General features: G+C 43.6%; 168 protein-coding genes (2 of these 168 only partly in view). 49 read left to right on the plus strand and 119 right to left on the minus strand.

The genetic code is table 11. The features are described from left to right. The 13 genes in view from AC59JO_RS23025 to AC59JO_RS23085 are tightly spaced (at most 39 nt apart) and all read right to left on the minus strand, a layout consistent with a single transcriptional unit that may run on beyond the window. Positions 1–2,313: the 5' portion of a baseplate wedge protein gene (locus AC59JO_RS23025; RefSeq protein ID WP_497308277.1), read on the minus strand. 399 nt of this gene lie to the left of the window's left edge; 2,313 of the gene's 2,712 nt are visible here — the first part of the coding sequence; it begins with the start codon at positions 2,311–2,313; the stop codon falls past the left edge of the window. After that, positions 2,310–5,600: a baseplate J/gp47 family protein gene (locus AC59JO_RS23030; protein ID WP_497308279.1), complete on the minus strand. Its 3,291-nt coding sequence runs from the start codon at positions 5,598–5,600 to the stop codon at positions 2,310–2,312. The genes AC59JO_RS23025 and AC59JO_RS23030 overlap by 4 nt, the downstream gene beginning before the upstream one ends. A gap of 7 nt (positions 5,601–5,607) precedes the next feature. After that, positions 5,608–6,030: a GPW/gp25 family protein gene (locus tag AC59JO_RS23035; protein WP_413667092.1), complete on the minus strand. Its 423-nt coding sequence runs from the start codon at positions 6,028–6,030 to the stop codon at positions 5,608–5,610. A gap of 3 nt (positions 6,031–6,033) precedes the next feature. Next, positions 6,034–6,324 carry a PAAR domain-containing protein gene (locus tag AC59JO_RS23040; protein WP_121227820.1) on the minus strand — a complete coding sequence of 97 codons (291 nt, stop codon included), beginning with the start codon at positions 6,322–6,324 and terminating at the stop codon, positions 6,034–6,036. Between the two features lie 9 nt (positions 6,325–6,333). Continuing rightward, positions 6,334–8,085: a type VI secretion system tip protein VgrG gene (vgrG, locus tag AC59JO_RS23045; RefSeq protein WP_497308281.1), complete on the minus strand. Its 1,752-nt coding sequence runs from the start codon at positions 8,083–8,085 to the stop codon at positions 6,334–6,336. Between the two features lie 6 nt (positions 8,086–8,091). After that, the gene (locus tag AC59JO_RS23050; protein WP_497308283.1) at positions 8,092–8,763 is read right to left on the minus strand and encodes a CIS tube protein; all 672 of its coding nucleotides are present in this window, start codon (positions 8,761–8,763) and stop codon (positions 8,092–8,094) included. Continuing rightward, positions 8,763–8,945 carry a DUF5908 family protein gene (locus AC59JO_RS23055; RefSeq protein ID WP_121227826.1) on the minus strand — a complete coding sequence of 61 codons (183 nt, stop codon included), beginning with the start codon at positions 8,943–8,945 and terminating at the stop codon, positions 8,763–8,765. The genes AC59JO_RS23050 and AC59JO_RS23055 overlap by 1 nt, the downstream gene beginning before the upstream one ends. Before the next feature lie 4 nt (positions 8,946–8,949). Continuing rightward, entirely contained in the window at positions 8,950–9,408 is a 459-nt protein-coding gene (locus AC59JO_RS23060; RefSeq protein WP_090524166.1) for a phage tail protein, read from the minus strand. A 2-nt stretch (positions 9,409–9,410) separates the two neighbouring features. Then, positions 9,411–9,842, minus strand: a complete 432-nt coding sequence (locus AC59JO_RS23065; protein WP_091211201.1) for a phage tail protein — start codon at positions 9,840–9,842, stop codon at positions 9,411–9,413. Positions 9,843–9,881: 39 nt separating this feature from the next. After that, positions 9,882–11,873: a phage tail sheath family protein gene (locus AC59JO_RS23070; protein ID WP_497308286.1), complete on the minus strand. Its 1,992-nt coding sequence runs from the start codon at positions 11,871–11,873 to the stop codon at positions 9,882–9,884. 11 nt (positions 11,874–11,884) lie between these two features. Further along, positions 11,885–13,339, minus strand: a complete 1,455-nt coding sequence (locus AC59JO_RS23075; RefSeq protein ID WP_413667088.1) for a phage tail sheath family protein — start codon at positions 13,337–13,339, stop codon at positions 11,885–11,887. An 18-nt stretch (positions 13,340–13,357) separates the two neighbouring features. After that, on the minus strand, positions 13,358–14,542 hold the full coding sequence (locus AC59JO_RS23080) for a hypothetical protein (RefSeq protein WP_413667087.1): 1,185 nt from the start codon (positions 14,540–14,542) through the stop codon (positions 13,358–13,360). A 38-nt stretch (positions 14,543–14,580) separates the two neighbouring features. Further along, a complete protein-coding gene (locus AC59JO_RS23085; RefSeq protein WP_413667086.1) occupies positions 14,581–15,165 on the minus strand; it encodes a Pvc16 family protein in 585 nt (194 codons plus the stop codon). 419 nt (positions 15,166–15,584) lie between these two features. On the opposite strand from AC59JO_RS23085, the gene AC59JO_RS23090 reads away from it, so the two are divergent. Further along, on the plus strand, positions 15,585–16,181 hold the full coding sequence (locus AC59JO_RS23090; protein ID WP_413667085.1) for an FMN-dependent NADH-azoreductase: 597 nt from the start codon (positions 15,585–15,587) through the stop codon (positions 16,179–16,181). 57 nt (positions 16,182–16,238) lie between these two features. On the opposite strand, the gene AC59JO_RS23095 is transcribed toward AC59JO_RS23090, so the two are convergent. Further along, positions 16,239–17,351 carry a metallophosphoesterase family protein gene (locus AC59JO_RS23095; protein ID WP_497308289.1) on the minus strand — a complete coding sequence of 371 codons (1,113 nt, stop codon included), beginning with the start codon at positions 17,349–17,351 and terminating at the stop codon, positions 16,239–16,241. 390 nt (positions 17,352–17,741) lie between these two features. Here AC59JO_RS23095 and AC59JO_RS23100 point away from each other — a divergent pair, with 390 nt between their 5' ends. Next, positions 17,742–18,263, plus strand: a complete 522-nt coding sequence (locus tag AC59JO_RS23100) for a protease (protein WP_413667083.1) — start codon at positions 17,742–17,744, stop codon at positions 18,261–18,263. A gap of 45 nt (positions 18,264–18,308) precedes the next feature. On the opposite strand, the gene AC59JO_RS23105 is transcribed toward AC59JO_RS23100, so the two are convergent. The 7 genes from AC59JO_RS23105 to AC59JO_RS23135 form a co-directional block, all read right to left on the minus strand. Continuing rightward, positions 18,309–19,244, minus strand: coding sequence for a sugar phosphate isomerase/epimerase family protein (locus AC59JO_RS23105; RefSeq protein ID WP_497308291.1), 936 nt, complete (start codon positions 19,242–19,244; stop codon positions 18,309–18,311). 3 nt (positions 19,245–19,247) lie between these two features. After that, positions 19,248–20,105 carry a sugar phosphate isomerase/epimerase family protein gene (locus tag AC59JO_RS23110; protein ID WP_413667081.1) on the minus strand — a complete coding sequence of 286 codons (858 nt, stop codon included), beginning with the start codon at positions 20,103–20,105 and terminating at the stop codon, positions 19,248–19,250. Positions 20,106–20,446: 341 nt separating this feature from the next. Continuing rightward, positions 20,447–23,887 (minus strand): ThuA domain-containing protein, encoded by a 3,441-nt coding sequence (locus AC59JO_RS23115; protein WP_497308293.1) that lies wholly within the window; start codon positions 23,885–23,887, stop codon positions 20,447–20,449. Between the two features lie 441 nt (positions 23,888–24,328). Continuing rightward, positions 24,329–24,673 (minus strand): hypothetical protein, encoded by a 345-nt coding sequence (locus tag AC59JO_RS23120; protein ID WP_091211191.1) that lies wholly within the window; start codon positions 24,671–24,673, stop codon positions 24,329–24,331. Positions 24,674–24,703: 30 nt separating this feature from the next. Further along, positions 24,704–26,665, minus strand: coding sequence for an OmpA family protein (locus AC59JO_RS23125; protein ID WP_497308295.1), 1,962 nt, complete (start codon positions 26,663–26,665; stop codon positions 24,704–24,706). Positions 26,666–26,675: 10 nt separating this feature from the next. After that, a complete protein-coding gene (locus AC59JO_RS23130; RefSeq protein WP_413667078.1) occupies positions 26,676–27,671 on the minus strand; it encodes a PorP/SprF family type IX secretion system membrane protein in 996 nt (331 codons plus the stop codon). Continuing rightward, entirely contained in the window at positions 27,668–40,594 is a 12,927-nt protein-coding gene (locus AC59JO_RS23135) for an Ig-like domain-containing protein (RefSeq protein ID WP_497308297.1), read from the minus strand. The genes AC59JO_RS23130 and AC59JO_RS23135 overlap by 4 nt, the downstream gene beginning before the upstream one ends. Before the next feature lie 431 nt (positions 40,595–41,025). On the opposite strand from AC59JO_RS23135, the gene AC59JO_RS23140 reads away from it, so the two are divergent. Then, positions 41,026–43,617: an NACHT domain-containing protein gene (locus AC59JO_RS23140; RefSeq protein ID WP_497308299.1), complete on the plus strand. Its 2,592-nt coding sequence runs from the start codon at positions 41,026–41,028 to the stop codon at positions 43,615–43,617. On the opposite strand, the gene AC59JO_RS23145 is transcribed toward AC59JO_RS23140, so the two are convergent. Next, positions 43,614–44,489, minus strand: coding sequence for an AraC family transcriptional regulator (locus tag AC59JO_RS23145; RefSeq protein ID WP_497308301.1), 876 nt, complete (start codon positions 44,487–44,489; stop codon positions 43,614–43,616). The two genes, AC59JO_RS23140 and AC59JO_RS23145, sit on opposite strands and share 4 nt — an antisense overlap. A gap of 220 nt (positions 44,490–44,709) precedes the next feature. On the opposite strand from AC59JO_RS23145, the gene AC59JO_RS23150 reads away from it, so the two are divergent. The 12 genes from AC59JO_RS23150 to AC59JO_RS23205 all read left to right on the plus strand — a co-directional run bounded on the left by AC59JO_RS23150 (position 44,710) and on the right by AC59JO_RS23205 (position 67,082). Then, positions 44,710–45,939 carry an enolase C-terminal domain-like protein gene (locus tag AC59JO_RS23150; protein ID WP_497308303.1) on the plus strand — a complete coding sequence of 410 codons (1,230 nt, stop codon included), beginning with the start codon at positions 44,710–44,712 and terminating at the stop codon, positions 45,937–45,939. Between the two features lie 8 nt (positions 45,940–45,947). Continuing rightward, positions 45,948–46,712, plus strand: coding sequence for an SDR family NAD(P)-dependent oxidoreductase (locus AC59JO_RS23155; protein WP_413667073.1), 765 nt, complete (start codon positions 45,948–45,950; stop codon positions 46,710–46,712). A gap of 15 nt (positions 46,713–46,727) precedes the next feature. After that, positions 46,728–48,026: an L-fucose:H+ symporter permease gene (gene fucP / locus AC59JO_RS23160; protein ID WP_497308305.1), complete on the plus strand. Its 1,299-nt coding sequence runs from the start codon at positions 46,728–46,730 to the stop codon at positions 48,024–48,026. 399 nt (positions 48,027–48,425) lie between these two features. Beyond that, complete coding sequence (locus tag AC59JO_RS23165) at positions 48,426–50,414, plus strand: SGNH/GDSL hydrolase family protein (RefSeq protein ID WP_497308307.1); 1,989 nt, start codon at positions 48,426–48,428, stop codon at positions 50,412–50,414. Between the two features lie 193 nt (positions 50,415–50,607). Further along, the gene (locus AC59JO_RS23170; protein ID WP_497308309.1) at positions 50,608–53,925 is read left to right on the plus strand and encodes a SusC/RagA family TonB-linked outer membrane protein; all 3,318 of its coding nucleotides are present in this window, start codon (positions 50,608–50,610) and stop codon (positions 53,923–53,925) included. A 26-nt stretch (positions 53,926–53,951) separates the two neighbouring features. Next, positions 53,952–55,862 (plus strand): RagB/SusD family nutrient uptake outer membrane protein, encoded by a 1,911-nt coding sequence (locus AC59JO_RS23175; RefSeq protein ID WP_497308311.1) that lies wholly within the window; start codon positions 53,952–53,954, stop codon positions 55,860–55,862. A 46-nt stretch (positions 55,863–55,908) separates the two neighbouring features. Then, positions 55,909–57,147: a DUF5000 domain-containing lipoprotein gene (locus AC59JO_RS23180; protein ID WP_497308313.1), complete on the plus strand. Its 1,239-nt coding sequence runs from the start codon at positions 55,909–55,911 to the stop codon at positions 57,145–57,147. A gap of 27 nt (positions 57,148–57,174) precedes the next feature. Further along, the gene (locus AC59JO_RS23185; RefSeq protein WP_497308315.1) at positions 57,175–58,404 is read left to right on the plus strand and encodes a DUF4998 domain-containing protein; all 1,230 of its coding nucleotides are present in this window, start codon (positions 57,175–57,177) and stop codon (positions 58,402–58,404) included. Positions 58,405–58,504: 100 nt separating this feature from the next. After that, positions 58,505–59,812: an alpha-L-fucosidase gene (locus AC59JO_RS23190; protein WP_497308317.1), complete on the plus strand. Its 1,308-nt coding sequence runs from the start codon at positions 58,505–58,507 to the stop codon at positions 59,810–59,812. Positions 59,813–59,843: 31 nt separating this feature from the next. Beyond that, a complete protein-coding gene (locus AC59JO_RS23195) occupies positions 59,844–62,183 on the plus strand; it encodes a glycoside hydrolase family 95 protein (RefSeq protein ID WP_497308319.1) in 2,340 nt (779 codons plus the stop codon). 179 nt (positions 62,184–62,362) lie between these two features. Further along, positions 62,363–64,732: a glycoside hydrolase family 95 protein gene (locus AC59JO_RS23200; RefSeq protein WP_497308321.1), complete on the plus strand. Its 2,370-nt coding sequence runs from the start codon at positions 62,363–62,365 to the stop codon at positions 64,730–64,732. Between the two features lie 274 nt (positions 64,733–65,006). Beyond that, positions 65,007–67,082 carry an alpha-amylase family protein gene (locus AC59JO_RS23205; protein ID WP_497308323.1) on the plus strand — a complete coding sequence of 692 codons (2,076 nt, stop codon included), beginning with the start codon at positions 65,007–65,009 and terminating at the stop codon, positions 67,080–67,082. A gap of 1,069 nt (positions 67,083–68,151) precedes the next feature. Here AC59JO_RS23205 and AC59JO_RS23210 read toward each other — a convergent pair. The 5 genes from AC59JO_RS23210 to AC59JO_RS23230 all read right to left on the minus strand — a co-directional run bounded on the left by AC59JO_RS23210 (position 68,152) and on the right by AC59JO_RS23230 (position 74,120). Next, complete coding sequence (locus AC59JO_RS23210; protein ID WP_413667063.1) at positions 68,152–69,018, minus strand: helix-turn-helix transcriptional regulator; 867 nt, start codon at positions 69,016–69,018, stop codon at positions 68,152–68,154. 12 nt (positions 69,019–69,030) lie between these two features. After that, a complete protein-coding gene (locus AC59JO_RS23215) occupies positions 69,031–69,396 on the minus strand; it encodes a VOC family protein (protein ID WP_413667062.1) in 366 nt (121 codons plus the stop codon). Positions 69,397–69,937: 541 nt separating this feature from the next. Next, entirely contained in the window at positions 69,938–70,564 is a 627-nt protein-coding gene (locus tag AC59JO_RS23220; protein WP_413667061.1) for a response regulator transcription factor, read from the minus strand. A gap of 2 nt (positions 70,565–70,566) precedes the next feature. Continuing rightward, positions 70,567–73,530, minus strand: a complete 2,964-nt coding sequence (locus AC59JO_RS23225; RefSeq protein ID WP_497308326.1) for a ligand-binding sensor domain-containing protein — start codon at positions 73,528–73,530, stop codon at positions 70,567–70,569. Between the two features lie 122 nt (positions 73,531–73,652). Continuing rightward, on the minus strand, positions 73,653–74,120 hold the full coding sequence (locus AC59JO_RS23230) for a nuclear transport factor 2 family protein (protein WP_497308328.1): 468 nt from the start codon (positions 74,118–74,120) through the stop codon (positions 73,653–73,655). Between the two features lie 293 nt (positions 74,121–74,413). On the opposite strand from AC59JO_RS23230, the gene AC59JO_RS23235 reads away from it, so the two are divergent. Next, positions 74,414–76,237, plus strand: coding sequence for a PAS domain-containing sensor histidine kinase (locus AC59JO_RS23235; RefSeq protein ID WP_497308330.1), 1,824 nt, complete (start codon positions 74,414–74,416; stop codon positions 76,235–76,237). Here the strand turns inward: AC59JO_RS23235 and AC59JO_RS23240 are convergent. Beyond that, positions 76,212–76,643, minus strand: a complete 432-nt coding sequence (locus AC59JO_RS23240) for a VOC family protein (protein ID WP_497308332.1) — start codon at positions 76,641–76,643, stop codon at positions 76,212–76,214. The two genes, AC59JO_RS23235 and AC59JO_RS23240, sit on opposite strands and share 26 nt — an antisense overlap. Positions 76,644–76,767: 124 nt before the next feature. Here AC59JO_RS23240 and AC59JO_RS23245 point away from each other — a divergent pair, with 124 nt between their 5' ends. Further along, complete coding sequence (locus AC59JO_RS23245; RefSeq protein WP_497308334.1) at positions 76,768–76,941, plus strand: hypothetical protein; 174 nt, start codon at positions 76,768–76,770, stop codon at positions 76,939–76,941. Between the two features lie 93 nt (positions 76,942–77,034). Continuing rightward, positions 77,035–78,708, plus strand: a complete 1,674-nt coding sequence (locus AC59JO_RS23250; RefSeq protein WP_413667055.1) for a patatin-like phospholipase family protein — start codon at positions 77,035–77,037, stop codon at positions 78,706–78,708. Positions 78,709–78,762: 54 nt separating this feature from the next. Here AC59JO_RS23250 and fabF read toward each other — a convergent pair whose 3' ends face one another. Both fabF and AC59JO_RS23260 read right to left on the minus strand, forming a co-directional pair. Next, the gene (gene fabF, locus AC59JO_RS23255) at positions 78,763–80,007 is read right to left on the minus strand and encodes a beta-ketoacyl-ACP synthase II (RefSeq protein ID WP_497308336.1); all 1,245 of its coding nucleotides are present in this window, start codon (positions 80,005–80,007) and stop codon (positions 78,763–78,765) included. Between the two features lie 165 nt (positions 80,008–80,172). Beyond that, positions 80,173–81,015 (minus strand): isocitrate lyase/PEP mutase family protein, encoded by an 843-nt coding sequence (locus tag AC59JO_RS23260; RefSeq protein ID WP_497308338.1) that lies wholly within the window; start codon positions 81,013–81,015, stop codon positions 80,173–80,175. Positions 81,016–81,158: 143 nt separating this feature from the next. Here AC59JO_RS23260 and AC59JO_RS23265 point away from each other — a divergent pair, with 143 nt between their 5' ends. Then, positions 81,159–81,785, plus strand: coding sequence for a CatA-like O-acetyltransferase (locus tag AC59JO_RS23265; protein ID WP_497308340.1), 627 nt, complete (start codon positions 81,159–81,161; stop codon positions 81,783–81,785). Here AC59JO_RS23265 and AC59JO_RS23270 read toward each other — a convergent pair. Further along, the gene (locus AC59JO_RS23270; protein WP_413667051.1) at positions 81,782–83,077 is read right to left on the minus strand and encodes a DUF885 domain-containing protein; all 1,296 of its coding nucleotides are present in this window, start codon (positions 83,075–83,077) and stop codon (positions 81,782–81,784) included. The two genes, AC59JO_RS23265 and AC59JO_RS23270, sit on opposite strands and share 4 nt — an antisense overlap. A 116-nt stretch (positions 83,078–83,193) precedes the next feature. Between AC59JO_RS23270 and AC59JO_RS23275 the strand changes: the two genes are divergently transcribed. Continuing rightward, on the plus strand, positions 83,194–84,159 hold the full coding sequence (locus tag AC59JO_RS23275) for a TolB family protein (RefSeq protein ID WP_497308342.1): 966 nt from the start codon (positions 83,194–83,196) through the stop codon (positions 84,157–84,159). Positions 84,160–84,167: 8 nt separating this feature from the next. On the opposite strand, the gene AC59JO_RS23280 is transcribed toward AC59JO_RS23275, so the two are convergent. From AC59JO_RS23280 to mgrA, 7 genes are all read right to left on the minus strand, one after another. Continuing rightward, on the minus strand, positions 84,168–84,602 hold the full coding sequence (locus tag AC59JO_RS23280; RefSeq protein ID WP_497308344.1) for a CBS domain-containing protein: 435 nt from the start codon (positions 84,600–84,602) through the stop codon (positions 84,168–84,170). Between the two features lie 195 nt (positions 84,603–84,797). Then, a complete protein-coding gene (locus AC59JO_RS23285; RefSeq protein WP_497308346.1) occupies positions 84,798–86,309 on the minus strand; it encodes an arabinan endo-1,5-alpha-L-arabinosidase in 1,512 nt (503 codons plus the stop codon). Between the two features lie 204 nt (positions 86,310–86,513). Beyond that, on the minus strand, positions 86,514–88,070 hold the full coding sequence (locus AC59JO_RS23290) for a RagB/SusD family nutrient uptake outer membrane protein (RefSeq protein ID WP_497308348.1): 1,557 nt from the start codon (positions 88,068–88,070) through the stop codon (positions 86,514–86,516). A 30-nt stretch (positions 88,071–88,100) separates the two neighbouring features. Next, positions 88,101–91,445, minus strand: a complete 3,345-nt coding sequence (locus tag AC59JO_RS23295) for a SusC/RagA family TonB-linked outer membrane protein (RefSeq protein ID WP_497308350.1) — start codon at positions 91,443–91,445, stop codon at positions 88,101–88,103. A 160-nt stretch (positions 91,446–91,605) separates the two neighbouring features. Then, a complete protein-coding gene (locus AC59JO_RS23300; RefSeq protein ID WP_413667045.1) occupies positions 91,606–92,688 on the minus strand; it encodes a FecR family protein in 1,083 nt (360 codons plus the stop codon). A gap of 56 nt (positions 92,689–92,744) precedes the next feature. Then, entirely contained in the window at positions 92,745–93,338 is a 594-nt protein-coding gene (locus tag AC59JO_RS23305; RefSeq protein WP_413667044.1) for an RNA polymerase sigma-70 factor, read from the minus strand. A gap of 492 nt (positions 93,339–93,830) precedes the next feature. Further along, a complete protein-coding gene (mgrA, locus tag AC59JO_RS23310) occupies positions 93,831–94,826 on the minus strand; it encodes an L-glyceraldehyde 3-phosphate reductase (RefSeq protein ID WP_413667043.1) in 996 nt (331 codons plus the stop codon). A gap of 131 nt (positions 94,827–94,957) precedes the next feature. On the opposite strand from mgrA, the gene AC59JO_RS23315 reads away from it, so the two are divergent. Then, complete coding sequence (locus AC59JO_RS23315; protein WP_413667042.1) at positions 94,958–95,536, plus strand: Crp/Fnr family transcriptional regulator; 579 nt, start codon at positions 94,958–94,960, stop codon at positions 95,534–95,536. Positions 95,537–95,708: 172 nt separating this feature from the next. Here the strand turns inward: AC59JO_RS23315 and AC59JO_RS23320 are convergent, their stop codons facing one another. The 4 genes from AC59JO_RS23320 to AC59JO_RS23335 all read right to left on the minus strand — a co-directional run bounded on the left by AC59JO_RS23320 (position 95,709) and on the right by AC59JO_RS23335 (position 99,684). After that, the gene (locus tag AC59JO_RS23320) at positions 95,709–96,557 is read right to left on the minus strand and encodes a hypothetical protein (RefSeq protein WP_413667041.1); all 849 of its coding nucleotides are present in this window, start codon (positions 96,555–96,557) and stop codon (positions 95,709–95,711) included. Positions 96,558–96,714: 157 nt separating this feature from the next. Then, a complete protein-coding gene (locus AC59JO_RS23325) occupies positions 96,715–98,328 on the minus strand; it encodes a M56 family metallopeptidase (protein ID WP_497308353.1) in 1,614 nt (537 codons plus the stop codon). A 16-nt stretch (positions 98,329–98,344) separates the two neighbouring features. Beyond that, a complete protein-coding gene (locus AC59JO_RS23330; RefSeq protein ID WP_413667039.1) occupies positions 98,345–98,746 on the minus strand; it encodes a BlaI/MecI/CopY family transcriptional regulator in 402 nt (133 codons plus the stop codon). Positions 98,747–98,877: 131 nt separating this feature from the next. Continuing rightward, complete coding sequence (locus AC59JO_RS23335) at positions 98,878–99,684, minus strand: phosphatase PAP2 family protein (RefSeq protein ID WP_413667038.1); 807 nt, start codon at positions 99,682–99,684, stop codon at positions 98,878–98,880. A gap of 262 nt (positions 99,685–99,946) precedes the next feature. Between AC59JO_RS23335 and AC59JO_RS23340 the strand changes: the two genes are divergently transcribed. Then, positions 99,947–101,626 carry a GH39 family glycosyl hydrolase gene (locus AC59JO_RS23340; protein WP_413667037.1) on the plus strand — a complete coding sequence of 560 codons (1,680 nt, stop codon included), beginning with the start codon at positions 99,947–99,949 and terminating at the stop codon, positions 101,624–101,626. Here AC59JO_RS23340 and AC59JO_RS23345 read toward each other — a convergent pair. The 4 genes from AC59JO_RS23345 to AC59JO_RS23360 form a co-directional block, all read right to left on the minus strand. Then, positions 101,616–101,852, minus strand: coding sequence for a hypothetical protein (locus AC59JO_RS23345; RefSeq protein ID WP_497308356.1), 237 nt, complete (start codon positions 101,850–101,852; stop codon positions 101,616–101,618). The two genes, AC59JO_RS23340 and AC59JO_RS23345, sit on opposite strands and share 11 nt — an antisense overlap. 325 nt (positions 101,853–102,177) lie before the next feature. Further along, positions 102,178–102,714, minus strand: coding sequence for a hypothetical protein (locus AC59JO_RS23350; protein WP_497308358.1), 537 nt, complete (start codon positions 102,712–102,714; stop codon positions 102,178–102,180). Positions 102,715–102,815: 101 nt separating this feature from the next. Next, positions 102,816–103,376 (minus strand): dihydrofolate reductase family protein, encoded by a 561-nt coding sequence (locus AC59JO_RS23355; RefSeq protein WP_413667034.1) that lies wholly within the window; start codon positions 103,374–103,376, stop codon positions 102,816–102,818. Between the two features lie 148 nt (positions 103,377–103,524). Next, positions 103,525–104,568 carry an NAD(P)-dependent alcohol dehydrogenase gene (locus AC59JO_RS23360; RefSeq protein ID WP_497308360.1) on the minus strand — a complete coding sequence of 348 codons (1,044 nt, stop codon included), beginning with the start codon at positions 104,566–104,568 and terminating at the stop codon, positions 103,525–103,527. A gap of 188 nt (positions 104,569–104,756) precedes the next feature. On the opposite strand from AC59JO_RS23360, the gene AC59JO_RS23365 reads away from it, so the two are divergent. Together AC59JO_RS23365 and AC59JO_RS23370 are read left to right on the plus strand one after the other, a co-directional pair. After that, on the plus strand, positions 104,757–105,548 hold the full coding sequence (locus tag AC59JO_RS23365) for a carbon-nitrogen hydrolase family protein (protein ID WP_413667032.1): 792 nt from the start codon (positions 104,757–104,759) through the stop codon (positions 105,546–105,548). Positions 105,549–105,656: 108 nt separating this feature from the next. Continuing rightward, entirely contained in the window at positions 105,657–106,421 is a 765-nt protein-coding gene (locus AC59JO_RS23370) for an SDR family NAD(P)-dependent oxidoreductase (protein WP_497308362.1), read from the plus strand. A 64-nt stretch (positions 106,422–106,485) separates the two neighbouring features. Here the strand turns inward: AC59JO_RS23370 and AC59JO_RS23375 are convergent, their stop codons facing one another. The 4 genes from AC59JO_RS23375 to AC59JO_RS23390 form a co-directional block, all read right to left on the minus strand. Further along, complete coding sequence (locus tag AC59JO_RS23375; protein ID WP_497308364.1) at positions 106,486–108,222, minus strand: FKBP-type peptidyl-prolyl cis-trans isomerase N-terminal domain-containing protein; 1,737 nt, start codon at positions 108,220–108,222, stop codon at positions 106,486–106,488. A 239-nt stretch (positions 108,223–108,461) separates the two neighbouring features. Further along, positions 108,462–109,163 carry a pirin family protein gene (locus AC59JO_RS23380; protein ID WP_497308366.1) on the minus strand — a complete coding sequence of 234 codons (702 nt, stop codon included), beginning with the start codon at positions 109,161–109,163 and terminating at the stop codon, positions 108,462–108,464. Continuing rightward, positions 109,164–109,685 carry a hypothetical protein gene (locus AC59JO_RS23385; protein WP_497308368.1) on the minus strand — a complete coding sequence of 174 codons (522 nt, stop codon included), beginning with the start codon at positions 109,683–109,685 and terminating at the stop codon, positions 109,164–109,166. 66 nt (positions 109,686–109,751) lie between these two features. Next, positions 109,752–110,492 carry a dioxygenase family protein gene (locus AC59JO_RS23390; RefSeq protein ID WP_497308370.1) on the minus strand — a complete coding sequence of 247 codons (741 nt, stop codon included), beginning with the start codon at positions 110,490–110,492 and terminating at the stop codon, positions 109,752–109,754. A 219-nt stretch (positions 110,493–110,711) separates the two neighbouring features. Here AC59JO_RS23390 and AC59JO_RS23395 point away from each other — a divergent pair, with 219 nt between their 5' ends. Continuing rightward, positions 110,712–111,710 carry a beta-ketoacyl-ACP synthase III gene (locus AC59JO_RS23395; protein WP_497308372.1) on the plus strand — a complete coding sequence of 333 codons (999 nt, stop codon included), beginning with the start codon at positions 110,712–110,714 and terminating at the stop codon, positions 111,708–111,710. Positions 111,711–111,762: 52 nt separating this feature from the next. Next, positions 111,763–112,146, plus strand: coding sequence for an acyl-CoA thioesterase (locus tag AC59JO_RS23400; RefSeq protein ID WP_497308374.1), 384 nt, complete (start codon positions 111,763–111,765; stop codon positions 112,144–112,146). Positions 112,147–112,223: 77 nt separating this feature from the next. On the opposite strand, the gene AC59JO_RS23405 is transcribed toward AC59JO_RS23400, so the two are convergent. The 5 genes from AC59JO_RS23405 to AC59JO_RS23425 form a co-directional block, all read right to left on the minus strand. Beyond that, positions 112,224–113,084, minus strand: coding sequence for a YitT family protein (locus AC59JO_RS23405; RefSeq protein WP_413667025.1), 861 nt, complete (start codon positions 113,082–113,084; stop codon positions 112,224–112,226). 77 nt (positions 113,085–113,161) lie between these two features. Then, complete coding sequence (locus AC59JO_RS23410) at positions 113,162–114,418, minus strand: aspartate kinase (protein WP_413667024.1); 1,257 nt, start codon at positions 114,416–114,418, stop codon at positions 113,162–113,164. Further along, positions 114,419–115,216: a DUF3298 and DUF4163 domain-containing protein gene (locus AC59JO_RS23415; protein WP_413667023.1), complete on the minus strand. Its 798-nt coding sequence runs from the start codon at positions 115,214–115,216 to the stop codon at positions 114,419–114,421. 11 nt (positions 115,217–115,227) lie between these two features. Beyond that, a complete protein-coding gene (locus AC59JO_RS23420) occupies positions 115,228–115,746 on the minus strand; it encodes a GNAT family N-acetyltransferase (RefSeq protein WP_497308377.1) in 519 nt (172 codons plus the stop codon). A gap of 403 nt (positions 115,747–116,149) precedes the next feature. Next, positions 116,150–116,839 (minus strand): YggS family pyridoxal phosphate-dependent enzyme, encoded by a 690-nt coding sequence (locus AC59JO_RS23425; protein ID WP_413667021.1) that lies wholly within the window; start codon positions 116,837–116,839, stop codon positions 116,150–116,152. Between the two features lie 43 nt (positions 116,840–116,882). On the opposite strand from AC59JO_RS23425, the gene AC59JO_RS23430 reads away from it, so the two are divergent. The 4 genes from AC59JO_RS23430 to AC59JO_RS23445 all read left to right on the plus strand — a co-directional run bounded on the left by AC59JO_RS23430 (position 116,883) and on the right by AC59JO_RS23445 (position 121,799). Then, positions 116,883–117,458 (plus strand): DUF4296 domain-containing protein, encoded by a 576-nt coding sequence (locus tag AC59JO_RS23430; protein ID WP_497308379.1) that lies wholly within the window; start codon positions 116,883–116,885, stop codon positions 117,456–117,458. A gap of 4 nt (positions 117,459–117,462) precedes the next feature. Then, on the plus strand, positions 117,463–119,826 hold the full coding sequence (locus tag AC59JO_RS23435) for an endonuclease MutS2 (protein ID WP_413667019.1): 2,364 nt from the start codon (positions 117,463–117,465) through the stop codon (positions 119,824–119,826). Positions 119,827–119,989: 163 nt separating this feature from the next. Then, positions 119,990–120,352, plus strand: coding sequence for a VOC family protein (locus AC59JO_RS23440; RefSeq protein WP_413667018.1), 363 nt, complete (start codon positions 119,990–119,992; stop codon positions 120,350–120,352). Positions 120,353–120,713: 361 nt separating this feature from the next. Further along, complete coding sequence (locus AC59JO_RS23445; RefSeq protein WP_497308382.1) at positions 120,714–121,799, plus strand: SGNH/GDSL hydrolase family protein; 1,086 nt, start codon at positions 120,714–120,716, stop codon at positions 121,797–121,799. Between the two features lie 159 nt (positions 121,800–121,958). On the opposite strand, the gene AC59JO_RS23450 is transcribed toward AC59JO_RS23445, so the two are convergent. Continuing rightward, complete coding sequence (locus AC59JO_RS23450; protein ID WP_413667016.1) at positions 121,959–122,516, minus strand: hypothetical protein; 558 nt, start codon at positions 122,514–122,516, stop codon at positions 121,959–121,961. A gap of 168 nt (positions 122,517–122,684) precedes the next feature. Here AC59JO_RS23450 and AC59JO_RS23455 point away from each other — a divergent pair, with 168 nt between their 5' ends. Genes AC59JO_RS23455 through AC59JO_RS23465 form a run of 3 tightly spaced genes read left to right on the plus strand, consistent with a single transcriptional unit; the run spans position 122,685 to position 124,484 of the window. After that, positions 122,685–123,374, plus strand: a complete 690-nt coding sequence (locus AC59JO_RS23455) for a CoA transferase subunit A (RefSeq protein ID WP_497308384.1) — start codon at positions 122,685–122,687, stop codon at positions 123,372–123,374. 44 nt (positions 123,375–123,418) lie between these two features. Further along, positions 123,419–123,766 (plus strand): four helix bundle protein, encoded by a 348-nt coding sequence (locus AC59JO_RS23460; protein ID WP_413667014.1) that lies wholly within the window; start codon positions 123,419–123,421, stop codon positions 123,764–123,766. Between the two features lie 58 nt (positions 123,767–123,824). Next, entirely contained in the window at positions 123,825–124,484 is a 660-nt protein-coding gene (locus AC59JO_RS23465) for a 3-oxoacid CoA-transferase subunit B (RefSeq protein ID WP_413667013.1), read from the plus strand. A 121-nt stretch (positions 124,485–124,605) separates the two neighbouring features. On the opposite strand, the gene AC59JO_RS23470 is transcribed toward AC59JO_RS23465, so the two are convergent. The 3 genes from AC59JO_RS23470 to AC59JO_RS23480 are packed head-to-tail and all read right to left on the minus strand — an operon-like array spanning position 124,606 to position 127,033. After that, positions 124,606–125,238 (minus strand): uridine kinase family protein, encoded by a 633-nt coding sequence (locus AC59JO_RS23470; protein ID WP_497308387.1) that lies wholly within the window; start codon positions 125,236–125,238, stop codon positions 124,606–124,608. After that, entirely contained in the window at positions 125,231–126,247 is a 1,017-nt protein-coding gene (locus AC59JO_RS23475; protein WP_497308389.1) for a DPBB and LysM peptidoglycan-binding domain-containing protein, read from the minus strand. Before AC59JO_RS23475 ends, AC59JO_RS23470 begins: the two co-directional genes overlap by 8 nt. Before the next feature lie 21 nt (positions 126,248–126,268). Beyond that, complete coding sequence (locus AC59JO_RS23480; protein WP_497308391.1) at positions 126,269–127,033, minus strand: DUF4905 domain-containing protein; 765 nt, start codon at positions 127,031–127,033, stop codon at positions 126,269–126,271. 95 nt (positions 127,034–127,128) lie between these two features. On the opposite strand from AC59JO_RS23480, the gene AC59JO_RS23485 reads away from it, so the two are divergent. Further along, complete coding sequence (locus tag AC59JO_RS23485) at positions 127,129–127,608, plus strand: Dps family protein (RefSeq protein ID WP_243481165.1); 480 nt, start codon at positions 127,129–127,131, stop codon at positions 127,606–127,608. A 515-nt stretch (positions 127,609–128,123) separates the two neighbouring features. Here AC59JO_RS23485 and AC59JO_RS23490 read toward each other — a convergent pair. From AC59JO_RS23490 to AC59JO_RS23545, 12 genes are all read right to left on the minus strand, one after another. Continuing rightward, positions 128,124–129,035, minus strand: coding sequence for an SDR family oxidoreductase (locus AC59JO_RS23490; protein WP_497308393.1), 912 nt, complete (start codon positions 129,033–129,035; stop codon positions 128,124–128,126). Positions 129,036–129,041: 6 nt separating this feature from the next. After that, on the minus strand, positions 129,042–129,818 hold the full coding sequence (locus AC59JO_RS23495; protein WP_497308395.1) for an enoyl-CoA hydratase/isomerase family protein: 777 nt from the start codon (positions 129,816–129,818) through the stop codon (positions 129,042–129,044). An 8-nt stretch (positions 129,819–129,826) separates the two neighbouring features. Further along, on the minus strand, positions 129,827–131,641 hold the full coding sequence (locus tag AC59JO_RS23500; protein ID WP_497308397.1) for an AMP-dependent synthetase/ligase: 1,815 nt from the start codon (positions 131,639–131,641) through the stop codon (positions 129,827–129,829). A 33-nt stretch (positions 131,642–131,674) separates the two neighbouring features. After that, the gene (locus tag AC59JO_RS23505) at positions 131,675–132,850 is read right to left on the minus strand and encodes an acetyl-CoA C-acyltransferase (protein ID WP_497308399.1); all 1,176 of its coding nucleotides are present in this window, start codon (positions 132,848–132,850) and stop codon (positions 131,675–131,677) included. A gap of 28 nt (positions 132,851–132,878) precedes the next feature. Beyond that, positions 132,879–135,272: a 3-hydroxyacyl-CoA dehydrogenase/enoyl-CoA hydratase family protein gene (locus AC59JO_RS23510; RefSeq protein ID WP_497308401.1), complete on the minus strand. Its 2,394-nt coding sequence runs from the start codon at positions 135,270–135,272 to the stop codon at positions 132,879–132,881. Between the two features lie 19 nt (positions 135,273–135,291). Continuing rightward, on the minus strand, positions 135,292–135,744 hold the full coding sequence (locus AC59JO_RS23515) for a DUF2147 domain-containing protein (RefSeq protein ID WP_413667004.1): 453 nt from the start codon (positions 135,742–135,744) through the stop codon (positions 135,292–135,294). 251 nt (positions 135,745–135,995) lie between these two features. After that, positions 135,996–136,265: an acyl-CoA-binding protein gene (locus AC59JO_RS23520; RefSeq protein ID WP_497308403.1), complete on the minus strand. Its 270-nt coding sequence runs from the start codon at positions 136,263–136,265 to the stop codon at positions 135,996–135,998. An 81-nt stretch (positions 136,266–136,346) separates the two neighbouring features. Further along, positions 136,347–136,790: an acyl-CoA thioesterase gene (locus AC59JO_RS23525; RefSeq protein WP_413667002.1), complete on the minus strand. Its 444-nt coding sequence runs from the start codon at positions 136,788–136,790 to the stop codon at positions 136,347–136,349. A gap of 13 nt (positions 136,791–136,803) precedes the next feature. Next, positions 136,804–137,781: an electron transfer flavoprotein subunit alpha/FixB family protein gene (locus AC59JO_RS23530; RefSeq protein ID WP_497308405.1), complete on the minus strand. Its 978-nt coding sequence runs from the start codon at positions 137,779–137,781 to the stop codon at positions 136,804–136,806. Between the two features lie 321 nt (positions 137,782–138,102). Further along, positions 138,103–138,846 carry an electron transfer flavoprotein subunit beta/FixA family protein gene (locus tag AC59JO_RS23535; protein ID WP_497308407.1) on the minus strand — a complete coding sequence of 248 codons (744 nt, stop codon included), beginning with the start codon at positions 138,844–138,846 and terminating at the stop codon, positions 138,103–138,105. Positions 138,847–139,181: 335 nt separating this feature from the next. Continuing rightward, positions 139,182–140,978 (minus strand): acyl-CoA dehydrogenase FadE, encoded by a 1,797-nt coding sequence (locus tag AC59JO_RS23540; RefSeq protein ID WP_497308409.1) that lies wholly within the window; start codon positions 140,976–140,978, stop codon positions 139,182–139,184. 478 nt (positions 140,979–141,456) lie between these two features. Continuing rightward, positions 141,457–142,344, minus strand: a complete 888-nt coding sequence (locus AC59JO_RS23545; RefSeq protein ID WP_413666998.1) for a helix-turn-helix domain-containing protein — start codon at positions 142,342–142,344, stop codon at positions 141,457–141,459. Between the two features lie 228 nt (positions 142,345–142,572). Between AC59JO_RS23545 and AC59JO_RS23550 the strand changes: the two genes are divergently transcribed. After that, the gene (locus tag AC59JO_RS23550) at positions 142,573–143,796 is read left to right on the plus strand and encodes an OmpP1/FadL family transporter (RefSeq protein WP_497308412.1); all 1,224 of its coding nucleotides are present in this window, start codon (positions 142,573–142,575) and stop codon (positions 143,794–143,796) included. Between the two features lie 20 nt (positions 143,797–143,816). Further along, the gene (locus tag AC59JO_RS23555) at positions 143,817–145,136 is read left to right on the plus strand and encodes an SGNH/GDSL hydrolase family protein (RefSeq protein ID WP_497308414.1); all 1,320 of its coding nucleotides are present in this window, start codon (positions 143,817–143,819) and stop codon (positions 145,134–145,136) included. Positions 145,137–145,231: 95 nt separating this feature from the next. Here AC59JO_RS23555 and AC59JO_RS23560 read toward each other — a convergent pair whose 3' ends face one another. Together AC59JO_RS23560 and AC59JO_RS23565 are read right to left on the minus strand one after the other, a co-directional pair. Beyond that, positions 145,232–145,636, minus strand: a complete 405-nt coding sequence (locus AC59JO_RS23560; protein WP_497308416.1) for a VOC family protein — start codon at positions 145,634–145,636, stop codon at positions 145,232–145,234. A 214-nt stretch (positions 145,637–145,850) separates the two neighbouring features. Further along, entirely contained in the window at positions 145,851–146,660 is an 810-nt protein-coding gene (locus AC59JO_RS23565; RefSeq protein ID WP_413666994.1) for a patatin-like phospholipase family protein, read from the minus strand. A 228-nt stretch (positions 146,661–146,888) separates the two neighbouring features. Here AC59JO_RS23565 and AC59JO_RS23570 point away from each other — a divergent pair, with 228 nt between their 5' ends. Beyond that, positions 146,889–147,629: a DUF6896 domain-containing protein gene (locus tag AC59JO_RS23570; protein ID WP_497308418.1), complete on the plus strand. Its 741-nt coding sequence runs from the start codon at positions 146,889–146,891 to the stop codon at positions 147,627–147,629. Positions 147,630–147,861: 232 nt separating this feature from the next. Here AC59JO_RS23570 and AC59JO_RS23575 read toward each other — a convergent pair whose 3' ends face one another. The 4 genes from AC59JO_RS23575 to AC59JO_RS23590 form a co-directional block, all read right to left on the minus strand. Beyond that, positions 147,862–148,518, minus strand: coding sequence for a phosphatase PAP2 family protein (locus AC59JO_RS23575; RefSeq protein ID WP_413666993.1), 657 nt, complete (start codon positions 148,516–148,518; stop codon positions 147,862–147,864). Positions 148,519–148,728: 210 nt separating this feature from the next. Then, positions 148,729–149,289, minus strand: coding sequence for an isochorismatase family protein (locus tag AC59JO_RS23580; RefSeq protein ID WP_497308420.1), 561 nt, complete (start codon positions 149,287–149,289; stop codon positions 148,729–148,731). 21 nt (positions 149,290–149,310) lie between these two features. After that, positions 149,311–150,573, minus strand: coding sequence for an MFS transporter (locus AC59JO_RS23585; RefSeq protein WP_497308422.1), 1,263 nt, complete (start codon positions 150,571–150,573; stop codon positions 149,311–149,313). 23 nt (positions 150,574–150,596) lie between these two features. Then, complete coding sequence (locus AC59JO_RS23590) at positions 150,597–151,034, minus strand: MarR family winged helix-turn-helix transcriptional regulator (protein ID WP_497308424.1); 438 nt, start codon at positions 151,032–151,034, stop codon at positions 150,597–150,599. Positions 151,035–151,290: 256 nt separating this feature from the next. Between AC59JO_RS23590 and AC59JO_RS23595 the strand changes: the two genes are divergently transcribed. Further along, positions 151,291–152,166, plus strand: coding sequence for a glycoside hydrolase family 25 protein (locus AC59JO_RS23595; RefSeq protein ID WP_497308426.1), 876 nt, complete (start codon positions 151,291–151,293; stop codon positions 152,164–152,166). Positions 152,167–152,611: 445 nt separating this feature from the next. Here AC59JO_RS23595 and AC59JO_RS23600 read toward each other — a convergent pair whose 3' ends face one another. Beyond that, positions 152,612–152,971, minus strand: coding sequence for a DoxX family protein (locus tag AC59JO_RS23600; protein ID WP_497308428.1), 360 nt, complete (start codon positions 152,969–152,971; stop codon positions 152,612–152,614). 94 nt (positions 152,972–153,065) lie between these two features. On the opposite strand from AC59JO_RS23600, the gene AC59JO_RS23605 reads away from it, so the two are divergent. Then, positions 153,066–153,461 carry a winged helix-turn-helix transcriptional regulator gene (locus tag AC59JO_RS23605; RefSeq protein WP_413666987.1) on the plus strand — a complete coding sequence of 132 codons (396 nt, stop codon included), beginning with the start codon at positions 153,066–153,068 and terminating at the stop codon, positions 153,459–153,461. Between the two features lie 76 nt (positions 153,462–153,537). On the opposite strand, the gene AC59JO_RS23610 is transcribed toward AC59JO_RS23605, so the two are convergent. The 3 genes from AC59JO_RS23610 to AC59JO_RS23620 form a co-directional block, all read right to left on the minus strand. Beyond that, entirely contained in the window at positions 153,538–153,720 is a 183-nt protein-coding gene (locus tag AC59JO_RS23610; RefSeq protein ID WP_413666986.1) for a hypothetical protein, read from the minus strand. A gap of 81 nt (positions 153,721–153,801) precedes the next feature. Next, entirely contained in the window at positions 153,802–154,305 is a 504-nt protein-coding gene (locus AC59JO_RS23615; RefSeq protein WP_413666985.1) for an inorganic diphosphatase, read from the minus strand. A gap of 13 nt (positions 154,306–154,318) precedes the next feature. Then, positions 154,319–155,104 carry a mechanosensitive ion channel family protein gene (locus AC59JO_RS23620; RefSeq protein ID WP_413666984.1) on the minus strand — a complete coding sequence of 262 codons (786 nt, stop codon included), beginning with the start codon at positions 155,102–155,104 and terminating at the stop codon, positions 154,319–154,321. A gap of 371 nt (positions 155,105–155,475) precedes the next feature. Between AC59JO_RS23620 and AC59JO_RS23625 the strand changes: the two genes are divergently transcribed. Further along, complete coding sequence (locus tag AC59JO_RS23625) at positions 155,476–155,751, plus strand: hypothetical protein (RefSeq protein ID WP_497308431.1); 276 nt, start codon at positions 155,476–155,478, stop codon at positions 155,749–155,751. A 162-nt stretch (positions 155,752–155,913) separates the two neighbouring features. Here the strand turns inward: AC59JO_RS23625 and AC59JO_RS23630 are convergent, their stop codons facing one another. Then, positions 155,914–157,077: a hypothetical protein gene (locus AC59JO_RS23630; RefSeq protein ID WP_497308433.1), complete on the minus strand. Its 1,164-nt coding sequence runs from the start codon at positions 157,075–157,077 to the stop codon at positions 155,914–155,916. A 5-nt stretch (positions 157,078–157,082) separates the two neighbouring features. Next, positions 157,083–157,421: a hypothetical protein gene (locus AC59JO_RS23635; RefSeq protein ID WP_497308435.1), complete on the minus strand. Its 339-nt coding sequence runs from the start codon at positions 157,419–157,421 to the stop codon at positions 157,083–157,085. 289 nt (positions 157,422–157,710) lie between these two features. Between AC59JO_RS23635 and AC59JO_RS23640 the strand changes: the two genes are divergently transcribed. After that, the gene (locus tag AC59JO_RS23640) at positions 157,711–158,769 is read left to right on the plus strand and encodes a LacI family DNA-binding transcriptional regulator (RefSeq protein ID WP_497308437.1); all 1,059 of its coding nucleotides are present in this window, start codon (positions 157,711–157,713) and stop codon (positions 158,767–158,769) included. Between the two features lie 255 nt (positions 158,770–159,024). Next, the gene (locus AC59JO_RS23645; protein WP_497308439.1) at positions 159,025–162,084 is read left to right on the plus strand and encodes a glycosyltransferase family 117 protein; all 3,060 of its coding nucleotides are present in this window, start codon (positions 159,025–159,027) and stop codon (positions 162,082–162,084) included. 62 nt (positions 162,085–162,146) lie between these two features. Here the strand turns inward: AC59JO_RS23645 and AC59JO_RS23650 are convergent, their stop codons facing one another. The 3 genes from AC59JO_RS23650 to AC59JO_RS23660 all read right to left on the minus strand — a co-directional run bounded on the left by AC59JO_RS23650 (position 162,147) and on the right by AC59JO_RS23660 (position 166,610). Next, positions 162,147–163,049 carry a metallophosphoesterase family protein gene (locus tag AC59JO_RS23650; protein ID WP_413666978.1) on the minus strand — a complete coding sequence of 301 codons (903 nt, stop codon included), beginning with the start codon at positions 163,047–163,049 and terminating at the stop codon, positions 162,147–162,149. A gap of 213 nt (positions 163,050–163,262) precedes the next feature. Next, on the minus strand, positions 163,263–166,376 hold the full coding sequence (locus AC59JO_RS23655) for a lantibiotic dehydratase (RefSeq protein ID WP_497308441.1): 3,114 nt from the start codon (positions 166,374–166,376) through the stop codon (positions 163,263–163,265). Between the two features lie 66 nt (positions 166,377–166,442). Next, entirely contained in the window at positions 166,443–166,610 is a 168-nt protein-coding gene (locus AC59JO_RS23660) for a hypothetical protein (protein WP_497308443.1), read from the minus strand. A gap of 152 nt (positions 166,611–166,762) precedes the next feature. Between AC59JO_RS23660 and AC59JO_RS23665 the strand changes: the two genes are divergently transcribed. Beyond that, positions 166,763–167,839, plus strand: coding sequence for a sensor histidine kinase (locus tag AC59JO_RS23665; protein WP_497308445.1), 1,077 nt, complete (start codon positions 166,763–166,765; stop codon positions 167,837–167,839). Then, positions 167,826–168,563 carry a LytR/AlgR family response regulator transcription factor gene (locus tag AC59JO_RS23670; RefSeq protein ID WP_413666974.1) on the plus strand — a complete coding sequence of 246 codons (738 nt, stop codon included), beginning with the start codon at positions 167,826–167,828 and terminating at the stop codon, positions 168,561–168,563. Before AC59JO_RS23665 ends, AC59JO_RS23670 begins: the two co-directional genes overlap by 14 nt. A gap of 1 nt (position 168,564) precedes the next feature. Here the strand turns inward: AC59JO_RS23670 and AC59JO_RS23675 are convergent, their stop codons facing one another. The 3 genes from AC59JO_RS23675 to AC59JO_RS23685 all read right to left on the minus strand — a co-directional run bounded on the left by AC59JO_RS23675 (position 168,565) and on the right by AC59JO_RS23685 (position 174,600). After that, positions 168,565–171,549 carry a lantibiotic dehydratase gene (locus AC59JO_RS23675; RefSeq protein WP_497308448.1) on the minus strand — a complete coding sequence of 995 codons (2,985 nt, stop codon included), beginning with the start codon at positions 171,547–171,549 and terminating at the stop codon, positions 168,565–168,567. Positions 171,550–171,760: 211 nt separating this feature from the next. Then, on the minus strand, positions 171,761–173,053 hold the full coding sequence (locus AC59JO_RS23680) for an NAD(P)/FAD-dependent oxidoreductase (protein ID WP_497308450.1): 1,293 nt from the start codon (positions 173,051–173,053) through the stop codon (positions 171,761–171,763). Positions 173,054–173,460: 407 nt separating this feature from the next. Then, positions 173,461–174,600 carry an XdhC family protein gene (locus AC59JO_RS23685; RefSeq protein ID WP_497308452.1) on the minus strand — a complete coding sequence of 380 codons (1,140 nt, stop codon included), beginning with the start codon at positions 174,598–174,600 and terminating at the stop codon, positions 173,461–173,463. Positions 174,601–174,870: 270 nt separating this feature from the next. Between AC59JO_RS23685 and AC59JO_RS23690 the strand changes: the two genes are divergently transcribed. Further along, positions 174,871–175,242, plus strand: a complete 372-nt coding sequence (locus tag AC59JO_RS23690; RefSeq protein ID WP_497308454.1) for a VOC family protein — start codon at positions 174,871–174,873, stop codon at positions 175,240–175,242. 3 nt (positions 175,243–175,245) lie between these two features. On the opposite strand, the gene AC59JO_RS23695 is transcribed toward AC59JO_RS23690, so the two are convergent. Both AC59JO_RS23695 and AC59JO_RS23700 read right to left on the minus strand, forming a co-directional pair. Continuing rightward, a complete protein-coding gene (locus AC59JO_RS23695) occupies positions 175,246–177,006 on the minus strand; it encodes an alpha-L-rhamnosidase-related protein (protein WP_497308456.1) in 1,761 nt (586 codons plus the stop codon). Positions 177,007–177,420: 414 nt separating this feature from the next. Beyond that, complete coding sequence (locus tag AC59JO_RS23700) at positions 177,421–180,783, minus strand: glycosyl hydrolase (protein ID WP_497308458.1); 3,363 nt, start codon at positions 180,781–180,783, stop codon at positions 177,421–177,423. Between the two features lie 139 nt (positions 180,784–180,922). Between AC59JO_RS23700 and AC59JO_RS23705 the strand changes: the two genes are divergently transcribed. After that, complete coding sequence (locus AC59JO_RS23705; RefSeq protein WP_497308460.1) at positions 180,923–182,191, plus strand: Na+/H+ antiporter; 1,269 nt, start codon at positions 180,923–180,925, stop codon at positions 182,189–182,191. Here AC59JO_RS23705 and AC59JO_RS23710 read toward each other — a convergent pair. The 9 genes from AC59JO_RS23710 to AC59JO_RS23750 form a co-directional block, all read right to left on the minus strand. Further along, positions 182,181–182,534, minus strand: coding sequence for a SnoaL-like domain-containing protein (locus AC59JO_RS23710; RefSeq protein ID WP_413666966.1), 354 nt, complete (start codon positions 182,532–182,534; stop codon positions 182,181–182,183). The genes AC59JO_RS23705 and AC59JO_RS23710 overlap by 11 nt on opposite strands. Before the next feature lie 168 nt (positions 182,535–182,702). Next, a complete protein-coding gene (locus tag AC59JO_RS23715) occupies positions 182,703–183,896 on the minus strand; it encodes a sensor histidine kinase (protein ID WP_497308462.1) in 1,194 nt (397 codons plus the stop codon). Positions 183,897–184,229: 333 nt separating this feature from the next. Then, positions 184,230–186,437: an ATP-binding protein gene (locus tag AC59JO_RS23720; RefSeq protein WP_497308464.1), complete on the minus strand. Its 2,208-nt coding sequence runs from the start codon at positions 186,435–186,437 to the stop codon at positions 184,230–184,232. 97 nt (positions 186,438–186,534) lie between these two features. Next, positions 186,535–187,230 (minus strand): LytR/AlgR family response regulator transcription factor, encoded by a 696-nt coding sequence (locus AC59JO_RS23725; protein ID WP_413666963.1) that lies wholly within the window; start codon positions 187,228–187,230, stop codon positions 186,535–186,537. Positions 187,231–187,342: 112 nt separating this feature from the next. Beyond that, on the minus strand, positions 187,343–187,816 hold the full coding sequence (locus AC59JO_RS23730; RefSeq protein WP_091214541.1) for a Dps family protein: 474 nt from the start codon (positions 187,814–187,816) through the stop codon (positions 187,343–187,345). Between the two features lie 43 nt (positions 187,817–187,859). Further along, positions 187,860–188,228: a hypothetical protein gene (locus AC59JO_RS23735; protein ID WP_413666962.1), complete on the minus strand. Its 369-nt coding sequence runs from the start codon at positions 188,226–188,228 to the stop codon at positions 187,860–187,862. Between the two features lie 126 nt (positions 188,229–188,354). Then, on the minus strand, positions 188,355–188,804 hold the full coding sequence (locus AC59JO_RS23740) for a GNAT family N-acetyltransferase (RefSeq protein WP_497308467.1): 450 nt from the start codon (positions 188,802–188,804) through the stop codon (positions 188,355–188,357). A gap of 262 nt (positions 188,805–189,066) precedes the next feature. Next, entirely contained in the window at positions 189,067–190,323 is a 1,257-nt protein-coding gene (locus AC59JO_RS23745) for a PQQ-dependent sugar dehydrogenase (protein ID WP_497308469.1), read from the minus strand. An 82-nt stretch (positions 190,324–190,405) separates the two neighbouring features. Further along, the gene (locus tag AC59JO_RS23750; protein ID WP_413666959.1) at positions 190,406–190,807 is read right to left on the minus strand and encodes a hypothetical protein; all 402 of its coding nucleotides are present in this window, start codon (positions 190,805–190,807) and stop codon (positions 190,406–190,408) included. A 163-nt stretch (positions 190,808–190,970) separates the two neighbouring features. Between AC59JO_RS23750 and AC59JO_RS23755 the strand changes: the two genes are divergently transcribed. Continuing rightward, on the plus strand, positions 190,971–191,237 hold the full coding sequence (locus tag AC59JO_RS23755; protein ID WP_146750446.1) for a CHC2 zinc finger domain-containing protein: 267 nt from the start codon (positions 190,971–190,973) through the stop codon (positions 191,235–191,237). A 400-nt stretch (positions 191,238–191,637) separates the two neighbouring features. Here AC59JO_RS23755 and AC59JO_RS23760 read toward each other — a convergent pair whose 3' ends face one another. The 19 genes from AC59JO_RS23760 to AC59JO_RS23850 all read right to left on the minus strand — a co-directional run bounded on the left by AC59JO_RS23760 (position 191,638) and on the right by AC59JO_RS23850 (position 225,730). Further along, entirely contained in the window at positions 191,638–192,393 is a 756-nt protein-coding gene (locus AC59JO_RS23760) for a GDSL-type esterase/lipase family protein (protein ID WP_413666958.1), read from the minus strand. Next, complete coding sequence (locus AC59JO_RS23765; protein ID WP_413666957.1) at positions 192,390–194,864, minus strand: glycosyl hydrolase family 95 catalytic domain-containing protein; 2,475 nt, start codon at positions 194,862–194,864, stop codon at positions 192,390–192,392. Before AC59JO_RS23765 ends, AC59JO_RS23760 begins: the two co-directional genes overlap by 4 nt. Before the next feature lie 158 nt (positions 194,865–195,022). Next, on the minus strand, positions 195,023–196,423 hold the full coding sequence (locus AC59JO_RS23770) for an alpha-L-fucosidase (RefSeq protein ID WP_413666956.1): 1,401 nt from the start codon (positions 196,421–196,423) through the stop codon (positions 195,023–195,025). A gap of 389 nt (positions 196,424–196,812) precedes the next feature. Then, positions 196,813–197,646, minus strand: a complete 834-nt coding sequence (locus AC59JO_RS23775) for a glycerophosphodiester phosphodiesterase (RefSeq protein ID WP_413666955.1) — start codon at positions 197,644–197,646, stop codon at positions 196,813–196,815. A gap of 61 nt (positions 197,647–197,707) precedes the next feature. Beyond that, a complete protein-coding gene (locus AC59JO_RS23780; protein WP_497308473.1) occupies positions 197,708–199,123 on the minus strand; it encodes a calcineurin-like phosphoesterase C-terminal domain-containing protein in 1,416 nt (471 codons plus the stop codon). A gap of 113 nt (positions 199,124–199,236) precedes the next feature. Then, complete coding sequence (locus AC59JO_RS23785) at positions 199,237–200,736, minus strand: DUF5689 domain-containing protein (RefSeq protein WP_497308475.1); 1,500 nt, start codon at positions 200,734–200,736, stop codon at positions 199,237–199,239. Between the two features lie 31 nt (positions 200,737–200,767). Continuing rightward, positions 200,768–202,258, minus strand: a complete 1,491-nt coding sequence (locus AC59JO_RS23790) for a SusD/RagB family nutrient-binding outer membrane lipoprotein (protein WP_497308477.1) — start codon at positions 202,256–202,258, stop codon at positions 200,768–200,770. Between the two features lie 11 nt (positions 202,259–202,269). Then, on the minus strand, positions 202,270–205,722 hold the full coding sequence (locus AC59JO_RS23795) for a SusC/RagA family TonB-linked outer membrane protein (protein ID WP_497308479.1): 3,453 nt from the start codon (positions 205,720–205,722) through the stop codon (positions 202,270–202,272). 110 nt (positions 205,723–205,832) lie between these two features. After that, positions 205,833–206,849, minus strand: a complete 1,017-nt coding sequence (locus AC59JO_RS23800; protein ID WP_497308481.1) for a FecR family protein — start codon at positions 206,847–206,849, stop codon at positions 205,833–205,835. Positions 206,850–206,929: 80 nt separating this feature from the next. Continuing rightward, entirely contained in the window at positions 206,930–207,496 is a 567-nt protein-coding gene (locus AC59JO_RS23805; RefSeq protein ID WP_413666949.1) for an RNA polymerase sigma factor, read from the minus strand. 1,021 nt (positions 207,497–208,517) lie between these two features. Continuing rightward, positions 208,518–208,832, minus strand: a complete 315-nt coding sequence (gene rhaM, locus AC59JO_RS23810) for an L-rhamnose mutarotase (protein WP_497308483.1) — start codon at positions 208,830–208,832, stop codon at positions 208,518–208,520. Between the two features lie 130 nt (positions 208,833–208,962). Continuing rightward, positions 208,963–210,792 carry a glycoside hydrolase family 35 protein gene (locus AC59JO_RS23815; RefSeq protein WP_497308485.1) on the minus strand — a complete coding sequence of 610 codons (1,830 nt, stop codon included), beginning with the start codon at positions 210,790–210,792 and terminating at the stop codon, positions 208,963–208,965. A gap of 9 nt (positions 210,793–210,801) precedes the next feature. Next, entirely contained in the window at positions 210,802–212,655 is a 1,854-nt protein-coding gene (locus tag AC59JO_RS23820; RefSeq protein ID WP_497308487.1) for a glycoside hydrolase family 2 protein, read from the minus strand. 1 nt (position 212,656) lies between these two features. Continuing rightward, on the minus strand, positions 212,657–213,763 hold the full coding sequence (locus tag AC59JO_RS23825; protein WP_497308489.1) for a glycoside hydrolase family 43 protein: 1,107 nt from the start codon (positions 213,761–213,763) through the stop codon (positions 212,657–212,659). A 15-nt stretch (positions 213,764–213,778) separates the two neighbouring features. Further along, complete coding sequence (locus tag AC59JO_RS23830; RefSeq protein ID WP_413666943.1) at positions 213,779–215,014, minus strand: DUF2264 domain-containing protein; 1,236 nt, start codon at positions 215,012–215,014, stop codon at positions 213,779–213,781. A 268-nt stretch (positions 215,015–215,282) separates the two neighbouring features. Further along, positions 215,283–216,602 carry a BNR repeat-containing protein gene (locus AC59JO_RS23835; RefSeq protein ID WP_497308491.1) on the minus strand — a complete coding sequence of 440 codons (1,320 nt, stop codon included), beginning with the start codon at positions 216,600–216,602 and terminating at the stop codon, positions 215,283–215,285. Positions 216,603–216,657: 55 nt separating this feature from the next. Next, positions 216,658–218,280: a RagB/SusD family nutrient uptake outer membrane protein gene (locus AC59JO_RS23840; protein WP_497308493.1), complete on the minus strand. Its 1,623-nt coding sequence runs from the start codon at positions 218,278–218,280 to the stop codon at positions 216,658–216,660. Between the two features lie 19 nt (positions 218,281–218,299). Beyond that, a complete protein-coding gene (locus AC59JO_RS23845; protein WP_497308495.1) occupies positions 218,300–221,284 on the minus strand; it encodes a SusC/RagA family TonB-linked outer membrane protein in 2,985 nt (994 codons plus the stop codon). Between the two features lie 375 nt (positions 221,285–221,659). Continuing rightward, a complete protein-coding gene (locus AC59JO_RS23850) occupies positions 221,660–225,730 on the minus strand; it encodes a hybrid sensor histidine kinase/response regulator transcription factor (RefSeq protein WP_497308497.1) in 4,071 nt (1,356 codons plus the stop codon). Positions 225,731–226,059: 329 nt separating this feature from the next. Between AC59JO_RS23850 and AC59JO_RS23855 the strand changes: the two genes are divergently transcribed. Together AC59JO_RS23855 and AC59JO_RS23860 are read left to right on the plus strand one after the other, a co-directional pair. Next, positions 226,060–227,952 carry a 7TM diverse intracellular signaling domain-containing protein gene (locus tag AC59JO_RS23855; protein WP_497308499.1) on the plus strand — a complete coding sequence of 631 codons (1,893 nt, stop codon included), beginning with the start codon at positions 226,060–226,062 and terminating at the stop codon, positions 227,950–227,952. Between the two features lie 819 nt (positions 227,953–228,771). Further along, positions 228,772–230,686: the 5' portion of a SusC/RagA family TonB-linked outer membrane protein gene (locus tag AC59JO_RS23860; RefSeq protein ID WP_413666937.1), read on the plus strand. It continues 1,253 nt past the right edge of the window; only the first 1,915 of its 3,168 coding nucleotides appear in the window; it begins with the start codon at positions 228,772–228,774; its stop codon lies beyond the right edge, outside the window.

Here is a 230,686-nt window from a genome sequence, read left to right on the forward strand (position 1 = left end):
CTCGCAATACACGCCGTTAGGATCAAGGCAAACCGGCATAAACTGGTGATGGGTACTGTCATCGCCGGTATAATCAAATGGAGGCCGCAGCAGGATATTTTCTATCACGTACATACCCTCCATCTTAAAATCGTTTTGCATAAACTTGATGATAAATGCAATTTCGGTTTCGATGGCAGCGGCGCTGAACTCCATATCATTAAGGGTAAGCAGCGTACCGGCCGAGTTGGCTATGTTATACACATATTTGCCGGCAGTAGGTCCAGGGCTTAAGCGGTAGTTTTCCCTGTCGCAGGCCAGCACAGATACCAGGCCGAGATCTTCATAGGCGTCAATTTCCTTTAGATAATTGGCATTGCCTTTAAATTTCACTACACCAAGCTGCGATATTGTCCAGTTGTAATGCAGGGCATCGGCCTTGAACAAAAGGTAATCCTCCACGCTTAGCTGCTGCATTTTATAGTTGGAGAAACCCAGCAGCATCGAGATGCGTTTTTCCATGCCCGATACATTCACCAATTGCTGATCGGGCGTTTTAGCGTTATACAAGTCCATCCCGCTGCCACGGCAAATACTCATCTGATCATAATCCTTTAAAAAATTAACCTTATGCCTGATGATATTGCGCTGGTAATCTTCGCCGTAAATGCGGTACATTAAAAACACGTATTCGTTAAATTGCTCTGCAAAGCGGGCCAGCAAATGATCAAGGAATTTATTTTTCCGCTCGGGATAGTTATCCTGCCCAATTTCTTTAATTACATCATCAACTGTTTGCTCCCATTGGGCATAGCCATCCACAAGTTTTTCTACATCCCTGATACCGTTTACCGTATTGCTGAAATAGGTTTTGCGGATACTATCATCGGCAGTGAGCAAAATCCGGGCGTTTGAAAGCTGGGCGAAGTAATTGGCCAGCACCTGATCATAAAACAACAAATATCCTTTAAGCTGTAAAGCCAGCGAACGTTGTTCGGTTGTTGCGGTATCGGGCAAACCCAGCGGCGAAATGCCATAGTTTTCAGGAAACTGGTTTTGCAGGGTTTCATAGTGGCCGATGTCGCGGTAGTCACCTTCGGGTACGGGGAGGTCGACTATCTTCTTGGCCTCAACGCTGTCTTGCCAGTCTTTACGTAACTGGTTAAGATCGGTTTGGGCTTCTGACTGTTTCAGTTCGATAGGCACCACGTCTTTATAAAAGGTGAATGACGAATTGGTTTCGCACAAAACAGGCTTATGACCATCCTGGATACAAAGCAACCATTGGTTCGATTTATAGATCTTATCGGCAACCTCGCTCTGAGGTGCGGTACAGCCGCAAAAACCAAAGGAAATGCGTTTCACCAGCCGCACACCGTCAATTTCCATAATGATGCGGTACAGATCAGACAGGCGCACTTCGGTACGCAATTGTGAGGCCGCAAGCTCAGCGGGGATAATAAACCCCTGTTTGGCAAACTTGGCATCAATACCCTGCAGGTTTTCAAAATCAAGCACGGGGCCTTCAAATATCTCGTCGGGCTGCATGCCTTTGTCAAGCAGCTCCTGCAACAGGTAAAATTGAATATCGGGTGTAAGGTATTGCTCAATATTGAACATGATCTGTGCCCAGATCATTTCAGGATCGGCCTGGGGTTGCAATTCAATTTCGGCACAGATAACTATTTCCTGGTTTTCAACCGCCTTTACCTGGTCAAGGTCCTCACACAACTCACGGAAGTAATGGTATACCGATTTTATTTGTTTGATGATATCGTCCTGTTTGGCTTTGATCTTGGCGGCATCGCCGCCCAGTTCAGGAAAGTCCTCAAAATCAATCAGGATATCGTTTATGCCCTTTAAATCGAATTTAACCTCTTTGCCTGTCAGGGCATTTTCGCCGGGTTTTGCATAGCGCAAAAGCGGTTTACCATCCGGTTGTTTATAGTTGGCAATAATACTGTGGGGCGATTTCTTGATCCAGGCATTCCGCACACCATCTATCCGTACAAACAGTTGGCGGTAATCATCGGGGGTAACAGGGTAACCGGGCAGTATTTTTATGGCAGACAAAAACTGCTCATGCATACTGGTGGTATTATCGTGGTCAACAGCCAGGATATTTTCCACCGGCAGGGTAATGCGATAGTTAAGATCGGTTAGTGCATAACAAAGCATCTCAAGCGTGGTAATCCCCGGATCATGCACATTATAGTCCGACCAGATGGCGCTCGCCAGATCGCGGATATGCTGCATGCCTTCGGTGCGCAGGGTATTGTACTCGGGCCCAAGGCTGGTATCAATTTGTTTCGGTATGGTTAACTGATCAATCATGGGCATGTAGGTATGGTTTGGATATCAATTAAATGCTGCTTTGCCGATACAAGAATGGCCTTTGAATTGCCTGCCTCCAAAACATCGGGATTTGCGGGCCCCGATGCAGTGAAGTACATCTTAAAATCGGTTATATAATCAACATAAGGTAGCTCTTCAATAAAGCGGATCACCACGCTTTTATACAATGTTCCGCCGAAATCAATATCCGCATTGCGGTTATAAGCCCAGGGCGACAGGTAATTGATCAAATCTGTATTCAGCTTAATGGCGTACAGGTTTTCATCCAGCCCGAAGTAAAACTTCACCTTAAAATCAAGGATCACTTCCTCATAATCAGGGTTAATAGCCAGCAGATCAACGTGCATGGAGTTTAAACCCGACAGGTATTTAGTGATCTCACTCAGGGTATTTTTGCTTACCCGGGGTTTAAATGGGTCAAAACTGATCTGGTTACGGATATCGGGGATAGCCACAACCCTTACACTACCCGGCGCCACCTCTATGTCATCGTTAGTATGGTTAAGGCACTTAACCCTAAACACCTGCGGAAACTGCGCCATTACCAGGTGTTCATAATCCCAAATGGTAATTGCCCGGTGTTTATGCCTTAAGCGTTCGCTTACCCGTAAACGGAAGGCACCATCATCCTCGGGCAACAAACCGCCGAACGAGGCATAAGGCTGCGTAACCGATTTAATCTGCGGCAGCCTGTCAATTAGCTTACTTATTGTACCCGCGGGCAGGCCTGCGTCCAGATGTGAAAGTTCGTTGTCATTATCGGCAAATTCAGCCTCGGCTGCCTGGATATGTACATTAATGAACTTACAAACCGAATCGATAGTAACTGAAGTTGGTAGCTCAACCCCAAGCCAGGTTAGGCTTTGGTTAAGAAATGTATTATTGGTTGTAGCGCCTTCGGGAATTAAGAATTTGATAATCCCCGAGCGTAAAAAATCGTTGGTATCATCACTGATGATATTGCTTTTATCCAGTGCAATCCATTCATTGCCGGATAAGTAAAACCATTTAGGTTGGATGGTATCAGAGAACGATGGCGCAAGCGCATCCTCGCTCCCCTCGGCCACCTGGAAAAGAATACTGGCTACCGATCCTGTCTGAATACCCGAGATGCCTATATAAAACGCGGCAAGATCGGGTGCCTGTGGTATGGCTGTAATGTTGCCATCAATTAAACCGTGAAATTGTTTTTTGAGGAAAGCATGCTGCTCGGCCTGGCCAAATGGTGTTTCATGAAAAAACTGAACGTTGTGGTTCACATAGTCGGCCAGCAGACCGGCATTATTATTACTGCTTGTAAGCTTATCAATATCGTTTGAAGCCGTTGCTTTGTAGTCGATGGTAAGCGAAGCTATTTCAGGCGTATAAGGCACCGACGGTATAATTGCGTCCCCTTCTTTTTTAATCATGGCTGCCGCAAATAATTTGGGGTACTCGGTATGCAAAAAGTCGCGGTCTAAATTGATGCGGATATAGTTATCCTTAACCCCGGCCGAAAAATTTTCGGTTTGTGTTTGCACCGGTGTGGCAGTTTGCTGGAAGCCTATAAATCCCAGTGTAGGAAAAAAGAACTGCATGGGCTGTACATATTGCTGTACAAGTGCTTTTTCGGCCTGTGCCCCCCAGCCGTAATTAAATGCCCCGGATACGTTAAAGTAAAGATATTGGTTAATAAAACTGGGGGCCTGATTTACCGGCTGGGGCACACCATCCGGTGTTAAGGTAAATGAGTCATCGAGCACGCTGATCGAGCTTCCTCCATCAGGGAACCATTTTCCATCTTTGATAAACGATACCTTTGCAGTAAAGCTATCTTTATCGGCAATAACCCGCCCGCCGAAATCACTAAGCCCTGAACTGGAAGTAATTTTATAAGCACTCGGTGTAAACGAAGGACTTACAAAATCGGCGCGGTAAGCATTATAATAATCTTCTATCGGGCTCGGTACTCCTTTCCAGTTAATTTGAGGTTTGATCTCCGTCCACTGTTTTTGAAAGATCTCAGCATTACCAATATAAAGGTTTGAATGTATTTTGGGTACTGCCCCAAAAGCAAGGAATGGTTTTGAGGGGTCAACCTTACCGTTATCATTTTCAACCGCCAGGTTTTTCATGCCGGTTACGGCTACGTCAATCTGCACACTATCAAGCCGGGCCTTACTTAATGCCTGGTAAACAGGGTAAGCGTTGTCCTGTACGGTCATCAGCAGGCGAATAACCGGAAAATCGGTTTTGTAATTCTCTTTGTGGATAGCCTGATCATAGGGTACTACCGCTTTAGCTTTAGGTGGTACATTTACAGTTATAATCAGTTTTTGCTGGCTCAGCGTAGCGGGCGCGGTTGAAGGAAAATCGGCCTGGAGCCAATCTTTTTCAGATGTCAGAAATACTTTAAACAACTGCGCTATTAATGCAGGATCAAAGGCATCGAGCCCGGTAAAATTAAGTGTAAGGGTTATAGTACGGTCGCCCTCACCCAGAAGTAGAACGCTTGAAGCAAAAGCAAAACCCATTGATGCCGTTGGCCAGCTTTTGCTGCCAAAGGGGTTCCATTTGGGTACATCATCCTTAAAAGGTGTACCCAAACCATCGGCAGAGAAGGTAACATCGGCATAAGCAACTTTATTATCTGCAGGCGATTGATACCAGCTTTTCATAGCAGCTATGGTGGCGCTGTTTACTGCCAGCTCGGCATTTGTTTTAAAAACAACGGGCTTAGGTTTAGGGCTTTTATCTTTACCTGCATCAAGTGCTGTATCCTGCGGCAATAAAAAACCGGTGAGGTTACGGGCCAGTTCAAATATGATGTGCACTTTATCCGGTACCTCCGGCCTGTTGCGCAACTGCAATACCCGTTTAAAATAAAAATCAAGATGACGGCCGGTAAACTGGTTCAGCGCATCTTCTGAGTGCTGCAGCAGCATAATAAAGCACATGAACAAGGCAAGGTGTGGTTCAACATCACTTTTAATGCTTGAGTCGGGAAATCCCAAACCTGCATTTTGCATTTTTACCTCAACCTGCTTCAGAAAATCCTGCAGCGCTTTTTTATCCTGGATAAAAAACGGTTTCCAGTCGCCTTGCGGGTAGTTGCTGTCTTTCGGGGTATAGTAATTTATTTTATCGGCATAAGCAGCCGCAAACGTTAGCCAGTCTTCCATGCCCAATTCCTCAATTGGGGCGTAGGCTGGGTCAAGCGCTTTCAGAAAGCGCTGTGACTGGCTTGAGCCATCACGTTGAAGCGGATTTTTATCGTTACAGGCCATGGTTTGGTTATTGGTTGGTAGTTATGCTGGTAATGTCATTTTTATAATAAGGGAACACATAGTTATACCGTGAATTGGTGGTACGTACCGTGTAATTAAGCTTAATAAGCAAAACCCCTTCGCTATCCATACTGCTGTCAACCTCGGTGCTGTTGAGCGTTATTCTTGGTTCAAAGTACAGCACAGCTGTTTCAATCAAATCTTTGATATAGGTTTTGAGGGTGAGGTTCACAGCCTCAAAAACTATATTTTGCAAATCGCACCCGAAGGTTGGCTGCATAATACGTTCGCCCAGCCGGGTGGTAAACAGTATGCCAAGGCTGCTTTCAATATCGGCCTCGTCGGTAAGCATCTCAACTTTGCCGGCAGCCTTGTCAAAACTTGGCGGGAAACTCCATCCCCGGCCTATAAAAGGTATTTTTGGTTCCATTGATCAACCTCCGATTATTACTGTTGGGCAGCCTAACACTATCGATCCGCCATGGGCTGTGCTATCGCCCATGCGGGCGGCGGGTTTCCCCCCTATCAGCACCGTTGCCGAACCCATGATGATTGAATCGGGCGGACCAACACAGGTACACATATCGCCTACGCATACCGCAGGCATGCCGCCAATAAGCACCGTTGGTACCCCCGGCCCTATTACCGGCCCGCCTACATGAGGCACTACGCCTGTAACCATAGGGCATACGTGCATATCGCCTATCCGTGCTGCTGCTGCCATTTTTTGTTATTAATTTATTTGTACAATTGAGCCTTTAAGCGCCGCTGTTCCGCTTGATTTTACTTCCACACTGGCCGATCCCTCGGCCGAAAGCGCGGTATTGGCTTTCAGGCTTAAATTCATGCCCTCGGCATTAAAATCCTGCTGGGCTTTAAGCACCAGTTTGCCCTGGGTTTCGATGGTTATACCATCACTGTTCATTTTTATCGAGTTATTGTTCTCGTCTTTTAGTTCTATCGCCCCGGCATCTTCATCCATGGTTATCTTTTTTCCGGCAGGCGTTTCAATGGTTACCGATTTTTTATCGTCATCAAAAACAAGTTTCATTTTACTGCGGGTTACAAAGCCCTTTTGGTTATTGGCATCGGCGGCCGTTAACGGAGCGTTTTTACTGCTGCTGTTAAGCATGCCCAGTACTACCGGCTTGCGCGGATCGCTGTTTAAAAAGCCTACTACTACTTCGTCGCCAACTTCGGGCAAAAAGAAACTTCCACGATCTTTACCGGCATCTAAGGTGGCCACGCGTGCCCAGATCCCCTGATCATCGGGACTGATCACCGGCATGCGCACCAGGATCCGGCATTCGCCATCAGGGTCGCTTTCCAGTTGGGTTACCACACCTATCTGCAAACCGGGCACCGCCTGGATCAAAGCTGAAGCCGGCTTTATACTGGTATCAAACTTTTCGGTAAACCATTGCGGGTCTAAGCCAAATTGCACCTCAAGCTGCCAGTCGCCGGCAGATACATGATGCTGAATATGACTAACAAAGGCATTGCCGTTAAACCTGTCGCTCAGGTTGCTGAGTTTGATAATCATGCCCGGCTTTACCGTGTGAATACCTTTAAACTTTACCCTGCCCCGTACCTTTGAAAGTACCTGCTTTTGCTTGAGCGCTGTTGCCCAGGCCTGCAGTTCGGGCTGCGAAAGCTTGCCGCCATGATTGAGCTGATATTTATTTTCATTGAATACGCCTGCCAGATCATCAGAACTAAGATTCCCATTCAACTCGCCGGATGGCGGGTTGGCATCAACCTTTTCAATTTCCTGCGATGCAGGGTTCCAGGTGCGGCCGGTTATGGAGGGGAACTGAATGCGTGAATCAATCTCGGCATCCAACTCCAGCATGGTAGCACCAAATGATAATTCCACAACCGCTGTACCGCTTATTTCGGGTTTTTTAATGGATAAGGTATTATCATCGGTATAAACCAGCATCCCGTTTAGTTCTGCGCGACCGGTTATGAAATCCCAATCGGTAGCTTCATATTGTACCAGGTCGCTGGTGGTGATGTTCATATCTGCAACATCGGCTGTTAAACCGCTATAAGTACCTGTTAGGGTGGTTATAGCATCACTGTCTTTCACATTTTCGCCAAAGTATTTGCTGTGGCGGGCAAGGGTCATGGCAATGGCCTTATCGCGGCATTCAATAACCAGTTGTGATCCGCTATTGCGTAACTTGATGCTGTGTTTAATAACCACACCCTTAAACAGCGTATAATTATCCGACTCATAACCGCACAGTATCTCGATGTTTTTTCCTGGTATAAATAAGTCGCCGTTGCTGGCATCAAACTTTTGGGCCGAGGTATCACCATCAATAATCACCAGTTTGGCGGCGGCAATACGGTTTACACCTTTATCAATCACTATAGCTTCCACCCGTAAGGTGCGCGGTATCTCGGTACCCTCAATTTTTACAATGGGGGTAACAACGGTACTTGGCCGGGTGGTTTCTATGGTGCGGCTATCTGCCATGATTGGTTATTGGTTTAATGGTGGAAACTTGATTTTTGTACCTGTTGCGAGATACCTGAAATCGTTGAGGTTGTTTGCCTGGGCTACTTCGATGTAATACTTTGAATCGCCATAGATCTGGTAGCAGAGTAACGGCAAGGTATCACCTTCATTAATCACCCTAACTTTGGTTAAATCGGGCGACTGGGCATTTTCTTTAGCCACACGCTTTTTGTCCTCAACAGAGCCAATAAATGTAGCTTTTACGATGGCCCTCAACGGGCGACCCTGGCTATCAAAGAGTTTGTAGTTAATGTCCATTGTTTCCAATGCACCATCAAACTGAAGGGTACCCCAATAAATGCTCACAAATCTTGGCCGGTGCTTATCGCCCTGGTATTCGATGATGAGCTTTTGCAGGTTGTCGATATCTTCATCAACCCCTAAATCACCGGCTGTAGCACCATTGATAACCCCGGTACGGTCAAACATCAGTTCGAAATCCATCTTCTGCGGTTCGATTTTGGAAAACTTGGGCAGCTTGCCCGATGTTCCCTGCGCCTGCTTGTCAGAATATTTGATCTCAATCTTCTGGCTGTAGCCTTCGGGGTTCACCTGTACCGTCATGGAGCCTTCTTCCTTTTTGCTCTGCGGATCGGACCAGGCTACGATCTTCATTTTGGTTACATTATCGGCCATCAGCGTTCGTTTTTATTTTTCAAAATCTCCAATATCTGCTCCACGCATTCGGCAATGATCTCATCTTTATCACCGCCTCCGCCGCCCTGTCCGCCCCCCCCTCCTGAGGGCTTTGAATCCTGCTCGGCCGGGCTTTGGTTTACGCTCACGCGGATGTTCAATTCTCTGATCTCGATTGGCATAACATCAGGTTTGAAGTGTGTAATACTGGTATTGCAGCTCAAAACTTTCAATTGCGATGCTGTTTTGCTCGGCATTCAGATCACTCAGGCTCCATTTTTTGGGCCAGGCCTGTACTACATTCCAGGTCAAAAGCGGGTCATGTTCTTCGTTAAGCAGGCTTACGGTAAGGTCTTTAGGTTCAATAATAAAATTATTGAACACGTTATTGCACCAATCCATCAGCAGTTTTGATTCGGTAATGAGCCCCCGTTTCAGCACCAGTGCCGGAAACTTGGCCCTCACCGGCAGCGCATGTTCAAAACGATTTTCGCCACCCTCCTTTTTGGATTCTGTTTCCATCTCCATGGATAGGCCTGATACATTCTGAAACCTGCTGTCGATATTTTCATCGCCGATGCCCGTAAACACCACCTTAAAGTGAAAGCCTAAAGGCGGATAACCTGATTTAGCGTCGAAGGCCATGATTAGCCGTTTTTGATAGTTAAACCTTCGTGAGCAACCTCAAGCGTTTCAATTGCTGCCTCGTTGGCATCTGCCTTCAAATCGGCCGACTGGATCTTAACCGGGAAAGCATTTTTAACCGACCATGTAACAACCGGCTGATGCTCTTCATTAAGCAGGTTAATGGTAAGGTCACGACGGTCTATCTGGTTTAGTTTCACAGTGTTCATCCAGTCATAAAACTCGTTATCATTAGCAAATGTGCCGCGTTTTAGGGTGATGTTACCATATTTGCGCATACCAGGCATCTTTACCTTATTGTATTCCTTGCTGCTGCCTTCGCGGTATTCAATCACTTCGGTTTCTATCTGTAAGCCGGTTACTTCTGTAAAACCGATACGTGTGCCACCCCAGTCAACCTGGAAATGGAATTTGGGTAGAGGATAATTTGCCATTTTATTTGTTTTAAATGAAATTCAACAGATTTGATTTAATTAACTCTCCTGCATTTTGTGTGAAAAACGGAGGATGATGAACTCGGCAGGCCTTACTGCAGCCATACCTATTTCAACTATCATGCGGCCTTCTAAAATATCAAGCGCAGTCATGGTTTCGTTAAGGCCAACGTGTACAAAAAACGCATCTTCGGGTTTAGCGCCTTGTAATGCACCGGCACGCCATTGCAGGGTTAAAAAGTTCTGGATCATCACCCTTACTTTTGTCCAGGTGTTGGCATCGTTATTTTCAAAAACGAAAGGATAGGTAGCTTTTTTAACCGACTCTTCAACCATGATGAAGAACCGCCTTACCGGGATGTAGCGCCATTCGTTATCATTACCGGTTAAAGTACGCGCCCCCCAAACCAAAGTGCCGCGGCCGGCGAAGGCCCTGATGGCATTAATTGATTTACCGGTTGCGGTAACATTCATATCGTCCTGATCGCTGTTGTCAATTTTTACAGCGGGGCCAATTACATTATTAAGACTTACATTGGCAGGCGCTTTCCAAACGCCGCGGGAGCCATCAACATTGGCATAAACCCCGGCAATTGCCCCCGAAGGAGGGATGGTACTCATTTTAAGCGTTACTGCCGAGTTTGCCGCACCGAAAAATACGTTACCCGAAAACAGTGCCTGCTCAGCCAGGTTTTCATAAAACAATGCACCATTTATTAATGCACCCAGGCCTGTTAAAATAGTGGCAACAGTATCCTGCAATGCCTGAACAATTGAAAGCGCTCCTGCTGTATCCTTAGTAAAAGGATCACCATTGGCTATTATTGCCGCGTAGGTTGAATTGGCTACCCAGGGCGTATTATCCAATACCGAATAAACAGTTGCCGGATTACGACCGGCAGTTGTATTAGCAGCAACCTTGTTGTTTTTTTCGTAGGCAATCAGGTTGGTGATGGCGGCTTCAAGCTTGGCATCTTTGCTTAACGCGTCAATATCTTTGCCGTAAAGCGCGCCAACAGCCGGTGCATCCTTTGCCTTTTTACCGGCGGTGACAATTGCGGCTAATAAATCCAGATAAGCAGTTAACTGCACATCGGGAGTTACGTTTTGGGCAATGTTATTTGCCAGTGCGGTTAATTTAGCTTTCACGGCATCAACACCGCTTACCCTTAGGGCGGTTGCATCCGCCGCTGCGCTAAATACAGAACCTATTACCTTGTCGGTATCTTTTATAGCATTTTGCAGATTGGTCACAAGCGTTTTTTCGGCAGGGCTTTTTGAAAAGCTATCGTAGTTGGTGATCTTAACCGGTGTGGCGGCATTGTTCCAAAACTCCAGCTGCCTGAAATCAACATTAACATCATAGCTTGTAATTATCCAGGGATAATAAGCCGCACCATAATTTAGATTATTGATCCCTATTGAGCTTCGGAAATTATCTATCGGCTTATTGGTTGTATCCTGCCGTTTATCGCCCTGTAAAAGGTCAAGTATCGAAAACCTGTCCTGCATGGTAGCGCACAAGGCTAATGCCTGGGTTTGCAAACCGCTAAAGCCAACAAGATCGGGATTACCACCAGCTAACAATTGAACCGCATCGGGGAAAAGGATCAGCGTAGGCTCATCTTCGGCCGAAAGCGTATCAATACCTCCTGATATAGGAGCTGCTGTTACCGCTGCTGAGAAATCTCCAACAGAAACGATATAACATGGCCCGCCGCCATTATCAAAGTATTGCCTGAGTGATACATACAACTGAAAGCGTTTATCAGGCACTACGTTCAGGATCTGGTTTGTAGCCGGGTTAACGGTAACCTTAACGGTTGTTGGTACATAATCGCCCCCAAATAAGCTTTCAAACTCCAATAGCGATTTTATACGGGTTGGAACGTTCACCAGCGATTTACCCTCGGGGGTAAGGGCAAAGGCGGTAAAGCCAATAAAAGCAGGTATAGCGGTTTCAACCTGGGCAACTGATGGCGGAAACAGTGCAATCTCCTGCACGTAAACTCCGGGTGTTTTATAAGCCATGACTATTTGATTTAAGATTGAACCATTTTATGACTGAAACGCAGAATAATAAACTCGGCCGGACGAACCACTGCCATGCCTACCTCAACAATGAGCCTGCCTTCAAGAATATCTAAAGAGGTCATGGTTTCGCCAAGGCCAACGTGCACAAAGAAGGCATCTTCGGGCTTAGCTCCCTGTAGGGCACCGGCACGCCATTGCAGTATTAAAAAGTTGGCTATCATGCCGCGCACCTTTGCCCAGGTATTGCCATCATTTGGCTCAAATACAAAGGGCTGGGTTGAGTTTTTAACCGATTCTTCAACCATGTTAAAGAAACGCCTTACCGATATGTAACGCCATTCGTTATCATTACCGGCCAGTGTACGCGCGCCCCAAACCAATACACCTTTGCCTGAAAATGCCCTGATAGCATTTACCGATTTACCGGTGCTGGTTACGTTCATATCTTCCTGGTCGCTGTCGTCAATTTTAACCATTGGGGCCGATACCAGGTTTAGGCTCACATTTGCCGGCGCTTTCCAAACACCGCGCGTGTTATCAACAGACGCATACACGCCTGCTATTGCCGCTGCCGGAGGTAAAATAACCGAGAACAGGTTGGTTTGCTGAGTGATATAGTTATACAGATCGCTGTTGATGTGATAGATAGAATTGGCGGTATTGGTATCATCCCGCAGCACCGCAGTAGCCGGAAAATCAGTTGCAGTAACGCCTGTTCCGGAAACAATCAGCTGTTTGCTTTCATTGCTGAAATAATTGATGCTGGTTTGCAGCCACGGATAATATGCGGCACCATAGCTCAGGTTATTAACCCCGATAGCAGTACGGAAGGCTGTAGCTATATCGCCGAATGCTTTTTTGCCTTTATCGGCAACGGCCACATATGGGTCAATAAGCACCACCCTATCCTGTAAAAATGCGGCCTGGGCCAATGCCGCGGTATATAAACCGTAGTAATCTGCGGCAACAGTAAGGGTTACCGCATCTGTAAACAGCAGGATGGTAGGCTCATCTTCTTTTTGCACTGCAGCAAGCGCATTGGTAAGCAGCGTTTTATCTACATTAACAGCCGCACCGGTTTGGCCGGCCGACACGATATAACACGGCCCGCCACCATTCGCAAAATAAAGCTGCAGGCAATAATACATCCTGAATTTCAGGGCTGGATAAGGATCATCTACCGCGGCATCAAACGAAAATACGCCGGCTGTCTTTTTGATCTTGATACCGGTTGTAGTTCCGGCAGTGGTGAACAAAGTATTTTCGGCAAAACCAAAGATCTGCTCATACTCTTTAAGCGATTTGATCCTGACAGGGTTGTACTGCAATGACGCCCCGTTGTAGCTAATATTTTGTGTGTAGCCTATAAAGGCCGGGATAGCCGTTTCAACCTCGGCTACCGATGGAGGTAGGAGCGGAATTTCTTCCACGTAAACACCCGGAGTTTTGTATGTTGTTGCCATATTACTGTTTTTTACTTGCTAAAAAAATATGTCTGAAAAAATCTGGTTGGTTTCTGGTTTTATGAGCGATGCCGTTGCGTTAGGCAGATCGACAGTTGTCAGATTATTATTTTTATCCTTCACTTTCACGGTTATAAAACCCTGCCTTGTAAGCGGCAGCGCATTATCACTTACCGATGCGGCCCCGAAAGCTGTACCTATATACCGCCAGTAAGTAGCCCTGTTTTTGAACCGTAAGCTAAACACCGGCGATTTCAGGGTAGTATCAGCCTGCATCAGATTATAAGCAACGCCGCTGGTTTTAACGCAGATATCTATAAAAGCCCATGCCGATGCATCTGTACTATAATAAAAAGGAAAATCATCAGTATAACCGGTATCAGCCAGGTGGGCAGTATACAAGCCCTCGGGCAAACTGCTTATGTCGGCTTTTATAATATTCAGAGGACCGGTCTCTACACTGGTAACTACATTCACCACGTTACCGGCCCTGTCTTTTATCGTTAATGCCGGGGTTTTATTTGCTACTGTTACCTGGTAGCTAAATACCCGCCCAAACTGGCGGATCAGATCGCTGTTACCGGCATAAGCCAAAGGTTTTCCACCAACCAGCGGGTCGGTGATCCAGTTACCTGCAGGCGTGGCCCCTGCAGTTGGGTCGAGGCTATTTTTTTGCTGCGCGATGAACAATTTGGTTGGCGTAGCCTGGTTATCAACCAGCATATCACCCGGATAATAATCGGTAGCCGCCTTATATACACCTGGTGTGGCAGTTATAAACGGAGACACACGCGGCGATAATGAAGGATCGTTGGTAAAAAAATACACCATTCCGTCGGGCGCTTTTAAAGGCAATGAACTATAGTTGGCAAAAAGGCCATCGTTAATGGCTAAACTAAAGCTGAATACTTCGTCATCTGCCGGAACTATCTGTGGTTGCTCCTTAGTACCGTTCAAAGTATACGGAATACCGGTAATAACACCGGTTTCGGTTTGTTTATAAACTATATGCAAACCTGCAAACTTTGCCCTTGTAGCTTTGGTAGGTGTTACGCTCATGAAACTGCCTATGTCATACCGCTCCAGCATAGCCAGGCGCGCATCGGCGCTCAGCGTATCAAAAAGCGTGACGCCGTCATCAAGGTGATAATGATGACGGATGTCAATCTCAAAAAGCGTTTCGTAATTCAGGTCAAGTACCATCGGGTTATAATTTATAGGTTTACTGCCCGCACTAATCGTTAACTCAGTTTATCGCTCAGTTCTATCTTTTTAATGATGCCGCGTGTTTCGGTTACATTGTCGCGTAATATTTCAACAAGGCGAACGCGGTATAGTACATATGGAAATTGTTTGCCGCCCAGCGTGCTCCACAGGTAATTGGCCTGCTCAAATGTGGGCGAGTAGATATCAAGTATAAGGCGGAAGTCGCCGAGGCCAACTTTTGTAGTGGGACTGTTTTGTTTGGTAAACGTGTTTTTGCCCTGAAAAAACTCAACTATATGTGAAAGAAAGATCAGTGACTTTTCGTAGGAGCTAAAGAGGCATGACGAAAACAGCACATACAGGTTAAGGTACATTGGTGCATTTCGGTAGTTGATATCGTCGCCATTACGCACATAGTTGGGGATGTTTTTCATGGTAAATTCTTCGGAGATATTTACCAGCGTAACCAGGATATTTTCCAAACCTTTGATCTCATCTTCGCTCAAATGGGCTACGTTTTTAAGCTGGGTAAAGGTTGAACTAAGCCCGCTGTTCCCATCTGTTGTTTTGAGATAGTTATTTAACTGTTCAGCTAAAAAGCTTAAGGTTTGGTAAATCATGATAATTAGATGTTTATAGGTGGTTGCAGTTTGGCTGCTGATGTTATACCAAAGTTGGGCATCCGGCTTTAGTAACCTGCAAGTGTATGCACGCTAATTACCACGTATTTATACGCAATTAAAGCACGTATAAATACGTGGTAATGAACGGGTTAAAACAACAAAAAACCTGCAAATTCCAGCAAAAACGAACTTTTTAAAAAGGCTAATCGGTTGTCAGAACGCGCTCTTCTTCAAACTCCATAATTTAAGCGCCGCGTAACAACGGCAAAATCCGCACAACCCACATCTATTTGATGTTCAAACAGATATTAAAAGACCGAGATACTACTATCCTAAAGGATACCGGTATCCTTTAGGATAGTAGTATCTTTTTGATAGTTAAGCAAGGTAATTTTGCTGCTACAAAATAAACAACAATGAAAATATTACATCTCATCAGCAGCCCACAGGGCGAAGCATCATTCAGCGTAAAATTAGGCAACGCTATTGTTAGCGAGTTGCAATCTGCCCACCCGGATAATACATTAACCACTCATGATTTAACTGCCACACCGTTCCCGCATCTGGAAGAGGCACACATAACATCTTTTTACACTCCCGAAGAAAAAAGGACGCCAGAGCTTATTGAAGCCGTTAAACATTCGGACGAAGCTATTGCCGAGTTATTGAATGCTGATGCCGTAGTTATTGATACTCCAATGTACAACTTCGGTATTCCATCAACCTTAAAAACGTGGATAGACCATATTGCCCGTGCCGGCAAAACTTTCAGCTATGGCGAAAAAGGACCTGAAGGCCTGGTTAAAAACAAAAAAGTGTACCTGGCTATCTCATCGGGCGGTGTTTACTCTGAGGGGTTTATGAAAGCTTATGATTTTACCGAGCCTTATTTAAGAGCGGCCTTAGGCTTTTTGGGTATGACAGATATCAAAGCTTTCAGAGTTGAAGGTATAAAAGTGCCGGGGTTACAGGAAACAGCTTTAGATAAAGCGATACAGGGTATTGAGCTTTAATATTAAAACACGAAAGGGAAGCAATTACTTCCCTTTCGTGTTTTATGTTTTTGAGTTTTAAATTTTAACAACAAAGCTATCTGTTAATTCAGAGATATGTTCATCTTCATCTGCTACGGTATAATACTCTCCGGTTAGCGTAAGCCCCCTGTCATCGCGTTCGATGCTTATTTTTAAGAAGCCATGCCTGGTATCACAACTATATCCAAGGCTTACACCGTCAAATCGCGAATCTCCGGCAGTAAAACCTTCGTTATCAGTCAAAGCAATTGGATGCAACTCGTCAAAGCCCCCGGTACCGGCAACAATATAAGGCATCACTGTTAAGTCATCATATTGCTTGCTGAAACGCTGGTAGTTATGCACGTGCCCGCTAAAAACGATATCGGGCCGGATGCCGGTTTCCGCAAAAACTCCTTCTAAAAAATCAATCATCGGCAAACTGGCCCCATGATTAATATCGGCTGAATAGGGAGCATGATGCATACAAAGGATAACAGCTTTTTCGGGACGTTGCATATCTGCCGATCTTAGCTCTTCCATAAACCAATCGCGTTGCTCGCGGGTAACAACGCCATACTTAGGCACATTGGTATGCAAACCGATGATAGTTGCCAGCGGTGTTTCCATTGTCCAGTAAATATTGGGCTGCGGCATGCTTTTGCGGTTGATCTTCCGGCTCAGCATTACCGGGCGCGAAACAGTATCGCAAAATACTGTTGTAAACGCGTCAAGGCTTTGATAGGGCATTTCAGCAGCCGGATTTACGTCGCTATCATGGTTGCCGGCTATCGCGAAAATTGGGCCCGGGTAGAGGCTATATGGTTCAAAAAACTGGTCGTGATAGTTGTGGGCCTCTCCGTAATTGTAAACAACGTCGCCCAAATGGTATAAAAACTTTGGTTTATCAGCGCCGGAGAACATTTTATATTGTTCGGCCATCAAACCGGCTATTTGCCGCTGCGATCCGGGGTTGCGGATACTGCCGGTATCCCCTACCATATGAAAAACCATTTTATGATCAGCTACACCCGATAACACATCATGTACAGATAAATGATAAGGATAGTTACCAGTGGGCTCTGGCAGGGGCTGAAATTTATAGCTGTCGTCCGGCTGATCTTTCTTGACAACCGGGCTGGTATGTTTTAATGCCGAAACTAAAGCCATTTGCTCCATAATACCCACAAAATTACGCAACCTAATATTAAGGCAGGATTAAATTGAGGTTTCATGCTTACAGCAATTTACAACATTGTTTATTTAAGCCTGTTTATGACAGGAAAATCGCTTTTAAAATCAATAGTAAACACTTGGCACCTAACGGAGCCTTAAAGTTTCAGTTTGTTTCCTATAAACACGATATTCCTACGGAGTTTAAAGCAAAATTAGTTAGACACTCCGTAGGAATATCGTGTTTATAGACATTTTGGCCCCAAGATATTGGCTCCGTTAGGTGCCACGTGTTTTAAAAGCGATTTCTCTTCAGCTTATGGTTGTCAAAAGAACTCATAAGATAATTCATCAGTCTGATGACTATTGAAGTACTTACATTTGCGTATGAAAAACTACAAAATAATCTTATCTGCAACGCTGCTTACCTTATCGGCATGTGGTGTTAACAAAGTAAAAAACACATCTGCCGGTTCTGATTCTGCTAAAAATCAAAACGTTGCCCCTGCTGCAAGTGCAAGCTTGTTTGCCAAAATGCAAATAAAGCAAGCCATCAAAATTGGACATCCGGTTGAACTAAAATTTACCGTTTATAACGATGCCGACACCGCCCGTCAATTTTGTAAATGGCATACCCCATTTGAGCCGCTTATGAGCAAATACCTCGACGTAAAAGATGCAAACGGCCAAGAAATGCTATACAAAGGAGCTATGGCCAAAAGAATGATGCCGCCGCCCGCCAGCAGCTATATTAAAGTAAATCCGAAGGACAGCCTATCAGCAACTGTTGACCTGTTGAAGGCCTATGAGATCACCAAGCCATCAAAATACACTGTAATTTACGTAGGGCAAAATATGAGCGGTCTTACGGTAAAAGACAGTGTTGAGTTTGTTTATGAAGGGGAATAAACACCCAATACATAAACAATTGCAAGTAATTCCCCCTTTAGGGGGTTAGGGGGTCACCGCCTTCATCTTCGCCAATGCAGTTTTAGCTACCGTTAGGGCATCCTGTGCATAATAACTTTTATTAAAAACCTCGAACGAGATCACCAGCGGCCGTTCGGGGTTTTTAACTATTTGCAGGATCTGTTTAAGCGGAGCAATACCATCGCCGCAATAAACCCTGTCCGGTTCAGAAATTTGTTCTGGGCTAATACCTCCGGGATAGTCGTTTACATGCAAAATATCCAGTGCATGATGGCCAACATAATTCAGGGCCTCAACCGCCGACCGACCTTTAAAAATGTGGTATACATCAAGCAAAATGCGGGCATTAGGATTACCACATTGCGTAGCCACATAAAGTACCTGACTTATATGTTTGAGATTTTGTGAGCCTCCCCACATCTCTAACTGAGGCATAACGCCGGTTTGCTCGCCCATTTTCAGGATGGTAAGATATCGTTCAGTAACCACATCCAGATCGATTACGGGGCCTTGGGTCATACCTGCAGGTGGCGCCGCTATGCGGTGGCAACCTAGTTTTGCCAGCATTTCCATTTCCTGCTGTAATTGTTCTAAACCCTTTTTTCGGGTTGGCTCATCATCAACCAGCCAGGGGGCAAAGCCTATTGCATCTTCAATTTTAAGTCCAAGCCCATCTATTATCTTTTTGGCTTCGGTTAATGAGCCGCCACCCTGCAGGTAGGTTTGCAGCGTATCTATCCAGATCTCAACAGAAGTAAAGCCCGCTTTGGCAGCTACTTCAAGCTCCTTAACAAAACCAAGGTTATGCCCGCGGATAGTACTTATGTTTAACGAGTAAACAAAGCCATTACCTGCTTTTGGGGCAATTGGTGTAGCCGTTGCACCCGCTTCGCTCAACACAGCGGCACCTGCCGTTAAACCTATTGCTTTTAACACTTGCCTGCGGTTTAAATTGCTCATATATTAATCTTTTAAACCTTTCAGATAAGCAATGGTAACCGGTAACTGTTCGCTGTACGACGGACTTTCATCCTCAATAAAATAATGTTTGATCCCGGCCTTTTTCGCGGCCTTCAACACTCCGGGAATATCAATTTGGCCGGTACCCAAGGCCACATCGTTTTTGGTATCGGTACCACCTGTTAAGTCATTAGCAACACCCTTACGAATGTCTTTCAGGTGCATAAGTTTCATACGCGAAGGATATTTATTAATAAGGGCTGCCGGATCCTGCCCGCCATGGAACGACCATAAGATATCAATCTCAAATGAAACATATTTGGGATTAGTATTTTGGGCGATATAATCGAACAGCGTGCCATCGTTATAAGGACCAAACTCATAACCGTGGTTATGGTAGCAGAAAGTTAAACCTGCTTCACTCAGGATCTTGCCAACGCGGTTAAAGTCAGCTGCTGCTTTTTTGGCGTCATCTAAAGTAAACTCTTTACCATGCGGAATCCAGGCAACCATTACGTATTTAGCGCCTAATATTTTGGCCAGCTTGATCACACTGCCCGGATCATTCACAATGGCATCGTATCCTGCTCCTGTTGATGGGATACTTATGCCTCTATCATCACACATTTTCCTGAACTCCTCAGGCGGCATTCCTTTGGGGCCCTCACCTTCAATTTCGGTAATACCTAATGATTTGATTGTATCCAGTACTGCAGCTGTTGCTTTGGGCATACTGCTGCGAAAGGTGTAGGCCTGTACACCTATGGCGTTAGTAAATAGTGGTTCATTTTGTGCCGATGCTTCGTTTTGCCCCAAGGTCACGGCGACTAAAAGGGCTATAAATAAGATTGATTTTTTCATGATTTAATCAGGATTTAAAAAAGGCGTTATTGCGAGGTACGAAGCAATCGCGAACTATGCAGGGCGGATCTGCTTATTGGGGATTGCTTCGTACCTTATAATGACGTGATTGTATGTTATTGATTATTAGGTATGTTTTTTTATCAGTTTTGTGAATATGGGCGTTGCCTGCGGCCCGTGCTATCCGCTCATACTGCACAGGCATTAGCCACATGGCCGGTATCCGCTACTATCACTAACGCGGCCCCCGCACAGTATCGCTGGAATATATATTTTACGTCATTACGATTTTTTTCAGGTTTTCCCTGATGGTTACTCGCAATGACGTTATGTAAATAGAATTACTCAACAAACTGAATATTCTTCAGATTTAAAATACCGTCACTTGGCTTAGCATGTTTTATAGCAAAGAAATATACATCATGTTTTCCGTTCACGGGCTTATTTAAAGTCCCGGTTACTTCACCCATTTTGTCCCAGGCACCTGTTGTTTGATAGGCTACGGAGCTAATCACCGGTCCGGCCTGCGAGTCGATCCTTACTTCAATCTCGCCGTCATAATCCTTTGAGGCATATTTATATGCAAACTTGCTGATATTGGTAAGGTCAATATTTCTGAACAGCACATATGATTTATGGTTACCTGCCGACAGATCGTCTTTAAACCTGTTGAAACCTTTCAATTCATCGGCATAAACGGCCTTAATTGCCGAATTACGCAAAACCACCATATCAGTAGCCTTCAACGGGCCAACAACCTTACCGCCTTTATCGGTATAAGAGGCCAGCAGTGTGTACTCTCCGCGCGGTTCGGCATCGTTAAATTTCAAGTTGAGCGTACCAGTTAAAGGCAGCGGCAATACAGGGCTCTTTTTATCTGTTAGTGAAAAAATGTATTTCACAATTTCCCTTGTATCGGCATTTGATAGTTGAGGATGCGCACTCATCACATGCTCTGTTCCCCAGCTCCCTGCACCACCCGCAATTATTTTTTTAGACAGCTGATCAAGAGCCCCCTTTTGGGTTTTATAACGATTGGCAATAGCCAAAAAGCTTGGCCCTACAGCAGTTTTATTAATAGTATGGCACGATTTACAATCGCTGTTAGCTATCAAACCTTTGCCGGGATAACTAACTTCGGTAGTTGACAAAGCAGTTAGGTTTTGGGTAGTGCTGTTGGCCGATGGCTGGGGATTATAGATGTAAAACAGTTTCACTTTTTTAGGATCTATCTTACCATCCTCCTTATCACTAACTACCACATGATAGCGGAACGGTTTGCCTTTCCAGATGAATGATTTATTATCGGCACTCGCTATGGTCACTTCAGGTTTGGTATTGCCCACCCTTACAGTTACTGTATCCCTGCTGGATAAGCCACCTTTATCAGTAACTTTTAAAATGGTTTTATAAACGCCCGGCTTAGTAAATGTATAACTGGCTGATGATGTGGTGGCGCCAACTGTTTTGCCGTCAAACAACCATTGATAAGTGATCTTGTCGTCATCGTCAAGGTCTTTACTGTTTTGGCTGCTGAAGCTTACTTTAAGTGGAGCTTGGCCTGCTATTTCCTTTTTTGCAGGGAACTCTTTTAATTCCACCGTTAAAAATTTGGTTTTGGCAAACTTGTTAAACACGGCCGTATCCGTAATGCTGGCTTTAGCAATCGGCGCACGGTTACCTGTATTATACTCGATCTTGACCAAACGGGCATCTTCATTCTGCGCACCGTAAACCGAACCGTATTCCAGCATATACAAAGCACCATCGGGGCCGAACTGCATATCAATTGGCCGCCTGAAATCTCCGTTGGCAGGCATAAAGGCCTCGTTACGCAGGTAGTTTTCGTTCTGGTCAAAACGGAGGTTGATCACCCAGTTACGCATCCAATCTGCAACAAATAAACTACCATCATAATACTCGGGAAACTTATTGGGATTTTTTACATTTTTATCAAACTCGTAAAAGTCTCCACCAATGGCACAGCGGCCTCCCATACCCAATTCAGGAAACTCATCCGAAGCAGCATAAGGGTACCAGATCATGGCAGGCATAGCCGGAGGCAGCACATTTAAACCGGTATTATTAGGCGAATTATTTACCGGCGCTTTAGGATCAAAGTTTGGCCCCGGCTTGGCGTTCACAAAATCCCAATGCGAGTAGGCAAAATTATTGCCCACAAAATATGGCCAGCCAAAGTTCCCGGCTTTCCTTGCCTGGTTAAACTCATCATATCCGCGCGGACCACGAGGTGAATCATTACCTGCATCCGGCCCTATCTCTCCCCAATATAAAACCGAAGTTTTAGGGTTTACAGCGATACGGTACGGATTACGGCAACCCATTACATAAATTTCTGGTTTAGTTTTAGCTGTGCCCTTCGGAAAAAGATTTCCTTCGGGGATAGTGTATGTACCGTCAGCTTCCGGATGAATGCGCAGAATCTTGCCTTTAAAATCATTGGTATTGCCTGCGCTGCGTTGCGCATCGAGACTATAATGTTCTGTACCGGGGCGTTCATCCAACGGCGCATAACCATCAGAGGGAAACGGGCTTGAACTATCGCCCGTAGACAGATACAGGTTTTTATTTTTATCCCAGGCTAATGAACCGCCGTGGTGCGCACCGCTCACCTTTTGAACAGGCACTTTCAATAAGATCTTTTCTGATTTTAGGTCGAGTACATCCGCCGGGCTTAATTTAAACCTTGAAAGCTGAAAGTTAAGCGGTTCAATGGTTTGCCCGGCGGGCATATAATAAATGTAAACAAACTGGTTTCTTTCAAAATCAGGATCAAGCGTCAAACCAATTACGCCTGTACCTCCCTCATAAGTAATTGGAAACTTATGGATCACCTTAAACTTGTTGGTTTTGGTATTGTAAACCGAAAAATTGCCCATCAGCTGGGTAAAAAACACGCGGCCATCTTTGGCAGCAGCCAGTTCCATTGGCGAGGCAATATTGCTCACCAGCACCGTTTTGATAAACCGGGTTTGATCCGGAGCTACTTTGGAGTATGATTTGTTATAATCAAGCGGTTTGCCACTGCCCATAGCATACTTAATGCCGCCCAGCAGCTGTCCCAAAAACAAGGGATCGCTGTAGCTTTCATCGGTATGGCCGCAACCGGTATAAAATGCCCGGCCGCCATCAAACTCATGATACCAGGTTATAGGGTGATTAGCACCGTTGGTACCGCCGTCATAAGTATTTTCATCAAGGCTTGCCAGCACATGAATGCCGCTATAAATAGATTTGTAATTGTACCATTCATCAGTACGCTCCCATCTTGTGGGCAAATTGGCTGTAGCCGGCTGGCTTTTATCGGTTACATCAATTGTTGCCTTACGGATATTGGAATTATTGGGGTGGCTTGAAAAATAAGCGCCAACCAGTTTGCCGTACCATGGCCAGTCATACTCGGTATCGGCAGCAGAGTGTACGCCCATGAAGCCGCCCCCTGCCTGGATGTAGCGTTCAAAAGCCGCCTGTTCAACGGCATTAAGCACATTGCCAGTAGTGCAGTTAAATATTACCGCCTGGTATTTTTTAAGGTTATCATCATTAAAATTAGCCGAACTGGTGGTTGTATCTACATCGAATCCATTCTCATCACCCAATTTTTGAATGGCCGCTATCCCGAAGGGGATGCACGAATGGTGCCAGCCTAAAGTTTTGGAAAATACAAGCACGCGCGGCTTGTCAAACGGTTTTTTAAAGGAATAAAGCAGGAAAGTTAATCCTGTCAAAAAAACGTAGGTGAGTTTTGTTTTTAATGACATGTTTGAGATTATTATTGATTTACATTTAATGAACAGCCATAAAAGCAGCATTATCCCACGCCTTGCTAAAAGGATTTATGTACAAGGCAAAAAAATATAAAATGCAGTGTTGCTAAAAGGGCTGTTCAAACAATTGGCTTACACAATAATAACTATTTAAAACATTCAGAGTGTATTAAATACACTTTATTTTAGGTGGAGATGGCTTTGTAATTGAATTGTTACGGCTATTAAATTCAATGTAGAGACGCATCACATGCGTCTCCCCCATGCAAATTATTGGATTTGCCAAATTGGGAAAGTGCCTTATCCTACGTCAGACGCATGTGATACGTCTCTACGGAAATAATAAAAACAACGAACCCCACAGACACTTATCCGCGGGGCTCGTACTAACCATTACAACCCAGGGCACGTCACCTAACAGCATGCCCTTTATCTTTAAATTCCGGGTGCTACATCTTCGTAGTACTCCGGTATTATGGCTTTTTGGATCAGGGTATTCTTATGTTTTTCAAGCAGCTTTTTCCACCAGAACTGGTATTTGCGGGGGTATACTACCCTATCCTTATAATCACGTTTACACAAGCCCTCGTACGAGAGCAGTTTATTCATAACCTGGCGCGAATGGTCAACTACCATGTGCGATTTGGGTGTATATCCCATAAGTCTGTTGATCTCGCGATTGGCTTTACCAAGCAGTATCAGCTCAAAAATGTGAATGTGAAAGGTTGAAAATCCTTTTGTTCTTAAAAACGGGCGGTGAAATGTTGCTGACTCTTTCATAAAAAATAGCTTAGGTTAATAGATCCATGATTATTCTGTTTTTACTACTGTAAATTCTGTGCGTCGGTTAAGTTGTCGTCCAGCTGGATTATCCTTGCCGTTAGGCAGCGAGTTTGGTGCAACAGGCATACTTTTTCCGTATCCTTTAGCGTAGATGCGCTCACTGGTTATTCCCTGGCTTATAATATAGTCCACACATGATTGCGCCCTGGCCTGCGACAGTTTGATGTTGTATTTTACGCTACCTATCGAGTCGGTGTGCGCGCCAAGCCTCACAATGATCTTAGGATTATCTTTCATAATGGTAACCAGGCTATTGAGCACCGTTTTAGATTCGGGCCTTAAGGTTGCCTTGTTGAAATCATATAGGATGTTATTGATCACTATAGGCTTATCTTTTTCAAAAGCCTGCAGGCAGATCTCTGCGTTGTAAAGTGTATCGTTGCTCATTTGGCCACTCGCAGGGATAGGCAATACCTTGGTGAAATAGCCTGTTTTTTCGAGCTTTAAATTGTATGGCCGTTTTGAGGTTACTTTGAAAGCATATTTGGCATCGGCCCCGGTAGTTAGCTCCTTAAGGGTTTGCTTTGCCAGCGAGTCGATAAAACTAACCTTTACACCTGCTAATGGCTTATGGGTTTCGCAATCGGTAACTATACCGGACAGAATAAAGCTCTTGTTACGTACCTCAAACAGGTTCAAACAGCAATCTGATTCCCTGTCCGAGCTTATATACCATTTGTTGGCATCCTTGCTATCAGGCATAAAATACAGGTCGTCCTTAGCTGAGTTCATGGGATAACCCATGTTTACCGGTGCGCTCCAGTTGCCTATGTCACCTTTACTTTCAAAAAAATCAAATCCACCTAAACCAATAAAACCTTTCGAACTGTAGATCAGCTTTTTTTCATCAGCATTATAATAAGGTGACTGTTCGTCACGATCAGTATTAATGGTACTACCCAGGTTCACAGCGTTCGTGGCGTCACCGTCATCCCCCAAATCGCTCACCCAGATATCATCACCGCCAAAGCCACCAGGCTTGTTTGATACGAAGAACAGCTTCTTCCCATCAGCAGTGATAAACGGCTGTATTGCGTTATAGCCATCGGCATTAACATTATTACCGAGCCTATGTAACGGCTGCCAGGTGCTGTCCTGCTTTTGGGTAAAATAAATGCTATGATAAACCTTGCTGCCTTCTTTATACCAGCGGGTAAGGTACATCCGTTTACCATCCGGCGTTAACGAAGGCGTGCCATATTCTGTTTCCTTTTTGGCATCGTTATCTTTTAAGGTGATCACCTGCGGTTTTAAACCGTTGGCAGCTTTGGCAGTATAAATGCGGTTGATATGTTTTTTATCATCTTTTGCAAAACGCGATGAGGTAAACATAAAGTTATCGCCTGTTTGAAGCAGGGCGTAATCAGATCCGTCCGAGTTCCAATCGCCTTTTAACTTTACAACTTCAAGCAGTTGCGGATATTTGTATTGCTCTTTGGCGAACGTGCAATTAGCTATTTCCTTGTTAGCGATAGCCTTGTATTCGTCGGTTTTATTGTAGCCGGCGTTAAACTGCTGCAATTCTGTAATAGCATCATCAAAGCGCTGTATCGCGCGAAGGCATACGCCATGCCAAAGCCGGGCTAAAGGATAAGTAGCCGCGTCCGGCGCATCGATGGTCTTTTTATACCAGCCTTCGGCTTCAATGTAATTTTCATATAAACGATACGATTCTGCCAATCGGTAGCTCACATAAGTAGCATCCGACGGTTTATCCTTTTTAGGTGCCTTATTCATGGTTTGAAACGGCACCTCTTTGTTTTGCAGCAAGTGCATACCTTCGGCAACCTTACGGTAGTAAAAGGCGGCTTCGTAATAATCCTTATCTGCAAATGCCCTATCGCCCAGGTTACGAAAATCCTTACCGTACTGGCCAAAACATGTCAGGGTGATGGCCGATAAGAAAATAGATATAATTATAGCTCTCATAGTTAAGCGATTAAAGCCTTGGGCAAACAGGTTCAGGTTCCTGTATACGTTTGCGGAAAATATAGCTCAGCGATAGTTCAAAACCACCATTACCACCTGTGGCACGGTTTAAGGATGAAGTGTTTACATCGTAACTGGCGCCTATGATCAGGCTTTTTACGTGGTAACCAACATCGGCAACGGCGGCATCTTTAAAGCGGTACAGGAAACCCAGGATGAGGCCATTATCGTTCTGAAATTTAAATTCAGAGTAAGCGCCCAAACCTTTTATATCTGCGCCTTGCTGTTTGATATAAACCGCGTTTGGTGTCAGGTCGAAGAAATCAGAAGCTTTGATCTTTAAACCGCCATGAACGGTATAGCGTAGAGGAATCTTCCCACCGGATGTTGCGGAAAAAGCATCTTTAGGTCTTGATAAGTGCCCTACACTTACACCGCCAAAGGCATTAACATCCTTAAAAGGATCACCGTCGTAATAAAAGATCCCGGCGTTGGCGTCAAATACGGTGCTGTTGGTGGTATTGAAGTTTTCAAAGCTTGGCATGTTGGGGTCAAAGCCGCCTATTGGGGTGTACTGGCTGCCAAACTGCAGCTTGTTCATATCAAAACTGCGGTTGATGATACCCGCCTGTACGCCGAAGCTCAATCGCTGATTTCCATCGGCAGAAATAGAGATTGCATAGCCCAAAGCACCATAAGCACTCAGGTAATTGAAACTATGCCCACCCGACGACTGATCAAGGATATTTACACCAAGGCTTAGTTTATCGGTTGTACGCATATCGGCAGAAATAGCCGCCGTTTGATAGGCGTTATTGATGGTTGCCCATTGGCTTTTAAAGTTTGCGTTCACACGCGAATCGCCGTTAATAACTCCGGTCAAAGCAGGGTTGAGCCATAACGGGTAAGCGTAGTACTGTGAAAAATGCGGATCAACCTGAGCTGATAACCGCCCTGCTACTACAATGAGGAGCAGCAGGGTAACAATTGTGATTTTATTTCTCATCGTAGTAGATTGATAGTTCCTTTTCTTTTGATCACTTGTCCGTCGTTAAGTGTGGCCTCAACGTAGTACACGTATACGCCCACCGGCTGCGCCTTGCCCTTATAAGTTCCATCCCATCCGGCCGATTGATTGGTAGATTTGAAGAGCAATCCACCCCACTGATCATATATCGACATATTCATGCCTTTGATCACGGTACCAAATACCAGGAACGTATCGTTATTGCCGTCGCCATTAGGACTGAAGGCGTTAGGGATAAATATGCTGTTGCCAAGCGGATTGGTTGTTGTACCCGTTACTGCTGCCGAGTTATCGCTCAATTCGCAACCTGAAGTGCCCAGCGCCCTCACCACAATGGTGGCGCTTTGCAGCGGCTGCAGGTTATCAACCTTAAAGGTTAGCGCTGTACCAACACTGCTGAAGGTTGAGCCATTGTTCAGGCTGATCTCGTATCCGGTTGCCCCGGTTACTGCTGCCCAGCCAAAGGTTATACTTGTTGCTGTGGTTTCTGTAACATTAACTGCCGGCGTTGCAAGCTTTTGCAATACCTGTACAGTTACAGAAGTACGTGTGCCTGAATTACAACCACCGCTGTTTGAAGCCTCAGCATAGTAGGTAGTAGTTTGGTTTAGCGCCGGTGTAGTGAAGCTATTGCCTGTAGCCAATGCTGTTCCGCCTGTTGCATCAGCATACCACTTGATGGTAACATTAGCAGTAGCGCTAACAGTAAGTGTAGCTGTGCTGCCCGGACAAATACCTGCATTTGGCCCATTCACTGCAGGTGCAGTTGGAGCGCCAAGTATAGTTATTGCGGCAGATGCTCTTGCTGGTGAACTACATCCTGCAGCATTCACAGCTTCTGCATAATAAGTTGTGCTGGCTGTTAACGAAGGCGTAGTAAAGTTTGTACCTGTATAAACCGGTGTACCTCCTGTAGCTGCTGTATACCAGTTATAACTAAAGCCTTGCTGTGGGTTTGAGATACTTAACAATACCTGCGAACCTCCACAAGCCGTTGGGCTGCTGTTAACCAGCAACGGTGTTGATGGCGGTGCCGAAATAGTCACCTGAACAGTTGCTGCCGATGAGCTGGCACATGATCCGTTGCTGGCGTCAACGTAGAAGGTAGTATTTGCCTGGATAGGATCAGTGGTATAGGTTGAACCGGTAAACAACAGGTTGGTGCGGGCTGCATTGCTATACCATTTGTAGATGATATTTGCCTGCGGCGATTGTACCGATAAAGTCGCTGTATTTCCGCTGCACACAGGCACGTTAGCCAATGTTGGCACCGGCGCATTTGGCTGCGGAACAATAACCACATTTACGGCCAGCCTCGCCGAAGCATTACAGCTCTGGCTATTTGAAGCCTGCACGTAATAAGTTGTATTTGCAGATAATACAGGCGTTGTAAATGCTGTACCTGTATATAGCGAGCTACCTCCGGTTGCTACGTTATACCAGTTGTAGGTAGTACCGGCATCCGGATTACTGATGTGAATTATAGCTGCGCTGTTTTGACATACAGACAGATCGGCCGCTACTACCTGTGGTGTTGGCGTTGTAGTATTGCCGATGGTTACCTGAACAGCCGTGCGCGTAGTTGAAGCACAACTTCCATTGCTTACGGCTTCAACATAATAAGTTGTAGCTGCTGTAAGCGGAGGCGTAGTGTAGGTTGCACCGGTAAATATTGGCGCACCTCCGGTTGCAGCTGTATACCAGTTAAAGCTTACATTAGGTGTAGTACTGGTAGCTGTAAGCGCTATAGTACCGCCCGAACATACGGTGGTATTTCCACCGCCTTGTGCTGTTACCGTAGGCGCGGTTGGTATTTGATTTACATTAATGCTTACGGAAGTGCGACCGGTTGATGTACAACCGGTACTGTTCGCTGCCTCGGCATAGTAAGTTACGTTACCTGCAAGCGCCGGTGTATTAAAGCCTGTACCGGTAAACAATGGTGTACCTCCGGTAGCTGCACTGTACCAGTTATAGGTAAAGCCTGCCTGCGGGTTGGAGATATTAAGCGTTACAATGCTATTGATACAGGTTTGTACCGCGCTGCCATTGGCAATTACAGGCGCTGATGGCGCTGCCTGGATGCTCACCTGTGCTATGGTAAGGTTAGCGCTTTGACAACCCGAAGCATTTACCGCAGCCACGTAATAAGTTGCGTTAGCAGTAAGCGGTCCTGTTATATAGGTTGTACCTTCAAACAGTTTGGTAGTTTGTGATGCTGTGCTGAACCACTGGTAAGTGATACCCGCAACTGGCGACTGGATCTTCAATGTAGCCGGAGCCCCCAAGCAAACCTGTACGTTGTTGCTGGCCAATATTGGATCGGCAGGCAATGGATTAACCGTTACTTTAACCTGCGTACGCGCAGATGCATTACAGTTACCGGCCTGTGCGGCCTCTACATAATAAGTGGCATCTGCAGTTAATACCGGTGTATTGAACTGTGTACCGGTGTACAACAAGGTTCCTCCGGTTGCAGCGGTATACCAGCGGTAAACAACACCTGTTACAGGGTTGGCGATGCTCAGGCTTGTTGATTCACCTTCGCACACATTAAGGCCGCCTGCACTGGCTTGTATAACCGGAGCAGTTGGTATGGGCTGCACGGTAATATCGGCACGGGCGCGGGTTGGGCTTGTACATCCTGAACTGTTTGATGATTCAACAAAGTATGATGCATCAGCAGTCAAGTTATTTATAGTAAATATCGGCCCGGTAAATACGGGAGCACCGCCTGTGGCAGCTGTGTACCATTTATAGGTTAAGCCGTTAACCGGGTTATTAACACTCAGTGTAGCACTACCGCCGCTGCATACATTAGTGGTAGCCGCACTCAATACCGGTGCTGTAAGCGAATTGGTTACCGTTACATCAACGGCTGTACGTGCACCGTTATTTGAACAGCTTGTAGTAGCACTGGTTGCCTGCACATAATAGGTTGCATCTTGTGTAAGAGCCGCCGTAGTGTAAGTGTTGCCAGTCTGCAACACAGTGCCGCCGGTTGCAGTCGCAAACCATTGATAGTTAACACCCGCAACCGGGTTAAGTACAGCTAAAGTAGCGGTGCTGCCCGGACAAACTTGCACATTGGCTGATTGCACGCCCGGTGCCGCCGGACGGGGATTTACCGTAATTGTAGCTTTTGTACGCGATGGGCTTACGCAGCTGCCATTGGTGATCTCGGCATAATAGCTAACTGTTGCAATTGGTGTTGCCTGGTAGTTAGCACCGGTGAATACTAAGGTACCGCCGGTTGGCGCGTCGTACCAGTTCACGGTTGCACCTGCGGCATTGGTTACCGACAAGGTAACTGCATCGCCCGAGCAAACAGATACCGCGTTTTGTGCAAGTATTGGATTTACCGGAGCAGGGGTAACATTTGCAGTTGCCGCTACCCTGTTAGGGTTAGGACAGCTGTTTGATGTACGGCTGCTTTCTACGTAGAAATTAGTGGTAGCATTTAATGCCGCAGTGGTGTAATTATTACCGGTATGGAGCAATGTACCGCCAACTGCTGCGGAGTACCATTTATAAGTTACTCCGGCAACAGGATTAGCTACTGTAAATGTAGCCGTTCCGCCGGCGCATATATTATCTGTTTTAGCTGTAAGCTGAGGTATTGGTACCTGCTTGGTTGCGTAGTAAATATTTAGCGAGTTAAACAGCGATACTGTTGTGGTTAACCTCACCTCAATGGCGTTATAAACAGCTTTAGGCACAAATTTTACCAAAGCAGTTTGACCGCCCGCAAGTATGGTTACCTTGATCAATGTGCTGCTTAGCGCAATCCTATCGTTATTATCAGTATTGCCATTGAATGAACCTATCTGCAGCTGACCTAATACACCTACCGATGCCAGGTTAACCGGTACTTTTATTTTCACCGTTACAGTATCACCGGCAAGGCCAGCATCGCCAAAAATCAGTTTCTGGCCTACGTAACCTACAGCTCCAACACCAAGGTTAAGTTGACTAAAGTTAACTGTATCAATATCTACAGCATTATCAGGATTTGTTACACCGCACAGCAAGCAGGCAACACCGCTGGTACTGTTGGTTTGGGTCGATGCAAAATCGCACGAAGTAGAGAATACCGGGTTAACGATTACTGTAACTGGCGTACGGGTTGTGCTGATACAGCCTGTAGTATTTGATACAGCCTCAACGTAGTAGGTTGTATTGGTAGTTAAAGCTGGAGTAGTAAAGGTAGCACCTGTGTGAACCGGTGTACCACCTGTTGCAGTACTATACCAGTTGAAGGTAACATTAGCAGTTGTTGAACTGGCTGAAAGTTGAGCTGTTTGCCCGGATGTGATCTGTCCGCCAACCGGAACCACCGTAATAGTAGGTGCAACCGGGGTTGGGTTTACGATGACATCGGCTTTGGCGCGGCTGGCACTTGTACAGGTGCCGGTAGCAGCTTCAACATAATATGATGTGTTGGCAGTTAAAGCAGGGGTAACGTATTGTGCACCTGTATGTACGGGGGTACCGCCTGTTGCAGTAGTATACCAGTTAAAAGTAACACCAGGCTGAGTTGATGAAGCCGTTAAGGTAACCGTTGAACCAGAGCAGGTTTGTGTACTGGCCTGTGAAACTGTAGGAGTAACAGGAGTAGCGGTTACATTTGCAGTTACTTTGGTACGGCTACTGCTGCTGCACTGACCTGCGTTTGATGCCTCAACGTAATATGAAGTAGTAGCAGTTAAAGCCGGAGTAGTGAAGCTGTTACCTGTAGTTATAGGTGTACCGCCTGTTGCAGTAGCATACCAGGTGTAGGTAACACCATTAACCGGTGTTACAGCAAAGGCAGCAGGCTGACCGGCACAAACGGTTGTATTAGGTACCGCCACAACCGGAGCTGCCGGTGGAGTAGTAACATTTACTTGTACAGGCGTACGAACAGCCTGCGAACAGCCATCGGCAGTGCGGCTGGCTTCGGCGTAATAAGTTGTTGATGCGGTTAAAGCCGGGGTAGTAAAGGTTGCACCGGTAAATACTGGTGAACCACCGGTAGCCGAAGTATACCACCTTACAGTTACGTTTGCCGGAGCAGTAGCTGTTAATGTAGCCTGTGTGCCGGAGCAGGCAGTAACTGGTGAAGCCGCTATAACAGGGGCTGGAACCGATTGTGAGGCATCATAAATATTCAGGCTGCTGAATACACCCGCAAGGGCGGCGTTCAACCTTACTTCTACCCTGTCAAATGTATGGGTGGCTTTAAAGGCTACCCTGAAACGGCTTGTACCACTCAATAACTGGATATTGATCAGTGAGCCATTTACGCTGAAATAATCGTTATTAAAGGTTGCACCATTGTAAGTACCAATCTGAATTTGAGATAGTACGCTCACGCTGGCCAGCGTTCCGGGAACACCTAATTCAACTATTATGCTGTCGCCTGCTATACCTGTATTGGCAAAGCGCAGGGTTTGGCTGGCGTATGAATTAACCAATCCCACAGGAACCAATAATTGAGAGAACGTGTTGCGATCTGCATCAACAGATCCGGTAGCGTTCAGCACACCGCAGCCTACGCATAGTAAGCCGCTGGTGGAATTGGTTTGATCGATAGCGGCGTCGCAAGGTACAGGATTTGAACCCTGCTGATTTACAGTTACTATACCGGTTGCCCTTGTGGCCGATTTTACGCCGGTTGCGGGGATTGATGACTCAGCATAGTAAATGGTATTAGCAAATTCAGGTGGAGTTGTGTAAGTAGCTCCTGTAAAGATACTTGTACCACCTGTTGGTGTAGTAAACCAGTTAAATACAGCGCCAGGCGTAGTTGATGACGCGGTGAATGCAGTAGTCTGTCCCGGACTAACCGTAGTGGTTGGCGGGGTCACATTTACATCAGGGATTATAACAGGCTGTACGCTAATGATTACAGGTGTACGTGTGGCCGACACACAATTGCCCAGCGCAGTACCTGCGTAATAGGTTTTGGTAGCTGTTAAAACCGGGGTGACATAAGGGTTACCGGTAAATACCAGGTTACCTCCTGTTGGCGCGTCAAACCATTGTATAGTAGCACCATTGCTGGCGGTTGCATTTAAAGTAGCTGTTTGCCCGGCAGTGATGGTTACATTTTGAGCGGTAACTGTTGGTGCCGGCGGAGCATCATCAACAATAACATTTACCGGGAACCTTACTGTTGAAGCGCATGAACCACGGCTATATTCTACATAATAAGTGGTGTTGGCATTTAAGGCCGGAGTTGTATACGATGAGCCGGTATGTACAACAGTACCACCAATCGGTGCATTGTACCAGGTAAATGTTCCGTTGGCAGGCGATGTAATATTGATCACTGCGCTGCTGCCTTTACAAATTTCAGGAGCAGTTGGGTTAAATACCGGTTGCGGGAATTGCTGTGCCGCGTAGTAAATATTCAAAGGCGTAAGCAAGCTTGCAACTCCAGAGTTTATTTTTATGGTGATACGATCATATGCTCCCGTTGCCGGAATTAAAACTACATATTTATTTGAGCCACCGCCAAGCAGGGATACTTTTATCAAAGCACTGTTAAGTGCAAGCGTAGAAGTTGGAATAGTACCGTTAGCTAATGTCACCTGGATATTACCCAGAACGGCGGCACTTAATAATCCATTAGGATTTTGCAGTACCAGTTTAATAGTATCGCCTGCAAAACCCGGCTGTTGGAACCGTAGCTCCTGCTGAGCATATCCACCCAATAAACCAGCCAGCACATTTATGGTTGATGCAGTGGTAGTATCTGCATCAGTAGCGAGTAGTTCATTAGTTACACCGCAACCAATACATAGGCCGTTTATCGTAACAGTTTCCTGATTAGCAAAGGTACATGGGGCATTAGTGTTGATAGTTACATTGATGGTTATAGCGGTGCGGTTTGCCGATGTACAACCGGTGCTGTTAACCGCACTTACATAGTAAGTAGTATTGTTGTATAATGCCGGGGTTTGGAATGTAGTACCGGTAAATACTGGCGAAGCAGCATTTGCCGATGTATACCAGTTATAAGTAACACCGGTTTGTGTATTAGTAACGCCGATAGTAGTTTGCTGACCGGCAGCTATCGAGCTATTATTTGCTGATAAAGTTGGATTAGCCGGAAGTGGAACAACGGTAACATCAGCCTGGGTTCGTTGGGCACTTGTACAGCCGCCAGCGTTTACTGCTTCTACATAATAGCTTGTATTATTGTGCAGGGCAGCTGTTGTATAAGTTGGGCCGGTAAATACAGGTGTACCACCGGTTGCTGTGGTGTACCAGTTATAGGTGGTCCCGGCGGCAGGAGTTGTTACCGCAAGGGTTGCAACGCTGCCGTCGCAAATGCTTACACTGGTAGCGTTAAGTGCGGGAAATGTTGGCGGCGGAGCCAGGGTGGCTGTTACCTGTGTACGGGTTGTACTTACACAGCTTGTGCCCGCTACGGCTTCAACAAAATAATTGGTGGTTGCATTGATAGCAGCGGTTGTAAAGCTGTTACCTGTATGAACCAGTGTACCGCCTGTCGCTGCCGAATACCAGTTATAGGTTACCCCGCTAACCGGGGTTACATTAAATGTTGCTGTTTGGCCTGCACACACACTTACATTTGCTGCCGCAACAACCGGTGCCGCAGGTATAGTTACTACATTGATAGTGACCGGTGTACGTACAGCCTGTGTACAACCGTCAGCGGTACGGCTTGCTTCGGCGTAATAAGTTGTTGATGCACTAAGGGCCGGTGTAGTGAAATTAGCACCTGTGCCAACAGCGGTACCACCGGTAGCTGAGGTATACCATTTTACAGTAACATTAGCCGGAACTGTCGCTGAAAGTGTTACCGGAGCGCCTGAGCAAGTTGTAACAGGAGTTAACGCGATAACCGGAGCCGCTACAGATTGTGAAGCGTCATATACGTTAAGAGCACTGAATACTCCTGCCAGAGCAGCGTTCAGTCTTACTTCTACCCTATCGAAGTTATGAGTTGCTTTAAAGGCTACCCTGAAACGGCTTGTGCCACTTAATAATTGGATATTGATCAATGATCCGTTTACATTGAAATAATCATTATTGAATGTCGCACCGTTATAAGTGCCAATCTGAATCTGTGAAAGTACGCTTACACTGGCCAGTGTTCCCGGAACACCTAATTCTACAATAACACTATCACCTGCAAGACCTGTATTGGTAAACCTTAATGTTTGGCTGGCATACGCATTCAGTAATCCAACCGGTACTGCTAACTGTGAGAAAGTATTCCTGTCCGCATCAACCGAACCTGTTGCGTTGAGTACCCCACAACCCACACAAAGTAAACCACTTGTGGTATTGGTTTGGTCGATAGCAGCATCGCAAGGAACAGGACTTGACGCCTGTTGATTGATAGTTACTGCGCCAGGCGCTCTTGTAGCTGATTTTACACCTGTGGCAGTCACCATAGCTTCGGCGTAAAAAGTAGTATTGGCAAACTGAGGGGGGGTAGTATAAGTAGCACCGGTAAAAATGCTTGTACCGCCGGTTGGCGTAGTAAACCAGTTAAAGGTTACCCCCGGTGTAGTTGACGAAGCAGTAAACGAAGTTGTTTGACCTGCATTAAGCGCTACTGTTGGTGGTGTTACCGATACGGTAGGGATAACTATAGGCTGAACGGTAATATTAACCGGTGTACGGGTAGCCGATACGCAACTGCCTAAAGCAGTACCAGCATAGTAAATTTTATTAGTAGTTAAAACTGGTGTAACGAATGGATTTCCTGTATGTACCAGGTTACCGCCGGTTGCTGCATCATACCATTGTATGGTAGCACCATTGCTGGCAGTGGCATTTAAAGTAGCTGGTTGTCCGCTGGTAATGGTTACGTTTTGAGCAGTAACAGTTGGCGCTGCCGGAACATCATCAACCAAAATAGTAACAGGGAACCTTACAGTACCGGTACAGGTACCACGGGTGTATTCTATGTAATAAGTTGTATTGGCATTTAAAGCCGGAGTTGTAAACGAGGTACCTGTATGTACAACGGTTCCGCCGGTTGGCGCGTTGTACCAGGTGAATGTACCGTTAGCTGGTGAAGTAATATTTATAACTGCGCTACTGCCTTTACAAATTTCAGGAGCGGTTGGGTTAAATACTGGCTTAGGGAATTGTTGCGAAGCGTAATAAATGTTAAGCGGTGTTAAAACACTTGCAAGGCCCGAGTTAATGCTTATCGTAATTCGATCATAAGCACCTGTTGCCGGGATATAAACCGCATATTTATTTGAACTACCTGCAAGCAGGAACACTTTTATCAGCGCATTGTTAAGCTGATAGCTTGCAGTTGTGGTGGTTCCATTAGCCAGTGTCACACCGATATTACCCAAAACAGCGGCGCCTAATAAACCATTAGGATTTTGCAGTACCAGCTTGATAGTGTCGCCTGCAAAACCCGGCTGTTGAAAGCGCAATTCCTGCTGAACGTTACCGCCGATTAACCCGGCCAATACGTTAATAGTTGATGCGGTAGTTGTATCCGCATCAGTAGCCAGGGCAGCATTAGTAACTGTACAACCTAAACAAAGCCCGTTTACAGTTGATGTTTGCTGATTGGCAAAAGTACAAGGTGCATTAGTATTGATGGTTACGGTAATGGTAACTGCAGTGCGATTGGCTGATGCACAACCTGTAGCGTTTACAGCGCTTACATAGTAAGTTGTATTATTATATAATAAAGGCGTTTGGAAAGTAGTGCCGGTAAATACCGGAGCACCGGCATTTGCAGATGTATACCAGTTGTAAGTAATACCTGCCTGCGGACTGGTTACGCTGATACTTGTTTTCTGTCCCGCCGCTATTGAGCTGTTTGCCGCAGATACCGCCGGATCAGCCGGTAGCGGCGTAACGGTAACAGTCGCCTGGGTACGCGCGGCGCTGCTGCATCCGCCGGCATTTACAGCTTCAACATAGTAAGTTGCATTAGCGGTTAAAGCCGCGGTAGTGTAAGTAGCTCCGGTAAATACCGGGGTGCCTCCGGTTGCGGCAGCGTACCAGTTATAAGTAGTACCTGCAACCGCTCCGCTTACCGATAAAGTAGCAACGCCACCGCTGCAAATGGTTACGTTGGCAGCAGTAAGTGTTGGCGCAACTGGTGGCGCTGTAATATTAGCAGTTACTTTGGTACGGGCTGCGCTTGCACAGCTTCCGCCTGCAACTACTGCTTCGGCGTAATAGCTTGTGGCGGCAGTTAAGGCCGGTGTAGTAAAGCTATCGCCGGTGTGTAATAATGTACCGCCGGTAGCGGCGCTATACCAGTTTATGGTAACGCCGGCTACGCTGGTGGCGGTAAACGTAGCGGTTTGCCCTGAACAAACGCTAACAGTATTGTTGGCTATAACCGGTGATGCCGGTACAGCATTTACAGTAACAGTTACTTTAGTTCGGTCCGACTCGTCGGTGCATCCACTCCGCATGGCGGCAACGTAATAGGTTGCCGAAGCTGTTAAAACAGGTGTTGTAAAGGCAGCCCCGGTAAATACTGGTGATCCGCCTGTTGCTTGTGTATACCAGTGAAATATGGTATTTGGTACCGCAGTGGCTGTGAATGTAGCTGTGGTACCTGTACAGATCTGGGCATCATTTGATGCTACGTTATTTATTTTAATTACCGGTTTGGCAATTAATCGTTGTATCTCATATAAATCGAGGGTTGACAATACGTTGGCAACGCCCCCCAGCCTTAGCTGCACCCTGTCGAAAACTTTACCCGGCACAAAAGTAATTACCACCTTGCGCCTGTTATTGGTAAGATCAAGCAAACGAACTTGTAATAATGACGAACTTAAATAGGTAAGATCATTATTATCCGTATTGCCATAATATGTGTTTACTGATGAACCTGCCAGCAAACCAACCTGCAGCAAGGCCTCAGGCACTGAAAGGGTTAACCTCACGGAGTCACCAATTACCGATGGATTTGAAAATATTACTGTTTGTTGCGCGTATGCTCCCAGTAAGCCTACACCGGCATTTAGGGTAGATGCTGTGTTCAGGTTTCCGTCGATAGCATTCTGCGGATTTACTACCCCTCCTACATTAAGACCTAAATTCAGCAACGCTGAAGATATACCATGAAGCTCGTCGATAGCGGTGTTACACACAGCCGGGCCAGCAGTAGTCACAAATCCTTCATATAGATACAAACTGCTTAACGCCCCTACCAAGCCCCCGTTAAGCGTTACCCTGATACCATCATAAGCTTGTGTTGGTGCAAAACTCAGTTCAACCTGGTTATTATTGCTCAATGCCGATACCAGTGTTGCCGCCGAAACTGGTGAGCCTACAGGCGTGTTACCATTATAAGCCTGTAGCGTTACACCGCCAAGCGCTGTCAAACTAAGTAAATTATCCCCCGTACCTAATTTAACCGTAACGGGAGTTCCGGCTGGTTTGGTTCCGCCAGGGAATGTAAGGGTTTGATAAGTTTGTGCAGCAACCCCCACGGTTACGTTTAAGGTAGAATATGTTTGAAGATTGCCGTCAGCAGCATTACCCGGATTGGTTACTGTACAGCCAAGACACAATAAACCGCCTGCGCCCGGTTGCTGGGCATTGGCATAAGTGCGCACTCCCGACGGATTTACCGGTGGCGTAGTTGAGGTACTACCTACAGTTAGCGAAATCTTTGTCCGTTCTGATTCATCGGTACAACCAGTACGCGAAGCAGATACATAATAATCAGTAGATGCTGTAAGTGCAGGTGTGGTATAGCTTGGCCCCGTAGCCACCGGCGATCCGCCAGTTGCCTGTGTGTACCAGTTAAATGTAGTATTGGCGACAGCATTAGCAGTAAGCGTTGCTGTTGAGCCCGAATTGATCTGCGCGGTAACGCCCAATACATTATTGATTTTTGTAACAGGCCTTGGTATCAACCTAACAGCCTCATAAAGGTCAAGGGTCGATAATACATTGGCAACACCACCAAGGGTGAGTTGCACCCGGTCAAAAACTTGAGCAGGCGCAAAGGTTATGGTAACCTTTCGCCTGTTGTTAGTCAGGTCAAGCAGCCGCAGATTTAAAAGCGACGCGTTTATTGCACTTTGATCATTATTATAAGTATTGCCAAGGTACGTTGCTACCGATATATTTGACAGTAGCCCCACATCTATTAATGACTGCGGTATCGATAAGGTCATCCTCACAGAATCGCCTATTACAGAAGGGCTGCCATATATAATAGTTTGCTGCGCATATGCGCCAAGCAAACCCACACCTGCATTTAAGGTGGATGCTGTATTAAGATTCCCGTCAATGGCATTCTGAGGATTTGCTACCCCTCCTACATCAACACCCAAACCCAATAAGCCTGATGAGATGCCATGTAATTCATCTACGGCCAAACCGCAAACACCGGCACCTGTACCGGTTGTAAAAGCATCATATAAATAAGTATTTGCCAAAACGCCGGCTAAGCCTCCGTTAACGGTTACCCTGATGCGGTCATAAGCCTGCGCAGGAGTAATGCTAACCTCAACCTGGTTGTTATTGCTCACGGCGGTAAGCAATGTAGCAACGGCTACCGGGGTACCGATAGCAGTGCTTCCGTTATATGCCTGTAAAAAAACGCCTCCAAGCGCAGTTAAACTCAGTAACTTATCACCCGACCCCAATTTAACAGTGACCGGGGTGCCTGACGGCCTTGAGCTTTGAAATATTAATTCCTGGTAGGTTTGTGCTGCAACACCAACTGTTACATTTAAAGAGGAGAATGTTTGTACATTACCATCTGCTGCATTTGCTGCATTTAACACTGTGCAGTTTACACAGGCAACTCCGGTTACCCCATGTTGCTCGGTATTGGCATATGTTCGCTGCGCCTGCGCATATTTAATATTAAACAATGCCAATAAAATAAATAACACTGAAAAAGCGTTTCTGTTAAAGGCGGGGTTTCTCATAAGGCATAGATATTTGAAATAGACTCCGTAAAGCTAAATCAAGCCTCTGCAATACGAAAAGGGCTTTTCATTCATTAAAAACCATTCCAGCCATATTGTTCAGTATTTATCCATCTCCGTTCATTCTGTTTTCTATATTCATTTTCTGTTCATTTTATTCATTCGTCAAATACAACCCAAAGGAATATCATTTTCCCAAAAACATAAATCTATTTCCAATTAACATACGTATTATTGACTAAACAAAATATGTGAAAATATTTGTTTCGCCATGTATTAACAATATCCCGTTACCCCAGGGAGTTACTTGAGCCTTTTATAACATTTTACTTTAAGAGTCTTCGCTAATTGTGTTAGTGCTATTTTGTTTTAACTGACTTATGTTTTGACTGACTTAGTGGTTAATAATATTCACTTTTAAACCTTTACCAATGCATCTATTTTCGACTTATCATTTTGATCTGTTAAAAAAAGAACTGACCGAAAAAGCCGGCATGGCTTATATTACCCCTGCCGACTGCCGGGCCTTGTCATTAATGTTATTTAATAAAACTCAAAAAAGCATTAGTGAAACCACGTTGAAACGGATCTTTGGATTTGCGTACAGCAAGTTTACCCCATCATTATTCACGATGAATGCACTTGCCGAGTTTTGCGGTTACACCGGATGGGATGCATTTTGCCAAAGCACACAAAAAACGATTGTCAAAAAAGAGGATCATGCCCATAAACCCGGCAAGGTAACAGCCAAAGCCGAGCGCATTACCAATTTCACTTTACAAACCCAGGTTAATCACTCTGGCATACCATTTCAATACACCACGCCGCGAAAGTTTATCGACGACCAATTGTCCATATTTATGCAGCAACCTTATACGGCTACCGTTTTTACAGCGCCAGCTGGTTATGGCAAAACAATCGGGTTATGCCATTGGGTTAAAGATTTGATAAAATCCAATATGCAAAAGGATGAAAAGGACCTGATATTGTTTTTTAACGGGAACACACTCAATTCATCTCTTCAAAATATTCACCTTAATCACTGGTTGATGGGCCTTATCGGACTGTCGCCCGATGATGACCTGGAAGATCTGGCCGAAATAGCTGAAGATTTTAACGGACGGTTTATATTGATTATTGACGGTTTCGACGAATTTCATTTCAGAAATAATACTTTCGAAACTGTATTTAATCAATTGGCCGATATTATAGCTATGTATCACAAATATGCATGGTTTAAGGTTATACTAACCATGCGTTCATCTACCTGGAGCAATTTCAGGGAAGATATTATAGCAAAACCCGACATATGGTTTACTGGTTTTATGATGGATACTAATCAAAAACTTAATGTGCCGCTGTTCACTTCTGAAGAAATCAAAAAACTTTGTGATAATATAAACCCCAATATTACCCATGATATAACTTTACCTATTATTGATAAACTAAGCCATCCATTATACTTTCAATACTATTACCAACGCTACACTGATAACTTTAGTTTAACTCATTTTAATGACCTTACCTATTATGATCTTGTAGGTGCAAACTATTATCATAATGTTTATAAAGGACATTATGCTATTGAAAAAGTACTACTGATTACAGGCATCATCAATCAAATGGATACCGACAACAGGGTGTATGAAGTTAGCAAGATCAGGGTATACGAGCTCATCAAAAAATACGGATCTGCCTACCAGGAAATGCTTAGCGCAGGCATTATTGAGGAGTTAAACCTGTCGCGCGAAAACAAGCTGAACTTCATTGTTAAAATGATTGATGAAGCTACCCTTGAGTACGCCCTAGCTATGATCCTCATGTACAATAATAACTATGTATTTGACGATAATCTCGTAAACTTAACCGATCTGGTATTTACCCGCGATAAAAAGCTCCCTATCATAAAATGGTTTATTTATAACGCTGTGCATAAGGATTATAAATTTGACCTCAAAGCCTTGCTTAACGTACAACTGCTTCCAAACGAAAAATCTGAGATCATAAGCTTCATTGGCGAATTGCTTAAAATTCAGCATGTAAATACACACATGACCGAACGGATGAAAGATTTGTTTAAACAGGTATGCAGCGAGGATTTCTTTAACTATTTTATCAGTCTTGAGTTTATTGATGTAGCTTATGAAGAAGTGCTCGAAACGTTTTTGAATTTCCGGCTGTCAACCCAACAACAAATATTGATAAAAACCTGCCTTTCTGCTATTGCCGTAATGCAGCTTGATTTAATAAAGATCGAAAAGCACCTTACCGATTTAAAGCAGTATAACTTAACAGCTTTACAGAATTTGCCTGTAAACCCGGTAAACTGTATCGAAACCATTCTGTTTTATCTGAAATATGGTATTATCAAAAAAGAGGCTTTAACCGAGATAACCAAATTTTACTTCAACCCGGTTCAAAGTACAGGGGTATCAAGGGGTTTTACCGAAGTGGTTTACCTGCTGGCCTTATACACCTCAACAATTTGTCAAAAGCACAACAAAGCGGCCAAGTTCATTAATGGATTAAATAAAGTGCACAAGGGTTCTATGGGATATTCATTTATCTTAAAAACAATTATGGCCGAGTCGTATCTGGCATCGGGCTATGAACATAAGGCAAGGGATATTTTTAATGAGATAAGTCATACATACAGCGAGCAGGATGGCGGCTTTACAACATTTATGAAAGTACTTTATGAGGGGTTAAAAATAAAACTGGCACTGCCGGTAAGCAATCATCTTGCTGTTGTTAACAATATTAAAAACCTTATTAAATTATGCGACGATTCAAAACAGATCATAGTGAAGGTTAATACGCTTGGTTTTATACTTAGTAATTATGCTATTTTAAAAGAAAACGTATATGTATTTAATGACCTGTACTTTGATTTTATAAAAAGCATCCGGAATAATGGCTGTCGTACAGAGCATTTTATGAACGATGAAATTAAATGGGCCGAGACTGTACCGGTAAATAATTCATCGAACAGGTTAAAAAGTTTTACTGTAAACCAGAATTAAGATAAGATCTGGCTCCGGTACTGACGCGGGCTTACTTTTTTGATCACTTTAAAAAAGCGGTTAAAGTTTGATACATTATTAAAACCGCATTCATAGGCTATATCTGTAATGCTGGCTTCTTTATTGCCCAGCAGCTTACAGGCATAGCCTATTCTTGTTTCATTTACAAACTGGGTAAATGATTTTTGGGTTCGGGCCTTAAAAAACCTGCAAAATGCAAAAGTGTTCATATTAGCTACATCAGCAATTGTATTGAGCGAGATATCCTCTCTGAAATTATCAAAGATATATTTAAACACCTGGTCCATACGCTTGCTGTCATGATATTGATAATAGTTGATATAATTAATACTGGCAAGCAGGCTATACTCGGTATCCGAACTCATAATATTGAGAATCTCGAGCAGGGTGATGATCTTTTGCAATCCATCCAGTTGCAGTATCCGGTACATTAGCTTTACCACCTGTTCGCGGCTTTTGCCGTTCAGCTCCACCCCTCTTTGGGCCTTAGTTAAAAAGGATTCGACTTTACGGATATTACCAAATGCAGAGAGGTGCATAAGCAATTTTGCCGGATTGAAATGAATGGATAGCGAGTGCGCATAGGGTTCAGGAGCATCTTCATTTGTTTGCTCCTGTGTATTGTGCCAAACATGCGGAATATTTGACCCAAGAAAGATAAGCTCCCCGCTTTCAAAATAATCAACCAGGTCGCCGATGATGCGTTTACCCGAACCTTTTACGATGTGCACTAACTGGCATTCTTCATGAAAATGAAACTCACTTGAAAAAAAAGGAAGCTTTACTTCGCGGGCAACAAACAGGTCATCTGACTGTACACCATCAGACAGAACAGCTAAAATTGGTTTCATTTTAACAGGATCTCATAAAAAAAACTAAACATAAGCAAAAATACTATTGAAAGTTGCCAATTAAAGTGAAAGTAAAAAATCAAACCGAGCTAATTTTACAGCATTATACCTTACCCCAAAAGATATAATAAACCGATTTATAAACACAGGAAACAAGATTTTCATCAAGGCTTTGCTATTGAGAACAGCCTGAAATTATTTGCAAAATATATTTACTTACATGTACATTAATAAAATTGAAGTTACCGACAAGCGTTTTAATTTAGGCAATGGCGCCGGCTCCGATGCCGTAAACGATTCAACGCAATACGCCTATGCCATTTGCGAACTGCATACTGATAGCGGCGTAAAAGGAATTGGTTTAGCCTTTACCCTCGGTGCCGGTAACGACCTGGTATGCAAAGCCATACAATACCTTTCTGAAACATTAAAAGGACGCGAAATTGAGGAACTCATGGCCGATTTCGGTTCGGTTTACCGGTCAATACTTGATTCGCCCACTTACCGCTGGCTGGGGCCGCACAAAGGCGTCATGCAGCTGGCACTGGCAGCTATAGTAAACGCATGCTTCGATCTTTGGGCCAAAAGCCGCCAGGTACCGCTTTGGAAGCTTCTGCTCGATTTGAGCCCGAAAGAATTAATAGCTACACTTGATCTCAATTACCTTGAAGATGTGTTAACCGCTGAAGAAGCCGAAAACATTTTAAGCGGGAATTTTTCGGGCCGCTTACTACGCAATGGCGTTTTGCAAACAGGCTATAAAGCATACGATACATCAGTAGGCTGGTTTAACTACTCCGATGAGAAGATCAAAGAGAACGTGGCACGTGCCATTGACCGCGGTTTTACAGCCATGAAGTTAAAAGTAGGCTCCAATGATCCGCAGCGCGATATCCGCAGGGCAAAGCTGGTTAGGGCCGAAGCAGGGGATAAAACAACCATTATGCTGGATGCTAACCAAAAATGGAACCTGCCGCAGGCGATCTCCATTTGTAAAGAACTGAGTAGCATAAACCCTTACTGGATAGAGGAACCCACCCACCCCGATGATGTGTTGGCCCATCAAACGCTGGCCAGGGAAATTGCTCCGCTTAAAATTGCAGCGGGTGAGCATATCCCCAATAAGATCATCTTTAAAAACTTTTTGCAGGCCAGGGCCATGGATTTTTGCCAGGTTGATTGCGTGCGTGTTGGTGGCGTATCCGAATTTTTGACGATAAGCCTGCTGGCAAAAAAATTCAATATCCCGGTGGTGCCGCATGTAGGTGATATGGGGCAGATCCATCAGCATTTGGTATTATTTAACCATGTGGCTATTGGGCACGAAAACTTATTTTTGGAACATATACCGCATTTGGCCAAATATTTTAAAAATCCGGCCAATATTAGCGGGGGCTATTATGCCGTACCTGCCGAAGCAGGCAACAGCAGCGACCTTGTAACCAGCTAAAACCCAAAATGGACCAATTATTAAACAAAGTAATATTTATTACCGGAGGTGCATCGGGCATTGGCCTGGCCTGCGCTGAGGCTTACATCCGTGAGGGGGCAACTGTTTTTATAATGGATGTAAATGAACGGGCCCTTTACAAAACACTTGACCGTTTTGGTGGCAGCCATGAAGGTATTCCCGGCGATGTATCAAAGGCAGCCGATGTAAAAGCAGCCTTTGACGCGATACGGAAACATTATGGCAAACTTGATGCTATTCATAACAATGCAGCTATTGCGCATCCCTCAAAACCTGTTGACGAAACCGAAGAGGATGAATGGGATGCTCTGATGAATGTTAATCTCAAAAGCCTGTTTTGGACAACCAAATACGGTATTGATTTACTTAAAGCATCAAAAGGCTGCATTTTAAATACCAGCAGTATGGCCGGCGATATCGGTCAAAGCCTGCATGCTGCCTATACCGCAACAAAGGGCGGCATCAATGCGCTTACCAAATCAATGGCACTTGATTATGCGCAATATGGCATCAGGGTAAATGCCGTTTCGCCTGCCGGTGTATGGACACCCTTACTTAAACAATGGGCGGCCGAACAGCCTGATCCCGGATCGATAGAGAAATACCTGAATGATATCCATGCCTTAGGTTACTGCCCCGAGGGTGATGTAGTGGCCGATGCCGCAGTTTTCCTGCTTTCGGACGCGGCCCGGTTTGTAACCGGCTGCATTATGCCCGTAAGCGGTGGCGCCGAACTGGGATACAGACGATAAAACAAGATATTAACCATGAACAAAACCAACGGTAATGCATCAAAGTATCTGGCGCCTCTGCTGATAGTAATGAGCCTGATGTTTTTCTGGAATTTGAGCCGCAACATCAATGACGTACTTATCCCACATCTTAAACGGGCCTGCCAGCTAACCGATCTGCAATCGTCACTGATCCAGTCGGCATTTTTTGGGGCTTATTTTTTGATGGCCTTACCTGCGGGGCGTTTCATTGAAAAAATGGGATACAGGGCTGGAATGCTCACGGGCCTTATCCTGGCAGCTATAGGGGCAGCCATATTTTATCCGGCTGCCACAACCAGGTTTTATCCGGTATTCCTGCTGGCATTGTTTACCATGGCATCGGGCTTTGCTATACTGGAGGTTACCGCTACCCCCTATATTTCAAAACTTGGCGATCCGGATCATGCTTCAAGCCGGTTAAGCCTGGCGGCAGCCGTTGGTTCCATGGGGGCTACCATAGGGCCATTCATCGGCTCCAAATTTTTGCTGCATGAAAAAGATATCCCGGAAAACCTCATCCAATCTTTTAATCCAGAGCAACTTAAGTCGTTTTTAAGCAGCGAAGCGCATCTGGTGATTCCTCCTTACCTAACGCTGGCGGGATTGTTTATAGCCTTATGTTTAGTACTTTACTTTTTAAAATTGCCGGTTATACACGAGGGTAATAATCGCCAAAAACTATCGGGAGTATTTAAATTCAGGCATACTATGCTTGGCGTATTAGCGGTTTTTGCCTATTTAGGTGCCGAAGTTGGCGTGGTAAGTTTCATTATCCGGTATACAAAATCATTAAATATTGCCGGCATTACCGAGCAAAAAGCGGCCTTATTTATCACGCTTTATATGGCACTGGTTTTAGCCGGGCGCCTGCTGGGAGCATTTTTGCTTAAGCAGGTAAAACCCAATAAAGTGCTTACCTTATGCAGTATAGGTGCGTTTACGCTGATATTAGTATCGGTACTTACGGGTGGCTATGTATCCATAATTTCACTGTCGATAGTGGGGCTGTTTACTTCAGTGATGTACCCCATTATTTTTACGCTCAGCATCAAAAACACAGGTGACTACACCAAAGTAGCCTCGTCATTACTCATTATGGGTGTTGTAGGCGGAGCTATTATCCCACCAATAATGGGCTTGATATCAGACCATTCAGGTATCAAAATAGCATTCATTGCGCCGCTCGCTTGCTATGTATACGTACTATTTTACGGGGTTAAAGGCTATGTGGTAAAAAACAAAACTTATTCGGACGGGCCCGAAGAACCACTGTTGACAGCAATAGGACATTAAACCCACCTGTTAAACTTACGAAGTTTTAAAAACTTCGTAAGTTTCTGAACCTTCACTCCACTGGATGCTGCCATGAACCATCAGCAGTGGAACTAACAAAACAACCAATACCATATTGCGCAACTTTTTGTCCTTTTCAATATTATTTTGTTGTGAAAACTACACTTAATACAACTAAATTGTTTCAGCAATGCGTTTTTTACTCAAAACCCAAAAACCAATGTCAAAATAGTATCGAAACAAATCAATTTAAGTGCAATTTATTGCCAATGCCCTCCATATTTTTATCTTAATTATAAACGCCAGCAATTAAGGTTTACATAATATTTTTTTAATCAGAAACCGCAATCCAAAAAAAGGACGAAGTTTTTGAAGTGGGATTGTTATAACCAATACTGAATGATTAAAACTTTACTTATTACGCTATTATTTGGGTTCACGGCCGGTATTGCCTCTGCACAAAATCATGAAAATGACGGTGCGGGCAATGCCCCAGCCGTATATACTGTTCAACATACAGCTAACGATAGCTGGAAAGGATTTGAACGGATCAATATCACCATAGGCCCTCACAAAGCTTATTATGTAAATCCTAAAAAGGCGCTTGAAGGTAATCCATGGGTGTGGCGGGCCTCCTTTCCTGATTGGCATACTGACATTGATAGTATCCTGCTAACCAAAGGCTTTCATGTAGCTTTCATAAATGTTGACGATCAATACGGCAGTCCCTATGCTTTGCAGGTTTGGGATTTTTTTTATCAATATTTAACCGGCAAGCAAGCTTTTGCAACTAAAGTTGCCCTTGAAGGCGTTAGTCGTGGCGGTTTATATGTATATGGTTGGGCCAAACGCAACCCTGATAAAATTAGCTGCATTTATAATGAAGCCCCCGTTTGCAATATTCAAAGCTGGCCAGGTGGCAAGTTAGGTGCTCCGGGCGATTCCAGCTTATGGAAACAGCTGCAACAGGCGTATCACATTACCGAACAACAAGCGCTTGATTATAAAGACAACCCTGTTGATAACCTTGATGGCCTTGCTGCTTTTAAGGTACCGGTTATCCATATCATAGGTATCAATGATAAAGTAGTGCCCAATGCCGAAAACACCAACATTCTTGCTCAACGCTATACCGCTTTAGGCGGGCCGATGATGATATACCCGGTAACTGCCGGTCCGCAGGAGTTGGACGGACACCACTTCCCTATTGAACATCCCGAACATTGGGCCAATATGATCATGGGCTACAGCTATCCTGTAAAAAAGACATTGCCGTATGCCGATTATTTTATTTCCCGTAAAGGCCTTACTAACAGCCTCAATATATTCAATGCGGGCAAAAAAGCTACTATAGCTTTTTTAGGCGGATCAATTACATATAACCCCGGCTGGCGCGAAAAGATAAGCCGCTACCTTACCGAACACTTTCCTTCAACCAGTTTTCACTTTATACAGGCCGGGATCCCCTCGTTAGGTAGTGTGCCGCATGCATTCCGTTTACAGCGGGACGTACTTGATTCGGGCAAAGTTGACTTGATGTTTGTTGAAGCCGCGGTAAACGATAACGTGAACGGGCTGGACAGCCTTACCGAAGTACGGGCCCTGGAAGGAATTGTAAGGCATGCAAAAAAAGCCAATCCTCAAATGGACATTGTCATGATGTCATTTGTTGATCCTGATAAAATCAGGGATTATAACAATGGTAAAACCCCGCTGCAAATCAAAAATCACGAATTGATCGCAGAGCATTACGGCTTACCATCCATCAACCTGGCTAAAGAAGTTACTGATAAGCTTAATAACCATGAGTTTTCATGGGAATATGATTTTAAAAACCTTCACCCGGCTATTTATGGGCAGGAACTTTACTTTGCCACAATAAAAAGCCTGCTTAATTCATGCTTTGACCAACAGCAGGCAACCGTGTCTAAAGCCAATCCATTGCCCAAACCGGTCAACGCGTTTAATCTGAACAATGGCCATTATTACAACATTCAAAATGCAAAAAATTTGAACGGCTGGGTCATTAACCCCGATTGGGCACCAAACAATAACCTGAGCACCCGCCAGGGTTTTGTACACAAACCGATGCTTATTGGCACAAAACCGGGCTCATCGTTAACGCTGCCATTTACCGGCACCGCTATTGGAATGGCCATTGTATCAGGCCCGGATGCGGGTATTATCAGCTACAGCATTGACGGCGGTGCTGAGAAAAAAATGGACCTGTACACAGAGTTCAGCTCATGGATCTACCTGCCCTGGTATGTAACCTTTAGTACCGACCTAAAAAAAGGCCCGCACACGCTGAGCCTGAAAATTGACACCGATAAGAATAAAAACAGCAAGGGGAACACGTGCCAGCTAATCTATTTTTTAACCAATTGATTTTTTTAAAGAACAGCGATATGCTGTAAACGCAGCTCAAAACTTTTAATTGTCAACTTAACATATTTAAAAAATGATGAAACCTTTTACTACTGGAAAAACCTTTTACCATTTGCGCATTTAAATGGCACCCAAACCAATAAACCCATCAACCAAATCTCAAAAATAAAGAACCATTATCAAACCAATTTTTATGAAAGAATTTTACCAACGGATCAAAACCCGGCGGGAGCTTAGACAGTCTCACAAGCCTGCACCGGGTTTTTATTGCTTTGTATTATTACTGCTGTGCTTTATTTGCCCGGCACAATTTACTCACGCACAAAGTAAGGTAACTATTACCGGCCTCGTGACCGACACACTGGGCGGTAAAATTGCAGGTGCCAACATTGTGGCTATCAACCGCAAAAACCTGGGCACTACTACCGATGTTAACGGCAAATTTGTGATCGATGCCGAGCCCGGTACTATCCTTAAAGTATCGTACGTAACTTTTATCGATCAAACCTTTACCGTTTCGGCAGGTAAACTGGTTGTAAACATCGTACTTAAAGAATCAAAACGCGGCCTTGATGAGGTTGTGGTATTAGCCTATGGCAAAAAAGAACGCAAGGAAGCTGTAGTAGGCTCGGTAACAACCGTTAAACCCGCCGACCTGAAAATACCCGCCAGTAACTTAACCAATGCGCTTGCCGGCCAGGTGGCAGGTATCATCGCCTTTCAACCAAGCGGCCAGCCGGGGCAGGATAATTCCAGCTTCTTTATTCGTGGTGTAACTACTTTCGGCTATAAAAAGGATCCGCTTATCCTGATCGATAACGTTGAGCTTTCCACATCCGATCTTGCCCGTTTGCAGGTTGATGACATCGCCAGCTTTTCGATACTGAAAGATGCGAGCGCTACTGCGCTTTACGGTGCGCGTGGTGCCAACGGCGTAATTTTGGTAAGCACAAAAGAAGGTAAAGTTGGCAAGGCTAAGATCAATGTGCGGGTGGAAAATTCCATTTCGCAATCGGCCAAAACACTGCAGCTTGCCGACCCGATCACTTACATGAAGCTGTTTAATGAAGCCACCATCACCCGCGACCCGTTAAGCCCGCTCCCCTTCTCTCAAAATAAAATATTAAATACCGAAGCAACACTTAGCAATGCGCCCGGCAGCAATAAATACGTTTACCCCGCTGTCGACTGGCTGGATATGCTTTTCAAAAAACGTACCGCTACCCAGCGCGCCGATATGAGCGTAAGCGGCGGCGGCGATGTAGCCCGCTATTATGTATCAGGCTCATACAATGTTGACCACGGGATCCTGCGCCAGGACATCGCCAACAATAACAACAACAACGTAAAGTTTGAAAATTACCAACTGCGTTCAAACGTTAATATCAACTTAAGTAAAAGCACCGAACTTATTGTAAGGCTTGCTGGTTCATTCAATGAGTATAACGGCCCTCTTACTGCTGATGCTTCCTTCTCTACCGATTTGTATAACGTTGCCGTGCATACCAGCCCGGTATTGTTCCCTGCATATTTCCCTGCCGACTCGGCTAACCGCGATGTTAAGCATATCTTGTTTGGTAACGCCGCACCTGCCAACGCAGGCTCTGCATCAAATGCCATCGCATACAATAACCCATATGCAGCCTTGTTGCGCGGCCATAAAAACTATTCAGAATCAAGGCTATCGGCCCAGTTGGAGTTAAACCAAAAACTGAATTTCATAACCGACGGGCTTAACTTTCATGGTTTATTCCATACCAACAGGTATTCCTACTTCCAGTCACAAATGGGGTATTCTCCATTTTATTATAATGTGAATACCTACGATAAGGCCACTAACCAGTACACGTTAACCTGGCTTAACCCGCAGCCAACCGGCAACAACGTAGCCACTGAGTACCTGAGCTATTACCGCGACCCGAGCACTGATAACCTGAATACGTATATCTATTTTCAGGGTGTATTGGATTACAATCACGCCTTTGGCGATCATAACCTGAGTGCATCGTTGATCGGTACACGCCAGCAAACAGTTTATTCTGCAGCGAAAGATCCGGTACTTGATCGGCCAACCCTTCAATACTCGCTGCCTTACCGTAACCTAACCCTCGCAGGCCGTGCCACATATTCATTTAAAAGCCGTTACTTCCTGGAATTTAACTTCGGCTACAACGGAACCGAGCGTTTTTCGGCCAATCACAGGTTTGGCTTCTTCCCTACTATCGGTGGTTCATGGATCGTATCTGACGAGAAATTCTGGGGATCGGGACTTTATGATGTTATCTCCCGCATGAAAGTAAGGGCCAGCTATGGTTTGGTAGGTAATGACGCCATTGGCTCACAACGTTTCTTCTTCCTGTCGGATGTTAACCTTAACGGCGGCAACCCTGCCACATTTGGTACTTATAATGGCTATACCCGCAACGGTGTTTACATCAACAACTATGAAAATCCTAACGTAACCTGGGAAACATCGCGCCAGCTAAACCTTGGTCTTGAGTTTACTATGTTTAAAAACCTGAATGTAGTAGCCGAGGTTTATAAATACCACCGTTACAACATTCTTCAAACACGTACTTCGCTGCCTACAACACTTGGTCTTGAGGCACTTGATCAATACGGCAATCCCAATGTTACAGCCAACATAGGTACTGCTGATACCAAAGGTATCGACCTTCAAATGGATTATAAGGCGACTATAAACAAAGATGTTTGGCTGCAGGGCCGTGGTAACTTCACCCTTGCCAGCAGTAAATATGGAAACTACGAAGAGCCGCAGTACAAGGAAGCCTACCGCTACCATAAAGGCCAGGAAATAAATCGTCAGTACGGATACATTGCTGAACGCTTATTTGTTGACGATAACGAAGCAAAGAACTCTCCTTCACAGATCTTTTCAACCAACGGCATTCCTCCGGGTGGCGGCGATATCAAATACCGCGACTTAAACGGCGACGGTAAAATCGATGGCGCAGATCAAACCTTTATCGGCTATCCAACGGTACCCGAAATTGTATACGGTTACGGTTTATCGGCAGGTATTAAAAATTTTGATATCTCCTGCTTTTTCCAGGGCCAGGCACGTGTGTCGTTCTTTATCGACCCTAACCGTACCAGTCCGTTCATTCAAAGTCCCGACCCATATATATACGGTAATACTCAGTTGATCAAGGCGTTTGCCGACAGTCATTGGAGCGAGGAAAACCAGGACCTTTATGCTACCTATCCAAGATTAGGTGTAACCGGTAACCAGATCGAAAACAACCGCCAAAACAGCACCTGGTGGATGCGCGACGGCAGTTTCCTGAGGCTTAAATCGATAGAGATTGGTTACTCATTGCCGCCATCTATTTTAAAGCGCTTAAACGTAAGCAAATGCCGCATTTACTTTAACGGCTTAAACCTGTATACCTGGAGCGCCTTTAAACTTTGGGACCCTGAGCTTGGCGGTAACGGCTTTGCCTACCCTATACAAAAGGTATTCAACTTAGGCATAAACGTTAACCTATAATTTTTTACAGATCAATACTTAGTATTATGAAACAATATTATAAACTTTTATTACTGGTTGGGTTCCTGGTTTCGGGCGCGTCATGTAAAAAATATCTTGATGTAACGCCTGATAACACCGGTACCCTTGAGTACGCGTTCAGGAACCGTAACGAGGCCGAAAACTACCTGTTTACCTGCTATGCAACCTTACAGCAATTTTATGACCCTACTTCAAACATAGGCTTTACAACATCATCAGAGATCATTTATCCAAACAACCTCACCAATCACCCACTTAATGAAAATGGGTTTAACCTGATCCGCGGCACGCAAAACAGCAGCAGCCCTGGTGTAAACTGGTGGGATGGTGAAAATGGCGGGCAGGCACTATTCCGTTCTATCCGCAGATGTAACATCATGCTCGAAAACATTGACAAGCCTGTTGATCTTTCGCCATCTGAAAAAGCAAGATGGATTGCCGAGGTAAAATTCCTTAAAGCATATTATCATTACTACCTGTGCCGTTTATATGGCCCTGTACCATTGGTAAAGACCAATATCGACATTACGGCCAGCACCGAAGAGGTAAGGGTAAAACGCTCGCCGGTTGATTCGGTATTTAACTATTGCGTACAGTTACTGGATGAGGCTATTCCAGACCTGCCGCCGGTTATCACCAACCAGGCAAAAGAGCTTGGCCGTATTACCCAGTTAACGGCGCTATCAATTAAAGCCGAAATGTTAGCCACCCAGGCCAGCCCCTTATTTAACGGCAACCCCGATTATGCCAGCATGAAAAACAAAGATGGCCAGGCGCTGTTTTCAAGCACTGTCGATCCGCAGAAATGGAAACGAGCGGCTGATGCCTGTAAGGCAGCCATTGATGCCTGCGAAGCCAACGGGCTTAAGCTTTATACCTTTGTTGCGCCGCCTACGGTTGGATCTCTTTCAGCTCAGTTACGTAACGAGCTAACTATTCAAAACGCGGTTACCGAAAAATGGGATGTAAACCCCGAGCTGATCTGGGCATTAAACCCAACTTTTCCATGCCAGGGTTACGCAACGCCAAGATTAACGCCAAAATCGGCAGTTAATATCTTCTCAAATCCATCAACGTTTGCCGTTCCAATTTCAACGCAGGAGCTTTTTTATACAGCCAACGGGGTACCGTTAACCGAGGATAAAAACTATGATTATACTAACCGTTTCGCACTTAAAACAGCGGGGGATGCCGATAAATATTATATAGCCCAGGGCTATACCACTGTTAATGAGCACTACGGCCGCGAAACCCGCTTTTACGCCAACATTGCATTCGATGGCAGTATCTGGTATGGTAACGGCATTTACAACCAGGACCAGGCCTATCATGTTGAGGCTCGAGGTTCAGGTTCACTGGCAGGTCCAAAAGACTTGAACACGCTTAACATCACTGGTTACTGGCCTAAAAAATTAGCTAACTATCTTTCCGTTTATGACGATGGTTTTCAGTCTATTGAATATCACCTACCGTTAATGCGACTGGCCGGTTTATACCTTTTATATGCCGAAACCCTGAACGAGGTAAACGGCCCAACCGCCGATGTATACAATTACATTGACAAAGTAAGGGCAAGGGCAGGTTTAAAAGGCGTATTGGAGTCATGGTCAACCTATTCAAAAACCCCTGGCAAGCCAACAACTAAAGAAGGTTTACGCGATATCATACACCGCGAGCGCCGCATTGAGCTTTGTTTTGAGGCGCAAAGCGGATGGGACCTTCGCCGCTGGAAAGAGATACAAAGTGTATTGAGCGTACCGCTGCAGGGCTGGAATATATACGAATCTGAAGCCGGTAACTATTACAGGCCACATACCGTGTTAACACCTGTTTTCGGGTTAAAAAACTATTTCTGGCCAATAAAGGACAACGACCTGATCGTTAACAACAATTTGGTGCAAACTACTTACTGGTAGGCGTCCCTTCAACTCAAAATGAATTAATTCAATATAAATAGGAATTATGAAACGCATTAAAAATTATTCGGTAACGGCACTGGCGCTTGCGGCGGTACTGTTTATGGCGTGCTTAAATTCATGCAAAAAGAACGACGGGTACGTTAAGGAGGTTTCGACCGATTTGAGCAAGCCCGCCTCGGTTACCAACGTAAAGGTTAAAAACTTTAACGGCGGTGCTTATATCACTTATGATTTGCCCAACTCAGATAACCTGCTATATGTGCAGGCCGAATACCGCATCAACGATAAAACCACCCGTCAAACCAAATCGAGCTATTACTCAGACACGGTTACGGTTGACGGTTTTGCCAAAAGCCAGGAGTACGAGGTGACACTTTATTCGGTAAGCCGGGCTAACGTAAAATCTGATCCGCTGATTGTTAAGGTACATCCTGATACTCCTTTTTATAAGCTGATAAAGCCGACATTAACCATCACATCTGATTTTGGCGGTGTAAATATCAAAGCCATGAACCCTGATCAAAAAGATATAGGCGTAATTTTACTGGCCTTCGATAAATCAACCCAGGCATTGGAGGTTGTGGATCAGCATTATACCAAAGTTGATACCATTAACTACTCCATAAGGGGCTATCCGGCGGTGCCACAAAAATTTGGTGTATATGTAACCGATAAGTTTGGCAATATCTCAGATACTACTATCGTTAATCTCACCCCGATATTTGAGACACTACTGGATAAGAGCAAGTTTTCAGTATACAAAACCCCTACCGACAGCCCTACCGCCTACGGCTGGGAAGTGCCATATCTTTGGGATAATAAAACCGATGGCTACTCAAACGGCTGGCACACTGCTCCGGGAGCGCCTGCGCCAATACAGGTTACCTTCAGCCTTGGCGTATCGGCACAATTAAGCCGCTTTGTTTTATGGGAAAGGCCGGATCAGTATGCTTATGCGCACGGTAATCCCAAAGATTTCAGCATCTGGGGATCGAACATTAATGCACCGCAGGATGTAAGACTGCCGGACTATGCTCCTGTAGGAACCATTGTTGGTGATTGGGTTAATATCGGCAATTATCATTATCCAAACCCGCCATCGGGCCTTACACCGGGCTTCACTAATGCGGCCGATGCTGCCTTTGTTGCGGCAGGGGTTAATTTTAATATCTCTCCGGGTTCAACACCGATTAAATATTTCCGCTTCATGGTGCATGACACCTGGTCGAACGGTGACTTTGCCCACATGATGGAGCTTTCAATTTATGGTAACCCACAATAGGTATTAACTCATTTAGATTAAACGAACATGAAAAATATTGTCAGAATAGCTGCTTTCTGTTTGCTTGGATACCTGTTGTATGGTTGCAGCAAGCAAGACACACAGTTTGAATCGTACTTAAACGGGCATGAAGTTAAATATCCGGGTACGGTGGCCAATGCACACTCGCGCCCCGGAAACTTACGTGCCGCCATCACCTGGAACCCCAGTACCGATCCCAGCATAACGCGCTACGTAATATACTGGAACAATAAGGCCGATTCGATAATTTTTAATTCTACCAACCACAATCCGTCAGATAGCCTAACAGTTGTCGTACCAAACTTAAACGAGTATATTTATTCGTTCACTGTTTTCTCGTACGATGCCAAGGGTAACCGTTCCATCCCGCTCGATATCAATAATGTCAGGGTTTACGGACCTATCTATCAATCGGGCTTGTCAAACAGAGGCTATAACGTTAGCAATCCATATGGTATCAGTGCCGATGGCAAGCTTACGCTTAATTTCCTCAAAGTTGATACCAGTACCCATAATGTGTTCACAAACATAAAATACACCAATAAAGCTGGTAAAGAAAGTTTTGGAAAACTTAGCGCCGATAGCATGTCGGTTACCCTGGCAGATTATAAGGCAGATACAAAGATCCAGTTTTTATCGGCCTTCAAGCCTGCTGTGAATGCTCTTGATACATTTTATGTAGCTAATTACGAGGATTTCCCCACCATTAATTCTGTTGCTGTTTGCGATAAAAAGCTTTTCAAAAAAGTGTATTTAACTAATGACGCCAAACCTTATGAAGGAGATACAGATATTGACAGACTTTGGGATGGCAGTGTTGGCCCGCAGGGTTTCCCTAACATTTTCCACAGTGATGGTAACGGCCCGCTGCCGGTAGTTATCACTTTTGATATGGGTGCTCTTTACAAAGGCTTGGTAGCCATTGAAGAAACAGGCCGTAACTGCTGCCACAACCCCGATGACTTTGAAGTATGGGGCATAGCTGATCTGACTAATGCAACCACCAACTTAAAAGCCAATGATGCCGGCTGGACTGCGGAAGCAATTTCCAAAGGCTGGAAACTGCTTAAAGAGATCAAAAGGACTGATGATGGCAGCGCCCCATTAAAGGTAAACTTTGATCCTAATCCGCCGCCGGTACGCTACATCCGTATCAGGATCAAACACAATTCAAACAACGAGGGTAACTACACCAATATGAGCGAGCTTACCTTCTGGAACAACGCATTGCTATAACAATACTCCTATGACCGGGCCACCTTGCGGCCTGGTCATAGCTTATAAAATTATAAAGACGAAGACCTCTATTAATAATATCCACATCAAAAATACCTTAATGAAAAAACCGGCAATTATTTTCCTTTACCTGTTTTCTATAATCAAAATCGGCTTTGCCCAACAGGCTATTCCCGTAAAAACCCCAAAAGCAGTTTTGGATGATTTCATGACCAAACGTTTCGGCATGTTTATCCACTTTGGGCCGGTGACCTTACGCGGCACCGAAATAGGCTGGAGCCGCAACAAAGAAGTAGCGCAGGATGACTATGATAACCTGTATAAGGAATTTAACCCGGTTTTATTTAATGCCGATGCCATTGTAAAAGCAGCCAAAGATGCCGGCATGAAATACCTGGTGATCACCGCCAAACATCACGATGGCTTTGCTTTATGGCCATCCGCATATACCGACTATAGCATCAGCAAAACACCCTATAAACGCGATATGGTGGTTGAACTTGCTGCAGCCTGCAAAAAGCAGGGTATACTGTTTTGTATCTATCATACCGTGCTCGACTGGCACGATCCCAATTACCCTATTCACAACCCTTACGACAGCACCAAAAACGTAAAGGGCAATATGGTAGCCTTTAAAACGCAAATGAAGGATGAGTTAAAAGAGCTCATCACCAAATACCACCCCTACCTGCTTTGGTTTGACGGTTACTGGGAAAAACCATGGACCAACGCCGATGGGCAGGAGATTTATAAATTTATCAAAAGCATTGATCGCAACGTTATCGTAAACAACCGTTTGGGTAAAGAGAGCGAAAAGCTGAATGACCAATCGGTAGGAGATTACCTTACCCCAGAGCAGCGCATTGGTCAGCTTAATATGAACGAGCCATGGGAAAGCTGCATCACCATTTGCCAGCAATGGGCCTGGAAACCTAACGACAAAATGAAAACCGCGCAGGAATGTATCCAAACATTGGTTAAAACCGCTGCCGGCAATGGCAACCTGCTATTTAATGTTGGCCCAATGCCCGACGGTCGCATCGAAGCACGCCAGGTTGAAACCCTGCAGCAAATGGGGGCCTGGTTAAAAAAATATGGCGAAAGTATCTATGGTACCAAAGGCGGTCCCTATCCTCCGAATGATAACTATGCTGTTACACGTAAGGGAAACAAGATCTATTTGCACGTATTTCAGAAAAAAGGTGATAAAATTGCATTGCCTAATATGCCGGGTGTTAACATAACCAACGCCTATGTGCTCGGCGGGACCAAAGTAAATTATAAACAGGATACAACAGGTTATAGCATTGATTTACCGCAAACTTTACCCGATGCAAACAGCAATGTGATTGTATTGGAACTGAACAAAAACGCCGAGGAGATACCTGTAATTGCAGCGGGTAAATAAAATAAAAACAGAAAACCTAATTAACATAAACATGCTAAAAAGAACGCCCCTGCTAATAACCGTAATAATAACAGGTATTACAACGTTTACTCACGCACAAACAAAACAATTAAAACTTTGGTACAAGCAACCTGCCCAACGCTGGGAAGAAACTGTTGCTCTCGGTAACGGCCGTTTAGGAATGATGCCCGATGGTGGTGTTACTGCCGAAAAAGTGGTATTGAATGATATAACGATGTGGTCGGGATCATCGCAGGATGCCAATAACTACGAGGCTTATAAAAAACTGCCCGAAATAAGAAGCTTGCTTGCAGCCGGCAGGAACGTAGAAGCACAGGCCATTATCGATAAATCGTTTGTATGCACGGGCAAAGGATCTGGCGGCGTACCTTTCGGCTGCTTCCAGATGCTGGGAGACCTGAATCTTAAGTATCAGTATAAAGGGATTGAAGATAAAGATGTAAAATATGAAAATTACGAACGCGAGCTTTCATTAAACAATGCCCTTGCCAAAACTACTTACCAAGTAAATGGCGTTACCTACAAGCGCGAATACTTTACCAGTTTTGATAATGATGTAGATATAATAAAACTAAGCGCTGATAAACCGGGAATGCTTAACCTGAGCATCAATATCAGTCGGCCGGAGCGTGGTGTTACCAGTACTGAGGGTAACGAACTTGATCTTACCGGCCAGCTGGACAATGGTACCGATGGAAAAGGTGTAGCTTACAAAGCGAGAGTAAAGGCAAAACTAACCGGCGGCTCATTAAGCACTACCCCAACCTCGCTGGTTATTAAAGATGCGACCGAGGTGATCATTTATGTATCGGCAGGTACAGATTTTAAGAATCCGCAGTATCTCACCAAAATGGACGGCGCACTGAAAGCTGCCATGAAAAAGCCTTATACATCAGAAAAACAGCAGCATATAGCCAACTTTCAAAAGTTATTTAACAGGGTGAACATTGACCTTGGTACCTCAGAAGCAGAAAAATTAACGACAGATCAAAGGCTTATCGCTTTCCGCAATAATCCTGACGCGGATAAAAGCCTGCCGGTTTTATTCTACCAATTTGGCCGCTACCTGAGCATCTGCAGCACGCGTGTAGGTTTGCTGCCGCCGAACCTGCAGGGTTTATGGGCTAACGAAGTGCATACTCCATGGAACGGCGATTACCACCTGGATATCAACATTGAAATGAACCAATGGCCGGTTGAGGTTTCCAACCTGTCGGAATTAAACCTGCCCCTTGCCGACCTGGTTAAAGGTATGGTGCCCCATGGTGAAAAAACAGCAAAAGCCTATTACAATGCTGATGGCTGGGTAGCCCACGTAATTACCAACCCATGGGGTTTCACCGAGCCGGGCGAAAGCGCTTCCTGGGGTATTTGTAAAGTTGGCTCTGGCTGGCTTTGCGACAACCTGTGGCAGCATTATGATTTTACAGGAGATAGAAACTACCTGAAACAAATTTATCCGATATTGAAAGGCGCTGCGCAGTTTTATAACAGTATGCTAATCAGTGATGCTAAAACAAGCTGGCTGGTTACCTCCCCTTCGTCATCGCCCGAAAACAGTTTTTATCTGCCCGATGGCACACACGCCAGTATCTGCGTAGGCCCAACTATTGATAACCAGATCATCCGCCAGTTGTTTAACAACGTGATAACCGCAAGCAAAGTGCTGGGTACAGATGCAGCGTTTAGCAAAACGCTGGCTGCCAAAGTAAAAAAGCTCCCCCCTCCGGGTGTTATAGCTAAGGATGGTCGCATCCAGGAATGGATGGAAGACTACAAAGAGACGGAGCCGCAACACCGCCATGTATCGCACTTGTACGGTTTATTCCCGGCATCTGAGATTACCCCAGAAGCTACTCCTGCACTTGCCGAAGCCGCTAAGAAAACGTTGGAAGTGCGTGGCGACGACGGGCCAAGCTGGTCTATCGCTTACAAAATACTATGGTGGGCGCGGCTGCATGATGGCAATCGTACCTACAAACTGTTTAAAGAGCTGATGAAGCCAACCATCAAAACAGACATTAATTATGGCGCTGGCGGCGGCGTATACCCTAACCTGTTATCAGCAGGCCCGCCGTTTCAGATTGACGGCAACTTTGGCGCAACAGCCGGCATCGCTGAAATGCTGATCCAGAGCCATGCAGGGTTTATCGACCTGATACCATCTATCCCCGATGCCTGGAAAGCACAGGGCGAAGTAAAAGGACTCAAAGCCCGCGGCAATTTTACCGTTGACATGAAATGGAAAGATGGTAAAGTAACCGCTTACAAAGTAACCTCACCTAACCCGCGTATGGTTAAAGTGAAAGTTAACGGCGAGGTTAAAAACATTATGGCCGCTAAAAGCTAAATCCTCTTAAAGAAGCGGGATCGTGCGATTCCCCTCTTGAGAGGGGTGCAGGGGTGTGTTTAACTAAGCGACAATAAAATATCGATGAAACACACCCCTACAGCCGCACATTCCACCACGCCCCCTCTCAAGAGGGGATTTTTTGAAGTTATAATAAAACATTATAAACAGGAGATCCCATGTTTAAAAAGTACCTGCTCCAACTAAACATTATAGCGGCCTGCTGGCCCGGCCTGTGTCTTGCACAATCACAACCATTAAAGATCTGGTTTAACCGGCCGGCCAATCAATGGGAAGAAACACTGCCGCTTGGTAATGGCAGATTGGGTATGATGCCGGATGGTGGTGTTAAAAAAGAAACTATCACGCTAAATGATATCACGCTATGGTCGGGTGCGCCGCAGGATGCCAACAATTACGAGGCTTATAAAAAGCTTCCGCAAATCCGGGCACTATTGCTGGCGGGCAAAAATGCTGATGCACAGGAGATCATTGATAAAGATTTTATTTGCAAAGGCCCAGGATCAGCAGGGGTTAATTATGGCTGTTATCAAACCATGGGCAACCTGAACATAGCATTTAATTATGCCGGAACTGATCCAAAAGATGTTAAATACACCAACTATCATCGTGAGCTATCGGTAAACACGGCCGTAGCTAAATGCAGCTATACGGTGAACGGCGTTACCTACAAGCGTGAATACTTCACCAGTTTTGGTGATGATATCAGCATCATTAAACTCACCGCAGATAAGCCCGGCATGCTAAACCTTAGCCTTACTATGGACAGGCCGGAGCATTTTGCCGTCACTGCCCAAAACAATCAGCTTGAAATGTACGGACAGTTGGATAACGGTATTAATGGCAAAGGAATGCGTTACCTGGCCAAAGTAAAAGCCAGTTTAAAAGGAGGCAGCCAAAGCATTACAGAAAATTCGCTGATAATTAAAAATGCCACCGAGGCCATCATTTATGTATCGGCAGGCACCGACTACAAACAGCCTAACTATACTCAAAAAGCAGCTAACATACTGGCTGCCGCCATGAAAAAGCCATATGACCAGGAAAAGCAGCAGCATATCGTTAATTATCAAAAACTGTTTAACCGGGTTACGGTAAATTTAGGTGGTAGCTACCAGGATACCATTCCTACCGATCTTCGGTTAGCCAACTTTCATAACAATCCTAAAGTCGATAATGCCTTGCCGGTTTTGTACTACCAGTTTGGCCGCTACCTGAGCATTTGCAGCACCCGGATTGGCCTGTTACCACCTAACTTGCAGGGCCTTTGGGCTAACCAGATAGTCACTCCGTGGACTGGTGATTACCATCTTGACATTAACGTACAAATGAACCATTGGCCGGTTGAAGTATCCAACCTGTCTGAATTAAACCTGCCCCTTGCCGAGCTTGTAAAAGGGATGGTAAAAAACGGCGAAAAAACAGCCAAAGCCTATTACAATGCCGATGGCTGGGTGGCTCACGTAATAACCAATATCTGGGGCTGGACAGAACCCGGCGAAGCCGCCTCATGGGGAATTTGCAAGGTCGGCTCAGGCTGGCTTTGTGATAATCTTTGGCAGCATTATGATTTTACCAACGATAAAAAATACCTGGCAGATATTTACCCGGTACTGAAAGGTTCGGCCCTGTTTTACAGCAGTATGCTCATTAATGATCCTAAAACGGGCTGGCTGGTAACCTCGCCATCCTCATCGCCCGAAAACGGCTTTTTAATGCCAGATGGCAGCGGCCGCCACACCAGTATTTGTATGGGACCAACCATCGATAATCAGATCATCCGTGAGTTGTTCAACAACGTGATCACTGCGGGCAAGGTGCTGGGCAGGGATCAGGCATTCTGTAAAACATTGCAGGAAAAGCTCAAAAAACTACCGCCTGCGGGTATCATAGCCAAAGATGGCCGCATCCAGGAATGGCTGGAAGATTATACCGAAATTGAACCGCACCACCGTTGTATCTCGCACCTTTACGGCTTGTACCCGGCATCGCTCATTACGCCCGAAGCTACCCCCGCTCTTGCCGAGGCCAGCAAAAAAACGCTGGAAGCCCGTGGTGATGACGGTCCGAGTTTTGCCATAGCCTACAAAATTGCCTGGTGGGCAAGACTGCATGACGGCGAACGGGCATACAAGCTATTTACCGACCTCATTCACCCTACCCTCGCCACCAATATGAATTATGGAGATGGCGGCGGTATTTACCCCAACATGCTTTCGGCCGGACCACCGTTCCAGATTGACGGTAATTTTGGAGCTACAGCCGCCTTGGCCGAAATGCTGATCCAAAGTCATGCAGGTTTTATTGAACTGCTGCCATCCGTACCCGCCAACTGGAAACAAACCGGCGAGGTTAAAGGCTTAAGGGCAAGAGGCAATTTTACTGTCGATTTTAAATGGAACGATGGTAAAATAACCAGTTACCGCATCACTTCGGCTCAGCCACGGAAGGTTAAAGTGAAGATAAACGGCGTGATAAAAGATGTGATGGCGCAAAAAGTGTATACAAAATACGCACGAGGGGAGTAGCTTTTAAACAGGAGGCACCTACGGAGCCAAAAACGTTCACTTAAATTTCTATAAACATGGTACTCCTCCGGAGTTCAACAAAAATTATGACCATAACTCCGTAGGAGTATCATGTTTGTAGCTTAAACAAATAAAGATTTGGCTCCATAGGTGCCTCCTATCAACTCTTTATTAAAACAAATTCTGGTCTGTGTAACGAAAACGTTATGATTAAAAAAAGCTGTTGTGCACAATAAATAAAATGTAACTTAGACATTTAATAAACCTTAAATTCATGCAAAAATTTCTTAATCGTTTTATAATTGCTGTGCAGTTGTCCGGCTTGCTTTGCGTTTGGCGGCCGGCAATTGTTTCAGCATCAACCCCCAATATTAACAATCAACCAACCCAGCAAGGCGATGTATCGTTTTCATATGGCCCTGCCGGTACTATCCGTTACGATCAAAAAGGCGGCACCTTCTCTATTATCGAAAACGGCAAAATTATACTCAGCAATTGTTTTAGTAAAGCCGGCATCAACGGAAAACTTATTACTTCAAAGGAGTACAAAAACATTTCTTACAATAAAACATTGGTAACCGATGGCTTTGGGAAAGGTGTAAAACATAGCTTTACTCTAACCGGTAATAATTTACCTAACATGGTACAAGTGTTTTATACCTATCCATCGCATAAAGGTTACTTTTTAGTAGAGGTTTATGTTGAGGGTAAAAACCTGAAAACAAATTACATGGAGCCGATAGCCGGAAATATGGCTGCAATCCCCGGCGATACCCGTTCCCTCTTTGTACCTTTTGATAACGATACATTCATCAGCTATAACTCAAAAACCTTCAAAGCACCGCTAACCAATACCAGTGCCGAGGTAGGGACAGTTTTTGATAACAAAAGCCGCAAAGGCTTAGTGTTTGGATCTGTGGAACACGAGATCTGGAAAACCGGCGTGCGCACCGTTGCAAAAAAAGACAGCGCCAATACGTTTGAAGTATGGGGTGGTTATACCGAAGAAGCCGTAAACCGTGATAAAATTGCTCATGGTTTTATCAGCGGCAATACAGTTAAATCGCCTAAGGTATTTGTTGGCTGCTTTGCCGACTGGCGCAACGGTATGGAGGAGTTTGGGAAAGCCAACCGAATTGCCGAGCCTCCTTACATCTTTAACTGGACAAAACCTACCCCTGTTGGCTGGAACAGCTGGGGTGTTATGCAGGAAAAACTGAATTACGACAAAGCCATTAAAGTAACCGACTTTTTTGCCGATAGCATTCCGGCCTTCCGCAATGGCAATACTGCATTTATTGATCTGGATTCGTTTTGGGATAATATGATCAGCGGTGGCTGGGAAGGAGATTTTAGCAAGCTGAAATCATTTGCCGATTACTGCAAATCAAAAGGCTTACAACCCGGCGTGTACTGGGCTCCATTTACCGATTGGGGATGGCAGGGCGGCCCCGATCGCAAAGTTTTAGGAAGCAACTACACCTATGGTGAAACGTGGACAAAGGTTGGCGACAGCTATCATGACATTGACGGTGCCCGCGCAACCGATCCAACCCATCCGGGTACCTTGCAACATATCGACTATGTGATTGGCAAACTAAAAGCCTGCGGCTTTAAAATGATCAAGATAGACTTTTTAGGCCATGCGGCAGCCGAATCAAGTCATTTTTATGACCCGAAGATCACCACGGGTATGCAGGCCTGTAAAAAAGGAATGGAACACCTGATTGATCAGTTGGGTGATCAGATGCTGGTTTATGCGGCCATCTCCCCCAGCCTGGCAACCGGCCGTTACGCCCACATGCGGCGCATTGCATGCGATGCCTTTAAAACCATAAAGGATACCCGTTATACATTAAACAGCGTAAACTATGGCTGGTGGCAAACTTATCTATACAATTATATTGATGCCGACCATGTTGTACTTTCAACCGAAAGCGAAGGCGCAAACAGGGCAAGGATGCTCTCGGCAATTGTTACAGGAACGTTCATAACAGGCGATGATTTCTCTACGCATGGTCAATGGAGCGATCGGGCAAAAGCTATGTATCAAAACCCCGAAGTTTTAAAGATTGTACAAAACGGAAAAGCTTTCAGACCGGTTGAGGGGAATACTGAAACAGGAACAACGGAGCAGTTTTCAATCAATATTGGCAATAGCTTTTACCTGGCGCTGTTCAATTACGGTGATACCGATAAAGCTTATACTATCGACCCGAAAAGGATTGGTCTTGATCCAGGGAAAACAGCAAATGCGAAGTCGTTACTGAAAGGTACTAACGTAAATACAAAAGTCGTTTTAGTAAAAGCAGGAGATGCTGAATTATTAAAATTTGATCTGAACAAATAAACACGGCAAAGGCGCCGGCAACAGATTCCCCTTTAATCGCCGGACGCCTTTTGAGGGGATGAACCCTGTATCGTTTTAACTGTTTAGCTTAACTGATTTTGCCCGTTTGCATGCAAGCGGGCATTTTGATTTTTTGGCGTTTATACAGCATTTGTTTTTATTGTGTTTCATGCTTGCCACATTGCTTTTTTCTATTTGGAGCGAAGAAAAAAACAATCCCCCGGTGACGGCCAATATGGTAAAAAATTTCATAGCAGTAGGTTTTAACTTAAGAGACGATATTTTTTGGAGAATGTTACAGTAAAGAAGCCAAATGTTGATTTTCGCATATTTTCGGACAAAACCATAATTCAATGTCATTGCGAGAAGGAACGACGAAGCAATCGCACGGAAGCATAGCCGCCCTGTATAACACGCGATTGCCGTGCGACGCCTATAATGACGTGATTGTAAGTTATTGATTATTAGCTATGTTTTTGTTAACGGTTTTATGAATATGGGCGTTGCCTGCGGCCCGTGCTATCCGCTCATACTGCACGGGCATTAGCCACAAGGCCGGTATCCCAATGTCATTAAGTTAAGGGATTGACAGGTTGCACCAGAGGTGCAAAAGGTTTGTAGAAATAAGAGATTTGTGTGTCTTAGTGTGCCGGAGGTACACAACTCCGGTGTTCCGTACCTCTGGCACGGTTATTTTCGGTAAATGATATTGCTACAAACCTGTTCCCCCTCTGGGGGATTTTTCTTAACTTAATGACATTGGCCGGTATCCGCTACTATCACTAACGCGGCCCTCGCACACCATCGCTGAAATATATTTTATACGTCATTACGTTTTTTTTCAAGGTTTTCCCCTGATGGTTCCTCGCAATGACATAGTTTTTATGTTCTATTCATCCATCTGCCCCTAAAAGCAAAAAGTCAGTGACCTCGCGTTACTGACTTTTTCATTAACTATTAACTGACCAAATATCCTTAACAAAAAACTATCTGGTACTACAAACATAGGGTGTTAAAGGCGTGCTACATGTGTGAAAAGCACCATCCTAACACAAAAAGAAAACTCTTATTATGCTGATTGCCTGTACTTTAACGGCGTTATCTTATAATGCGTGCGAAATAACCTGATGAACGAACTCGGGCACTCAAAACCCACCATGCCAACTACCTCATTTACAGGGTAGCGGGTATCTTTAAGCAACATCAACGAGCGTTTTAAACGCAGCTGTATCAAAAACTGGTGCGGTGTTAAACCAAAAGCCTGCTTAAAAGTGCGCAGCAAATGGTTAACCGAAAGACAGGCATGCTCGGCGAGATCTTCAAGGCTAATATTCTGATTATAATTACTGTACAGGTACTCCTTAGCCAGATTGAGACGGCGCAGGATCTCAACCCTGGTGCCCTGGTTTAAAAAGTCGAGTTTTTCGGCTTTTCTGCAGATCTCGTCATTATAAATATGAAAATAATTGATGAGCGTGTGGTGCAGGTATTCGTTAATCAGCATTTCGTCCTGCATTCCATTGTCCAGATGTTGTTTCAGGTGAAATACATTGTATTTTATATCACCCGCAAAAGGATATATGGTTTCATTAAATTCGGGCTGTGCCTTGCTGTTGCCATAGCCTTTATTTAACAGGTTATCATCACCAAATGTCCAGCAATCTTTAAAATCCTGCAAAAACTGCTGATCAAAATTAATGGCAAACGACTGTACCTGCTGATCAAGGTCAGTATCGGTTGAATATTGAGTGCCCCTGTTCAGGATTAAAAATGAATCGGGGTAAATAGATAAATGCCTGCGGCCAATATCATAACGTTCATTACCGCTTAAAACAAAGCGAAGGCTTAAATCTGAAGTATACTGCGGCCCTTGTCTCTGGCCGCCGGTGCGGCTTACAATCTTATTGTTGTTGCGTAATACTTTTGAATAGTCCATTGTGATATGATTTTATTGTTCGTTATAATTTCTTTCTTCCAGTAACATAAATTTGTTGCCCGCCGGGTCTAAAAATTCGGCTGCCAATCCTGCCGGTAAATAGGCCGGCGATTTGCAAAAGAACACTCCTGCCGTCCGGAGCACATGATAATCGTTCAAACAGTCGGTTGTGTTAATGATAATATTACTCTTATCACTGTTGCTGTCATTATTAGTTACAAGCAAAGCCACATTTAATTTATCCGACCGTATCACCGTACTTTCCCTACCCTCGTAAAATGTCATTGTACCTGTTATTCTGAAACCTAACTTTTGAGTATAGAAGTCTAATTGTCCCTCAAAATCGGCAGTGTGCACAGGTATATATTTCAATTTCATGTTACAGTAGTTATTAACGGAAACCAGATTTAATAATGGAAATCAACCTGTTGGCCAGGGGCAGCGTACAGGATAATTTTTTGAAGCGGGTTTACAGTAGCCGGTCAGTTAAAACTACTTAACATATCAAAGGTACTTTACCGGCGGGGGGATAGTATCCCCCTATTTGGGGGATTTGTGAATTAATGAAAATAAGCGTTTGGATTGATCATCAGAATTGTTGGTAACAACAAGTGTTCGGAAGATTAAAAAAGCAGGGATTGTGCAATTCCCTCTCTTGGGAGGGTGTAGGGAGGGGTTTCGACGGCAGACTTATCTGCTTAACGACGCATAAACCCCTCCCTCCCACTACACAACGCTGCCGCACCCCTCCCCAAGGAGGGAATTGAAAAATCTTCCGAACCCCATGGTGACAATACCCAAAAGGGCAGAATTGCTATAAAATCATGCCATTGCGAGGCACGAAGCAATCGCACGGAAGCCTGGCCGCTCTGTATAGCATGCGGTTGCCACGCTACGCTCGCAATGACATGGTTTTTCCTTATATCAATTTATTCTGCCTTGCCAGTTTAATAGCATCGGCGCGGGAGTTTACGTCAAGCTTAAGGTAGATATTTTTGATATGGCTGCGAACAGTTTCAAGATCAATAAACAATTCATTAGCAATCTGGCCGCGGCTTTTGCCCTCACCTATCAGTTCAAGAATCTGAGTTTCACGCTTGGATAAAGGCGATTCCTGGTTTTTTTGAAACGAGCGGATTACCAGGCGCGCAATATTAATGCTCATCGGGCCTCCACCTTCCCGCACCTCTTTTATGGATTCGATGATTTTGGTTGAAGGGGTATTTTTAGTAAGGTATCCCGAAGCACCGTTTGCCAATGCGTTAAAGATTTGCTTTTCCGATTCATAAACGGTCAGGATCAGGATATAGCAATTGGGCAGTAACTTTTTTAATTTAGGAATAGCATCAATGCCATTAACACCGGGCAGTTCTATATCCAGCAGTATTACATCTGGTTTATCTGTAGCTATTTTCTTTGAAGCCTCATCATATGAACAGTAAGTGCTGATCACATCATAACCCTCTGTAGCGCCAATTAAAAAGGCATAGCCATCGCGCAGGGTTTCATCATCCTCAATAATACTTACTTTAATGGTACGCCCCATATTTAATTACTTAGTTGATTTTTACTAAACTTTAACGTCACTGACGTGCCTTTACCAGCTTGTGAGTTAATAAGCAATGACGCATTGATACGTTTAGCGCGGGCGTTAATATTATTGATGCCCCGCCCGCGATGGGCTGCGTTGCTGTCAAACCCTTTACCATCATCTGTTACCTTCATTGCAATCGCGTTTTTATCACTTTGGTCAAGTTCAAAAATCACCAGCCCTGCATCGGCATGTTTAAGGATGTTATTTAACAGTTCCTTAAATATCATGGTGATATTACGACTATACTCCATAGGTAACTTTACCAGCTGAATGTCCTCATCAAGGGTGGCAAACTCAAAATCAACAGGCACATCATGAAAAACCTCTATCCCAATCTCGCGGATATGGTTGAGGGTTTCATACAGGTTATCGCTTTTAGGGTCAAGTGCCCACAGGATATCCTTTGTGCCGTTGTATAATGATGCCGCGTTTTGTTTGATCTGATCAACAATTCCACGCTGATCCGCCTGCTCCTTGTCTATTTTAGCATTCAGTATCTCTGATAAGACGGTGATCCGGGTTAATTTGTTACCCAGATCATCATGAAAATCTTCGGCTGTTTGCTGGCGAATCTTTAGCTTCTCTTCACGCTTCATGGCTTCAATGGCCTTTTCACGTTTTATTTTACGCTGATGTACCAAATTCTGCACTCCAAAACCAAGAAACACCAACAATACGATAGCTAATAGCCTGAACGTAAATGTTTGATAAAAAGGCGGAATTATAACAAAACTAAAACTGGCCATTTGCGGAGACACCTGCCCATCCGGGCTTATTGCCTTTACCTTAAATGTATATGTACCCGGCGGCAGCGAAGGGTAATTAACCACATTATTACGCATAGGCGAACTGAAGGCGCTATCAAGCCCAACCAGTTTATATTGGTAAGATACGGCATCCGGGTTTTTGAGATAAACTCCTAAGAAAGATATTGATAAATGATTTTGGTTATGCTTTAACTCGGCCCAGTCATTCAGATCAATTGAAGAACGTTTTTCTCCGTCCTCTTTCATGAGCTGTACCGATTTAATGAACACATGCGGCGGTGGCGACGCAACCATTTTTGTCATAGTATTATACACCATAACGGCTTTGGTTGTGCTGATCCAAACCTGGCGGCCGCGGTGCATAATGGCATTTTGATTGGCTTCAACCACAGGTTCTTTTGAGCCTATATTGTCAATTACCCAAAAAGTTTTCTTTGCCGGATTATACTGCATCCGGTTGATCCCGCGGCCTGTACCCATCCAAAGCCTACCGCGTTCATCGGCAACAAGGCTGTAAATACTGTTGGCCTTGAGGCCGTCATCTATATTATAAATATGAACCGCCCCGGTTGTCATATCCCAGGTATATAAGCCGCTGTCGTCGGTACCAACCAGCAGCAGGTCGCGGTACCGGATCATGCTGTAAACCGCAGTAGCCGGAAATGATTTAAGTTTGAACGAAGGAACTATTTTTTTATTTACGGCAAGCATGACCCCACCTTGTGTTCCTATCAAAACCGAATCACGCCCCATACCAAGCATTGAAGCCGAATACGAAGGAATGCCCTCCAGCTGTTTCAATTCGCCATTTTGATAATAAAAACAGCCCATGGAAGTAGCCAGCCAGATAGTGCCGTCATCAGTGGCAGTAATAAAGTTGTAAGCAAAGCCCGAACTGTTTTTTATCTGCCTGAAACCGCTTTTATCATACTGCCATAACCCGGTTTGACCGGTACCTATCCAAACAGTACCATTTTTATCGGTATATAAACTTTGTACCCCCTTTAAATATGGCGAACCTGTTGGTACCGGTACTTCACTGGTCTTTTTTCCGTCATACCGCAAAAGACCAGCCCCATCAATCCCCATTAAAACATTGTGGTTCCAATCCTCAGTAACCGACATTACAATTTTTGAATCCGGGATTCCCTGTGTACGATCAAATACGGTATATCTGTCGCCTTCACAGCGGTAAAGGCCATTACCAAGGCTGCCCAACCATAAGTTTTTATCGGCATCAAAATAAATATCGGGGATAGAGTTATCGGTAAGCCCGTTTGATGAGTTGTAGTGGATCACCTCATCATCGTCCATAATACAATAGGCACCATTGTCGGTACCCAACCAGATATTGGCATCGGCATCCTGTTCAATACATAAAAGCTGCCCTTTTATTTTTTCGGTGATGTTTTTTTGATCCAGTGGCTTAGCAACCCCATCTTTTGCACACAATAAACTTGAGCGGGTTAAAAGGTAAGTTTTGTTTTTATCAAAACGATCGAAAAAAATGCGCTTAATAATCTGTTCTTCATACTGCGGGCCTACGTCTATTGCGTGCTCCCATTTTTGCCCTTTAAGGCGATATATTCCCTTTTTGTAAACAGCTGCGTAAAGTGTGCCTGTGCTGTTAACGGCCAAACTGGTAATAAAAATATCAGGATCATCGCCGATGGGCACGTGCTGCATCTTATTATTTTTAATCCTGAACAGTGCGCCGGCAGATGTTACCCAGATAGTTCCATCCCCGTCCTGGGTTATATTACCTACAAAATAGCGCTTCAGGGGGGTATCGGGCTTATACTTTATAATGCGCCCATGGTAAAGCCTTGCAAGCCCATTCATTGTACCAAACCAGGTACAGCCACCTTTATCCGAAAAAATGGTTGCAACGTAGTTATCAGGTAAACCGGTTAAACGGGTATAAGCCGTAAAATCCTTTCCATCAAAACGACAGGCGCCGCCAAACGTACCTATCCATAACCGATGATCGGTATCCATCGATAGCTTATTGATTTGCGACTGGATGAGCCCATCCTCAATATCATAGTGCGCAAAAATGTATTTCTGTGCGTAGGTCCGGCCTGTAAACAACACCATACAAACCAGCAAACACAAAAACAGAAAAACGGGGAAACGGGATAGCTTATTCAATTAAAAACGTAATTTAAATTACCTGTATGGGGGTACAATTAAAAAGTTAAATTAAAGCTAATTAAAATAAAAAAAATCACCCCAATAGGGTGATTAATTATTATGAGTTAAGGAAGTAAAATTTAGTTTTTAGCTACAACAGAATTATCGTTGGTTAAAGGCGTTTTTATATCCTCAAACATTTTACAAACCTGGGTAATTTTCCAGTCCTGTTTATCATTTTTTTCGATGATCAGGTAATCATGCTGCGAACAGTTTTCATAATTAAAATCAACCCGGGCAATCACCATAGCATCGCTTTTGGCTAATACCTCATAGCTTGACGCACAGTTTTGTTGTGTGCCAGCGTCCTTTTTCATCATGCTTACCAGGTCGTCTTTTTCCTGTACAAGTACCTTTTCACCGCGGGGGATCTTCAATACAGAATTTTCGCTCATTATTGATTTTAATTTCTTGAAGTTAGAGGTCATATGGCTGTCAATGAAATCGCGGATCACACTGGTATACTCAGTTTCGGCTGTTGGCCGGCCATAAATGGTGCTGGCAGATAATAACCCTACTATACATGCCAATAAAAATTTATTTTTCATCTGTGATATTTTTTGATCAAATGTGGGCAGGGTTTCATCAAAAAAATATGCACATCACACCTAAGCAACCCGGTTGCAGGGGCTCATAGCTACCTAAACAGCAAGCAGGTGTTTTTCGCCTATCAAGTTCATTTTTCGCACATTTTTAGCAGTGAATATCTAATCGCAAGCCTTTTTCAGATAATTCTTTAATTATCGATAAACAATACCAGAACCTGCATGGATATTTAAATCTATACGAAAATATTTTTATTTTTGAGAGCGTCGTTCACCTATAAAACCCCCACTGCAACTTGGAACCTACCGAAAACTTTTTCCGAAGTATTGTTGAGGCATCACCCTTTCCAGTATACATGTGTATGGGTAAGGATAAGCTTATAGCCATAGCCAACGAAGCTGCCCTAAAAGCATGGGGGAAGGACAAAACAGTAATTGGAAAACCGTTTGATGAAGCACTGCCCGACCTCGATGGCCAGCCATTCAGCAGCCAGATAAGCGAGGTGTACCATACCGGCGAAACCTACTACGGTAACAATGAGCCGGCTGAATTTATAATTAACGGAAAGCGGCAAATCAGTTATTACAAGTTTACCTTTCAGGCTGTGCGTAACACACAGGGAAAAATTGTGGGTGTTATTTGTTTCTCGACCGATGTTACCGAAATAGAGCATGCACGGCAGGCTATGGAAGAGAGCCGGCATACTTTGTATAACATGGTGAAACAGGCGCCGATAGGCATCTGCATTGTTAACAGTGATAACCTGGTAATTGAAGTAGTTAACGATTCATACCTTGAGCTTGTTGGCCGAAAACGTGCAGAAATGGAAAACCGGGGCATTTGGGACGCCATACCGGAGGCTGCAGATCTATACGGCCCCGTAATGGACAATGTTATTGAAACAGGCCGGCCAATTACTGCCAAAGAACATAAATTATTACTGGTACGCAATGGGATACCAGAAATGGTGTTTGTTGATTTTGTATACGAGCCCATCAGAGGTTTTGACGGCGAAATCAGCGCTATTATGGTCATCGCTATTGACGTAACTGAAAAGTTTTTTGCCCGGCGTAAAATTGAAGAAGCCGAAGAAAGGGCAAGGCTTGCAGTTGAAGCCGCCGAAATTGGCACCTTTGACCTCGATTTGGTTACTGATGAGATCCTTACATCTGAAAGGTTTAACATTATTTTTGGTGTTGGTCCTGATGCACCGCGCAATTTATTTTTAAAAGCGCTGCATCCCGATGATGTTGAATTGCGCAATAACGCACATAAAACGGCTCTCACCACCGGAAAGTTGTTTTATGAGGCAAGGATTATCTGGCCTAATGGCTCTACACGCTGGATAAGGGCGCAGGGCAAGGTTTATTACGGTTCAGTAAACAAGCCATTACGTATCTTGGGCACTTTGCTGGATATTACCGATTTTAAACATTTGCAACAGCAAAAAGACGATTTTATCAGCGTAGCCAGCCATGAGCTAAAAACGCCAATGACATCGATCAAAGCATCGATGCAATTGCTGGACAGGCTGATCAAGGTTGATCCTTCATCTGATAAGATCCCCCAGTTTATTAACCGCGGCAACAGCAGCTTAAATAAGATGCAGCAATTGGTTGATAGTTTGCTCAATGTATCAAAAATAACGGCCGGACAGCTATCGTTACATAAAACACATTTTCCCGCTGCGCAAATGATCAATGAATGTTGTGATCATATCAGGCTTGCAGGTACGCATGAATTAGAGCTCACCGGAGATACCGAACTTCTGCTATTTGCCGATAGGCAACGAATTGACCAGGTTGTTGTTAATTTCGTGAACAACGCAGTTAAATACGCACCCGAAAGCAATCATATCATCATCAACATTACCAAACAGGATGGCGAAGCCAAAATATCTATTCAGGATTTCGGCAAAGGTATTCCGGCCGATAAAATCCCGCATTTATTTGAGCGGTACTATAGGGTTGACACCTCAGGAATTCAGTACTCAGGCCTCGGACTTGGTTTATACATCAGTGCCGAGATCATTGACCGCCATGGTGGCCAAATGGGTGTTGAAAGCGAAGTTGGTAAAGGCAGCACTTTTTGGTTTACATTACCTCTAAATGGAATCTAACAAAACCCGATTGGCTAAACCTGCGTATAGGGATTATAACAGATCTCCCAGCAATTACCTTCCGGATCGGCAATAAAACCGGCATAGCCTCCCCAAATGTTTCGGCAGGCTGCTTTTGTATTTGCACGCCCGCTTGATCTAATTGGGCTATTGTTCTATCAACATCGGTCTTTGAGGCAAGATTTATGGTAAGATAAAAACGTTTACTCCCATCATTATTGCTTATATTTGTATACTCTGCAAAAAATAGCTCACTACATAGTGTGAGTACCAAATTATCAAGCTTTAACATTACCAGCCTTTCGTTTTCAGCAAGAATTTGCCACCCAATTTTCTGGATATAAAATGCTTTGATAGCGTCGAGATCTTTAACAGCAATAGTAACAGCCGCTACCTGAGTTTGCATAGTGTAATTGGTTTAATTGCCATTATTTCTCTTAAAACTCAGGATCAACAGGTTTCATTACACACTCAAATTTAATCGCCAGTTAATACAGCCCGGTTAAATTTAGTTAACCAAACATATAAACATGCAAGTCAATTATTTTACAGTAGGCATTGTAATAGCCCTGTTAATAACATTAATAGTATGGATAGTTAAAACCGACCGCAAAGACGAAAAAAACTTTGAACAACAACTTATTGATCAGGAACTTAAACCCAGGGAACAACCTAAACCGCAAAAGGCCGATAAAGCTATGTAATTGGGTAAAACCCGCTATCAACTAACGTATTTTTACGTACCGCTTTACAGCATCCTTTTTATAAATTTCACAACCCAACCTAACATCTATCTCATGGCAGCAGATAAAACTTCAGATCAGCAAGTATTTTATGTAGGACTTTGTATGGCCGGCGCCGTATCTGCCGGAGCTTATACAGCAGGTGTTATCGATTATCTTCTACAGGCATTGACCGAATGGGACAAGCGTCGCGGCCAGCCCGGCGTTCCATCTCATAGGGTGCAGATTCCGGTAATGGGCGGCGCATCGGCAGGTGGTATGACCAGTATCATGGCAGCTTCATCGCTCAATAACCCTATAACCCATATCGACAAACCATCGGGCGATATTTTAGCCGAACACCCTGAAAATAAACTTTACCACTCCTGGGTCGATCTTGTTCAGGCTGATATGTTCTCGAAAATGCTTGATACATCCGACATCAAAAACTCTGGCGTAATATCGGCCCTCAACTCCGATTTTATCAATGATGTTGCTAAGCGCGTTGTTTCTGCCGATCCGAAACAATGGCAGCCTACACCGGCCTATATCAAACCTGGTTTAAAGATCTTTACTACGCTTACCAATCTTCAAGGCTACGCCTACAACGTTCCGTTTAACACCTCATCGCTGCAGCGTACCAAATATAATATGCGCATCCATAATGATTACGCATGTTTTCAGCTAACCGAAAATGCTATTGCCGGGCATAACGACGGTTGGATGCCGCTGGATCTGAAAAATAAAGTCAACACTGATATAGCTGCCGACGCCGCCATGGCTACCGGTGCTTTTCCTGTTGGCCTGCAATCGCGCATAGTTAAACGTGATGCCCAATATGTAAACAATAACCCATGGTTAAGCAATTACCTTACTAATAGCCCTATTGATGCCGGCGCATATCAAACGCTGAATGTTGACGGCGGTATGATCAATAACGAACCTTTTGATAAAGTCAGAAGCGTTTTGGACGACCTTACCGGCCAGCCCGATACAGATTACAATAACTTTAACAAGTTTATTTCAACGGTGCTGATGATTGAGCCATTCCCTACCCAGGCACCAACCCCAATCTCGCAATCAAGGGCTATATCAAATGTAGTGGGCTTAACCCTGTCGTCCATGCTGTCGCAAATGCGCTCAAAGGCTGTTAACATTAAAGATGCTATGGACGAAGATTGCGCAGGTCAGTACCTGATCACACCATCGCGAAGGGTAGATACGCCGGATGGTAAATCAACCGACCTAACCGGCGAACAAGCCATAGCATGCGGTGCGCTAAGCGGGTTTAGCGGATTTTTAAATAAAGAGTTCAGGGTACATGATTTCTTTTTAGGGCGGCACAACTGCAAAATCTTTTTACGCGATTACTTTACCATACCGGCTAAGGCGCTTACAACTAATCCGATATTTGTTGATGGTTATGCCAATGCTGATAAAGCTAAGTATAAATCAACCCAAAGTGATAGCTACCAGATCATCCCTGTATTTGAGAATGACATTAAATTCCCCGATATCAAGTTCAGTTCGGGGAACAACTGGCCCACTATTAAAGAACAGGATATTGACAGGTTTAGCGGTGGCTTAAAAGATAGAATCCAGACCATTATGCTCAATGTAGCAGACCTTGGCTGGCTTACCAAAAGCCTGTTGTGGATAGGCGCCAAGGTGATCCTGAACCGGATGGTAACCAACAAAATTATGGTAGTGATAAAAGGCGAACTTAAAACCTGGAAACTGCTGCCGTAACAGTATAAACAAGACTTACGAAGTTTTAAAAACTTCGTAAGTCTTTAACGGTTTTTAAACCGCCTTAAATACTACTATTCCGTTATGCCCGCCAAAGCCAAAAGTATTGCTCATGGCTACTTTTACTTTATGGTCGATGGCATCTTTCAATACAAACTTCAATGTGTCCGGAATCGCAGGATCCAAAGTTGTGGTATTGATTGTTGGCGGTATAATTTGGTTTTCGATTGATTTTATAGCAGCGATAGCTTCAATAGCACCGGCAGCACCAAGCAGGTGACCGGTCATTGATTTGGTTGAACCGATAATGGTGTTTGTTTCTTTACCTTTTGTAACAGCAAGCAAAGCGTTAATCTCAGACAAGTCGCCAACCGGGGTCGAGGTGGCATGCATATTCAGGTAGTCAACATCTTCAATGCTTAAGCTTGATTCAGTAAGCGCCTGTTGCATAGCACGGGCAGCCCCAAGACCTTCAGGATGTGTTGCAGTCATGTGGTAAGCATCGGCAGTCATTGATGCCCCGGTTACCTCTGCGTAAATATGTGCGCCGCGGGCAACGGCATGATCATAATCTTCCAATACCAGGGCACCAGCGCCTTCGCCCATAACAAAACCATCACGGTCGATATCAAATGGCCTTGAGGCATGCTGCGGGTCGTTATTACGGCCCGACATCGCTTTCATCGAGCTAAATCCGCCAATAGAAGCCGGCGTAATAGGCGCTTCCGAACCTCCTGTAACAATGATTTTAGCCTTACCTAAACGGATGTAGTTAAAAGCATCCATAATAGCAGTATTAGAGGTAGCACAGGCCGAAACGGTGGTATAATTGATCCCCATAAAACCATTACGGATAGAGATCATGCCCGAAGCCATATTAGAAATGAACTTAGGTACAAAGAAAGGGCTAAACCTTGGCTGTCCGTTACCTCTCGCATATTCAGTTACCTGTTCCTCAAAAGTCTCCATACCGCCTTGTCCGCTGCCCCAGATGATGCCAACATCAAAGGGGTCCATTTTGCTCAAATCAAACCCCGAATCTTTGATAGCTTCATCGGCTGCCACAAGTGCATATTGGGTAAAGGTATCGGTACGTTTTAGTTCGGCTTTATCCAGGTGATCTGTAATATTGAAATCTTTCAGTTCGCAGGCAAATTGCGTACGGAACAATGATGCATCAAAACGGGTGATAGTTGCGGCACCACTTTTACCGGCAATTAAGTTTTGCCAATAAGTTTTTACATTATTTCCAAGCGGAGTCAATGCGCCCAGACCTGTTATAACTACTCTGTTTAACATGATGGTTTTATTAAAATCGGCGCAAAGATATAACAATATACCAAATGGTATTTTGATATTTCGATACGAACCGGTTTTACATGCTGAAAATTACCAGGTTATGGCATGACCAAAAGTCAAAACAGTTCAAAAACCATCGATATTGAAGCAAATAAGTGGATTGAATTATTTCCCAAAAATCCTATTTAAATCCGAATAAGGCATGGCATTATCCACAAAACTATAACCGCCCTGTGCAATCTCAATAGCAGCACGCTGAAAAGCGCCCAAAGCCGCCCTCGCCAATGCAGAACCAAGGCTTACCCTTTTTACGCCCAGATCGCCAAGTTCATTAAAGCTGATATCAAAACCGGCCGAGCCAAGCACAATATTTATAGGTTTAGGTGCAACAGCTTTTACTACTTCACTTATTTGCTCTCTTGTTTTAAGTCCCGGCGCAAAAAGCACGTCGGCCCCGGCATCGGCATAGGCAACCAGTCGCCTGATGGTATCCTGCAGGTCTATTTTACCGTGGATCAAATTTTCGGCCCTGGCCGTCAACGTAAAATGAAAAGGCAGACTTCGCGCCGCCTCAACAGCAGCCTTTACACGTGCAACCGAAAGGTCGAAATTGTAAATTGGATCCTGATCATTCCCCGTGGCATCTTCTATCGAACCACCAACTAACCCCACGCCGGCCGCGGCTAAAATTGTTTCGGCACAGATTTCCGGTGTATCGCCAAAACCATTCTCCAAATCGGCAGCTACCGGTAAATGAGTGGCATTGATAATAGCGCGGGCGTTATCAAGTGTTTCGTTAAGACTAACCAGGGCGTGCCCATCCGGACGGCCAAGTGCGTAAGCCAACCCGGCACTTGTAGTGGTAAAAGCCTCAAAACCTAAGCCGGTTAAAATTTTGGCCGAACCAGCGTCCCAGGGGTTGGGGATAATAAATAAACCATCGCGCTCATGCAGGACTTTAAAAACTTCAGCTTTTTGATTTTGGATATTATTTATTGCAGATGACATTTGAAGGCAGATTAGTATTTCCCTAAGTTAAGTTAAAAATTAGTCCGTAGTCATAAGCCTTAAGTCAAAAAGCAGATTCTAGCTTAAAACTTAGTACTTCTAACTTACAACTTAATATCCTTAATATTGCAGCTGCAATAGTTATGAAACAACAAGTAGATATTGAAAACTGGATCAGAAAAGAGCATTACAACTTTTTTAAACAGTTTGAAGAGCCCTATTACGGCGTAAACGTAAATATTGACGTAACTGCCGCTTATAAGTTTGTAAAGGATAACAGTCTCTCGTTTTTCCTTTACACCATGTACCAGTCGTTAGCCGCATCGCAAATTATTGAGCCGTTTAAATACCGTATGGAAGACAACGAAGTTTTTATTTACGACCGGATTGACGCCAGTTCAACAGTTCCAAGGGCTAACGGCACATTTGGCTTTGGCGAATGGCCTTTTCATCCTTTGTTTGAAGATTTCGCCCGCGACGCAAACAAAGAAATTGAGCGCGTACAACGCAACAACCTGCTTGAGCGTAAAGCTTTAAACAATGTAATCCGTTATTCGTCACTGCCGTGGATCAACTTTACCTCGTTGTCACACGCGCGTATATTTTCATTTGTGGATAGCTGCCCAAAAATTTCCTTTGGTAAAATGACCGAACATCATGGCAAGCGCACCATGCCGGTATCTATCCATGTAAACCATGCTTTGGTTGATGGTATTCATGTAGGCCAGTATATTGATTGTTACCAGGAGTTATTGAACAAAGGGTTTTAACCTTTTTTAAACACATTTTCCTTCACCATAAACAGTGGCAGCGAGCCGTGGTCAAGTACGCGTGAATGGAAATCCCTGATATTAAATTTGGCCCCTTGCTTTTGTTGTAGTTCTTCTTTCCAGTGCAATATTTGCAATGCTCCATATTTGTAGGTAACAACCTGTGCCGGCCAGCGGCGCATGCGGGCTATCTCGCGCATGGCAATGTCATCCTGTCCGCGGATATTCTTTTTCCAGAAGGCCAGTGCCTGCTCATCTGTCCAGCCGTAATAATTTAGGGCAACATCCAGCGGTACGCGAACAGAACGCACTATGTCCCACTCCCATTTGCCCAGTTCATCATAAGGTGTTTTGTATACACCAAGTTGTTTGCCTAACTCTTCTGTATAAGCCCCCCAGCCTTCAGCAAACCCCATGTAATAAAACAGCTGTTGTACTGCCGATGTCTTGGTTTGAGCCTCGATACTGGCCTGATAATGATGCCCGGGAACACCTTCATGAATAAAAAGCCAGTCGACCTGGCGTTTATTGTAGGGCTTATCAAAAAGGTTGTAGTAAAATACATTACTATCATAATAGCCGGGCGTTTGAGCTAATTGCCGGCTTTCGCCTTTCTCAATTTTTAGCGGAGCGATATTGGTGTTATTAAACAGTTGGGGCAGGCCAGTATAAATGATCTCCCTGGTATTTTCGAACGATTGCTGCACCACTTTCGGATCGCTGATAAAAAAGGAAGGATCATTGAGGTGTTTATAAAAATTCTCCTCGCTTAAACCGGTTTGCAGACGGATAGCTTCGATATGTTTTTGAACGCGACTAATTTCAGATAATCCAAACTGGTAAATTTCATCTGGAGTAGCATTGGCGCTTGTCCATCGTTTAAGCAGGTAGGCATACCAGGCTTTTCCGTTGGGGATATCGATGATACCGTTTGTTGGAACAGCTACCGGTCTGTTTTTCAACCAGTCCTGTTCAAGAGTAATTCGTTCCAGGTTGAGACCGGTTTCATAATTGATCAGCTCATAATCTACCTTTTCCGATTCATTTAATTGATCTGCCTTAAAAGCCGATAAACCCGTTTTAACTTTTGTAAAAAAGTCCAGTTGCTTTTGCACGTCGGCGACGGTACCAATATGCTCCAAACCGCTTACGTAGCTTAGCTCCAATTGCGGCAGATGCAAACTGTTGTAGCCGACTACAAAATCTTTGCAAAAAGTATCAAACGATTGTTGTTTTTTGGCCGGCAATACCGACAACATCAACGTACCGATAGCCACGATAAAAACCTTCATAAATTGAATCTTGATTAACAAACATAAATAATAAACTGTATTTTACTTATGTAAAGCCCAATATCCCCCTGTTGGGGTGATAAGCCTGTAATCCCTACCGTATAAATTTGATAATCATGGTGTATCGCAAATTAATTTCGCTTTGTATTTTTATGCTGATTGGCTGTAATGGATTTGCACAGGTAAGCTATCCCGATGCCAAACTTCCGGCCGATACCCCACGTTTATTTGCGCAAGGCATCCTGAGCGATGGACTAAGCAACCGCGATTTTACCATCTCGCCACAAGGCGATGAAATTTTCTTTACCCTGCAGCAGCCTCGTTTTATAACCAGTACAATTTTGCATATCCAAAAGAAAAACGGCAAATGGGGCAAGCCCGAAGTTGCACCATTCTCCGGCCGTTACCGCGACTTAGAGGCAAGCTTTTCGCCGGATGGCCAAACCGTTTATTTCTCGTCAGACAGGCCATTGAATGACTCTGTCGCCAAAAAAGACTTTGATATTTGGCGGGTTAAGCGCGGTAAAAATGGAGATTGGGGACAACCCGAAAATCTCGGTCCGCAAGTAAACTCTGCTAAAAGCGAATACTACCCAAGCGTGGCTAAAAACGGCAACCTGTATTTTACGGTAGAAGCTGATTATGGTAAAGGCAGCGAGGACATTGTTATTTGCAAACCAACAGCAACGGGCTACACACAGCCCGAAAGCCTTCCCGAAGATGTGAATACCAAATACGATGAGTTTAATGCTTTTATTGATCCGGATGAACAATTTATTATATTTAGCTGCTACGGCCGGGCCGATGACATAGGCCATGGAGACCTGTATATAAGCCATAAAGATAAATCAGGCAAATGGTTACCTGCCAAACATCTGCCTGCACCAATAAACAGCACAGCACTTGATTATTGCCCTTATGTAACTGCCAACAAAAAGCACCTGATCTTTACCAGTAACCGCATTAATAGTCAGTTTAGCAACGGGCAACCCAAAACATACCAACAACTACAGGCACTGCTTAACAGCCCCGGCAATGGATGGGATGATATTTATTGGGTTAAATTTAATGAAGCCTGGTGAACAGCAGCTTATGTTGACTGAATGTAGCTATGCAATTGCTCGATAGTTTCCCTCTGCGAATAGATAGTTTCGTACACCACATCACTCATCGAAATGATGCCACATAACTGATCGGTCACATCAAACACCGGTAAATACCTGATGTTATTTTCGCTCATGATCAGCATACATTCTTCAACAGACGATTCTGGGGTAATCCTCGGGAAGTTGGTGCTTATAATTTCGCCGGCGGTAGTTTCGTCGGAGTGTTTGCCCATCAGGATAATTTTGCGGGAGTAGTCCCTCTCGGTCATCAACCCCAGGTATCTGCCGTTTTCGGTAACCACTACCGATCCTATATTTTTATCGGCCATCAACTTTAACACATTAAACACAGTAGTTTCGGCAGGTACGGCAGTAACATTGCTCCCCTTACGGGCCAGGATATGCTTTACACTTTTCATGAGTACTCAGGTTAATTTGGTATTTTCAAGATACGAATAAGTAACAGAAAAACAATGGATTCTGAAAAATATTTTCAATTCAAAGGGATAAAACAACACCTCCCAACTAAAAAACACAGGCGGTAAACTACCATTCGAACAAAAAAGCCCCTCAGTAATTAAACCGAAGGGCTACCAACCTATATAAAAACAAACCTATTGTTTTCTCTTTCCCCAAATGGCGGTGCCATGGTTATCCAAACCGGTAAATATCAGCGTTGATGTTATTTTATTTTCCCAGTCGCGCTCGCGCTCTACTTTTAGTTTATAAGTGTCACCACTGCTGTATTTAAGTTCGAGCCACGGAGTGGTGAAGGTCCATTTATCGGCCGCATTGCCGTCAATAGTACCTGCAGCATCCAGTTTAAAGGTTGTTGACACCTGGAAATCCGGATTGGTTTGCTCGGTACCATATCCCGGTACAACATGATAATTCAGTGTAATTTTTTCGTAGGTTCCTGCCACATCGGTTGAGGCTATGGTTGTTTGGGCAACATTGGCGTAGCGCTCGGGCGATACTATCGGCCAGCCATCGGGTGTCCAGGATATTTTGCGAACGTGCAGATCCATAAAGTACGAGTTGATCCCCGGTCTGCCCTGGTGTGCCATGTAATATTGCCCGCTGCCATTATCAAACACCGCACAGTGACCTGTGCCCTGCCAGCCGCTTTGATTGGTAAACTGATACGGAGCCACGATCATTGGACCATGATCTTCATCGGTATTAACGTCGTGCCCGTTATAATCATAAAATGGCCCTGTCGGGCTATCGGCCCGCCCTACCCTCACGTTGTACTTGGTTTGCAGCCAATCATAACTGATAAACAGGAAATACTTTTTCAGATCAGGATTGTAGATCACCTCGGCGCCTTCAATATTGCCGTTATATTTACCACCGGTGAAACCGCGGTTGGCTATGCGTTTCCCTTTATCACCTGGCGAAACAGCCAAACCGGTTGAAGGATCAAGCTTCAAGATATAGATTCCGTCCCAGGCCGAGCCGTAGTACATATACTGCTCGCCGCTGGTTGTAGTAATCACCGTTGGATCAATAGCGTTGGTTTGGATACTGGCATCATTGGCAGATGTTACTACAATGCCTTTCTCTGTCCAGGGACCATCCGGAGCTGAAGCCGTCGCCATGCCAATAACACTTAAACGTGCCGTTGCCGATGAAAGCGAATAATACAACCTATATTCAGAACCCACCTTCATTACATATGGAGCCCACAAAGCATTATAAGGCGCGCCGCCCTTTCCGGTAATATAAGCAGAACCCTGTGCGGGTAATGATGAAAATACCCAACCCACATATTCCCATTGCACCAGATCCTTCGACCGGCGAATTTGAAGGCCAGATCTTACATCGGTGCCAAAAGCCACATCCGTGCTATAGCAATAGTAATAATCGCCAAACTTTTTAATGGATGGATCATGCACGTTGTACACCGTCCACTTAGGATAATAGGTAAAAGCGGCTATATCGGCATACGTATCACTGATGCTGTTGATATCAAAGGTGCTTGTTACCGGTGTGGTGGTGGTAGTATCCGTTTTTGTGGTTGTTGGCGCAGGTGTTTCCTTTTTTGAGCAGGAAAATATGGCCGCAGCCAGCGCCACGATTAAGTATAGGGGTAAACTTTTCTTTTTCGTCATTATCTTGATCATCTCTTGCTTATCTAAAACCATGTCATTTCGAACGATAGTGAGAAATCTTATACAACATGCTTAGCAAACTTTGCATATCTGCCTTGTATGCCGTACAAGATTTCTCTTTCGTTCCCCCCCTCAATCCGGCCTCTTGCTGTATCGAAATGACACTTTTTTATACTCACTCTTTAGCCCTCCCCTTCAGGGGAGGGTTGGGTGGGGTTAATACCCCGTATTCTGCACCAAACCAACATTGGTTTGTACCTCTGTAAGTGGTATTGGCAAATACTCCTTACCCGGGGTATAAGTATTAAATTCCGGGTCACGCGCTTTAAGCCAGGCCAGTTTAGTGGCATCCTGTAACCAGCCCCAGCGACGGATATCATCAAACCTGTGACCCTCAAGTGAAAATTCAAGGAAACGTTCGTGGCCTATCTGCTCACGCATTTCGGTCTGGCTCATACCCGGTTTAACGGTAGCCAGGTTGGGCAACCCCACACGGTTACGCACCATTTGAATGTATTGATAAGCATCGTTTGTAGTGCCTAATTCGTTCAAACACTCGGCATACATCAGCAGCACATCGGCGTAACGCATCAACCTTTCGTTAATACCCGATCTCCAGTCATATTCATCAGCCTGACCGCTATCACCATTTTCATATTTATGGCAAAAGAGGGCGTTTAATGACGAGCTGCCAGCGTAGCGGGTTGCAAAATCCTGGTTATACAGTTTTTCGCCCGGCTTGTTGTAGTACATGGTTACATCCAAACGTGGATCGATACCTCCGCTGGTTGTTTTTTCCTGCAGATATTCGTTATACAATGCTGGCGTTGGCTGCACATCGGTAAAGCCAAAACTTGCTGCACCAAAAGTGATGGCACGGGCCGATGTACGTCCCCATCCTGATGATGGATCACCACCCCAGCCCAGATCGGTACCTCCGGCATCCCTTGAAAACTGCACTTCGAATATCGACTCAGCATTGTTTTCATTATTGGCAAAAAAGTTATCATAGTAATTAGGCACAAGGCTATAAAGCCCCATATCAATTACCGATTTAAACTCGGCTGCTGCCTCAGTATATTTTTTAGTGAACAGGTATGTTTTACCCAGATATGCAGCTGCTGCACCTTTTGTAGCGCGACCTATCTGCCCATCGGGTGATAAGCCTGCGTACGTTGTTGGCAGCATGCCTTCAGCTGCTTTAAAATCGCTGATCACCTGTGCCCAAACTACATCCTGAGGTTGTTGTTTTTGGAAATAATCGGCACTTGATGCAGCAGGGACCAACGGCATGGGCACGTTTTTATAAAAATCGGCCAGGTGAAAATAATACAGGCCGCGCAGAAAATAGGCCTGCCCCAATACACGTTTCTTCAATTCGGCATCCATGTTGATGGCCGGCACATATTTCAGTACTTCGTTTGCACGTAAAATACCCTGATAGTAGGCTGTCCATGAAAACAGTACGCCATCGCCGGTACTTTGCATATTAAACTTACCCATGTTATAGATCTGATCCCATGGGCTATAGCTTGTAGCATCATCGCCCCTCGTGTTTTCTACTATCGGCGAAAAGCGCATGTATGAGCCATCTATAATTAAGCTGCCATATACAGCATTAATCCCTTTTACAGCATCGCTGGAGTTTTGCCAGAATGTTTGAGTTGTTTGCGCGTTAGGGTTTACCGTAGTCAGGTCGCTCTTTTTACACCCCATGGTAAATGCGGCTACCAACAATAGCGTTAATACAGCCTTTGTATATATCGTTTTCATTATAAATAATGTTAAATCGTTAATCAGTTTTTATAATCCTAATTGTAAGCCTACCAGTAAGGTGCGTGGATTTGGGAATGAACCATAATCAAAACCGCGGTTAATGGTACCATCGTTAATAAAATCAGGGTCGAAACCTTTGTACTTGGTAATGGTGTACAGGTTCTGCCCTGAAAGGTAAACTCTCAGGCTCCTGATCACGTGCGTACGGTTCAACAAACCTGCAGGCAGCGTATACCCCAATTGCGCGGTTTGTAAACGGGCATATGAGCCGCTTTGAATAAACCTGTCGGAATTGCGATTATTAGCATTAGGATCGCCGATTATTGGGCGCGGTACATTGGTATTGGTGTTATTAGGAGTCCAATAGTTCAGTTCGTCGGTGCTGGCATTGGTGTACTGACCTGTCATTAAAGCCTGGTACACGCCGTTGGCAATTCTGCTGCCATAGTTACCCTGTATAAATACTGATGCATCAAAGTTTTTGTAATTAGCGCTGAAGTTAAAACCATAGTATAATTTAGGAATGGCCGAGCCTAAGTAAACACGATCGGCGTCGTTGATGATACCGTCTTTATTGGTATCAACAAACTTAACATCGCCTGGGGCTGCTCCTGTTTGAGTGGCATGAGCCGCTACATCAGCCGCATCTTTAAAAATGCCTTCAGTTTTAAAAGCGTACAGCTCACCTACTTCGCCCCCTACAGCTGTTTTGCTGTATGCGCCGTATATCGGGTTACCACCATTGCCTAATGACGTTACTTTATTTTTCACCGTTGAAGCATTTGCGCTGATGGTGTAATTGAACGGACCGGTATCCCTGCTGCGGTAAGTTACTGTAAACTCGATACCTTTATTGGTAAATGAAGCAGCGTTAACCAACGGCGTGTTGATAGCGCCTACCGAAACCGGGATAGGTACCGATAACAGGATGCCTTTGATCTTGTTGATATAATATTCTGATGAAAAGCTTAATTGATCGTGAAACAGGCTCAAATCCAAACCGATATTAGTTGTTTGTTTTTGCTCCCATTTATTGGTTTGATCAAATACCTGTGTTTGAGTTGCTCCGGATGCGAGCGTATTTCCGAATACATAGCTGGCGTTGGCATTTACTACTGCCTGGTAAGGATAAAATGCAAGGGCATTTACGTTACCCAATGTACCATAACCTGCTTTTAACTTTAACTGGCTAATGGTTTCGGGCAGGTGCAGAAATTTCTCCTTGTTGATATTCCAACCAACTGACACACCGGCAAAATTACCAAAGCGGTTATATTCAGGCAGCTGCGATGTACCGTCGCGACGGTAGTTGGCAGTCAACAGGTAACGATCGTCATAGTTATAGTTTACACGACCAAATATTGGCGAGTAAAATTTACGCTCGTTGCTGTTGCCAAATATTGTTTTATCGGTAGTATTGCTCACGTTATCAAACGCGAACAAGTATGGCTGAGGCAGGTTGTACGCAATGCCTGTTAGGTTATCATTTTTATCTTTTTGATAAGCTGTACCTGCCAATAATTCTACATGGTGCTTGCTGATGTCAAACTTGTAGCTTAACGTATTCTCAACAAGCGCGGTGTAATAGTTGCCGCGCGCATCGCTATAGTAAGCGGTGGTGTTTGGATAAAACCAGCCAAGATCGTAAATAGGATCAAAGTAAGTATTCTTGAAATCGTTGCGATCGTAACTTGCGCTAAGACGGTATTTCAGGTTTTTAATAAACTCTACCTCCATCCACGCCGATGCCATCATCCGGTTACGTTGCCCGGTGCTGTTCAGCAGGTTATTTACGCCGATGATATTCAAAGAGATTGCTCTTTGGGTATTTTGATCAACACCACCATAACCTCCAACACGGTTAGGGTCATAAATAGGCATGGTAGGGATAGCTGTGACAAGGTCAACTATCTGGTTACCGGTTCCGTGCAGGTGAGGATAGGCCAGATTGTTATAGTCGCCTTCAGTATAGGCAAACTTACTACCGAAAGACACGATACCTTTTTTGCCCTGAATGTTGCCGCTCAGATTATAGCGGGTATATGAAGGGCCGGATACAGTTGTACCGGTTTGGTTAAAGTAATCAAAAGCAACGCTATAACTCATATTTTCGTTACCGCCGGATAAACCCAGATCGTGGCTCTGGGTGTAACCTGTTCTGAACCCGGATTTTTGCCAGTCGGTATTTACATTGCTGATAAACTTGCTTGATGACGGATCATTACCCGGAGCAAGCGATAAACCGGCGTTGGTTTCGGCAGCGTTGGCAATTTTCTGATATCCTACCCTATCGGTAACCGACAATGTTTTTGGATTTTTCTGGAAGCCGGCATAACCATTATAGTTGATTTTCATGGCGCCATTACGGCCTTTTTTGGTGGTGATGATCACCACACCGTTAGCGCCGCGGAAACCATAAATGGCACCTGCAGAAGCATCTTTGATTACCTGTAAACTTTCTATATCTGTAGTCGGAAAATCAAAGGGCTCCATGGTTGGCACGCCGTCGATAATATAAAGCGGATTGTTATTGATCAGCGAGCTTACACCACGAATGCGGATAGAAACACCTTCACCCGGTACACCCGAACCATTTACCTGCACACCGGCAACCTGGCCTTGTAAAGCCCTGGCAACATCTGGTGTTACACGTTTATTGGCTTCTTTAAGATTTACCACAGCAACCGAGCCTGTAAGATTTTCCTTTTTCTGTGTACCGTATCCAACCACAATTACTTCATTCAAAGAGTTTGAAGCTGCTTTTAACTGCACATTGATAAGGGAGCTGCCGTTAACTGTTATTTCCTGCGAGGCATAGCCCACAAACGAAAACACGAGCACTACACCACCGGTATTGCTGTCTGGAATATTTAAAGTATAGCGTCCCTGCAAATCGGTTTGAGCGCTTACATTGGTACCTTTTACCTTTACCGTAACACCAGGCATGGGCAAGTCAGACTCGTCGGTCACTTTACCGTTAATGGCTCCCGGAGCCATCGCTGCTCCCTTTTCTGTAAGGATAACCAGGTTATTATCGCTCAGTGTATAACTCAGGTTGGTATTGTTAAGTACAATTTTCATCACCTCTTCAAGCGATGCATCTTTTGTATTTAAACTGGCGGGCATGTCGTTTTTTAACAACATGTCGTCGTTGTACAAAAAGCGATAGTCAGACTTCTTTTCAATTTCCTTCAGCGCCTTTTTCAGCGATACGTTTTGGAAATTTACGTTGATGCGGGTCTGACCATATCCTTTTGAAAACGCCTGCAACGAGGAGACGAGTACCAGGATACAGATAAATTTAAACATAAGAAGTACTTTCAAAAATTGGTTCAGCCGCAATGGGTTAATGCGGTGTGCATTTTTTTTCATAATTTAGCATTAAGGTTATTTAACTATTGGGTTTATAGAAGGACTGGTAGTTAATTTGTACCACATTATAATGGGGGGATGCGGGAACATCTTCCCATTTTTTATGGCCAGAGGTTTTATACTTTTCTATGCATAGGCTTATATCATAAAGGTTTATTAATTAATAAATTACAATTTGGTTAGTGTCTATTTTATAATGAAACGCCGCTGTCCTTTGCAGGTACAGTAAAGCTTTGTTAATTGGTTCTTTTTCAAACTTGCCGGTAAAGCGCAGCTTTTTTACGTCCTCATTTTCAAAAACAATATTCACATTATATCTGCGCTCCATTTTTTGGGCTATGTTTTCAAAATCCTCGGCATCAAAAGCCAGTTTATTTTCAAGCCATAAAGCCTCAGATGGCAACGTGTCTTTTTTAGCCTGATGAATACGGCTCAGTGCTATAAGTGGCGTTTCCTCGGCAATCCTATCGGTAGGGATATTACTTTTAGCTTGCGGTTCCTGATTGTTGATTATCGTAAGTTTTTCTGAGGGATTGAGGATGATCTTTTTTTCGGGATTTTTTAAAACAGTAAGCTCAATCTTTCCGCGTACCAAAGCCGCTTCAGATGTTTTGTCGTTATTGTATGAGCGCACATTGAATTTAGTACCCAGCACCCTGACACTGATTGTTGGCGTGGTAACTACAAAAGGATGCTGAGGATCTTTAACCACATCAAAAAATGCCTCACCAACAAGGTTTACCCTTCTTTGATCGGTACCAAAATCATTGCTGTAAGTGAGCTTGCTGCCCATGTTAAGCCAAACACGGCTTCCATCGGGCAGTTGAATTTTACTGATACCGTTTTTAGGAGCGGTTATTTCGTTAGATTTCCCAGTGGGGATAGTTTCTTTGCGGGTAAACCAAAATACGCCCAGCATTAAACATGCGGCAGCTAATAACGATCCCAGTTTAATGATCCGGGCTCTTTTTGTTTTGGTTTGAATTGCGATAACCTGGGCAGCTTCTTCAGCTTCCTTTTCTTCAATAGCGTCAAGTTCGGCTTCAAAAGCATCCCATTTGTTTAACAGCTTTTCATCCTGGCCCGCTTGCTGGTCATTTTTCCAGATCTCTTCCAGCCCATCCATTGGGTACACACCGGCTGCTTCCTGTTGCTGCAACAGTTGCTCAAGTTCAAGTAACTCTTCGGGCGAAGCTTCACCATTTAACTTTTTGCCAATAAGTATCCAGATGTTGTTGATCATTATTTACGGTTCTATATATAAAGACTGTAAATAATAAGGATACCCCAGTGGGCAGATTAAATATTTTTTGAAATTTTTTCGGGACTGGCTGGTATTGCCATTTTTTGGGTGTCTTTTAACCCTTGTGCAAGGGTTTTCAACGCGTTGCCCATGTGGTATTCAACCGTTTTAATGGAGATATCCAGCAGATCGGCCACTTCGCGATATTTCAAACCATCCTCTTTTATCAGCTTAAAAACAAGGCGGCATTGATCGGATAGTTTGTTTAAGGTAGTGTTGATCAGTTTAGTAAGATCTTCATAAACCAGCTTGTCTTCGCCCGTAGCGCTTGAATCGGCAACATCTACATTGGCCTCATCAATATTCACACGTTTAAGCTGATTTTTGGCAAGACAAGTAAGTGACTTATTTTTAACCGATGTATAGCAGTAATAAGTAAAATTATTGATCTCTGCTATCGAAGCACGGCGCCCCCAAAGGTTCATGAAAACATCATTGGTGATTTCCTCGGCCAGTTCATCCTGCTTTACCAATGATTTTGCCAGGCTAAATAATTTACCATAATAAGCCAGATAGAGCCTTTTAAAAGAAGCCCTGCTGCTGTTTAAAGCAATATCATTAAGCAAGTACCTAATCTCAGTGTCCAACATCTCCTTTATCTGCTATTATTATTTTCATCAAAAACCGGGGGACAGTTCCTGTACGGTTTAAATCAATATAATTGGTAATTGGCTCATTAAAGCAAAGTGATTACTCTAATTAAAATCTAAGGTATAATATTTTATTTTAATTGTTCAAAAAACAATTAAAATATTTTTAATAAAAAAAACAAATCATACTTAAAACAATTGCTAAATATCTTTTCTAAAGTTAAAATTCAAGTTCCTATCTATAATTAACCTTCAAAATAGACTATCCTTTTTACTTCACTCAACCCAACCAATCAAAATAAAAAGTGTCATTTTAACAATAATTAATGTAAATTTTCAATCAGCTTTTGCAAAAAATTCATAACAAAAAAGCCCCGCATCCGCGAGGCCAAATTTTAGCCATAAAGCTTAGATTCCAATCAGGAGTTATAATCAGCGTTTCCTTTTTTAATTTTAGCTACGCTTAAAGACTTCTAACTTGATACTTCCTACTTATGCCAGGATCTTGTCAAGCAATTTCAATTCTTCATCGGTAAACGATGTATTGGCCAAACAACCAATGGAATCAGTAACCTGCTCCGGTTTACTTGCGCCGATCAGTACCGAAGTAATCCGCTTATCTTTCAGAATCCATGATAATGCCATCTGTGCCAGGTTTTGGCCTCGCTGTAATGCAAGTTCATTCAGCTTTGCAGCTTTGGCTATGTTTTGCTCTGTTATGGCATCTTCATCAATAGCGCCGTTGCCACGATGAGCGGCAGCCCTTGAACCTTCGGGGATGCCTTTCAGGTATTTATTGGTTAATAGGCCTTGCGCCAATGGTGAGAACGGGATACAGCCAACGCCCTTATCTTCCAGCACATCAAGCAAACCACCTTCAACCCACCTGTCGAACATAGAGTATTTAGGCTGATGGATCAGGCATGGCGTACCAAGCTCTTTCAATACAGCAACCGCTTTTTCAGTTTCAGAGGCGCTGTAACTTGAGATACCAACATACAAAGCTTTACCCTGGCGGACGATCAGATCCAACGCGCCCATGGTTTCTTCGATAGGGGTTTCAGGATCCGGGCGGTGATGATAGAAAATATCCACATAATCCAAGCCCATCCGTTTCAGGCTTTGATCAAGACTGGCTACGAGATATTTTTTTGACCCCCAGTCGCCATACGGCCCTGGCCACATTCCCCAACCTGCTTTGCTTGAAATGATCAATTCATCGCGATAGCTTTTGAAATCATCTTTTAAAATGCGACCAAAGGTTTCTTCGGCTGATCCTGCAGGTGGCCCGTAATTATTGGCAAGGTCGAAATGGGTAATGCCTTTGTCAAAAGCTAAACGTAAAATATTACGGGCATTTTCCAGGCTGTCGATACCTCCGAAGTTGTGCCATAAGCCAAGTGATACCGCGGGCAGTTTTAAACCACTGTTACCGCAACGGCGGTATTCCATATCCTGGTAGCGATTTGCATTGGGTAGATAGGTCATATTTTGTTTGATTAGTAAAAGCCCAAAATTGGCCTATCTATCACAAAAATCCATTGAACTGGGACAAGAAATGAAATTATTTACCGGCTAATATTTGGAAGGATGCCTACAGGCCGACTTATATTTGAGCCATGTTTCAAAATATCAATAATTACGCGGCGCGCTCGGTTAATTTAACGGCAGAAGAGACAGCGCTGTTTAATGAGATATTGGAATACAGGAAAGTACCCAAAAAGACCCGCCTGCTTGCTGCTGGCGATGTATGTAACTTTGAAGCCTATGTAAACAAAGGCTGTATCCGCGAATATATTATCGATGAAAACGGAGTGGAAGTAACCCTGCAGTTTGCCGTTGAAGACTGGTGGGTAAGCGACCTGGCCAGTTTCCAGGATCAAAGCCCCTGTACTATGTACATCGAAACCCTGGAAGATTGCGAACTGCTCATCCTCACCCGCGATTCAAAGGAGCGCCTGTTAACAGAAGTACCCAAACTGGAGCGCATGTTCAGGCTTATGCTGCAGAGGCATTTAACCGTGGTTCAGAAAAGGCTTTATAAAACCATAGCAACCACGGCCATGGAAAAATACCTGGAGTTTATTAACCGTTACCCCAGCATTCCGCAAAGGGTACCGCAGCATTATATAGCTTCTTATCTGGGCATCTCGCCCGAGTTTTTGAGTAAGTTGAGGGCGAGGAATTTGAAGAAGTAAATGGTAGAGCAATGTCTTGCTTTTATGATAGTTTAAGTAGGTATCTTAATCTAAAAGCGTCATTGCGGCACGAAGCAATCCCCGATTAGCAGAGCCACTCTGCATAGTTCGCGATTGCTTCGTACCTTATAATAACGGCTTAGTTCACGGCATTGGCTGTAATCTATATAATTTAATTTCGATGAATATGCAAACCATTAAACTGCCGTTTTCCATTTTCGTAACTTGTATTTCCTTTAGCAAAACGTGGATATTTTGCGCTGTATTTCTTAAATACACTCTCAGGTTGCTTCACTCCGTTAACGATCATTTCTTCGCCATTAAATGAAAGTTCACGCAAAGCCCCTTCATTAGGGATGATATGATCTGCTATTAAATCGCCGATCATCTGTTTTAATACCCGCTGATCTTCGGCCGCCTGCTCTTGGTCTTTCTTGGCCTGGATCTGATCTAAGTGCGCCTGCTCCTGGTCACGTTTGGCTTGTTCCTGATCACGGGCGGCCTGTTCCTGGTCGCGTTTCGCCTGTTCCTGGTCTTTACTCGCCTGCTCCTGGTCACGCTTAGCTTGCTGCTGGTCACGCTCGGCCTCTTCCTGTTCAGCTTTTGCGTGCTCCTGGTCACGGGCTGCCTGTTCCTGGTCACGTTTAGCTTGTTGCTGATCGCGGCGGGCCTGCTCCTGATCATGTTTAGCCTGTGCCTGATCTTTTTTTGCCTGGATCCTGTCCTTCCTGATTTGCTCACGGATAGAAGCTATAACTGTGCTGTATTCCCCCCATTTAGTCGACGGGATAATTTCACCATCAACGGCCAAAGCTACCAACTTGTTGTTTGCCAGTTCCATTTGATAAGTTTTTCCATTCCAGTTAGTTTGGATGCGTTCGCGACCCTTACCATCAAAAGTATCGTAATTGTTATAAGAGTTGAAGGCCGTTTTTTTTCCCGGTTTCTGGGCATTCGCAGCAGTTGTTAATGCTGTTGCCGCTATCAGCAACAGAGCGCTTCTTAAATAATTTGTTTTCATCTTTCTGTCGGTTTAAGAGTTAAAAAATTGGGCAATAGTTTTCCATTCCGCCCATTTTTGGCAGTTTAAAATTGATTGTTAATGATTGATTACTACATACTATGGCCTATAAAGCAGCAGCATACCTGCTTTACAAACCAGCTAAGAAAAGTTTTACTTACTCCTGAACGTTTGTTTTACTTTTTACCGGTTCTGCTTTTGGTTTGCTGGCCTGTGCCTGGTCACGCTTTGCCTGCTCCTCATCGCGACGGGCTTGTACCTGGTCCCTTTCGGCCTGTTCCTGGTCAAGTTTAGCCTGCGCCTGATCGCGCATGGCTTGTTCCTGATCGCGCTTGGCCTGCTCCTGATCGCGACGTGCCTGGTCCTGATCTACTTTGGCATGCTGCTGATCACGTTTGGCCTGTTCCTGGTCACGGCGGGCTTGTTCTTGTTCGGGGTTGAGCTTTGTATTATCAGCTACTGTCTGCTGATTTTCCTGTTCGGCCCGCAGCTTTACTGCCAATGCGTCGCGCTCCAGTTGCTCCTGCGGAGACAAAGGTTCGGCGTTAGCCATAACTACATTTTCAATAGCATGAACGGGCTTCTGTACATCAGCAATGTATCTGCGTTTTAAACGTTTGGACCTATCAGTTTGCTTGGCAATTGCTACTACTTGCGTGCCGGCAGGTTGCACAATCCGTTGTTCCTGCTTATATACATGAGCACTGCCACTTTCCGGATAATTAACTTTCCTGATCTGCGCAATGGCGGCAGTGGCTATAATAGCCGAAAGAACAATAATCCCGGCTATCAAAAATGCCCGCTCTCCCGAAGTTACCGTTTTGTTTTTATTACCCAGGATGCGGCTTACCCTTTGCAATAACTGATTTTTTTTACCGGGGAATGCAACTGCATAATTGGTACCATAAAGGGAATATTCTTTAAAACTGATGAGGGCATCTATAAACTCCCGCTTATTTTTTGTTTGGGCGAGAGCTATGTCGTCACAGCAATTTTCCCGCTCGTCGCGCAGCAGGGCCGAGATCCATAACAAACCCGGATTAAAGAAAAATACGGTTTCGGCAATGGTTTGCAAAAAGTTAACCATGTAATCGTGCCTGCGGATATGGGCCAGTTCATGCAGTAATACGGCCTCAACCTGTTCGGGCGGCAACCCGGCCAACAAACCCGCCGGGATCAGGATTACCGGCTTCAGGTGCCCTATAACCATGGGCATTTTTACATAGCCCGATTCAAGTAGTTTAACTACCTGCTTCAACTGCAGCTTTTCGCAAAGCAATTCAACCCTGCTTTTCCAATACCCAACAGGTTCGGATACCTGCTTGTGTTTGGCAGTATGGATAAACATAAGCCCGCGCATCATCCGTACCGACCGGAACAGGAAAAATACAAACCACAGCAGCACAACCATCGGCGCATTGGCTGTAAAATAACCGATACAGATATTGGCAAAAGCCCGGATCCCATCGGCATTAAGGCCCAACAAAGCCGATGCCTTGCTACCAATAGCATTGCTAAACTGTGCCATGCCTCGCTGTGGCTGTTTGTTCCACTCCCAAATAAAAGTGGCCAGGCAGGCGCCCACGAATAATAAAAACTGCACCAAAACCAGGTTGTACCTTACTGCAGCGCTTGCTTTTTTGGTAAGCAGCATTACCACCGCGCTGATAACCGCCAGCAACATCCCCTGCCATAGCGAATGGATCAGCATCCAGCTAAACGCCTGAATCAGGCTGTTGGAAATGGTGTTGGTGTTAAGGAGCAGGTACATATCTGTAAAGGTTTAATTATTTATCGTCCATGTTTTTGAGCAGCTCTTTTATTTTTTTGAGTTCTTCGGCCGATGTCTTATCATTGCCCAACAGGGCTACCATCAAATCGCTCGGCGAACCGTTGTACATCGAATCAACAAAGCGGCCAAGCATATTGCCTTTTATCCTGCTTTCTTCAACTGCAGCGCTATAAATGTGCTTCATATTGGTTTCGTCACGATCAAGCATCCCTTTCTCCTTCATTACCTGCATCAGCTTAAGGGTGCTGGTATAAATTACGGCTTCCTTTTGCTCATTAAGCTTATCGTGCACAAACCTCACTGTAGATGGGCCGTACTGCCACAGCACCTGCAAAACATCCATTTCGGTTTTGGTTGGTGTTAAATCAGCAGTAATATCCTTTTTAAACAAACTCATAAACCAAAGGTATGCATTAAAAACGTACGTTACAATAGCTAAGTTATTTTTTCTTTAAAAATTTTGCTGTATAACAAAACAACCACCCTAATACTAAGGTGGTTGTACATTATAAATATAAGATCAGTCGTTTAAAAGCTCTTGGCGAAGGTTAGGCCTACACGGCCGTCCTGGTAAGTTGGCAGCAATAATGAGTTATTGTTTTTGCCCTTTTCATTACCTCCGCGAAACACGCTGTTGCGGATTAGTGGGTATAAATAATAAGCAGCCTTGGTTGACAGGATACCGAAACCTGCACCGGCTACGATATCACTAAACCAGTGTTTATTGTTATACACACGTAATATTGCGGTAGTAGTGGCGAAAGCATAACCTACACCTCCGTATATCGGTGATCGGTCACCATATTCCTGGGCCATAAATTCGGCAGATACAAAGGCGTTACCGGTATGCCCTGAAGGGAACGAAAACTTATCTGAACCGTCGGGCCGCTCCCTGTGGGTAACGCGTTTTAAACCGAAAGTGGTACCGGCAAATATGGCTTCAGAAAGTACAAGCAACATAGTACGGTCAATAAATGTATTTTTACCGTGTACCCCTGCAGCATTCAACCCATAAACCGAGATGATTGGAGCATACTGAAGGTAATTATCTACTTTGGTGTGAAAGCCCGGATGATCTTTATTCATATCAGCCCTCACATCGTAATCGATATTACGGATAAACTTCACTTTTAGCGATAATAAACCGTAGGTAATGAAAGCCGCAGGCGGTATATATGATGGAAATTTACTCTGAAGGTGTTTAACCGTATCCGGCAATGTCAGGATATTCCTGGCAGAGTCTTTCTGCAGAGAATCCTTCTTTACGGCAACTTTTTGTAATGTATCCTTAACCTGGGCATAAACAGGCAGCGAAAACGAGGCTGCCAATAGCATCGAAATAAAATAAAACCTAAACTTTTGCAAAGAATCCCCCTTATTAAGTGCTGGTAAACACAATTATACAATTTAATTCTGTAGAATTTCTGAAGCGCGTAAACAATAAATTAACACGCTGTTAACGTAAATTATATTCAATATGTTGTACACCTTTCAAATTGATTTTAAGGTTGATAGTTTACATTTTAATTGTTCTTTTAACAATAAATAAAAATACCTATGTTTGATTATACCTCCAATAAACCACCAAACTACCTGAATGAAGACCATCAAACTTATCTTTTGCCTCTTGCTGCTTATCGGTAGCCGGATTTTTGCCCAGGAACAAGCAAATATCACCATCAGCCTAAATGATAAAATTGGCGACATGTATCCAGTTTGGGCATGGTTTGGCCACGATGAACCTAATTATACCTACATGAAAGATGGCCGCAAACTTCTTTCAGAACTGGCAGCATTAAGCCCTGTACCGGTACGCATGCGGGTACATAATTTGCTTACCAGCGGTGACGGTACTGCAGCATTGAAGTGGGGATCGACCAATGCTTATACCGAAGATGCCAATGGTAACCCGATTTACAACTGGCACCTGGTTGATAGCATTTTTGACACCTATATTAAACTGGGCATGAAACCTTATGCCCAGATAGGTTTCATGCCCGAGGCTTTATCAACTCACCCCAAACCTTACCGCCATTACTGGAAACCGGGCGATAATTATGATGATGTTTACACCGGCTGGGCATACCCTCCTAAAGATTATAATAAGTGGGAAGAACTTGTTTACCAGTGGGTAAAGCATTCGGTACAACGTTATGGCCAGGCAGAGGTTGAAAGCTGGTACTGGGAGGTTTGGAACGAGCCAAACATAGGCTACTGGAAAGGCACCATGAAGGAGTTCTTTAAGCTATACGATTATGCCGCCCATGGCGTAAAACGGGCCCTGCCTACTGCACATGTTGGCGGGCCGGAAGTTGCAGGCGGCTCAAGCCCCGGCGGGATGAAATTTCTGAATGCCTTTATTAAACATTGCATTGCCGATACCAATTATGCTACAGGCAAAATAGGTTCGCCAATTGACGTAATCTCATTCCATGCCAAAGGCCAGCCCTCGTTGGTTAACGGTAGAGTGCGCATGAACATGGCACCGCAGATCCGCGATATCAGGGAAGGCTTTAAAATTGTGGCGTCATATCCCGAAACTAAAAACACGCCGATAGTTATAGGCGAATCGGACCCGGAAGGTTGTGCGGCCTGCGGCATGGCTACCAATCCGTCAAATGCTTATCGTAACGGTACCATGTATTCGAGCTATACAGCAGCTTCCATTGCCCGCGAATACCAGCTTGCAGATTCGTTAGGCGTAAATTTTATGGGCTCGGTATCATGGTCGTTCGAGTTTGAAAATCAGCCCTGGTTTTATGGCTTCCGCGATTTGGCAACAAACGGAGTTGACAAACCGGTGCTCAACGTTTTCAGAATGTTGGGCATGATGAAAGGTAAACGCTTAAAGGTAACCGGCGACCAGATGTACACGCTTAAAACGGTAGCCGATTCAAGTATTAGGGGGAACCATACAGATATCGGCGCTTTGGCTTCTGCAGATAAGAAAGAACTTACAGTACTGTTGTGGAACTATCATGACGATGACCAGCACGATGCGGGTAAAACGGTAAAGATCAGGATAGAGCATCTGCCGCCAACCTTTGTTAAACTTACCCAATACCGCATTGATGATGAGCACAGCAATGCTTATGAAGTGTGGAAAAAAATGGGATCGCCGCAAAATCCTACAGCGGCCCAAATTAAAGAGCTGGAAAAAGCCGGGCAGCTGCAGCAGTTTAGCAAAACGGTTACGTTATTGGCCAAATCAGGCTTATCGGGCGCCGAGGTTTTGCTTCCGAGACAAGGTGTAGCATTTTTAAAGTTTAGCTGGTAGGCAAAATCCATCCATTCATACTATAAAAATCTTCCCAGCCAGCGTAACCGCAATATATCGACAAAGTATCAAGCGTATAAGCCGACGGCTTAAATTTGGCCGGCATAATGCCAAATACCATATTTAAAGCATTGGGGCTAATTTCACGGCCTGTTTTTTTGAAAATAAGCTCTTTAAGCATTTCGGCATTAAAGTCACCATTAAATTCGGCGAGAATAAGAACCATGCCTTTGAGTTTTTCAAGGCAGGTATCAGAACAAGATTTAATCAATTTAATCAGGACTTGTAAAAGTAACGCAAGAGATACCAGCACCGGCACAAAACAACTTTGAGTTGTAAAAATCACAATTTATTTTCAAATTAATTGCACCGGGTGCCGATGGATTGGATAAACCGGTAACAATTCATTTACTATTTCAATATAGGCAATATTTTAAATTAAACAAAAACCCTCTTCCGGTAACAACCAAAAGAGGGCCAGTCAATCTAACATAACCCGGGTGAGTCGGATTTGTTAGTTCATATCAGTTAATAGTTACATGAGTACGTTATTACAGCGCGAATCCGTAAGCTAAACGCAGGCCAAGCATACCAAAATGATCCTGGTTAGCACCAGAAAAATTTTCATAACGGAAGCTTACATCCCAGCTTTTATTAGCCCAGCCTATACCCGGTGAAAGATCAAGCCTGTGCGGGCCCCAGCCTTGCTCAAGTTTTTCGTAAGCAATACCTACTTCGCCGGCAACATATACGCTTGGTACAAAAAATTCTTTAACACCAAATTTGATAGGGATTTCGCCATAGCTTCCATAACGTTTGTCTGTTCCGGGGATTTTTTTAGGGAAGAAGTGATAACCGCCCATGGTGTAGGTAAGGGCGAAGCTATCGCTGATACCGTATTGCAAACGGGCTGTACCGCCTAACGTAAAGGTGCTGCCAAGTTTTGCTACGCCTGTGGGCAAACCAGTTTCAATTCCTAAACCTAAACGGAACGCATTTGCAGGTGTAGTTTGCGCTTTTACCGTATTTGTGAAAAACAGGAATCCTATTACGAGGACCGCTGCCGCTAACTTTGATAGTAATTTCATTTTTGATATTTTGTGTACATAATGATTACTATCATTTTAAGGCTGACGTTGCCTCAGGGTGCAGATTTTTTATAACGGCAAAATATTTACCCTATAAGTGCTTATTCTTTGATATAATTCAATGCCACAACACCATCTGCAAATGTGTCGCTTTTTTTCAGTTTGAGCTTTATTTCTGTATCAGCAAACAGCGGGATACCGGCACCAAGCACTATCGGGTTAACAAACAGCCAAAATTCATCAATCAGGCCTTTATTCATCAAATAGCGGGCAAGGCCGGGGCTGCCAAACATGATAATTTCATCGCCATCCTGCTTTTTAAGATTCTCAACCTGTGTTTTTACATCACCTCTAATAAATCTGGTCTTATCTGTATCCTGCTGTTCGGCAGTTTCAGATACTACATACTTAAGCGTTTTATTATACCATATTGAATGGTCGATGTCGTGCTTTGAGGCGTTGGGCTTATCGCCGGCGGTTGGCCAGTAAGCGTCCATCATTTCAAAAGTATTACGGCCATATAAAGCGGTATCGGCTGCCCAGGCACGGTCATTGGCGTAATCAAACATTTCATTGTTTACTTTTATCCAGTTCATAGCACCATCAGTGCGGGCAGCAAAACCATCAAGCGAAATGTGCATAAATAACACTAAGTTTCTCATAATATCATTGTTTATATTTTACATTTCAAATGTAAGGAGCACCATAGATTACCCAGGGGGGCTAAAACGACGTTTAAGGGGTGCAAATATGCCCGTACAAAAAAAGGCCGTGCTCTCGCACAGCCTTTATTAATAAGTAATAGTTTGTTTACAGCGTAGCCATATCAATTACAAACCTGTAGCGTACATCGCCTTTTTCCATGCGATCATATGCGGTATGGATATCCTTGATATCAATCATCTCAATATCGGAAACGATGTTATTTTCGGCACAGAAATCGAGCATTTCCTGGGTTTCCTTAATACCACCAATGCCCGAACCGGCTAAACTTTTACGGCCACCCAATAAACTGAAAGCTGCAATCTGGGCTGGTTTAGGAGGAACTCCTACACAAATATGAACGCCATCTGTACGTAACAACGACAGGTACATGTTAAAGTCATGCTCGGCGGATACCGTATCCAAAATAAAATCGAACGAGTTTTTAGCAGCTTCAACCTGTTTAGGATCAGTAGTAACTACAAAGTGGTGTGCACCTAACTTTTTAGCGTCTTCTTCTTTTTTAGGCGATGTGCTTAATACAGTAACATCGGCGCCAAAGGCTACACCAAATTTAACAGCCATATGGCCCAAGCCTCCTAAGCCAAGTACAGCCAGCTTATGTCCTTTGCCTACTTTCCAGTGCCTTAACGGCGAGTAAGTAGTGATACCGGCACATAATAATGGCGCAACTGCAGCAAGGTCAACACCTTCCTTAAGGTGTAATACAAAATCTTCGTTAACAACAATGGTGTTTGAGTAACCTCCGTAAGTGGGTGTTTTATGGTCCTGCTCAAGGCCGTTATATGTTTGAGAGTTCCCATTGAGGCAATATTGTTCCAAATCACGTTTGCAGTTTTCGCACACACGGCACGAGTCAACCAAACAACCGGTAGCAGCCAGGTCACCAACTTTAAAACCTTTTACATGCTCGCCAACTTTAACTACGCGACCAACAATTTCGTGTCCGGGTACCATCGGAAAAATGCCGGGGAACCAGTCATTCTTAATCTGGTGCAAATCGGAGTGGCAAACCCCGCAATACAAAATATCAAACTGCACGTCATGAGGCCCAACTTCGCGTCTCTCAAAAGTCCAGGGGGCAAGTGGTGTATTTTCATCTTGCGCAGCATACGCTTTAGTTTCAATCATAGTTGTAAATGTTAAGTAGTGTGAATGATGATTTATGAATTGTGGAGAGGATCTCCCTAACAAATGTACAATGATATTTTTATAAATATCAACCGGGCACCAGGTTGAAATAAAAAAGTGACATAGGAGATGATTATGCCAACATAGATAAATGCAAACCTTTAATTTTGCATGCAGATTAACACCGCATGAAAATAGCCATAGCCACTCCCCCTTTCCCAAAATCAATTAATGACGGTTTATATCAAGCCGAAAAGCTGATTAAGGACGCGGCAACGCAACAGGCAGAGATTATTTGTTTTCCCGAATCATACATACCCGGATACCCCGGTATGATTACCGACCCGGAACCAACATCGCCAGAGATACTACAATCGGCATTGGATGAAGTATGCAGGATTGCTGCCGAAAATAATATAGCAGTTGTTATACCAATGGATTGGTATAGCGATAATGGCCTTTTGAATATTGCACACGTTATATCCAAAGCCGGTGAAGTGATCGGCTATCAAACCAAAAACCAGTTAGATCCATCGGAAGATGCCATCTGGGTACCAGGTACCCAACGAAGTATTTTTGAGGTAAATGGCTTAAAATTCGGCATTACTATTTGTCACGAAGGTTTCCGCTATCCCGAATCGGTAAGGTGGGCGGCCCGCAATGGTGCACATATCGTGTTTCATCCTCATTTTTCGGGCAGCAATACCGAAGGCGTGCTGCTTACCGAATGGGGAAGCATGGCCAACCCCTACTATGAAAAGGCTATGATGATGCGGGCTTTGGAAAATACCATCTATTTTGCCAGCTCCAATTATGGTTCGCTTTATCCGGAATCGGCAAGTTCGGTTATAGCGCCGGATGGTACCTGTGTGGCTTACCAGGCTTATGGCACAACCGGTGTAATTATAGCAGATATCGACCTTGGAAAAGCCACCGGCTACCTGGCTAAAAGATTTAAACAGCAGTTATACAATTATTAAAAGCCCCTTGTATTTACCCATTATTTGAATTTTGCAAATAATGGATTGATTTATTCAAACACCTGGCTTCTTGTCTGTTTTACTTTTGTATCAAAACAAAAAGAAAAAATGGAAAACAGAAATAAAATTGCGGTGGTAACCGGCGGCAGCCGTGGCTTAGGCAGGGACATGGCTTTAAGGCTTGCCGAAAAAGGAATAGATGTTATTATAACTTACAATACCAATGCGGAGGAAGCGGCAAAGGTGGTTAGCCTTGTAGAACAAAGCGGAGCCAAAGCAGCAGCATTGCAACTCAATACCGGAGTAATTAAAAGCTTTGATGCATTCACCGAAAAACTCCGTGAAATTTTGACAGATAAATTTGGCACCAATCATATCAACTTTTTAATTAACAATGCCGGGCAAGGTGGCTACTGCGCTATCCCTGATGTTACCGAGGAGTTTTTTGACGATTTGTTGAATGTGCACTTTAAAGGCGTATACTTTTTAACTCAAAAGCTGATCACGTTAATGGCAGATGGAGGTGGCATTGTTAACGTATCGTCCGGGTTGACGCGGGTATCGGTTCCACGTTCTTCGGCATATGCATCTATGAAAGGCGCGGTAGAAATTTTCACCCGTTACCTGGCTAAAGAACTTGGCGTAAGGGGTATCCGGGCCAATGTGGTTGCCCCCGGCGCTATCATGACTGATTTTGGCGGTGGCCATTTACGCAACAGCGAAGAAACACAAAAAATGGTAAGCAGCATAACTGCTTTAGGCAGGCCTGGCGTTGCGGAAGATATTGGCGGCGTGGTAGCCTTCCTTTGTACTGAAGATGCACGTTGGGTTAATGGTCAGCGCATAGAAGCTTCGGGAGGTATGGCTATTTAAATGGCAAGCATCCTGATTGAGAGGAGTTCATAAATCTACGAACTCCTCTCAATTACAACATCTTTTATTTCACTATATCAAGCAATTCTACTTCCCAAATATATGTAAAACCAGGTGTCTTAGATTCGCCATACCCGAGCTTAGCCGGAATAAACACCCTGTATTTACTGCCAACGCTCATCAATTTAAAACCCTCTGCCATACCTGGAACTACTTCGCTAACAATGCGCTCGGCCGGCGGACGCCAGTCGGTTACATCTTTAATTTCTTTACCAATTATAGTGGTCCACCGGGAACTGAATTTCACTTTGTCTGACGATAATGGTTTTGAACCTGTGCCCTGGCTAATTATTTCGTACTGTAAGCCGCTCGGCGTGGTAATAATGCCCGGCTTCTTGCTATTTTCGGCTAAAAACTTTTCGGCTTCCTCTTTTGGAGTTAATACTACGGGTGCAGGAGGGGGTACTGTAACAACAGGTTGTTGTTCCGGTTTTACAGGAGCAGATTTCACCTCTGAGCTGCCATAATTACCAGAACCCGTAATGGTTTCGCCGTTTGAAAGCTTACAGATAAATGTAAAACTATTGGATGATGTTTTAGTGAGCGTGCCACTTGAAGACCCCTCAGGCTTGTATTTACCGGCATCGAAAAAGGGTAAGATAAAATGTAATTCACAATTACCGCCCAAACCGTTTCCTATATTATAGGTTCCGCTACTGCCCTGGGGCATATTATAGATCCATACCGTTCTCTCGTCCGATTCCATTGATACAGACATACTACCACCATTACAGTCTTGATCTCGGGTTTTAGATGTGCATTTCCCGGCGTATTTGATCCCCTTATAGGTAAATTCCCCGCTATTACCTTTTATCCCGACTCTTGCACTACCGCTATTACTTGAATTTTGACTGCCCTGGTTAGCTGTTTGACTGCCGGCCGCCGGGGCATTTTGTTTATTGCCGGGCGAGGGGCTGGAATTGGCGCTTTGCTGTTTTTCGCAAACAGGTTTTCCTGTATTAGTATAAACTAAATTCACCAGCTTCCATTTTTTGACAATATCACCGCTCATTTTATGAACAAAACGGGTTATTTCACCTGGTTTGGTAACATGCTGGTCGCCAAACTGAACCTTTTCTTTATCATCCAGCAAATTAAACAGATAAGAAACTTCCTTGTCATTGTTATTTTTCACTTCAAACCACATGTGTACCTGATAATTTAGGCCATAGCCCCGTTCTACCAAATACCTGTATTCTATATTAGGGTTACAATTATCTATATTGAAAGATTTCCAGCCTGACCATTGAAGAGAATTTTTGACCGGGGTCTGCTGCTGAGCCTGGCTTGGTTTTTCCTGTAAAGTAACGAGGTCGAACTGAAAATTATATCCGGGTTCAGGACAGCGTCTGTCCTGGGTTACCAATACTTCTGCAGATAGCGTAAGCTGTTTATTAGGTAAAATATCCACCCATTGTCCGTGCCAATTCTGAATGTTTGAAAAACTAATGTGGTAAATCTCACTTTCAATTCCATAATGGCCCTCATACCAACCACAGTCATTCCCGTTAAAAGTTAACGCCGCCCCCCTTAATCTAACCGCTTTATCACTGTTGCTGTTTTTTATAGTTCCGGTTACTCTGTAAACATCTAATGTGGCTTTACACTTTTCTTCGTATCGTGTACCTATTTTTTCATTGCCGTCATAGCTAATGGTGACGCCTTTTTCACTGTAGGGAAGCTGCCCAAAACAAAATGTTGTACTTAATAGTACAATAAACAAAACGGAAAACCTTTTCATTGCAGGAAGGGATTAAGTCATATTGGTTCCAGTAAATTTGTGGTAATTCCGCCATAAAAAAAATAACTAATTATAGCTATTTTTCAAATTTATTAAACCAAATACTTATTGATTAAGCCCTTGTTCAATGGGTTATTAATATTTGTAGTATTGACTGTATGGGGGTATATAAACAGCTTTCCTTCGATTTTGTGATTACGACAATATCAATCTTTATATATTCACAAACGCCTCAAAAATCACTGCAACACTTCCAATATCACAATCACTGCATTATTACTTAACGCTTCCAGATCAGCTTCCTTTAATTGCCAGAGCGCCAAACCGTCACGCTCATGCATCAGGCGGCCCTGCAGTTCAAAAGCCCCGGCAAGCACAAATGCATAAAACAGCGAACTGCTGTTTTGAAGTTGATAAAGGGCATCTGCCCTACCACCAAATACGCCGATATGCAATCGAAACGGATACATTCCGCTGGTTGGGACCAGGTCAATCAGTTCGTTTGGCCTGCCTGCAAAATCAAACTTAAAAACCGCATCACGGTGCGGATTTATAATGCCATCATCCTGTAATTGCAAATAAATGTAATTGATCCAATCGCTTTTGTACAGATTGGTTAGTTCAAATCGCTCACCGGCAACCGCGTAGCCTACAAACACTTCTCCTACGTCAATCAAGCGGATGTCTCCATTTACTCTTTTTAACAGCACCTCCCCGGTAACCGGCATTAAAACAAACCAGCCGGAGTTGTTGACGGTCACATCAATGGAGCTGCCTCCCGCCAGCATTTCATCGTTCCATACCTCCAGCCGGCCAAAAGGCTTACGATACTCATTAAAATAGTTACCATAGTTAAAACTACTATAACGCCTTAAGGTTGGGCTTTTCGTGAAACCTCTTTGGTCGGCTAGGTGTATTTGTCCCGGTGAGATTTTTTCCATTTAATTGTGATATTGTAATGAACTTATATTTATATACGGCTGCAATTGCATAAGGTTGGTTACTACACCATTATTTTCGACAGTTGATTGATTTTCGACCGATTGAGCGGATATAAGCAGGTAATTATCTATAGTATCATGCCACACTAACGGTTCGGAATAAAAATTAATAGCAACCTGGTGTTTATCCTTGTCATTAATATCCGAATTGATGATCTCCAGCTGAAACTTGCTGAAGGTAAGAAACCGCCTGCCAATATTATTTAAAATATCGGGCATAATGTTGTCAAGCTGCTGAATGTAACCAGTAACCGACGGTGTAACCATGCCGGTTAAACGCCGGGCATTGGGCACATTTCGTAACAATTCGGCATAGGAAGTATGGTCCGTACCCCGACTAAAATTCTGGGCCTGCATTTTAAATTCAAGATAGGTACTTTCAAACACCAGCTTATCCCACTGTTTAATTGACCGGATATCGATGATTTTACGATAGCACAAAATGATCACACGTTTTTGCATATTACAGTTTTATAAAAACAAGACGCCGACCATAGCCGACGCCCGTTACAAAACAAAATGAAAATTTTAAGCAGGTACGCTCAGGCTGATGGTTAACACAAATCCCGCAGTGGTACTGCCGGTAACGGTAGCCAGTTCAAGGGTATAACCATCGCTAAACACACCGTCGGTGGCATTGTAGGTATAGCCGCTCATTCCCTTGCTGTAACCGCTAACAGCAGCCAATGCCGTACCGGTGCCTTCAGGGAACGCAATTTGGGTTACTTTCAATGATGTACCTGACGAGTTATGAACATGCACATGGATATGTGTGGCCCTGCCGGTATACCAGCCCGGAAATATAGACGTAAAAGTTACGAGGCCATTTGAATCGGTAGTTTGCCTGCCGCGCAAAAAATGAACCGAAGTATAATTTGTTGATTGCGTACCGCTGCCACCATATTCAGAATAATTCCCTTCCGCATCGCAATGCCAGATATCAACCAATGCAGACGAAAGTGCGGCGCAGCTACTATTACTGTTTTTTATTGTAATGTTCACGGTAAGTTTATACCCGGTACGGCCATCGGTAATATCGCTTCTTACATATGATGCAGGCGAGTGTGTTGGGTAAGGCCCTTCTGTTTCTGTAGGAACAACGCTGCAGGTGCCAGAATCGGTTGAACCCGAAGTACTACCGGAAGATGAACTTCCTGAAGTGGTAGTCGTAGTTGTGGCTGTATCGGCATCTTTTTTGCAGGCTTCAACTAATACTGACGATGACACTGCGCCGATTACCAGGCTTTTTAAAAAGTTCTTTCTTTCCATTGTATGTTCTCCTTTTAAGTTTAATCTAAATCGTTGATCCAAAAGTAAAAGCAGCGACGATGGCATTGAAAGATGTGTCGTTTAGTTGCCTTTTTGTGTCGACAAATGGCAAACTATTGCAGTGTTCGGGGGCAAGATTGTATAATCATACAGTTGCATGACAAGTTAAAACGGGCAAAATTCCGTATCTTTGCGTGTTTTTTGAGATATCTAACATTTATGGCATTAAAAAGTAGCGCGGTTATTACCGGTATAGGCGGCTATGTTCCTGACAACATTTTAACTAACAGTGATTTAGAGAAAATGGTTGAAACTAACAGCGATTGGATAGTTTCACGCACAGGGATCAGGGAAAGAAGGATCCTTGCCGACCGAACACTGGCTACTTCAGATATGGCTGCCTTCGCAGTGAAAAATTTACTTGAAAATGCCAAAGTTGATCCTTCTGAAATTGACTGCGTTATTGTAGCTACTTCAACTCCCGACTATTTGCTTATTTCTACTGCCAGCATTGTTTGCGATAAATGCGGATTAAGCAACGCCTGGGCATCTGATGTTAATGCAGCCTGCAGCGGTTTCCTTTATGCCTTTACACTTGGCTCAAGCCTGGTTGAAAGCAATCGTTATAAAAAAGTAATAGTTATCGGTGCCGATCAAAACAGTGCTATTGTAAACTACGCCGACCGTAACACCTGTATTCTTTTTGGTGATGGCGCCGGTGCGGTATTGCTTGAACCATCTGCCGAAGATGTTGGCGTTATTGACAGTGTGTTTAAAACAGACGGGCATGGCCGTGAACATTTATTTGTTCCGGGTGGTGGTTCCATGAACCCCGCTTCAGAAGAAACCATTGACGGCAAACTCCACTACATACGCCAGGACGGCCGTGTAGTTTTCAAAGCTGCTATTAAGGGTATGACTGAAAGCTGCACATCTATACTGCAACGTAATAACCTCACCATAGATGATATTAACTGGCTTATCCCCCACCAGGCAAATTACCGTATTATCCACGCTGTGGGAGATGCTTTAGGTTTACCTGAAAGCCGCGTTAAAATCAATATCGACCGATATGGCAACACTACAGCGGCAACTATTCCGCTGGCGTTGTGGGATTACAAGGCAGATTTCAAAGAAAATGACAATGTAATCCTCACTGCCTTTGGTGCAGGCTTTTCATGGGGCGCCACTTACTTGAAGTGGGGCAAGCTGAGATAAGCCACCTCACCCCAACCCTCTCCAAAAGGAGAGGGGGTTAAAATTCAACTCAATGACAACTGAAGAACGAATTAAAGACGCAGAATCCCGGATATTTAAAACCGTATTCCCGAGTGACACCAATCATTACGACACGCTTTTCGGCGGTTCGGCGATGGCCATGATGGATGAGGTAGCTTTTATTACCGCAACCCGCTTCACCCGTAAAAGGATGGTTACAGTATCTTCAGACAGGATCGACTTTAAACGCCCCATCCCTGCGGGAACCATTATTGAGCTTGTTGGCAGTATATCATATATAGGCAATACAAGCCTTAAAGTTTCGGTTGAAATTCATATTGAAGAGATGTACTCCTTTGTGCGCGAAAAAGCCATCACCGGCACTTTTACGTTTGTTGCCATTGATGAGCATAAGCACCCTGTTAGCGTTTTATAAGCTAAAAGCCGAAGGCTTAAAGCATAAAAAACAACAAGAAATGCAAAAAAAGCTTTAAGCCCTCGGCTTTTAGCTTCTTAATGTAGTTTCTTGCGCTTTAATAAACCACCTGTTGTATCATCGATACTTTGCTGCACAATGAAAGCTTTGGGATCGATACGAAGGATTGTTTGTTTGAGAGACGGGATTTCCAGGCGGGTAGCTACCGTAAAAACAATATCACGGGGATCATTAACATGGCCATCTTTACCGTAACCGCTTTTGCCCTGATAAATGGTAACTCCGCGGCCAAGGGTAACTGTGATAGCCCTGCGAATAGCATCGCTTTTGGTTGAGATGACGGTAACACCCGAGTATTGTTCGATACCGTTCAGCAAAAAGTCGATCATTTTGGCGGCAGCCATATAGGTTAATATGGAATACATGGCCGGCTCAACACCCAATACCGATGCCGCTACCCCAAATATCAAAACATTAAGCAGCAAAATAAAATCGCTCACTTTAAGCAGTTGGGTCTTTTTACTTACCAGTACGGCAGCTATTTCAGTACCATCAAGCACCGCTCCACCACGCATGGCCAAGCCACTGCCTGTACCGATAAACACACCACCAAATACAGCAGTAAGCAATTTATCATGAGTAACGTCGGGAAAGCTAACCAGTGCGAGGCAAAGGGCTAATAAGGCTATTGCAATTGTGCTTTTTATCGCGAACCAAAGACCAAGCTTCCGGTAACCGATCCACAGGAAAGGAACATTGATTACGAAGATCAATATGGATATGGGTATGGAAGTTATATCAAATATCAGCATAGATACCCCGGTGGCACCTCCGTCAATAAAATGACTCGACAATAAAAAGCCTTTAAGACCAAAAGCCGCCGATAAAATCCCAAGTCCGATATTTGCTGAATCCCTGATGGTGTTGATTGCCTTCATGCCCAAATATAGCTTTTTGAGGCTAAAGGCGGGTATTTAAACACAGCCGAATGTTGATAAAGTGACTTTTTTGACTTTTACTTAACCACTACCTGTATCGTATTCCTGCTAATTTGTTCAAGCAAAATAGTTTTGCCTTCTGTTAACTCCTTAATGGTATTTATTCCATCATGACGTACTGTAATAAGTGTTAAGCCCTCATTGTACTTCACCTTAAAATCCTGTTTAAGACCATTCAGCAGCTTTTCAAAACGCTCTTCATTCAAATCAAAGCAAACCGAAAAACTCAATGCAGATGTTTGCATTACATTGACCTTAACATTATTCTGGGCAAATAGCCGAAAGACATCACTCAGGTGATCTTCGGTAATAAATGAATAGTCTTTACCCGATACCGACAACAATACCTGGTTTTGCTTAAGGATGATCACGGGCTTGGTAAACTGGTTATGCCCATCTTCTTTTATCACGGTACCGGCAGCCGAAGGATCAGTAAAGGGTTTTACTAATAACGGAATTTTAGCGTTTTGTAATGGCTTGATGGTTTTGGGATGAATAACGCTTGCACCATAATAGGTCATTTCGATGGCTTCGGTATAGGAAAGTTCATCAAATTTTACGGTATCGGCAAAATATCTCGGATCAGCATTCAGGATCCCCGGCACATCCTTCCATGCAGTAACCGACTCTGCACCCAAACAGGCTGCAAATATGGAAGCTGTATAATCAGAGCCCTCACGACCAAGCGTAGTTGTGAAATTTTCGGAAGTACCACCTAAAAAACCCTGTGTTACCACGATACCTTTTTCGAGCAAAGCAGGAATGTCTTTACCAATACTTACCTTTGTTTTATCCCATTCAACAATACCTTCGCGGTAAGTATTATCGGTGTGCACATACCCGCGCACATCAAGCCATCTGCTTTTCAGGCCGACATGGTTCAGGTAGGCGTTAACTATGCGCGTTGACACCAATTCACCTATAGATACGATCTGGTCGTATACAAAATCATAGCTATCGTGCGGTTCATCCTCAATGGCCCAGTCAATCTCCACGAAAGTATTGGCCACTTCATCAAATACCGGGTGACCGGGTTCAAACAATCCCTCTAATATGTTATAATGATATTCTTTGATCCCGTTAAAGATATCATGCATATCATCAGCCTGATCCATATAGGCTTTGGTAAGCTTTTCGAGCGCATTGGTAGTTTTGCCCATGGCCGATACCACGATGAGCAATTGTTGATCAGTATATTGTTTTACAACATTAGCAAGGTTGGTAACACCCGCGGCATCCTTAACCGATGCCCCTCCGAATTTAAAAACAAGCATTTATTTGATGAATTGACTTACAACCGAACCCGGCTGTACTAATGATTTGATCTGTGCGTAAGGAATAAATAATTCGGTAATGCCGGCCGCATATGGCTTTATCTCGTACTGGTTATACAAAAATTTGATACCAAGGGGCGTAATAGAAAAATTATCGTTAATGGCAAATTTATCGTCCTTGAAAAAGTAGTTATCCTTCAGCGATGCTGTGTCGCTTAGTTTTTCATTCTTCCTGAAGATCTTTTCGGCAACGGCAGTTAGTTTGTCGTGATACCCGATGATAAAAACATCATTAAGTTTGAGATTTTTACCGGCTTTGGTATCCCAGTTTATAAAAGTGACAGATGTGCCGCCATGAGCACCGCCAGTGTACGAGTAGCCACGCACTTCAAGTGTAGTTAAGCTCGAATCCTGGTGGATCACTTTAACAGAATCATCCAGCGTAAAAAACATTCCCGACCTCGGATCTGTCTTCTTAAAATCGTCATATGACTTCAGAAATTTTTTGGTCATCAGCTCCAGGCTGCTGTCCGCTTTACCATCCATGGCAAACATTAATGTAAGCTTATCAACTATAGTATCATTTAAAGCTTTAGCGCTGTCAAAAAACGGATAGTTAATTTTCACTACTGTACACCCGCTATCAGGCTTTGTACCGCAATCTGCTGCCCTTGCTTTTATTACTTTATAGGCATAGCGCAGGGTATCAAATGATTTTTCTTTAACCTTACTGGGAACTCCCCACTGGCACGATGATAAGCCCAATGCGATAAAAAACAACAAACACAGATTTTTCATAAGTATATGTTTTAGTAGTTTAATAACTGCTCCCTCGAAAGAGAGGCATTTAACCAGCCTGCCTCAATATTCGCGCCGTACTTGTTGTAAAAGTTAATTGCGGGTTCGTTCCAGTCGAGCACCTGCCAAACCATACCACTGAAACCTTTCTCTTTAGCTTCCTGGATCAAGCGGTCGAACAGTAGTTTGCCGATCTTTTTGCCGCGCATATCTTCGGTCACTATCAGGTCTTCCAAATACATGCGGCTGCCTTTCCAGGTTGAATAGCGGACATAGTATACTGCAAAACCGACAATCAGGCCCTCAACTTCGGCAACAAAAGCCTTCCAAACAGGATTGGGGCCAAAACCGGCTTCTTCAAAATGCTGTAGCGTAACGGTAACCTCTTCGGGTGCTTTTTCATATAGTGCAAGCTCATGTACCAATTCCATCAAACGCGGGCAATCGGTCTGAATCGCTTCTCTTATAATTAGCCCCCCGGCCCCCTGAAGGGGGTGCTGACTTTCTATTTTATTTTCTGTATTACTCATTTTCCCTTTTTCTCTGAACCTGAATCTTCGCCGTTGTTGGTGTTGTCACCAACAACCTCCTATCTATTTAACAGGTGTTCAACTTTTTAAAGTGTGAACACTTGCAGTTTTTTCCATAACAAACCTAATTGATAATCAGCAAGTTAACTTTGCAGATTATTACCCATTCAAACAAAATGAACACATATGCACTGACAATCAACAACTTAACTTTTTGAAATTTTAAAAGCTGAACACCCGTTTTTTAAAAATTGAACACTTAAATTTCTATTAAAAAACGTGTTGTTGGTAACAACACCAACAACGGGCGGAAGATGTCTGTCTGAACCGGAATTTATCGAATTAACCGAATTATTTGAATTGTATTTCCATTCTGTCAATTCTTTAATTCCATAAATTCCGGTTAGTTATTTTTCCAATGCTTGATCACCCTGCCGCCAAATATTGTGCTGCCTAATCTCACCATATTACTGCCCTGTTCAATAGCCAGCTTATAGTCTGATGACATGCCCATCGACAGGATATCAAAACTTTCCTCTTTCCGGAAATAACTCACTTTTATGCCTTCAAAAAAAGTATTCAGCTCGTAATACTCTTCCTTAATCTGTTTTTCATTATCGGTATTGGTTGCAATGCCCATTAACCCGCGGATGCGGATATTTTTCATTGCGGCAAACTCCTCCGAGCGAAGCAGTTCTATCGCTTCATCAAAACCAAGTCCGTATTTGGTTTCTTCGTCGGCAATATAGATCTGCAGCAGGCAGTCTATTACCCTTCCGGCTTTTTCAGCATGCTTGTTGATCTCGTGCAAAAGCTTCAGGCTGTCAACAGATTGGATCATACTGACAAAAGGGGCAATATACTTTACCTTATTGGTTTGCAGGTGACCGATCAAATGCCATTCAATATCCTTGGGCAGCTGCTCATATTTTTCAACCATCTCCTGCACAATATTTTCACCAAAAAGGCGCTGTCCCGCGTCATAAGCTTCCTGCACATCGCTGGCAGGTTTTGTTTTTGATACCGCCAATAATATTACCTTATCTGCTTCCGTTTCCTTTTTTAAGCTTTTGATGTTATCTGCAATGCTCATTTATCCGTAAATTTGCTTAATTAATCAGCCGCTAAATTACTGAATGCATAAATATATAACCTTGTTTTTTTCTGCAGCACTTTTTTTATGTGCCTGCAATGGCAAAAGTGTTCCCGGAGACGTGCTTAAGCCGGAGGCTATGGCCGAGGTTTTAACCGAGATACACATCATCGATGGAAGCCTGTATAACACCATGCAGGCTCCGGATAGTTTGTACAAGTATGGTGCAGGCAAGTACATAGCTATGTTTCAACGCCTGCATACTGATACAGGCCACTTTAACAAAAGCATGCGGTATTATGCCACACAACCTGATAAATTACTGGCCATTTATGACCAGGTAGATATTAAAATTAAAAATAAAACAGATTCGCTTGCTAAAGTACAAACCGAACAAAGTAAGGTTGCCCATAAAACCGACTCCCTGAAAAACTTAAATATTAAAACTAAAACAGATTCGGCAAAAAAACTGATCCCCCATGAAAACCCGGCAGCCCGCAGAGCGGATTCATTGGAAAATTTAAAAACTAAACTTAAAACCGATTCGGCAAGGAGATTTCATCCCCGCAAAAGCAAAGCACAGCGAAAAGCCGATTCGATAAGAAACCTAAAGACATAACCTGATGCTTTACCCCCAAAACAGTGTAGATAAGCTGGGTTTTACCGAGATAAAAGAACTGATAAAAGCACATTGCCTGAGTGAAATGGGTCAACAAATGGTTGACAAGATCCAGGTAATGAGCAATTACGACCAGATACATAAATTCCTGAACCAGGCAAACGAGTTTAAGAATATCCTGGTTAACGATGAGGCCTTGCCCATCCAGCATTTTTTCGACATAAAGACCCTTGCCAATAAAGCCCGGATTGAGGGCGTTTTTTTAACAGAAGAAGAATTTTACCAGGTACAGGCTTCGCTGAATACTGTATTTGCCGTTATAGCTTACTTTAACGAACGTGAAGGTTTATACCCCAACCTCGAAGCGCTTTTTGAACACCTGCCAATTGAAAAGGCTATCCTTAAAAAGATAGATGCTATAATTGATCAAAAAGGGAAGATCAGGCCCAACGCCTCGCGCGAGCTCATGGAAATTACCACAGGCATTGCCAAAGCCGAGCAGGAAGCCCGCAAAAAGATTGATATGGTATTTAAAAACGCCACATCAAACGGCTGGGCTGCCGATGGTTCACTAACCGTACGCGATGGCAGGCTGGTGATCCCCCTGCTGGCCGAAAACAAACGCAAGCTGAAAGGCTTTGTGCATGACGAATCGGCATCAGGCCAAACAGTTTACATTGAGCCCGAAGAGGTGTTCGTACTCAACAACCGCATCCGCGACCTGGAGTTTGAACGCCGCCGCGAGATCGTAAAGATCCTGACTGCCTTAACTACCGAATTAAGGCCTTATGTGCCTTTACTGCTCTCCTATCATGGATTGTTAACCAAGCTGGATTTTGTGCGCGCCAAAGCCTTATTTGCCATTGATATTGAGGCCGAAATGCCGCAGGTAGTAAACGAAGCAAGGGTTAAGCTATATAATGCACGTCACCCGTTGCTGTTCCTGAATTTTAAGGCCGAGAAAAAAACGGTTGTTCCGCTAAATATGCAGATAGATGAAGGTACCCGCATCATCGTGGTATCGGGCCCTAACGCGGGCGGTAAATCAGTTTGTATGAAAACCGTTGGTTTATTACAAATGATGGTGCAGGCAGGCTTGCTGATCCCTGCTGATGAGGCCAGCGTCGTAGGTGTATTCAAGCAGCTTTTTGTTGACATTGGTGATGACCAGTCGATTGAAAGTGATTTGAGTACATATAGCGCCCACCTATCCAAAATGAAGAATTTTGTGGAACAGGCCAATGGCAAAACCCTGATCCTGATAGATGAGTTTGGTACCGGTACCGATCCGCAGTTTGGCGGGCCGATTGCCGAGGCTGTGTTAGAATCTTTGAATCAAAAAAAGGTTAAAGGCATGGTAACCACCCACTACTCTAACCTTAAAATCTTCGCCAGCAATACCGAAGGCATTGAAAATGCATCGATGCTGTTCAATAACATTGAGATGCGGCCGCTTTACCAGTTGGAAATTGGCAAGCCCGGCAGCTCATACGCGTTTGAAATAGCCCAGAAAATCGGTCTACCCGCCAACGTGCTTAACCTCGCCAAAAATAAAATAAGCGAAGGGCAAAAAAAGGTTGATACGCTGTTAGTTGATTTGGAGCGTGAAAAGCGCGCTATTTTTGAAACCAAACAAAAGCTGGATAAGCAACAACGAAAAGTAAATGAGCTACTGGCCGAAAACGAGAAACTGAAAAGCTATCTTGAAGAAAATCAACGCTCCCTCATCAGGGAAGCTAAAGACCAGGCCAAGAACATTATCCTGAACGCCAATAAGCTGGTTGAAAACACCATCTCAGAAATTAAGAGCAGTAATGCCGATAAAGAAAAAACCAAACAGCTTCGCGAAAACCTGAACGTTGAGCTTAAAAAGAACACGGTTAAAGTTGAAGCCCCAAAACCTACAGCCCCTGCTGATGAGGAATTAAAACCGGGCGACTGGGTAAAACTTACCGATTCGGAAACTACAGGTCAGGTGATTGAGATTATTAAGGAGAACGTAGTGATTGCCATTGGCGATCTGCGCACCGTTGCTAAAAAGAAACGGGTGATCAAAGTATCCAAATCGTCGGTTCCCAAAGAGATCAGGCGTAATTTCAGCTCACAAACCAATGACCTGGCCAGTTTTAGTCCGGAGATTGATGTGCGCGGCCAGCGCACTGAAGATGCGCTTCACGCGATTGAAAAACTATTTGACCGCGCGCTGATGATGGGCTTTAATAACCTGAAGATCATTCACGGTAAAGGCGACGGCATCCTGCGCAAAATGATCAGGCAATACCTCAAAAAATATGAACAGGTTGACCGTATGGAAGATGAACATGCTGATCGTGGCGGAGATGGAATAACTTATGTATATTTGAAGTAAACGGAAGGTTAAAATAAACAACTAACAACCAACCAAACGTCATTGCGAGGTACGATGCAATCCCCGATGTGCAGGGCTGCTCTGTATAGTTTGAGATTGCTTCGTACCTCGCAATGACGCATTTTGTTTTACACCAGTGCAACCTAACTTATTTCAAAATAATATGTCTTTAAAATCTATTGCTCCTATGTTATACACCCGGCAGGTACGGGAAAGTGTTGATTTTTATATAAATAACCTCGGATTTACCTGTATAGGCTATGATGAAGACTGGGGATGGGCTACGGTAAGTCGTGATGATATTGAAATCATGCTGGCACTCCCTGTTGATAATGCTTCATTCACTATACCTAAGTTTACAGGCTCATTTTATATACGGACAGATAAAGTTGACCTTTTATGGAGCGAATTGAAAGACAGGGCAGTAATTTGCTATCCTATTGAAGATTTTAATTATGGAATGCGCGAGTTCGGTGTTTTTGATTATAATGGTTACCTGCTACAATTCGGGATGCCGATTGAGTAATAAAACCAGATAAAAAAGCCGGGCACGAGCTATTCCTCTCTTGAGAGGGACGGAGGGGTGTGTTCCTCCCCGCCGTTGTTGGTGTTGTCACCAACAACATTTGTTCGCCAGTTTTATTAATGGTAACGTAATTAAAAAACATGATTTATTAAAAAAGACAGAAGTTGTTGGTGACAACACCAACAACGGCACAAAAGACAGAGAGGGTTGTCCAGCGTAGCGTAGACCGGGTGAGTCAACTATGCGCCATACCAATTTGCTTTAACTGTCAATGCATGGGGATTACTCTCAAGACGGGATTTTTACTGCGTTAATTTTAGCATAAGTTTCCTATTTTAGGGCCACCAAACCCTGATTAAAAATGCGCAAACTTTATTTCTTTGTACTTTTTATAGCATTTACCACTTCGATAACAAGCTGCATCGCTCAAAGCGTTATTTTAAAGAGCAAAGATCAGCGCATCCGTTACACCGGGCGGATCAACCAAACCGACGAAGCTGCCGAACTGTACTGGACTGGCTCATCATTAAAGATTAACTTCGACGGAACAGGCGCATCGGCTGTGATGCAGGATGAACGGGGCGAAAACTATTATACCATTATAGTTGATGGCAAGGTGATCAATACCATTCACCTCGATAATACCAAACAGGCCTATACCCTTGCCGAAAACCTGCCTGCAGGCAAGCATACACTTGAATTATTTAAACGCACCGAATGGGACAAAGGCAAAACCCTTTTTTACCAGTTTACTTTGGCCAAAGACGCCACCGCCCTTCCACCGCCTGACGCAAAAAAACGTAAAATCGAATTTTTCGGCAACTCCATTACCTGCGGCTATGCCGATGAAGATACGACAGGGCAGGATCGCGGCAGCGCCCCTTACGAAAACGGCTACCTGAGTTACGCAGCACTAACCGCCCGTCATTTTGATGCGCAATATGTTTGTACCTCAAAAAGCGGCATTGGCATCACCGTAAGCTGGTTTCCACTTATTATGCCGGAGATGTATAACCGCCTTGATCCGACAGATCCAACAAGCATCTGGAACTTTAAAAAATATACACCTGATGTGGTGGTGATTAACCTCTTCCAAAATGATTCATGGATCGTAAACCAACCCAATAACCCGCAGTTTAAAGAGCGTTTCGGTAGTAAAGCACCGGAACCTGAACAACTCATTAAAGCTTATAAAGAATTTATAAAAAACATCCGCAAGGTTTACCCGAAAGCTCAGATCGTTTGTGCATTAGGCAGTATGGATGCAACCAAAGCAGGTTCGCCATGGCCTGGTTATATTGAAAAAGCAGTTGCTGCTTTAAACGACAAACAGATTTATACCCATTTTATTCCATACAAAAATACGCCGGGGCACCCAAGTTTAAAAGAGCAACAAGCTATGGCCGATGATTTGATCGCTTTTTTGGATAAGACTGTTAAATGGTAGGTAAAATCATTTTATTATAAACTGCTATAACTTGCGCTCGTTTGCAACGAGTGCTTAACATGGGTTAGCGTTTATAACGCGACCGGCGATGCAATCGCCTAACCAGATTAAGCACTCGTTGCAAACGAGCGCAAGAAAAAGGGGACAAAAAAGTTTAATCTACTCCCCTACCTTTTGCTGGTCAGGTACTTCATTTGGGCCCGGAATGTTAGTTTGCTGTTTCGTTTCGCTATCCCCGTCATCATCCGCAGTTCCTTCCTGGTATTGCTGCTGGGGATTGGGTTTCTTATCATTGGTTTCTGTTTGCCCTTCGCCTTCATCCGAACGCCCGTTTTGTGACGCGTTGATCACATTACTGTAATTGGCGTTACCTGCCTGGTTAGGATCTTTAAAATTGCTGTTTTCGGGATGCTCTTCGGCAGGCTGGGTACGGTTAAAGTATTCATTGTTATTGCCTGCCATTTGCGAGGGGTTGTCTTTATCGTTTCCTGCCGGTGTAATGTTATTCTGACCAAAATTTTGACCGCCCATTCCTTTACCCTCCATGCCTTCATCGTCCGGGCTTTTCATTTCCGAACTGCCAAACAGGTAACTTCTTTTCAGGTCTTTTTCCTCCTCATTACTATCGTCGTCTACCCGGTAAGCGTTGGGTTTGTTTTCCTCCTGTTCAGGGCGCTTAAGCTCATCGCTCCTGAACTCGTTATCTCTTAATTCCATAGGTTTTAATATTTGATATATTAACTATTAATAGAATTAATTTCTATTTGTTTTATAAAACCTATAAATCATCTTTCATAAAAACACAGTCGCCCCATAGGAAGTTATCTACATAACAATAAGCGTTAAGCTTATTTTATTTAAATTTATAGCAACCAATTATAATATATGAATAAAGTAGTTAGTGGTGCCGACGAGGCCATCCGCGACATTACCGACGGCATGACCTTGATGCTGGGCGGTTTCGGTTTATGCGGATTGCCGGAAAATTGTATTGCTGCGCTGGTAAAAAGGGGGGTTAAACAACTCACCTGTATCTCCAACAACGCCGGGGTTGATGACTTTGGCATCGGCCTGATGCTGAAGCAGCGCCAGGTAAAAAAAATGATCTCATCGTACGTGGGTGAAAACGCCGAATTTGAACGCCAGCTATTAAGCGGCGAGCTTGAAGTTGAACTGATCCCCCAGGGTACTTTGGCCACCCGTTGCATGGCCGCCGGCTATGGTATGCCTGCCATATTTACTCCTGCAGGTATTGGTACCGAAGTAGCCGAAGGCAAAGAGGTACGTAATTTCAATGGCAAAGATTATTTAATGGAAATGGCTTTTGATGCCGACTTCGCCATTGTAAAAGCCTGGAAAGGTGATACTATGGGAAACCTGGTATATCGCTCAACTGCACGCAATTTTAACCCGGTTATGGCCATGGCGGGTAAAATAACCATTGCCGAAGTAGAGGAGCTGGTACAACCCGGCGAACTTGATCCTGATCATATCCATACCCCGGGTATTTATGTGCATAGGATTTTTAAGGGGGATCATTATGAGAAACGGATTGAGCACAAAACAGTAAGATAATTTGAAAATGTGTCGATTTGACAATTTGAAAATGAATTAAAATAATGAGAAACGACAAAGAAAATCTGATAGTAAAACTAACTCTTGAATTCGCGCTTGATATAATTGAGTTTTCTGAAGAATTAGAAGAAAAAAGAAAATTTGTGATCGCACGACAAATCCTTAAATCGGGAACCTCGATAGGCGCAAATGTTCGGGAAGCTCAAAACGCAGAAAGCAAAAATGATTTTATTCACAAACTTAAAATCGCCGCCAAAGAGGCTGATGAAACCGAATACTTTTTACTGCTTTGTAAGTTTTCAAAGACTTATCCATTTAACGAAGTACTTCTTGAAAAATTAAGTGTAATTATCAAAATCCTTTCGAAAATTATCGCAAGTTCAAAATCTTAAAGCTCTCGCAATAAGCACATTTTCAAATTTTCAAATCAACACATTTTCAAATTGATTTATGTTAGACAAACAAGGTATCGCAAAGCGAATTGCAAAAGAAATAAAAGACGGTTATTATGTTAACCTCGGCATTGGCATTCCTACGTTGGTAGCCAATTACATCCCGGATACCATGGATGTGGTGTTACAATCCGAAAATGGTTTGTTAGGCATGGGCCCTTTCCCTTTTGAGGGTGAGGAAGATCCGGATACCATTAACGCGGGGAAGCAAACCATCACCATGCTGCCCGGCTCGGCCATATTTGATTCGGCTATGAGCTTTGGGATGATCAGGGCAAAGAAGGTGAACCTAACTATTTTAGGCGCTATGGAAGTATCCGAAAACGGCGACATTGCCAACTGGAAGATCCCGGGTAAAATGGTTAAAGGCATGGGTGGCGCTATGGACCTGGTAGCATCAGCAGAAAATATTATAGTAGCTATGCAGCACGTAAATAAAGCCGGCGAATCAAAACTGTTGCCTCAATGTAGCCTACCCTTGACCGGCGTAAATTGTGTTAAGAAAATAGTTACCGAACTTGGCGTATTTGACGTTTTACCCGAAGGCGGATTCAGGCTCATAGAACGTGCGCCGGGCGTAAGTGTTGAGGAGATAAAGCAGGCTACCGCTGGTAAGCTTATTGTTGACGGGGATGTACCAGAAATTTCTTTGATTTGAAGATGAGCTGATTTGAAAATGTGAGAATTTGAAGATTTGAAAATGAGGAAATTCCATCATTCAAAAAACATTTTCAAATCTTCAAATCAACTAATTTTCAAATTACAAAGACATTATCAAATTAAAAGAGCTTCTTCCTCAAATCGGCCGAGATCTCTTCGGTTATCACCATGATATCTTCCGCAACATGGGTGTTGTTGGTGATCACGCGGTCGCATTCATCTTTGTAGGGCAGCAGGTATTCTTTATAGGCCGGCACCACGTGATTGATCCATTTGTACATCACATCGTCGTGTGAGTAGCCGCGCTCTATCAGGTCGCGTTTAAGACGGCGCTGCAGGGCTACATCTTCATCGGCATCAATAAAAACTTTCAGGTCGAGCAGTTCGGAAATATCTTTAAAATGCAGAATGAACAGGCCCTCCACTATTAAAATAGGCGCGGGCCTGATCTCTATCATTTTGGGGACAGCATCGGGATTATTAAAAGTATACTCCTGTTTCAGGATAGCTTCCTTATTTAAAAGTTTGCTGATATCCTGCTGAAAATGTTCGTGATCAATAGTTGAAGGGAGATCAAAGTTATATTCCTTGTTCTCCTCCTTGGTCATGTTGTGCGCTACCGGGATATAATAATCGTCCTGCGATACGAGGCTCACCTCGTCGGCAGTAAAATGTTCTAAAAAGCACTTCAAAAAAAAGGTTTTGCCTGAGCCGCTTCCGCCGGCAATTCCAATAATATAAGGTTTATTCATTCGGGCTGCCGTAGCTGATATTTACCTGGAAACGTTTATCTAAAGCACCTAAAGCATCGGCTGTATTTTTGGTCATGATGATCAAAACATTTTTGTTTGTTTCGTTATCGGTAAAACGGCCAACAACCTTTGCAAAGGTGGTATGATTGTTCATAGGGTTTGTAATTTTGATGATAGTACCGATTGGCGCTGTACGGTGCAGTACCAATTCCTTTTTAGGGTCTAAGCTGGCGTCATCCATCCAGGTAGCAACACCTTTCTCAATTTTTTCGTACAGGCCAAAACGGTTGGCTTTGCCGTGGTCGCCGCCTGTTGTATCCTGTTGTGCTGCAACAGAAGTTGAATCGCGCTGCATTACAGGCTGCTTAGCTTCTTCGGGAGGTAAACCGGTGCGCACATTAATAACCTGGTTAGGAGTTACAGAATCGGAGCTTAGCTTGTTAAGCGCTTTGATATCCTCAACCGAAGTATTGAAACGTTTGGCGATGGAGAACAAGGTTTCCCCTGCCGATACTTTGTACTGTTGTACGTTAAGCATACTCACTTTTTTCACGGTATCAGCTGACGCTTGCTGTGGCTTGGCTGCTGCAGCTTGAGCTACCGGTGCCGGCGAGCTAACCGGAGGCTGAACCTGTGGTTTGTTTTGCTGAACGGGAGCTTGGGTAACCGGCTTCTGTTGTGCAGGAGATGGAGTTGTTACTACTTGTTTTGTGGGTGCAGTTACAGTAGGTTGTGCAGCAGCTTCGCCAGAGAATGGTAATTCGGTAGGCACTTTTACGATACCACCGATTTTAAGGGGGGCGTTATTATTAAACTGTATGATGGCTTTAGGGCTAACATTGTAACGGCGGCCTATGGAGTAGTAATTATCTTTTGGATCGAGTTTGTGAACGATCACTTTTTTACCGTTCAGATTTTCAACACCTATCGAATCGACAAGCGGATTTGCAAAAAGCGATATAGAGAATGTGAGTAAAGGAGTGACTAATAATAAAATCTTAAATTTCATAATAAATTATAATACAGTAATTTACAAGTTCAACACTATTAAGCCCGATCTGTTTTTTAAATAGATGAGCTGATTATTATGTAGTACAAACGCCTCGGGTTGCATTTTTTGTATAGCATTGTTTAACAAATCGTGATACAAAAGGGTACCCTCCTCGTTAAATACAAACAAGTGCTGTTCAAGATGCTCCTGCAAAAGCGTGTGCAAAGATACAATTCTGAAACTATTGTAACTGATATAATGAACCGCATTTGCATGTACACTGAAGGGTAAATATAATTTATTTATCTCCGTTGCGGGTATTAGTTCCGGGATGATGATCTGATTATTCAAGGGCTGATCAATTACCGTTTCGTAGGCCCTGATTGTGCCGCCTGTTTTAACATCAATTAAAAATAATTTCTTAGGCTGCAACTGGGCATTATATACTATTGGCCCGTTTACCGAAAGATGATCAAACGCCAAAGTAAAATTGCTCCACAACTCTTTGCCCGATACAGCTTCAATAGCGGTGATGCCTTTATGTACAGGCCCTGTGGCCGACTGATAATTGTGCAGCAGCAACACCCCATTATACGCAGCTTCAATACCGGTGAGCCAGCGCTCGGGGGTGGTTAAACCTTCAAAATAAATATCACCGCTTTGCAGGTTCAGGGCCGAAAAACTCACCTGTTTATTGGCATGGTCCCTGATCTCGAGGAACAGCGTTTGGCTGCTCTTGTCAATTTCCATACGCCAAACCGGGGCCTGGTAAGTTTTGCTGATGAAGGGTAAAAGCGAAGTCATAAAGTTGCAAATATGCTCATTAAAATCAAAACTGTTTACCTTTGCCAAACATTGCCCGCAAAGGCATGTTACACTTAAAAACATCACATTTATTTATGAACGCTAAAGAAATAAGCCTCGAAGAAGTTAAAGTAAAACCGGTAGTTGACCATCTGAACGACCTGCTGGCCAATTACCATATCCACTACCAAAAACTGCGCGGCTGCCATTGGAACGTTAAAGGCACAAGCTTTTTTACCCTGCACCTCAAATTTGAAGAATTATATACCGCAGCGCTTGTTACCATTGATGAGCTTGCCGAAAGGATCCTGAGCCTTGGCAAACCTCCTATCAGCACGTTTAAAGATTATATCGAAACATCAAGCATCAAAGAGATCCAAACCATTGGCTTAAAAGATACCCTGATGGTGAAAGCCGTTATTGAAGATTTGGCTGCATTGATAAAAATGGAACGCGAAATATTGAATATCACTGCTGATGCCGGCGACGACGGCACCAATGATATGATCAACCGTTTCATGCAATTCAACGAAAAAAATACCTGGATGCTCCGCTCCTTCGTAAACGAGGACTAATCCGCAGATAATCCTACTGTAAAAAAGCCGTAATCAGTTAACCTGGTTACGGCTTTTTTCAAAAACGGACTTTACATCGATTTGCACATTTAGTATATTTGCAGTGGACAAAACGCATCATTTTTGCGATGCAGATGTTCTGTTATTTTCCTATGGTGTAATGGTATCACGTCAGATTCTGGCTCTGAAGATTGAGGTTCGAGCCCTTGTAGGAAAACATATTTTGGAAAGCCTTCCGTTATCGGGAGGCTTTTTTATTTAGCTATACCAGTTCCCCACTACGCCGACCTACTGTGTGTACACATCTTATAAAAAAATGTCATTTCGATTGAGCAGGGGCGGGCTGAGAGGTGGAGCGAAAGAGAAATCTTCTACATCAGGCTGTACACTTATAGCTGTAAAAGCAGAGCGTAGAAGATTTCTCCTCACCTCCGATGCGCAACGCCACCCTTGGTTCGTCGAAATGACATTTTTTTATTAATTGATAAAATTAAAAAGATGTGCACACACCGTACCTACGCCGACCGCGTAGCTTTCTCAATACTATCCCACATTTCATCCGGTATCATTTCAAGCCCGCTGAACTGACCGGCACCCTGCAGCCACTCTCCACCATCTATCGTAATTACTTCGCCATTGATATATCCTGAATAATCAGATACTAAAAAGGCGGCCAGGTTTGCCAGTTCCTGGTGTTCTCCTACCCGCTTGAGCGGCACCCTGTTTTTAAAATCGAATTTCTGGGCCATATCACCCGGCAACAACCTTTCCCAGGCACCCTTTGTAGGAAACGGGCCCGGCGCAATGGCATTGGCACGGATACCATGCCTGCCCCACTCAACCGCTAAAGACCTGGTCATGGCCAGCACGCCACCCTTCGCACAGGCCGAGGGCACAACGTAAGCCGAACCTGTAAAGGCATAAGTAGTGATAATATTCAGTATGTTACCGGGCATTTTCTCTTTGATCCAATATTTGCCTAAAGCCAGTGAACAATTAGCTGAACCTTTTAAAACGATATCAATGATAGCCGAGAACGCATTTGCCGATAAACGCTCGGTAGGCGAAATAAAATTACCTGCCGCGTTATTCAACAGTACATCAACCTGCCCAAACGCTTCAATGGCTTGTTGCAACATCTTTTCAACTTCATCATATTTCCGCACATCGCAGGCAATCGGCAATACCTTGCTGCCTGTTTCTACTTTCATTTCAGAAGCTGTTTGCTGTAGCACTTCCAGCTTACGGCTGGTGATTACCACGTTAGCACCCAAATGCAAAAAGTAAGTCCCCATTGCTTTGCCCAAACCTGTTCCGCCACCGGTTACAATGATGGTTTTCCCTTTCAAGGCATCATCTCTCAACATTCCACCGTTTTTTGCGGGATTGTAGTTTGCAGCATCATTTGGAGTTGTCGGATCAGTCATCGTCAATTATTTAACAGCGGTATTTTTTGATTTTAAATTTTGGATCATCATTTGAAGGCCTTGCCTGGTTTCAGGCGCCCACCATTGCTTCAACATTTTGTTCAGGGTGTCAGCTTGGTCGGCCTTTAGTTTGCCTGTGAGCTCCTCACGCAGGTTTAGTTTACTCTCAGTCCAGGTAACCGGGTTTAGTTTCATGTAAGTGGTTACTTTTTCTATGGCCGCGTTCATTAATTTGCCTGGCTCAACAACTTCATCGATCAGTCCGGACTCCAGCGCTTCATCCACTTTAAGCAGCTTTCCCTCCATTAAATATTGATAAGCCTTACGCTGACCAAGCCAAAATGAATACAGATTAAAAACACTATCAGGAACAATAATACCTACCGGAACTTCATTTAGCCCGATGATAAATGTCCCTGCGGCCATTACCCGGTAATCGCAGCAAATGGCTAATATGCAGCCACCTGCGGGGCTATGACCGCTTATGGCCGCTACCAGTGGTTTCCTGAAAGCTGCTAAAGTATTTTGCAGCGCTAAAAAGTCGATCCAAAACTGGCGGCTTTGCTCTTCGTTATAATCATAAGCCTCAATCAGGTCGATCCCTGACGAGAAAAAGCCTTCCTTACCGGTTAAAATAACCCCTCCTACACTGTCATCATTCTCCAGTGTTTTTATACAGGCGTCCAGCTCTTTAACCATTTCATGATTGATGGCATTTGACCGGCCCCGGTTTAGCGAGATTGTAACCAGCTTACCCTGTATGGTTGTTTGAAATGTATTCATCCGGTTAATCAGTTTACAAGAGTGGGATCCTCGCTCACTTCGCAGGGATACATTTTATCTATTGCGGCTTTATATTTTTCGGTGATCACCTTCCGTTTCATTTTCCCTGTTGGTGTAAGCTCACCGCTATCAATCGACCATTCATCCGGAAGCAGGGTAATTTTCTTCACCTGTTCAACGTGATTAAATTCAGGATTATAGGTATTGATAATTGATTGATAAAGCTCGATCACCCGGGCATCTTTAACTAATTCACTGTTAGATGAAAAAGTGATGCCGTTTTCCTTACACCAGGGTTTCAAATGGGTGTAAGATGGTACGATCAATGCCGCAACAAATTTCTTTTCTGACCCGACAACCATCATCTGCTCAATAAAATAATTTTCCTTCATCTTATTTTCGATAGGCAGCGGGGCCACATATTTACCACCCGAAGTTTTGAAGATCTCTTTTTTACGGTCAGTTATTTTCAGGAACGAATCTTTATCCAGTTCACCTATATCACCGGTGTGGAACCATCCGTCTTCCAGTACCTCTGCCGTAAGCTCAGGATTCTTATAGTAGCCCAGCATAACATTAGGGCCCTTGCAAAGAATCTCGCCATCTGGGGCGATTTTAACCTGCACTCCGCTCAGCAAGCGGCCCACGGTACCAAATTTCCGGTCGCTTTTCTGATAACAGTTCACAGCAATTACCGGCGAGGTTTCGGTAAGCCCATAACCTTCCATTATAACAATATTGGCGGCGGTGAAAATTCTTTCCAGCTTAAGGGGACAGGCCGAACTACCTACTACTATAGCCGTTATATTTCCGCCTATGGCAGCACGCCATTTGCTGTAAACCAATTTATCGGCTATGGCCAGTTTGATCTTATACCATAAACTGGTATTATTAATTTCATACGCTTCGGCTACTCTTACCGACCAGAAAAAGATCTTCCTTTTAATACCGGTTAGCTTCTGCCCCTGCACCATAATTTTTTCAAACACTTTTTCGAGCAAACGGGGAACTGCGGTAAAGAGTGAAGGCTTTATTTCTTTCATGTTTGCCCCAATGGTATCCATACTCTCGGCATAGTAAATAGAGAAACCGTAGTACAGATAAACATAGGTACACATCTTTTCAAAAATGTGGTTCATGGGCAAAAAGCTCAAAACACGCTTCTCTTTCAGCGGGATCCGGTTAAGGATATCGCCGGATGCCATCGCATTGGTCATGATATTTTTATGCGTAAGCATTACGCCTTTAGGCCGACCGGTGGTCCCTGAAGTATAAATGATAGTTGCCACATCGTTTTCGGTGATCTGACCAGCTATTTGCTGTATTTTTTGCAGATCGCCATCTTTTAAAGGTTTGAGCAATGTTAACCAATGATTACATCCATCGATACTGTCAAAAGTAAAAATGGCTTTTAAGGAGGGGATATTTAGCTGTACCTCTTTAACCTTATCGCATAAGTCTTTAGTGCTTACAAATACGTATTTAACTTCGGCTTCATTTAGTATCTGTTCAATTTCTTTAGTGCCTGTGTTGGGATATAGCGGAACCAGTATGGCGCCCGTTTGCTGCACCGCCAGGTCGGCTATTACCCATTCGGGCCGGCCGTTACTTATCAGCCCTATTTTATCGCGGCCTTCTGTAGTGCCATCACCGCCCGAAACTCCCAGGTCCAACAAGGCCGCAGATAGCTGGTTGATCATGGTATGCACCTCTTCGGTGCTGTATGATCTCCAGGAACCATTCTCCTTTGCATTCAAAAAGTCTGCCCTGGGCGCTTTGACCTGGGTGGCTATGCAATCAAACAATCTTGTCGCTTTTTCCATGTTTGCAGCAATTATTTAGATAATGGTAATTTCCTATAACAGTTCAAATACACCCGCCGCGCCTTGCCCGGTGCCCACGCACATGGTAACCATGCCATACTTTTTTTCACGCCGCTTCAATTCGTTAAAAAGTTGAACGGAAAGTTTAGCCCCGGTGCAGCCCAGCGGATGCCCAAGCGATATCGCGCCGCCATTTACATTTACTATTTCAGGGTTAAGCTCCAGTCCCTTTATTATTGCCAGGGATTGCGAAGCAAAGGCTTCATTCAATTCTATCAGCTCAATATCCTGTTGCTTCATCCCGGCCATTTTTAACACTTTGGGAATGGCTACCAGCGGACCAATCCCCATGATCCGGGGAGGCACACCTGCAACGGCATAATTAACCAGCCGGGCAATGGGTTTAAGGTTATTCTCTTTCAGAAAGCGTTCACTAACCACCATCACAAAGGCTGCTCCATCGCTGGTTTGCGACGAGTTGCCGGCGGTTACCACGCCCTTTGCATCAAATACCGGTTTAAGCTTAGCCAATGCGTCAATTGAGGTATCGCTGCGCGGACCTTCATCTGTATCTACCTTAAATTCCCTCTTTTTTTTCTTGCCGCTCTCATCTACATAGGTCTCCACAATGTTTACCGGTGCTATCTCATCTTTAAACTTGCCCTCCTTAATGGCGCTGATGGCTTTTTGATGCGAGTTATAAGCAAACTGGTCCTGCTCTTCGCGACTGATATGATATTCCCTGGCCACAGCTTCGGCAGTGAGGCCCATCCCCCAATAGTAATCGGGGTGTGCAAGGGCAATATCGGCGTTTGGAATAATGCGCCAGCCCCCCATCGGGATCAGGCTCATACTTTCCACACCACCGGCAATAATGCAATCGGCAATGCCACTGTGTATTTTTGCCGATGCGATGGCGATTGTTTCCAGGCCCGATGAACAATAGCGGTTTACTGTCATGCCGGGAACCTTATCAGTATCAAGCGCCATTAACGAAATGAGCCGGGCTACATTCAATCCCTGTTCGGCTTCAGGCGTAGCATTGCCTACTATCACATCGTCTATCTGCTCTTTATCCACGTTGGGCACCGATGCCAGCAGGTGCCTGATAACATCCGCTGCAAGCGTATCCGGACGGGTAAACCTGAACCCGCCCCGGGTAGCTTTTCCAACAGCGCTGCGACTGGCTGCCACTATATATGCGTTCATTTTATTGAGATTTTATACTATTTAAAATTTAGTTCCTTAACACTTTTCCGCCGGTTAAAATAGACTGGATCCGCTCAAGCGTTTTCTTTTCGGTGCAAAGCGAAACAAAAGCTTCACGTTCCAGCCCCAGCAAATATTCTTCGCTCACCATTGAAGGCTGGGACAGGTCGCCGCCAGAAAGTACATAGGCCAGTTTCTGCGAAATCTTCACATCATGTTCGCTGATGTAATTACCACTGTACATGGTATTGGCACCCACATAACCCAAACCCAGCGCTTGTTTACCCAGCACCCTGATATCACCGCGCGGAATAGGCTGTATGTACCCTTCATTTGCCATCTGCAGGCATTGTTGTTTAGCCTCGGCAAGCAGCCTGTCGCGGGATACCACGACTACATCCCTACCCTTTTTGAGGTAGCCAAATTCAAAAGCTTCATAAGCCGAAGTGGATACTTTAGCCTGGCCAATGGTTAAAAAGCGGTCGCGGAAATTATTGAGTTCAACATCACCATCCTGGAGTTCGTCTGAAAGGCGCAGGGCAAATTCTTTTGTACCCCCGCCGCCCGGTATCAAACCAACACCAAATTCAACCAGGCCCATGTATAGTTCTGCATGAGCTACCACCTTATCGGCATGCAGGCACATTTCGCAACCGCCGCCCAAAGCCATTTGATGAGGTGCTATTACCACCGGAATAGACGAATAGCGGATCCGCATCATGGTATTCTGGAAGGCCTTTATTACCATATTCAACTCATCAAATTCCTGTTCAACGGCCATCATGAATATCATGCCTACGTTAGCCCCGGCACTGAAATTGGCACCCTCATTTGTTATAACAAGGCCTTTGTAACTTGCTTCGGCAAGGGTGATGGCCTTATTTATGCCCTCTATTACCTCGCCACCTATCGTATTCATTTTAGTATGAAATTCAAGGTTCAGGATGCCATCGCCAATATCGGTAATGGTAGTACCGCTGTTTTTCCACACGGTATTTGTTTCGCGGATATTATTGAGCAAAATAAGCCCTTCCGTACCCGGAATTATCTTGTAGCTTTTCGATTGGATATCATAGTACAGGCGTTTGCCATCCTCTAACTTATAGAAGCTTTTTGCTCCTGCTGCAAGCATATCGTAAACCCATTGGGCAGGTTTGTTCCCTGCAGCCTCCATTGCTTTTACAGTTTCTTCAACGCCAAGCGCATCCCACTTTTCAAAAGGGCCCAGTTCCCAGCCAAAACCGGCATTGGTGGCAGCATCTATTTTATAAAGCTCGTCGGCTATTTCGGGGATGCGGTTACTGGCATAAGCAAATAACTGGTAAAAGGTGCTGCGGTAAAAATCGCCGGCTTTGTCTTTTGCCGCAACCAGGATCCTAAGCCGTTCTTTCAGGTTATCAACCGCTTTCGTAGTTTCAAGCGAAGCGAATTTTACTTTTTGGGAAGGTTTGTACTCAAGCGTTTTCAGGTCGAGCGCATAAAACTGGTTTGCACCGTCACTCTTTTCTTTTTTATAAAATCCCTGACCTGTTTTACTGCCAAGCCAGTTATTTTTCACCATTCCATCCACAAATGCGGGGATCCTGAATAATTCCTTGGCCTCATCATCCGGCGCGTTTTTGTAAAGGCCATTGGCAACGTGCACCATCGTATCTAAACCCACCACATCATTGGTACGGAAAGTGGCCGATTTAGGGTGCCCTATTACCGGCCCGGTCAACTTATCAACCTCTTCAACAGTCATACCGGTTTGCTCCACGTAGTGCAGCACGCTCATGATGCTAAAAACCCCGATGCGGTTACCTATAAATGCAGGGGTATCCTTGGCCAACACGGTGGTTTTCCCCAGGTATTTTGCACCATACTCCATCAAAAAGTCAACTACACTTGCCAGCGTATCTTTTGTGGGGATGATCTCCAGCAATTTTAAATAACGCGGCGGGTTAAAGAAATGGCTGCCGCAAAAATGTTTTTTAAAATCATCGCTCCTGCCTTCGGCCATTAAATGGATCGGGATGCCGGATGTATTTGAGGTGATCAGCGTTCCGGGTTTTCTGTACTTTTCTACCGTTTCAAATACTTGCTGTTTAATATCCAGCCGTTCAACCACCACTTCTATCACCCAGTCGCAATCAGCAATTTTGGGCATATCATCCTCGAAATTGCCGGTTGTGATACGTTTTGCGAATGATTTGAGGTAGATGGGTGAAGGGTTTGATTTTAGAGCAAAATCAAGCGCATCGTTCACAATTTTGTTCCGCGCTTTCTTATCTGCCGATGGGGCATCCTTAGGTACAATATCAAGCAACAATACCTGTACGCCGACATTTGCAAAATGACAGGCTATACGACTGCCCATTACTCCCGACCCCAATACTGCAACCTTCTTTATAATTCGTTTAGCATCCATTAGTATCTGCATGTTTTATTAATTCTTTAATTTATTCGGCCCGCGACCAGGTAGTTGTACGCCCGAAAAGTGAAATGCCGATATATCCGCGGATATCCAGGGTTCCACCTTTGTAGGTCATTTTGCAGGAGTACGTTTTACCGTTATTAGGGTCATAAATTGTTCCGCCTGTATATTTGTTATCGCCATCTTTTACAAAATCGGCCAATACAGGTAAACCCAGCCTCGGCCTTGAGCGCAGTTTTTCATCGCTATTCATTTCGTCAACTTTAGGCTTCCCGTTTTTCAGGGGTTCCTTAAGCCATACCACCTTACCGTAAAACTTGCCGTTGCTTTCTTTAGTGATCTGGATTTTGGCACTCTTTACATCATTGTACCATAAACCTTCAATTTTATCGGTTTGCGCTTTTGCGTTGATGCTTACTGCCACAACCGTTAACAGGATTAATGCAAAAAGGACGAAATGTTTCTTTGATACTGACATTGCCTGAGGATTATTTTTATAAATAAGATCAGCTCTTTTTTAAAGCAGGCACATGCTTTTCAGATTTCACCAAATAGTAAGATCCGGCATCAGAAGCCTTCTAAAAAAAGAGACAGGTAGAATTATAAAATGGTTAAATAATTTAGTCCCGGCATAATTACCGGGTGGTTTATAATAACAAATATCTATTTCTGCAGCGCTTTATAAAGGTCTAAACGGCGGAAACATTTGTCAATATTTCGGAATTAAAGCTAACTGGTTTTATTTGATAATTGTGCTACAAGCAGGATATATTGCTGCATGGCATCATCGGTAGTAATGCCTTTCTGTTTTAACCATGCATCATACTTTGCTTTAGCCACAAAATCAAACATACCCGGAGGGTTTTCTGTATTGATGTCGCCTTCCGTTGCCTGTTTATATAAACTGTACAGGCGTAGTAATGTTTCATTATCAGGCTTTGAAGGCAATTCTTTACTCTCTTTAACTGCTTTTTCAAAGGCGTCTTTCATATCGGTCATAGATAAATTATTTAAAAGCTAAAAAGCTGAAGGCATAAAGCCTAAAGCTTATAAACTGATATTCAATACCATTTAATTATTTCAGGCTGGATTGGCTTCTTCCACATAATCGCTGCTGCGGGGTGCTTTCATAAACATTTGGCTTAACGCTGCAGGTAATATGGCCAGTTTGCGCTTTTCCATATCAATCCATGAGCCCTCGGCATTTACAATAGCAGCTTTAACACCATCGCCCCGGTACAGTTCATGCCTGATTGCCCAGCGGGATCCATCTGGCCGGGATTTGATAAGCTCGCAGGTTACCCTGATCTGCTCGTTGATCCCAATCTCGCGCAGGTAGATCATCTCTTCCCTGAATAATACAGGCCCTATTTTGTATTCATAAAGTGTTGGCAGTTTTAAACCCAGGCTTTCCAGCATAATGATGCGGGCTTGCGCTGCAAAATCGGCATAAGCAGAATGCCTCATGTGCTGGTTCGAGTCTATCTGCGACCACAGCACCTGTCCTTCATAAAAAAACTCCATAGCCCTGATTATTTTATTGATGATGTTCCTTAAACTTTTTTACAGCCGCTGTTAATCGTGGTAAAATCTCTAAAGCATCACCAACTACGCCGTAATTGGCGGCTTTAAAAAATGGGGCTTCCGGATCCTTGTTGATCACTACAATAGTTTTTGAACCATTAACACCGGCCAGGTGCTGTATAGCCCCTGAGATCCCCACCGCTATATACAAATTAGGGCGTACAGTACCGCCTGTTTGGCCCACATGTTCATGATGCGGCCGCCAGTGCGAATCGGCCACCGGGCGTGAGCAGGCGGTGGCGGCACCCAGCTCTTTTGCCAGGTCCTCCAGAATGCCCCAGTTTTCAGGTCCTTTTAATCCGCGGCCACCCGAAACAACCAGTTCGGCATCAGCAAGCGGTACCTCACCGGTTACTTTATTTACCGATTTAACCTTTACGCCGAAATCCTTTTCGCTAAAGCTTACATCCAGTTGCTCAACAACCGCCTTACCCCCCAGCTTTTTCACCGGGAATGTATTAGGCATCAGCATAATTACCTTTACCTCACTTAAAATATTTGCATACGCAAATGCTTTACCCGAAAACACGGCTTTTTTAATCACAAATCCTTTTTCCGTATCAGGGTATGAGAGCGCACCGGCCACAAGCCCTGCCTGTAGCTTTACAGCCACCCGCGGGGCCACTGCCCTGCCTTTTAGATCATGAAGGGTTACAATTACTTTACTATTCTCCTTCTGTGCTGCGGCTATCAGCGCACCGGCATATGCCCTGGAATGCAGCTCATCTAACCGGCTATCGGCAACGTGCAGTACTTTTTGTGCACCATACTGGCCAAGGCCTTCCATTTCGGCAGCGGCAACACTGCCCAAAGCAATGGCAGTTACTGTAGTACCCATTTTTTCAGCTACCTGCGCGGCATATTGCACTGCTTCAAAGCTTTGTTTTTTTATGATTCCCCCGGTATGTTCTACCAATACTATTACAGACATTTTTTTATTTTTTTAGTTAGATAAAAGCTAAAAGCAGAATGCAAAGCTTAAAGCAATAATTTGATGATCAAATACTACTATCAGATTCCATATAAGATGCTCCGGTGCACAAACTATAAGTGTTCGGAAGATTTTTTAATTCCCTCCCCTCGGGAGGGGTGCGGCCGGAATGTGCGTTGGCAGGGAGGGGTTTGTTCGCCATTTCAGCCGAACAGGTGTATTGATGAACCCCTCCCTACACCCTCCCAGGAGAGGGAATCGCACAATCCCCATGCTTTTTAAATCTTCCGACCACCTGTGGACGGACAATAGATATCATTATTAAATAACTTTAGCTTCTGTATGCAACAGTTCTACCAGTTCATCCAGGTTATCCGGGCTTACAAGTTTGATACCAGCTTTAGCGGGCGGCAATTCATAGGAAATAATTTCTGTTACTGCCGTTACTTTTGAAGGCGTGATAACTTTTAACGGACGGGTGCGGGCAGCCATTATGCCGCGCATATTAGGTATCCGCGCTTCGGCAACACCTTTTTGACAGGAGATGACTACAGGCAAATTACAAACATCCGTTTCTTCGCCGCCTTCAATTTCACGCGTTACCACAGCTGTATCAGCCTGTACCTGAATGCCGGCTGCAAAACCGATGTAATCGACATCCAGCAATTCGGCCAGCATGGCGCTTGTAGTGCCATTGTTATAATCGATAGATTCTTTGCCGCATAAAATAAGGTTATAGCCAACTCCGGCAGCATATTCGGCTATATAATGGGCGGTTTCGTAAGGGTCACTACTCTCTGCATCAATGCGAATGGCTTCATCACCACCCAACGCCAGTGCTTTCCTGATCACGGGCTCAACGTCGGCCTTACCCACGGTTACCAGGTGAACATTGGTTGCGATGCCGCTTTCTTTTAATTCGATAGCTTTGATCAACGCGTACCATTCATCGTATGGGTTGATCACCCAGGTAACGCCATCACTGTTAACCGAGGTGTTATTATTTTTCAATACAATTTTAGTGCTCGTGTCTGGCACCTGGCTTATACACACTAATATTCTCATTATCAGTTTTTCGTTTTTTTAGGTTGATATTATTTAAGGGAAATGAAGGCTTCCGCAAATCCAAGCGAAGGACGTTTAACAATGCAGGGTGGACACATCTTGTCAATGAAAATAAATCAATAAAATCGAATGTCATTTCGAATGAACCAGCTGGGGTTGCGTTGCGGGGTGAGGAGAAATCTTATAGATCATGCTCTGAACCATCCATACGGCTCTGCAAGGTGTATAAGATTTCTCTTTCGCTCCACCACTCAGCCCTGCCCCTCCTCAATCGAAATGACATTTTCTTTTATTTAAAAAATGTGCCCACATGATAGTCTCAAAAGTTTTTTTAATTAAAAGCAATATTTATTTTCGGCGATCAGTTTTGCAGCAATATTTCTGCGTGCCTGGGTGGTATTAATGTCTTCAGTTTTGGTGAAGCGCTTAAGGCCCATCAGCATCATCCTTCTTTCGTCGCCTTCGGCAAAGGAGTTTAGTGCTTCTTTACCCGATTTGGCAATATGTTCGGCAGCATCATTGATGAACACCCGCATCATATCCAGTTGTTCTTTGCAGGCTTCTTCGCCCCTTAAACCAACCAGTTTCTCCACCCTCAATTGCAGCGATTCGCTTACATAAAGTTCAATCAGCATATCGGCCAGGTTCATCAATACTTCCTGCTCTTTGCTCAATTGCATCATTAGTTTTTGAACAGCTGCGCCGGCTACCATCAATATCGCCTTTTTAAAATTGGCTATGTATTTCTTTTCCTTTATGAACAGACCATCTTCTTCAGCGGCACCAAAATCGGGGATGCTTACCAATTCGCCGGCTACTTTCTGGGCAGGCCCCATGAGGTCAAGCTCGCCCTTCATGGCACGTTTGAGCATCATATCAACGGTTAACAGGCGGTTAATTTCATTAGTACCTTCAAAAATCCGGTTGATCCTTGAATCGCGGTACGACCTGTCCATCGGCGCTTCGGCGCTGTAGCCCATACCACCGTAAATCTGTACCCCTTCATCGGTCACATAATCCAAAACTTCTGAAGCATGAACTTTAAGGATCGCTGCTTCTATGGCAAACTGCTCAGTCCCTTTCAGTTTGGCTTTGTTTTCATCAAGGCCCGAGGCGATTAACATTTCTGTTGCCTCCTCCATATTCTGACTGGCCCTGTACACTGCCGATTCCGAGGCATAGGTACGGATGGCCTGTTCGGCCAGTTTATATTTTATAGCACCGTATTTGGAAATGGCCCGCCCGAACTGTTCCCGTTCATTAGCGTAACGTACCGATGAGGTGATCACATCTTTACTTGCACCAACTGTTCCGCCGCCTAATTTGATACGGCCGAGGTTTAGAATGTTGACCGCGATCTTAAATCCGTTCTGCCTTTCGGAAAGGAGATTTTCAACCGGCACCTTGCAATCATTGAAAAACACCTGGCGGGTTGAGCTTCCCTTGATACCCATTTTATGTTCTTCCGTATTGAGCGAAAGGCCTTCAAAATCTTTTTCAACAATAAATGCGCTCAGGTTTTCATCGTCATCTATCTTGGCGAAAACGGTAAATACATCTGCGAAGCCCGCGTTGGTGATCCACATTTTTTGACCGGTGATGAGGTAGTGCTTACCATCGGCAGAAAGCGTCGCCCTTGTTTTACCCGAATTGGCGTCTGAGCCGGCAGATGGTTCTGTAAGACAATAAGCTCCCTTCCACTCGCCGCTTGCCAGCTTGGGGATATATTTTTGTTTTTGGGCATCGTTGCCATAATATAATATAGGCATGGTGCCGATACCCGTATGTGCCGAAAATGCCACTGAAAATGAGTGACCAGCGCCCAGCTTTTCGGTAACCAGCATGGCGGTTTTAAAATCCTTACCGAAACCGCCGTATTCTTCGGGTACTGATATGCCTAACAATCCCAATGCACCAGCTTCATCCATTAAATGACGCATTAATCCCTCCTCCTGTTCATCAATTCGCTGCAAATTTGGCGTTACCTGCTGTGCAAGAAAATTGGTACATGTTTCAGCGATCATCAACTGCTCTTCATTCCATTCTTCGGGAATAAAAATGCTATCCGCGGAAGTTTCCCTGATCAGAAACTCCCCTCCTTTTATGGCTTTCATCGGTTCTGTGGCATTCATAAAGTTTTTCTGGTTTATAATCAGGGGTAAAATTAGAGGCATTATTAAGCCAAAGAAAGGGCAGCAATGCGGAGATATTAGTCAAAAAGTCGGAAATGATGGGGTGAAGGATGAGGTGGGGGGATAATGGTATAAATGTTTAGGATGCGACAAAAAATGTCATTGCGAGGAGGAACGACGAAGCAATCGCATGCTATACAGGGCGGCCATGCCTCTGTGCGATTGCCGCGCTATCGCTTATAATGACGTGATTGTAAATTATTGATTATTAGCTATATTTTTTTGATCAGTTTTATGAATATAGGCGTTGCCTGCGGCCCGTGCTATCCGCTCATACTGCACAAGCATTAGCCACAAGGCCGGTATCCGCTCCTATCACTAACGCGGCCCCGCGCACCATCGCTGAGATATATTTTATACGTCATTACGATTTTTTTTAGGGGTTCCCTGATGGTTTCTCGCAATGACATGTTTTTTATCAATGCGCAGATATCGCCCTGTAATCAGATGGCGACATCCCGGTATGTTTTTTGAAATATTTGCCAAACGAAGATTGATCAGGGAAATGGATATTCTCGGCGGCCCGGGCAATGCTGATCTCATGGTTTCTTAGCAATACTTTAGCTTCGAGGATAACTGCATCATCTATCCATTCGCCGGCGGTTCTCCCGGTTACTTCCTTAATGGTTTCTGTTAAATGCTTGGAGGAAACATAAAGTGCATCGGCATAATACTGCACGTTGCGGTGTTCTTTATAATGATGGAAAACCAGGGCCTGGAAAAGTACATTCAGTTCTTGTTTCCTGGTTTGTTTGCCTTTTATTATGGTATGCTGCTTTTCGTAAATAGCCTGGATCTCATAAAGCAATGTCATTAAAATGCTCCTGGATATTTCAACGTGGTATGGATGTCCTTCACGTGCCAGTTTCTGCTGGATCAATAGATAAATCTCCAGTATCATTTTCGCGTCGGCACTGTCAGGGTAGATCACAGGGATAGATGCACTGTTAAAATAACTGAACGATTCGAGAAAATGACTGTTAACACTATTTTCGATCAGAAAAGCTTTGCTAAAAACAACAAAGCGGCATAAAAAATCAGGACTGCTGTTGTAGATCCTTAAAACATGAAAGGGGGTTGCCAACAGCATGGCATCCGGCCGGGCATCGTAGATCTGCAGATTTACTTCAACCTTAGCTGTACCGCGGGTGCAAATACCTATAATATAGCCATCCGAACGATAAGGATATTCGCTCAAACTCAGTAATTGCTTTTCGTCAACAACAAAAAAATCGGCGCCGGCCAGCTTGTCCGCGTAAAGATCTGCAAATTTTGATAAGCTTAATTGTCCAACCTTATTATTCATATGATTCAATATTACAATTCAACTGCTGTATTCGTCAAAAAATTATAAAAAAGACAGTTGTAATGTGGTTTTCCTTGTTTGTTATTAAAAATAAGCTTTATCCGACTTTTTGACTAATATCTCCGCATTATAGCCCTTTTTTTCTTTTCAATCCAAACTAATTTTATCCCTGACAGTTACAAGTTGTAACCTAAAGGCAATTTCCTGTCACGAACCAATTATATTCTTATGAGAAAAATTCTACTCCTGGTGCTTACCATGGCACCGCTGTTAGCCTATTCCCAGGGTTTCCAGGTTAATTTGGAAGGGCAAAAGCAAATTGGCATGGGCCATACCGGTACGGGTATTGTACAGGATGGCGCTTCCGTATTTTTTAACCCGGGTGCTATGGCCATGTTGCCCGAAAATTACATACAGGGAGGAATAAGCCCCCTATTGTTCAAATCTGTTTTCAACCCGGCCGGAACATCAATCCAAAATCACACTTCAAATAAAGTGGCAACCCCGTTTCAGGCTTATGCCGTATGGGGGCCAAAATCGTCCTTCTGGAAATTAGGAGTTGGTGTTTATACCCCTTTTGGCGGGTTAACCGACTGGGGCAACACCTGGCAGGGTAAATATGTGCTGGAAAGCCTTAATCTGAAAGCCATTTATATTCAACCTACCCTGAGTGTAAAACTGGCCGATTGGATGAGTATTGGCGGAGGATTTGTTTACAACCACGGCAGCGTTGATTTGACCAGGGCTATTCCGCTGGCAAACAGCAATGGCGATCCAGGCCAGGCCCGGCTGAAAGGCAGCGGCAAAGGCTACGGATGGAATGCCGGCGTTTACTTTAAAACGGAGGCGGGTATCACCGTTGGTATTACGCACCGCTCGCAGGTAAATACTACTATTCCGGCCGGTGATGCTATTTTTACTGTGCCTTCGTCATTACAAAGCAGCTTTCCGCAGCCCAATACTTTCAGATCAACCATACCATTGCCGGCCACTAATTCCATCGGCTTCGGATTTTATCCGGGCAGTAAATGGATCGTGGCGCTGGATGTTAACCTCGTTAACTGGGATAGCTATAAGACATTATCATTTGATTATAAAACCAATACAGCCGTATTACAGGACACCCATTCTGCCCGGAATTACCAGCAGGCGTATAGTTTACGCGGAGGCGCTCAATACAAGGCAAATGACAGGCTGGCCCTGCGTTTCGGCGGCGGCTATGCCAGCACAGCTGTTTTGGATGGCTATGTAACTCCCGAAGCTCCTGATGCCAATCGGGTTTACGGCACCCTCGGTTTAGGTTATACTGTTGCTAAGCACCTCGATATTGATATCTCATTTGAGTATGAGCACCTGATGCAGCGTACTCAAACAAATTTCGAGTCGCAGTTATCGGGAACATTTAAAACTGATGTATATATACCAGGTATCTCATTGGCTTATCATTGGTAATCTTTTAAAGAAATCAATTCATGAAAACGTTTAAACTACATATTTATATTATTGCAGGCTTACTTTTATTAGGTGCCTGCAAGCCCGAGGTACATACTCCCAAACCATCCGCAGGTGCTGTTGATTTTTCACGATACATTGCGTTGGGTAATTCGCTCACTGCCGGGTATGCCGATGGGGGCTTATATCTTGCGGGCCAGCAGGTATCTTATCCAAGTATCATAGGCAAGCAAATGCAGTCGGTTGGCGGCGGCACGTTTTCGCAGCCATTATTCAGTACCGCCCAGGCAAACGGATCAGGCTATTTATCGCTCACCGGGTTTAATGCTGATGGCACTCCTATTACCACTCCGGTAACTACCAACCTTGCCATACGCGGAATATTGCCTGTCCCCGGCTTTGGAAACGTTACTTTATATACCAAATACACCGGCGATATCAATAACTACGGCGTGCCCGGTATTAAGCTAATGCATATCACCTATGCGCCATACGGCAATCTTAATGGGTATTTTGAACGCCTGCTACCCGGTAATGCGCCAACAAACTCCACCACCTATCTTGATTTTGTTATGTCTAAGCCGTTCACCTTCTTCTCTAACTGGCTGGGGAATAATGACGCTTTGGGATATGCCACATCTGGCGGAGCGGGCGACGTACTGACAGATAAAAGCACTTTTGCTGCTTTATATAACGTATTGATAAACACCCTCACCGCCAAAGGGCAAAAAGGTGTGGTTGCAACAGTACCAGATGTAACTTCGATACCATATTTTAATACAATTACGGTTGGTGCAATACTGGCCGGCGTGCAAAAAGCTAATCCGAATGCAAAGGCTTTATATATTAACGCGCTGGTATCGGGAAGCACTTATGCCCCACGCGTGGCAACAGCCAATGATCTCATCATACTTACCTTCCCTACAAGCAAGATCGGGCAGCCGGTTGCAACACCTGTTGGCAATCTGCCTTATGGCTTAACGCCCTATACACCGATAGACAACCAGTATGTACTCGACGAAAAGGAAGTTGCCCTTACCGAGGATTATGTTACTTCTTATAACACCACCATAAAATCTGTAGCAGCATCAAAGGGGTTAGCAGTATTTGATGCGTACACTTTTTTACAAAATATAAAGCAGAACGGCCTGGTGGTTGATGGCGTCAGCGTTAATTCAAATTACATCAGCGGCGGCCTGTTTTCATTGGATGGGGTACACCTTACCCCACGCGGGTATGCTATTGTGGCTAACGAATTTATAAAGGCTATTAATGATAAATACAACTCATCAATACCACAGGTAAACATATCAAATTATAATGGGGTTAAATTCCCTTGATCTTTAGTCAGAAGTCGAAAGTCTTAAGTTTTAAGTCATAGGCGGGATTTACCCCTGTCGACTTAGCACTTAAGACTTTCGACTTATGACTAAAACTACCCTGCTATGTTATCCGGATCCGATTCATCGCCCGGTTCCCAGAGCTCAATGACGTTCCCCTCCGGGTCAAGTATGTGTACAAATTTGCCGTAATCGTATTCAGCAATCTCATCAATAATGGTCACGTTCTCTTTCTTTAGCTCATCTACCAATGCAACGAGGTTTTCTACCCGGTAATTAATCATAAATGGCTTTACAGAAGGATTGAAATATTTGGTATCCTGCGGAAATGTACACCACGATGTAGACCCTATTTTCGACGGATCATCGGCATGCCGCCAATCAAACGTTGTTCCGTATTGCCCCACTGGCAATCCAAGATTTTTGACATACCACTCGTTCATACCTTTCGGATCGTCGCATTTGAAAAATACGCCCCCAAGGCCCGTTACTTTTTTCATAGTTAAATATGTTTGGATAATTAAAGGTGCAATAACAAAGAGAAAAGTGGTACAACATTTTGAAGATTATTTAACAGTAACTAACTACTTCGTTATGTACAACATCCTGAGCAATTTCCATCTATTTTAAGACATTATCAAATCTGTTTTCAGATCTTTTGTCTATTCCTAACAGCAATTTTAAGCTACATTGCATATCCATTACAAGTAGATTTTATCCTTTGAGCTTATGAATAACCTCTTTTAACTTTTCGTTACTATGGATGGTTTTTAAACCTTCTTCGTAGCCAATCATATAGATTTCTTCGGCAGCATCGGTGTCAAAAATGCCATAGCCACCCAAGCCATGTGGTTCAATAACTATGTCGCACAACATTTTATGTGCATTAAGGCCCGAATTGATCGTTATCATGGCAGCCCTGTCAACCAGGCTTCCGAAAGATTTAATTGTTGATACAACCGGCAAATGATTACAGCAAGAGCCTATGATAAAGTCGCAATTGCCCACCAACGGCTCAACCGGGAAATTATTAAGGATGCCCCCATCAACAAACATATGATCCTTAATGATAATAGGCCTGAAGATGCCGGGTAGGCAGCAGGACGCCAAAATAGCTATGTCCAGTTCGCCCTCGGTAAAGTAAACCAGTTTTGCTTCTCCAATGTCGACCGCCGGAATGGTAACACGCGTTTTAAGCTGTTGAAAGGAGTTATGCGGAATATATTTATTGATCAATACCCGGGTATGTAGTATAGAGATCAAACCGTTGCTGCCAAAGGCCGGGCGCAACAATTTAAGCAGGCTGTTATCTTTAATGATCCTAAGAATTTCTTTTGGTTCATATCCCTCTGCAAAAAAAGCGGCAGCTATTGCGCCTGCACTTGTGCCCGAGATGTGTGAAAACTTAATACCGTGATCGGTCAGCGCCTGCATCACCCCCAAATGGGCGACACCACGTACACCGCCGCCCGACAGCACCAATCCTATCTTTCTTGAGCCGTTTTGATCGATGTTTGTATTCATTTTGTATTAGGTTATCATCAACAGCTAACCAAGGCAGGCTACCTGAACATTGAGGTCAATATATTACTTTATTCAAATAAGGAAAAATTTTCCATCAAATCATATTTCCGCTATTAACCATGCTGGATTACTTAGGCGTACCATATTGCATCGGGCAAATTACCTATTTTAGTCGTCGGTAACTACAGATAATTAAATACTTCTGCTGTTTATTTACATTTGATAACCGTGGATAGAACAACCCAAACAATAACGGTAGGTTCAATGAGCCAGATTCCTCCTCTGGAGGTAATCAGCAAAACACCTCGTGAAAAAAAATTAAAGTTGCTCTTTGAACATACTTTACAATACCATAGAAAAGAGATTGGTGACAAACTAAAAAATGATCTTAAGGGATTTCAAGTCTCCATACATCACTCTCTGCCTGAAATAAATATTGCAAAACTGATAACAGATGAAGAAATTGACGAAAATCAACTGTTCTTCGAGCAGTGCGCAAAGGATTATCGTACATTAGGCGGAATATTGATCAATAAGTTAGCGTCGAAATTAAATATTGAGATCAATCCTCAGTTTCCGCTTAGTACATTTAGTCCGTTTTTAGCTAATAAAAAACAAAGGGGAACAGTTAAAGAATGGCGTTATTTCCTCCATGGTTTTCATTGTGGGTTCGAACACAAAAAGTCAGGTCAAATTATAGAAGTACCTCTTGTATTTGGACTGGAGTTTGGCGATTTAGATCCTTATTTTTTTACAAGGTTCATTAAATCAACAAAAGACTATCTTCCCTTACCTATAGATATTTATGAACACTATGCAGATGGTGTAAAGATAATTGAAAGGATGCTTGCTCTTAATAAGTTCGAGCGTATAAACTCCAATATTGAAAATCATACTGGCGTAGTTGTTAATGACAGAAAAAAAATTCACATTGAAGTTTACCGTGAAGAGGTCTTAACCAATGTCTAAAAGAAATTCAACCTATTGCGTTTTTTAGGACTAAAATGATGGGTGTAGAAGCTCTTAACCTAATCTTTTCCGGTTCCATTTCAGCTTCCTTAATCGCTTCCAATCGGTAAGCAGTAATCCAAACAACAAATCAAGTATGGCTATCATATATATTATCTAACAATTGATAAATTAAAGATACAGATTAATCAAAAAAAATTCAAACGGCAAGAATCTCCCTGATTCCCCCTCACTACTTCTTCAAAAAAGACATCGCCGCTGCACTACCCACACCCAATGTTAATCCGGCTGCCACATCGGTAGGATAATGAACACCTAAATACATTCTTGAATAACTTGTAGCCCCGGCCCAAAAAAAAGATGGCGCAATCACGTACCACTTGGGATAAGCAGCAGATAAGGCTGTGGCTGTGGCAAAACTTGATGAGGTATGCCCTGATGGGAAGGAAGTACCGCCAGCCCTGTAAACAGGTGTAATATTGATATTTTGAATAAATGGCCGCGGCCGCTTTACCAGGTGTTTGATCAGCAGCATAAAACCGTAGGATACTGCTGTGCTGCTGGCTACATAGCCCGCGTTTTGCCGCATTTCTTTGTTATTGCTTACAATCCCTCCTACTAATAAACCTGCCGGAATCCCGATATCGCCATACAAAACATTTTTACTCAGAAACATGAAAAAGCCTGTTTGCCCGGGCGTTCGCTGATTTTGGAGATCGATCATCACACGATCATCCCAGCGCTGAATTGCAGGTGGAATAAATGCCGGGCTGTTCACGGTAATTTTCGCCGAATCGGCCTGGGCTAATACTTTGTTTGTGAAGCAAATAAATAAGCCCTGCAAATGAATTAAAACTACCAGAAATTTAAGCGGGGAGATTTTCTTCATAGATGTTCAGCGGCAACTTACTGTACTGCTAATTTAGCTATAAATACCCATTGCAAGGAGATTGTTTGTGCGCTGGGCAGTAAAAGCACGAGCGATGGATAGCCATAGGAATAAGACTTACGAAGTTTTTGAAACTTCGTAAGTCTGGGTTCTTCAACTTACCTGGTCAGGTACAAAGCAGATGTATCTTATTTGTAAACTTACTATTATCTACCCCAATTTCTCAATGATCTCGGCAGCAGTCCCCACCTCGCCTATCCTCGGGAAAATGTATTTGAAGCTGTGAGCATGCGCTTCGGCAAACATATCGGTCATTGCATCGCTGGCAAAGGCGATGTTGTAAGCAAACTCATTAGCCGAGCGGGCTGTGGCTTCAACACCTATGCTGGTTGCTACTCCCGCCAGTACAATTTGCGTAATACCTCTTTTTTGCAGTTCTTCGTGTAAACCAGTGTTATAAAAAGCGCCCCAGGTTTTTTTGGTGATAAAAATGTCTGTTGGTTCGGTTTTAATTTCAGGAGCTATTTCATTCCAGTCGGCCGGGAGTTCGGTCATGCTGTTCGCTTTGTTGTCACGCCTTGTTTTAAAGGCTGCACCTGTTGGTTCTACATGAACAACAACAATAGGTTTACCGGCCTTGCGAAAGGCTCCCACCAGTTGAGCCGATTTTTCAAGGATATCGGCCATTGGGTGAGCCCCCGTAAGTTGTACAATGTATTTCTGCAAATCTATCAGTACAAGTGCTGTGTTTTGATCAAGTGTAGTTATCATGATAATTTGATTGTTTAATGTTTAAGAAATTGCCTCAGTGGGTTGCTGTTGCATGGCAGCCATTGCTTTCTTTTTAAGCCTGCTGCGCCGTAAAAAACCAAAATGTATAATGCCCAAAAGCAGTGCTATCATGCCTTCGGCCATTACGGTATCGGGTACACCTATTTTTTGCGAAACGGCACCAATAAGCAAACCGCCAAGCGGCTGCATCCCAAAAAAAGACATCGCGTAATAACTGATTACCCGGCCACGCATTTCGGGACTTGCAGTAGTTTGAATAATAGTATTGCCTATAGTAACCTGCGACATCATACCGAAACCAATAATAGCCGAGAAAAACAACGCAACAGCGTAGTTGTGCATATGCGAAAATGCGATTAGCCCCACCGCAAATACCAGCGTATTAACAGCAAGGATCTTTTTAAGATCGGTACCGGCACTTAATGAGGCCAGGAAAATGCCGCCACCAAAAGCACCAAGCCCTATTACACTATCAATCACCCCAAATGTTGATGCCGTTCCTTTAAATATATCCTTAGCATAAACCGGTATCAGCGTACTAAAAGGGAGTACAAACAGGCTTATCGAAGCAAGCATCAGTAACATAAACATGATAGTGGGTGTATTCCGGATGTATTCGAAGCCATCCTTTAAATCTGCCAGTACGTTTTTACCATGGGGTTTCGGCGTAAATTCAGGCAAACGCATCATCAGTAATGAGCCAATTACGGCAACGAAGCTTACCGCATTGGCCCCAAAACAAACCGAATCACCAAATTTTTCGATGATCAGGCCTGCTATCCCCGGCCCTATTAACCGCGACAGGTTCACCATAGAAGAGTTAAGGGCAAGCGCATTGGGCAGGTCCGACTTATCATCAACCATTTCATAAACTAATGATTGCCTTGCAGGTACGTCAAATGCGTTAATAAGCCCTAAAACAGCGGTCAATGCCATGATTGCCCAAACCGAATAATAGCCAAAAAACACCAGCATAGTGAGCAAAATGGCTTGTATCATTGAGGCCACTTGTGTAAATAGCAGTACTTTAAAGCGGTTATACCTGTCAGAAACCACACCACCCAAAAACGAAAACAGGAACGAGGGGAACAAACTTGCAAACAGGCTTAAACCCAACATAAACTTGGAATGGGTTTGCGAATAGATCACCCAGCTCACGGCTGTTTTCTGCATCCAGGTACCCAGTAAAGAAACGGATTGCCCGGCAAAATACAACCGGTAGTTTCGGCTTTTAAAAGCGTTGAATGTACTTATCTTACTCATCTATCACTTTCTGTCGGTTTTTATTAATCAAAGTCTACAAGTTTGGCCAGCGGCGTCAGGGCTTTCTTCAAAACTTCCTGTTCTTCGGCAGTGCAGGTAGCTTCAAGCGCACGGTTAAGCCATTCGTCTTTTTCGCTTCTTGATTTGTGAATGAGGCTGATCCCCTCTTCCGAAAGCGAAATGATCACCTTGCGCTTGTCTAACGCTGAGATGCGCCTTTTGATCAACCCAAGATTAAGCAGATTACTCAGGATCTGCGACATAGATTGCGTGGTGATCTTCTCCATAGCTGCCAGCTCATTAGGCAGGATCTCTTCATGCTGAAAAATCAGCGCCATGGTTGACCGCTCGGTAAGCGAAAGCTTTTCGGCAGTGGCCGATGTCTTCCTGATCTTTTTACTAAGCCGGCCTATAATAAACCGCAATTCGGAAGCCAGCTGAATCTCTTTTTCGTCGCTCATAAAATTAATCAGTTAAACTTGTAAGTTTACCTTACAAATATAGAGGTTGTTTTGTTAAGGGAGTGTAAAACCTGACCGCTGTTTTTTTTGATTTCACTGATTACGTTGATTTTGATTGGCTTACTTACTATATATCCTCCGAGGTTATTGACAACAACGTCAACCACAGCATTGGCGTTAGCCATGATCATCAAAAAAATCAGCGCAATCAACGTAATCATCCCTAATCAACGGTTCGTTTTCGTATTTTTACCCCGTGCCTGCTCCTGAAAAGAAAACACCTGTAAGAAAGAAAGCGCCTGCCCGTAAAAAACTGGTAGTTAAAGCAAAACAGCAGACCAATTTCTCCCCCCAGTGGATAGTGGCTATAGGCGCTATGCTGCTCATCCTGCTTTCTCCTTTTTATTATGGTTATATCTTAAAGTTTGGCAGCGCCACGTGGCGATGGATCATGGACGCCGGCGAGGATACGCATTATCGTAAATACAAGGATTTTGCCATCCATATCCCCGACGGCTATACCGTATATGGTATTGATGTATCATCATACCAGGGGCGCATCAACTGGAAACAGGTGAAGGCCATGCGCGAGGGCGATGTTCATATCAGCTTCGCATTCATCAAAGCTACAGAAGGCGTATTAAGCGTTGACCCCTATTTTCAACGTAACTGGCGTGAGGCTCCAAAGGCCGGGATCATGTGCGGCGCTTATCATTTCTTTCTTCCGCAAAAAAGCGGCGTATGGCAGGCCAAGTTTTTCCTGCAAACCGTAAAAACCGAAAAAGGCGACCTGCCAATGGTGGTGGATATTGAGAGATTGTATCGTACCAGTCCCGAAAAGATGCGTGAGCAATTAGAAAGCTTTATCAAAACAATTGAAACGCATACAGGAATCAAGCCTATCATCTACACCAACCTTAAATTTTACCAGGATTATCTGGAAGGATATTTTGATGGTTATACCCTTTGGATAGCCCATTACTATCAGCCCAAACTGCTGGTATCAAATAAAACAAATTGGAAATTCTGGCAGCATTCGGATAAGGCACATGTTAACGGCATCAACCATGTTGTAGATTTCAACGTTTTTAAGGGAGATAGTACGGAGTTTGAGAAATTGCTGGTGCCGTAAGTGACTAAAGGAATATTCTTCCCCGTCATTGCGAGGTACGAAGACAACCGACCGTAGGGAGCTCATTAATACCTATAAAAATCAAATTATATTTATTAATAATCGCGAACTATACAGGGAGGACTTGCTTAGCCGCTCTGCTTCTTGGGTATTGCTTCGTGCCTTATAATGAATTGATTGTAAGTTATTGATTATTAAGTGTATTCTCTTCAATAATTTGATAAATGTGAGCGTTGCCTCCGGCCCGGGCTTTCCGTTACAAGTCCTCGCTTTGCCTGCACACAAACCCAACGCTCGCTGCGGGCTTTTCACTGCAATCCCTAACGCGGCCCCGCGCACCATCGCTAAAATATATTGTATACGTCATCACGATTTTTTTTAGGATTTCCCTGATGGCTACTCGCAATGAAGAGGTGGCGAAGACGTAAGCTACACATCTCGCAAATTACTGCTGCTTTTTATAATACAAAAAATATGATCCTCCCAAAATCCCCAAAAACACTAACGGCATAACACGGTTTGCAACCGGATCACCCGACGCGGTATGCGCTATAAAGGCCGAAACAAATACAAAAGTAAATCCTGAATAAGTCCACTCTTTCAACCTTGCAGATACAGGAACCAATAATAATATTGCGCCGATAAGTTTGGCTATTGCCAGTTCAACCCTAAAATAATCGGGGAAACCTAAATGATGGAAAGCGGCAGCCATTTCGGGTTTTGTTAAATAGGAGTAGCATGAAAAAGCCATCATCAATGCTACAATGGCTGTCAATATCCAGTAAAAGATCTTAGTAGTTTTCATTTGTTGTTGTTTGTTTTACGCAAACTTAATTACCTTTGCTATCAAAAAGATACTACTATCCTAAAGGATACCGGTATCGTTGAGGATAGCGATCATGAATAAAGAACCAATCATTCGCACAAAAGAAGCCTGCAATGCCGCCATAAATGCAGTACGCGATACACTTTACGTGGTAAACGGCAAATGGAAATTACTGCTATTGGTAAGTTTGATGACAGGGACTAAACGGTTTAAGGAACTTCAGCGTGAGCTGGAAAGTATCACTCCCAAAGTGCTCTCCAAAGAACTCCGCGACCTTGAATTAAATGGGTTTATTAAAAGGACGGTTTATGATACCACACCTGTAACTGTGATTTATGAACGTACGGAATATGCCGATTCGCTTGGGAATGTCATTAATGAAATGCGTGAATGGGGGATGAAACACCGTGAGCATATTAAACAAATGAGCCGCGATGAAGCCGAAGCAAGAAAAGCAATAGCAGTTTAATTTTATACGCTTACTTTAAAATCAAATACAAAGCGCCCCTACCTGGTAAGCAGGGGCGCTTTTATGAATAAGAATATTACGCTTTTTTCTTTTCGGGATGATGGGCGCTGTCCCCGCCTGATGTTTGATCAGAACGCTGCCCACCTGCATTGCTTGTGCCTTTTTGCTTTTGGGCATTATTATGATTAGTAAAAGCGCGGTCGGCAGTTGGCCTGCCTTGTGCATTAGCATTATTCTTAAAATCCTGTTGACCTTTCATAATAACTGTATTTAAATTCAACAATGTTTATAATATTAAAACAGTCAAAAAGCGATTGAGTTTTATTAATTTGATACGGTACTACTCATTACTGATAGCCGCATTATTAACAAGCTCCATAGCCCCCTCTGCACCAAGCCGTTCCATTAATTTAAACTCTTTGGATTCGAGGCGGCTGTAGTTGGTAAAAAATGCTTCTATTTGGTCAACCAGGTTTGGCGGCAATTGCGCGGCATCATGCAGGCCGGTAAAAATTTTGGATACCTCCGGCACTGCTAAAAACCTGTCATTTCTGTAACGCTGTCCAGCGGTGTTAATCTGTTCGACCTTAAAAGCCCCTATCAGGCGGCAATCTATCACACATCCGGGGAACGTACCTATTTCAGATATTACCAGTACATCCAGCGGATCGCCATCGCCACCAAGTGTATTGGGTATAAACCCAAAATCAAACGGAAAAACCATACCTGCCGGCAGCAGTTTTTTAAGCCTGAATTGCTTTGTTGCGGCTTCATAATTATACTTGTGCCCGCTGCCCCTGGGCGTTTCAACAATCACGGTGATGTTGTTTTCTAAATTTTCCATACCTCACCTGTTTTTATAAACCGGGAATCTTGATTCCTGCTGATTTTATGTCCTGCAAAATGTTCTCCTGCACAGCCAGCTTGGTATCCTGAAAACCGTGTGCATGTACCCAAACATTTACCCCTACCCGGTAGCCATCAGGATCCAGTCCGGCTATACCAATCCTTCGATCGGGCGTTTCCAATATATTTTTTGATTTATCGATAGAGGAATTAATCACCGACTTCACCTCATTAAAATCGATATTATTGGTAAACTTCAGTTCAATATCCAACCTGCGTGTTCCTTCCCTGCTAATGTTAATGATCACCTCGTTTGATAGTTTGCTGTTAGGCATGATCACTATCCTGTTATCGAAGGTTTTAACAATGGTATAAAAAATCTGGATAGCGGTAACTGTACCTTCAAGTCCCTGGGCTATGATATTATCACCAACAACAAAGGGTTTGAGTAAAAGGATAAGCACCCCGCTGGCAAAATTTTGCAGCGTACCTGAAAGCGCCAAACCGACTGCCACACCAAAAGCACCAACAAGCGCTGTAAACAGAGTGATAGGCACACCCATAATCTGCACAACACCTAATATCAGCAACACACGAAGTATAACGCCAACAAGGCTTTGCAAAAAGGGCTTTATGGTGGGGTCTATTTCCTTTTTTTCCATGTGCCCCCGCCACCATTTAAGCAGCAGGTTAATAAGCCATAAGCCTACAAATAAAACCAATAACCCTATCAAAAAACCAGGTGCGTAACGAATTATCCAAATGTATGCCTGGTCGTAAAACTTCTCTATTTTCATAATGCAATTGTTTAGCTTCTGAATAAAAAACAACTAAAGCTTAACGCATATATGAAGGAAGGGTTTGTTTTAATAGCTATATACGTTTTTATCTTCGATGATTAGACCATACCTAAACCCCAACGACAGATACTTATAAACTAAACAGATTATTGATTATTTTTGTATATGCAGACACTCGAGATAATAGTTCCTGACGATAAAACACGTTTGGTTAAGGACATCCTTAAAGAGTTGGGTGTAAAAATTAAAGTAAAAAAAGAGCAAATTCCCTAATACGGAAACCACTGCGGCTATGGGAGAGTTGAAAGCCGGTAAAGGGAAAAAATTCAAAAACGTGGACGATTTGTTCAAAAGCATCTAACCCGGTCATGTTCGAGATCGTCACCTCAACCAAATTCTTCAAAGATTTAAAATTACTCAAAAAGCGTTCGCTTAATGATTTCCAATTATTGCAGAACGTAATTACCACACTTGCCAAAGGTCATACAGGCCTCGACAAAAAATATAAAGCTCATAAGCCTATTCAAAATTTTATGCGGATAAACTACTGCCCTCTGTGGACAACCTGCATTGACGATGCTTTTAAAACTTTAGGCAAGCTTACCCGTTCGATAAGCGAAAGACAAGTGAATACCCCCGCATAAAAAGGGCAGGGTTCTTAAGAAACCTGCCCCAACTCAATCTGAACCTAAAATGCTAAACGGTTAGATACTAAAGGATCCTATCTACGATTTTTAATGACCTCAGGGACCTTAAAATCATTAACACCTACATTAGCCGATAGTTGTGCCATTGGTATTAAAACATTATAAAGCTATCGTTTGAGTACTACCATCATTTATTTTGTATTTGATTATTTTACTGCCCTTGGTAATAGTAATATTTAGTTTCCGATTATTTAACCTCGATATTTTAAGATCGAACACATGCCCAAACGAATGGATATTATTCAAGGACATTTCATTCCACCCCTTTGGTAGCCTTGGGGTACAATCAAAGCTGTTAAAACCAGTTGGCAGTATCCCAAACACGCCTTCAATAAATATCCGGCAATATAATCCACCCTCGGCCGATAAATGCCTTTGATTGCCTTCAGGATAGGCTTCCACCGGATAAGGGACGTGTTCTCCTAACAACCTTCTGCGTGAATAGTAACGAAGGTAATCCATTGCTCTTTCTGTTTTACCAGCCTGGAACACCCCACGAAGCGCGTAGAGGGTGGAGCGGTCCCAAAATGTTTCTTTACCTGCCTCTGTGGCCAATCCATCCGCCGTCCATAGCCTTGGTGAAAACAATGCGTTGACTGTTCCCTCGGCCCTGTTTAAGATACCCATGGTAAGCGGCACGCAAATCCAGGCACGAAGTACGTTATTGGTTTCATAATATTTATACGTTTCAAAGCCCTCTACCCTCCCCCCGAAATATTTCTCGATATTTACTTTAAGCACGGCGGCTTGTTTTAAATATTCATCTGTTTGCGCTTTAGGCTGATGCAATTGTTTCCCCAAATTAGCCGCGGATACTAACGCGCCATAATAAAGACTGCTCGTTGGTATATTGGCTTTACCAGATGGGAAACGTCCCTCCAGTTCATCAGAATTGGAAGTGACAACACCTTGATCATTCAATTTCCGGTGGCAGTATTCCAGGCACCAGGTGATGAGCGGCCATAATACCTTTGCAGAATCAGGATGGCCATAAGCCAGTGCAAACCTTGAAGCCCCATAAGCAAGCATAGCCTGGTCACCTCTGTCTCCGGCACCTTGCCACACAGCATCGCCTTCGGCAACAATTGAACTTGGGATGGCTTTGTATTCCGGGTTCATGTACCTGGCGAACAAACGATAAGATGTCATGGCAGCGAGATTCCCGATACTATCACCCAGGAATGCATAGAAAGGATAGGTATATTCAGCCTGATCATTTGCCCAGATAGCGGCATAATAAGCCAACCCGCCCGGGCCGTGCATATAGCCTATCTTAGTTTTGTAAATACTTTCTGTTCCCCTGATCTTGGCCCTATGATCTCTTCAACTACTTTTAGTATCACCGGGTTATAAAAGGCATGATGAATCGGTTCGGTTCCCGCCTTGGTCAGTAAATGAAAATAATATTGACGGGCTTCCTGCCCGAACGAAGCGATCTCATCACCCAGGTGCTGGAAGGAGGAACTATGGGCCTGCTTGTCGGCTGCTTTAATTTGGGGGCTTAACAACTTGTCCATGATCAACCTGAAGTGGTCAATTTCACCCAGGGTTAAGACATTAACAATCACATACCCCTCTTTTTCGAAGGATTCCTTAAGATTTTCCATATGAAATTTTGTTTAGTTTATTTTGATTTTTCGCTCAGTTTCAAAGGAGTTTAGACATGAGTATTCCCCTACCCAATTCAATGGGTTCCTTTAATCTTCTATATGTATTTTGTGCTTAAACTACCTTAATCTGCTCCTGGTTTAAAAATGCCTGTTGTGCTATTTATAATTGATTACAAGTTATTTAGGTTATAAAAACTCAAATAGTCAACGTTCACTATTTGACAAACATATATGCTTTATTTTGCACTTCCAAATTTTTTAGATAAAAACTGTAATATTGCTTTGCGTGAAAACAAGTTCAAATAAAACTATCGGTATTAAAGAAATTGCAGAACGGGCCGGGGTATCCACCGGCCCTGTTGACAAGGTATTAAATAACCGTGGTGGGGTTTCAAAGGCAACACACGAACGTATCTTACAGGCAATTAAAGACCTCGGGTATAAACCGAACATCTTGGCCAGCAGGTTAAAATCGGCGAGAGATTATAGTATCGCGGTTTTAATTCCTGAAGCGACGGAAATGATCCCCTTTTGGTCAGCCCATAGCACCGGATTTGAGGAGGCATTGAAAGAAGTTTCCCCTTTTGGGATCAATATCAGTATCCTAACCTTTGAACAGAATAACGAGGTTTCCTTTAAATTATGTGTGGATGAAGTGATTGGCGATAACTATGACGGTATTTTTATGGTGCCGGTATTTCATGATCAAACGATAAGGTTACTGGCACATTGCAAAGATTTAAGTGTACCCGTTATCTTCTTTGACAGCAATTTACCAGGCCTGTCCAATATCAGCTTTATAGGGAATCATTCGAAAGACAGCGGATACCTGGCAGCTAACTTATTGGATTATACAACTTCTCAAAAGGGAGATATACTGATTGCCTCCATTGAAAGAGAAGAAGATAATCACATTCAATTCGCTGCCCGGGAGGAAGGGTTTTTAACTTTCTTTGAAAACTCCGGCAGGAAAATATGGAGATTTACTGACAATACCGGGAATGAGCAAACGATTAGTAAAGGTATTACTGCGGTTTTTGAAGATAAACCCCATCTGGAAGGAATATTTGTTGTGAACGGCATTGATAAGATTGCGGCAGCAATTACTCCGGAACAGAAGCTCAATTACCGTGTAGTCGGGTATGATCTTGTTGATAATAATATTCAAATGCTGAAGAAGGGAGCCATCGATTTCCTGATCAGCCAGCAACCCCAAAAACAGGCATATCAAGGCATTAAATTGTTTTACGATCTTTTAATATTAAAAAAAACAATAGCCTCTTCTTATTTCCTTCCGCTTGATATCGTTATGAAAGCGAATATCGATTATTACAGCTTCCTGTAAATCAACGGGGTTATAAATTTTGCAAAAGTTAAGCGGAAGTTATAAAGGCTAATGGGAATGCCATGTAAAACCCAACCTCCTGCCCATCCGGGATGAGAATGAACAGATCAACCTTTTAGAATTAGTGCGGACAGGAACCCACTCTGTCTGTTTTAACATCCATTTAACACTTCAGTCTGCCAAGTGTTAACAAATGTTAAAAGTGTTAAATTTCAATACGTTACCATTTTTATACCCTAATTTGGTGTTAACTATTTGAAAAAACTTTTACACTTTATCATGAGCTACAACAAGATCAATAACCTTTTGGGCTGGCTTTGTTTTACCCTTGCGTCCTTAACTTACATCCTTACTTTAGAGCCTTCTGTAAGTTTTTGGGACTGCGGCGAATTTATTTCCTGCGCTTATAAACTCCAGGTATCGCACCAACCGGGCTATCCACTTTTTGCTATGATAGGGAAAGCCTTTTCCCTACTGTCTATGGGCGACAGGACAAAAGTTGCCTATTTTACCAATCTTGGTTCGGCATTGGCCAGCGGCGCTACCATCATGTTTTTGTTTTGGAGTATAACTGCACTTGCCAAAAAACTACTTGCTATTAAAAATACCCCTGTTAACAAAACCCAAACCTTACAAATAATGGGTGCCGGGCTAACCGGCGCCCTTGCATTTGCCTTTACGGATACCTTTTGGTTTTCGGCGGTTGAAACCATTGTTTTTGCATGGTCGTCACTATGCACTGCTGTGGTATTCTGGGCTATTTTAAAATGGGACGCCGTTGCCGATGAACCACGTGCCGACAGGTGGCTGGTTTTTATTGCTTATGTAATAGGCCTTTCTATCGGTATCCACCTGCTCAATTTATTAACTATACCGGCTTTGGTTATGGTATATTATTTCCGCAGGTATAAAAAAATCAATATTAAAAACGGTCTTATAGCGTTTGCCGTTAGTATCCTGATCCTGGCCCTTGTTCAGTTCGGGATAAGGGGCTACACCATTGCCCTTGCCTCCCGGTTCGATCTGTTTTTTGTGAACACCATAGGCTTAGGTTTTGGAAGCGGCGTTTTGTTCTTCTTTTTATTGCTGATCGGATTGCTTGTAGCCGGTATCTGGTACAGCATCCGCAAGCAGAAGCATTTCTTAAATGTGAGCCTGCTTTGTATCGTGTTTATTTATTTTGGTTACAGCTCATTTGTATATATCCCGATCCGGGCATCGGCAGGCACCAATCTTAACAATTCGCATCCCAGCGATGCTTTTACCATGTATGAGTACCTTAACCGCACCCAGTATGGCGAAACACCATTGCTTAAAGGCCCTTTATTTGATGCCAAAATAACCGACGTTACCGACGGTACACCGCTTTACCGTAAAGGCAAAAAACAATATGAGGTAGCCTATAACAAGCCCAACTATGTTTACGACCATACCAGCATCCTGCCCCGCATGTGGTCGACAGAGGAGAATACTACATACGCACAGGACGCGCAGTTTTATCGCGACTGGCTGCAGCTGAGCGATAACGCCACCCCTACTTTTTCGGATAATTTGCGGTGGATGTTCAGCTGGCAGATGTACCAGATGTACTGGCGTTACTTTATGTGGAATTTTGTTGGCCGTTATAACGACGACGATATGGAAGGCCAAACTAACATGAACGGTATTGGCGGTAACTGGACATCTGGCTTGTTCAACAACACCTCCAATACTCCAAAGTTTATATTGAATGATGTTACCTATACGCCGCTTTATGCCCTCCCCTTAGCAGTTGGCTTGCTCGGCATGTTCTATCACTTCAAAAAAAGGAAGAAAGATGCACTGGTAATAACGCTGTTATTCTTTTTCACCGGGCTGGCTATAGTGTTATATGTTAACCAGCCATCTATACAGCCCCGTGAGCGCGATTACTCGTATGTAGGTTCATTTTATGCCTTTGCCATTTGGATTGGCCTGGGGCTGATAGCACTGATTGATATGGTGCCTAAAAAGATCAGTCCGCGGTTTGCCACAATTGGGGCATTTGTTATATGTACTATTGTTGGACCCGTATTGCTGGCCAGTAAAGAGTGGAAAAACCATGATCGCTCAACTAAAATGGCGGCGCATGATATGGCATACAATTACCTGATGTCGTGCCCTAAAAATGCTATTTTGTTTGATCTGGGCGATAATGATACCTATTCACTCTGGTATGACCAGGAAGTGGAAAATATCCGCCCAGACGTACGCATCGTAAACCTGAGCCTGCTAAGTGCCGACTGGTCGGTGAGACAAATGCAACGCAAAATAAACCAGGCCGACGCGCTGCCCATCACCATGAACTTTGATAAATACAAGCTGGGCACCCGTGATGTGATCAGGTATAATGATGCCAAAATACCTGGCTACGTTGATGTAAAAGATATTTTTGATTTTATCACGTCAGATGATAAACGTACCCACGTTGAATACACCAACGGCACAACCGAAAATTATCTGCCTACCAAAAATTTCAAACTGGCAGTGAATGCGGATGATGTGATGAAAAATAAGGTTATTACACCTGAGCAAAAGGGGATGCTAACGGATACCATGAAATGGAAATTCCCGCCTAACTATATCACCAAAGAAAACCTTGCCATGATAGATATACTTGCCCATAATGACTGGAAACGGCCAATTTGTTTCACTACATCCATTGGCCAAACAAGTATGGTTGGCTTACAGCCATATTTATACCAGGAAGGTTTTACCTATCGGATGCTGCCATTCAAAACTGATTCATCGCTGGCAGATCAGCTTTCAAAAATCAATAGCCTGGTAATGTACAGCAACATGATGGACAAGTTTAAATTCGGCAATTTCAAAACTGCCAAATACCTTGATCAGCAATCAACAAGCATGTTTTTCCCACAAATGGTCTCTGCTTTTTCCGATTTGTCGGCAGCATTACTGAAAGAAGGCCGTCGTAACCTTGCCCTTAATACGCTGCACAAATATGAGACAGTAATGCCCGACATCAATCCTAATTTCATGACCGCGCAAGGCAAAATAACAATGGCCGATACCTCGTATAAGCTTGACTATGCCAAACTGGGTAATAAACTGATCAAAAGCGTTAACAGCTACTTAACCGATAAGCTTGATTACAACTATCATCAATTACAAAAAGATACAGGCCGGTTAAGCCCCCGCGATGTGCAGATCAGCATGTCGCTGCTGAACAATATGGTTGCCATAACGCACAACAGCAATCAAAAAGAACTGAGCGGCCAACTGCTTGCCCAGCTTAATGATTACGCCCATAAGTTTAAAAGTATTCTTCAGCTCTAAACAACCAACATATATATGCTATGGGGCAGGCTATTTATTTTAGTCTGCCCCTTTTTTATGCATTAATAATTCACGTACTTTTCTTCAAAAGTACCATCGGCATACAGGTCAATCAAGCCGTAGCCGGGAGCTGTTTCACGGCGGTTACCCTCCCACCATGCCCCCGAAACTGCCCCGTTACACAAATAAGTAACATTGTTATAAACCACCTTATCCCGCATATGCAGGTGTCCGCTTACACATAGTTTTACGTTAGGGTGCTGGTAAAACAGGTTGATGATCTTGGCAGTATCGGTATGCATATCGCCACCAAGCATTGTCCACTTGTTTACAATATCATCCTCTATCATAAGCAAAGCTGTTAAAATCGGTATGTGCGACATTACCATCACAGGCATATTGGCATCCGTAGCTTTCAGCTCGTCATTGAGCCAGCTAAGCTGCTCATCGCCCAGTTTGCCTATGTACCAGGTATTATCAATATCTAAGTGAACGCTGTCAAGCACAATGATCTTCCAGCCATTTTTAACCATGCTGTAGTAAGGCTTTACCAACTGCAACTTGTCAAGGGCGTATTTTTTCCCGTAAATGGCCTGTCCTTTGTCATCCTCATACCACCAGATATCATGGTTGCCCAGGCAGTAATGAACAGGCAGGCTGCATTCGTTTTTCATGATATTTTGCACCAGCTTCCATTGATCATTAATGGTGCCGATGTTTTCCTTATTCATGTCAAAAACAATATCACCGCCGTTTAGTACCATATCAACCTTTGGCGTTTGTTGCTGAAGGTGATGCAAACACCTGGTAAACCGGGCGGGAGCGTCAAACTTATCCTTGAGATGCACATCCGTAATATGCGCTATCCTTAATGACGGCTTAGCAGTTGATGTAGTATTACCGAGAGCCAATGAAGGCGCTAACAAAAGGCCGCCTATATTTTTTAATGCTGATCTTCTTTCCATAATATAAAAGCCTCCTGTAAAACCAGGCAGTTGTAGCTTCAAAAATACATTTATAATATTGACGGGGCACCCGAACTTCTGTTAAACTTTTATTAAGAATATCCAAGCCGAACATTCAAACACACAAAAAGCTTCCCGAATTAACGGAAAGCTTAATGAGATTTGTGCAGGGAAGGTTAAAGTATTGTTTTAAGGCGGTAGCCGCTGTTTCAATTATTGCAGATATGGCCTCCCTGTTATGTATTCGTTTGCACCTCCTGCAGCATATTTGGTTTCATAAGCCGCTTCTTCATTTTGGAATACAGACTTATAATAAAGCAACAGAAAATCATAAACGCCCAATTCATGAACCCGTTGCCGGGTTTTAAACAATCGGTTCATACTCATTTGAATAAGGCTGATAACAAGCAGGTTTAAATCCTGTGGTACTGTGCCTGATGAAATCAGCTCAGACAGCAGCGAGGTTACGGGCCTGTTATTTAAACTCCGGTACCTCAGTAAGTCGTCGCCTACAATCATTGTACCCGCAGTAAAAAGCCCCTCAATCTTGCTACGGTAATGCCTGTATTTAAACGTCAGTTGCTTTGAAAACAGGTTATTATCATTAGCATCGGTATGTGATACGGCTGCAAGCATTTCCATAAGCTCAATTTTTTGTGCAAGATGAAAATCAAAATCATTCAAAAGCCTGTCTATTGACAATAACCCCCAAAGCCATCTTACCTCTTCAAAATTTTCGGTAACATCCGTTCTGGAGATGAGGCTTGCTATAGCAAGGCTATCGTTAAAAAACAGCTGCTCAACCAATTCAATCGATGCTTCCCCATAACGTTCCAGTTCGCGTTCGTAAGTATCAAACTGCATCTTCCAGATCTGTTTTGATTTAATTAATGCCGATAACGAGTTATTAATATGCTGAATTACCCTGCCCAGGGCAAATACCGAAGCCAGGTGTACCCTGAAACGGATGTGAGGTTCGGGGTCGGCATATCGTACATAAAACCATTGGTCTATGAGGTCTTCGTGGTAAAGCTTTTTGCTTAGCTGTATAAGTTCATTTCCTATTACCTGTTCGGCAGTTTTAACACCGCAATATAATTTCACATACAACCACTCATCGCCCGGGAAAAACTGGCGTTTAGCCGCATTTGTACTAAGCGGCACCATACCGGCATACCGGCCGGTTGCTTTTTCGCCACGTTTTAAAACAGCAACAAACTGGTTACCAAGTAACTTTTCATCTTTCTTTTTAAGAACAATGTTATTGCGTTCGCCAATATATTCCTTTAAAATAATTTCATTCTTTTTTTTACAAGATGAAAGCCAGGCAGCAACTTCAAGCCTGTTATTGGTGTGTACAACCAATTCGCTGTCGGTATCTGTAAAAATAAAGGCATCGGGCAAATCCCAGTATTTAATAAACTTTGCCCATGCTTTATCATAATCAACAGCTATTTCTTTTAGAAGCTGCTGCAAACCGGCATTAGTCATATACCAGGTTTTCAAAGCTAATATTACACCTTCATAAACCACCCTCGGGGTTTTGGTTACGCCAAGCTGGGGTAATATATCGAGGTTAAAACCAAGCTGGTACTTTGAATCCTGGCACTGTAAATCGGCCAGGAACTGGTATACCGGCAATGCGGTCATGCCATAATTATATGCGGTATTTAAACGGGGTATAACGCGTTTGCCCAAACTGGCCGAACGCAGCACAACGTTATTTCCTTTAACAGACACTCGTAAATCCATCAAGTTAACTTCCAGGTTACCTGAACTTGCCTGTGTTTGTAACTGGTTATTACGATACGGAGCGGAAGTAAAGTTTCCCAGGCAGTCATCGGGGGTATGTACAATCTCGGCTACTATCGCCGGTTCATAAATACGGGCTTCTGTTTCGGCAATTTCATTGAGAATCTGGCCAAAATTTCTGTCGGCGCCAGCCAGACGGCCAAGCATGACATTTCCTGCCGGCCACCCGCAATGTTCAAGATAAAGCAAAGGCTCATCGTGGCCCGAAATACGGAACATCACCGAAAAACTTGGCGGCAATTCATCGTCATTAATCTTAACGTTATCAAATTGCGACTTTTGTATATGAATAGTTTCCTGGCCTGGATTATTAACAATCTGGCCTATTAGCCATTTTACGGCACTGGTATATTGCGGCTCTTTCTCATCAGCTATAAAACCTGCTGATCCTGGATAATGCTTTGCAGCGTAGCCGATGCCTTTTTCCGGGTCAAGCACGTCTGTAAGCGCAACCTCCTGTTCATGATAACGGTCACTGAAGCGCTTGATAAATGTTTTTAAATTTTCACTCTGATACCTGGGTGTAATTCGGTTAAGCATATCAATGGCATCAAGCAATTTATCAGCATAAGCTTTATCAAGCGTAGCTGAAGCCCCTTGCCTAAAATAATCAACCTGCAACAGTGTCCCCTGTGGGGCTTCACCTGATAAGTCTTTCAAAATCATAGCAACTTTATTATTTTTTGTAATTACACTATCGGTGCCGGACAGCACCTGCTTTATGGCATTTAGTTTTGACAAATAATCTTCCGCTTTCGAACTTTCGGGTATTAAACGGGTAAAAGCCCCGATGGCCTGATCAAGATACCCTTCATTTTCGTTACCGGGCTCAAGCTCGCTCCACAAAATCCGGTTTTCGATGAGTTTGTTCAAAAAGCCGGCAGCATCCTTCTCCGTTTTCCCAAGCGTTTCCGTGATAAACGAACTTATTGAATTGTACGACCTGGCACTTTCGCAAAACCTGATAACCTCCTGCAAATCATCAGAAGACTTTACCGATGAGGCCTTATATTTACCATAACTTAAAGCTTGATAATCAATTTTGCGGTAACCTCCATTTAAACTATACAATGTTTTGTTTAGCCTGTAGTTCAGCAATGCACGTATGGCCTCATCGTTTAAAAACCAACGATTCATAGTAACAGCTGCCGCCACATTAAGCCTTACATACTGATAATCAACACCAAGCTGCAATTTGGTGGTATCACCCCATGTAACAGGAGCGCAACCTGCAAATAACCCTAACGGGGTACTGCCGGTTGCGCTTCTGTTAATAAATTTGGCAAGGGATATTTCAAGCTTCTCCCGTTTCTTTGCATCGCTAATATTATCTATATGCAAAACTGCTTCGTATAAATCCTTTGACGTTAGCCAAAGCGCCTGCATAAACAATTCATCTCTAATGAATTCTCTGATGGTTTCCTTATCAACTGCTTTCACACAATCAAATGCAGGAAACCTGAGCATCAGGCCTGATGAAAATTTATATTGTTCAGATAATTTAGCTGTTTCCATAATGGTTACCCGTTAATGGTTCTTATTATAAAAACGGACATACCTAATGTGATTTATATCTGTCCCTTAGAACCCTGTAGAACTTGAATTAGTTTCTGTTGTAGTACCCGTCATAGCTATGTTAAAATTTGCTGCACCACTATTTTTCCCGCTGTTGTTTACAAGCGCCCGGTTTAAAATTTGCACTTGTTTAATTTGGATCTTTGGTAAAGATGCTTTGCCATAATTTTTCATACTTTTAAAGTTTAAAAAGGGTGTGAATGGTTATTTATCTGTATTATTTAGATAAATGTGGCTAAGTATCTGAACGATAGAAAAAAATTAGTACCAATGCGCCGTTTGAGATGACTAAACCTGTCAAAAAACAGTACAAAAAATTTAAGACAATGAGTATAAAGCAGCCAAAAACCAGGATTAAGGTGTTTTTTCAACACCTGCTGGGATGGCTTATTTATGTAGTATATGAGGAAGCGGTTGTCTATTTTTCAAAAATTGATATAAGCACTTTTTTTGCTTTTATTGTAAATGCTATTATATTTTACAATACCTGGAAAATTTTAAGGGGCATAAGCAGGAAGATTACCAATCTTGTTTTTCTGGTACCTGTTTTATTTGTGGCATCCATGGCTATTATAGCTATTACTGTATTATTTAAGCTTGAGGTTGATGCATTGATATATCATACTTCTTTTCTGGTTTCGGCCAACCCCAATAAAATTTCCAGCCTTATAATGCGCACAATTTATTTCGGCGGAATGGGAGCTGCATTTGGCTTTGCAAGAGAATTGATTCAGCGCGAACGGGAAGTGGCCCAACATGGTATAGAAAAGGCGCAAATGCTTGAACAACAACAAAAACTCGAAAAACAAGCATTACAGGCCGAGCTCAACGTAATTAAATCACAAATCAACCCGCATTTTGTGTTTAATACCCTCGGCTTTTTATATGCCGAAACCTATAAAAAGCTCCCGGAAGTTGGGCAGTCAATTATTACCTTGTCAAACATTATGCGGTACGCCCTAACCAAAAATGAGGATGGTTATAGCAGCCTTGAAAGTGAGCTTGCCTACATCAAAGATTTTATAAAAATTCATGAAAGCCGCAGCAAGGCTTTTTTTATGAAGATAGATATCGAAAGTGGGGCCATTCCGTATAAGGTTGTATCATTGGTGTTAATTACCCTTATCGAAAACATGTTTAAGCATGGTATTTTTAACCAAAGTACAAAAGAGGCAGCTTTGCATATTGCTGTTGACGATGGGAAACTGCATTTTTACTCACTCAATTATAAAAACAATAACAGCGTTAATAAAGTACAGTCAAACGGAATAGGGCTAAATTATATCCGGGAAAGATTAACAGATGAATATGGACGGGAAGGATATGAATTATTAATTGATGAAACACATAACAGCTATGAGTGCAAACTAACAATGCCTTTAAAATATCATGAAAGTAATTAACTGTATTATAGTTGAGGATGAGCCGTATGCCATTGATATTTTAAGCGATTTTATATCGAAGGTGCCTTTTATTAATCTTACCGAAACTTTTACTAATCCTATCGAGGCATTGCTATATTTGAAAGAATCAGCAACTGACCTTATTTTTCTTGATATAAATATGCCCGAGCTTTCGGGCATCGACCTGATCAAAATGTTGCCTAAAAATATCGAGGTTATTATAACATCAGCCTTTAGTGAATTTGCATTGGCTGGGTTTGAAAATAATGTACTCGATTACCTCCTTAAACCGTTCGCATTCGACAGATTTTTACAAGCCTCACAAAAAGCGCTTGATAAGCTTTTACTGCTTGCATCAAACAAACCAGCCCCGATAATTGATCTGCAACCCAAGCCCGATTCATTTTATCTGAAAACCGACCATGGTAAAATTGTACGCATCAATTTTGAGGATATCATTTATATAGAAGGGCTTAAAAACTACTGTTCGGTTTTCACCGAAAATGAACGGCATATCTCATTGGTAAGCATGAAAACCCTGGCCGAGACCTTACCCCAGGAAGATTTTGCGCGAACCCATAAATCATATATTATCGCTTTAAAACGTATTAAGGCTATTGATGGCAATATGGTAATCTTTGATAAGATCAAAGAAAAAATACCCATTGGGGTTACCTACCGCGACAGTTTTTTTGCCTTGCTAAACAATAAAATGTTCAGGTAAATTATACTTTGCTTTTCCGCGCTTTTTCTGATTTAAGGAACTTAAGCAGCAGCCCGTAGAGGATACATTCATGCAGGCGCTGCCGGTTGCTGAAATAACGGTTAACGGCCATATGGATCACGCTGCCTAAAAATTTCGCATTCCAATTAATGGTGTACCGCTGCAGCAATAATGCTACCTGCATTCTTTTTTGCTGCAGCAGGTCATCATATGCCAGCAACAGGTTATTTAAACTGCTATGATATTTACGGTATAACTGATCAATCTGTATTTTAACGGCCTTATCATCAAATTCGGCAAAAAAGTAAGCCTGTTGCCTTTCAACAAATTGCAGCTGATCGTTTATATCTGTACTCATCAGATTTAAATAATCTTTGATAAGCCAAAAAATAAGGAGCCAGTCTTCCGTATCATAACGGTTGCTTTCAAGCAGCCTGAATACGTTGCAGCAAAATGAAGTTTCAATGCAAAACAGACCTTCGGCCTGTTCAATCTGCTGCCCGTAACGTTCCAGTTCGCGTACGTAGGTATCAAGCTGTACAACATGCACCTGCCCACTGGTCAAAAATGGTGATAGCACCTCGCGAATAGCCATATAAACATCCTGAAAATCGGCCTCCTGAAATAAATTAACCCTAACCCGGATATGATTATCAGGGTCATGATACCGGATAAAAAACCATTGCTTTATTTTTACAGTACCCGAATAATTTAACAGTTCATCAAGCTTTAACAGCACTTCGTTAGCAATATTACTGCTGAGGTATAATTTAATAAATAACCATTCGCTGCCGGGGAAAAAATTACGTTGGAGCGTATTTTCAATATATTGGAAATACTGGGGTTTTAAGGGCCGGTCGAAATGAAAAGGGGCAACAAACTGGTGCATATATGGTGCTCCGTCTGTGTCTTTAACAACGGCCTCATGCTCAAAGTGGATGCATTCTGACAAGATCAAAACCGGGGCCTGCCTTGCTATTTCCTTTGCAAGCACTTGTATACTAATTTCATTTGCTGTATCAATCAGTAATTCATTATCACCTTTTACAATATAAAACCTATCGGGCAGCAACCATTCGTCCTTAAACAGGCCAAACAAATGGTTGAATTTATCGATGTTTTTTTCGGTTTTATAAAGCTCATCCAAAATAGCTGGTGTAAACTTCCATGTTGCCCTGTGCAGGATAACGCCATAACTTGTTTCAACACGCGGAAAAAACACAAATTCTGTCGAGAGAGCCCCCCAGTTAAAGCTTAAGTCGCTATTACCCATCTGGTGCTGGATGTCACATAAAAAGGTGTAAATTGGATGTTGCGACCGGTTATAATTATAGGCGCTGCTTAACCGGGGAACTACCTCCCGCCGATGCTTTTTTGAAAACAACTTAAATACCCCCTGCTCAAGCTTAATGTAAATATCATTAAGCCTTAAAACTGAGTTCCCCTTGGCATCGTCAATATAAGCCAGCTCATGAGGCCAGAAAGAAGGGTGCATCATAACATTTAACATCCGTTCTTCGGGCATATGAATCACTTCGGCAAACATAGCTTCAGGGCTGTTTGCAATCTCCTTTGCGGCTATCTCTAAGCCTATGTCATATATTTCGGCATCACCGGCTGCAAACCGCGCAATCATAGTTAAAGCCCCCGGACCCGTAACTCTTTCAAGATATAATACATCATTTTCAAAAAGCTGAAAAACTGCCGACATGGAAAATGGCAAATTATCAGCACTGCGTTCCTTGACAAAATTGTCGGGCAAAACAACTTTGTACTGTTTTTCGATTTTAGCGCGGTTTAACAGATTAAGCATTTTGAAGTCTATTTCGGTATAATCTACCGACGCCGGGGTTGCTTCAGTCCCTCCATATAATCCTTCTGTAAAAAGGGTTTCATGCTCAAACCATTGCCCATATTCGATCCCGGTATCCGTGTCAAATGCCTCCAGCAGCGGCACACTCTGTTCTTCGTACCTCTTTCTGAACCTGCTTTTAAACTGCTCAAGTCTTTTATTAAGCACAGGAACACAAATATTATTAAGTAATATTATGCCTCTGGTTATTTTCAATTGCAAAGCCCGATTAAGCTCGCGGTCGGCCAGTTGGTTAAACCTGGTTACATGAACCATGTCTTTCAACTCCCTGCCGGCAATGTGATTGGCAATTTTTTCTATTGCGGTATAAAAGAAAAACCAGTTTAGGTTCTTCCGGGCATCATTATTTACTTCGTTAAGCAGATTAATCAATTCATTAATAGTATTGCTTAATTCGGTATTATCAGTTTTTTGCAAAAAAGCAGGAAAATCAAATCCAATTGCCGGTTCAAATGCCGGTTTAAACAATTGCCCATCTATGAGGTCATTAATAAAGGCCAAAAAATCATCTGCTTCAAAATCCGGGAATTTTTCAATCAATTGATGTTTGTTCCAGATCTTATCATCTGCAACAGCAATTATATTATCAAGTACTTCATTACTCGTAATGGCACTTACCTGGTAAACTCTTTGGTCGTCAATAGTTTGATAAGTGATAAAACGCAAATCGTCGCCAACTTTATAAAGGGTATTATTAAGCTTATATCCCGCCGATAATTGATTGACATTTTCAATTTGCCTGGCAAGCGAAAAACTCACCACAGCATCAGGAACAACATATTTCCTAAATTTTGCCGAAAGATTTACTTTGCTTTCCGTCCCCCAATAAACCGGCGAACAACCTGCAAATAAGCCAAAAGGCGTAGCCCGGTTTGTCATGCGGGCCATATATTTATAAAAACTTGAAAGTAATTGTACCTCTTTAGCATGCATTGGTTGCCCGTTAGCAAAAAGAGCATCAAGTTCATTATAAAGCGATTTACTTGCTATATAAATACCTTCCTTTATTAACCTGTTATTCCATAATATAAGCAAGTTTTTTTTACTGAGCTTTTGCCTGTATGACAAAGCCGCCGAGCGTAAAATTAAACCGTTAATAAAATTAACTTTCATTTATATATTAAAGACAAGGTTCCGTGTAATGAACAGCAAACTTAAGTTAAGCTATTTTATGTAGCAGACAAAAACTATAATAACCCGAACATCATTTCTCAATAAAAAGGGGCAGCAACCTACACAAGGCCCTGCCCCTTTTTCGGGAACAAATGTAATAAGCAAACTGGATTTAATACTTAAAATAATATTATACTCAAATAAATAATTATTAATCAGTCCGGTTTTCTCCTCCTCTGAATATCATCCTTAGCGCCTGATCCCTTGTTAAAAAAGCCACGGCCCAGTTATATAAGGTTTTAATCTTATTATTATAATTTACCAATGATATAAGATGAATAAATAACCATACAAATAAAGCTGCAATACCATTGAGGTGTACTTTGTGTTTAAACAGATCAACAACGGCGTTATGCCTGCCAACAATAGCCATATCACCCCTGTCAAAATATTTAAATGGCTTTATGGCTTTACCTTTTGCCATATTTATAAAGTTTTTAGCAGTATTACGGCCCATTTGTATGGCAACCTGTGCCAACTGCGGGTGTCCTTTTGGATACATCGGATCGGTTATTTGCACACTGATATCACCTATAGCATATATATCTTCTACATCTTTAACCCGGTTATATTCGTCGGTGATCATCCTGCGGCCTATACCTAAACTACTTGCAGGAATCCCCTCAAAGGTATTGGCGATAATTCCGGCAGCCCAGATGAGGGTTTTGGTCTCAAGCGTTTCACCATCGGCAAAGGTTACCACACCATCACTAAAATCGCTTACGTGAGCATTTAATTTAACTTCGACACCCAAGTCAATCAGCGCCTGGCGAGTTTCTTTGTGGGTTTTATCGCTCATGGGGGCAAGCAAGTTAGGGCCACCATCAACAATATAAATTTTACCTTTGGCATTTATCAGTTCAGGATAGTCTTTTTTCAGGATATAATTCTTCATTTCGGCAAGCATGCCAGCTACTTCAACACCGGTTGGGCCGCCGCCGGCTACCACTATGGTTAAAAGCTTCCGGCGTTCGGCAGGGTCGGTGGTAACAGCTGCCTTTTCCATTGTTTTGATAAGGCTGTTGCGCATGCGAAGCGCATCGTCAATTTCTTTAAGGGAGATTGCGTTTTGCCTGATGCTTTCAATACCGTAGAAATTGGTACTTGCACCGGCTGCAAAGACGAGATAATCGTACGGAAGTTCACCGTCACTTAAATAAACGATCTTCGCAGCAGGATCAACCTTAACAACGGCTGCCATACGGAAGTTCAACCCTTTGTTTCTGAAAAGTTTACGAAACGGATAGCTGATGCTTGAGGGTTCAAGAAAACTGGTTGCCACCTGGTAAAGCAATGGTGTAAAATAATTGAAGTTATTTTTATCAACCAGGGTAACTTCATAATACTTATTTTTATACAGCTGCTGAGCAATATTAAGGCCGGCAAAACCGCCGCCAACTATTACTATCTTTTTTTTGTCGCTGTTTGGTGTTATACTCGTCATGATACTTTAATGTTTATGAGCAGGTACGCAGGATCGGGCCCCGATTTGAAAATTATTCCAGCTTGCACTGCCTTTCGTTTTCTGTTATAAATTTACCGATATTCATGGAAAATGGCTTCATCTTAGTGTAATTATTACACACTTGAATAACAGCCTGTTTTCACCGTTTTTACTCCTTGGTACAATTACAAAACTGCAAAGTAATAACCGTTTAAAAAGACTGAAATTCTGATAGTTTGGCCGATTTTACTATTGGATACAATTAATGATCCGCACATGACAAATACCCATTCAAAATAGTTATTTCAAATAGGCAAAGAAAAACAGTTAAAGTATTTTCCGGCGAAATCGAAAAACAAAATATCGGATTAGATGGCTGACAAAATATAAATTGAAATAAAAAACGGCTATTTAACCAGGTATTTAATATAGGAAGTATGAATTGAGGCGGATTTATATTTTAACGAATACCCCTGGCGGGAAGATAATACCGCCTTAATTTCAGAAGCAACAGATAAAGCAATCTCTTCGGCACCTTCGGCACCTATATCTAAACCCACCGGGCCATAGATGTTGCTCAATTGTTCCTTGCTGATAACAATGCCGGGGCCTTCAATCTCCGCCAGCATGCGCTCCAGCTTCTTTTTAGGGCCGAGAATGCCGATATAAGGTAAATGGATTTGCAATATTTCTTTAAGCAGCGCTATTTCGTAATTATAATTATGCGTCATTAAAACCACCGCCGTACGATCGTTAATTTCGATATGCTGCAGCACCTCGGCTGGTTTGGCAGTGATTATACGATTAGCCAATGGGAAACGCTGACTTACCGCGTAATTGGCCCGGCCATCAATTATTGTAATGTTCCAACCCAAAACCGAGGCTATGCGGGTTAAAGGAACAGCATCATTACCTGCTCCTACTATCACCAACGAAATTGCCGGTTTTATATATTCAATAAATGCCGTATAATTTGCACCTGCTTCGTAAACCCGTATTTCAGACCGTTGCTGCCCTAAAACCTGTTCGGCATTTGCGATTAACGCAGCCCTGTACGGTACACTTTCGGGCAGAGTGACCGTCAATTTATCATCTGTTAAACACAAACAGGTGCCAGGTTGCGGCGCTTTCCTGTCGTCAATACAAAACATCGTAACCAATACCGAGTAGCGGCGATTAGCAATAATATCTTTTAATAAATTAACGGGATTATTGAAATCGCCGGTTATAGGTTCAATAAGGATATGGATAATACCGTTACAACCCAGGCCTACGCCCAATTTGGCGTCATCATCGTCGGTTGTATCATAGGTTACTAATAGTGGCTGTTGCTGCATGATTACCAGGCGGGCCTTCCGCAGGGCATCGCCCTCTAAACATCCACCACTGATAGCACCAGTAAGCAGCCCATCCTCAGTGATCAGCATACGCGCACCAGCCCGGCGATAGGCAGAGCCCTCTACCAGTACAACGGTGGCCAGCGCTGTTTTTTTGCCAAGCGCATAGGCCTCATCATAAGCGGCAACTATATCAATAATCTCTTTCATTGGCGGCTTTACAGCTTATATCAGTTTATCAGGTATTTTACATTGCAGCGCATTCAGGTTGAGGTTGCTTTATTCTACCTGCATAAGTACACGTTTTTTTTCACCTACACAGGTATACAGCTTATAACCATACCAATGTAGCATTTTAATAACAATAGCAGGGTAACAAATTTATCCGGCAACGGTGAAAAGTACAATAATATCAACTATGGTATTTTAGATATTTCGATTGATAAAAATTTACAGCTAACTTTAAGAAAATACTTCGCCATGAAAATGATTCCGCTTTTTAAATGCCGCGACCTTCGGCAGGCTGTAGTTTTTTATACTAATATACTTGATTTCAGGCTCAAATACCCGGAAGCCACAGCCGATGACGGCGTTATTGACCTCACAAGCGAATTTGGAGAATTACAGCTAACCATATACGAAAGCGATCGTTTGTTTGGCTCTGTTGTGAATGTTTGGATAGAGGATGTGGACAACAGGTTTAAACATTATGTTTCGTGCGGATTGGATACCTCTGCAAAAAAAGAATCACCAGTTCACCAGGGGCCAACTGACCAAACCTGGGGAACACGCGAGTTTTATGTTACCGACACCGATGGCAATACGCTACGTTTTTGCCAGCCACATCGGTAATGTTTATTGAATTACTTTAACCCCTGCGGGCGCACTAATAGTGGATTTCACTTTTCCGTTGGCCTGCTTAACATGTTTGATCTTTACAATGCCATAAGGCGTTGGGTAAGTTCCTTCCGCAAAGCTAAGATCGCCCAAATGGGGCTCGATCTTAATCACTTTACAACCCGGTACTATCACCTTTACACCCAACACATATTCGGTTAGCCAGGGCGTTGGCCCCGATGCCCACCCGTGCGAAAGGCTATGCCTGAAACCTTTATAACAATAAGCGCCATAATCGCCGTGGATATCTTTTTTACCTTCGGGCACCAGTTCGTCAATCCGAGAGGCGTTGGGCAACCAGTCGATATTAAAATCCTCCCAAAAAGTAGTAGCGCCAAGGTTAAGCATTGGCCCCCAAAAATTGCGGATGGCCTCAATACCGCCCTGGTAATCGCCAGCTTTGGCTTTGGCCAACAACATATAATAACCAAAAAAGGTAGAATAATTATGCACCCCTCCTGCCGAAAGGATCTCGTTTGCCTTTTGAGCAGGCAACAAACCCGACAAGCCCAGTAAAGCTGCCGCCTGCTTGGAACCATTGGCGTCGGGCACATTGGTTTTAAGTTTGGCAACGGCGGCTTCGCATTTTTGTGCTGTAACGGGTTCGTTCAGTATTTTACAAAGCTCTGCACCTGCATTAAGGGTCATTACCAGCATCGCTTGCAAGCCGGCATGGATAGCAGGTTTATTTTCGCTCGATGGCCAGTCTAAAAATCTGCCAGCCCCTTCCAGCTTTTCACTTCCGTTGTCATCAATCTGTACTGCGTATTGGTTTAGCAACTTTACAAGATAAACTTTTTGTTGTTGCAGATATTTTAGGTTGCCGGTGTGCATATACCAATCGCGCTGGATCAGGATCCACCACATAGAATACGATACCATACCGTTCATATACCCAGGCAATGGGGTAATATCACGGGCAAGGTCAAGGCTTTTAGGAACCACTGCATTATCGCCAAACACAGCGGCAATGGTTGATGTTTCGGGATGCATATCGCCTACCCATACCAGCCTGTCGCGCTTGATGCCATCCCAAAGGTAATCCTGCATATTGAGATGCACGGTATAAGCTCCGGTAAGCCAGATCTTGTTGAGCAGGGTATCACTGCATTTAAATGAGCCCAGGTAAGGGATATCGCGGTAAATAAAAATAGCCCGTGCTTCTTTCAGCTTAAGCTGGCTGTTATCGTCTACCAGGTCTATCCGCACAAAACGAAAACCGGTATTGCCAACTTCCAGCTTACCCAACCAGGGTAGTGACACTATCATATCGCGCATGGCATGGTCATTCGTAGCCCCCTTTATGGTATCAATATTTGACATAGATTCGCTTGCCGACTCGCCAAAACGGATGCGAACCCTTACCGGCTTGCCGCCTCTTGACTGGTCGGTTACTAATTGTAAACCGCCATGTAGTTCCTTGCCAAAGTCAAGTAGCAAACCTGGTTTACCTTTTTCATTACTTTGGAGGATACAAAGATCATTACCCGAAAGATCAGCCTGCCCGGTGCCCAGTTTCAGCAACTTTTCGGCATTTGTGATATTACTTGCTGCATCAGGTGATTTCCATAAGATGCGTACAGGCGATAAGTATTTCCGTACTGTTTCTGTCGATTGTGCTTCGGCAGATCGTTTGGCGTCAAAAACCGGCGGCAGTTTTTGGGCTTTGCAGATTGCGCCAGCAATGGCTAATATGAGTATGGAGAGGGTTTTCTTCACGTGACAATACTTTTTTAAATTCTTCGATACTACTTATCTCCTTAACTGCCTAATAAAAAGACATTGAAAGGACTAAAATCCATGTCATTGCGAGGAGGAACGACGAAGCAATCGCATGCTATACAGAGCGGATATGCTTCCGTGCGATTGCCTCGCTTCGCTTATAATGACGTAATTGTAAGTTATTGATTATTAAGTATGTTTTTTTTGATAATTTTTATGATATGGGCGTTGCCTGCGGCCCGTGCTATACGCTTATACTGCACAAGGCATTAGCCACAAGGCCGGTATCCGCTCCTATCACTAACGCGGCCGCCGCACACCACCGCCCAAATATATTTTATACGTCATCACGTTTTTTTTCAGGATTCCCCTGATGGTTCCTCAATGACATCGTTATGTTTATATTCTCTCTCAATACACAACCGATTTAATAGTCACCGGCCCGGTCAGCCCCGAAGCTTCAAGCGCACTTTCGGGTTTATAAGGGTTTACAGTTGTCCAGGTGTGGCGTTCATTTGGTTGCAATTTGCTATCGCCAATTAAACGGTTAACCCAGGTATTTACTACTTCAATATCTACCGTATTATTACCGGGTTTAAGTGCAGCGGTTACATCGAGCTGATAAGGAGCCGTCCATACGCCGCCCACAACAATGCCATTTACCCTTACTTTGGCCATGGCCTTTACCTGTCCAAGATCAAGCAACAAGTGTTTGTTCTTTTCAAGCCGGGCGATATTAAATGTATTATGATAAACCGCCGAGCCCGAATAGTATTTAATATCCTCCTCCGGCCTCAACGTCCAATCTACCAGTTTATCAAAGGTAACCGGGTTGACAGGCCCCCATCTTTTAACATCAAAAGTAACCTGCCATGGTGTATTTACCTCAACCAAAACCTGCTGATCAGGAAAGTTTTCACCCTTAACCGGATTTGAACTGGCAGGCTTCCTGAATATTATAAATGCACTTTCATATGCAGCCAGTTTCAAAGGCACAGTTGTAATACCTCCGTCCTGTTTATAATTGAGCAGGTTACGGCAGTTGCCGGTTGTTGCATCCCAAAGCTCAGGCGCTTTTCCATGAACCCTGAAGGCAGCATTAATATCGATATTTTGCGTAGTTTGGTTGGATACAAAATACATGTCGCCATCAGTTAGTTTGCGATGGATAAACAACGCCTGATCAACAGTATTAAACTTACAATCTGGCACAACTTTAAGCAAATCAAGCGCCTGCTGCATATCCATGCCGTTAATCACCAATCCTTTGCCATATTGATGCGTTTTCACCGAAACACTATCGATGTTGCCCCAAAGTACCGAAGCCATTTTTTTGATCTCAACATCGGCAGTAGCGTAATTTTGTAAACTTGGTGAACGCTCCGGTTTAGAGCCCAATATAGCTAAGCCATCGTTAACCAGCCTGGTTATAGTCTTTAGCAATTCGGGCCTCATGGTGGCCAGTTTTGGTAATACCAACAGCCTGTAGCTCATACCACCCGGCAGTACCAGCTTACCGTTCACTACTTTTGCCCTCCCATTCAATACTTCCGCATTAATATAATCAAATGAATAGCCTTGCGGCAGTTCGGGGTCGCGTATGCCTGTCATTTTTGGCGCATCTTCACCTATAAAATAGGCTACATCGGCAACGTAGTTACCCTGCCTCAGCATATAGTTACAGCGTTTGATATAACTAATGAACATATCCATATCATAAAACCACGTATTGTTGCGGTTAAACTCATTACCGAACCATGCGTTTGATCCTGGCACCCTGTTGTCGGCGAGCTGGGTTACATACACATGTAATAAAGTATTATTAATACCCTCAGTAAAAAAACGGTCGCCACGCTGTTTCATCAAAGCTGGATAACGCGAAAACGGACCACCGGCACAGGTAAATGATTCGGCAGAAACCTTGGTTTTACCATAAATATGTGCCGAAGATGAAGCTGCCCTGTTTTCGATATTCCCCAAATCACCTTCGCTCCAAAACTCTCCCCCTATTTCATCCGATTGTCCACCGTATTGTAAAAACTCGCCCGGGAAGCCCCAGTGCCCGTAATTTTCGAGCCAGGTGGTAAGCCCATGCTTATGGCTTGCATCTCGCAACCCGCCAACATACTCGTAAGCAACTTTATCGGCAACAAAACGCCGCAAATCCCATAAAAATCGGTCGCTTTGATCCTGGCTGCCTACCACACTGCCATTTAGTGCCGGCAGGTAAGGTAAAGCATCGTAGCCATATTTCGCTTTAAAGTTTTTGAGCATATCGTCCGTCCAGTTTTGGCTGCCTGTTTCATAACTATCTTCAACAGTTACTTTAAAGCTTTTGCGGTCGGCCGCGGGAATGCGTTTCAGGATCTGTCCCAGGAAAGCGTCAAAATGTTCTTCGATATGCTTTTTGCTCATTTTGTCAATTTCGAGACCACGACCTTCGGGCGGCGCCGGGGCATTGGTAACCTGAGTTGGTGTCATACCAGTGCGCATGATGATCCAATTGCCAGCAGGTACATCCCATTTCAGGGTGCCATCGGCCTGCATATATTTGGATATATCGATAACCTTTTGCGGATCGATCACATATTGTTGGTCATCAATTACCGGCTGCGGTTTCCATTGATATTCTTTCCAGTATGGCAACGGCGTTTGAAACATTTTAGCTAAAGTTTTCTCGGCATAGTTCTCTACATGGGGCAAGGCCGAAATTTTAAGCTCGGCTATATCGCTTCCCTGCGAACCATTGTTAAATACAATCCTGAAACTTTGGCTTGTTGTGGCAGGGATAGAAACCGCGGCGGGCGAATAAGGATTAAAACCTACGTTTAAATTGGTGTTGCTCCTGTCAATCACAAAGTGTTTAACAGTTTGATAATTGCCGGCAGCATCGCGGGCCTGGATCTCGCCCTCAAACCTTAGCTCTTTATGTGCCGGGTAAAAAACAAAACTGCGCGCCGTGTATGGCGAAGCGGCGTCGATAGTCACGGTGGGCTTTGGATCGTTAGGAATAGTGTATATCGTATTTTGATCACCGTCCATCAGGTTGTTAGCGTGCGGATCAACAGGTAAGGAACTGATAAATGAGCTCACCATATGTTCACCATAGCCCACCGGCGCTGGAAACGCGATTACTCTTACATCCTGAAACTGCTTTTGAGGCTGCTCCAATTTCTTATCAAGGCTAACCGGACCTTTTACCGTCAATGATGACGAAGTGAGGTACCTCATAGATTGCTCCGGCTTAACCCAGGGCCCGCCCGACTGGCTCCAACCCGGGCCATTAAAGATGCCGATATCTATATTGAGCCGGGTAGCAGTTTTAAGCGTTGTATGCATGATATCCCACCACTCATCCGAAAACAATTTTACTTTTCCATAAGGAATTTCATCCAACCCGATATTACCGATAAATGCCCGGTTGATGCCTATCTTTTTCATCGATTCAAGATCTTTAACAACACCCTCCTTAGAGACATTTCCGGAGATCCAATACCAGTATACACTTGTTTGAACAGAATCGGGAGTGGTTTTAAAACCGCTGTAAAGTTTATCTTGTTTAATGGTTTTGGTTTGAGCAAAACTTTTGGTACTTAAACCAAGGGCATTAAACATGAGCAGTATGACTGCGGTTTTTTTATAGATATTTTGCATCAGGAAGATTAGAATGTTTTCAACCACCCAACCCACAGGTCCGGATGATAAGGCTTTGTACGTGAAAGCTGCTAAGTTTATAATTAAAACAATACTAAAGTTTTCATCATGATTTGGCATCCTGTACTATCTTGTCTTAAAAATATATGATGTTATCGAACCAAAATAACATCTTTACATACCTGATGGTTGACTGATGAACGACTGAAAAAGCACCATCCCGTTAAATTGCCCGATTTTATTAAAAGCGTAGCTGTTTATGGAAAACTACACTATAGTTATATTTATCCTTGCTGTGATGATCGGACTGTCGGCCCTGGCCGATAAAGTAAAACTGCCTTATCCAATTTTACTGATCGTAGCAGGTATCGCGGTAGGTTTTGTTCCGTCTATCCCCGATATTGAGCTTAATCCCGAAATTGTTTTCCTGATATTTTTGCCGCCATTGCTGTATGATGCCGCTTTCAATATTTCCTTTCAAACATTCAGAACAAATATTAATACCATAGGTACGCTGGCTATTTCATTGGTGTTTATTACGGCTTCGGGCATTGCAGTATTAGCCCATTACATTATACCGGGTATGACCTGGCCGCTGGCTTTTGTTTTGGGTGCTATCCTTTCGGCTACGGATGCGGTGGCAGCCATGAGTATTACTAAAGGCCTTGGTTTATCACATAGCACTAATACCATTTTAGAAGGCGAGAGCCTTGTGAATGATGCATCGGCATTGGTAGCCTATCGTTTTGCTGTTGCATCTGTAACGGGTGCTGCCTTTATATTCTGGCGGGCAACATTGGATTTTTTTGTACTGATGGCCGGTGGATTTCTGGTTGGTTTGGTGATGGGGAAAATACTGGCGTTCATTATTAAACGGGTGCATAAAAATGATCTGGTTACGATCAGCTTTATGCTCCTGATGCCTTTTGTAACTTATCTTGTTGCCGAGCACGTTCACGTATCCGGCGTTATTGCTGTGGTTATTTTAGGGTTGAGTATTGCCCGTTTCAGCGCCAAAGTTTTCCCCGAAAAACTAAAACAACAATCCAAATCAATCTGGGATATCATAATCTTTTTACTAAACGGGCTGATCTTTATTTTTATCGGTCTGCAATTCCCGTATGTGATCAAAAGCATCCCGAAAGCGCAGGTTTGGCCTTATGTGGGTTACTCCTTTTTGATCACTATTGCTGCGCTGGCATTACGGATGGTGCGTGTTTTTCTTCAGAAAGTAAACCTGCAAAATGCCTTCAAAAAAGGAAAACATAAAATAACTGAAGATGCCCTGCTTGATTTCAAAAGCAGCCTCATCATCAGTTGGTCGGGCATGAGGGGGATAGTATCGCTGGCTATTGCCGTCGGTTTGCCCGCAACATTAGCCGATGGCAGTCCCTTCCCCGAGCGCAATACTATCATCTTTATTTCGGTAGTGGTGGTGTTGTTTACGTTAATTGGCCAGGGCCTTAGTTTACCCTGGCTGGTGAAAAGGCTAACCAAGGAATACCCCTCAGCATCAACTAACCTATAAAAAACTGCTGACTAACGATTTTTCCCATTTCAACTTTATAAACGCATATTTCTTCAACAGTTTTAGTTCCCTGTCCTTTTGCAGTGAAATGCATGGAAAAAACCAGACTGAAATAACTTCCGGCAAAAATGGGCTCAGATACATTAACGCTATGAATTTCAGCATTTGCAAGAAACCGGTTTTCATATTCTATTAAACTCGTAAGGCCGGTTATCGGCTCATTTTTATTGACGGGATCGATACTTACGGCATTATCAGCGTATAACTCAGTATAGGCTTCAACAAATTTAAGCTCATTGCATAATGAAGCTAAGCGATTGGCAATTTCTGTTATGGTACTCATTGTGTTAGATGTATGTTGATGATATGAATCGGCAGTAATAGTATGTCAATTTTCACAACATGCAATTACCAAAAGCAAAGAATGATACAGAAATGATATAAAAACATGCGGCACCGGCCGGCTTCATCAAGTCGATTTTAAATTAAATGATATCAGCCTAACGGATAACTATAAAGGCAAACTAAAATAAAACGACGAGCCTTTACCATACTCGCTATTTACTCCAACCTCTCCCCCATGGCTTTCAATGATCTCACGTGAAAGGTACAGGCCTAATCCATATCCTTTTGCTCCGGAAGCGTTTTCATGATGAATACGGGAATAGCGGCAGAACAATAGTTTTTGATCAACCAGTTTAATCCCCCTGCCTTTATCCTCCACGGTAACAATAGCTTCTCCATTAATTGAGCTGCAAGCCAGCGCAATTACACTTTTTACCGGCGAGAACTTTACCGCGTTATTTACATAATTTACTAATACCTGCGCCAGTTTGTCGTAATCAGCAGTAACCCAAACAGCTTTTGATACTTTCAGTTTGAACTTACGGTCTGGATAAAGTACCATCATATCAGTTGCCACATGCTTTACCAATTCGGCCAGGTTAAAACTGCTTTTTTGTAAGGTTAGCTTTGCATCCTGAACCTGTGATAACGTTAAAAAATTATTGATCAACTGCGTCATGCTCACCGTTTGCTGATCCGCTTTGAGCATTTTATCCTCCAACTGTTTGTTGTTTTCCATCCGGGCAACACGGGCTGTATTTTGAATATATAACTTAATGGTACTTAATGGCGTACGTAATTCATGGTTAAGGAACGCCATCAAATCATTTTTGCGGAGCTCTTCCTGTTTAGCCGCCGTAATATCAGTTAGGGTTCCCATCATTTTCATAGCCAATCCATCACTACAATAAAGCTTTCCGGTTATTTTAAGCCAGCGGCTATGACAACCATCGATAGTATTTATATGCAGCTCGGTTTCAAATTCCCGCTGGGTACGGCATGCCGATTTAGCCGTATCTAAAACATGCTTTTGGTTCCATTGTATCAACTTTTTCATCAATACTCCCAATCCAAAAGTGCTGCTTCCCTTCATGCCCAAAAAGCCACTGGCTACGGGGCATAAATGAAACTTTTTACTGTAAACTCCATAACTCCACATACCTATCCCTGCCGAAGCCAGCATATTGGTTATGGCCATTTCGCGGGTATGTGCCTTTTCGGAAATATCAACCAAAAAAGCGTAGGGATTTAAAACCTTACCCGGAAAAATCGGCTCAATAAAATTACCGGGATTGCCAAATGCAGCGAGCTGGGCGTTGGTTTTGGTTAATTGTTGTGGGGTTGCGGTTAATGTTGCCATGAGCTTTGAGCGATAATTTTGTTATTATAAAACTAAGGCTCCTGTTATGGCAATTGGTATAGGATTCGTTGGACAGGCAAAAACTGTCGGTGAAGGGCTATGTTAAAACAGATGGAGACGCATCACATGCTTCTCCCTAACTTAAACTGGTCGAAGTTTAGCGATAGCGTAACTTCGTCCCAAAACAAGGCAAGCTTTCAGCTTGTCCCGATAAAAAGGAATAATATAACTGCTTTGCTTTACAAACGCGGAAGCAGGATGCTTCCACTATTTTAGGTCGAAGTTACGCTATCGCTAAACTTCAACCAGTGTAACAGCACAAATTAATGAGATTTAAACAAGCGTACCATAAAAATGTTTGGCATCATCAATGGCATTAAGGCATACCGCTGTAATATCATTGATAAGCCTTAAAGTTTCGGTATCGGCTACGGTTGCTTGTTCGAGTTCGTCCAAATCGGCTTCTAAAGCGGGGAGCAGGCCCATAATGGCTACCGTTGTTTTCATATTGTGCGCGGTGCTTTTCAAGCCAGTAAAATCTTCAGCACTGAACATATTTTTAAGCATATTTACATCAGCCAGTGTAAGTTCAATAAATTGAGAGGTAACCAGTTTCTCATAATCGATATTACCCTTACTGATTTCTTTCATGTAGTTGAGATCGATAAACTGGTAATTATGCACATTGGCAACCGCCTGACTTTCCGAACGCGACGCTCCGGGTACAAACTTCACGATCAGTTTAAACAGGTCATCGTCATTTACCGGTTTGGCAATGTATTCATTCATACCGTGGCTCAGGCATTTTTCGCGCTCGCCGGCCATGGCATGGGCTGTCATGGCAATGATAGGTATCTCCAGTTTAAGGTCGTTGCGAATATGATAGGTTGTTGTATATCCATCCATCTTCGGCATTTGGATATCCATCAGCACAACATCGTAAGCTTCCGATTTTAGTTTGCTAATCGCTTCCTCGCCATTTGATACTACATCAAACCCGGCATCCCATTGCGTAAGCATATGCTTCATGAGGCTTTGGTTCATGATATTATCATCAACTACCAAAATATTTAAGTCGTGGCTTATTTTCACTTCCGAATCCAACGCTTCTTCGTCAATGTGCCCGGTAACCTGATTATCAGCAATAGTGTATGGGATATAAAAATTAAACTCGGTGCCTTTTCCCGGTTCACTGGTTACCTCTATTTCTCCAAGTTGCAAAACAACCAGGTCTTTAACTATTGAAAGCCCAAGCCCTGTACCGCCGTAGCTACGGGTAATAGAATCTTCGGCCTGGTTAAAACGCTCAAATATGGAGGTCAGCTTGTCCTTTTGAATACCGATACCATCATCGGCCACCCTTATGCCAAGCTTAATTGTTTTATCACTTATCTGTTTGTTGTAAACCTCTACCCTGATACAACCACGCTCGCTAAACTTCAAAGCATTACCTATCAGGTTTACCAAAATTTGGGTTAAACGTGTCGCATCTCCAATAAGCGTATCGGGCACATCCTGTGCTATTTTATTACTAAAAATAAGCCCTTTTTCTTTGATCCTTTCATTAAACAATGTTTCGATAGAATCTATCAAACCGCGTACACTAAACGGCGAATGTACAATGCGCATCATGCCCGCCTCAATTTTTGACAGGTCGAGGATATCATTAATAATCGCCAGCAGGTTTTCCCCTGCCTTTTGAATCAAGCCGACAAATTCGCCGGCATCGGCATCAATTTTACGGCGTTTAAGCAAATTGGTAAAACCCAGTATGGAGTTAAGCGGTGTACGGATTTCGTGGCTCATATTGGCCAAAAAATTCTCTTTGATGAGCAATGCTTCACGTGCGGTCTTTTCCGATTCATTAAGCCTGTTGATCAGTCTGTTTTGCTGCCTGAACTGGTTTACAATAAACCAGCATAAAGTACCGCCGCTTAAAAACATGAATATCATGAGCATATTGCCATACATACGGGCCCGGGTACTGTTATGGATAACAGCCACACTAAGCTCATCCATCATTTTTTGACGATTGTCATAAATCTTATGCGTTATATCAGTGATTTCGTTGGAGATGCGGCGGGCACGCGGGTTAGCTATAAAACTGGTATCATTCATATTACCCGTTTTATAGTAATGCTTCAGTAAATCATTCTTGATCCTTACTTTTTCATCGGCTAAAATATTGAGCCTGTCGAGGTACTGTTTAACCATGGGGTTGTGGTTGCCGCCACGAAGCGAATCAAGATAGTCTTTAACAGCCTTGATCTTGGCATCAACACCTTCCAGGTGTGAGATATCATCTGTTGCAATAGCTGCCCTGATACGGGCCTCAACCCCCAGCAGGTCGCGGTCAATTTCGCGCAGGTGGTTACTGGTATGCAGTTCGCGCAGCAGGCTTTCATTACCCTTACGCATCGACTGCATGTTTTGTGAAAAATTATACTGAATAACCAGCAGCAAAATTGTACCTGCAACAAATGATGCCAGTATGAGATAAGCAAACTTTTTATTAGCCATTACTGATGACGCTGAACGCATTGGTGACAAGTAAATATGCAGGTGTTAAATTTATTCTAATTACACAAATCGTTCAACAAGGCAAAACAATCGTTAAACCGCACCAGCCTATCGATAGCTAAAAAACGTTCATCCGGTTGTTCAGCGTTTTGCGGTAAGCATCAGCAACGGGCAAAAACTTGCCGGCAATCACCAGGCCCCCGTCCTGCAGGGTGTCAATTTTATCGAGTGCAATAATGTATGAGCGGTGTACCCTGATAAATTTTGATGATGGCAGTTTTTCTTCGGCCGATTTTAGCGTACCATGTATGGCGTATTCTTTTTTGGGGGTATAAAATTTAACATAGTCGCCCATAGCTTCGGCATACAAAATATCATCGAGCATCAGTTTGCGGGTGATATTTGAATCTCGTACGAAAATAAACTCGTCGTTTTTAAGCGGCGCATCTTCTTTACGGCTTTCCAGCACTTCACGCGCTTTGTTAACGGCTTGTAAAAACCTGCCGGGCGTAACGGGCTTAACCAGGTAATCGGCTACATTGAGCTCAAAGGCCTCAACCGCGTATTCTTTTTTTGAGGTAGTAAAAATTACAACAATATCCTTGTTTTTAAGGTTACGGGTAAGTTCTAAACCATCCATTCCGGGCATTTCGATATCCAGGAACAGGAGGTCGACATTTTGGTTCTGAAGATGATTATATGCCTCCATGGCCGTGCAGTACTCGCAAATAACATCCAGGTCATTAACCTGGCCGGCCAAGTGGCTTAATGTAGCGCGGGCAATGGGATTATCATCAACAATTAAACTTGTCATGTGCAGGATGAATAATATTGCTAAGATAATCATTTTACTTTTCGCTCATGACCTCCCGTTTGCATCCGGGAGATCATTTGAGCCAAAAAGCGGTTATTTAAAAACGGGGATCTTATCTGAAATGTGACCTAAGCATCCAGGCCATTCCTTCGTGGGTTTCCATCAGGCCGGTAATAAAATCACTGGTACCTGCATCATTATATTTGCTAACAAAAGGATCGATATTACCGCGGATAAACTCGATGATGCTTTCATGGTCTTCAAGCAGCTCTTTCAAAAAGCCCAGGCTATCATTTTTATGATCAAGCTTTTCGGTTAAATGAGTAAGTTGTAATAACTGGGTTAAAGTAGCAGGCGCGTAATGACCAATTTTGCGGATCCTTTCGGCAACGCTGTCCATAATTTCGTCAAGCTCATTGTATTGCTGCTCAAAAAAAACGTGCATAGAGTGAAAGTCCGGACCTTCAATATTCCAATGGGCATTACGGGTTTTGGTGTACAGTACAAATTCGTCGGCTAATAATTTGGCTAACTGATCTGAAACGGCCTGGCGGTCGGCTTCGTTAATTCCGATGTTTGTTTTCATGATATTGTATTTTTTGTGGTTGATAGCTCTTTTGTTTTATAACTTACTCATATTTTGATGGATGAGTATAATTACTAAACAGCCTTTTCACTGGGCAATATAGCGTAAATGCTGTTACCTCAAGGTAAAATATTACAGGGGCAATGATAATCATGGCATGAGTATGATAATTCCAGTCAATAGATGACAGTACGGGCATAGTAAACACTAAAGCCCCGCGAATCACTGCCTCTGTAGTGCTCAGGTTTTCCGGGGAATCATCGGGAAAAAACCGCTTCAAAAAATTATCTAAAACGGGTTGTGAATACCTAGCCGTCGGCTGTACCGAAGCTTTCTTCAGTTCGGTGTCTGCTTCGTGGGTCTTGTTTTTAGCAAGGTCTCTTGGATCGGGTGGTAACTGCAATGTTTTCATGGCACAGCTTTAAAGGTTATGACATAAAATTAACGGCCCTGCACTTAAGATATATGCCAAATTCGTTGAGCAGGCAAAAGCAATCGTTAAAAAGTATTTTTATGCAGATGATGTTTAAACGTTTTATCAGGCCCTGATCATTTCAATATGATCGATACCGTCCTCATCATAAATTTCGCCCTCCATTTTAAAGCCCAACTGCTCATAAAACTTAACCGCATAATATTGGGCACCTATGCGGATAGGCACATCGCCATAAAGATTTTTAGCGGCATCAATAGCCGCCTGGGTTAATATTTTGCCCACGCCTGTACCACGTACCTTTTTACTGCTTACTATCCGCCCTATTGATGCTTCGGCATATGATTTCCCTGCCGGTACAACACGGGCATAGGCCACCAGTTCCTGTTCATCATCAAATAATAACAAATGATAACAAGCGTAATCTTTATCATCGGCATCCAAAAACACACAATTTTGCTCAACTACAAACACTTCACTCCTGAGTTTTAATAGCTGATAAAGCTCGGTAACTGTTAGATCATGGAAGGGCTTGCAGATTTGGGTATAGTTCATGGGATTTGATTTTTCTCTCGCAAAGGCGCGAAGACGCAATTTTGCTTGTGGTGGCTAAAGTAATTATTTCTGTAGATATGGAAAAGAATCACGTCACCACGTCCGCCCTCCGGCGAATCGGGAACCATAGGACAGGCTAGTTGCCAGGCATTGTTCAACTTAGCTTGTGAGTTGCCGAAATAAATTCGGCACGACGAATGGGGATAAAACAAAAGCCCAACCTGCTTTATACAAGTTGGGCTTCTTCGCAAGTCTTCTATTGTTACTTTTTATAAGTGATCTTATAAATAGTTCCCTTAACGTCATCACTTACATATAAGGAACCGTCAGGCCCTTGGGCAAGTCCGCAGGGTCGGTGCTCGGCCTTACCTGGCGAGGTTTTTTCGGCCGTGCCGGCAAAACCATCGGCAAACACTTCCCATTTACCATCTGGCTTTCCATCTTTAAATGGTTGAAAAACCACGAAATAACCTGCCTGCGGTTCAGGCGCCCTGTTCCACGAGCCGTGGAAAGCTATGAATGCGCCGTTTTTATATTTTTCGGGGAACTGGCTACCGGTGTAAAACAACAAGCCATCGGGGGCGAGGTGCCCAGGGTAGGCTGCTACAGGGTTCAAGTATTTGGCGTCTGCCTCCTTTTCGCCATCGCCGCCGTATTCGGGGCCTAACATTTTTTTGTGTTTTACATCATCATAGTACATGTATGGCCAACCAGCATCGTCGCCTTGTTTGAGGGCATACATGCATTCGGCAGGTAACAGGGCCGATTGCTGGGTGGTATAATATTTCGGGAACAAATCGTGCAGGGCATCGCGGCCGTGCTGCATTACAAAAAGCTGGTTATCCTGCTGATTCCAATCAAGGCCAACCACGTTGCGCAAGCCTGATGCAAAACGGATACCATCGCTTTGCTTTTGATTTAGTTTATCAGTTTTAAATTTCCAGATAGCCCCCGCCGAGTCCAATATCGGGCAGCCCTTTTTTTGCGGATCAAACTCGGAGCAGATGTTTGAGTAGGCACCAATGTTCACATACAGGTTGCCCTCATTATCAAACGCTATTGCTTTGGGCTTATGTGCACGTTTTGATACCAGGCCGCTTACCACCGTTTCGGGATGTTCGGGATCAAGCACTTCCTGTTTCTCATTCAATTTAAAGCGAAACACTGCCTTATCTGACGATGCGTATAAATAACCGTTGCTTATGCGGATCCCTGTGCCGGCAAAATTGCCAAAACTGGTTTTGATATCGGCTTTGTCACCATTATCATGCAAAACAACTATGCCTTTACCGCTTTTTAGGCCTTCCAAATGCACATAAATATCATTGGCCGGTGTTACCACCATGTGCCTGGCACTGCCTAAATTATCAGCTATGATAGCAGCATTAAAGCCATCGGGAATTTTAAGCCCGGCATTAGCTGCACGATGTGGATCATTCCTGATAAACCTGAACGAGGCAAGCCCACCTACAGTTAGCAATGATAAGCTCAGTAGTAACAAGGTTGTTCTTTGATTCATAAAAGCAGATTTTGGTTAGGCTAATTTAACGATTCGCTTTTTCAATAGTACTAACCTATCCTCTGTAATATTTACGTTATGTTTATTGCTTTGTGAGCGTATAAACATCTGCCGTGCCATTGCTGTAGGTTTTAGAGATGGTTACAGCATTACCTGATATCTTAATGTCATACCCCCCGTTCAGGATCAGCGACCAGTCGAACTCGGCAGTCCAGGCAGATTCATTTTTAAAGTTTATCTTACTGCCGTTTATAATAAATGAACCATGATTTAAGGCCGGATATTTGACTACACTTGATTGGCCATTCCATGTATCATCAGTAAAACTGAAACTTACGTTTGATACCATACCTGTACCCGAAGCCTTTCTTTGAAAAGTACCGGCATAAGTTCCATTTAGTTTTAACGCCTGGTTATTATCAGTCTTTTTGCATGAACTTATAGCAGCAGCCAGCAATAAAATAAAGGCAAGTAATTGTTTCATAATTTTAGGTTTTCAGTTAATTACGAAAGCAAATTATTTAACGCTACAAAATTCAGAAAAAGCTGTGAATACAGTTTCTGAAGCCTTTTTTTCAACAACCGTTAATTCAATTCGGGTAATAATTTATTTTCGCAGCCTGATAATTAAAATTCTATTGCCCAACATGTCTGCATCTCATTCCCTGTCGCCGGTACAGGCCGATCTTGTACGAATTGTTTCAAAATATGTGTTGCTTGAAGAAAGCCGGAGAAATTTAAAAGGTCGCTGCCCCTTTCATAAAGACCAGGCGACATCACTCATGGTATCGCCCGAAAAAAACATATTTCAATGTTTTGGCTGCGGTAAAGGCGGCGGCCCAGTTGAGTTTGTAATGGCCATTGAACACAAAACCCGCGAAGAAGCTATTCAAATGATAGCAGGAAGTAATTAAGTTTTATAAAAAAAGACAGGCCTGTCTTCTTCTCAGTTGTTGGGTGTTGTCAATGTCTGGTACGAAGCGATTCCCGATTAGCAGGTTCGCTCCGCATAGTTTGGGATTGCTTTGCGCCCCATAATGACATGATTTTAAACTACTGATTATCAAGTAAAAAACCATGATCATTTTGATAACATGGGCGTTGCCTGCGGCCCGGGCTTTCCGTTACAAGTCCTCGCCTTTCCTACCCGCACCCCCTACACACGCTGCGGGCTTTTCACTGCAATCCCTAACGCGGCCCCTCACACATCCCCTAAAATATATTTTTTCTATGTCATCACGGTTTTTTCCGGGGGCTTTCTGTTGGATACTCGCAATGACGCTTTAAGTAATTTTAAATGCGCAAAACGCAGATTTAATATAATTTCTTAACCGCCTTCATCCACTCCCGGGCAATAAGCTCATGCCCGGCAGGCATAGGATGAACGCCATCCCAAATCCAGTGATCGGCTTTGGCTTTTTGCAGGGCTTTGTTAAAAACATCCTGCAAAGACACAAAAATGGCATTAAATTTTGATGCCAGCGCTTTAACTATTACCTGCCGCTTTTGCACTTCTGACGCCCATAAATCAGGATTATTATTTACCATACCTACCGGCAGGATAAATGGCTCCAGCAAGATCAGCTTAACATCGGGCAATGCGGCTTTTGTTTGGGTTAACAGCCGGTCATAGGCAGCTCCGAAATCATCGGCTGTTGCCTTATCCCCTTGCGTGATTACATGGTGCACATCATTAATCCCTATCAGTATACTCAATACATCGGGCTTAATATCAAGTGTATCTTTTTGCCAGCGTGCTGCAAGATCATTTATGGTGTTCCCGCTGATACCCCGGTTAAAAAACTGGTAGTCCTTGCCGGGATAGTCAAAATTGATGCGGGCTGTTACCAGGTACGCATAGCCCTGGCCGTAAACGTGGTTCCAGTCTCTATCATAACTCCTGCCACCATCGGTTATCGAGTCGCCTTGAAACAGGAAATTTTTTCCCACACCATCATCAGGCAGATACTGCTCATCTTTTATTGATGCTGATGATAATCCGGGTGTAGCCAGGATTGCAGCCCCGGCCATTGATGCTTTCTTTAAAAAGTTTCTCCTGCTGTTGCTCATAAACTGCTCACTAATTGGTACGACTTGCCTTTTTGAGTATTTATCACCAGCTCGTACCCATCTTTTACTTTAACGGGAGTGGCATTTGAACCTTTAACACTAAGCTTTGATTTGGAAATAACATGACATGTGCCGCCTGCCTTTGACAACAAATCCGCAGTTATAACCTTACCTGCTGCCCATTTCATGCCAACCACGAAGGCCCCTCTCGCCACAAGACCCTTAATTTCGCCATTAGCCCAGGCGTCGGGCAGGGCTGGTAACAGGTGTACATTACCGTTCTGACTTTGCAACAGCATTTCGGCCAAACCAGAGGTGCCGCCGAAGTTACCATCTATTTGAAACGGCGGGTGCGCATCAAACATATTTGGATAAAGCCCCCCACCCTCACTGTAATTATAGCCACTTTCGCCGGTTAGGCGCAGCAAGTCTCGGTAAAGTTTGTAGGCATGATTGCCATCCCTTAACCGGGCCCAAAGGTTTACCTTCCAGGCCAGGCTCCAGCCGGTACTTTCATCTCCTCTTAATTCTAACGTTCGTTTCGCTGCCGCAGCTAATTCAGGGTTGGCCGCTATTGAAATTTCATTAGCCGGATAAACAGAATATAAGTGCGATACATGGCGGTGATGCGGGTCGGGCGACTCCTGGTCTTTATACCATTCCTGTAACTGGCCTTTGCTGCCTATCTGGTAGGGGATCAGCTTAGCTTTTTTGGCAATGAGCGAATCCCTGAAAGCGGCATCAACGCCCAATATTTTACTTGCCGAGATCAGGTTATCAAACAAATCACGAATGATCCCCATATCCATAGTAGTGGAAACCGAAACATCCGACTTTTTGCCTTCAGCATAAATAAACTCATTCTCGGGCGACATAGACGGCGCGGTTACCAGGTGCCCCGTACCATCAGGCACAAGCCAATCAAATGTAAATTCGGCTGCACTTTTCATTAAAGGGTATGCGGTATTTTTCAGAAACTCTTTATCGCCGGTATACAGATAATGCTCCCAAAGGTGGCGGGTAAGCCAGTCGCCGCCCATTGGCCAGTTAGCCCAGGCAGGGTCGCCATGTCCAAGATTGCCTACCGGATTGGCCAATGCCCAAAGATCCGTATTATGATGTGTTACCCAGCCCTTAGCATGGTAAAAATCTTTGGCAACTTCGGTCCCGGTTTCAGATAATCCCCTGATCAACTCAAATAAAGGCTGGTGCATTTCAGATAAGTTGCAATCCTCCGCCATCCAGTAATTCATTTGCACATTGATGTTGCTGGTATAATTGGAGCTCCACGGCGCGCGTAGTTCTTTATTCCAGATCCCTTGCAAGTTAGCAGGTACACCCGGCGTTCTCGAGCTACTGATCAGCAAGTAACGTCCATATTGAAAATATAACGCTTCAATGCCCGGATCACCACCCTGGTTTTTATTATAAAGCCCAAGCCTTTCATCGGTGGGCAATTCGGTGTGACTCCCTTTGTTGTCATTAAGCTTAAGGTTTACGCGATTAAAAAAATGGTGATAATCGGCAAGGTGAGCGGCAAGCAATTGCGCGTAAGGTTTGGCGGTAGCCTCATCAAGATTTTTGGCAGCAACCTTTTCGTCGCCATCAGGGCATTGGTTATAGGCTTTAAAACTGGTGGCAGCAGTAACATACAGCGTTAAACTTGATGCCCCTTTAACGGTGATACCGCTTGTATCGGCAGTTATTTTACCGTCGTTACTTACGGCCTTTACCAACACCTCATAACGCATGCCCCTGCACTTATCATCATCGGCATAAACTATCGGATTTTTCGAATCAACATAGCTTGGCTCAACATGCGCCGGAGCTTTACCACTTAGCTGCAATACGTTGGCGTTAAGCACTTCTTTTTGAAAATGAAGCTGGCTATTGGTATTTATTTTAAGATTTAACTGTTTAGCCTTATCCGCCGTAAACCGGATAACAATTACCTTATCAGGCGCCGAAGCAAAAATCTCGCGTTTGTAGTTTACCCCGCCAACTGTATATTTTGTTGTGGCAACAGCATTACCGATATTCAGATCGCGGTAGTAATTGGCGCTGTTAACTCCATTGTATGATTGTTTGATATGCAGATCAGCCATTGGCAGATAGCTCTCAGAATATATGCCCTGCATTTTTTTAGTAAGGTCGCGCGCAGTTTGGTAATCACCTTTAAACAACGCCTCCCTCACTTGCCCCAAATATTGAAAAGCATCCGGATTTACATTCTGCTTCACCGGCCCGCCCGACCATAGCGTAGATTCATTGAGCTGCAGCAATTCATCGTCAACACCGCCAAAAATCATGGCACCCAATCTGCCATTGCCTATTGGCAAAGCTTCTGTCCACACTTTTGCGGGTTTCTTATACCATAAAGTATTATTCTGCGCGTTTGCGTTTGGCACAACCAATTGCATGCATAGTGGCAAAACTACAGACAGGAGTGTTGTTTTCAGGCCCTGGTTCATAAAATAGGTTAAAATTGTTTTTACAAGTATAACAATGCAACAGCGATAAAAAAATAATGCTTATTGGCATTTTAATATACAAAACGGAGTACAGCATATGAAAAAACCCGCCTTGCGGGCGGGTCTTCCTTAGTAAGTAGTAGGTCAGTTATAGTATATTATCTTCTTTCGTTATAAACCTGGAATTCGGCTATTGATACCTGGTGATCAGCCTTATCTATCAAGATCCGAACTTTGCCGGCCCATACCCTGTCGAAACGGTGAACTTTAATCTTACTGGCATTTTCACCATCAAACAATGGCTTCCAGCTCCCGTTCAGGTAATACTCCAGGCGGTAGTGTGAAATGTTAGGTTTTTCCTCAGCTATAACAATAGTGTTCAGCGCCTGGTCCTTTTTAAAATCTATCTCGTACCATGGATTTTTAACCGTTGGGTTTGATACCCATGAGCTATGGAAATCGTCATCGTTAGCAAAATCCATAATGGCCGAATCATCGCTCCAGCTTGAGCTTGCCGGTTGATTTTTTGCAATATTTGATGAAATAATAGGCGCATCCAACTTAGAAAGTTTAGCCACCGGGCCTTCATTTTTCCACAGCTTGCCAATCTCTTTAAGCGCAGCAAGGGCGTTATCGTCAAACAAGCCATCACGGTTAGGAGCAACATTCAGGATAAAATTGCAGTCGACATTATTCAACGGCTTCAGGATCTCATTAACGAGTTTGGCAGGCTCCTTAACCGGGGTTGTTGGATGGCTTGTTTCCCAAAACCAGTTAGCTTGCAGTGGCAAACAGGCAATTGCCGGCATGCGGTTATCTTGGGTTGATACACGTTGTCCCGCCCCCATTTCGTAAGTTTTGATATCGGTATAATACATGCCTTCGGCAGGATATTTGGCACCGTTAAGGTCCATTACCAAACAATTTGGTTGCAATGATTTTATCAGTGTATAGATCTCTTCAAACGGTACATCATCGTACGAGATCCTTGACCATGGGGCATCCCAGCCATCAATGATCAGGGCCGAAATTTCACCGTATTTAGTCATCAGCTCAGTGATCTGCGCTTTAACCATATCAATATGTTTTGGCGTGATCATATTTGGCCTCAACCTGTGGTGGGTATCCAATATGGAGTAATATAAAAACACCTTTAAGCCATTAGCCCTGAAAGCATCGGCATATTCTTTAACAACATCCTTTTTCAGCGGACTGTTCATCACATTATAATCAGTTGTTTTGGTATCCCAGATGCAAAAACCGCTGTGATGTTTGGTAGTGATACAACCATAGGTCATGTTAGCCGATTTTGCCGCCTTCGCCCACTGGTCGCAATTCAGTTTTTTAGGATTGAAGATAGTTGGCAAGGCATCCGGATCTGCCCAGTCCTGATCCATGTAGGTTGGGATGTTAAAGTGGATGAACATACCAAAGCGCAGGTCGACAAATTCCTGCTGAAGCTGGGCAAGCGGTTTTACAGGCTGCCGGGCTGTTTGTGCTTTTAGTGAGAGTGAAGCGGCACAAAGCGCTATGAAGCATATAGCTCTTAACTTAAACATGATTGGGTTGTTGGTTAAATTGATAAAACGTTTTAACAAACCGCAATATCACATTTAAATTTAATGTTTGAATTATCCGAAATTGACATTACATTCAGCTTATTTGGCGTGGACAAGCTTTTAGCCACCGCTTAAACTTGCGCTCGTTTCCAACGAGCGCTTACCATGGTTTGGCGATTGCATCGCCCGGTTGCGTTACAAACGCAAGCCCATTTTAAGCACTCATTATAAATGAGCGCAAGGAAGGAACATAAAAACATGTCATTGCGAGGAGCGAAACGGAATGAGCCTGGGCGCGACGTAGCAATCGCATACAATACAGGGCGGATTTGCTTTCGTGCGATTGCCACGCTGCGCTCGCAATGACATATTTTTATGTATATCGGCCCCTAAAACAAATCCGGGTAATCCGTAATCACGCCATCAACACCTAAACTTTTCAGCTGCTCAATCTCAGCTTTGGTATTTACTGTCCATGGCAATACTTTGATCTTTGCATCGTGGCATTTCTCAACCAAATCGGCGTTAACCAGTTTATAATCCGGGCTGTAGATGAAGGGGGTGAAACCCAGATCGGTCATATTATCTTCAAACGATTTTTTGTTTTCTATAAGATAAGAGGTTCGCACATCGGGGTATTTTTTGTGGATGATCTGCAGCGTACGTCTATCAAACGACTGGATCACCACATAAGGCAGGATCTTCTTTTTGATCAGGACAGCCATCAAACGCTCCGCAAACTCGTCCGGAGCCGGATTATAAATACCATCCCCTTCGGGCGAGCATTTGGTTTCGATGTTATAGAATACCGGCTTTTTATGATTAACCTTAATATAATTCTGTACCGAATCAATCAATTCGGATAACAGCGGCATATAGGTTTTTATCTTTCGCTGACGCGGAAATTTACTGTATGGTTTTGAACCTACATCGTATTTTTTCAGGTCCTCATACTTCATTTTGTAGAGGATCAGATTTTTTGCTTCTTCCTTGCTGATCTCCTTACCGTCCGGAGTAAGCGAAAACAGCGGATTAACGTATTCATCATGCGATAGAACAACCTGTCCGTCCGCAGTAATATGCGTATCCATCTCCAGCGTGGTGACAGTGCCAAGGTCGATGGCATTTTTCATAGCCGGGATGGTATTTTCGGGCCTCAGCCCCCGGCCGCCACGATGTGCTTCGGCGCTGAATGAAGGAAAATCCGCATTTTTAAATTCCATGTTTTTAACAACCGTAAAACCTGACAACAAGATAAGGCTTATTCCGGCAACTATGTTTAATTTATTTTGCATCTAATTCGCTTGAATATTTATTTCCAAAACGATCGGTAGCCTCAACCCTAACCTTTTTAACTGATGGATCAAAGTGCGCCACAAACAGGTGCCCGGTTTCATGAGGCTCCACAAAATGACGGCCTGCCGGCAGCTGATCGCCTTTATACAAACTTACCGATAAGGGATCATATCCCTGCTCTTTTGACAAAGCTCCCATTGGTTTGTCATCTAAATAATACACAACTTTCCACTGTGGGTCATAGTTCCAAACATTAGCAATGAGGCGCATCTGATCGGTTAGTTTCTCAGCATAAACACTGATTTGGTTTTCGGCAGGCAATCCTGTCGATTTGTAATACCATTTCAAATCAGTTCCGTTTACTGAATATACACCGTAACCGCGCGGGGTACCGTCAACGCAGATAGGGCCTGTCCACCAACCGCCACAAACGGTACCGTGGTTATGTTCAAAAATGCCGTTGGTGATATTGTTATCATGATAATGTGTATGGCCCGACATAATGTGTACATTGGTAAAGCCATCAAGCACTTTATAAAAATCCTTATTGTTCTTTACCTGGTTATAAACCGGGATATGCAGGTTGATAATCAGCAACTGATCTTTCTTTACGTATTGCAGATCTTTTGCCAGCCAGTTTAGCTGATCCTCGGTGATATAGCCATCATACTCACGCTCTACACCGAGGTAGCGAACATTATCCAATACTACGTAGTGCGCCTTACCGCGGTTAAATGAGTAATAGGTTGGCCCATAGATTTGCTTAAAAGTAACATCCGATGTTTCATCGCCTCCCTGCCGGTAATCCATATCATGGTTGCCTATCGCCTGGAAAAACGGGATACCCATTTGAGCAACAGCCTCATTATAAGCAGGGAAGAGCTCATGATTATCCCATACAATATCGCCCACGCAAATACCATGTACCAGTGCATTTTTCCCCAATGATTTGATGGTGGCGATGGTATCCGGTACCGAAGTATCCATCATTTGCTTCACATCTTTTTTGTTTTTCACCTGCGGATCGGCCCAGATGATAAAGTGGTGGTTATTGTCATCAACTTTTAAAGGCTCCAATTTAAAATCAAAATGCGAACTGCCGCCTATGTTTTCGTAATGTTTGGCAACATTATAGTCTGTTTTAAATTCATAGCCAGATGGCGTGCTCATGAAAATACTTTTGGCTTTTTCATTTGGAGTAAGCTCATAATTACCCTTATCATCAGTAAGTACTACTGAAAAACCATCAGAAATCACTACTCCTTTAATTCCCTTTTTTCCGGCTATAACGCGGCCTTTTACGGCATCGCCAGCTAATATTTGTGTAAGCGCGTTGGCACGAAGCGAGATGAACGCACCGCCGGTTATAAGGCCTACGCCTTGTAAAAATGATCTTCTGTTCATTGGGTTATGTTTTAACCTCACCTAAATCCTCTCCAAAGGAGAGGACTTTGAATAAATGCTTTTATCCTGCTATGTAAAGCCCCTCTCCTTTGGAGGGGGGTTGGGGTGAGGTTTTAATTTTGAATTGTTGTTACGCCAGTAGCTGTCTCAATAGCAGTTATCGGAGAGGTCAGCGTAAGCGGAACGCTGGTCACGGTTCTGCCGGTTACCCATCTACCGGTAAGCGCGTCATAAACACCACCCAGCTGACTGAATAAGCCGTCGGTTGGTAAAGGTAGTTTTGATGTATTGGAGCCACCGCCATAAAAGCCTTGTTCTGTACGGGTTACCGGGTTAATAGTGCTGTAATAATCGGTATTGGTAATGCGGTAACCAATTTCCGGCGGACCGGCAGAGTAAACCGTACCGCTGCCACCATACATGATCACGTCCAGAGGGACACTTGAAGCGGTAACAGTAGTGCCGGTGAATACGGCAATACCTGCAACGTTCCCACTGTTAGCTAACAGGTTAGTAGTTACATTGCCGAAATCAGCGCCGGGCACTTCGGCATACATGGTACTGTTGATCCAGGTTGATGAACTGATATCGGTTGAGCCTTTGCCCCAGATATTTTTATTGCCACCTACATAAAAGAACTGTCCTTTTTTTACTGTGCCCGATGTGAGGTTAAACTTATAGGTTTTTGCCAAACCCTGTGCCCAGCCGTTTGCAGGTGCCGGGTTAGTACCTGCATTATTGCACGTTACCACAGCGTAATTGGTTACCGCGAAATCGATATCCTTAGTCGCCTTGAACTGGACATACTCATAATCGGCATCACTGCCCGAAGGATTGGTAAGGTATCCTGTTATAATAATTGGCGATGGCTTGGTTGCTGCAAGCGTAAACACATCATCAATAGTACGCGGCCAAAGCTGTAATTTGGTATCGGTACCCGATGTTACCGCGAATGGGATCCCACTAAAATTGGCACTGAATGGTAACTCAGTTGCAGCGAAACTTGCGTTAGCCTCGGTATGCATCGTTATTTTGCCAAAACCATCATTAATGGTTTTATCACCAGCGTAAGTTTCGCCCTGCTGCGGCTCCGGATCAGTTACAGCCTTAGCTATAGTAACCAGCGTCTCTTCATAAACATCAGGAGAAGCCAACAAGGTAGCTGACGGAACCGACTGTACCTTGATGGGCCTGTTAGCGGTAACTTTATTTACGGATGCTTCGGTGAGGCCTTTAACACGCATGCTGCCGTTCACTTTAGTAAGTGTGGCGCCGCTAACCTGTACTATCACAGAATCGCCGGGAACATAGTTAGCTGCGGCGTTGCCTATCTCTAAGGCGATACCTCTAACTGCGTTACGGCGGTTGTTTTGCACAACCAAAACTCCGACCGGACTGTTACCTGCTGCGGCGTTTGAAATTACTACGCCCACTATTTCTTTAGCCCCGCCCATATTGTCGCTGTTCAGCACAACATCCGAACCCTTGTAAATACTGCGAAGGTCAACAACAGCGATGATAGGGCTTAATGTGCCCTCGGCATACTTATTTTTTTTACATGAATTAATACTGACAACCGTTACAAGCACCAGTAATAAATATATCTTTTTCATTTTATGGATATCTTAGTTTAAAACCGGTTTATTATTGTTTTTGCCACCAAACCTGTGTGCTGATTTCGTCGGCGCCCTGCGCTGCTACAGCTGCCTTGTAACTATCCGGATTGGCCGATTGCACATAAACCGGGTACTGCAGCCTGGCTGGCATGATGCCATTGTTCCTTAAACCATTACCTTTTGGCAATACCGGGTGACCTGTACGGCGATACTCAAACCATTGCTCAAAATCAGTATAAAACATCGAGTAGTATTTTTGAACGTGGATCATTTCCATCTTTTCATCAAGCGGGGCTGCATTATCCCAGGTGATATCAGCACCTGTTAAATAGGTGTCTATCGGTACCGTATATGTCGGGATCCAGAACGTAATACCTGATTGAACACCATTTTTGTAGTAGGCTGATGCATCTCCGGCTATCCAGCCTTTGGCAGCAGCCTCGGCAAGGATAAATTGTAACTCCGAATAGTTCATGATGTTACCCATCAGCGGATCGTTCATTAACGTAGTGGTTGATGTGGTAGAAAGGAAATATGATTTGATACCAACATTTTCACCGGGTGCATAACCACTTGGAATCCCCTGGATACCTCCCTGGTAACTTGATATCGACCAGCGATTGTTAACCAGTCGCGGATCCGCCCATTTTGCAAGGTTGTTTACAAAAAACTCGCAAACGCCGGGTTGTCGCCAGTCCTGCTCACGTACGCCACCTATAAACGGCGATGTTAAAGAACCGGAGCCAGTCCACCTTAAAACTGCCGAATCATCGTTACTACCCATTATCGGATATGCATCCGGGTTGGTATCAACAATCTGTTTGATTTTGGCTATCACATCTGCCGAAACATCGGCCTTGCCCGATACCCTCAACAACAGCCTTAAATAAAGCGAGTTACCAAACTTACGCCATTTTAAAGCATTGCCGTTAAATACAGGGTCGCTGCCAGCAACTACGTTTGCCGACGCATTAAGCAGGGTATCAGCAGCTTCCAGGTTTTTGAAAATATCCAGGTAGATATCTTTCTGCTTATCAAACTTAGGCGTAAAGATTCCGTCCTTTCCTTTGTTAGAATCAAAGTAAGGTACATCGCCATAAGTATCAGTAAGTAAAGAATATAACCAGGCCTGACATATCAGCGAAATGCCCATATAGGTTTTATTGTAGGTTACCTCCTTGCTGGCAATAGTATAAATATCTTTAAAATTGGTTAACTGGGTATACCAGGCATTCCAGGTAACATCAGCCCAGGTACGTTTAATATCATACCTGAATACCCTACCCTCCGAGTCGCCTGCATCAACTGTAACCTGCATCAGCTCGTTATTAAAATTACGGGCGCGAAGCATATTAGTCCCCAGGGTATTTACCAGGGCCGGAGCCAGCAATTGCTGTGGTAAAGCGTTAGGCGTACCGTTGGGATCGGTATTAAGCTCAATAAAATCCTTTTTACATGACGACATTATGCTAACGAACAACATCATCATTGATATAAGTATATATCCGTTCCTTTTCATATTGTTAATTATTAAATGCCAATAACTATGTTAAAACCAAATGTGCGGGTTGATGGAAACTGCGCAATCTCAAATCCCTGCACAATGTCGCTGCCTGAAAGCGTACCAAATTCAGGATCGAAGATTGGCCACTTTGTCCAGATGTACAGGTCGCGACCATACACGCCTACTGTAGCGCGCGTTAAACCAAGGCGTTTAACTAGGCGCGGGCTCAATGAATAGTCAAACCTTGCTTCGCGGAATTTCAGGAAGTTGGTTGAAAACGTGTTGCCTTCGGCATTGTCAATACCATAGTGTGAGCGGTAGTAGCCATCGATATCGGTTGCTATAACGTCATTAGGCCTGTAGCTGCCATCAGCATTTTGGATAACACCTTTGCCGATGATACCGTTATACCTACCAGGCAGGGTGAGCGTTGTTTTACCCTGCTCGGCCAATTTATAGTTTGAAAGCGAATATGATACGCCGCCAACCTGGGCATCAAATAAAAGGTGCAGGTTAAACTGCTTATACCTGAAATCGTGCCCCATGCTTGCCTTCCATTTAGGAATGGTGTTGCCTAAGTAAACCAGGTTATCAGCTAATTTGGCAAAACCTGTAGATGCATCATAAACTATCTGCCCATCTGGCGAGCGCAAATAGCCGCGGCCATACATATCGCCCATGCTACCACCTACACGCGCCACAATCTGACCACCGCCCGTCGGGCCATTACGTAATACCACTGCGCTATCGGCAAGCTGCTCAATGGTGTTTTTATTAGCGCTGAATGTTGCCGTAACATTCCAGCTAAATACATTGGCTTTACGTACAGGGGTTCCATTTAATGTAATTTCGATACCCTTGTTACTTACCTTACCCACGTTGATAACCGCCTGGTTATAACCCGACGATTGATCGACAGTGCGGCTAAGGATCTGGTTTTTGGTGTTACCAGTATATAAAGCTATGTCAAAACCCAAACGATTATTGAACATCCTTGCTTCGGCACCAACTTCAAGTGTGGTAGTGCGCAATGGTTTCAGATCGGGGTTTGATAACGTACGCGGATTTTGCAAACCACCTGCATAAGTACTACCCGCCGATACATAATTAAATGAGGTTTGATAAGGATTTGTTGTACCACTGCCCACACCGGCGAGCGATGCCCTTACTTTTGCATAGTCAATAAACTTAGGCAGCTTGAATGCTTCAGATGGCAAAAAGCTCATACTTGCCGATGGATAAAAGAACCCAACCTGATCGGTACGGTTAGCGGTAGCCAATGTACTGATCCAGTCCTGGCGGGCTGTTAAATCCACATACAAATAATCTTTAAAAGATGTAGATAACAAGCCGTAAAAGCTGTTGATAGCATATTTTGATTTATATGGCAGCGTAACCAGCGGACCAGCATTGTTAGCCATCGAGTACACACCCGGATATACCAATGAGTCGGCACGTACCTCATCGCGGTTATAATTATTGCGGAGCATACTACCGCCTGCTGTGGCCGTGATGTTAACATCGTGTGTTACCTTCTTGTTGTATTTCAACAGGAAATCGGCACCCTGCTCTTCCGAATAAATGTTTTGGGTACGATATGAGCCTTTAGGGTATTTAGTACCAGCATCATACGGACGTTGCTGCGCACGCTGCTCATAACCCATATCTAAAGTAGCACGAACCTGTACGCTAAACTCTTTTGTTACATTGTAAAGCGCTTCAACGTTTCCGGTAACCGAGTTACGGTTTGATTTATTGATAAACTCGTAAGATACTGCATAAGGGTTTTCAGGAAATGAGCTGAAAGGATAAAATATGGTTTTACCTTCCTGGCCGTTTCTCCAATAGTTTTTTAACCAGTTTAAATCGGCATTGGGTTGCCAGAAAATAAACCAATACATCAGCGACTGGTTACCATAACCTGCGCCGGGTAAGTTATCGCTATTTTTATTATTGTAATTTACTTTTGCATTGATGGTTAACTTATCATTGATTTTGGAGTTAACCGATAAAGCGATGCTGTTGCGGGTATAGCCTGTATTTGGCGTTATCCAGTGATTGGTTACGTTAGTTGCCGAAAAACGGGCCGTTGTTTTATCGCTGCCGCCATCAACACTTACCGAGTTGGTGAAAGTTTGGCCAACATCAAAAAAATCGCGGATCTGATTTTTGTACGGTACCCATGGCGTACGTGTTGTGCTTTGTTTTTGCGTAACAGGATCAAGCTGGTAAAAAAGCTGTCCATCAAATTTAGGCCCGTAAGCCGAACTTGTCGAGCTGGTGCTTGCACCGTCAGGACCTGCACCATATGAGTAATAACGTGATCCTGCAGTACCTTGTCCGTATTCATATTGCAGATCGGGCCAGCGGTTTACGCTTTCAAGGCTCGCATTTGAATTAAAGGTAATACCCAAACCACTATGCTTTTTACCCGATTTTGTGGTGATGATAATGGCTCCGTTAGCACCACGCTGACCGTAAAGCGCTGCTGCACCAGGTCCTTTCAATACCGTTACAGTTTCAATGTCTTCAGGGTTGATATCATTCAGGTTACTGCCGTAGTCGGCAGGCATGTTATCGCTGCTGGTACCATAGGCCGATTCGCCGGAGTTGCTTGTGCGCCTGCCGCTACCCTGGTTAATTACCACACCGTCAACCACTATCAAAGCCTCATTATCGCCGGTAAGGTTATTTTCACCACGCAGGATAATTTTGTTTGATCCGGCAGGGCCGCTGTTTGAACGGATCAGGTTTAAACCGGCTACCTTTCCTGATAATGCATCAGTCCAGTTACCCGAAAGGGCGCCGGTTAACTGATCCCCCTTAATTACCGGTGCCGAATAACCCAAACTTTTATCTTCCCTTTTGATGCCGAGCGCTGTTACCACAACCTCATTAAGTTTATTATCGGCAGGGCTAAGCGTAATATTTAAAACGGTATTAGCATTCGAACTAACACTTACATTCTGGATCCTCTTAGTTTCATAAGAGATAAAGCTTGCCTCAACCGTATAAGTACCCGGCACTATATTTAATGTGTATGAACCATCAACGCCGCTGATAGCAGTGGCCCCGGTCCCCGGAACTTTTACAGTAGCACCGGGAAGTGGTTCTGATTTTTCATCAACCACTTTCCCTTTAATGCTACCCCTATCCTGTGTTTTTGCAATGATGAGGATATTACGTTCGCCTGCCACTCTGTATGTGCAGGTTGTTCCTTTTAAAAGCAGGTCAAGTGTTTCGCCCAAAGAGCGCTCTGCTTTTGTTATGTGTACTTTGCGTTTATCATCAAGCAGGCTATTGTTATAGCTAATGGAGATATCGCTTGATTTTTCAATTTGCTGAAAGGCATCCTTTAGCATGGTACCCTCGGCACCAAACGTGATCCTTTTGTTTGTTACTGTTTGAGCCTTAGCGTTTATACCGCCAAAAGGCAATTGTAAAAAGAACAGCATGGTTAATAACCATAACTTTTTCATATATTTACTTTAATTTATACTTGTCTAACCGTGAGTTTAAATTGTCAAAATTCTGAAGCCTGGGGTTGTTACCAGCAACGTCCAGGCTTTTACCAATAGCCGGGTAAATACTATTTCATTATACTTCCTCCTTTTTGATTATTGTTTGAAATAAATAGCTGATCGCCTTTTTGCGTATAGCCTAATCCTGATAGCGCGCTGAGGGTTTCCATGGCATCCGTCAATGTCATCCCCCTCAATTTGGCTGTAAGCCTTACATTGCCCAAATCCTGTTCTGTAAACCGGATTTTAACGCCATAATGATGCTCAAGTGAAGCGGCTATCTCCCTGTAAGTTGTGTTATAAAAAACAAATTCGTTGTTGATCCATGAAGTTACTGCCGATGCTTCGGTGTTGTTAAATGTGTAGATACCGTTTTGGGTGTTGATGCTGATCTCTTCGTTCTTTACAAGGTATTTAACCATTTGAGGTTTTCCCTGCACATTGGCCATCACCCCTACTTTACCGCTTTGCACGGTTACAGCTACTTTATGATCGGTCAGATAAGCTTTGATATTAAATGAAGTACCCAATACCATGGTGGTGATATCGCCGCTTTTAACTACAAATGGTTTAGCCTGATGAACCACATCAAAAAAAGCTTCGCCGTTAAGCGTTACATCACGTTTTTCGCCGCTAAAGTTTTTGGCGTATCTGAGTTTGCTGCCACCACCCAAATAAACTGTTGAACTATCGGGCAGCATTATTTTTGAATGCTTGCCATCAACATTGCTGATCTCTTCATAAACCAGAACCGGTGACTGTTTGAAATAACGATATCCAAACCAACCTGCAGTACAAATGAGCAAACAGGCGGCAGCATAAGCCATCCAGTTAAATTTAGAACTGTGTTTAATTACCTGTATCTGTGGTTGGGTTATATGCGCATTGATCCTGGCCCAGCTGCTTCCGGCATGCTCGGGCTGTTTAAAGTATGTTTTGGATGCTTCCAGTATCTGGATGGTTTCACTAAACTGGGCAAGGTTTTCAGGGCTCTCTTCAATCCACTCCTGCAATTGCGTTAAGCCATCGTCGCTGATGGTTTTTTCAAAATATTCAACTATTAAGCGGTAGCTATTATCTTCCATTAAATCTGTCTCTGAACTTAAAGACCGATTTTACGTAGCCGATACGTAGCGAAAAAAGTTAAGTTTATATTAAGAAATCATTAACTCTCGGAAGTAAAATTATGCTGCCCTTTTAACAGCTGACGAAGCTTTTTGATAGATTGATAAAGTGTAGTTTCAACCGTACGAACAGAAATACCCAGCACTTTGGCTATCTCATTTTTATCAAGGTTATCGATACGGCTCATGAGCAGCACCTGCCTTTGGCTGGCCGGCAACGTATCTATCAGGCTTAAAATTTTATTGTATGATTCGCGGCCCGAAAGGATTTTGAACGGATTATCCCTGTCTTTTAATACATGGCCCTGAAGGTCGATATCTTCGATAGAATGTACCGGATCTTTCTTTTTCTGGATATAATTTAAGGAGAGGTTTTTGGCGGCGACAAACAGATAACTCTTTACATTAAGGATGGCAGTATCGCGGTTATCCCAAAGTTTAATGAAAAGGTTGGCGGTGATTTCTTCAGCAACGGTATAATCTTTAGTGTACACCGTGCACAACTGGCATAAGGTTTTGTAATAACGATTAAAAAGAGTTTCAAGGGCAACAGGATTACTTTGCTGTATAAGCCCCATCAACGCTTCATCAGTAAGTGCAGGATACATGCCAAAGAGTTGTTTTGGCTCAAATGTAAGGCTGCTATGTTAGGCTAATGTTAAGAAAGCACAAAACAACAGAAATGGCTATAAGTATAATATAAAAGCGTTATTGCGAGGAACGAAGGCAACCAACCGTAGGGAACTCATTAATACCTATAAAAATCAAATTATAATTATTAATAACCCAAACTATACAGAGCGGGTCGGCTAATCGGGGGTTGCTTCGTTCCTTATAAGGACGTTATTGTAAGTGATTGATTATTAATAATATTTTTTTGATTCAATTTTGTAAATATGGGCGTTGCCTGCGGCCCGTGCTATACGCTCTGCACGGGCATTAACCACAAGGCCGGTATCCCAATGTCATTAAGTTAAGAGTTTTAGAGGCTGCACCAGAGGTGCAAAAGGTTTGTAGAAATAGAAATGAATTGGATTTTTAGTGTGCCAGAGGTACACAACTCCGATGTTCCGTACCTCTGGCACGGTTATTTTCGGTATATTATGTGCTACAAACCTGTTCCCCCTCTGGGGGATTTTCTTAACTTAATGACATTGGCCGGTATCCGCTACTATCACTAACGCGGCCACCGCACACCATCACTAAAATATACTCTATACGTCATCACGTTTTTTTTCAGGCAGCCTGATGGTTCATCGCAATGACTCTTTTTTTAATTCTATTTTCCTGTTCCATCAGGATCCTCTGTGAGCTTAAGTTAACCCACAAAATTGCTTTGTCGTTTAATCAGTATGGCGTTTTGTTTTGCCTCTCTGAGGCAAAGGGTATTTCTGTACTTTTTATGCTACAAATCTTTTGCACCTCTGGTGCAACTGTCCTTAAGCATCTCAATTAATACCTCACTATGTTGTAAAACCTTGCCGGCCCTGGAGGGGCCACGTGTTTATAGCCTTAAAAGAGGATATTTTGGGACTCCGTAGTTGCCTCCTATTAAAATTTCAGGTTGGTGAATTTTGTGGGTTAACTTAAGCTCACAGAGGCCCCTGATGGAACTTTGACTTTTAATATCTATGACAAAAAGAAAACCTCTTTCAAGGGTATGCTCACAGGCGAGTGATCGGCATTAGTATCCATAATATCAGCCATGTATAACCACCATTTTTTCATAATTGGGGTATCCGGCAAATGATCAAGTGCTTCCTGATCTTCAACTTCCATCACGCCAAAAAGCCAATGCGTATCCTCATCTAAAAAAATAGAATAATTACTGATCCCCACATCTTTAAGCAAACTGCTTAATTCGGGCCAGATGGCATCGTGCCGGACCTTGTATTCAGCCGCTTTACCTTCATGAAGCTTCATTTTAAATGCTACTCTTGCCATTGTAAATAGTATTTATATCTGTTATTAAAAGAGCTTTAGGCTTAAAGCAAAAAGCTCAAAGCTCTTAATAGTTTATTTCCCAATACACATAAAAAAGCTTTGAGCCTTAAGCCTTCGGCTTTAAGCTTATTTAAGGTTTTACCACGTTCAATATCGGTTTATCAATACCGGCTAACTGGTCTTGCTGCGGTTTTAGCAGTTCAAGTACTTCAACATCATTATAACCTTTTTTCAACCATTCAACCGGTAAGTACAGGGTTTGCTGTGGGCCAATACCCCAGTACCGGCCAAGATTATGGCCATTTACCCATACCACACCTTTACCCCAGTTGCTCATGTCAAGATAGGTATCACCTAATTTATCTAATTTAAAACCACCTTTCCTGATCACCGGCGATTGTCCATTTTGCTTAGCCGCAGTGAATTTAACAGTGCTTAAATCATGAAACGGCAGCGAATACATTGTCCAATGTTGTACTTCCTTTCCGTTCAAAAGCACCTGTTGAGTGATCCCTTTTTTATTTTGCAACAGATACTTACCAAAGTTAATGCGACCAAGGTTCTCTACCAAAATATCAAGCTTTACTTTACCTGCAGGCAACTTTAAATACAGGCTATCCTGGTTAAGCCTGCGATCAAGCGTACCTACTTTTTTACCATTGATCATAACCACGGCGTAATCCCTAAGTCCTTTAAGTTTAAGTTGCCCGCTTTTGCTTCCGCTTAAAACGGTGCTGTATATCACAAAACCATAGTCCTGGTGCAGGTCTTCAAAAGTGAGCGGACTTATGTTTTCTTTAGCCGCCGGCAAGGAATTTAATAAACTTACCGATTGCGTTAGCTTAAAAGCTGGTATAGTAACTACCGGTTTAGCCGCCGGCACATCAGGCAATTGCACGCCAGCAGGTAAGTATTTTTGAATCACTCGCCTGAACTGCATAAATTTTGGCGTTGCATTACCCGCCTCATCTAACGGTGCATCATAATCATAGCTGCTTGTTTGCGGTTCATAAGGCGAGGTGTCTTTAAAATTAGCGCCATTCATGAACGCACGGGTTGTGCCGCCGTGAAACATGTACATATTGATAGAAATCCCTGCTGCCAGTACAGAATCAAGCCTGCCTGCATAGCGTTCGGCCGGAACAGTATGATGAGCGGTTCCCCACCAATCGAACCAGGCCGGGTACCATTCGGCAATATAATACGGGCCCTTCCCATCGTGATTTTCGTTAATGATCTTTTTAACCTTTGCAGGATTATCCAAACCGTTAACAGCAGGCAATAATCCCGGCAAATGCCCCTTCACCAGGTCGGGGGCAGGGTCGCAGGTGTACAGCAATCCGTCAAAACCGGCTTCTTTAAATAGTCTTTGATTAATGCCCAAATACTCTTTATCGCTGCCATACGATCCGTACTCATTTTCAATTTGTACCATCAGGATATTACCGCCGTGATTTATCTGCAGTGGGGCCAATTGCCTGCCTACTTCTTTGATATAGTTTTCATACTCTTTAAGATATTGCGCTTCTTTACTGCGCACCTCAAGGCCTTTTTCATTCTGCAGCCAATATGGGTATCCCCCAAATTCCCATTCGGCGCATACATAAGGACTTGGGCGGAGGATCACCCACAGACCTTCCTGCTGGGCTATACGTACAAACTCGGCCACATCGTTATTACGGCTAAAATCAAACTTGCCTTTTTGCGGTTCGTGCAGGTTCCAGAACACATAAGTACCAATGGTATTTAAACCCATTGCCTTAGCCATTTTCATACGCGCGCGCCAGGCCTCACGTGGCACCCGGGGATAATGCATCTCGCCCGAGATCATCTGGAAAGGCTTCCCGTCAAGCAGGAAAGCCTCATCGCCTAGGGCAAAGGTATGCTTGACTGTCTGGCAAAAGCCCGTTATACTCAGGCTTAAAAATAATGCTAAAAAAGATATTGTAATTTTTTTCATTGTGATGCGCTATCGGTTCAGCGCTTCTGCGCTTTTTTGTTTGTAATAGTTTTGAAGAATATAAAAGGCTTTCTTTTTGTTGCCTTTATCATCATAAAGCCCCTTGCGGTTCCAGCCTTCCTGGTACAGTGGGTTATTCCGTTTTGGCGACCGAAAATCGGCCATTACCCATGGCGAAAGGCCTACAAAATTTGCAGGCATGCGCTTAAACATGGCCACCTGTTCCTTAAAGTACCATTCCTGGTATTCCTCACTAAAGCGGGTCAATGAATCGGTATGAAAACCGGTTTTAGCTTCAGCCCCGGTTTCGCTGATAAATAAAGGTTTATTATATGGCGTACTCCAGCTTGTGGTGCGGCATTTATCGGGTGTGCCGCCATACCAGCCAAGGTATTCATTAAAAGCAACGAGATCAACAAATTTGCCCAGAGGGTCATCTACCACATTCAAATCTTTACCCGAACTGTAGTTTACCTCAAGCGCAGCCGATACCAGGCGGGTATCATCCAATTGTTTGGCCTTAATGATCAGGTTATGCATGAAATTTGTGCGGGTTGGGCTTACCGGTGTTTCATTCCCTACCGACCAGATAATGATACTGGCGCGGTTATGATCGCGGGTGATCATTTCATTAAGCTGCGCTTTTGCCTTTTCAAGCACCGCGGCATTGCCAAAATCAATAGTCCAGTAAACCGGGATCTCCGACCAAATCATAATACCCAGTGAATCGGCCAGCCGGGTTATTTTTTCATCGTGGGGATAATGTGCCAGCCTTACCATATTGCAGCCAAGCTCATGCGCCTGATTTAGCAATTGTTCGGCATCCTGCTGGCTGTAAGCTCTCCGTACATCCTGTGGTATTTCGCCATGGATACAGATCCCCCGTAAAAATACGGGCTTACCGTTTAGCAGCAACTGCGGACCATGCGCTTCAATGGTGCGAAACCCTATCTTATCTTCTGTTTTATCGGCACCGGCACTTATGATAACCTTATACAGCTTAGGCATTTCGGGCGACCATAGTTGCACCTTTGGCAATTTAAAGCTCACCTGCGTGAGCGCGCCTGTGGCAGCAAACTGCTTACTAAGCTTAAGCTCGGGTATTTGTACGGTGATATTTTGGCCGGTTGGCGGAACATCATTCAGTTTAACCCATCCGCTTACCTCCGGTTGTTTAGCGGGAGCTGCACCATTAGCAGGCTTTTTGAGCTGGATCACAAAATCGCGGATGTAGGTAACAGGCACTTCAACCAGTTTTACATCGCGGGTAATACCACCGTAGTTCCACCAATCGGTATTGAGGGTTGGCACCTCATCGGCATATCGCTTATTATCAACCTTAACCACTAGCAAATTATCTTTATCCTTAAGCAGCCCGGCCGGAACTTCAAAATTAAAGGGAGTAAAACCACCTTTGTGCATTCCAAGCTTTTTCCCGTTCAAATACACATCGGCACGATAATTAACCGCGCCAAAATAAAGGTACTGCCTGCCCCCATTGATTGATTTAACATAGTCGAATGATTTTTTATACCAGATAGTCCCCTCGTAATAGGTAAACTCCGGCTTTTGATGGTTCCAGTCGCCGGGCACATCAATACTAAACTTATCAATATAGCCGTGCTCCTTCTTTTCAGTTTTGTTAGCAGGGATACCGCTGTTCCAATATGCATCACCATTTTTTTCGTTAAGCTCCTTGTAGCGGTAATCATAAAACCCGGTTTCGTACGGGTCAACAATGTATTGCCATTTGCCATTCAGTTCAAGCGATTTACGGCTTTGGATATTGGTAATGAGGCTATCCTGTGCAGCGGCTGTACCCACAATGAGCAGCAGGCAGCATAAGCTTATGAAATTTCGCATGTTATTTCTTAAAAACATCAAGGTTCCAGTTATCCACCCAGTTTATTTCAATGTCATCGCCCTTAAAGCTGATAGGCAACCACAGGTAACGGCCATCAATAGCATCTTTAGGTGTCCATTTATCGGCTATGAAAATGAACGCATCTTTTTTGCCGGCCACAGGCAATACATGGGTGCTTTGGCCGCCATAAGTGATTTGACTATCCGCCCCCTGGCATGGATTACCGTGGTAAGTCCACGGCCCCCAAATTGATTTTGAACTAAACCAGCGGGCAGCATTTGGCGCCCAGCCGGTACAACCAGAACCTATCATGTAATAAATTCCGTTACGTTTAAACAAGGCAGGCGCTTCGGTTTGGTGGCCTATATAAATACGGATAAATTTGCCTGTATGGCCTGTATAATCGGGCGTTAATTCTGCCAGATCAAGTGTATAATTTTCTTCGGATGAAAAAACGTGATAAGCCTTGCCGTTGTCATCAACAAAAACGGTCATGTCGCGGGCCATTTGGCCGCCGGGAAGGTCGCGGCAAAAATATTTATCGGTTTCGTGAGCCGGATTAACACAGTTTATTTTATCTCCTTCGGGAGTAAGCGCCGGATAAAACGGCATCTGCCCCGGGTTAGGTCGGTAGCTTTTAATGAACTTGTACGGGCCGGTCACCTTATCACTCACAGCAACTCCGGCGCGTGCAGCGCTGTAACCTTTGCCCAATAGCTCAAGGTGAAACCACATTACATATTTTTTTGTCTTTTTGTTATAAACAACCTTTGGCCTTTCCAGGATACAGCCTTTTGCTATATCATTTGTAGTATCGCTCGAAACATTCAGCGAAATCCCCTCATCCTTCCAGTTGTACAGATCTTTTGACGAATAGCAATGAACCCCAACCATTGCCCGGTTGCCGGCATCACCGGCAATTTTGTGTTCGCCAAACCAATAGTATACGCCATTATTATACAGAATGCCTCCCCCATGGGCATTAATGTGTACCCCTTTATCATCAGGCCAAATAGCGCCCGGACTAAAACTGGTTAATTTAGTTTGCGCACGGCCAATGATGCTTAACAGCAAAAAGGCCGGCAATAAAAAGCGATAGTATTTCATATAAAGATGTTTGTATTATTTTTTGATATCAAGTGCATGATCGGCCGGCGCATCCTGGCCGCTCCAGATTTTAACGGCCGTCCATGGTTCGTCGGTATCTGCCCAAAAGGGATCGGTTTCGGGCAGTCCTAATGGTACAAATGCTGTAGCGCAGAAGTAAAGGCTGCCTGTTGTAATGTAAAAATCGGCAAGGCCGGGCTGCTTGCCATATAAACCCATATTAAGCCAGCCATCGGTAGTAAAAGTTTGCGGTGCGCCCAGCGTTTTTTTGATCATGGCTGTTAGCGCGCATCTTACCTGCGCCGGTTTCAGGCTTGCAGGCAATTGTTTTTTGTAGGCGATATTAGCCAGATGATGAAATGCGCCGCCCCGGTATACTATTGAACGCCCTATAGCGGGATAGCTCCCATCAGCGTTAATAAGGCGCTCGAGTACTTCGGCGTAACGCTGACCTACGGCCAGTTCGCGTTGCTCCTCGCGTGCATAAGTTTTCTTTTTGGCGTTAACCTCTTCCAATATGGTGCTTAGGTTTGGATGGATCACGATGCTATTATAATAATCGAGATGAAAGCTCATCCCATCCGAATACATGCCATCGCCAACATACCAATGCTCGGTAAATTCGCGGATGCCAAATTCAACCCTCACCGGATCGTAGCCCAGATCATATTTGCAAAAAAAGGCCTCTATCATCCCCGAAAACAAAATCCAGTTGGAGTAAACCGGAACAGTTGCGCGGGTAGTCTTCATCACTTCAACCACCTGTTTTTTGGTTACCTCATCGAGATGTTCCCATAGCCATGGGCTCCGTACCAAAGCAAAAGCAACAAACGAGGCATCAACTAAGGGCTGGCCACCGCTCCATTGCAGATAGTCTTTAGCTTGAGGATTAACCGCGTTTGCAATAGCCTTTAAAGACCATGCCCTGTATTGCTCACGAAGTTTTACCTCGGCAGCATCGCCGCCTTCCAGTTGTAACCATGGGGCGATACCGCTTAATGTGCGGCCAAATGCTTCCAGATAACCTACTTTGGCACGGCTTTCCTTATTATCAATTTTGTCGGACAGCTGCATCGGCATTTTTTCCTTAAGCTGATCGGCCGCGAGGTTGCTGATCACTGGCCGCGCTACCTTATCCATGTAGCTTAACCATAATTTCCGGTCAGGTACTTGAACTGTATTTTTTTTGCTTTGTGCCGATGCACAAAACGGCGTACTTATTAATATGAAGTAAAATATAAGCTTTTTCATCCGGGCTTTTTATTTGTTACGTTTTAATGAGGTACAACTTAGTAATCAGGAAAATCTCTTTTAAAATCAATAATAGACACGAGGCACCTAACGGAGCCCCAAAGTTTCCATTTTTGTTTCCTATAAGCACGATACTCCTCCGGAGTGTCTTATCAATTGCTTTAAACTCCGTAGGAGTATCGTGTTTATAGCCATTTTAATCCCATATATTGGCTCCGTTAGGTGCGCCGTGTTTTAAAAGTGATTTCCTTTACTTAGTAATTAATTATCAGGGCTTCCAGTCCAATACCTGTACTTTTGTTGGCGCTATATTGGCTTTGCCTTCGCCATCAACCTGGGTTACTTCTTGTACAAACAGGCTCAATGTTTTTTTTTCTTTCCATAGTTCGGTGTCATAAGTCGGTTCCCACTCTCCTACTGATTCAGAACTTAAATCATTAACCTGCCAGTTTGCATTTTGCAGATCACTGTTTACAGCTACAGAAACTTTATCGCCGCGTTCGATATCCCTGAAAATAATTGCAACTGATTGTTTCCCGCTCCTGTTCCAGGCAATGATCTGCGGACGAGATATCGGGATGCGTTTGGTACCTGTTCCGCCAAGGCTGAATGCCGTTTTTCTGAAGCCAAGGCTTTCCGAACGCCAGCTACTGCCGGTTCTAAAAACAATATGATACTGTGGCATAATTGAACTGCTATCGCGCCAATAGGTTGCGATAAAAGGATTGCCCTGATCATCGGCAAACATGGATGTTTGATTGATGAGCTCGCTATGCTGCGGTATTTTGCAGGCGTACTCCGCATTAGCGGCATTAATTGGAAGAATATATTTTTCGCCGGTAGATTTTTCCCAGGTTAAACCTCCATCGTTTGAACGGGCGTAGCACATGTCATGATTGCTTGCTACATCCGGTGTTTCGCGCCATACCCATGAAATATGGATTGTTCCTTTTTTGTCGATGCACATTTGCCAGTAGGCATTGCGTTTGCCTTCGCCATCGATAAGGTTTTGTTGTACATTAACCCATTTTTGAGTGTTTATACTATACCTGTTCATAACCAGGTTGCCATTGCCCGAACCACCATCGCGATAAACAAACAGCAGATCTCCATCCGGTAAACGATAAAACTCCGGGTAGCTCACCTTACTTTCGCTAATGCCTGTCATGCTTTGCTGCGCCGACAAAACAAGGCTTTCGGGCTTTATACTTTTAGCATAGTTCAAAGTCTGATTATGATGTCCCCAGGCAACATGCAAATAGCCGGCGCCGTCAACCATGATACTGATATCTTTATGGGCATCGGCAGCATCGGCTTTATATTGCGTTGCGGCAACCTGCCAGTTAACAGATCCGCTTTTTCTCTTAGCCAACACTAAAACCTGGTTGTTGTTATAATAAGCGGCATATTGTTCGCCATTAAAAGTAACCAATGAGTTTTTGCGGAACACCACCGTATTGACAGAGTTATTTGCCCAACCTAAACCTATAGTAGAGGTAGTTACTTGGCTGGTTTGGGCAGATACAGCAATAGCGCTTCCAAACAGGATACAAATAAAAAACAGTGATCTTAAATGGTATAGCTTCATAAAAAGTAAAAGTAAGGGCAATGGATATTGCCCTTACTTTTTATTTGTGTTTTAATTAATAACCCGGATTTTGCTCCAGCACAGCATCTTTATTCAATTGAATTTCAGACAGAGGAATAGGAAGCAGCAGATTTTTATCAGCTAAACCTGTTGTCGGGTGCTGGGCATCGCCAGAGTTAAGGCGAAGTGAGCGCTCAACCAGCGTACCGGTACGCATCAGGGTTTGACGACGGTTTTCTTCGCCGATAAGCTCCCTTGCACGTTCGTCTAATACAAAGTTAAGCGTCATTTGATCAGCGGTTACCTGCGGTGCATTAGCCCTTGTCCTTAATACGTTGATAGATGCAGCAGCATCTGCAGTTTTGCCTTGTTTAACCTGTGCTTCGGCAAGCAGTAGGTAGGTTTCGCCTAAACGCATCATGATAAAATCTTTGATCATAGCATAGCCAAAGGTATCATTAGGATCAAATGCGCCCCATTTGGTTGTGCTCGGACAAATCTTATACAAAGTATCCGGACCGGTAAACGGCACTATTTTGCCATAGTTGGCATTTGTTGGATCATTATAGTAGTAACGTCTTTTGATACTATACTGCGAATTACGAATATCGCCGGCAGGGTAAAGGCCATATAAAACCCAGTTACTCAACCTGAGCCTGGCAATACTGCGGCCGCCTAATGAGTCACAAATTACCATGCCGGCGATGTTATAGTAAGCGGCACCCCATACCCTGCGTTGCTGGGCGTTATCTGTATTACCACCAACTACCGAACTTGGATTTTCCTGCTCCAATACCCAGATAGCTTCAGAGTTGCCCTGTGCACGTCTTTCATTTCCATACACAAACATATCTGAATAATAATCGCCTGTTCCTCCGGCCCTTACACCATAGCGGGCTTTGATCAGGCTGAATTTACCACTGCTGATAACTGCCTGTGCCTGCTGCTCGGCCAAATCATTTTTACCCATGCGCAGGTAAACCTCGGCTAAAAGTTGCATGGCCATATATTTATTAGCACGGCCAACCGGTTTACCCTGAGCATTCAATTTTGAGGTGCCGGCATTCAAATCAGAAAGATTTGCACTTGCATAAGTAAGATCGCTAACAATGAGCGCATTTACCTCATCAAGTGACGCGCGTGTAAAATTGGTTTTGGGAGCTGTAAGCGGAGCTGTAACCAACGGTACTTTCCCAAACAACGTTGCCAGGTTATTGTAGGCATAAGCCCTGAAAAACTTAGCCTCGGCATCAATAGCACTTTTGCCTTTTGCTCCAAGCTTGGTGTTTGAAGGATCTTCAACCGAAGCTATAATGATGTTAGCGTTATTGATCAGTGAATAATATTTTCCCCAGATGTATGATGCAGCGCCATCAGTTGATGTAAGCTGTGCATAATTATAATAAGGCACTTCAATACCCTGCTGATTGGCTGTAGCATTTGCTACGTCGGTTCCTACCTGCCAAACACTTGGCCAGCCCTGTGCATTTGAATAGGTTAAAATGGTGCTTTCATAATTATACAAACCTACTGCAGCCGCCTCAAAACCCAGTGAATCATTAAGGGTTAACGGAGTATATGATGAATACGGCTTTTCGTTGAGGTATGACTTTTTGCAGGATGAAAATGCGGTAATAAGCACTGATATTGAAACCAATATGATCGAATACTTTTTCATGTGTTTATGTTTTATCAGTTTATTTTAATGAGATATTAGCACCAAAAACAAAAGTGCGCGTTACAGGATAGTTGTTAGTCCAATCGCCCGAGCCCCTGGTTGAGTAACTGTTTTCAGGGTCCCAACCGATCCACTTGGTAAAAGTGTGGAGGTTACGACCGCTTGCATAAAATGTTAAGCCATTCAGGTGTAGTTTATCAAGAATATTCTGACCGACTACATAGCTAAATGTAACATCCTTTATGCGGGTGTAGCTTGCATCGCGCGGATATCCGTAACCACGGGTATTTGTATACGATAGTGACTGGAACGAATTATTGTTATTAGTTGGTGTCCAGTAGCCAATTTCGGTCGGCGTATTCCTTCTTCCAGACTCGTCAGCGTAGTTCAAATCGGCATTATTGCGCAACATGCCCTGAGCTGTTTGGATGAATATGCTCAAGTTAAACTGTTTGTAATGAAATGTATTAGTGATACCTCCAGTCCATTTTGGAGTAGTTTGACCCTGTATCACACGGTCATCCGCAGTGATTTTACCGTCACCGTTTGTGTCGGCGAACTTAAGGTCGCCTGGTTTGGCTCCCGGGTCTTGTTTGGAGGCATCCTCGCCTGTTTGCCAAACACCGGTCATTTTGTAATCATAAATTACACTGATAGGCTTACCAATGAACCAGCGGTTACCCAGGTCATCTTTACCATCGCCGTAAAGGCTTACAATTTTATTGCGATTAAGCGCATAAACTATATTTGATTCCCAGCGAAAGTTTTTGCCGTCAATATTACGGGTATTCAGGTTAACCTCTAATCCCTTATTGGCTACCTTACCTATGTTATCCCAAACATTTGAATAACCGGTTATAAGCGGTAGGCTCCTTCTTAATAACAAGCCCGAAGTACGTGTACTGTATGCGTCAACCGAACCATTAATACGGCTGCCCAGCAAAGCGAAATCAACACCAACGTTTGCTCCTGTAGTGGTTTCCCAATGCAGGTTAGCATTACCCAGGTTACTTGCCTGCACACCAATTGTACTTACACCGTTAAAAGGCGAACGTACCGTTCCGTCGGTAGTAATGGTTTGATACACGCTGATAGCTTCGTTACCGGTTTTGCCGTATGATCCACGAAGTTTTAAACTGTTAACGATCGTTGAATTTTTAAGAAAGCTTTCCTGGTCGATATTCCAGCCTAAAGCGGCTGAAGGGAACACACCATATTTAGTTGTGTTAGCGCCAAATACCGATGAACCGTCCCGGCGGGCAGTAACGGTAACCAAATATTTACCTGCATAGGTATAGTTAACACGGCCCATTTGCGAGTTTAACGCATATCTGTCTGAATATGACGATGAGGTTTGGGTAGCACCGGCACCTAAATTATTGAATGAAAGTTCATCGTTAACAAAGCCTGTTGCAGCAGCAGTAGATGTAAAATACCTGCGGCGTTGTGCACTGTACAAACCGGTAAAATCCAAATGATGCTTGCCAAAATCACGGTTATAATACAATAAGTTTTCAATTGTGTAAGTGTTAGTTTCAGAGCTTGCCGCACTTGCACTACCGAGCGGGGTGTTTGCCAGGCGACCGCTATAGCTGTCAACTCTTGTCGGCAAATAAGTATAACCCGCATTTAAACGATATTTCAGTCCCTTTAAAACACCACCAAATTTCACTTCGGCATAGCCATTACCGTTAAGGTTTACACTGCGGTTTATCTGGTCGGTAGTCAGGCCAAGTAAAGGGTTAACATACAATTGTTCCGGCGCCATTGGATAAATAGTGTAGGTGCCATCGGCATTGTATTCGTTCCCGTACGGGCTCATGGCGGTAGCGTTTAACAAGTTTGCACGGCCTCCATCATAATTGTTATTGGCAAAGTAAGATGACATGCCCACTGTTAAAAAGTTGGTTACGTTAATATCCAAATTTGAGCGGATACTTACGCGGTTATATTGATAGCCTTTTACCACACCTTTCTGCTTAAGATAATCACCAGACACGTAATATTTTGTATCCGGGCTACCACCAGAGATACTTAGGTTATGATCCTGAATTACGCCAGTTTGGGTAACTTCCTTTACCCAATCAATAGTTTTACCGGCATTATAGTTTGGCAACTCGGTATAGTTAGGTACAGGACTCGTCTGTTTTTGGCCGGTTTGTGACATATAGTCGGCATATTTTTGAATGTATGCCGCCGGGTCACGCGGTTCAAGTAAATGAGCTATATTTTCAACACCGGCATAAGCGTTATAGCGGATAACCGGCTTGCCACCATTACCTCTTTTGGTGGTGATGAGGATTACGCCATTTGAGCCGTTTGTACCGTAAATAGCAACCGCCGAAGCATCTTTAAGCACCTCCATTGACGCTATATCATTAGGGTTGATATCATTCAATGAGCCTCCGCTTTTGCTAAGCGGGATTCCATCAACAACGATGTATGGGCCGGTACCGGCATTGATAGAATTTTGCCCCCTTACAATTGATGAAGGCTGAGCTCCCGGTACCGAAGATGTAGTTGTGATATTTACACCTGCTACAGCACCTTCAAGCGCCTGCAATACATTGGTTACCGGCAATTGCGATAACCGCGCTTTAGGTACAGACACCACAGCACCCGTAACGTCCGATCGTTTTTGCGTACCGTAACCAACTACTACAACTTCATTAAGCTGCTTGTTACTATCTTCAAGTACTATGTTTAATGTGGTGGTATTTTTTGTAACTACAATGGTTTTGGCTACCATGCTTACAAAAGAGATCTTCAGTGTTGAGCCTTCGGCAACCTCTATTTTAAATGCTCCATTAACATCAGTTGTGGTTGATTGGGTTGTACCCTGGATGTTTACAGTTGCGCCAGGCAGTACGTTGCCTGTAGCATCTTTTACAACACCTTTTACATTAATTTTTGTTTGCGCGTTTGCCAGTTGAGCAATGCCTGTAAGCATCATCATTAAAAGCAATACGGAAAAACTTTTTAAGAGAGTAAATCTATATTTCATAATTTAATTTGGTTTATAGGGTTCATTTAATTTGGAATTTTGGGTAGTAACTGAGCCTATCCGGGCCGGTTTAACACCACGGCATTAGCTGCCCGGTTGCGCATTTTTGAAATTTTCATTGCATTAATTTTTAGTTTATGAATTGCCGGCAATAAAATATTGGCACTGATTATTGCCTGCCGGTTGAAACGAAATAAGCGGAATTTGGCTTTGCGAGAGAGGGGTAAAACTATAAATTACCGGGGTCAAAACATACAAAAACACCCTCTTTTGATAGTTTTTGTAGAATACGCGAGAAAATAAGTGTCAAATTCACTCTTATTTTACTGCGAGAAGTTTTGTGGCAATGATTAATCGTACCAATAAAAGACAGTCTTATTTAGAAGAGTTTTTCTCAAACTCGTTCATACGATACGAAATTTGAAAGCTGGCACGATGTTTTTTGATAAAGTCAGACGGATTGATACCGTATTGCTTGAAGAATTGTTCGCGAAAATATTTCACATCACTAAAGCCAACCTGAAAGGCAGCTTCGTTAACATTACAATTGGTTTGAATGAGCAATTCGGCAGCTTTGCGCAGGCGTACAAAGCGGATAAAATTATTGACCGATTGCCCCGTGATATTTTTAAGACGTTTAAATAAGGTTGCATAGCTGATACCGATCTCCTTAGCCAGCACATATACATCAAACTTATCATCGGTAAAGTAATGCTCTATGACCGAAATGCAATTATTCAGAAAATCTTTGTTTTCCTGTGAGATACTGCGACCGGTGCTTTTCTTGGTAACCTCCTTATAAAAGTAATTCTGGAGCTCGGTTTTATTGCGCAACACGCTTTTTACCCGCGCTATAAGCAATTCTTTATCAAATGGTTTGCGTAAAAAATCAATGGCCCCCTCCTCCATACTTTTAAGCATAATATCCGGCGTAGTGTCACCGGTTAAAAGGATAACAGGGATATGACTTATAGCCTGATCTTCTTTAACAATCCGGCACAGGTCAAGCCCGCTGATACCATCCATTACAATATCGCTTATAATTACATCAGGGATATGTTTTTTAATAAGCTCAAGGCCTGTGGAGCCGTCCTGCGCCTCGATTACGTTATACCCCGGCGTAAAAATCTTTTTGATGTACGTACGGATCTGGTCATTGTCATCAATCACTATAAGTGTATGCCTGGCCGAACTGAATAGCTCCAATGCTGCAAGACCCTCATCTTCAGGTATAATATCTTTGTTATCGTCGCTGATAAGCTCGTTTACGTAGGTGTAATCCGGCACAACATCGTCAACAATAACATCTCCCGAAAAGTGTGCTTTACCTTTTGGCAAGGCAAGCACAAAGGTTGTGCCCCCATCAGGATTGTTGGAGTAGCTGATATTACCTTTATGGCTCTCAACAAACACCTTAACCAGGTATAAACCTATACCAAAACCTTTACGGAAATAGTTTTTATCCTTTGCCTGGTAAAATTTATCAAACAGCCTGTCGCCAGCCTCGGTATTGATGCCTATGCCATTATCAATTACTTTAAAATATACATAAACATCATCCTGTTCAATAGCAACATGGATAGTCCCTCCATCGGGAGTAAACTTTATAGCGTTTGAGATGAGGTTAAATAACGCTATCTCTATTTTTTCCAGGTCGCAGTATACCTCAATGGCATCTGAGCCGCCCACGAGGGTATAATTAAGGTGTTTAATTTTTGCCTGCTGAATAAAGCATGAATAAACCTCGTTACATAAGATAGCAAAATTTAACCTGCTCACCTTCAGCGAAGCATTTTCGCTTTCAGTTTTTCTGAAAAGGAGCAAATGATCAACCAAGCCAAGCAGGCGGCGCGCGTTGCGGTAAATCGTGCTCAACTCCTCCGTATTTCCCTTGCTTTGATTAAGGAGGTCCTTGATGGGGTTGATAATAAGCGTTAATGGGGTCCTAAACTCGTGTGACACATTAGTGAAAAAGGTAAGTTTCTTTTCATTAAGCTCCTTTTCTTTCTCTACCTGCAGGTTGGCCAGTTTTACTTTAAACCTTAACCGCGCCTGGTTTAACCGATATCTGTAAAAGGCGTAACCTATGGCAGCTATTAACGACAGGTAAATTAAATAAGCCCACCACGTGCGGTACCAGGGAGGCAGAACTATGATTTTAATAGCGATAGGCGCCGCCGTCCATTGCCCTTCTGTATTGGTAGCCCTGACTTTAAGCGTATAAGTACCTTCATTAAGGCGTGAAAAATATGCCGACTTTAGTTTGCCTACATAATTCCAGCCATGGTCCCAGCCTTCAAGGTAATAAGCGTAGGAGATCTTTTCGGGAAAAGAATACTCAAGCGCTGTGTAACTGATGTTCAGGGTAGCCTGACTAAATGGGACAGTTACTTTTTTTAATTCATTTAATGGCAACTTTTGTGCATAACCACTGTCGAGTTCAATAGACACGTTGTTTATTTTAAAATCAGACAGCATGAGCCGGGGCTGATGCGCGTAGGGGGCAATACTATCGGGCGAGAAAAGGTTAAACCCCTTTATGCCTCCGAACAGCATTTTACCCGACGACAGTTTTAGCGCTGCATTATAATTGAACTGGTTGCTTTGCAAACCATCGGATGCATTGTAATTGGTGATCTTTTTTGTGGTTACATTAAAGCTGGAAAGGCCATTGTAAGTACTGCACCATAAATTTCCGCTGTTATCTGCCAATATATTCAATATCGTATTGCTCGGTAACCCTGCCGATTCTGTATATCGTTTATACTGATGGCTGTTGATGTCATATTGCAGCAGCCCTCCGCCCTCGGTGCCAACCCAAAAATTGTGTTTAGCATCTTCGGCAATGGCCCTGATAGCCTGTCCAATAAAATAAGTCTGGTGTTTTTTATGCAGAATATCAATTTTAATCAGGCTGTTGTAGTTACCTGCCCATAAATTGCCTGCATGATCCTCAAAAAGTGCGTGAATATTCACCAGGCTGTTATCAAAAAGCTCGAACTGATCTTTGGCACGATTATACAAAAACAAAGCACCTCCCCAGGTGCTGCCGGCCCAAAGCCGGTGCTGCGAATCTTCGTACAGCTTCCAGAAATTCTTTTCTTCCTTTTTTTCTACCGGGTTGTAGCAACTATAGTGTCTAAACTGCCCTGTTATATTATCGAAGGCATCAATACCGCCGTTAAAAGTTGCTACCCATATTTTGTTGGTATAATCGTTTAAAATGCTTACAACAAAATTACTGCTGATAGATCCCGGAACATTCTGATGCACATAAGGGGTGAACGTATTTGTTTTAGTATTCCAGTAATTTAGTCCTCCGCCGTCGGTGCCTACCCATACATTATGCTGTTTATCTTCGCAAAACGACAGGATAAAATTATTGATAACACTGTTTTTATTGAAAGCATCATGTGCAAACAAATGAAATGATTTTGGTTTACGGTCAATAATGTTTACACCACCCCTTAAAGTTGCTATCCAAATCCGCGACTCTTCATCCTCATAAACAAAGTCAACAGCGCCACTACGTAAACTGTTCGGCGTTTCGCCGGCAGTAATGTAGGTAATATTATTGGTAGCAGGGTTCCAGACCTTGATGCCACCACCATTTGTTGTAACCCAGATATCGCCGTTTTTTGTTGTGGCCAGACTAAAAATATTACTGCTTGTTACTTTATTAAGCCCTATATCGAGCTTTACCGTTTTCCGGATAACAGGATCATATGAAAACAGTTCGTTACCCCATCCTGCAATTATTTTCCCTTTTCCATCGATGGTCATACAACCGGCATATGCCAGCTCCGGCGCAACGATCTTTATTTTGTCGGTTGCTGTATCATACCTGCCAAGGCCTGCCCCGTTTACCAGTACCCATACGGTGCCGTGTTTGTCCATCCGCGCGGCAAGTGTATTAAACCGCTGCTTGTTAACATCATAAAGTATCTCTTTACCAATGGTATCTGTTTTACCAAACTTGAGGAAGCCATATGTACCATTGGTGGCAAAAATATTGCCCGACCGATCGGCTACTATCTCATTGATATTAAACCCAATTTTAACTGGCTGATGCTTTTCATTATAGCAATAAAGGGCATGAAAGCGCGAGTCGGCATAATCAAAATACATGAGCCCTTTTTCAGTTCCCACATATATTCGTCCGCCGCTGGCATTAATGGATTTAATGTGGTTATTGACCAGCGAGTTTTTGTCGCCCCAAATATTCCGGAAAACTTTAAATGTGTAACCATCATAACGGTTAAGGCCGTCATAAGTGCCCATCCACATAAAACCATATTTATCCTGTGTAATACAGGTTACCGCGTTATTTGAAAGGCCATCCTCAATACCTAAATACCTAACCGGGAAACCAGGGCCTTTTGCTGAGGCTGTTAAAAAATAACATAAAAAGGGAATAAGCAAAAAGGCCTTTAATCGCTGAAACATTCGCCGTATAATCAATAACTGGTTGTTTCCAAAGGTATCAAAATGCAGCAGGCTTTCATTCGCAAATTTTATCCTGTTTTGGTACCACAGGAATTACAATACATCAAAAGCGTATCAGAAAACATAAAGAAAATAGCACAGCCGTTAACGACAAATAATTAACAATTAATTATATTTGGGATATTATAAACCGGTTCTTAATAAAGATTTTATTGTAATGACTATCACCTCTAAAAAAGGGAGTGCTGTAATTGCGCGTAATCAAGTGATTATGTAGTTATAGCAGGTCATACCATTGATTAAAACATTTGATTAAACATTTACCCGCATTGACTAAATATTTATTTGTTTTTTATTTATGCCTGTGGGGGCTTACTTCCCATGCACAAAACGTACTCAGGGTTGATAAAAATATTCAGCAGCATAAGTTTACCCTTAACGAGGTAAAATACCTGCAGGATAGCACCGGGAAACTCACATTCCAGGACATACAGAAAATGAGCTCCTCTTTTACCGAAAACAGCTCATACTATCCAAGTAATCATCATAAAAACTCAACATACTGGTTCCGCATACGGATGTATTTCAGCGAGCCTGTAAATAATAACAGCATCATTGAACTGTTTGATCAAACAACTGATGAAGTTACGGCTTATATGCCTGACTCGGCAGGTGGCTATATCAAAAGTGAATCGGGCGCTAATCTTGATTTCAGCAAAAGGCTTTTTCATCATAAAAACTTTGAGTTTTTAATTGGGGATACACAGCCTGGCTATCATACTTATTATTTCAGGATAAAATCACATAATGCCGTAAACGTAATTATAGTTTACCGCACCATTAATTACTTTATTCATTATGCACTTAATGAATATTTAACCTACGGCCTGTTTTATGGCATGATCCTTATTTTTTGTTTCCATAACCTGCTCATGTTCCTGGCGGTTAAAAAGAAACAATACCTGTATTATGTATTTTACATTTTAAGCGTAGGGCTTTATGAAATGAGTGCCGACGGCATCGCGTTCCAGTATCTGTGGCCAGAAACTCCGGGATTAAATCACTATGGCAACGGCATTTCCTTATACTTCATCAGTATTTGTGCGCTGGTATTCAGTAAAGCGCTGTTGCAGGTTAAAGAAAAGGCTCCCCAATTTAACAGGTTAATCAATTACGTTTTATTACTGCGCACCGTTTATTTTCTGTATTGCCTTATTTTCAACAAATCGCTGTTTGTGTACAAGTTTGTTGAGGTCATCCCTTTATCGCTGGCTTTTGCTACCGGTGTGTATATATTTAGAAATGGCTACAAACCGGCCCGCTTCTTTGTGCTGGCCTATTCGGTACTATTTGTGGGTTTTACCGTTAAGGCGCTCACCGCCCTTGGTTATACCTATTTTTTACCTGCTCCTATAAGTTATTACAGCCTTAGCTTTTGTTTTATCATTGAGATGGTACTGCTGTCATTTGCCATCGGCGACCAGGTTAGGGTGCTACGAAAAGAAAAAGACGCAGCTCATGAAGAAACCATAAGGCAAATGCAGCTGAACAGCCAGCTACAGGATTCAATTAATGAGGAACTGGAACGGCAAGTGCGGGCCCGAACGCATGAACTGGTTGAAAAATCAAACGAAATAACACAGCAGAGCCAGATCATCGAAAATCAAAACAAAGAACTACTGCTGGCCAACCTGCAACTGGAAAAACAGGCAGGCGAAATATTGCGCATGAACGTTTTACTTGAAAAAGATAATGTTCAGCTAAAAACAAACATTGAAAAGGTAACTGAATCAAGGGCACTTTCTACCGAGCTGGGCTATGAAGAGTTCAGCGCTAATTATCCCGACCAGGAAACCTGCTTTAAGTTCCTGTCATCATTAAAATGGAAGGATGGCTTTATTTGTACACGCTGTTCAAACACAACATATTGTGCCGGGCGATTGCCGCATAGTCGCCGGTGTACCAAATGCAGTTATGAAGAATCGGCATTGCATAACACCATATTTCAAAACAGCCGCATCCCTATCAACAAGGCATTTTATCTCACCTATCTAATTTACAGCACCAACGGAACGATATCATCGCATCAGCTTTCCGAAAAGCTCGATATCAGGCAAAGTACCTGCTGGACATATGCCATCCGCATAAAAAAGGTGCTGCAGGAAAAGAAAAAATCACGAAAGAAAAATGATCAGCAAGGGTGGACAGTGCTGGTGATGTGAGATAGCTTTGTTGGACTGGGCTATTCATGTTTGTTTTCACATCTCCCCAGAGCCTCTCATAGATTCAGGTTAATCCACAAAATTACTTGTCGTTCAATCAGCGAGATGTTTTGTTTTGCCCCTCTGAAGCAAAGGAATGCTGTTAGAACTATAAGCTACAAACCTTTTGCACCTCTGGTGCACCAGTACTTAAGTACATCTCAATTAATGTTTGTCTATTAAATTATAAAAATCCCCCGGAGGGGGAAAAGGTTTGTAGAAATAATGCCCTCCCCCCTTGTCCGAACCGCAGAGGGGTTCAACTTATGCAGATTACTCAATTGATAATAGCCATTTGAATATTAGTTTTATGCGTTAACCTAAATTCGCGATATGTCCTAATCAGACAGAAACTTCATTTCTCTCCTGATAAAGCAGGTTTTAACCACCTTTCAATCCCCTCAATTGTCATTTTTTAAAATATTTTCACTTTTTTTTCTTGTTCACCAAGCGTATCACCCGAAAAAAACAACAGGATGTAACCTGCTGTAAATACGCAACTTCAACGTTTGAGTTATTCGTTATCAAAACGTATCAAATTTCATTTAAATATCTTAAAATCAATAACTTACATACAATACAACTATTGCATTATTGATTTATTCCACGTTAAATTTACCCCACCAATTACCAGTTAGTAATACGCTTAACCAACAAATCGCTTATATGAAGTAAAGATCGCGCAGCAGTATTTACCTGCACTGCTATTGTGTAAACCAGGTTTGCATTTAGCCCATTCCGGCAGCCACAGCTGCTTAACCAACTAAACAGCAATTAATTATGAAGAAAAAAATTACGCTAATTTTTGTTTTACTTATTACCATACTAACACGGTCCTTTGCACAGGATATTACCGTGAAGGGTATTGTTAAAGACAGCCAGGGTCTGCCAATACCTGGCGCCACTGTTAAAAACAAATCGACAGGTGCCGTAACTGTTACCGATTTAAAAGGCAGCTATTCAATTACCGCAAACGGCAACGCTACACTTGTATTCAGCTTTGTGGGTTCGGCCACACAAGAGCAACCAATTAAAGGCCGTACAACAATTGACATTACCCTCGCCGATGCCAACAAACAACTGGAAGAAGTTGTGGTGATTGGTTACGGTACCCGTGCCGTTAAAGACGTTACCGGAGCCATCAGCAGTGTTAAAGCCGAGAAACTGGAGAACGAACACCCGGCCAGCGCTACCGACATTATCAGGGGAAATATTCCGGGTATTTCGGTTGCCCTGAACACCTCGGCCAAAGGCGGCGGAACAGGCGATTTACAGATCAGGGGTAAAGCCTCTCTTTCGGGCAACGTTCAGCCGGTTATCGTATTGGATGGTGTAATTTATCCTGGCCAGTTAGCCGATATCAACCCTAACGATATCGACCGTGTTGACGTACTGCGCGACCCAAGTGCACTTGCTGTATACGGTGCGCAATCTGCCGGTGGCGTTGTAGCTATCACTACCAAAAAAGGTAAAAAAGGCGGTACTCAAATCACCTTAAATGCAAACTTTGGTATAGCACAACTATTACAAAATCAAAAATATTATACAGGCGATGGCTTCCTTAACTGGCGTGCCGACGGAGCCCGTAGTTCCAATACTTCAAACCCCTATTATTATTACAGCAATCCTAACAAGCTGCCCGATGGCGTAACGCTTGCCCAATTCCTTAACGGGGCCACAGGCGATCCAACTACTATCTGGCTGCAGCGTTTAGGTTTATTCCCTAATGAGATTGCCAATTACCAGGCAGGTAAAATGACCGACTGGTCAAAACTGGTATTCCGTAATGGTTTCCGCCAGGATTATACAGGCAGCTTCTCGGGTAGTTCAGAAACGGTTAAATACTATGTATCGGGCAACTATACTAAAAACCAGAACCTAATTCAGGGCGGCCAGTACACCGACGGCCGTTTCCGTGTGAACCTGGAAGGTAAAGCCGCCAAATTTCTAACGCTTGGTGTAAACGCGCAATTTGCAAGCCGTGATGAAGGTGCCGCCAGCACCCCGTTGAGCGGACAGGCTATTGACGCTACCGAAGCCGACTGGACGCAGATCATCAACTCATCGCCTTATGGTGATATGTATAATGCCGATGGCTCATTACGACGGATTGATACTGACGACAGCGGCTTGAACCAGCGTAACCCTTTCCTCGGCAACCGTTACAATCAAAACGTGGCTGTTCAAAACACATTATTCTCTGTGCTTTTTGCCCGTTTAGATCTTCCTTTCGGTATCAAATACACGGTGAATTATGCACCAACCATCGAATCGTACAGAAACTTCTTCTTCCGCCCGGTAGCTAACCCTAACGAACTTTCGGGTGGTACTGCTATCCGTACACAGGAAAACCGTTACAGGTACAATCTTGATAACATATTAAGCTGGAACAAATCATTTGGCATCCATAGTTTTGATGCAACTTTCCTGCTTAACAAAGAAAAATACCAAACCTGGTATACCAATGCGTCAAACACGCAGTTAACCCCAACAGATATTTTAGGCTACCACAATATTGGCGCAGGCACTTTACCTGTTGAAAGCAGCGACGACCGCGTTTATAACGCTGACGCGATCATGGGCAGAATCAACTATACCCTGTTAGGCAGGTATATCCTGACAGCAACTGTGCGTCGTGACGGTTTCTCGGCATTTGGCTTACAACATCCGCGTGAAGTTTATCCTTCTGGAGCAA

Source organism: Mucilaginibacter sp. A5337 (assembly GCF_059690695.1).

Coding starts and splice junctions, on each gene's coding strand:
- AC59JO_RS23030 (WP_497308279.1), bottom strand. CDS start 5,600: ATGGCCTGTAACGATAAAAATCCGCTTCAACGTGATGGCTCAAGCCAG.
- AC59JO_RS23035 (WP_413667092.1), bottom strand. CDS start 6,030: ATGGAACCAAAAATACCTTTTATAGGCCGGGGATGGAGTTTCCCGCCA.
- AC59JO_RS23040 (WP_121227820.1), bottom strand. CDS start 6,324: ATGGCAGCAGCAGCACGGATAGGCGATATGCACGTATGCCCTATGGTT.
- vgrG (WP_497308281.1), bottom strand. CDS start 8,085: ATGGCAGATAGCCGCACCATAGAAACCACCCGGCCAAGTACCGTTGTT.
- AC59JO_RS23050 (WP_497308283.1), bottom strand. CDS start 8,763: ATGGCCGATAATGTAACCAAAATGAAGATCGTAGCCTGGTCCGATCCG.
- AC59JO_RS23055 (WP_121227826.1), bottom strand. CDS start 8,945: ATGCCAATCGAGATCAGAGAATTGAACATCCGCGTGAGCGTAAACCAA.
- AC59JO_RS23060 (WP_090524166.1), bottom strand. CDS start 9,408: ATGGCCTTCGACGCTAAATCAGGTTATCCGCCTTTAGGCTTTCACTTT.
- AC59JO_RS23065 (WP_091211201.1), bottom strand. CDS start 9,842: ATGGCAAATTATCCTCTACCCAAATTCCATTTCCAGGTTGACTGGGGT.
- AC59JO_RS23070 (WP_497308286.1), bottom strand. CDS start 11,873: ATGGCTTATAAAACACCCGGAGTTTACGTGCAGGAGATTGCACTGTTT.
- AC59JO_RS23075 (WP_413667088.1), bottom strand. CDS start 13,339: ATGGCAACAACATACAAAACTCCGGGTGTTTACGTGGAAGAAATTCCG.
- AC59JO_RS23080 (WP_413667087.1), bottom strand. CDS start 14,542: ATGGTACTTGACCTGAATTACGAAACGCTTTTTGAGATTGACATCCGT.
- AC59JO_RS23085 (WP_413667086.1), bottom strand. CDS start 15,165: ATGATTTACCAAACCTTAAGCTTTTTAGCTGAACAGTTAAATAACTAT.
- AC59JO_RS23090 (WP_413667085.1), top strand. CDS start 15,585: ATGAAAATATTACATCTCATCAGCAGCCCACAGGGCGAAGCATCATTC.
- AC59JO_RS23095 (WP_497308289.1), bottom strand. CDS start 17,351: ATGGCTTTAGTTTCGGCATTAAAACATACCAGCCCGGTTGTCAAGAAA.
- AC59JO_RS23100 (WP_413667083.1), top strand. CDS start 17,742: ATGAAAAACTACAAAATAATCTTATCTGCAACGCTGCTTACCTTATCG.
- AC59JO_RS23105 (WP_497308291.1), bottom strand. CDS start 19,244: ATGAGCAATTTAAACCGCAGGCAAGTGTTAAAAGCAATAGGTTTAACG.
- AC59JO_RS23110 (WP_413667081.1), bottom strand. CDS start 20,105: ATGAAAAAATCAATCTTATTTATAGCCCTTTTAGTCGCCGTGACCTTG.
- AC59JO_RS23115 (WP_497308293.1), bottom strand. CDS start 23,887: ATGTCATTAAAAACAAAACTCACCTACGTTTTTTTGACAGGATTAACT.
- AC59JO_RS23120 (WP_091211191.1), bottom strand. CDS start 24,673: ATGAAAGAGTCAGCAACATTTCACCGCCCGTTTTTAAGAACAAAAGGA.
- AC59JO_RS23125 (WP_497308295.1), bottom strand. CDS start 26,665: ATGAGAGCTATAATTATATCTATTTTCTTATCGGCCATCACCCTGACA.
- AC59JO_RS23130 (WP_413667078.1), bottom strand. CDS start 27,671: ATGAGAAATAAAATCACAATTGTTACCCTGCTGCTCCTCATTGTAGTA.
- AC59JO_RS23135 (WP_497308297.1), bottom strand. CDS start 40,594: ATGAGAAACCCCGCCTTTAACAGAAACGCTTTTTCAGTGTTATTTATT.
- AC59JO_RS23140 (WP_497308299.1), top strand. CDS start 41,026: ATGCATCTATTTTCGACTTATCATTTTGATCTGTTAAAAAAAGAACTG.
- AC59JO_RS23145 (WP_497308301.1), bottom strand. CDS start 44,489: ATGAAACCAATTTTAGCTGTTCTGTCTGATGGTGTACAGTCAGATGAC.
- AC59JO_RS23150 (WP_497308303.1), top strand. CDS start 44,710: ATGTACATTAATAAAATTGAAGTTACCGACAAGCGTTTTAATTTAGGC.
- AC59JO_RS23155 (WP_413667073.1), top strand. CDS start 45,948: ATGGACCAATTATTAAACAAAGTAATATTTATTACCGGAGGTGCATCG.
- fucP (WP_497308305.1), top strand. CDS start 46,728: ATGAACAAAACCAACGGTAATGCATCAAAGTATCTGGCGCCTCTGCTG.
- AC59JO_RS23165 (WP_497308307.1), top strand. CDS start 48,426: ATGATTAAAACTTTACTTATTACGCTATTATTTGGGTTCACGGCCGGT.
- AC59JO_RS23170 (WP_497308309.1), top strand. CDS start 50,608: ATGAAAGAATTTTACCAACGGATCAAAACCCGGCGGGAGCTTAGACAG.
- AC59JO_RS23175 (WP_497308311.1), top strand. CDS start 53,952: ATGAAACAATATTATAAACTTTTATTACTGGTTGGGTTCCTGGTTTCG.
- AC59JO_RS23180 (WP_497308313.1), top strand. CDS start 55,909: ATGAAACGCATTAAAAATTATTCGGTAACGGCACTGGCGCTTGCGGCG.
- AC59JO_RS23185 (WP_497308315.1), top strand. CDS start 57,175: ATGAAAAATATTGTCAGAATAGCTGCTTTCTGTTTGCTTGGATACCTG.
- AC59JO_RS23190 (WP_497308317.1), top strand. CDS start 58,505: ATGAAAAAACCGGCAATTATTTTCCTTTACCTGTTTTCTATAATCAAA.
- AC59JO_RS23195 (WP_497308319.1), top strand. CDS start 59,844: ATGCTAAAAAGAACGCCCCTGCTAATAACCGTAATAATAACAGGTATT.
- AC59JO_RS23200 (WP_497308321.1), top strand. CDS start 62,363: ATGTTTAAAAAGTACCTGCTCCAACTAAACATTATAGCGGCCTGCTGG.
- AC59JO_RS23205 (WP_497308323.1), top strand. CDS start 65,007: ATGCAAAAATTTCTTAATCGTTTTATAATTGCTGTGCAGTTGTCCGGC.
- AC59JO_RS23210 (WP_413667063.1), bottom strand. CDS start 69,018: ATGGACTATTCAAAAGTATTACGCAACAACAATAAGATTGTAAGCCGC.
- AC59JO_RS23215 (WP_413667062.1), bottom strand. CDS start 69,396: ATGAAATTGAAATATATACCTGTGCACACTGCCGATTTTGAGGGACAA.
- AC59JO_RS23220 (WP_413667061.1), bottom strand. CDS start 70,564: ATGGGGCGTACCATTAAAGTAAGTATTATTGAGGATGATGAAACCCTG.
- AC59JO_RS23230 (WP_497308328.1), bottom strand. CDS start 74,120: ATGAAAAATAAATTTTTATTGGCATGTATAGTAGGGTTATTATCTGCC.
- AC59JO_RS23240 (WP_497308332.1), bottom strand. CDS start 76,643: ATGCAAACTCAGGTAGCGGCTGTTACTATTGCTGTTAAAGATCTCGAC.
- AC59JO_RS23245 (WP_497308334.1), top strand. CDS start 76,768: ATGCAAGTCAATTATTTTACAGTAGGCATTGTAATAGCCCTGTTAATA.
- AC59JO_RS23250 (WP_413667055.1), top strand. CDS start 77,035: ATGGCAGCAGATAAAACTTCAGATCAGCAAGTATTTTATGTAGGACTT.
- fabF (WP_497308336.1), bottom strand. CDS start 80,007: ATGTTAAACAGAGTAGTTATAACAGGTCTGGGCGCATTGACTCCGCTT.
- AC59JO_RS23260 (WP_497308338.1), bottom strand. CDS start 81,015: ATGTCATCTGCAATAAATAATATCCAAAATCAAAAAGCTGAAGTTTTT.
- AC59JO_RS23265 (WP_497308340.1), top strand. CDS start 81,159: ATGAAACAACAAGTAGATATTGAAAACTGGATCAGAAAAGAGCATTAC.
- AC59JO_RS23270 (WP_413667051.1), bottom strand. CDS start 83,077: ATGAAGGTTTTTATCGTGGCTATCGGTACGTTGATGTTGTCGGTATTG.
- AC59JO_RS23275 (WP_497308342.1), top strand. CDS start 83,194: ATGGTGTATCGCAAATTAATTTCGCTTTGTATTTTTATGCTGATTGGC.
- AC59JO_RS23280 (WP_497308344.1), bottom strand. CDS start 84,602: ATGAAAAGTGTAAAGCATATCCTGGCCCGTAAGGGGAGCAATGTTACT.
- AC59JO_RS23285 (WP_497308346.1), bottom strand. CDS start 86,309: ATGATCAAGATAATGACGAAAAAGAAAAGTTTACCCCTATACTTAATC.
- AC59JO_RS23290 (WP_497308348.1), bottom strand. CDS start 88,070: ATGAAAACGATATATACAAAGGCTGTATTAACGCTATTGTTGGTAGCC.
- AC59JO_RS23295 (WP_497308350.1), bottom strand. CDS start 91,445: ATGAAAAAAAATGCACACCGCATTAACCCATTGCGGCTGAACCAATTT.
- AC59JO_RS23300 (WP_413667045.1), bottom strand. CDS start 92,688: ATGATCAACAACATCTGGATACTTATTGGCAAAAAGTTAAATGGTGAA.
- AC59JO_RS23305 (WP_413667044.1), bottom strand. CDS start 93,338: ATGTTGGACACTGAGATTAGGTACTTGCTTAATGATATTGCTTTAAAC.
- mgrA (WP_413667043.1), bottom strand. CDS start 94,826: ATGACCTATCTACCCAATGCAAATCGCTACCAGGATATGGAATACCGC.
- AC59JO_RS23315 (WP_413667042.1), top strand. CDS start 94,958: ATGTTTCAAAATATCAATAATTACGCGGCGCGCTCGGTTAATTTAACG.
- AC59JO_RS23320 (WP_413667041.1), bottom strand. CDS start 96,557: ATGAAAACAAATTATTTAAGAAGCGCTCTGTTGCTGATAGCGGCAACA.
- AC59JO_RS23325 (WP_497308353.1), bottom strand. CDS start 98,328: ATGTACCTGCTCCTTAACACCAACACCATTTCCAACAGCCTGATTCAG.
- AC59JO_RS23330 (WP_413667039.1), bottom strand. CDS start 98,746: ATGAGTTTGTTTAAAAAGGATATTACTGCTGATTTAACACCAACCAAA.
- AC59JO_RS23335 (WP_413667038.1), bottom strand. CDS start 99,684: ATGCTATTGGCAGCCTCGTTTTCGCTGCCTGTTTATGCCCAGGTTAAG.
- AC59JO_RS23340 (WP_413667037.1), top strand. CDS start 99,947: ATGAAGACCATCAAACTTATCTTTTGCCTCTTGCTGCTTATCGGTAGC.
- AC59JO_RS23345 (WP_497308356.1), bottom strand. CDS start 101,852: ATGGTTCTTATTCTCGCCGAATTTAATGGTGACTTTAATGCCGAAATG.
- AC59JO_RS23350 (WP_497308358.1), bottom strand. CDS start 102,714: ATGAAATTACTATCAAAGTTAGCGGCAGCGGTCCTCGTAATAGGATTC.
- AC59JO_RS23355 (WP_413667034.1), bottom strand. CDS start 103,376: ATGAGAAACTTAGTGTTATTTATGCACATTTCGCTTGATGGTTTTGCT.
- AC59JO_RS23360 (WP_497308360.1), bottom strand. CDS start 104,568: ATGATTGAAACTAAAGCGTATGCTGCGCAAGATGAAAATACACCACTT.
- AC59JO_RS23365 (WP_413667032.1), top strand. CDS start 104,757: ATGAAAATAGCCATAGCCACTCCCCCTTTCCCAAAATCAATTAATGAC.
- AC59JO_RS23370 (WP_497308362.1), top strand. CDS start 105,657: ATGGAAAACAGAAATAAAATTGCGGTGGTAACCGGCGGCAGCCGTGGC.
- AC59JO_RS23375 (WP_497308364.1), bottom strand. CDS start 108,222: ATGAAAAGGTTTTCCGTTTTGTTTATTGTACTATTAAGTACAACATTT.
- AC59JO_RS23380 (WP_497308366.1), bottom strand. CDS start 109,163: ATGGAAAAAATCTCACCGGGACAAATACACCTAGCCGACCAAAGAGGT.
- AC59JO_RS23385 (WP_497308368.1), bottom strand. CDS start 109,685: ATGCAAAAACGTGTGATCATTTTGTGCTATCGTAAAATCATCGATATC.
- AC59JO_RS23390 (WP_497308370.1), bottom strand. CDS start 110,492: ATGGAAAGAAAGAACTTTTTAAAAAGCCTGGTAATCGGCGCAGTGTCA.
- AC59JO_RS23395 (WP_497308372.1), top strand. CDS start 110,712: ATGGCATTAAAAAGTAGCGCGGTTATTACCGGTATAGGCGGCTATGTT.
- AC59JO_RS23400 (WP_497308374.1), top strand. CDS start 111,763: ATGACAACTGAAGAACGAATTAAAGACGCAGAATCCCGGATATTTAAA.
- AC59JO_RS23405 (WP_413667025.1), bottom strand. CDS start 113,084: ATGAAGGCAATCAACACCATCAGGGATTCAGCAAATATCGGACTTGGG.
- AC59JO_RS23410 (WP_413667024.1), bottom strand. CDS start 114,418: ATGCTTGTTTTTAAATTCGGAGGGGCATCGGTTAAGGATGCCGCGGGT.
- AC59JO_RS23415 (WP_413667023.1), bottom strand. CDS start 115,216: ATGAAAAATCTGTGTTTGTTGTTTTTTATCGCATTGGGCTTATCATCG.
- AC59JO_RS23420 (WP_497308377.1), bottom strand. CDS start 115,746: ATGAGTAATACAGAAAATAAAATAGAAAGTCAGCACCCCCTTCAGGGG.
- AC59JO_RS23425 (WP_413667021.1), bottom strand. CDS start 116,839: ATGAGCATTGCAGATAACATCAAAAGCTTAAAAAAGGAAACGGAAGCA.
- AC59JO_RS23430 (WP_497308379.1), top strand. CDS start 116,883: ATGCATAAATATATAACCTTGTTTTTTTCTGCAGCACTTTTTTTATGT.
- AC59JO_RS23435 (WP_413667019.1), top strand. CDS start 117,463: ATGCTTTACCCCCAAAACAGTGTAGATAAGCTGGGTTTTACCGAGATA.
- AC59JO_RS23440 (WP_413667018.1), top strand. CDS start 119,990: ATGTCTTTAAAATCTATTGCTCCTATGTTATACACCCGGCAGGTACGG.
- AC59JO_RS23445 (WP_497308382.1), top strand. CDS start 120,714: ATGCGCAAACTTTATTTCTTTGTACTTTTTATAGCATTTACCACTTCG.
- AC59JO_RS23450 (WP_413667016.1), bottom strand. CDS start 122,516: ATGGAATTAAGAGATAACGAGTTCAGGAGCGATGAGCTTAAGCGCCCT.
- AC59JO_RS23455 (WP_497308384.1), top strand. CDS start 122,685: ATGAATAAAGTAGTTAGTGGTGCCGACGAGGCCATCCGCGACATTACC.
- AC59JO_RS23460 (WP_413667014.1), top strand. CDS start 123,419: ATGAGAAACGACAAAGAAAATCTGATAGTAAAACTAACTCTTGAATTC.
- AC59JO_RS23465 (WP_413667013.1), top strand. CDS start 123,825: ATGTTAGACAAACAAGGTATCGCAAAGCGAATTGCAAAAGAAATAAAA.
- AC59JO_RS23470 (WP_497308387.1), bottom strand. CDS start 125,238: ATGAATAAACCTTATATTATTGGAATTGCCGGCGGAAGCGGCTCAGGC.
- AC59JO_RS23475 (WP_497308389.1), bottom strand. CDS start 126,247: ATGAAATTTAAGATTTTATTATTAGTCACTCCTTTACTCACATTCTCT.
- AC59JO_RS23480 (WP_497308391.1), bottom strand. CDS start 127,033: ATGACTTCGCTTTTACCCTTCATCAGCAAAACTTACCAGGCCCCGGTT.
- AC59JO_RS23485 (WP_243481165.1), top strand. CDS start 127,129: ATGAACGCTAAAGAAATAAGCCTCGAAGAAGTTAAAGTAAAACCGGTA.
- AC59JO_RS23490 (WP_497308393.1), bottom strand. CDS start 129,035: ATGACTGATCCGACAACTCCAAATGATGCTGCAAACTACAATCCCGCA.
- AC59JO_RS23495 (WP_497308395.1), bottom strand. CDS start 129,818: ATGAATACATTTCAAACAACCATACAGGGTAAGCTGGTTACAATCTCG.
- AC59JO_RS23500 (WP_497308397.1), bottom strand. CDS start 131,641: ATGGAAAAAGCGACAAGATTGTTTGATTGCATAGCCACCCAGGTCAAA.
- AC59JO_RS23505 (WP_497308399.1), bottom strand. CDS start 132,850: ATGAACGCATATATAGTGGCAGCCAGTCGCAGCGCTGTTGGAAAAGCT.
- AC59JO_RS23510 (WP_497308401.1), bottom strand. CDS start 135,272: ATGCAGATACTAATGGATGCTAAACGAATTATAAAGAAGGTTGCAGTA.
- AC59JO_RS23515 (WP_413667004.1), bottom strand. CDS start 135,744: ATGTCAGTATCAAAGAAACATTTCGTCCTTTTTGCATTAATCCTGTTA.
- AC59JO_RS23520 (WP_497308403.1), bottom strand. CDS start 136,265: ATGACCGATATGAAAGACGCCTTTGAAAAAGCAGTTAAAGAGAGTAAA.
- AC59JO_RS23525 (WP_413667002.1), bottom strand. CDS start 136,790: ATGGAGTTTTTTTATGAAGGACAGGTGCTGTGGTCGCAGATAGACTCG.
- AC59JO_RS23530 (WP_497308405.1), bottom strand. CDS start 137,781: ATGTCTGTAATAGTATTGGTAGAACATACCGGGGGAATCATAAAAAAA.
- AC59JO_RS23535 (WP_497308407.1), bottom strand. CDS start 138,846: ATGAGAATATTAGTGTGTATAAGCCAGGTGCCAGACACGAGCACTAAA.
- AC59JO_RS23540 (WP_497308409.1), bottom strand. CDS start 140,978: ATGAATGCCACAGAACCGATGAAAGCCATAAAAGGAGGGGAGTTTCTG.
- AC59JO_RS23545 (WP_413666998.1), bottom strand. CDS start 142,344: ATGAATAATAAGGTTGGACAATTAAGCTTATCAAAATTTGCAGATCTT.
- AC59JO_RS23550 (WP_497308412.1), top strand. CDS start 142,573: ATGAGAAAAATTCTACTCCTGGTGCTTACCATGGCACCGCTGTTAGCC.
- AC59JO_RS23555 (WP_497308414.1), top strand. CDS start 143,817: ATGAAAACGTTTAAACTACATATTTATATTATTGCAGGCTTACTTTTA.
- AC59JO_RS23560 (WP_497308416.1), bottom strand. CDS start 145,636: ATGAAAAAAGTAACGGGCCTTGGGGGCGTATTTTTCAAATGCGACGAT.
- AC59JO_RS23565 (WP_413666994.1), bottom strand. CDS start 146,660: ATGAATACAAACATCGATCAAAACGGCTCAAGAAAGATAGGATTGGTG.
- AC59JO_RS23575 (WP_413666993.1), bottom strand. CDS start 148,518: ATGAAGAAAATCTCCCCGCTTAAATTTCTGGTAGTTTTAATTCATTTG.
- AC59JO_RS23580 (WP_497308420.1), bottom strand. CDS start 149,289: ATGATAACTACACTTGATCAAAACACAGCACTTGTACTGATAGATTTG.
- AC59JO_RS23585 (WP_497308422.1), bottom strand. CDS start 150,573: ATGAGTAAGATAAGTACATTCAACGCTTTTAAAAGCCGAAACTACCGG.
- AC59JO_RS23590 (WP_497308424.1), bottom strand. CDS start 151,034: ATGAGCGACGAAAAAGAGATTCAGCTGGCTTCCGAATTGCGGTTTATT.
- AC59JO_RS23600 (WP_497308428.1), bottom strand. CDS start 152,971: ATGAAAACTACTAAGATCTTTTACTGGATATTGACAGCCATTGTAGCA.
- AC59JO_RS23605 (WP_413666987.1), top strand. CDS start 153,066: ATGAATAAAGAACCAATCATTCGCACAAAAGAAGCCTGCAATGCCGCC.
- AC59JO_RS23610 (WP_413666986.1), bottom strand. CDS start 153,720: ATGAAAGGTCAACAGGATTTTAAGAATAATGCTAATGCACAAGGCAGG.
- AC59JO_RS23615 (WP_413666985.1), bottom strand. CDS start 154,305: ATGGAAAATTTAGAAAACAACATCACCGTGATTGTTGAAACGCCCAGG.
- AC59JO_RS23620 (WP_413666984.1), bottom strand. CDS start 155,104: ATGAAAATAGAGAAGTTTTACGACCAGGCATACATTTGGATAATTCGT.
- AC59JO_RS23625 (WP_497308431.1), top strand. CDS start 155,476: ATGTTCGAGATCGTCACCTCAACCAAATTCTTCAAAGATTTAAAATTA.
- AC59JO_RS23630 (WP_497308433.1), bottom strand. CDS start 157,077: ATGCACGGCCCGGGCGGGTTGGCTTATTATGCCGCTATCTGGGCAAAT.
- AC59JO_RS23635 (WP_497308435.1), bottom strand. CDS start 157,421: ATGGAAAATCTTAAGGAATCCTTCGAAAAAGAGGGGTATGTGATTGTT.
- AC59JO_RS23650 (WP_413666978.1), bottom strand. CDS start 163,049: ATGGAAAGAAGATCAGCATTAAAAAATATAGGCGGCCTTTTGTTAGCG.
- AC59JO_RS23655 (WP_497308441.1), bottom strand. CDS start 166,376: ATGGAAACAGCTAAATTATCTGAACAATATAAATTTTCATCAGGCCTG.
- AC59JO_RS23660 (WP_497308443.1), bottom strand. CDS start 166,610: ATGAAAAATTATGGCAAAGCATCTTTACCAAAGATCCAAATTAAACAA.
- AC59JO_RS23665 (WP_497308445.1), top strand. CDS start 166,763: ATGAGTATAAAGCAGCCAAAAACCAGGATTAAGGTGTTTTTTCAACAC.
- AC59JO_RS23670 (WP_413666974.1), top strand. CDS start 167,826: ATGAAAGTAATTAACTGTATTATAGTTGAGGATGAGCCGTATGCCATT.
- AC59JO_RS23675 (WP_497308448.1), bottom strand. CDS start 171,549: ATGAAAGTTAATTTTATTAACGGTTTAATTTTACGCTCGGCGGCTTTG.
- AC59JO_RS23680 (WP_497308450.1), bottom strand. CDS start 173,053: ATGACGAGTATAACACCAAACAGCGACAAAAAAAAGATAGTAATAGTT.
- AC59JO_RS23685 (WP_497308452.1), bottom strand. CDS start 174,600: ATGAAAGAGATTATTGATATAGTTGCCGCTTATGATGAGGCCTATGCG.
- AC59JO_RS23690 (WP_497308454.1), top strand. CDS start 174,871: ATGAAAATGATTCCGCTTTTTAAATGCCGCGACCTTCGGCAGGCTGTA.
- AC59JO_RS23700 (WP_497308458.1), bottom strand. CDS start 180,783: ATGCCAAATCATGATGAAAACTTTAGTATTGTTTTAATTATAAACTTA.
- AC59JO_RS23705 (WP_497308460.1), top strand. CDS start 180,923: ATGGAAAACTACACTATAGTTATATTTATCCTTGCTGTGATGATCGGA.
- AC59JO_RS23710 (WP_413666966.1), bottom strand. CDS start 182,534: ATGAGTACCATAACAGAAATTGCCAATCGCTTAGCTTCATTATGCAAT.
- AC59JO_RS23715 (WP_497308462.1), bottom strand. CDS start 183,896: ATGGCAACATTAACCGCAACCCCACAACAATTAACCAAAACCAACGCC.
- AC59JO_RS23720 (WP_497308464.1), bottom strand. CDS start 186,437: ATGCGTTCAGCGTCATCAGTAATGGCTAATAAAAAGTTTGCTTATCTC.
- AC59JO_RS23725 (WP_413666963.1), bottom strand. CDS start 187,230: ATGACAAGTTTAATTGTTGATGATAATCCCATTGCCCGCGCTACATTA.
- AC59JO_RS23730 (WP_091214541.1), bottom strand. CDS start 187,816: ATGAAAACAAACATCGGAATTAACGAAGCCGACCGCCAGGCCGTTTCA.
- AC59JO_RS23735 (WP_413666962.1), bottom strand. CDS start 188,228: ATGAAAACATTGCAGTTACCACCCGATCCAAGAGACCTTGCTAAAAAC.
- AC59JO_RS23740 (WP_497308467.1), bottom strand. CDS start 188,804: ATGAACTATACCCAAATCTGCAAGCCCTTCCATGATCTAACAGTTACC.
- AC59JO_RS23745 (WP_497308469.1), bottom strand. CDS start 190,323: ATGAATCAAAGAACAACCTTGTTACTACTGAGCTTATCATTGCTAACT.
- AC59JO_RS23750 (WP_413666959.1), bottom strand. CDS start 190,807: ATGAAACAATTACTTGCCTTTATTTTATTGCTGGCTGCTGCTATAAGT.
- AC59JO_RS23755 (WP_146750446.1), top strand. CDS start 190,971: ATGTCTGCATCTCATTCCCTGTCGCCGGTACAGGCCGATCTTGTACGA.
- AC59JO_RS23760 (WP_413666958.1), bottom strand. CDS start 192,393: ATGAGCAACAGCAGGAGAAACTTTTTAAAGAAAGCATCAATGGCCGGG.
- AC59JO_RS23765 (WP_413666957.1), bottom strand. CDS start 194,864: ATGAACCAGGGCCTGAAAACAACACTCCTGTCTGTAGTTTTGCCACTA.
- AC59JO_RS23770 (WP_413666956.1), bottom strand. CDS start 196,423: ATGTTTAAGTTAAGAGCTATATGCTTCATAGCGCTTTGTGCCGCTTCA.
- AC59JO_RS23775 (WP_413666955.1), bottom strand. CDS start 197,646: ATGGAATTTAAAAATGCGGATTTTCCTTCATTCAGCGCCGAAGCACAT.
- AC59JO_RS23780 (WP_497308473.1), bottom strand. CDS start 199,123: ATGAACAGAAGATCATTTTTACAAGGCGTAGGCCTTATAACCGGCGGT.
- AC59JO_RS23785 (WP_497308475.1), bottom strand. CDS start 200,736: ATGAAAAAGATATATTTATTACTGGTGCTTGTAACGGTTGTCAGTATT.
- AC59JO_RS23790 (WP_497308477.1), bottom strand. CDS start 202,258: ATGAAAAGGAACGGATATATACTTATATCAATGATGATGTTGTTCGTT.
- AC59JO_RS23795 (WP_497308479.1), bottom strand. CDS start 205,722: ATGAAAAAGTTATGGTTATTAACCATGCTGTTCTTTTTACAATTGCCT.
- AC59JO_RS23800 (WP_497308481.1), bottom strand. CDS start 206,849: ATGGAAGATAATAGCTACCGCTTAATAGTTGAATATTTTGAAAAAACC.
- AC59JO_RS23805 (WP_413666949.1), bottom strand. CDS start 207,496: ATGTATCCTGCACTTACTGATGAAGCGTTGATGGGGCTTATACAGCAA.
- rhaM (WP_497308483.1), bottom strand. CDS start 208,832: ATGGCAAGAGTAGCATTTAAAATGAAGCTTCATGAAGGTAAAGCGGCT.
- AC59JO_RS23815 (WP_497308485.1), bottom strand. CDS start 210,792: ATGAAAAAAATTACAATATCTTTTTTAGCATTATTTTTAAGCCTGAGT.
- AC59JO_RS23820 (WP_497308487.1), bottom strand. CDS start 212,655: ATGCGAAATTTCATAAGCTTATGCTGCCTGCTGCTCATTGTGGGTACA.
- AC59JO_RS23825 (WP_497308489.1), bottom strand. CDS start 213,763: ATGAAATACTATCGCTTTTTATTGCCGGCCTTTTTGCTGTTAAGCATC.
- AC59JO_RS23830 (WP_413666943.1), bottom strand. CDS start 215,014: ATGAAAAAGCTTATATTTTACTTCATATTAATAAGTACGCCGTTTTGT.
- AC59JO_RS23835 (WP_497308491.1), bottom strand. CDS start 216,602: ATGAAGCTATACCATTTAAGATCACTGTTTTTTATTTGTATCCTGTTT.
- AC59JO_RS23840 (WP_497308493.1), bottom strand. CDS start 218,280: ATGAAAAAGTATTCGATCATATTGGTTTCAATATCAGTGCTTATTACC.
- AC59JO_RS23845 (WP_497308495.1), bottom strand. CDS start 221,284: ATGAAATATAGATTTACTCTCTTAAAAAGTTTTTCCGTATTGCTTTTA.
- AC59JO_RS23850 (WP_497308497.1), bottom strand. CDS start 225,730: ATGTTTCAGCGATTAAAGGCCTTTTTGCTTATTCCCTTTTTATGTTAT.